213 protein-coding genes and 1 tRNA gene (1 of these 214 only partly in view) are annotated in these 230,686 nt (G+C 33.9%); 145 read left to right on the top strand and 69 right to left on the bottom strand.

Annotation, left to right across the window (positions count from 1 at the left end):
• From BM238_RS09060 to BM238_RS09110, 10 genes are all read left to right on the top strand, one after another.
• Nucleotides 1-479 carry the 3' portion of a hypothetical protein gene (locus tag BM238_RS09060; protein ID WP_090080056.1) on the top strand. It extends 130 nt beyond the left edge of the window, so 479 of the gene's 609 nt are visible here — the last part of the coding sequence; its start codon lies off the left edge, out of view; the stop codon is at nt 477-479.
• 279 nt (nt 480-758) lie between these two features.
• Nucleotides 759-2,261 carry a GH3 auxin-responsive promoter family protein gene (locus BM238_RS09070; protein ID WP_090080474.1) on the top strand — a complete coding sequence of 501 codons (1,503 nt, stop codon included), beginning with the start codon at nt 759-761 and terminating at the stop codon, nt 2,259-2,261.
• A 19-nt stretch (nt 2,262-2,280) separates the two neighbouring features.
• Nucleotides 2,281-2,652 (top strand): hypothetical protein, encoded by a 372-nt coding sequence (locus BM238_RS09075; RefSeq protein WP_090080059.1) that lies wholly within the window; start codon nt 2,281-2,283, stop codon nt 2,650-2,652.
• 98 nt (nt 2,653-2,750) lie between these two features.
• Nucleotides 2,751-3,782 (top strand): SDR family oxidoreductase, encoded by a 1,032-nt coding sequence (locus tag BM238_RS09080; RefSeq protein WP_090080061.1) that lies wholly within the window; start codon nt 2,751-2,753, stop codon nt 3,780-3,782.
• Nucleotides 3,783-3,791: 9 nt separating this feature from the next.
• Nucleotides 3,792-5,630, top strand: coding sequence for an ABC transporter ATP-binding protein (locus BM238_RS09085; RefSeq protein WP_090080063.1), 1,839 nt, complete (start codon nt 3,792-3,794; stop codon nt 5,628-5,630).
• 69 nt (nt 5,631-5,699) lie between these two features.
• Nucleotides 5,700-5,996, top strand: a complete 297-nt coding sequence (locus BM238_RS09090) for a type II toxin-antitoxin system HigB family toxin (RefSeq protein ID WP_090080064.1) — start codon at nt 5,700-5,702, stop codon at nt 5,994-5,996.
• Between the two features lie 9 nt (nt 5,997-6,005).
• Nucleotides 6,006-6,377: a helix-turn-helix domain-containing protein gene (locus BM238_RS09095; RefSeq protein ID WP_090080067.1), complete on the top strand. Its 372-nt coding sequence runs from the start codon at nt 6,006-6,008 to the stop codon at nt 6,375-6,377.
• 66 nt (nt 6,378-6,443) lie between these two features.
• Nucleotides 6,444-8,204 carry a DNA mismatch repair endonuclease MutL gene (gene mutL / locus BM238_RS09100; protein ID WP_090080074.1) on the top strand — a complete coding sequence of 587 codons (1,761 nt, stop codon included), beginning with the start codon at nt 6,444-6,446 and terminating at the stop codon, nt 8,202-8,204.
• Between the two features lie 4 nt (nt 8,205-8,208).
• Complete coding sequence (locus BM238_RS09105; protein WP_090080076.1) at nt 8,209-8,964, top strand: rhomboid family intramembrane serine protease; 756 nt, start codon at nt 8,209-8,211, stop codon at nt 8,962-8,964.
• 10 nt (nt 8,965-8,974) lie between these two features.
• Nucleotides 8,975-9,958, top strand: a complete 984-nt coding sequence (locus BM238_RS09110) for an endonuclease/exonuclease/phosphatase family protein (RefSeq protein WP_090080078.1) — start codon at nt 8,975-8,977, stop codon at nt 9,956-9,958.
• Here BM238_RS09110 and BM238_RS09115 read toward each other — a convergent pair whose 3' ends face one another.
• The gene (locus BM238_RS09115) at nt 9,959-11,476 is read right to left on the bottom strand and encodes a GH3 auxin-responsive promoter family protein (RefSeq protein WP_090080080.1); all 1,518 of its coding nucleotides are present in this window, start codon (nt 11,474-11,476) and stop codon (nt 9,959-9,961) included.
• Between the two features lie 113 nt (nt 11,477-11,589).
• Between BM238_RS09115 and BM238_RS09120 the strand changes: the two genes are divergently transcribed.
• The 4 genes from BM238_RS09120 to BM238_RS09135 are packed head-to-tail and all read left to right on the top strand — an operon-like array spanning nt 11,590 to nt 14,977.
• Nucleotides 11,590-12,303: a polyprenol monophosphomannose synthase gene (locus tag BM238_RS09120; RefSeq protein ID WP_090080082.1), complete on the top strand. Its 714-nt coding sequence runs from the start codon at nt 11,590-11,592 to the stop codon at nt 12,301-12,303.
• Between the two features lie 29 nt (nt 12,304-12,332).
• Nucleotides 12,333-12,722, top strand: a complete 390-nt coding sequence (locus BM238_RS09125; protein ID WP_177205452.1) for a DUF4296 domain-containing protein — start codon at nt 12,333-12,335, stop codon at nt 12,720-12,722.
• Nucleotides 12,723-12,730: 8 nt separating this feature from the next.
• Nucleotides 12,731-13,864: a tRNA guanosine(34) transglycosylase Tgt gene (gene tgt / locus BM238_RS09130; RefSeq protein WP_090080085.1), complete on the top strand. Its 1,134-nt coding sequence runs from the start codon at nt 12,731-12,733 to the stop codon at nt 13,862-13,864.
• 18 nt (nt 13,865-13,882) lie between these two features.
• On the top strand, nt 13,883-14,977 hold the full coding sequence (locus tag BM238_RS09135) for an LptF/LptG family permease (protein ID WP_090080087.1): 1,095 nt from the start codon (nt 13,883-13,885) through the stop codon (nt 14,975-14,977).
• Here BM238_RS09135 and BM238_RS09140 read toward each other — a convergent pair.
• Nucleotides 14,971-15,675, bottom strand: coding sequence for a biotin--[acetyl-CoA-carboxylase] ligase (locus tag BM238_RS09140; RefSeq protein WP_090080088.1), 705 nt, complete (start codon nt 15,673-15,675; stop codon nt 14,971-14,973). The genes BM238_RS09135 and BM238_RS09140 overlap by 7 nt on opposite strands.
• Before the next feature lie 86 nt (nt 15,676-15,761).
• Between BM238_RS09140 and rsfS the strand changes: the two genes are divergently transcribed.
• From rsfS to BM238_RS09165, 5 genes are all read left to right on the top strand, one after another.
• Nucleotides 15,762-16,124, top strand: a complete 363-nt coding sequence (gene rsfS, locus BM238_RS09145; RefSeq protein WP_090080090.1) for a ribosome silencing factor — start codon at nt 15,762-15,764, stop codon at nt 16,122-16,124.
• A 45-nt stretch (nt 16,125-16,169) separates the two neighbouring features.
• Nucleotides 16,170-18,146, top strand: coding sequence for an ATP-dependent zinc metalloprotease FtsH (gene ftsH / locus BM238_RS09150; RefSeq protein WP_090080092.1), 1,977 nt, complete (start codon nt 16,170-16,172; stop codon nt 18,144-18,146).
• 98 nt (nt 18,147-18,244) lie between these two features.
• A complete protein-coding gene (locus BM238_RS09155) occupies nt 18,245-18,826 on the top strand; it encodes an LUD domain-containing protein (protein ID WP_090080093.1) in 582 nt (193 codons plus the stop codon).
• A gap of 42 nt (nt 18,827-18,868) precedes the next feature.
• Nucleotides 18,869-19,744: a phosphatidate cytidylyltransferase gene (locus tag BM238_RS09160; RefSeq protein WP_090080476.1), complete on the top strand. Its 876-nt coding sequence runs from the start codon at nt 18,869-18,871 to the stop codon at nt 19,742-19,744.
• A 19-nt stretch (nt 19,745-19,763) separates the two neighbouring features.
• Nucleotides 19,764-20,414, top strand: coding sequence for a phosphatidylserine decarboxylase family protein (locus BM238_RS09165; protein WP_090080095.1), 651 nt, complete (start codon nt 19,764-19,766; stop codon nt 20,412-20,414).
• Between the two features lie 87 nt (nt 20,415-20,501).
• On the opposite strand, the gene BM238_RS09170 is transcribed toward BM238_RS09165, so the two are convergent.
• On the bottom strand, nt 20,502-21,437 hold the full coding sequence (locus tag BM238_RS09170; RefSeq protein WP_090080098.1) for a dihydroorotate oxidase: 936 nt from the start codon (nt 21,435-21,437) through the stop codon (nt 20,502-20,504).
• Nucleotides 21,438-21,586: 149 nt separating this feature from the next.
• On the opposite strand from BM238_RS09170, the gene BM238_RS09175 reads away from it, so the two are divergent.
• The gene (locus tag BM238_RS09175) at nt 21,587-22,312 is read left to right on the top strand and encodes an SDR family NAD(P)-dependent oxidoreductase (protein ID WP_090080099.1); all 726 of its coding nucleotides are present in this window, start codon (nt 21,587-21,589) and stop codon (nt 22,310-22,312) included.
• A 35-nt stretch (nt 22,313-22,347) separates the two neighbouring features.
• Here BM238_RS09175 and recQ read toward each other — a convergent pair whose 3' ends face one another.
• Entirely contained in the window at nt 22,348-24,540 is a 2,193-nt protein-coding gene (gene recQ / locus BM238_RS09180) for a DNA helicase RecQ (protein ID WP_090080101.1), read from the bottom strand.
• A gap of 77 nt (nt 24,541-24,617) precedes the next feature.
• Entirely contained in the window at nt 24,618-26,372 is a 1,755-nt protein-coding gene (gene aspS, locus BM238_RS09185) for an aspartate--tRNA ligase (RefSeq protein WP_090080477.1), read from the bottom strand.
• 223 nt (nt 26,373-26,595) lie between these two features.
• Here aspS and BM238_RS09190 point away from each other — a divergent pair, with 223 nt between their 5' ends.
• Entirely contained in the window at nt 26,596-27,261 is a 666-nt protein-coding gene (locus BM238_RS09190; protein WP_090080103.1) for a DUF937 domain-containing protein, read from the top strand.
• Nucleotides 27,262-27,313: 52 nt separating this feature from the next.
• Here BM238_RS09190 and BM238_RS14660 read toward each other — a convergent pair whose 3' ends face one another.
• Both BM238_RS14660 and BM238_RS09200 read right to left on the bottom strand, forming a co-directional pair.
• Nucleotides 27,314-27,547 carry a 30S ribosomal protein THX gene (locus BM238_RS14660; RefSeq protein WP_090080104.1) on the bottom strand — a complete coding sequence of 78 codons (234 nt, stop codon included), beginning with the start codon at nt 27,545-27,547 and terminating at the stop codon, nt 27,314-27,316.
• Between the two features lie 44 nt (nt 27,548-27,591).
• A complete protein-coding gene (locus BM238_RS09200; RefSeq protein WP_090080106.1) occupies nt 27,592-28,101 on the bottom strand; it encodes a DUF2480 family protein in 510 nt (169 codons plus the stop codon).
• 82 nt (nt 28,102-28,183) lie between these two features.
• Between BM238_RS09200 and lpxB the strand changes: the two genes are divergently transcribed.
• From lpxB to BM238_RS09255, 11 genes are all read left to right on the top strand, one after another.
• On the top strand, nt 28,184-29,296 hold the full coding sequence (lpxB, locus tag BM238_RS09205; RefSeq protein WP_090080108.1) for a lipid-A-disaccharide synthase: 1,113 nt from the start codon (nt 28,184-28,186) through the stop codon (nt 29,294-29,296).
• Between the two features lie 75 nt (nt 29,297-29,371).
• Entirely contained in the window at nt 29,372-31,069 is a 1,698-nt protein-coding gene (locus BM238_RS09210) for a ComEC/Rec2 family competence protein (RefSeq protein ID WP_233741948.1), read from the top strand.
• Between the two features lie 99 nt (nt 31,070-31,168).
• Nucleotides 31,169-31,831 carry a succinate dehydrogenase cytochrome b subunit gene (locus BM238_RS09215; RefSeq protein ID WP_090080111.1) on the top strand — a complete coding sequence of 221 codons (663 nt, stop codon included), beginning with the start codon at nt 31,169-31,171 and terminating at the stop codon, nt 31,829-31,831.
• Between the two features lie 13 nt (nt 31,832-31,844).
• Nucleotides 31,845-33,857, top strand: coding sequence for a fumarate reductase/succinate dehydrogenase flavoprotein subunit (locus BM238_RS09220; RefSeq protein ID WP_090080113.1), 2,013 nt, complete (start codon nt 31,845-31,847; stop codon nt 33,855-33,857).
• Nucleotides 33,858-33,880: 23 nt separating this feature from the next.
• Nucleotides 33,881-34,642, top strand: coding sequence for a succinate dehydrogenase/fumarate reductase iron-sulfur subunit (locus tag BM238_RS09225; RefSeq protein WP_090080115.1), 762 nt, complete (start codon nt 33,881-33,883; stop codon nt 34,640-34,642).
• Nucleotides 34,643-34,939: 297 nt separating this feature from the next.
• Nucleotides 34,940-36,511 (top strand): TlpA family protein disulfide reductase, encoded by a 1,572-nt coding sequence (locus BM238_RS09230; RefSeq protein WP_090080117.1) that lies wholly within the window; start codon nt 34,940-34,942, stop codon nt 36,509-36,511.
• Nucleotides 36,512-36,597: 86 nt separating this feature from the next.
• Nucleotides 36,598-38,007 (top strand): 23S rRNA (uracil(1939)-C(5))-methyltransferase RlmD, encoded by a 1,410-nt coding sequence (rlmD, locus tag BM238_RS09235; RefSeq protein ID WP_090080119.1) that lies wholly within the window; start codon nt 36,598-36,600, stop codon nt 38,005-38,007.
• Nucleotides 38,008-38,024: 17 nt separating this feature from the next.
• The gene (locus BM238_RS09240; protein WP_090080121.1) at nt 38,025-40,502 is read left to right on the top strand and encodes a zinc-dependent metalloprotease; all 2,478 of its coding nucleotides are present in this window, start codon (nt 38,025-38,027) and stop codon (nt 40,500-40,502) included.
• A gap of 3 nt (nt 40,503-40,505) precedes the next feature.
• Nucleotides 40,506-40,997 carry a DUF6452 family protein gene (locus tag BM238_RS09245; RefSeq protein ID WP_090080122.1) on the top strand — a complete coding sequence of 164 codons (492 nt, stop codon included), beginning with the start codon at nt 40,506-40,508 and terminating at the stop codon, nt 40,995-40,997.
• The gene (locus tag BM238_RS09250) at nt 40,963-41,622 is read left to right on the top strand and encodes a DUF6048 family protein (RefSeq protein ID WP_090080124.1); all 660 of its coding nucleotides are present in this window, start codon (nt 40,963-40,965) and stop codon (nt 41,620-41,622) included. Before BM238_RS09245 ends, BM238_RS09250 begins: the two co-directional genes overlap by 35 nt.
• A 230-nt stretch (nt 41,623-41,852) precedes the next feature.
• Nucleotides 41,853-44,792, top strand: a complete 2,940-nt coding sequence (locus tag BM238_RS09255) for a reprolysin-like metallopeptidase (RefSeq protein ID WP_090080126.1) — start codon at nt 41,853-41,855, stop codon at nt 44,790-44,792.
• A 68-nt stretch (nt 44,793-44,860) separates the two neighbouring features.
• On the opposite strand, the gene coaE is transcribed toward BM238_RS09255, so the two are convergent.
• Both coaE and BM238_RS09265 read right to left on the bottom strand, forming a co-directional pair.
• The gene (gene coaE, locus BM238_RS09260; protein WP_090080128.1) at nt 44,861-45,499 is read right to left on the bottom strand and encodes a dephospho-CoA kinase; all 639 of its coding nucleotides are present in this window, start codon (nt 45,497-45,499) and stop codon (nt 44,861-44,863) included.
• Between the two features lie 81 nt (nt 45,500-45,580).
• Nucleotides 45,581-46,447, bottom strand: a complete 867-nt coding sequence (locus BM238_RS09265) for an MBL fold metallo-hydrolase (RefSeq protein ID WP_090080129.1) — start codon at nt 46,445-46,447, stop codon at nt 45,581-45,583.
• 143 nt (nt 46,448-46,590) lie between these two features.
• On the opposite strand from BM238_RS09265, the gene BM238_RS09270 reads away from it, so the two are divergent.
• On the top strand, nt 46,591-47,412 hold the full coding sequence (locus BM238_RS09270) for an alpha/beta hydrolase (RefSeq protein ID WP_090080131.1): 822 nt from the start codon (nt 46,591-46,593) through the stop codon (nt 47,410-47,412).
• Between the two features lie 146 nt (nt 47,413-47,558).
• On the opposite strand, the gene BM238_RS09275 is transcribed toward BM238_RS09270, so the two are convergent.
• Both BM238_RS09275 and BM238_RS09280 read right to left on the bottom strand, forming a co-directional pair.
• Nucleotides 47,559-48,203 (bottom strand): DsbA family oxidoreductase, encoded by a 645-nt coding sequence (locus BM238_RS09275; RefSeq protein ID WP_090080133.1) that lies wholly within the window; start codon nt 48,201-48,203, stop codon nt 47,559-47,561.
• Nucleotides 48,204-48,207: 4 nt separating this feature from the next.
• The gene (locus BM238_RS09280; protein WP_233741941.1) at nt 48,208-48,441 is read right to left on the bottom strand and encodes an EthD family reductase; all 234 of its coding nucleotides are present in this window, start codon (nt 48,439-48,441) and stop codon (nt 48,208-48,210) included.
• Between the two features lie 205 nt (nt 48,442-48,646).
• Here BM238_RS09280 and BM238_RS09285 point away from each other — a divergent pair, with 205 nt between their 5' ends.
• The 9 genes from BM238_RS09285 (at nt 48,647) to BM238_RS09325 (ending at nt 58,719) form a co-directional block, all read left to right on the top strand.
• Nucleotides 48,647-49,066: a MarR family winged helix-turn-helix transcriptional regulator gene (locus BM238_RS09285; RefSeq protein ID WP_090080135.1), complete on the top strand. Its 420-nt coding sequence runs from the start codon at nt 48,647-48,649 to the stop codon at nt 49,064-49,066.
• Between the two features lie 101 nt (nt 49,067-49,167).
• A complete protein-coding gene (locus BM238_RS09290; RefSeq protein WP_090080136.1) occupies nt 49,168-49,845 on the top strand; it encodes a type 1 glutamine amidotransferase domain-containing protein in 678 nt (225 codons plus the stop codon).
• A 334-nt stretch (nt 49,846-50,179) separates the two neighbouring features.
• The gene (locus BM238_RS09295) at nt 50,180-50,890 is read left to right on the top strand and encodes a DUF2071 domain-containing protein (protein WP_233741942.1); all 711 of its coding nucleotides are present in this window, start codon (nt 50,180-50,182) and stop codon (nt 50,888-50,890) included.
• 112 nt (nt 50,891-51,002) lie between these two features.
• Nucleotides 51,003-53,495 (top strand): phenylacetic acid degradation bifunctional protein PaaZ, encoded by a 2,493-nt coding sequence (paaZ, locus tag BM238_RS09300; RefSeq protein ID WP_090080139.1) that lies wholly within the window; start codon nt 51,003-51,005, stop codon nt 53,493-53,495.
• 67 nt (nt 53,496-53,562) lie between these two features.
• A complete protein-coding gene (locus BM238_RS09305) occupies nt 53,563-53,943 on the top strand; it encodes a GxxExxY protein (RefSeq protein WP_090080141.1) in 381 nt (126 codons plus the stop codon).
• 109 nt (nt 53,944-54,052) lie between these two features.
• A complete protein-coding gene (locus BM238_RS09310; protein WP_090080143.1) occupies nt 54,053-54,820 on the top strand; it encodes an enoyl-CoA hydratase/isomerase family protein in 768 nt (255 codons plus the stop codon).
• Between the two features lie 51 nt (nt 54,821-54,871).
• Nucleotides 54,872-55,405, top strand: coding sequence for a hypothetical protein (locus BM238_RS09315; protein ID WP_090080145.1), 534 nt, complete (start codon nt 54,872-54,874; stop codon nt 55,403-55,405).
• A 58-nt stretch (nt 55,406-55,463) separates the two neighbouring features.
• Nucleotides 55,464-55,976 carry a hypothetical protein gene (locus BM238_RS09320; RefSeq protein WP_090080146.1) on the top strand — a complete coding sequence of 171 codons (513 nt, stop codon included), beginning with the start codon at nt 55,464-55,466 and terminating at the stop codon, nt 55,974-55,976.
• A gap of 106 nt (nt 55,977-56,082) precedes the next feature.
• Nucleotides 56,083-58,719, top strand: a complete 2,637-nt coding sequence (locus tag BM238_RS09325; protein ID WP_090080149.1) for an AsmA family protein — start codon at nt 56,083-56,085, stop codon at nt 58,717-58,719.
• 66 nt (nt 58,720-58,785) lie between these two features.
• Here BM238_RS09325 and BM238_RS09330 read toward each other — a convergent pair whose 3' ends face one another.
• The 4 genes from BM238_RS09330 to BM238_RS09345 form a co-directional block, all read right to left on the bottom strand.
• Entirely contained in the window at nt 58,786-60,918 is a 2,133-nt protein-coding gene (locus BM238_RS09330) for a S46 family peptidase (RefSeq protein ID WP_090080151.1), read from the bottom strand.
• A gap of 351 nt (nt 60,919-61,269) precedes the next feature.
• Nucleotides 61,270-61,725, bottom strand: a complete 456-nt coding sequence (locus tag BM238_RS09335; RefSeq protein ID WP_090080154.1) for a GNAT family N-acetyltransferase — start codon at nt 61,723-61,725, stop codon at nt 61,270-61,272.
• Nucleotides 61,722-62,342 (bottom strand): ribosome biogenesis GTP-binding protein YihA/YsxC, encoded by a 621-nt coding sequence (yihA, locus tag BM238_RS09340; protein WP_090080156.1) that lies wholly within the window; start codon nt 62,340-62,342, stop codon nt 61,722-61,724. Before yihA ends, BM238_RS09335 begins: the two co-directional genes overlap by 4 nt.
• 35 nt (nt 62,343-62,377) lie before the next feature.
• Nucleotides 62,378-63,136, bottom strand: coding sequence for an alpha/beta fold hydrolase (locus BM238_RS09345; RefSeq protein WP_090080158.1), 759 nt, complete (start codon nt 63,134-63,136; stop codon nt 62,378-62,380).
• A gap of 255 nt (nt 63,137-63,391) precedes the next feature.
• On the opposite strand from BM238_RS09345, the gene mraZ reads away from it, so the two are divergent.
• The 26 genes from mraZ (at nt 63,392) to BM238_RS09480 (ending at nt 93,795) form a co-directional block, all read left to right on the top strand.
• On the top strand, nt 63,392-63,862 hold the full coding sequence (gene mraZ / locus BM238_RS09350; RefSeq protein WP_090080159.1) for a division/cell wall cluster transcriptional repressor MraZ: 471 nt from the start codon (nt 63,392-63,394) through the stop codon (nt 63,860-63,862).
• Nucleotides 63,852-64,745 carry a 16S rRNA (cytosine(1402)-N(4))-methyltransferase RsmH gene (rsmH, locus tag BM238_RS09355; RefSeq protein WP_090080481.1) on the top strand — a complete coding sequence of 298 codons (894 nt, stop codon included), beginning with the start codon at nt 63,852-63,854 and terminating at the stop codon, nt 64,743-64,745. Before mraZ ends, rsmH begins: the two co-directional genes overlap by 11 nt.
• 5 nt (nt 64,746-64,750) lie before the next feature.
• Nucleotides 64,751-65,116 (top strand): FtsL-like putative cell division protein, encoded by a 366-nt coding sequence (locus BM238_RS09360; protein ID WP_090080161.1) that lies wholly within the window; start codon nt 64,751-64,753, stop codon nt 65,114-65,116.
• Complete coding sequence (locus BM238_RS09365; RefSeq protein WP_090080164.1) at nt 65,100-67,085, top strand: penicillin-binding transpeptidase domain-containing protein; 1,986 nt, start codon at nt 65,100-65,102, stop codon at nt 67,083-67,085. Before BM238_RS09360 ends, BM238_RS09365 begins: the two co-directional genes overlap by 17 nt.
• 56 nt (nt 67,086-67,141) lie before the next feature.
• Nucleotides 67,142-68,602 (top strand): UDP-N-acetylmuramoyl-L-alanyl-D-glutamate--2,6-diaminopimelate ligase, encoded by a 1,461-nt coding sequence (locus BM238_RS09370; protein WP_090080166.1) that lies wholly within the window; start codon nt 67,142-67,144, stop codon nt 68,600-68,602.
• A gap of 55 nt (nt 68,603-68,657) precedes the next feature.
• Nucleotides 68,658-69,020, top strand: a complete 363-nt coding sequence (locus BM238_RS09375) for a four helix bundle protein (RefSeq protein WP_090080169.1) — start codon at nt 68,658-68,660, stop codon at nt 69,018-69,020.
• 36 nt (nt 69,021-69,056) lie between these two features.
• Entirely contained in the window at nt 69,057-70,298 is a 1,242-nt protein-coding gene (gene mraY, locus BM238_RS09380) for a phospho-N-acetylmuramoyl-pentapeptide-transferase (RefSeq protein ID WP_090080170.1), read from the top strand.
• 238 nt (nt 70,299-70,536) lie between these two features.
• Nucleotides 70,537-71,874, top strand: a complete 1,338-nt coding sequence (gene murD / locus BM238_RS09385) for a UDP-N-acetylmuramoyl-L-alanine--D-glutamate ligase (RefSeq protein ID WP_090080483.1) — start codon at nt 70,537-70,539, stop codon at nt 71,872-71,874.
• 50 nt (nt 71,875-71,924) lie between these two features.
• Complete coding sequence (locus tag BM238_RS09390) at nt 71,925-73,160, top strand: FtsW/RodA/SpoVE family cell cycle protein (RefSeq protein WP_090080172.1); 1,236 nt, start codon at nt 71,925-71,927, stop codon at nt 73,158-73,160.
• A gap of 112 nt (nt 73,161-73,272) precedes the next feature.
• Nucleotides 73,273-74,388, top strand: a complete 1,116-nt coding sequence (murG, locus tag BM238_RS09395) for an undecaprenyldiphospho-muramoylpentapeptide beta-N-acetylglucosaminyltransferase (RefSeq protein WP_394333977.1) — start codon at nt 73,273-73,275, stop codon at nt 74,386-74,388.
• Entirely contained in the window at nt 74,389-75,747 is a 1,359-nt protein-coding gene (gene murC, locus BM238_RS09400; protein WP_090080175.1) for a UDP-N-acetylmuramate--L-alanine ligase, read from the top strand.
• A gap of 1 nt (nt 75,748) precedes the next feature.
• Complete coding sequence (locus BM238_RS14540) at nt 75,749-76,759, top strand: cell division protein FtsQ/DivIB (protein WP_233741943.1); 1,011 nt, start codon at nt 75,749-75,751, stop codon at nt 76,757-76,759.
• Nucleotides 76,760-76,780: 21 nt separating this feature from the next.
• Nucleotides 76,781-78,145, top strand: coding sequence for a cell division protein FtsA (ftsA, locus tag BM238_RS09410; RefSeq protein ID WP_090080176.1), 1,365 nt, complete (start codon nt 76,781-76,783; stop codon nt 78,143-78,145).
• Between the two features lie 89 nt (nt 78,146-78,234).
• Complete coding sequence (gene ftsZ, locus BM238_RS09415) at nt 78,235-80,097, top strand: cell division protein FtsZ (protein ID WP_090080178.1); 1,863 nt, start codon at nt 78,235-78,237, stop codon at nt 80,095-80,097.
• Nucleotides 80,098-80,229: 132 nt separating this feature from the next.
• Nucleotides 80,230-80,676, top strand: coding sequence for a GatB/YqeY domain-containing protein (locus BM238_RS09420; protein WP_090080179.1), 447 nt, complete (start codon nt 80,230-80,232; stop codon nt 80,674-80,676).
• Nucleotides 80,677-80,832: 156 nt separating this feature from the next.
• Nucleotides 80,833-82,998, top strand: coding sequence for a S9 family peptidase (locus BM238_RS09425; protein ID WP_177205453.1), 2,166 nt, complete (start codon nt 80,833-80,835; stop codon nt 82,996-82,998).
• Nucleotides 82,999-83,217: 219 nt separating this feature from the next.
• On the top strand, nt 83,218-84,387 hold the full coding sequence (locus BM238_RS09435) for a hypothetical protein (RefSeq protein WP_090080182.1): 1,170 nt from the start codon (nt 83,218-83,220) through the stop codon (nt 84,385-84,387).
• A 114-nt stretch (nt 84,388-84,501) separates the two neighbouring features.
• Entirely contained in the window at nt 84,502-85,758 is a 1,257-nt protein-coding gene (locus BM238_RS09440; RefSeq protein ID WP_090080184.1) for a cation:proton antiporter, read from the top strand.
• Nucleotides 85,759-85,851: 93 nt separating this feature from the next.
• Nucleotides 85,852-86,262, top strand: a complete 411-nt coding sequence (locus tag BM238_RS09445; RefSeq protein WP_090080185.1) for a BrxA/BrxB family bacilliredoxin — start codon at nt 85,852-85,854, stop codon at nt 86,260-86,262.
• Nucleotides 86,263-86,498: 236 nt separating this feature from the next.
• Complete coding sequence (locus BM238_RS09450) at nt 86,499-87,173, top strand: YceI family protein (RefSeq protein WP_090080186.1); 675 nt, start codon at nt 86,499-86,501, stop codon at nt 87,171-87,173.
• Between the two features lie 154 nt (nt 87,174-87,327).
• Complete coding sequence (locus BM238_RS09455) at nt 87,328-87,969, top strand: DUF4271 domain-containing protein (RefSeq protein WP_262490320.1); 642 nt, start codon at nt 87,328-87,330, stop codon at nt 87,967-87,969.
• Nucleotides 87,970-87,988: 19 nt separating this feature from the next.
• Complete coding sequence (locus BM238_RS09460) at nt 87,989-88,729, top strand: uroporphyrinogen-III synthase (RefSeq protein ID WP_090080188.1); 741 nt, start codon at nt 87,989-87,991, stop codon at nt 88,727-88,729.
• A gap of 76 nt (nt 88,730-88,805) precedes the next feature.
• Complete coding sequence (locus tag BM238_RS09465) at nt 88,806-90,848, top strand: S9 family peptidase (RefSeq protein WP_090080189.1); 2,043 nt, start codon at nt 88,806-88,808, stop codon at nt 90,846-90,848.
• A 21-nt stretch (nt 90,849-90,869) separates the two neighbouring features.
• A complete protein-coding gene (locus BM238_RS09470) occupies nt 90,870-91,214 on the top strand; it encodes a hypothetical protein (protein ID WP_090080191.1) in 345 nt (114 codons plus the stop codon).
• 245 nt (nt 91,215-91,459) lie between these two features.
• Nucleotides 91,460-93,004, top strand: coding sequence for a sensor histidine kinase (locus tag BM238_RS09475; protein WP_090080488.1), 1,545 nt, complete (start codon nt 91,460-91,462; stop codon nt 93,002-93,004).
• Nucleotides 93,005-93,105: 101 nt separating this feature from the next.
• Nucleotides 93,106-93,795 (top strand): response regulator transcription factor, encoded by a 690-nt coding sequence (locus BM238_RS09480; RefSeq protein ID WP_090080193.1) that lies wholly within the window; start codon nt 93,106-93,108, stop codon nt 93,793-93,795.
• Between the two features lie 74 nt (nt 93,796-93,869).
• On the opposite strand, the gene BM238_RS09485 is transcribed toward BM238_RS09480, so the two are convergent.
• On the bottom strand, nt 93,870-94,403 hold the full coding sequence (locus BM238_RS09485; protein ID WP_090080194.1) for a sporulation protein: 534 nt from the start codon (nt 94,401-94,403) through the stop codon (nt 93,870-93,872).
• Between the two features lie 183 nt (nt 94,404-94,586).
• Between BM238_RS09485 and BM238_RS09490 the strand changes: the two genes are divergently transcribed.
• The 15 genes from BM238_RS09490 (at nt 94,587) to BM238_RS09560 (ending at nt 111,454) form a co-directional block, all read left to right on the top strand.
• Nucleotides 94,587-95,972 (top strand): c-type cytochrome, encoded by a 1,386-nt coding sequence (locus BM238_RS09490; RefSeq protein ID WP_090080196.1) that lies wholly within the window; start codon nt 94,587-94,589, stop codon nt 95,970-95,972.
• A gap of 21 nt (nt 95,973-95,993) precedes the next feature.
• Nucleotides 95,994-99,062: a TAT-variant-translocated molybdopterin oxidoreductase gene (locus BM238_RS09495; RefSeq protein ID WP_090080198.1), complete on the top strand. Its 3,069-nt coding sequence runs from the start codon at nt 95,994-95,996 to the stop codon at nt 99,060-99,062.
• A gap of 18 nt (nt 99,063-99,080) precedes the next feature.
• On the top strand, nt 99,081-100,478 hold the full coding sequence (gene nrfD / locus BM238_RS09500; RefSeq protein WP_090080200.1) for an NrfD/PsrC family molybdoenzyme membrane anchor subunit: 1,398 nt from the start codon (nt 99,081-99,083) through the stop codon (nt 100,476-100,478).
• Nucleotides 100,465-100,986, top strand: coding sequence for a DUF3341 domain-containing protein (locus tag BM238_RS09505; protein ID WP_090080202.1), 522 nt, complete (start codon nt 100,465-100,467; stop codon nt 100,984-100,986). Before nrfD ends, BM238_RS09505 begins: the two co-directional genes overlap by 14 nt.
• 46 nt (nt 100,987-101,032) lie before the next feature.
• Nucleotides 101,033-101,755 (top strand): c-type cytochrome, encoded by a 723-nt coding sequence (locus BM238_RS09510; protein ID WP_090080203.1) that lies wholly within the window; start codon nt 101,033-101,035, stop codon nt 101,753-101,755.
• Nucleotides 101,756-101,766: 11 nt separating this feature from the next.
• Nucleotides 101,767-103,098 carry a quinol:cytochrome C oxidoreductase gene (locus tag BM238_RS09515; RefSeq protein WP_090080205.1) on the top strand — a complete coding sequence of 444 codons (1,332 nt, stop codon included), beginning with the start codon at nt 101,767-101,769 and terminating at the stop codon, nt 103,096-103,098.
• 109 nt (nt 103,099-103,207) lie between these two features.
• Nucleotides 103,208-104,386 (top strand): hypothetical protein, encoded by a 1,179-nt coding sequence (locus BM238_RS09520; protein WP_090080207.1) that lies wholly within the window; start codon nt 103,208-103,210, stop codon nt 104,384-104,386.
• 5 nt (nt 104,387-104,391) lie between these two features.
• A complete protein-coding gene (locus tag BM238_RS09525) occupies nt 104,392-104,928 on the top strand; it encodes an adenine phosphoribosyltransferase (RefSeq protein WP_090080208.1) in 537 nt (178 codons plus the stop codon).
• Between the two features lie 63 nt (nt 104,929-104,991).
• Nucleotides 104,992-105,483 (top strand): peptide-methionine (S)-S-oxide reductase MsrA, encoded by a 492-nt coding sequence (msrA, locus tag BM238_RS09530; RefSeq protein WP_090080210.1) that lies wholly within the window; start codon nt 104,992-104,994, stop codon nt 105,481-105,483.
• 84 nt (nt 105,484-105,567) lie between these two features.
• Nucleotides 105,568-106,281 carry a YfgM family protein gene (locus BM238_RS09535; protein ID WP_090080211.1) on the top strand — a complete coding sequence of 238 codons (714 nt, stop codon included), beginning with the start codon at nt 105,568-105,570 and terminating at the stop codon, nt 106,279-106,281.
• Nucleotides 106,282-106,284: 3 nt separating this feature from the next.
• A complete protein-coding gene (gene ribH / locus BM238_RS09540) occupies nt 106,285-106,800 on the top strand; it encodes a 6,7-dimethyl-8-ribityllumazine synthase (RefSeq protein ID WP_090080213.1) in 516 nt (171 codons plus the stop codon).
• A gap of 108 nt (nt 106,801-106,908) precedes the next feature.
• Nucleotides 106,909-107,661 carry a glycosyltransferase gene (locus tag BM238_RS09545; RefSeq protein ID WP_090080216.1) on the top strand — a complete coding sequence of 251 codons (753 nt, stop codon included), beginning with the start codon at nt 106,909-106,911 and terminating at the stop codon, nt 107,659-107,661.
• Entirely contained in the window at nt 107,636-109,024 is a 1,389-nt protein-coding gene (locus tag BM238_RS09550) for an ArnT family glycosyltransferase (protein WP_090080218.1), read from the top strand. Before BM238_RS09545 ends, BM238_RS09550 begins: the two co-directional genes overlap by 26 nt.
• An 88-nt stretch (nt 109,025-109,112) precedes the next feature.
• The gene (gene ypfJ, locus BM238_RS09555) at nt 109,113-109,970 is read left to right on the top strand and encodes a KPN_02809 family neutral zinc metallopeptidase (RefSeq protein WP_090080220.1); all 858 of its coding nucleotides are present in this window, start codon (nt 109,113-109,115) and stop codon (nt 109,968-109,970) included.
• A gap of 44 nt (nt 109,971-110,014) precedes the next feature.
• A complete protein-coding gene (locus tag BM238_RS09560) occupies nt 110,015-111,454 on the top strand; it encodes a glycoside hydrolase family 30 protein (protein ID WP_090080222.1) in 1,440 nt (479 codons plus the stop codon).
• A 9-nt stretch (nt 111,455-111,463) separates the two neighbouring features.
• On the opposite strand, the gene BM238_RS09565 is transcribed toward BM238_RS09560, so the two are convergent.
• The gene (locus BM238_RS09565) at nt 111,464-112,006 is read right to left on the bottom strand and encodes an RNA methyltransferase (protein WP_090080224.1); all 543 of its coding nucleotides are present in this window, start codon (nt 112,004-112,006) and stop codon (nt 111,464-111,466) included.
• 56 nt (nt 112,007-112,062) lie between these two features.
• Between BM238_RS09565 and mutS the strand changes: the two genes are divergently transcribed.
• Nucleotides 112,063-114,642 carry a DNA mismatch repair protein MutS gene (gene mutS, locus BM238_RS09570; protein WP_090080225.1) on the top strand — a complete coding sequence of 860 codons (2,580 nt, stop codon included), beginning with the start codon at nt 112,063-112,065 and terminating at the stop codon, nt 114,640-114,642.
• 3 nt (nt 114,643-114,645) lie between these two features.
• Here the strand turns inward: mutS and BM238_RS09575 are convergent, their stop codons facing one another.
• Nucleotides 114,646-115,167, bottom strand: coding sequence for an energy transducer TonB (locus tag BM238_RS09575; protein ID WP_177205454.1), 522 nt, complete (start codon nt 115,165-115,167; stop codon nt 114,646-114,648).
• 186 nt (nt 115,168-115,353) lie between these two features.
• Here BM238_RS09575 and BM238_RS09580 point away from each other — a divergent pair, with 186 nt between their 5' ends.
• Nucleotides 115,354-115,728, top strand: a complete 375-nt coding sequence (locus BM238_RS09580; protein ID WP_090080229.1) for a ribosomal maturation YjgA family protein — start codon at nt 115,354-115,356, stop codon at nt 115,726-115,728.
• Here BM238_RS09580 and BM238_RS09585 read toward each other — a convergent pair.
• The gene (locus BM238_RS09585) at nt 115,721-116,044 is read right to left on the bottom strand and encodes a bacteriophage spanin2 family protein (protein WP_090080231.1); all 324 of its coding nucleotides are present in this window, start codon (nt 116,042-116,044) and stop codon (nt 115,721-115,723) included. The two genes, BM238_RS09580 and BM238_RS09585, sit on opposite strands and share 8 nt — an antisense overlap.
• A 79-nt stretch (nt 116,045-116,123) precedes the next feature.
• A complete protein-coding gene (locus BM238_RS09590) occupies nt 116,124-117,335 on the bottom strand; it encodes a BaiN/RdsA family NAD(P)/FAD-dependent oxidoreductase (RefSeq protein WP_090080490.1) in 1,212 nt (403 codons plus the stop codon).
• Between the two features lie 123 nt (nt 117,336-117,458).
• Between BM238_RS09590 and BM238_RS09595 the strand changes: the two genes are divergently transcribed.
• A complete protein-coding gene (locus tag BM238_RS09595) occupies nt 117,459-117,995 on the top strand; it encodes an acyl-CoA thioesterase (RefSeq protein WP_090080233.1) in 537 nt (178 codons plus the stop codon).
• Nucleotides 117,996-118,030: 35 nt separating this feature from the next.
• Entirely contained in the window at nt 118,031-119,074 is a 1,044-nt protein-coding gene (gene thiL, locus BM238_RS09600; RefSeq protein ID WP_090080235.1) for a thiamine-phosphate kinase, read from the top strand.
• Nucleotides 119,075-119,124: 50 nt separating this feature from the next.
• Here thiL and BM238_RS09605 read toward each other — a convergent pair whose 3' ends face one another.
• Together BM238_RS09605 and pepT are read right to left on the bottom strand one after the other, a co-directional pair.
• Entirely contained in the window at nt 119,125-119,688 is a 564-nt protein-coding gene (locus BM238_RS09605; protein WP_143093374.1) for an energy transducer TonB, read from the bottom strand.
• A 2-nt stretch (nt 119,689-119,690) separates the two neighbouring features.
• Entirely contained in the window at nt 119,691-120,950 is a 1,260-nt protein-coding gene (gene pepT, locus BM238_RS09610) for a peptidase T (RefSeq protein ID WP_090080238.1), read from the bottom strand.
• A 119-nt stretch (nt 120,951-121,069) separates the two neighbouring features.
• Between pepT and BM238_RS09615 the strand changes: the two genes are divergently transcribed.
• Complete coding sequence (locus BM238_RS09615; RefSeq protein ID WP_090080240.1) at nt 121,070-121,918, top strand: hydroxymethylglutaryl-CoA lyase; 849 nt, start codon at nt 121,070-121,072, stop codon at nt 121,916-121,918.
• A gap of 197 nt (nt 121,919-122,115) precedes the next feature.
• On the opposite strand, the gene BM238_RS09620 is transcribed toward BM238_RS09615, so the two are convergent.
• From BM238_RS09620 to BM238_RS09650, 7 genes are all read right to left on the bottom strand, one after another.
• Complete coding sequence (locus BM238_RS09620; RefSeq protein WP_090080241.1) at nt 122,116-122,445, bottom strand: iron-sulfur cluster assembly protein; 330 nt, start codon at nt 122,443-122,445, stop codon at nt 122,116-122,118.
• A gap of 38 nt (nt 122,446-122,483) precedes the next feature.
• Entirely contained in the window at nt 122,484-123,179 is a 696-nt protein-coding gene (locus BM238_RS09625; protein ID WP_090080243.1) for a 3'-5' exonuclease, read from the bottom strand.
• A 54-nt stretch (nt 123,180-123,233) separates the two neighbouring features.
• Entirely contained in the window at nt 123,234-123,749 is a 516-nt protein-coding gene (locus BM238_RS09630) for a hypothetical protein (protein WP_090080244.1), read from the bottom strand.
• Nucleotides 123,750-123,873: 124 nt separating this feature from the next.
• Nucleotides 123,874-125,154, bottom strand: a complete 1,281-nt coding sequence (gene sufD / locus BM238_RS09635; protein ID WP_090080246.1) for a Fe-S cluster assembly protein SufD — start codon at nt 125,152-125,154, stop codon at nt 123,874-123,876.
• 72 nt (nt 125,155-125,226) lie between these two features.
• Entirely contained in the window at nt 125,227-125,967 is a 741-nt protein-coding gene (sufC, locus tag BM238_RS09640; RefSeq protein WP_090080248.1) for a Fe-S cluster assembly ATPase SufC, read from the bottom strand.
• 53 nt (nt 125,968-126,020) lie between these two features.
• Nucleotides 126,021-127,469 (bottom strand): Fe-S cluster assembly protein SufB, encoded by a 1,449-nt coding sequence (gene sufB / locus BM238_RS09645; protein ID WP_090080249.1) that lies wholly within the window; start codon nt 127,467-127,469, stop codon nt 126,021-126,023.
• A 43-nt stretch (nt 127,470-127,512) separates the two neighbouring features.
• On the bottom strand, nt 127,513-127,842 hold the full coding sequence (locus BM238_RS09650) for a HesB/IscA family protein (protein ID WP_090080251.1): 330 nt from the start codon (nt 127,840-127,842) through the stop codon (nt 127,513-127,515).
• A gap of 214 nt (nt 127,843-128,056) precedes the next feature.
• Between BM238_RS09650 and BM238_RS09655 the strand changes: the two genes are divergently transcribed.
• On the top strand, nt 128,057-129,085 hold the full coding sequence (locus BM238_RS09655) for a GLPGLI family protein (RefSeq protein ID WP_090080253.1): 1,029 nt from the start codon (nt 128,057-128,059) through the stop codon (nt 129,083-129,085).
• A gap of 6 nt (nt 129,086-129,091) precedes the next feature.
• Complete coding sequence (locus BM238_RS09660) at nt 129,092-129,937, top strand: GLPGLI family protein (RefSeq protein WP_090080255.1); 846 nt, start codon at nt 129,092-129,094, stop codon at nt 129,935-129,937.
• A gap of 56 nt (nt 129,938-129,993) precedes the next feature.
• On the opposite strand, the gene BM238_RS09665 is transcribed toward BM238_RS09660, so the two are convergent.
• Entirely contained in the window at nt 129,994-130,743 is a 750-nt protein-coding gene (locus tag BM238_RS09665; protein ID WP_090080256.1) for a murein L,D-transpeptidase catalytic domain family protein, read from the bottom strand.
• Nucleotides 130,744-130,891: 148 nt separating this feature from the next.
• On the opposite strand from BM238_RS09665, the gene BM238_RS09670 reads away from it, so the two are divergent.
• Both BM238_RS09670 and BM238_RS09675 read left to right on the top strand, forming a co-directional pair.
• Nucleotides 130,892-131,233, top strand: a complete 342-nt coding sequence (locus BM238_RS09670) for a hypothetical protein (protein WP_090080259.1) — start codon at nt 130,892-130,894, stop codon at nt 131,231-131,233.
• A gap of 55 nt (nt 131,234-131,288) precedes the next feature.
• Nucleotides 131,289-133,700, top strand: a complete 2,412-nt coding sequence (locus BM238_RS09675; protein ID WP_090080261.1) for a TonB-dependent receptor — start codon at nt 131,289-131,291, stop codon at nt 133,698-133,700.
• Nucleotides 133,701-133,758: 58 nt separating this feature from the next.
• Here BM238_RS09675 and BM238_RS09680 read toward each other — a convergent pair whose 3' ends face one another.
• Nucleotides 133,759-134,700, bottom strand: a complete 942-nt coding sequence (locus BM238_RS09680; RefSeq protein WP_090080492.1) for a DUF4349 domain-containing protein — start codon at nt 134,698-134,700, stop codon at nt 133,759-133,761.
• A gap of 261 nt (nt 134,701-134,961) precedes the next feature.
• The gene (msrB, locus tag BM238_RS09685) at nt 134,962-135,417 is read right to left on the bottom strand and encodes a peptide-methionine (R)-S-oxide reductase MsrB (RefSeq protein ID WP_090080263.1); all 456 of its coding nucleotides are present in this window, start codon (nt 135,415-135,417) and stop codon (nt 134,962-134,964) included.
• A 127-nt stretch (nt 135,418-135,544) separates the two neighbouring features.
• Here msrB and BM238_RS09690 point away from each other — a divergent pair, with 127 nt between their 5' ends.
• Entirely contained in the window at nt 135,545-136,789 is a 1,245-nt protein-coding gene (locus BM238_RS09690) for a DUF445 domain-containing protein (RefSeq protein ID WP_090080265.1), read from the top strand.
• Here the strand turns inward: BM238_RS09690 and BM238_RS09695 are convergent.
• The 4 genes from BM238_RS09695 to BM238_RS09710 all read right to left on the bottom strand — a co-directional run bounded on the left by BM238_RS09695 (nt 136,786) and on the right by BM238_RS09710 (nt 139,252).
• Complete coding sequence (locus BM238_RS09695) at nt 136,786-137,640, bottom strand: ferric siderophore ABC transporter substrate-binding protein (RefSeq protein ID WP_090080267.1); 855 nt, start codon at nt 137,638-137,640, stop codon at nt 136,786-136,788. The genes BM238_RS09690 and BM238_RS09695 overlap by 4 nt on opposite strands.
• Nucleotides 137,641-138,036 carry an ExbD/TolR family protein gene (locus BM238_RS09700; protein ID WP_090080269.1) on the bottom strand — a complete coding sequence of 132 codons (396 nt, stop codon included), beginning with the start codon at nt 138,034-138,036 and terminating at the stop codon, nt 137,641-137,643.
• Nucleotides 138,037-138,714, bottom strand: a complete 678-nt coding sequence (locus BM238_RS09705; protein WP_177205455.1) for a MotA/TolQ/ExbB proton channel family protein — start codon at nt 138,712-138,714, stop codon at nt 138,037-138,039.
• A gap of 88 nt (nt 138,715-138,802) precedes the next feature.
• Nucleotides 138,803-139,252: a hypothetical protein gene (locus BM238_RS09710; protein WP_090080272.1), complete on the bottom strand. Its 450-nt coding sequence runs from the start codon at nt 139,250-139,252 to the stop codon at nt 138,803-138,805.
• Nucleotides 139,253-139,402: 150 nt separating this feature from the next.
• Between BM238_RS09710 and BM238_RS09715 the strand changes: the two genes are divergently transcribed.
• The 5 genes from BM238_RS09715 to hemE are packed head-to-tail and all read left to right on the top strand — an operon-like array spanning nt 139,403 to nt 145,139.
• Complete coding sequence (locus tag BM238_RS09715) at nt 139,403-141,199, top strand: DUF885 domain-containing protein (protein WP_090080275.1); 1,797 nt, start codon at nt 139,403-139,405, stop codon at nt 141,197-141,199.
• Nucleotides 141,200-141,215: 16 nt separating this feature from the next.
• On the top strand, nt 141,216-143,057 hold the full coding sequence (locus BM238_RS09720) for a PAS domain-containing protein (RefSeq protein WP_090080278.1): 1,842 nt from the start codon (nt 141,216-141,218) through the stop codon (nt 143,055-143,057).
• Nucleotides 143,054-143,407 carry a response regulator gene (locus tag BM238_RS09725; RefSeq protein ID WP_090080280.1) on the top strand — a complete coding sequence of 118 codons (354 nt, stop codon included), beginning with the start codon at nt 143,054-143,056 and terminating at the stop codon, nt 143,405-143,407. The genes BM238_RS09720 and BM238_RS09725 overlap by 4 nt, the downstream gene beginning before the upstream one ends.
• 10 nt (nt 143,408-143,417) lie before the next feature.
• Entirely contained in the window at nt 143,418-144,104 is a 687-nt protein-coding gene (locus tag BM238_RS09730) for a uroporphyrinogen-III synthase (protein ID WP_090080281.1), read from the top strand.
• Nucleotides 144,105-144,110: 6 nt separating this feature from the next.
• Nucleotides 144,111-145,139 (top strand): uroporphyrinogen decarboxylase, encoded by a 1,029-nt coding sequence (hemE, locus tag BM238_RS09735; protein ID WP_090080283.1) that lies wholly within the window; start codon nt 144,111-144,113, stop codon nt 145,137-145,139.
• Nucleotides 145,140-145,208: 69 nt separating this feature from the next.
• On the opposite strand, the gene BM238_RS09740 is transcribed toward hemE, so the two are convergent.
• From BM238_RS09740 to BM238_RS09760, 5 genes are all read right to left on the bottom strand, one after another.
• Nucleotides 145,209-146,435 (bottom strand): cysteine desulfurase, encoded by a 1,227-nt coding sequence (locus BM238_RS09740; RefSeq protein WP_090080284.1) that lies wholly within the window; start codon nt 146,433-146,435, stop codon nt 145,209-145,211.
• Nucleotides 146,436-146,732: 297 nt separating this feature from the next.
• On the bottom strand, nt 146,733-147,788 hold the full coding sequence (locus BM238_RS09745) for an agmatine deiminase family protein (protein WP_090080288.1): 1,056 nt from the start codon (nt 147,786-147,788) through the stop codon (nt 146,733-146,735).
• Nucleotides 147,789-147,796: 8 nt separating this feature from the next.
• Nucleotides 147,797-148,672 carry a carbon-nitrogen hydrolase gene (locus BM238_RS09750; RefSeq protein ID WP_090080290.1) on the bottom strand — a complete coding sequence of 292 codons (876 nt, stop codon included), beginning with the start codon at nt 148,670-148,672 and terminating at the stop codon, nt 147,797-147,799.
• Between the two features lie 321 nt (nt 148,673-148,993).
• Nucleotides 148,994-150,535: a glycine--tRNA ligase gene (locus BM238_RS09755; protein WP_090080291.1), complete on the bottom strand. Its 1,542-nt coding sequence runs from the start codon at nt 150,533-150,535 to the stop codon at nt 148,994-148,996.
• Between the two features lie 224 nt (nt 150,536-150,759).
• A complete protein-coding gene (locus tag BM238_RS09760) occupies nt 150,760-151,245 on the bottom strand; it encodes a hypothetical protein (RefSeq protein WP_090080292.1) in 486 nt (161 codons plus the stop codon).
• A gap of 96 nt (nt 151,246-151,341) precedes the next feature.
• Here BM238_RS09760 and BM238_RS09765 point away from each other — a divergent pair, with 96 nt between their 5' ends.
• The 3 genes from BM238_RS09765 (at nt 151,342) to BM238_RS09775 (ending at nt 153,497) form a co-directional block, all read left to right on the top strand.
• Nucleotides 151,342-152,583, top strand: coding sequence for a bifunctional folylpolyglutamate synthase/dihydrofolate synthase (locus BM238_RS09765; protein ID WP_090080294.1), 1,242 nt, complete (start codon nt 151,342-151,344; stop codon nt 152,581-152,583).
• Nucleotides 152,584-152,623: 40 nt separating this feature from the next.
• Nucleotides 152,624-152,698, top strand: a tRNA-Val gene (locus BM238_RS09770).
• A 100-nt stretch (nt 152,699-152,798) separates the two neighbouring features.
• Complete coding sequence (locus tag BM238_RS09775) at nt 152,799-153,497, top strand: DUF1826 domain-containing protein (protein WP_090080296.1); 699 nt, start codon at nt 152,799-152,801, stop codon at nt 153,495-153,497.
• Between the two features lie 55 nt (nt 153,498-153,552).
• Here the strand turns inward: BM238_RS09775 and BM238_RS09780 are convergent, their stop codons facing one another.
• Genes BM238_RS09780 through BM238_RS09790 form a run of 3 tightly spaced genes read right to left on the bottom strand, consistent with a single transcriptional unit; the run spans nt 153,553 to nt 156,056 of the window.
• The gene (locus BM238_RS09780; protein ID WP_090080297.1) at nt 153,553-154,518 is read right to left on the bottom strand and encodes a glycosyltransferase family 9 protein; all 966 of its coding nucleotides are present in this window, start codon (nt 154,516-154,518) and stop codon (nt 153,553-153,555) included.
• On the bottom strand, nt 154,515-154,934 hold the full coding sequence (locus BM238_RS09785) for a SufE family protein (RefSeq protein WP_090080299.1): 420 nt from the start codon (nt 154,932-154,934) through the stop codon (nt 154,515-154,517). The genes BM238_RS09780 and BM238_RS09785 overlap by 4 nt, the downstream gene beginning before the upstream one ends.
• Before the next feature lie 9 nt (nt 154,935-154,943).
• Nucleotides 154,944-156,056, bottom strand: a complete 1,113-nt coding sequence (locus tag BM238_RS09790) for a glycosyltransferase (RefSeq protein WP_090080300.1) — start codon at nt 156,054-156,056, stop codon at nt 154,944-154,946.
• Between the two features lie 181 nt (nt 156,057-156,237).
• Between BM238_RS09790 and BM238_RS09795 the strand changes: the two genes are divergently transcribed.
• The gene (locus tag BM238_RS09795; protein WP_090080301.1) at nt 156,238-158,760 is read left to right on the top strand and encodes an ATP-dependent Clp protease ATP-binding subunit; all 2,523 of its coding nucleotides are present in this window, start codon (nt 156,238-156,240) and stop codon (nt 158,758-158,760) included.
• Nucleotides 158,761-158,825: 65 nt separating this feature from the next.
• On the opposite strand, the gene BM238_RS09800 is transcribed toward BM238_RS09795, so the two are convergent.
• Nucleotides 158,826-159,326 (bottom strand): GreA/GreB family elongation factor, encoded by a 501-nt coding sequence (locus tag BM238_RS09800; protein WP_090080496.1) that lies wholly within the window; start codon nt 159,324-159,326, stop codon nt 158,826-158,828.
• Between the two features lie 306 nt (nt 159,327-159,632).
• Here BM238_RS09800 and mnmA point away from each other — a divergent pair, with 306 nt between their 5' ends.
• Nucleotides 159,633-160,820 (top strand): tRNA 2-thiouridine(34) synthase MnmA, encoded by a 1,188-nt coding sequence (mnmA, locus tag BM238_RS09805; RefSeq protein ID WP_090080308.1) that lies wholly within the window; start codon nt 159,633-159,635, stop codon nt 160,818-160,820.
• 68 nt (nt 160,821-160,888) lie between these two features.
• Here the strand turns inward: mnmA and BM238_RS09810 are convergent, their stop codons facing one another.
• Both BM238_RS09810 and BM238_RS09815 read right to left on the bottom strand, forming a co-directional pair.
• Complete coding sequence (locus tag BM238_RS09810) at nt 160,889-161,395, bottom strand: hypothetical protein (protein ID WP_090080309.1); 507 nt, start codon at nt 161,393-161,395, stop codon at nt 160,889-160,891.
• 5 nt (nt 161,396-161,400) lie between these two features.
• Nucleotides 161,401-161,880 carry a Panacea domain-containing protein gene (locus BM238_RS09815; protein ID WP_090080310.1) on the bottom strand — a complete coding sequence of 160 codons (480 nt, stop codon included), beginning with the start codon at nt 161,878-161,880 and terminating at the stop codon, nt 161,401-161,403.
• 286 nt (nt 161,881-162,166) lie between these two features.
• Between BM238_RS09815 and BM238_RS14600 the strand changes: the two genes are divergently transcribed.
• On the top strand, nt 162,167-162,547 hold the full coding sequence (locus BM238_RS14600) for a PIN-like domain-containing protein (RefSeq protein ID WP_221404931.1): 381 nt from the start codon (nt 162,167-162,169) through the stop codon (nt 162,545-162,547).
• A 32-nt stretch (nt 162,548-162,579) separates the two neighbouring features.
• Nucleotides 162,580-163,539: a PIN-like domain-containing protein gene (locus BM238_RS09820; RefSeq protein WP_221404932.1), complete on the top strand. Its 960-nt coding sequence runs from the start codon at nt 162,580-162,582 to the stop codon at nt 163,537-163,539.
• Nucleotides 163,540-163,782: 243 nt separating this feature from the next.
• Here the strand turns inward: BM238_RS09820 and BM238_RS09825 are convergent, their stop codons facing one another.
• The 8 genes from BM238_RS09825 to BM238_RS09860 form a co-directional block, all read right to left on the bottom strand.
• The gene (locus BM238_RS09825) at nt 163,783-164,526 is read right to left on the bottom strand and encodes a LytR/AlgR family response regulator transcription factor (protein WP_090080311.1); all 744 of its coding nucleotides are present in this window, start codon (nt 164,524-164,526) and stop codon (nt 163,783-163,785) included.
• 141 nt (nt 164,527-164,667) lie between these two features.
• Complete coding sequence (locus BM238_RS09830; RefSeq protein WP_233741944.1) at nt 164,668-165,228, bottom strand: methyltransferase family protein; 561 nt, start codon at nt 165,226-165,228, stop codon at nt 164,668-164,670.
• A gap of 1 nt (nt 165,229) precedes the next feature.
• Nucleotides 165,230-165,529 carry a 2TM domain-containing protein gene (locus BM238_RS09835; protein ID WP_090080312.1) on the bottom strand — a complete coding sequence of 100 codons (300 nt, stop codon included), beginning with the start codon at nt 165,527-165,529 and terminating at the stop codon, nt 165,230-165,232.
• Nucleotides 165,519-165,815, bottom strand: a complete 297-nt coding sequence (locus tag BM238_RS09840) for a 2TM domain-containing protein (RefSeq protein ID WP_090080313.1) — start codon at nt 165,813-165,815, stop codon at nt 165,519-165,521. The genes BM238_RS09835 and BM238_RS09840 overlap by 11 nt, the downstream gene beginning before the upstream one ends.
• 15 nt (nt 165,816-165,830) lie before the next feature.
• Nucleotides 165,831-167,150 (bottom strand): 2TM domain-containing protein, encoded by a 1,320-nt coding sequence (locus BM238_RS09845; RefSeq protein ID WP_090080314.1) that lies wholly within the window; start codon nt 167,148-167,150, stop codon nt 165,831-165,833.
• A 123-nt stretch (nt 167,151-167,273) separates the two neighbouring features.
• Nucleotides 167,274-167,564 carry a 2TM domain-containing protein gene (locus BM238_RS09850; RefSeq protein WP_090080315.1) on the bottom strand — a complete coding sequence of 97 codons (291 nt, stop codon included), beginning with the start codon at nt 167,562-167,564 and terminating at the stop codon, nt 167,274-167,276.
• Nucleotides 167,565-167,899: 335 nt separating this feature from the next.
• Nucleotides 167,900-168,556, bottom strand: a complete 657-nt coding sequence (locus tag BM238_RS09855) for a hypothetical protein (protein ID WP_090080316.1) — start codon at nt 168,554-168,556, stop codon at nt 167,900-167,902.
• Between the two features lie 140 nt (nt 168,557-168,696).
• Nucleotides 168,697-170,904 (bottom strand): TonB-dependent receptor, encoded by a 2,208-nt coding sequence (locus tag BM238_RS09860; protein WP_090080318.1) that lies wholly within the window; start codon nt 170,902-170,904, stop codon nt 168,697-168,699.
• A 127-nt stretch (nt 170,905-171,031) separates the two neighbouring features.
• Between BM238_RS09860 and BM238_RS09865 the strand changes: the two genes are divergently transcribed.
• Nucleotides 171,032-171,559, top strand: coding sequence for a superoxide dismutase family protein (locus tag BM238_RS09865; RefSeq protein WP_090080320.1), 528 nt, complete (start codon nt 171,032-171,034; stop codon nt 171,557-171,559).
• Nucleotides 171,560-171,628: 69 nt separating this feature from the next.
• Here the strand turns inward: BM238_RS09865 and BM238_RS09870 are convergent, their stop codons facing one another.
• Nucleotides 171,629-173,749 carry a carboxy terminal-processing peptidase gene (locus tag BM238_RS09870; protein ID WP_090080322.1) on the bottom strand — a complete coding sequence of 707 codons (2,121 nt, stop codon included), beginning with the start codon at nt 173,747-173,749 and terminating at the stop codon, nt 171,629-171,631.
• A 141-nt stretch (nt 173,750-173,890) separates the two neighbouring features.
• Here BM238_RS09870 and surE point away from each other — a divergent pair, with 141 nt between their 5' ends.
• The 5 genes from surE to BM238_RS09895 all read left to right on the top strand — a co-directional run bounded on the left by surE (nt 173,891) and on the right by BM238_RS09895 (nt 177,696).
• Nucleotides 173,891-174,664 (top strand): 5'/3'-nucleotidase SurE, encoded by a 774-nt coding sequence (gene surE, locus BM238_RS09875; protein ID WP_090080324.1) that lies wholly within the window; start codon nt 173,891-173,893, stop codon nt 174,662-174,664.
• A gap of 1 nt (nt 174,665) precedes the next feature.
• Complete coding sequence (locus BM238_RS09880) at nt 174,666-174,995, top strand: DMT family transporter (protein WP_090080326.1); 330 nt, start codon at nt 174,666-174,668, stop codon at nt 174,993-174,995.
• 70 nt (nt 174,996-175,065) lie between these two features.
• Nucleotides 175,066-176,145, top strand: a complete 1,080-nt coding sequence (locus BM238_RS09885) for a serine hydrolase domain-containing protein (RefSeq protein WP_090080327.1) — start codon at nt 175,066-175,068, stop codon at nt 176,143-176,145.
• A gap of 52 nt (nt 176,146-176,197) precedes the next feature.
• Nucleotides 176,198-177,238, top strand: coding sequence for a GMP reductase (locus BM238_RS09890; protein WP_090080330.1), 1,041 nt, complete (start codon nt 176,198-176,200; stop codon nt 177,236-177,238).
• Between the two features lie 14 nt (nt 177,239-177,252).
• The gene (locus tag BM238_RS09895; protein WP_090080331.1) at nt 177,253-177,696 is read left to right on the top strand and encodes a GNAT family N-acetyltransferase; all 444 of its coding nucleotides are present in this window, start codon (nt 177,253-177,255) and stop codon (nt 177,694-177,696) included.
• Nucleotides 177,697-177,703: 7 nt separating this feature from the next.
• On the opposite strand, the gene BM238_RS09900 is transcribed toward BM238_RS09895, so the two are convergent.
• From BM238_RS09900 to BM238_RS09925, 6 genes are all read right to left on the bottom strand, one after another.
• Nucleotides 177,704-178,354 carry an aspartate/glutamate racemase family protein gene (locus BM238_RS09900; protein WP_090080334.1) on the bottom strand — a complete coding sequence of 217 codons (651 nt, stop codon included), beginning with the start codon at nt 178,352-178,354 and terminating at the stop codon, nt 177,704-177,706.
• A complete protein-coding gene (locus tag BM238_RS09905) occupies nt 178,351-179,301 on the bottom strand; it encodes an L-histidine N(alpha)-methyltransferase (RefSeq protein ID WP_090080336.1) in 951 nt (316 codons plus the stop codon). The genes BM238_RS09900 and BM238_RS09905 overlap by 4 nt, the downstream gene beginning before the upstream one ends.
• Entirely contained in the window at nt 179,298-180,449 is a 1,152-nt protein-coding gene (egtB, locus tag BM238_RS09910; RefSeq protein WP_090080338.1) for an ergothioneine biosynthesis protein EgtB, read from the bottom strand. The genes BM238_RS09905 and egtB overlap by 4 nt, the downstream gene beginning before the upstream one ends.
• Before the next feature lie 112 nt (nt 180,450-180,561).
• Nucleotides 180,562-181,305 (bottom strand): 3-oxoacyl-[acyl-carrier-protein] reductase, encoded by a 744-nt coding sequence (gene fabG / locus BM238_RS09915; protein ID WP_090080341.1) that lies wholly within the window; start codon nt 181,303-181,305, stop codon nt 180,562-180,564.
• Between the two features lie 6 nt (nt 181,306-181,311).
• The gene (rsmI, locus tag BM238_RS09920) at nt 181,312-182,046 is read right to left on the bottom strand and encodes a 16S rRNA (cytidine(1402)-2'-O)-methyltransferase (protein WP_090080344.1); all 735 of its coding nucleotides are present in this window, start codon (nt 182,044-182,046) and stop codon (nt 181,312-181,314) included.
• The gene (locus BM238_RS09925) at nt 182,047-183,078 is read right to left on the bottom strand and encodes a hypothetical protein (RefSeq protein WP_090080346.1); all 1,032 of its coding nucleotides are present in this window, start codon (nt 183,076-183,078) and stop codon (nt 182,047-182,049) included.
• 61 nt (nt 183,079-183,139) lie between these two features.
• Here BM238_RS09925 and BM238_RS09930 point away from each other — a divergent pair, with 61 nt between their 5' ends.
• The 7 genes from BM238_RS09930 to BM238_RS09960 all read left to right on the top strand — a co-directional run bounded on the left by BM238_RS09930 (nt 183,140) and on the right by BM238_RS09960 (nt 192,224).
• Complete coding sequence (locus tag BM238_RS09930; RefSeq protein ID WP_090080348.1) at nt 183,140-183,721, top strand: thymidine kinase; 582 nt, start codon at nt 183,140-183,142, stop codon at nt 183,719-183,721.
• Nucleotides 183,721-186,168, top strand: a complete 2,448-nt coding sequence (locus BM238_RS09935; protein ID WP_090080349.1) for a bifunctional UDP-N-acetylmuramoyl-tripeptide:D-alanyl-D-alanine ligase/alanine racemase — start codon at nt 183,721-183,723, stop codon at nt 186,166-186,168. Before BM238_RS09930 ends, BM238_RS09935 begins: the two co-directional genes overlap by 1 nt.
• 1 nt (nt 186,169) lies before the next feature.
• Entirely contained in the window at nt 186,170-188,314 is a 2,145-nt protein-coding gene (locus tag BM238_RS09940) for a patatin-like phospholipase family protein (RefSeq protein WP_177205456.1), read from the top strand.
• Nucleotides 188,315-188,318: 4 nt separating this feature from the next.
• Nucleotides 188,319-188,726 carry an rRNA maturation RNase YbeY gene (gene ybeY, locus BM238_RS09945; RefSeq protein ID WP_090080353.1) on the top strand — a complete coding sequence of 136 codons (408 nt, stop codon included), beginning with the start codon at nt 188,319-188,321 and terminating at the stop codon, nt 188,724-188,726.
• Nucleotides 188,727-188,863: 137 nt separating this feature from the next.
• On the top strand, nt 188,864-190,726 hold the full coding sequence (mnmG, locus tag BM238_RS09950) for a tRNA uridine-5-carboxymethylaminomethyl(34) synthesis enzyme MnmG (protein WP_090080354.1): 1,863 nt from the start codon (nt 188,864-188,866) through the stop codon (nt 190,724-190,726).
• A 32-nt stretch (nt 190,727-190,758) separates the two neighbouring features.
• A complete protein-coding gene (locus BM238_RS09955; RefSeq protein ID WP_090080500.1) occupies nt 190,759-191,379 on the top strand; it encodes a YiiX/YebB-like N1pC/P60 family cysteine hydrolase in 621 nt (206 codons plus the stop codon).
• 20 nt (nt 191,380-191,399) lie between these two features.
• A complete protein-coding gene (locus BM238_RS09960; RefSeq protein ID WP_090080356.1) occupies nt 191,400-192,224 on the top strand; it encodes a class I SAM-dependent methyltransferase in 825 nt (274 codons plus the stop codon).
• A 126-nt stretch (nt 192,225-192,350) separates the two neighbouring features.
• Here BM238_RS09960 and BM238_RS09965 read toward each other — a convergent pair whose 3' ends face one another.
• On the bottom strand, nt 192,351-193,541 hold the full coding sequence (locus tag BM238_RS09965; protein ID WP_090080357.1) for a phosphoglycerate kinase: 1,191 nt from the start codon (nt 193,539-193,541) through the stop codon (nt 192,351-192,353).
• 692 nt (nt 193,542-194,233) lie between these two features.
• Between BM238_RS09965 and rpiB the strand changes: the two genes are divergently transcribed.
• Genes rpiB through BM238_RS10000 form a run of 7 tightly spaced genes read left to right on the top strand, consistent with a single transcriptional unit; the run spans nt 194,234 to nt 199,998 of the window.
• Nucleotides 194,234-194,665: a ribose 5-phosphate isomerase B gene (gene rpiB, locus BM238_RS09970; RefSeq protein WP_090080359.1), complete on the top strand. Its 432-nt coding sequence runs from the start codon at nt 194,234-194,236 to the stop codon at nt 194,663-194,665.
• Between the two features lie 45 nt (nt 194,666-194,710).
• Entirely contained in the window at nt 194,711-196,861 is a 2,151-nt protein-coding gene (gene rnr, locus BM238_RS09975; RefSeq protein WP_090080361.1) for a ribonuclease R, read from the top strand.
• A 34-nt stretch (nt 196,862-196,895) separates the two neighbouring features.
• Entirely contained in the window at nt 196,896-197,576 is a 681-nt protein-coding gene (locus BM238_RS09980) for a LysE family translocator (RefSeq protein WP_090080362.1), read from the top strand.
• A complete protein-coding gene (locus tag BM238_RS09985; RefSeq protein WP_090080364.1) occupies nt 197,576-198,511 on the top strand; it encodes a S66 peptidase family protein in 936 nt (311 codons plus the stop codon). Before BM238_RS09980 ends, BM238_RS09985 begins: the two co-directional genes overlap by 1 nt.
• Before the next feature lies 1 nt (nt 198,512).
• Nucleotides 198,513-198,863: a DoxX family protein gene (locus BM238_RS09990; protein WP_090080365.1), complete on the top strand. Its 351-nt coding sequence runs from the start codon at nt 198,513-198,515 to the stop codon at nt 198,861-198,863.
• The gene (locus BM238_RS09995; protein ID WP_090080367.1) at nt 198,863-199,234 is read left to right on the top strand and encodes a YraN family protein; all 372 of its coding nucleotides are present in this window, start codon (nt 198,863-198,865) and stop codon (nt 199,232-199,234) included. The genes BM238_RS09990 and BM238_RS09995 overlap by 1 nt, the downstream gene beginning before the upstream one ends.
• Nucleotides 199,235-199,245: 11 nt before the next feature.
• On the top strand, nt 199,246-199,998 hold the full coding sequence (locus BM238_RS10000; protein ID WP_090080369.1) for an SDR family NAD(P)-dependent oxidoreductase: 753 nt from the start codon (nt 199,246-199,248) through the stop codon (nt 199,996-199,998).
• 2 nt (nt 199,999-200,000) lie between these two features.
• Here BM238_RS10000 and BM238_RS10005 read toward each other — a convergent pair whose 3' ends face one another.
• The gene (locus BM238_RS10005) at nt 200,001-200,981 is read right to left on the bottom strand and encodes a LacI family DNA-binding transcriptional regulator (protein WP_090080370.1); all 981 of its coding nucleotides are present in this window, start codon (nt 200,979-200,981) and stop codon (nt 200,001-200,003) included.
• A 230-nt stretch (nt 200,982-201,211) separates the two neighbouring features.
• Here BM238_RS10005 and BM238_RS10010 point away from each other — a divergent pair, with 230 nt between their 5' ends.
• From BM238_RS10010 to tsaB, 11 genes are all read left to right on the top strand, one after another.
• Nucleotides 201,212-203,227 (top strand): kojibiose hydrolase, encoded by a 2,016-nt coding sequence (locus tag BM238_RS10010; RefSeq protein WP_090080372.1) that lies wholly within the window; start codon nt 201,212-201,214, stop codon nt 203,225-203,227.
• Nucleotides 203,228-203,320: 93 nt separating this feature from the next.
• A complete protein-coding gene (locus BM238_RS10015) occupies nt 203,321-206,128 on the top strand; it encodes a SusC/RagA family TonB-linked outer membrane protein (RefSeq protein WP_090080374.1) in 2,808 nt (935 codons plus the stop codon).
• A gap of 21 nt (nt 206,129-206,149) precedes the next feature.
• Nucleotides 206,150-207,727: a RagB/SusD family nutrient uptake outer membrane protein gene (locus BM238_RS10020; protein ID WP_090080376.1), complete on the top strand. Its 1,578-nt coding sequence runs from the start codon at nt 206,150-206,152 to the stop codon at nt 207,725-207,727.
• 95 nt (nt 207,728-207,822) lie between these two features.
• A complete protein-coding gene (locus tag BM238_RS10025) occupies nt 207,823-209,412 on the top strand; it encodes a glycoside hydrolase family 32 protein (protein ID WP_090080378.1) in 1,590 nt (529 codons plus the stop codon).
• Between the two features lie 6 nt (nt 209,413-209,418).
• Nucleotides 209,419-210,324, top strand: a complete 906-nt coding sequence (locus BM238_RS10030; RefSeq protein ID WP_090080380.1) for a carbohydrate kinase family protein — start codon at nt 209,419-209,421, stop codon at nt 210,322-210,324.
• Nucleotides 210,325-210,335: 11 nt separating this feature from the next.
• Nucleotides 210,336-212,087 (top strand): glycoside hydrolase family 13 protein, encoded by a 1,752-nt coding sequence (locus BM238_RS10035; protein WP_090080502.1) that lies wholly within the window; start codon nt 210,336-210,338, stop codon nt 212,085-212,087.
• A gap of 7 nt (nt 212,088-212,094) precedes the next feature.
• Nucleotides 212,095-213,828, top strand: a complete 1,734-nt coding sequence (locus tag BM238_RS10040) for a glycoside hydrolase family 13 protein (RefSeq protein ID WP_090080382.1) — start codon at nt 212,095-212,097, stop codon at nt 213,826-213,828.
• A 15-nt stretch (nt 213,829-213,843) separates the two neighbouring features.
• Entirely contained in the window at nt 213,844-215,004 is a 1,161-nt protein-coding gene (locus tag BM238_RS10045; RefSeq protein WP_090080385.1) for a glycoside hydrolase 100 family protein, read from the top strand.
• Nucleotide 215,005: 1 nt separating this feature from the next.
• Nucleotides 215,006-215,653, top strand: a complete 648-nt coding sequence (locus BM238_RS10050; protein WP_090080387.1) for a zeta toxin family protein — start codon at nt 215,006-215,008, stop codon at nt 215,651-215,653.
• Nucleotides 215,654-215,742: 89 nt separating this feature from the next.
• Entirely contained in the window at nt 215,743-217,116 is a 1,374-nt protein-coding gene (locus tag BM238_RS10055; protein WP_090080389.1) for an MFS transporter, read from the top strand.
• 23 nt (nt 217,117-217,139) lie between these two features.
• Complete coding sequence (gene tsaB, locus BM238_RS10060; RefSeq protein WP_090080391.1) at nt 217,140-217,829, top strand: tRNA (adenosine(37)-N6)-threonylcarbamoyltransferase complex dimerization subunit type 1 TsaB; 690 nt, start codon at nt 217,140-217,142, stop codon at nt 217,827-217,829.
• Here tsaB and porW read toward each other — a convergent pair.
• From porW to BM238_RS10080, 4 genes are all read right to left on the bottom strand, one after another.
• Entirely contained in the window at nt 217,819-220,284 is a 2,466-nt protein-coding gene (gene porW, locus BM238_RS10065; protein ID WP_143093376.1) for a type IX secretion system periplasmic lipoprotein PorW/SprE, read from the bottom strand. The two genes, tsaB and porW, sit on opposite strands and share 11 nt — an antisense overlap.
• A 169-nt stretch (nt 220,285-220,453) precedes the next feature.
• Nucleotides 220,454-221,011 carry a Maf family nucleotide pyrophosphatase gene (locus BM238_RS10070; RefSeq protein WP_090080395.1) on the bottom strand — a complete coding sequence of 186 codons (558 nt, stop codon included), beginning with the start codon at nt 221,009-221,011 and terminating at the stop codon, nt 220,454-220,456.
• A gap of 1 nt (nt 221,012) precedes the next feature.
• Nucleotides 221,013-221,531 (bottom strand): KdsC family phosphatase, encoded by a 519-nt coding sequence (locus BM238_RS10075; protein ID WP_090080397.1) that lies wholly within the window; start codon nt 221,529-221,531, stop codon nt 221,013-221,015.
• Nucleotides 221,532-221,536: 5 nt separating this feature from the next.
• A complete protein-coding gene (locus tag BM238_RS10080) occupies nt 221,537-222,289 on the bottom strand; it encodes a Rossmann-like and DUF2520 domain-containing protein (protein ID WP_090080399.1) in 753 nt (250 codons plus the stop codon).
• 162 nt (nt 222,290-222,451) lie between these two features.
• Between BM238_RS10080 and BM238_RS10085 the strand changes: the two genes are divergently transcribed.
• The 9 genes from BM238_RS10085 (at nt 222,452) to BM238_RS10125 (ending at nt 228,534) form a co-directional block, all read left to right on the top strand.
• Nucleotides 222,452-223,006 carry an RNA polymerase sigma factor gene (locus tag BM238_RS10085; RefSeq protein WP_090080401.1) on the top strand — a complete coding sequence of 185 codons (555 nt, stop codon included), beginning with the start codon at nt 222,452-222,454 and terminating at the stop codon, nt 223,004-223,006.
• Nucleotides 223,007-223,010: 4 nt separating this feature from the next.
• Entirely contained in the window at nt 223,011-223,562 is a 552-nt protein-coding gene (locus BM238_RS10090) for a hypothetical protein (protein WP_090080403.1), read from the top strand.
• A gap of 10 nt (nt 223,563-223,572) precedes the next feature.
• Nucleotides 223,573-224,058: a hypothetical protein gene (locus tag BM238_RS10095; RefSeq protein ID WP_090080404.1), complete on the top strand. Its 486-nt coding sequence runs from the start codon at nt 223,573-223,575 to the stop codon at nt 224,056-224,058.
• Between the two features lie 201 nt (nt 224,059-224,259).
• On the top strand, nt 224,260-224,829 hold the full coding sequence (locus tag BM238_RS10100) for a phage tail protein (RefSeq protein ID WP_090080406.1): 570 nt from the start codon (nt 224,260-224,262) through the stop codon (nt 224,827-224,829).
• A 3-nt stretch (nt 224,830-224,832) separates the two neighbouring features.
• Nucleotides 224,833-225,522 carry a T9SS type A sorting domain-containing protein gene (locus BM238_RS10105; protein ID WP_090080408.1) on the top strand — a complete coding sequence of 230 codons (690 nt, stop codon included), beginning with the start codon at nt 224,833-224,835 and terminating at the stop codon, nt 225,520-225,522.
• 103 nt (nt 225,523-225,625) lie between these two features.
• Entirely contained in the window at nt 225,626-226,138 is a 513-nt protein-coding gene (locus BM238_RS10110; protein ID WP_233741945.1) for a phage tail protein, read from the top strand.
• Between the two features lie 3 nt (nt 226,139-226,141).
• The gene (locus tag BM238_RS10115; RefSeq protein WP_090080412.1) at nt 226,142-226,831 is read left to right on the top strand and encodes a T9SS type A sorting domain-containing protein; all 690 of its coding nucleotides are present in this window, start codon (nt 226,142-226,144) and stop codon (nt 226,829-226,831) included.
• Between the two features lie 115 nt (nt 226,832-226,946).
• The gene (locus BM238_RS10120) at nt 226,947-227,444 is read left to right on the top strand and encodes a phage tail protein (RefSeq protein ID WP_449404428.1); all 498 of its coding nucleotides are present in this window, start codon (nt 226,947-226,949) and stop codon (nt 227,442-227,444) included.
• A gap of 397 nt (nt 227,445-227,841) precedes the next feature.
• Nucleotides 227,842-228,534, top strand: coding sequence for a C40 family peptidase (locus BM238_RS10125; protein ID WP_090080417.1), 693 nt, complete (start codon nt 227,842-227,844; stop codon nt 228,532-228,534).
• Nucleotides 228,535-228,783: 249 nt separating this feature from the next.
• Here BM238_RS10125 and BM238_RS10130 read toward each other — a convergent pair whose 3' ends face one another.
• Nucleotides 228,784-230,520: an APC family permease gene (locus BM238_RS10130; protein ID WP_090080419.1), complete on the bottom strand. Its 1,737-nt coding sequence runs from the start codon at nt 230,518-230,520 to the stop codon at nt 228,784-228,786.
• Nucleotides 230,521-230,686 lie beyond the last annotated feature (166 nt).

Consider the following 230,686-nt stretch of genomic DNA (forward strand, 5'->3'; position numbering starts at 1 on the left):
ACAACAAAACTTTAGAACCTTTTGTAGGTTTCGGTTTTGGTCTCAATTTTCTCACCAATATTAAAAACTTCGGCGTAGGTTTCAATTATTTTCTTCTAAAAGCCAGCGGAAAACTTGATCAAATCAACGTTTTTGGCAATCTCAGCGCGCCACAGATGAGCCTTTATGAAGCAAATATTATCCACCAAAATAAACTCGATGAAGAACTTTTGGTCGAAGAATTTGTCGGTTTAAGCGTTTATCGCGTAAAAAGCAAATACATTTCTTCCTCACAAAATTATTTGCAGGGCAATAACGGTTTCAATTTAGGTTCAAATTTAGCTTACACACTTGATCCTGAAGGTTTTCAACAAATTTATTTGGGCGCTAAATTCAATTTTTATGACGCAAAAATCATCAATGAAAACCCTGAAATACAGAAATTCTTTTCACGCGCTTACTTTGCTTCCTTAATTTTAGGGTACAGATATAACTTTTAAAATTTTTATTTTGGCAGACATTTGACTTTGTCGAATGTTCATTTTATATTTTTTATGGCAGCATTTGACTGCGTCGAAAGCTTATTTTTTATTTTATTTGGGCAGACATTTCCGCCTTCCGTTCCCGCTTTTTTCTATTCCGCTTTGTTTCATAGAAAAAGAGCTCCACTCAAGTCGGGCTGCAAAGTTTCATTATTCACAAGTTTTTTTTAACGACAAATCTATTTCACATTTTGAAGACTGCGACAATTACCGAAAACTCTGTATTTTTGTAAAATGATCGGAAAATTTATAAAGAAAACGCTGGCAAAGATCTGGGCGAAAAACCACGTCCGAAAATCTCAAGATTTTAAAAGCAATGCACTTGAAGATCAACAGGATTTACTATTAGATTTAGTGAAAACTGCCGAAAAAACTCTATTTGGCAGAGAACACCAATTTGAAAATATCAAAACAATTGAAAATTTTCAAAAACAAGTTTCAGTTTCAGATTACGAAGATTTAAAATCTTACATCGAGCGCACAAAAAGAGGGCAAGCCAATATTCTTTGGCCCGGAAATCCGGAATATTTTGCAAAAACTTCCGGCACAACTTCCGGCAGCAAATACATTCCGATCTCAAAAGAAGGAATGCCTTTCCAAACCGATGCGGCGAAAAGTATGCTCTTTCATTACATCAACCAAAAAAATAATGCTGATTTCGTCACCGGGAAAATGATTTTCTTACAGGGAAGTCCAAAACTACAAGAAGAATTTGGCATAAAAACCGGTCGACTTTCCGGCATTGTTGCGCATCATATTCCAAATTATTTACAAAAAAACCGTCTTCCAAGTTTTAAAACCAACGAAATTGAAGACTGGGAAAAAAAAGTGGATCAAATTGTTTTGGAAACCGAAAACGAAAACATGACTTTAATTTCGGGAATTCCGCCGTGGTTAATTATGTATTTTGAGAAATTAATTGAAAGAAATGGTAAGAAAATAAAAGATCTTTTCCCCAATCTTCAATTGATAATTACGGGCGGCGTCAATTATGAACCTTACCGTGAAAAAATGGAAAATCTTCTTGGTGGAAAAGTAGATATTTTACAGACATTTCCCGCAAGTGAAGGTTTCTTTGCCTTTCAGGATGATTATAAAAAAGAAGGACTTTTATTACAAACCAACCACGGAATTTTTTATGAATTTATTCCATTAGAAGAATACGGAAAGGAAAATGCAACGAGATTAACGTTAAAAGACATTGAACTTAATAAAGATTACGCGTTAATTTTAACCACAAATTCCGGGCTTTGGGCTTATTCCATTGGTGATGTTGTAAGATTTATTTCAAAAAAACCTTATCGGATTTTGGTAAGCGGAAGAACGAAACATTTTACGTCTGCTTTTGGCGAACATGTGATTGCGTTTGAAGTCGAAGAAGCGATAAAAGCGACAGTTTTAAAAAATCCTTCACAAATTACAGAGTTTCATTTAGCGCCACAAGTTACTCCAGAAACAGGTAAATTGCCTTTTCATGAGTGGTTTATTGAGTTTGAGAAAGAACCTGAAAATTTAGATTTGTTTAGAAAAACTTTAGACACAGAAATGCGACAGCGAAACTCTTATTATGATGATCTTATTTCCGGGAATATTTTACAGCCTTTAAAAATTGTCAATTTGCAGAAAAATGCTTTTCATGATTACGCAAAATCCGAAGGAAAATTAGGTGGACAAAATAAAATCCCGCGTTTAGCAAATGACAGAAAAATCGCAGATTTTTTAGAAAAATTTGGAAAGTAGAAACTCTTATATTTATCAAATGAAAAATATTATAATAATTTTGCTTTTGCTTGCAACGGTTTCTTGTGCATCAATTAAATATAATCTTTCTCAAGATAAAGGAAATTTTTCTGAAATAAAAGCCGGTGAGAAATATTCTGTTTTTGATTTAAAAGATAATAAATCAATTATAAATGTAACTTCTATTCAAAATGACAGCATTATTGGAACAAATAAAGATCAAAGAGTTTCAATTGCTAAAAAAGATATTAAAGACATTGTTAAAAATCAAACCGGCGCAACGGTAAAATTAGCTACCGTTGGTGCGGCCGTAATTTATGGTGCTTACGTAATTTTGAAAGGTGTTAAAGACACTGCTGAAAGTATCGGAAGGGCACTTCCTCCTTTATAGTTTTTAGAATTGATCTCAACTTTTAAATAATCGTAAAATATTATTTGAGCAAACTTTGCATAATAGTTGATACTGTTATTTAAAATCATTAAACTATTATGGAAAATATAAATAATTTAGGAGATCTTCATGGGAAAACAGTCGTAATAACTGGAGGAACAAGCGGCGTTGGTCGTGCTGCGGCAGAAGCTTTCGCTTTGGAAGGTTGTAATATTGTAATCGCTGCGCGCGGACAAGAAGGCTTGGACGAAACTGTGAAATTATGTCACGATTTGGGCGTTGTTGCCCTAGGTGTCTCCACCGACGTTTCAAAGTTTGAAGATGTAGAAAATTTGGCAAATTTAGCCTTGCAATTTAATGGCAGAATCGATATTTGGGTAAATAATGCTGGCGTAATGGCAAGCGGGAAATTTGAAGATGTTCCGGTGGATGCTATGGAACAATTAGTTAAAACTAATCTTTTAGGTTACATGCACGGTGCTCACGCAGTGATTCCGATTTTTAAAAAACAAGGCGAAGGGGTTTTAATAAATAATGTATCGATTGGTGGATTTATGCCAGCGCCATATTCTACTGCCTATTCCAGTACAAAATTTGGAATAAGAGGAATGGTTGAAGGACTTCAGGGTGAACTTTCAAACGAACCGAATATTCACATTGTTGGTTTGTATCCAGGAATTCAAAAATCTACGGGGAATTTACATTCAGCAAAATATTCCGGTTTAGATTTTAAAATACCACCTTTTTCCGTTGACCCGAGACAATTAGCTTCAGAAATGGTTAAAGCCGCAAAAAACCCAAGAAAACAAATTATCACAGACGGTTACGCAGCAGTTATGAAAATTTTATATGGCATTTTTCCGCATACAATTATCAATACGGCTTCTTCACTTCTACGTTTAGCAATGAAAAAAAATACAGATACAAACACGAACGGAAATATTCTGCATTCCTCAAATGAACCTCATCGGATTTACGGTGAAATGGCAATTCCTACACCATCAAGAGGCGCACAAAACGCAATGATAGGCGCGGCGGGAGTTGCAATCGGATTGATTTTATTTAATATGGTCAAAGGTGAAAGCAAGAAAAAAGATAAAAAATTATCTAAAATTAAATCCATTAAATAGCTAATTCTTTTGGCAAGATCCATCCCAACTTCAATTTCTGAAAAAGGAAAAAAAACCAGTGTACAAGATTCGTTTAAAGCCTTAAAAACAATACCAAGGTTTTTTAAAGAAATTTATAGAAGCAGTCCAACGCTTTTTTTCATCAATTCATTAAGCCGCTTATTTAACGCTTTTACGCCCGTTGTCATTCTTTGGGTGGGAAAAATGATCATTGACGAAATCATTAAACAAGTTTTTGCGACTGATAAAGATTTCACACAACTTTGGAAATATGTTTTAATAGAATTTGCTGCCGCAATTTTATCCGATCTGTTGGGAAGAGTTATCAATCTGACAGACGGTTTGTTGGGCGATCTTTACTCAAATGCGTCATCAGAGAAGATTATCAGAAAAACGGCGGAATTGACAATTGCCCAACTCGAAGAGCCTGAATTTTACGATAAATTAGAAAGAGCAAGAACGCAGACAAATAGTCGCGTCGATTTAATGAGCAACGCTTTAGGTCAAGCCGAAAGCATGATTTCTATGGTTTCATTAATTGCTGGTTTGGTATATTTTGAACCGATTTTGATCCTGATTTTAATTGTTAGCATTATTCCGTCATTCATTAACGAAGCAAAATTTAGTTCCACAAGATATTCGTTAGCGAGAAGTTGGACTTCCGAACGCCGCGAATTAGATTATTTAAGATTTATCGGCGCCAATAATCAAACTGCGAAAGAAATTAAATTATTTGGTTTGACTGATTTTATCGCCGAACGCTTTAAAAATCTTTCGAGCGACTATTATTTAATTAACAAAAAACTCTCTTTAAGACAAAGTTTTTACGGCTCATTATTTAATATTTTAGGCGTTTTAAGTTATTACGGCGCTTATGTTTATATTATTTTGCGCGTACTTTCCGGCGGAATTACAATCGGTGAGTTAACTTTTCTTTCCGGCTCATTTAATAGATTACGAACAAATTTGCAAGGATTCTTTTCAAGATTTACGAGAATTTCAGAAAGCGCACTTTACCTTCAGGATTATTTTGATTTTATTGATTTAAAAATTGAAAAGACGTCAGAATTAAAAACGGAAATGCCGAAAATAATTAAAGAAGGTTTTGTTTTAAATGATGTTCATTTCGCTTATCCGGGAAGTGAAAATGAAGTTTTAAAAGGTGTTTCTTTTAAAATGAAGGCCGGAGAAAAAATGGCTTTCGTAGGGCAAAATGGTGCAGGAAAAACTACTCTAATTAAATTATTTCTGCGCTTTTACGAACCAACGCAAGGTGAAATACTTCTTGACGGCATTAATATTAATAAATTTGATGTTGATGAATATCGCAATCGTTTTGGCGTGATTTTTCAGGATTTCTTTAAATATGAATTCACTTTAAGAGAAAACATCGCGGTGGGAAATATTTATGAAGTCGAAAACGATGAAGTTATAAATTACGCCGCAAGTAAAAGTCTCGCCGAACAAGTTGTTTCTGAAATGACCGACGGTTTGGAACAAAGATTGGGACGGCGATTCTATAAAGGCACAGAACTGAGCGGCGGACAATGGCAAAAAGTCGCATTGGCGCGCGCTTATATGAAAGATGCGGATATTATGGTTTTAGACGAACCGACAAGCGCACTTGACGCACAAGCGGAATTTGATGTTTTTGAACGTTTTATCGCTTTAACAAAAGGAAAAACCAGCATTATAATAAGTCACAGATTTAGCACCGTTCGAATGGCAGACCGGATTTTAGTATTGCAACACGGGAAAGTCTTAGAATTGGGGACACATCAGGATTTAATGGCAGACCCGAAATTGTATGCGGAATTATTTGCTTTGCAGGCTGCGGGATATCAATAAAAATCATCAGTGTTGATAAATAGTTCTTTATTTGAGAACTATTCGTATATTTGTTAAAGAATTGATTTAATGAAAAGAATTATTGCTAAAAGTACACTCCGAGAATTTTGGGAAAAGCACGCTGATTCTGAACAATATTTAAAAACTTGGTACGAAACTGCAAAAAATTCAAAATGGTTTTCGCCAAATGATATCAAAGAAACTTTTATCAATGCAAGTATTCTAAAAAATAGCAGAGTAGTTTTCAATATAAAAGGAAATTCTTACCGACTTGTTGTTAAATTTAATTACGAAAAACAATGGGCTTTTATTCGATTTATCGGGACACATTCCGAATATGATAAAATTGACGCAGATAATATTTAAAAAAATAAGATGAAATTAAAACCTATAAAATCTGAGCAAGACTATAGAGATGCTCTTAAATACTTAGAAATCATTTTTGATGCACCAATTAATACAAAAGATGGAGATGATGCTGAAATATTGTCGATGTTAATAGAAAATTACGAAAATATCCATTATCCAATCGATGCGCCAGATCCAATAGAAGCCATAAAAATAAGAATGGAAGAACTTGATTTGCGCCAAAAAGATTTAATTGGAATTCTTGGTGGAAAAAGTCGCGTTTCAGAAATTTTAAACCGCAAGAAAAAATTGACGGTAGAAATGATCCGTGATTTAGAAAAAAAACTGCAAATATCTGCGTCTGTTTTGGTTAATAACTATCAATTGGAAGTTATTTAAAACCCGATTTCCCAATAAATTTTTTTACCAACTTCCTTATTCTTACTTTTGTGAGAGTTTTTATTTATGCACGATATCATTCAACTTTTACCTGATCATGTAGCCAATCAAATTGCCGCGGGAGAAGTCGTGCAAAGACCTGCTTCTGTGGTGAAAGAATTGATGGAAAACGCCATTGATGCGAAAGCGAGCAAAGTTGAATTGATCATTCGCGAATCTGGGAAAAACTTAATTCAAGTGGTTGATAATGGTTTGGGAATGTCTGAAACCGATGCAAGAATGGCGTTTGAAAGACACGCAACTTCCAAAATAAAAACGACAGAAGATATTTTCAAAATCATCACCAAGGGTTTTCGTGGTGAGGCTTTGGCTTCAATAGCCGCGGTTGCTCAAGTGGAATTAAGAACAAAAAAAGAGGAAACCAAAACCGGCACCAATATTTACATTGAAGGTGGCGGATTTCAATTTCAAGAGCCGATTCAAACTTCGGATGGATCGAGTTTTTCCGTTAAAAATTTATTTTATAATGTTCCTGCACGACGGAAATTTTTAAAATCAAATACTATAGAATTTCGTCATATTATTGATGAATTTCAGCGCGTTGCTCTGGCGCACGAAACGGTAGAATTTGAAATGTTTCACAATGATGAACCAATTTTTAGATTGCGAAAAGGCACGCAGATGCAAAGAATTGTGGATATTTTCGGACGGAAAATTCACAGTTTATTGGTTCCCATCAAAGAAGATTTAGGTTGGGTAAAGTTGGAAGGATTTGTGGCAAAACCAGAAGGCGCAAAAAAAATTCGTGGCGAACAGTTTTTGTTTGTAAATGGCAGATTTTTTCGCAGTCCATATTTAAATAAAGCCGTACAAGAAGCCTTTGAAGGTTTACTTTTACCAGGATATATTCCATCTTTTTTTCTTTATCTCGAAATTAATCCCGAAAAAATTGATGTTAATATTCATCCACAGAAAACGGAAGTAAAATTTGAAGATGAAAATTTAATTTTCGCTTTAATGCGTTCCACGATAAAACGTTCGCTTGGAATTTATAATGTCGCGCCGAGTTTAGATTTTGATAAAGATTCAAATGCTTTAAATCTTTCGCCTTCACGAAATAATATTCATTTTAAAAATCCGGAAATTTCTGTTGATAGAGATTACAATCCTTTTGCGTCGGAAAGTAAACCGTCGTCTGAAGAAAAAATAGAACTCACAGAATTTTACAAAAATAATATTTCAACAGCACCTTCAAAAATCAATTTATTTGAGGAAGAAGATTTTGAAGAAGATCTCATGCGACTTCCAAACGGCTATTGGATCTTAAATAAAAACGGCAAAACTTTAATGCTCGATTTAGGAAGAATTCACCGTTTGGTAATTTTAAGCCAAAATAAATTTAAAAAAATAAGTGGCGTAAGTCAGGCTTTGCTTTTCTCCGTGGAATATTTTATGAATGAAATTGAGAAAGATAAATACCGTTCCATTAAAAAATATTTGCCTGGTTTAGGCTTTGAAATGGTGATTGCACATGAAAATGTTTTGCGTGTCAACAGCATTCCCGAAGGTTTAAAAGAAAGCCAGGTCATTCCTTTTTTAGAAAAGATATTTGAGATTTTAGACTATAAAACCGAAGAAGAATTTGTACATTTTTACCAGTACCAATGGAATAAAATGCAGGGAAAATCGCGATTTGATTTTATCTACAAAACCGATGCAGAATTATTAATTAAAGATTATCAGAATTTAGGATTTCCAGAATTTTTACCTTCCGGCAAACGTTGCTTTTATGAAATTTCATTAGAAGATTTAGAAAACAAATTTTAAAATTATGTTCCCGAAACTAACACCAATTACCAAAAATATTATCATTTTAAATGTCATCATTTATGTGATAGCCAATTTTATTTACCCCAATTTATATCCACTTTTTCAGGCTTATTTTCCCCTTTCACCTAATTTTCATTCATGGCAAATTATTACGCACATGTTTATGCACGCGCCTTTAGGACAAGGTTACGGAATTATGCATATTCTTTTTAACATGATGACTTTGTGGAGTTTCGGACCAGTTTTAGAACAAATAATGGGCGAAAAAAAATACGTTATTTTATATTTTGTAAGTGGATTGGCTGGTTTTGTTTTATTTAATCTTTGGAATTACTACGAAATTCATCAGTTGATGACATCGCTAACAAATGAAGGTGTAAATGTGGCAGAAATTTTTCAAAAAGCAAATCTTCATTATTCTGGCGACATGAATATTGCCGCAAAAACACCTCTTGCAATTGCCCAATCTCAGCAATTATATGGAGAATTAGTGAGTCCAATGCTTGGCGCTTCTGCCGCAATTATGGGCGTTGTTGCTGGTTTTGCAACATTATTTCCAGATTCAAAATTATATATGATGTTCATTCCAATTGGTATTAAAGCAAAATATATGGTGATTGGTTTTGTAGTAATTTCCTTTTTCCTGCAAATTACTGGCAGAACTCTAGGAATCGCCCATTTCGCCCATATTGGTGGCGCAATTGCAGGTTTTTTAATTGCGAGGCATTTTGCGAAAAACCGTTATAGAATTAATTAGTTTTAAATAAATGAAAATTTTAAGATTTGTATTCCTTTTAATTCATTTGGGAATAATTACGCTTTTGTTGGGCAATTTTTTAAATATTTACGTTTCGCCAAAAACAATTCCTTATTTAAATTTTCTGTCGCTGGCTTTTCCTGTGTTAATGATCTTAAATTTAATTTTGATTCTCTTCTGGATATTATTATGGAAAAAACGTGCTTTCTTTTTTATCATTTTAAGTCTTTTTTTAATAAAACCTACAAGCAGAATTATTAATTTTAATAAAGAAAAAAAAGAAAATGCAAACCTGAAAATTATTACTTTAAATGCACACGCAGGTGATTTAGGCCGAAAGAATATAGAAGATTTTATAGATAAAGAAGATCCGGATATTTTGTTTTTGCAGGAAGCGGGACCGATTTCTAAACCGTATAATTTTAAAAGTTTAGAATATAAAAAGACAGAAAATATTGTTTTTTTCTATTCAAAATACTCAATCTTAGACTCCAAAGACTGGCTTCCAAAAGATAACGCGCATGTAAAATCTTACGATATAAGTATCAGAGGAAAAATTTACAGATTTATAAATATCTATCTGGAGCCATTTTACCTCAATAAATCAATGGTAAAACCTAGTGAAAATCAAGATATTAACGAAGATAAATTTAAAAGTTTGATCAAAACGATGATCCCTGCTTTTAAATCCCATCAAACACAGGTCGCAGAAATCAGAAAAGCGGTAGACAATTCTCCTTATCCGGTGATTATGGCGGGCGATTTTAATTCTGTGCCTAATTCTTACGAATATTATCACGCTGGCAAAGGTTTGCAGGACGCATTTGAAGTTGTCGGAAGCGGCAGTGCGACAAGTTTTCACGACTGGAAATTTCCGATAAGGATCGATTATGTTTTTGCATCGAAGGAGATCACGCCAATTAGTTATAAAGTTGATCGCAGCACAAGATTATCGGATCATTTTCCGGTGATCGCAACTTTTAAAATTAAATAACTAAGATATATTTTTCTTAAGTAAAGGTTCAAGATATTCGCGGTCATTGCTGAGTCTTGGGACTTTATTTTGTCCTCCCAACTTACCGCGCTCAGCCATCCACTCGTAAAACAGTTTTGGTTTCGCAACATGAATTATTGGTTCAGAAAGTGTCATATTATTGTACCTTTTTGCCTCATAATCAGAATTTGAAGATTTTAATTCTGCATCAAAAACTGCTGTGAATTTTTGAAGATCTTTTGGCTTTTCTATAAATTCAATAATATATTCATGTGCGCCAGATTTGCCGTCTTTCATAAAAACAGGCGCACCGGTAAAATCTAAGATACGTGAATTTGTGGCTTCGCATGATTTTGTCAAAGCAGATTCTACGTTGTCGATCATCAATTCCTCCCCAAAAGCGTTGATGTAATGTTTCGTCCTGCCGGAAATTTTGATTCTAAAAGGATTTAAACAGGTAAATTTAATAGTATCGCCAATTAAATAACGCCACAATCCGCCATTTGTCGTTATTAAAAGTGCATAATTTTTATTAATTTCAACATCTTCCAAATGAATAGTTTTTGGGTTTTCTTTGCCAAATTCGTCCATTGGAATAAATTCGTAAAAAATGCCATAATCAAGCATTAGAAGCATTTCTTCACTTTTATAAACATCTTGAATGGCAAAAAAACCTTCTGAAGCATTAAAAATTTCGTAATAACGAATATCTTTTCCGATCAGTTTTTTATACTCTTCGCGATAAGGTTTAAAACTAATACCGCCGTGAAAAAAAACTTCCAAATGTGGCCATAACTGAGAGATACTTTCTTTACCGGTTTCCTTTAAAATCTGTTGAAGCAAAACCATCATCCAACTTGGAACGCCAGTAAAACTTCCAACTTGTTCCTTTGTCACTTCATTTACGATCGCTTTTAACTTTGTTTCCCATTCAGACATCAAAGAAATTTTCTTACTTGGCGTGGTCGTAATTTCTACCCAAAAAGGTAAATTTTCAATAATTATGGCAGAAAGATCTCCGAATTTTGTATTAAAATCCTGGTACATTTCTGCACTTCCGCCTAATCTTAAATTTTTATGCGTAAACAACTCATTTTCCGGATGGTTGTTCGCATAGATTGCGACCATATCTTTTCCGGCTTTCAAATGGCAATTTTCTAAACTTTCATCCGAGATCGGGATAAACTTACTCTTGGCGTTTGTTGTACCTGATGATTTTGCAAATCTTTTGATGTGTCCGGGCCAAAAAATATCTTTTTGTCCCTGTCTTGCTTTTTCTATATATGGTTCAAAATCCTCGTATGTAACAATTGGGACTTGATTTTTAAAATCATTGTAGGAAGATATATCTTTAAAACCATATTTCTTGCCATATTCTGTGTCTTTGGCGAAAAAAAGCTGGCTAAACAAAACACCTTTTTGTGTTTCTAAAGGATGTTCTTTAAAATTATTGATCTGGTCAATGCGTTGCCGAATATACCAGTTTACCACAGAATTAAAAAGCGCTTTAGTTGCCATATTTACAAAAGTAATAAATTTTTTTTTCTACTTTAAGATTAATTTAACGCGGATAAATCTTTGGAAATTAAAAGTTTCAAATCTTATATCTATCTTTGCGGACTTATAGTAAAATGAAAAAACTCGTCATCATCCCCACTTTTAATGAAAAGGAAAATATTGCCGCAATAATTTCCGCTGTTTTACATTTAAAGGAAGATTTTCATATTTTGGTGGTTGACGATTCATCGCCCGATGGCACGGCACAAATTGTAAAAAATTTACAGGAAAACGAACCCCATTTATTTTTAACAGAGAGAAAAATAAAAGACGGTTTGGGCAAAGCTTATCTTCATGGATTTCGCTGGGCTCTGGAAAATGGTTATGATTTTATTTTTGAAATGGATGCCGATTTCTCTCATAATCCCGAAGATCTTCCGAAGTTATTTGATGCGTGTAAAAGTGCAGATATGGTAATCGGATCCAGATATTCTAAAGGTGTAAATGTTGTCAACTGGCCGATGTCAAGGGTTTTATTGTCTTATTTTGCTTCAAAATATGTGCGTTTTATTTTAAGAGTTCCTATTCACGACACGACCGCAGGATTTGTTTGTTTTTCAAGAAGAGTTTTAGAGGGCATCAATTTAGAAAAAGTAAAACTTAAAGGTTATGGATTTCAGATTGAAATGAAATTCAGGGCTTATGAAAAAGGGTTTAAAATAGTGGAAGTGCCTATAATTTTTACGGACAGAACGCGCGGTGAAAGCAAAATGAATGGCGGCATTATAAAAGAGGCTGTTTTTGGTGTTTTAAATTTAAAGTTTAAATCTTTAATCGGTAAATTATGAAGACCCCGTTGATAAATTTAAAGGGAAATTTGAAAAAAAATAATTTCCAGCCGAAGAAGATTTTATTTATTTTATTGGTAATAATTCTAAATTCCTGCGCACAAGCGGTTAATGAACCAAAAAATTTAATTTCACAAAAAGAAATGAGCAATCTGATTGCAGAATTTGCCCTGGCAGATCAAATGACGATCTTAGCTCCAACCGCGAATGTAGAAACTCAAACCAGATTTATTTTAAAACAACATAAGATAAAGGCAAAAGATTTTCAGGAAAGTTATACTTATTATACCGGCACGAATAAATTAGATAAAATTTTTAGCGACGCACAGGAAACTATTTTTGACAAAGACCCGAAAGCGAAAGATTTTATAGAGAAAAAATTAAAAGACAACCCGCTTTTACCTGGAAGCGGAAGATAAAAAAGGAAATGCAGAAATTTTTTGAAATAGAAAAAACCTCCGGGGGAAAAGCCCGAGCAGGAATTATAACCACAGATCACGGAAAAGTAGAAACGCCTATTTTTATGCCTGTTGGCACAGTAGCTTCAGTAAAAACAGTTCATCAGCGAGAATTAAAAGATGATATAAAAGCCCAGATTATTTTAGGAAATACGTATCATCTAAATTTACGTCCTAAAATGGAAATCATGCAGGCTGCAGGCGGACTTCATAAATTCATGAACTGGGATCTTCCAATTTTGACAGATTCTGGCGGTTATCAGGTTTTTTCTTTAGCAAAATCCAGAAAATTAAATGAAGAAGGCGTAAAATTTAAATCTCACATTGACGGAAGCACCATGTTTATTTCACCTGAAATTTCCATGCAGATCCAAAGACAGATCGGAGCCGATATTTTTATGGCTTTCGATGAGTGTGTTGCTTATCCGGAAGAATATAATAAGGTAAGAAAATCGATGGATCTTACTCACAGATGGTTGAAAAGGTGCATTAAATGGAATGCAGAAAATCCAGAACTATACAACTATAAACAAGCGTTTTTCCCAATTGTGCAAGGCTCTTGTTTTTCAGATTTAAGAAAAAAATCAGCGGAATTTATTTCAGAACAAAATGCCGTAGGAAACGCAATTGGCGGACTTTCTGTGGGAGAACCTGAGGAAGAAATGTACAGAATTACTGATGAAGTGACGGATGTTTTACCTAAAGATAAACCAAGATATTTGATGGGTGTTGGGACGCCCTGGAATATTTTAGAAACCATCGGACTCGGAATTGATATGATGGATTGCGTAATGCCAACCAGAAATGCCAGAAATGCGATGCTTTTCACATGGCAAGGCGTTATGAATATGAAAAATAAAAAATGGGAACGTGATTTCTCACCCTTGGACGAATTCGGCACAAGTTATGTGGATAGTGAATATTCAAAAGCTTATGTTCGTCATTTATTTGTGGCAAAAGAATATTTAGCCAAACAGATCGCTTCTATTCATAATCTGGCTTTTTATTTAGATCTAGTTAAAGTGGCGCGTGAGCACATCATTAAAGGCGATTTTTATGAATGGAAAAATTCGGTGGTTCCTAATTTGCGTAACAGACTTTAAAATTTTTAGAAATTTAGAATGAAAATTTTAGATAAATACATCATAAAAAATTTCCTGGGAACTTTCGGGTTCATTATGCTGTTGCTTACCGTGATCGTTTTGGTTATTGATGTTCAGGAAAAAGTACCGCGCATTCAAAACAGCGGTTTTACGGTTTCTTACTTTTTGATCCATTATTATCCTTTTTATATCGTTTACTTGTTGGTGACATTTATTGCGATCATCGTCTTTATCTCCGTTATATTTTTTACTTCAAAACTTGCAAATAATACAGAAATTGTTGCTATTATTAGCAGTGGCGCAAGTTTCCACCGTTTTGCAAGACCTTATTTAATGACTTCCCTTTTTATCGCTACCATATTTTTAAGCGTAAGCCATTTTGCGTTGCCTTTGGCAAATACCAAAAAAAATGTTCTTGATGCCTATACTTATTCCGATGCTAACAGAGAGAAAATTTTAGGAAATGTATCAATTACCACGCAACTTTCTCCCAACGAATATATTTTCATCAATAACTACAATAAAAAGGAAAAACGCGGCTCTGGTTTTAGTTATCAGAAATATGATAAAAATAAAAAACTGATCTACCAGATTTCTGCGAGTGATGTTTCCTGGCAAGCCAAAAAAAATAACTTCGAACTCGACGGTTATCTGGAAAAAACAGTCTTAAAAAATGATGCTGAAATTTTAAAAGACGGCGCTGTGCGAAATATCAGTTTCGGGCATCCGCCTGAAGAACTTTTCCCGGATCAACTTTTAGGGCAAAATAAAACCACTCCGGAACTTATTAAATTTATTGCTCGTGAAAGAGAAAAAGGCAACGGAAACTTAAATACTTACCTTAATGAGCTTTATCAAAGAACCTCAATGCCGGTTTCCATAATAATCCTGACATTTTTGGCACTTTCACTTTCCTCCCAAAAAAAACGTGGTGGTCTTGGGATCAACCTAGCCATCGGCATTGCTTTGGCTTTTATTTTTGTCTTCTCCTTTGAGGCTTTAAAAGTAGTTTCAGAGAATAAAACATTAACGCCGCTTATGGCGATGTGGCTACCAAATATGGTCTTTGCACCTTTGGCTGCATTTCTTTATTTAAAAAGAGCCAATCAGTAAAGAAGTTCAATTTCTTTATGAAAAAACTTCTGTAAACCTCCATTTTCAAGGTCGATCAACAAAAAACCGTCTTCATCCGCATTTTTTATTATGCCATTTTGTCTTTTCCCCTTCAGGTTAAAAACAGCGATTTTTTCTTTAAAAAAAAGATGCTCATTAAAGTTCTCAAGAATACCTTGATCGTTTAAAATTTCCTTTTGAAAATGGCTAAATAATTTTTCAGCGACCATTTTTAAATCAAACTTTTCGTTCGTTTGTGTCAGTATCGACCCTGCTTTCGGGAGATTAGTGAAATCAGTTTGCAAAACATTGAGTCCTACTCCAACGATAAAAACTTCAGTATTTTTTATCTTTTTCTTTTCAATTAAAATCCCGGCGATCTTTTTTTTATTTAAAATAATATCATTTGGCCATTTAATTTCCGCTTCCTTACGCGTCAGTTTGGCTATAAAACCCCGCACCAAAGTGGCGGTATGGAAATTGAAGAGAATCTCAGAGATCTTTACATCCTTAGTTTTAAGCATAAATGAAAAAGCCACATTCTCTTCCGGATTTATATCCCAAGAGTTGTTGTATTGTCCTTTTCCATGCGTTTGATTAAATGTGTATAAACCTAAAAAGTCGCCGTCCTCAAGATCAAAATTCTGGATGTCGTTATTGGTTGAAGGGCTGATTTTCAAATAAATTAAGGGGTTCATTTAAGAAAACTTTAAGATTTTAAACATGTTTATCATAAGGCTAAAATAAAGAAAAAGCGGTAAATTTGCAGACTATATAAAATTTAATGGATAATACTTTACAAAAACAAATACTAATAGACACTATAATTGGTGCAATACAAGATACTAAAGGCGATAAGACGATGATCTTCGATTTATCGGGAATTGAAAATTCTGTAGCGGAAACATTCATTATCTGTAGCGGAAACAGTAATACTCAGGTTTCTGCCATTGCAGGAAATATCGAGAAAAAAGTTAGAAATGAATTACAGGAACGTCCTTGGCACGTAGAAGGTACGGAAAATGCTTTATGGATCTTAGTTGACTATGTTTCTGTAGTTGTACACGTTTTTCAGCAGGAAACCAGAGATTATTATGACATTGAAGAACTTTGGGGCGACGCGAAAATTACGCATATTGAGAATTAATATTTAATTTAATACCGGTTTTACCGGTTTTCTATACAATAATTTATGAATAATAATAAAGGTTTTAATTGGTTTTTTCCAATCGCTATTGTAGTGATGCTGCTTATTTTTGGATCAAAATTTTTTGGTGGTGAGACTTCAAAACCGATGGATGAGCAGGAATTTTACACACTTGTCGAGCAGGGTAAAGTTCAGGATGTTATGGTTTTCCGGGATAATTTTACTGCTGAGGTCTTTTTAACGCAAGCTGGCAAAAACGAGCTTGTTAAAAAAAGTTCAACTGCAGAAAATCCACTTTCTTTGATTAATCTAAAACCGCAGGCAGATTACACGCTTACTTACGGAGATTTAAGATATTTTCAGGAAAGATTTAATAAAATAAAAACCGAAAATCCGGAAATCACTGCTAAAATGGATTTTGGTGTGGCAGAAAATCCGCTTACAAGTCTGCTTTTTACGGCACTTTTCTGGATCGCGATCATGGCTTTATTTTATTTTGTACTTTTCCGCAAAATGGGAAGCGGTGGCGGACCTGGTGGACAAATTTTCAGCATTGGTAAATCAAAAGCAAAACTTTTTGACGAGAAAGACAAAGTTAATATTACTTTCAATGACGTAGCCGGTTTAGAAGGCGCAAAAGAAGAAGTACAGGAAGTTGTTGATTTCTTAAAAAATTCAGAAAAATATACAAAACTTGGCGGTAAAATACCAAAAGGTGTTTTATTAGTTGGTCCCCCAGGAACTGGGAAAACTTTGTTGGCAAAAGCTGTAGCAGGCGAAGCCAAAGTTCCTTTCTTTTCACTTTCAGGATCTGATTTTGTGGAAATGTTTGTAGGAGTAGGTGCTTCCAGAGTTCGTGATCTGTTCGCGCAGGCAAAAGCAAAATCTCCGGCGATTATATTTATCGATGAGATTGACGCAATTGGTAGAGCCCGCGGAAAAGGTCAGTTTACCGGTGGAAATGATGAACGCGAAAATACTTTAAACCAATTGCTAACAGAAATGGACGGTTTTGGAACCGACACAAATGTTATCTTAATTGCAGCTACAAACAGAGCCGATATTTTAGATAAAGCTTTAATGCGCGCCGGCCGTTTTGACCGTTCTATTTATGTTGATCTACCGGAACTTCATGAAAGAAAAGAAATCTTTGAAGTGCATTTGCGCAAAATAAAACTGGATGATTCTATTGACCGTGAGTTTTTAGCAAAACAAACACCAGGTTTCAGTGGGGCAGATATTGCAAATTTGTGTAATGAAGCTGCTTTAATCGCTGCCAGAAATAATCATGAAGCCGTAAATAAACAAGATTTTCTGGATGCTGTGGATAGAATAATCGGCGGATTAGAGAAAAAAAACATGGCTATTAAACCGTCAGAAAAAAGAAGAGTGGCTTTCCATGAAGCTGGTCACGCTACGATTTCCTGGTTGGTAGAACACGCTGCACCACTTTTAAAAGTGACAATTGTTCCTAGAGGACAATCCTTGGGTGCTGCATGGTATTTACCTGAAGAGCGACAACTTACTACCACGGAACAAATGCTTGATGAAATGTGCGCCACTTTAGGAGGCAGAGCTGCAGAACAGGTAATTTTTAATAATATTTCAACTGGAGCTTTATCCGATCTTGAAAAAGTGACAAAAAGAGCGCAGGCAATGGTCACAATTTATGGTCTTAACGAAAAAGTTGGCAACATTTCTTATTACGACAGTTCAGGACAGCAGGAATATAATTTTAATAAACCTTATTCTGAAAGTACTGCAAAAATGATTGATGAAGAAATTTCTAAAATAATAGAATTTCAATATCAGCGTGCAGTTCAAATTCTTTCTGAGAATGTAGATAAGCTAACTGCCTTGGCCAATAAACTTTTAGAAAAAGAAGTTATTTTCCGTGAAGATCTTGAAGAAATATTTGGACAGAGAGCATGGGATCCTGAATTATCAGAAAGACCGATCACAAATGTTGATAATCCAGCCATCGCAGGAAATGTTCTTAATGAAGAAAATTTCCCGGCGTAAGGATGTCTAAAAATAATTAAAAAATATTATCGTTAAATAAATATAGGAAATAGTAATTATTTCCTATTTTTGTAGGAACTAGGCGTAAAAAGCGAACTTTGAGTATATTTAAAAAATTAGTAAACAAAATTTTAAACCAACCGGAAGAAGAAGATTCTGCAAATTTGGTAAAATTGGGAGACCAGCTGAAACATGCTGATCTTGACTATAAATTTGCCCAGCTTTTTACACATTCTGGCGGCTTTTTTAATTACTGTTCAGATGAAGCTGAAGCATTGCAGACTTTAAATCAGATCATCAAAATTGAAGGTATTAAAAACGTTTTTTGCTGGGATGATGATCTTAAGAATTTTCTTAATGTTATCAACACGCCTCACACTGCTGAACTTGATCTCGCAAACGACGCTGCTTTTATTACTTGCGAATATTTAATCGCTTTCGATGGTAGAATAATGCTTTCTCACAATAGCATTCTTCACTATCATTCTTCCAGATTGCCGGAAAAAATAATCATAATGGCAAATGTTTCTCAAATCGTTAATAATCTTACCGACGCAATGATGAAGGTAAAACGGAGGGAAACTTTAAAGAATCTAACTTCAATCAGCGGTAACAATTCCAAACTCGATACCGGAAATACAGACAATACCAAACTTTTCTTACTTTTGCTGGAAGATTAATAATGGTTGATTATTATTCTGTTCCCCTTTAAAACACTTATTTTGGATAAAAATTTACTACAAAGATTGATTTCAGGCGCAGTTTATGGCGCTGTTATTTTTCTTTGCACAATGCCATTTGGCGAATTATGGTTAGGTAAAATTTTTCCTTTCATAAAAGAATATTATCTATTTTATGCTTTAATAACTTTCTTCCTTATTGCCGGACTTTGGGAATGTATGAAAATGATGAAATTTGGCAATTCCTGGGAAAAGTACGCGCTAATTCCCGTTGCGCTAATTGTTTACTACAGATATTCCGTTAAATATTTTCACCACGGATTTTTTTATCAGTTCAATTTGGCAGAAATTTTAGGTCTTTCTTTAATTTTAATCGCGTGCATCACTCTATTTAAATTCACCAAAGAATTGTATTTCGACAATGGAAAATTGATTTTTTCTGTTATTTATCTCGCTTTACCTTTCAGTTATGCTTTGGGTTTACCCGCTTTTTCCGAGTTAAATCCTGAAAAGACTTTCACATTGGAGATCTTTTTTCTTTTTGTTTTAATCTGGAGCAGTGATTCTTTCGCTTATTTTACGGGCAGATTATTTGGAAAACATAAAATGGCACCAAAGATCAGCCCTAAAAAAACGTGGGAAGGCTTTGCAGGCGGCGTTATATTAACTTTAATTTTGGGCTTTTTTATTGAAAAGTATAATCCCGATCTGCGGGGCAACTGGATGATCGTTGGATTTTTAGTTTCCATATTTGCACCTTTAGGCGATTTGGTAGAAAGCCAGTTAAAACGTAGTTTTGGGGTCAAAGACAGCGGAAATTTAATTCCAGGGCACGGTGGTGTTTTGGACAGATTAGATAGTTTTACAATCTGCGTACCTGTCGTATATTTGTATTTTATATTAGAAAAATTAGTTTAAAAATATCATTTAAATAAAAATGAAACTTCATAAAGAATCAAAGGGAACACTTACTGTTGCGATTACTGCAATTGCGGTGTTAGGATTTCTCTCTATTTATTTTTTGCAAATGTGGTCGCTTGTGGTCATTATTCCTCTATTTATTTTATTGGGTTTGGTTTTTTGGTTTTTCCGCGTTCCAAATCGTGATATTTTAGATCATAAAGAAAATGTAATTGCGCCTGTTGATGGTAAAGTCGTGATGATAAAGGAAGTTACTGAAGATGAATTTTTAAAGGAAAAATGCATTCAGGTTTCTATTTTTATGTCACCTCTTAATGTTCATATCTGCAGATATCCAGTTTCCGGAAATGTAGTCTATAAAAAACACCACAAAGGAAAATATTTAGTCGCTTGGCACGAAAAATCCTCGACAGATAACGAGAGAACGACTATTGCAGTTGACAGTCTTTTGCATCACAAAGTTGTTTTCCGCCAGATTGCAGGTTATGTTGCCCGAAGAATTGTGATGAATTGCAATGAAGGCGACGCTGCAAAAGCCGGCCATGAATTTGGATTTATAAAATTCGGCTCCAGAATGGATATTTTTCTTCCTTTAGACACAGAAATTACCTGCAAAATTGGTGATAAAACCAAAGGCGGAATTGATGTGATTGCGAAGTTGATTTAATTCAGAAATTAGATATGAGAAGTTAGACACGAGATTTTACATTTTTATTGGTCTTTTATCTTTTCGTCTATTATCTATCCATCTAATTTACAAACTCTTAAGTTTTCCTCTAAAATCCTTAATATTTTTGTAGCCTTTTTGTTCCATAATCTCTGCGAGTTCTGATAAAATTTTATCAAAAACCAATGTGCCATTTCTCATTAAATGCGTTCCAACCTGAACCATTTCGGCGCCACACAATAAATGCTCAAAAACATCTTTTCCACTTTCTACGCCGCCACAACCAATAATGGAAATGCTTTTATTTAATCTCGTGTAAAATGCTCGAACGTTTGCCAAAGCAGTTGGTTTCACATAAGCACCGCCAATTCCGCCAAAACCATCTTTAGGCTTGATGACAACACTTTCATTTTCTGTGTCAATGTACAAACCGTTTCCCACAGAGTTGATACAATTCACGTAAGCCAAAGGAAATTGATTTAAAATTTCAGCCATTTGATCGAAATGAACCATATCGAAATACGGTGGTAATTTTACGCCCAAAGGTTTGTTAAAAAACTCGAACGCTTGTTTTAAAATAAGTTCAGTTGCCTCAAAATCATAACCGATCTGTGGTTTTCCGGGAAGATTTGGGCAGGATAAATTAAGTTCTGTTAAACCTTTGAAATCGCTGTCATTTATTTTATGAAGCATTTCCAAATTTTCTTCCGGTTTCATTCCGGCAATAGAAATAAAATTTACTTTTCCCGGATTATTTTCCTGAAATTTTAAAGAATAATTTAAATAAAAATCAAAACCCAAATTTGGCAAACCCATAGAATTGATGCTTCCCAATGGAACTTCAATATATCTTGGCGATGGATTTCCCTCGCGCATTTGTGGCGTTGCACTTTTTGTCACAAAACTTCCCGAGGAAGAATTTTTCAACTCATCTAATTTTTCTTTATCATCGCACCAAACGCCGGACGCATTCATTAAAGGATTTTCAAATTTAAAAGACCCGATTTTTGACGTAAAATTCATTTTGTTTGCTTTAAATTTAAGTAAGAAAAACTATTTCCCAAATTTACGATTTGTCATTTTAATTTTTACCCAAATATTTTATTTAATTATTAATTTTTGCTTTCCGTCATTTTTAATATTTAAAAATTTTAAATAAATATATTTGCACCATGATTTCTAAAAAAGTTTTAATTCTTGGTGCCAATTCTGACGTTGCAAAACAATGTATTTTGCAATATTTTCAAAAGGGTTTTTCAATAATTGCGGCTTCAAGAAAGTTAAAATCACTGGAAAATTTTGTTTTAGAAAATTCATTAAATAAGACAAAAATTGATTTAAAATATTTCGATGCCTGCGATTTTTCTTCTCATCAAAAATTTTATGATGAACTTTCCATTAAACCAAATATCGTTATTTATGCCGCAGGATTTTTAGTGGAAAATCAAAAAGCACTTCAAGATTTCGACGCAACCTTTGAAATGATGAAAACTAATTATATCGGTGCGGTTTCTATTTTAAATATTATTTCAACAGATTTTAATAATAAAAATTTAGAAAGAATTATCGGGCTTTCTTCGCTTTCAGGCGTTCGCGGACGAAAAAGTAATTTTATTTATGGCAGTACAAAATCTGCTTTCACGCAATATTTAGCCGGACTTCGACAGGAATTATCTTCCAGAAAAATTATAGTCAATGTTTTGATCAGCGGATATATTGATACCAAAATAAATGCAGGTTTAAATTTAAATAAAAACCTCATCATGCAACCAAATTATGTGGCGGAACATATTGTCGAAGCAGGAAATTCTTTTACCATCGTTCCAAATATAAAGTGGAAATTGATCTATTTTATTTTAAAAGTTTTACCGGAAAGTTTGGTTGCGAAGTTGCCTTGAAAAATAGAATCAAACCTTTACAAAATTTTGTATTTCTAAATTACCGCAGCATCTTTTTCTTGCCATTTGTGGTGAGCGACCGCAATGTTAATTTTAAAGTAAGAATAACTATCGCCCAATTCTTCTTTTATGGCTTTCAAAGAAACTAAATTTTGATTTTTTGCAATATCAATAACAGATTCTATTTTACTGATATCCATCAATTCGCTTGCTTTAATTGCCCCTGAAATCACGAAATTTGCTAAATGATTTTGAATAGTTTGGACCGATAAACTCCTGATTTCCGCAATTTTTTCTACACTGTTTCCATCTTTATACATTTGAAAAGTGGTGGTGTAAGTTCCTCCCAAATTTTTATTTTCCTGTTTTTGGGTATGATTTTTTTTCGGTGCTTTCTCCGAAATTTTACTGATCAAATTATTTTTTTTACAATATTCTAAGATCGCATTCAAAAATAAATCGCCATATTTTTCTATTTTAAAAGCGCCAAAACCACTAATTTGATTCAATTCTTCTTTATTTTGAGGAAGATAACTTGCCAATTCCAACAAACTTGCATCTGATAAAATCACGTAAGGTGGCACATTTTCCCGCTCGGCTTGCTGTCTTCTCAATAGTCTTAATTCATCAAATAATTCAATATTAGCATCCAGTTCATTAGTTGAATATGCGATTTCTAATTCTGCAACCGTGACGGCTTTTGCGAGTTCTTTTACTTTTTGAAAGTTTACCTTTTTACCTTTAAATAAAACCTCATTACTACCTTCCGTTAGTTTTAAAACAGAAAATTCACCATCTGAATCCCGCAAAAATCCATTGATCGTTAATTGCTTAATTAAATTTTGCCAAAAGGTTTTATCTGAATTTGAACCAATTCCATAAGTCGGCATCCTTTTCATGTAATCGGTGATTTTTACGCCTTTCGAACCGCGAAGAAAATCAATTATTAAATTTTTTCCATAACGTTCCTTCAAGCGGAAAACAGCACTTAATAATTTTTGAGCACCAGTTGTGGCGTCCCAATTTTCAAAATCACTTAGACAATAATCGCAGGAATTACAATTTCCGGGATGCGATTCTCCGAAATACTCCATTAAATATTGACGCCTGCATTTTTGCATTTCGGAAAAATCTGTCATTTGTTGCAATTTCCGAAGCATCAAACTCGATTGCTCTTCATTGCCTTCAACCAAAGCAAATTTTTTCAGTTTCATCACGTCGGCATTCGAATAAAATAAAATCGCCTCACTTGGCAAGCCATCTCTTCCGGCCCTTCCCGTTTCTTGGTAATAACTTTCAATATTTTTTGGTAAATCCGCATGAATTACAAAACGCACATTACTTTTGTCGATTCCCATTCCAAACGCAATGGTAGCAATCATTACGTGAGTTTTATCTTTAATAAAATCATCCTGAACCTGCGCTCTTTCGGCGGAAGAAATTCCGGCGTGGTAAAATGCGGCATTAATTCCGTTTTCCTTTAAATTATACGCCAAATCTTCTGTTCCTTTTCGGGATAAACAGTAAATAATTCCAGAATCATTCGGATGTTCCTTTAAATATTGAATGATATGATTGAGAACCGATCGTTTCGGCTGAACAAAATATTTAATATTGGCTCGATCAAAAGATGAAACTAAAACCGTCGGATCATCAAGATTTAATTGTTTAATGATATCCTGCCTTTTAATTTCATCCGCACTTGCCGTTAATGCGATGATTGGCGTTTCTGGAAATTGCTCTTTTATGCCATTTAAAAACAAATAATCAGGGCGAAAATCGTGTCCCCAATGCGAAACGCAATGCGCTTCATCCACCGCAAAAAGGGAAATATTAATGTCTTTAAGTAAATCTAAAAAGTGACCATTATCTGCGCTCAACTTTTCTGGCGCAATATATAAAAGTTTGAGTTTGCCTTCTTTTAATTGACGAAAAGTTTCATTTTGCTCATTTGGATTCATGGAAGAATTAAGAAATGCGGCGGAAATTCCGTTCACTCGCAACGCATCAACCTGGTCTTTCATCAACGCAATCAATGGAGAAATCACGATCGCAGTTCCTTCTAAAACTAAAGCGGGAACTTGATAACATAGAGATTTTCCACCTCCGGTTGGCATCAAAACAAAAGTATCTTTTTTAGCAATTACATTTTCAACGGCATTCGCTTGATTGAGTCTAAAATGATCGTAACCAAAGTATTGTTGTAGAATTTGTAAAGATTTTTCCATTTTTCAAAGTTTGTGTAATGGTAAAAATAGTTTAAATCTTTAAATAAAAAAGCGAGGATAAAAACCTCGCTTCTAATTTATGCTTTTAAATTCAACTTAAGTTCCAACTCATCCAACTGCAAATCAGAAATTGCACTCGGCGCATCGATCATCACATCTCTTCCGGAATTATTTTTCGGGAAAGCAATATAATCTCTGATCACTTCGTTGCCATCTAAAATCGCCACCAAACGGTCAAAACCAAACGCCAAACCTGCGTGTGGAGGTGCGCCATATTTAAATGCGTTCATTAAAAATCCAAATTGTGCTTCGGCGTCTTCTTTGGTAAAACCTAAAAGATCAAACATTCTGGACTGCATTTCTTTGTTGAAAATCCTAACAGAACCGCCGCCAATTTCGTTTCCGTTTAAAACTAAATCGTAAGCATTCGCCCGAACTTTTCCGGGATCAGTTTCCAATAAATGTTCGTCTTCCGGTTTTGGCGCGGTGAAAGGATGGTGCATTGCGTGAAATCTTTTCGTTTCGCCGTCCCATTCCAAAAGTGGAAAATCTACTACCCAAAGTGGCGCAAATTCTTTGGGATCTCTCAAGTTTAATTGATTCCCCAATTCCATTCTTAAAGCGGAAAGTTGCGTTCTCACTTTATTCGATTCGCCCGACATTAACAAAATTAAATCACCTTGTTTTGCCCCAAATTTTTCAACTATTTTCTTTAAATCTTCTTCATTAAAAAATTTATTAACAGAAGAAGTAATAACGCCATCATTTTGAAATTTAATCCAAATTAATCCGGAAGCGCCTATTTGCGGGCGTTTCACCCAATCTGATATAGTGTCGATTTGCTTTCTTGTGTATTCTGCGCAATTTTCAACATTAATTCCAACAATTAATTCTGCGTCATCAAATATTTTAAAATCTTTGCCTTTAACCAAATCATTAACCTCAACAAATTTCATGTCAAATCTGATGTCAGGCTTGTCATTTCCATAAGTTTTCATGGCATCATCAAACGTCATTCTCGGGAATTTGCTAAAATCTTTTCCTGTAATATCTTTTAACAATGTTGAAGTCATTCCTTCAAAAATGTTGATCACATCTTCTTGCTCTACAAAAGCCATTTCACAATCGATTTGTGTGAATTCTGGCTGTCTGTCTGCACGAAGATCTTCATCACGAAAACATTTCACGATCTGAAAATAACGATCCATTCCGCCAATCATCAACAATTGTTTAAAAGTTTGCGGCGATTGTGGCAACGCATAAAACTGTCCGGGATTCATTCTGCTTGGAACCACGAAATCCCGGGCGCCTTCAGGTGTAGATTTAATTAAAACAGGCGTTTCAACTTCTATAAAGTTTTGATCTGATAAATAATTTCGAACTTTTTGCGCCATTTTATGACGGAAAATCAATTTCTCACGCACCGGATTTCTTCTGATATCGAGATAGCGGTATTTCATTCGAAGTTCTTCGCCGCCGTCAGTTTGGTCTTCTATTGTAAAAGGCGGCACTAAAGATTCATTCAAAATTGTTAATTTCTCAACTAATATTTCAATTTCACCAGTCGGAATATTTGGATTTTTTGAAGTTCTTTCAATAACATTTCCTTCAACCTGAATTACGAATTCCCGACCTAATTTTCGTGCTTCTTCTAATAATTGAGAAGATGTTCTCTCAGAATCAAAAACCAACTGCGTAATTCCATAACGGTCGCGAAGGTCGATCCATAGAACAAAACCTTTGTCTCTGATGGTTTGTACCCAGCCGGAAAGTGTGACTTTCTGACCAATTTGTGCGCTTGATAATTCTCCGTTGGTGTGCGTTCTGAACATGTTTTTAAAAAATTTATTTAGATAAAATTTCGGCAAAATTCTGCTAAAATTTATGATTGCAAAGATAGACTTTTGATAGGAAATTTAAAAATTGTAACAGTTCCATAAATCGAACTAAAGATCTACATTCAATATTTAACTAAAATTTATGACCAAATAAATTTTTAACAAAAAAATAATTTTTAAATTTAATTATTATTAACAAAAAATAAACACAAAAACGATGAGTTTAATTGATCTAATTACGGGAAACGCAGGAAATCAAGTGGCTGAACAAGCAGAAAACAAATTTGGAATCAGCAAAAATCAAATCATTGCACTTCTTGCTGTTGCGGCGCCTTTGATAATTTCTTATTTGCATAAAAAAACACAGAATAACCCTGAAGAAGCGGACAAACTGAATACGGCTTTAGAAAAAGATCATGATGGAAGTATCTTAAACAATCCTTCTCAGGCAGCAGAAAGACAAGATGAGGGCGGTTCTATTTTAAATCATATTTTTGGTGGCGACAAAACACAGGTCGAAAATCAACTTTCCGAAAAAACAGGAATTTCGATGGATAAAATCGGACCGATCTTAGCGATGTTGGCGCCAATTATTATGGGTTTTATAGGAAAAGAAAAACAATCAAGTGGCGTAAATTCTGGCGGTGGATTAGGAGATCTTTTAGGCGGAATTTTAGGAAATGCCAATTCGCAGGCTCAGGGACAATCTACAAACCCGATCAATGATATTTTGGGAAGCATTTTGGGCGGCGGAAGTTCAAGCGCGGATTCAGGAAATCCTTTAGGGAATATTCTTGGAAGTGTTTTAGGTGGTGGCAATCAGCAATCTTCGCAAAGTGGCGGCATTGGTGGACTTTTAGGAAGTATTTTTGGAGGAAAATAATTGTAATTTTATCACATAAAAAAGCCAGAGTCAATGCTCTGGCTTTTTTTATTTATTCTGATTTTGCTTTTTCAGTTTTCACCTCTTTATCTTCAGCTTTTTTCGGCGCTGCTTTGGCTTTTGGTTTTGCTTCTTTTTTAGCAACTTCCTTCGGCGCCTTTTCAACTTTTGCCTTTGGTTCTGCAGGTTCTGTGTAAAGCGGTTCCGATTCTTTCTTCATTCTGGATTTACCGTAGCTGCCAGCAATTATTTTTCCGCGTTTGGTTTTTTTATCACCTTTTCCCATAATGTTATGATTTAGTTTTCACGAAGTTAGTAATTTTTTTTTAACTAATTCTTAAAAATTGGAACGTTTGAGCAAGCTTCGCCAAACATCAATGATTTTACCATTGGTTTTAGTTGTTCCACCAATTCAATATAAGCATTTTCCGGAATTTTTTGCTCAGAACAACCTCTTACTAAAACTCTTTTTCCCTGCAATTCAGAAAAATCATGCGTTTGCACAGCATTATGCATTAATAAAACTTCAAGATCTTCAGCATTACCAAAAACAATTTTTCTAGCGACATCAGTTATTTTTGCAGTGATTAAAAAGTAAGCCCACAAAGGTATTATCGCATCTGCAGAACAATAAATGTAAACGAAAGCACCTCTATATTCTTCTTCATTTAAATTCTCAATATCAACTCTAAACTCTTTTTCCTTTAAAACGATACCTTGAAATATATAATCTTTTAAATCGATCCCAATTCTTTTTCCCTTCGGCGAAAGCGTTGAAATATCAAAATTCACCAAGCCACTTTCTGCAATCTTATTTTTTATTTCAAATTCTTGTGACATTTTTATATCTTTATATTTACACAAAATTAATCATTAAAGTTTAAAGTAATTTCTCTTTGCACTTTTATATTTTTTAAGTTAAATGAAATATTACATTATTGCCGGCGAAGCTTCCGGAGATTTGCACGGCAGCAATTTAATGAAAGCGTTAAAAGAAAAAGATTTAAACGCAGAATTTCGATTCTGGGGCGGAGATTTAATGCAAAACGTTGGTGGAACTTTGGTAAAACATTACAGAGATCTCGCCTTTATGGGCTTTTTAGAAGTGGCAAAAAACATTTCCACGATTTTAAAAAACATAAAATTTTGCAAAGAAGATATTTTAAATTATAAACCAGATGTTTTAATATTGATTGATTATCCTGGTTTTAATCTACGAATCGCCGAATTTGCCAAAAAAGAAAATTTAAAAGTCATCTATTACATTTCCCCACAACTTTGGGCTTGGAAAGAAGGAAGAGTTGAAAAAATTAGAAATTTCGTTGATGAAATGCTCGTCATTTTACCCTTTGAAAAAGATTTTTATAAAAAACATTCAGTTGAATCTCATTTTGTAGGCCATCCTTTGCTTGATGCGATTTCAGACTTAAAACCAATTGATATTGAACAATTTAAGAGCGAAAATAATTTAAATAAAAAAGAAATTATTGCTTTACTTCCAGGTTCAAGAGCGCAGGAAGTGAAAAAAATGTTGGCTTTAATGACAAGTGTAAAATCGCAATTTCCTGATTATCAGTTCGTCATTGCGGGCGCGCCAAGTTTGGGTAAAGAATTTTATGAACATTTTGTAGAAAAAGATGTTTCATTTATTTCCAATAAAACTTATGATTTATTAAGATGTTCAACTGCGGCTTTGGTCACTTCAGGAACAGCAACTCTTGAAACAGCGCTTCTCAATATTCCCGAAATTGTTTGCTACAAAACAAGCAGGATTTCCTACGAGATTGGAAAACGCGTGGTAAAAAATCTGAAATATATTTCTTTAGTTAATTTAATTATGGATAAAGAAATTGTTACTGAACTTATTCAAAATCAATTAACTACTAAAAATTTAGTCATTCATTTAAAGGAAATTTTAAATGGACCAAAACGAGAAAAAATGCTGGAAGATTTTGCATTCTTACGTGAAAAATTAGGTGGAAAAGGTGCGAGCGACAGTGCCGCAGATATTATTTTAAAGACTATTAAAATGTAAACTTTGAAAAAGCAGCCATTTTTTGTTCTGCTCATCGCTCTTATCTTGGGAATTATTTTTCAGGAATTTTTCACCTTGAAGTTTTCACAAATTTATACTTTACTGTTTATCAGTTTTTTAAGTCTTATTTTAATATTTTTTAAACATATTTATATTCAAAATTTGCGGCACATTTTGCTGATAATTTCGGTATTTTGTCTGGGGATTTTTCTTTTTAAAATTCAACAATTTGATCCTCCCAAAATTTCATTAAATAAAAAAGAAAATTTATCTTTCATTTTAGACAAAAAGCTGAACAGCACGGAGAAAAACCGGCGTTATGAGGTAAAATTTTTTAAAGATAAAACTGATTTCAATGCAGTTTTGACGATCCCAAAAACACATTCTGAGATTGATTTTTCGCACTTTTATCAAGGTGAAGTTTATATTCAAAAAACAGAACCGCCATACGCGGATTTCATTTTTAATTATCAAAAATATTTAGCCCGAAAAAACATCTTTTATGTCGCTTATTTACCTAAAATTTTAAAACAAAGTTCAGAAAGAAAACTCTCTTTTTTAGAAAAAATAAAAGGGGAAAGATTGAGAATTTTAGATAAAATTTCAAGAAGCAGTTTAACCGAAAAAAGTGCGTCATTTTTAAAAGGAATAATCCTCGCAGACCGCACAGAGATGGATGCAGAAACTGTTTCAGATTTCCAGAAGAGCGGTTTGATACATCTATTAGCGATTTCCGGCACGCATATCGGAATTATTTTTGGTGTCGTTTTCTTTATATTTTTAAAGATTTTTCCGAAAAGATTTCGCAGTCAAGCCATTATTCTCAGCTTGGTTTTTATTTGGTGTTTTGCACTGTTTATAGGTCTTGGTAATTCTGTCGTTCGCTCGTGTATCATGATTTCTACTTACATGATTTATTTTCTTTTGCGAAGAAAACCTGATCTTTTGCACGCACTTTCTTTGGCTGGATTGATTATTTTAATAGCAAGTCCGCGGGAAATTTTTGATGTTGGATTTCAATTAAGTTTCAGCGCGGTTTTAGGAATATACTGGCTTCGAAAACCTATTTTAAATAAAATTCCCAGGTCAAAATATAAAGCAAAAAGATTTATTTATGGTATTTTAGCCGTTACGTTTGCCGCGCAAATCTCTACTTTGCCTTTGGTGATTTTTTATTTTCATCAGTTTTCATTCATCTCTATCTTTGCAAATCTTTTAATTATTCCTTTAGCTGAGATCATCATCACTTTTTCGCTATTTTTAGCAATACTTTTGGGATTAAATTTTAATAATTTATATCTAAATTCATTTTATGATCTGGTAATTTTAAATTTGTTAAAACTGATCCATTGGTTTGCCAGCTTAGATTTTGCGATGAACAGCAACATTGACGTCAAAATACCGGAAATCATTTTATTGATTTTAATCTGTTATTTTTTAGGTAATTTATTACGAAAACAGAGCTGGAAAAATTCTTTTTACTTTAGTTTTTCAATACTTTTATTCATTTTTGTGAGGATTTTACTAAATTTTAATGAAAATAAAAAGTCTGAAATCGTTACTCATCATTATTTTAAAAGCCAATTTCTATCCATTAAAAAAGATGAAAATGTTATATTTCTAATTCCGGAAAATTCACAGCTTCCAAAAATTGAAAAATATATTATAAATCCTTACTTAACTGTTAGAAGATGCAAAAATTATAAAGTAAAAGTTTATCAAAAAAATATTAATTTTGTGCAGGTTGACAACAAAAAATATTCTGTCAAATAGATGTTATTTAGAAAGATTACAAACTAATTTTTTCTGATATTTCTCACTTTCAGTTAGTTTAACATTAATTAACTTTGTGAAAATTCAAATTTCACAACTATGGCTGGTTTAATATCCTCATCCATCGGCAGAAAATATGCAATGGCATTTTCCGCTTTTTTTCTACTTTCATTTTTAATATTGCACCTGGTTGTAAATCTTCTGTCTCTATTTGGGCCAAATGCTTATAATAATGCATCAGATTTCATGGGATATAACCCACTCGTTCAATATATTATGCAGCCAATTTTGGTTGCCGGGGTTATTTTTCACTTTGTTATGGGTTTTATTTTAGAACTGAGAAATAATGCTGCCAGACCTATTAAATATGGCGTAAATAATGGTTCAGCAAATTCAACATGGATGTCAAGAAATATGATTATTTCCGGCCTGGTCATTTTGGCATTTTTAGGTCTTCACATGTACGACTTTTGGTATCATGAGATGAATTATAAATACATTGAAGGTTTGCCTGTAGTGGAAAATAGATTTTGGACTGATCTTCATGAGAAATTTGCAAACCCAGTTAGAGTTGGGCTTTATGTAGTTTCTTTTGTACTTTTAGGATTACATTTAGCACACGGTTTTCAATCAAGTTTTCAATCTATTGGAGCGAGACATCCAAAATATACTCCCGGAATAAAGGCATTTGGAACATGGTTTTCTATTTTAGTACCTGCAGGTTTTATCATCATCGCATTATTTCACTTTATAACTCAATAATCATCAATAAATTATGAGCATTTTAGATTCAAAAATTCCATCAGGTTCTCTTAAAGATAAATGGAAAAATCATAAAGACCATATGAATTTGGTCGCACCAAATAACCGTGATAAGATTGATGTTATAGTTGTCGGAACTGGTTTAGCTGGAGGTTCTGCTGCAGCAACATTAGCCGAACAGGGATATAATGTAAAAGTGTTTTGTTATCAGGATTCGCCAAGAAGAGCGCATTCAATTGCAGCACAAGGTGGTATTAATGCCGCGAAAAATTATCAGGGTGATGGAGATTCTATTTATAGATTATTTTACGACACTATTAAAGGAGGAGATTATCGTTCAAGAGAAGCTAATGTTTACAGATTAGCAGAAGTTTCAGCAAATATTATTGACCAGTGTGTTTCTCAAGGAGTTCCTTTCGGTAGAGATTACGGCGGTCAGCTTGATAACCGTTCATTTGGAGGAGTTCAGGTAAAACGGACTTTTTATGCTAAAGGACAAACAGGACAACAACTTTTATTAGGTGCTTATTCCGCATTAAGTCGCCAAATTGGTAAAGGAAGAGTAAAACTTTGCAACCGTCATGAAATGATGGATCTTGTTTTAGTTGATGGAAAAGCTCGCGGAATTATAGCAAGAAACTTAGTAACAGGAGAAATCGAAAGACATTCTGCACACGCAGTTGTTATCGCTTCTGGTGGTTACGGAAATGTATATTATCTTTCTACGAATGCAATGGGCAGCAATGTTTCAGCGTCGTGGAAAATTCATAAAAAAGGGGCTTATTTTGCAAATCCTTGTTTTGTGCAGATTCACCCAACTTGCATTCCAGTTCATGGAACAAACCAGTCTAAATTAACTTTGATGTCTGAATCTCTTAGAAATTCCGGAAGAATCTGGGTTCCAAAAAACATCGAAGATGCGGCGGCTGTAAGAGAAGGCAAATTAAAAGCCCAAGATATAGCGCCAGAAAACAGAGATTATTTCTTAGAAAGAAGATATCCGGCTTTTGGAAATCTTGTTCCACGTGATGTAGCTTCCAGAGCTGCAAAAGAAAGATGTGATGCTGGTTTTGGTATTGAAAATAACGATACGCAAGAAGGAGTTTATTTAGATTTCCATACAGAAATCATTAAGAAAGGCCACGAAGCAGTTATTGAAAAAAACATTCATAACGCGACTGAGCAGCAGGTTTACAATTTAGGTAAAGCATGGATCGAGGAAAAATATGGTAATTTATTCGAGATGTATGAAAAAATTACTGACGATAATCCTTATGAAACGCCGATGAAAATCTATCCGGCAGTTCATTATACAATGGGTGGCGTTTGGGTTGATTATAATTTACAATCTACAATTCCTGGATGTTTTGTGGTGGGAGAAGCAAATTTCTCTGATCATGGCGCAAACAGATTAGGTGCTTCTGCTTTAATGCAGGGTTTAGCTGACGGCTATTTTGTACTTCCTTATACAATAGCAAATTATCTGGCAGCAGATATCAGCACAGGAAAAATTCCTACAGATCAACCAAGTTTTGATCAGGCTGAAAATGATGTTAAAGAAAAAATTAACTTTTTTGTTAATAATGAAGGAACACATTCAGTAGATTATTTCCACAAAAAACTTGGACTTGTAATGTGGAATAAAGTAGGAATGGCAAGAGATGCAGAAGGCTTACAAACTGCAATAAATGAAATTGAAGAAATTAAAAAAGATTTCTGGACGAACGTTCGCGTTCCTGGAACTGCAGACGGAATGAATCCTGAACTGGAAAAAGCAGGTCGCGTTGCAGATTTCTTAGAATTAGGACAATTAATGGCAAAAGATGCTTTAGAAAGAAATGAAAGTTGCGGCGGACATTTCAGAACAGAATATTCTACTCAGGAGGGAGAAGCTAAACGTGATGATGAAAATTATAAATACGCAGCTTGTTGGCAATATAACGGCACCAGTATTTCCGAAGAAATTCTTCACAAAGAAGAATTAGTTTATGAAAATATTGAGGTAAAAACAAGAAGTTATAAATAATCTCCAAACAATATCATAAGAAAATGAGTGCAAAAAAGAACTTAAATCTGACTTTGAAAATTTGGAGACAGAAAAATAATAAAACAAAAGGACAGTTTGAAACTTACAAAATTTCAGACGTCTCTACAGATTCTTCTTTCCTGGAAATGCTTGATATGCTCAACGAGCAATTGATTAATGCAGGTAAAGAAACTGTCGCTTTTGACCATGACTGTCGCGAAGGAATTTGTGGAATGTGTTCTCTATACATCAACGGAAGACCACACGGACCGGAAACTGGAACAACAACGTGCCAACTTCACATGCGTCATTTTAAAGATGGTGAAGTCATTCACATTGAGCCTTGGAGAAGCGCTGCTTTTCCGGTGATAAAGGATTTGGTTGTTGACCGTTCTGCTTTTGACAGAGTTATGGCCGCGGGTGGATTTATCTCAATTAATACCTCCGGAAATACAACTGACGCAAACAGCATTTTAATACCAAAAGTTGATGCAGATCATGCAATGGATGCAGCGGCTTGCATCGGTTGTGGCGCTTGTGTCGCTACCTGTAAAAATGGTTCTGCAATGTTATTTGTTGGGGCAAAAGTGACACAATTAGCATTATTGCCACAAGGTAAAGTAGAAGCAAAACGCAGAGTTTTAAATATGGTTACAGCAATGGATGAAGAAGGTTTTGGAAACTGCTCAAACACCGGCGCTTGTGAAGTTGAATGTCCTAAAGGGATTAGTTTAAGCGTAATTGCTAAAATGAACAGAGAATATTTTTCTGCGAAAATAGATTAATAGAAAATATTTTATAGAATTAAAGCCGTTCAGATGATGAATGGCTTTTTTTTGGGCAGACATTTCCGCCTTCCGTTGTAAAAACGAAGAATTAATTTCGATGATTCAAAGAAAACAAATACTAAATTTGAGATAAGTCGGGCTGCAAACGATTTAATATTTTGAAAGTATTATATTTAATTTAGTTAAAGAATTAAGTCAATAATAAAATGCTAAATTTTACTTAAAATCTTATTTAAACTGCCAAATTATAAACTAAATACTTACTTTTGCCAAAATTAAAATTTACTCAACAAAATGATAATTAAAGATTTAAAAAACAAAATCAATTTTTCTGCTCTATTTAAAATTACAGCAGTTTTATTTCTGGCTTTTTTCGTGACATCATGTTCAAAAAAAGTGGAAGTTAAAGGTAAACTTACCAATTCAAATCCACTTGAACGTATCGAATTTATAGAATCCTCGGGTGTTGCCACATTGCCTTTGGTAAATTTGGGCCTTGATAAAAACGGAAATTTTGAAGGAAGTTTTGACGCGCCAAAAAGTGGTATGTATGTGATAACTTTTGCCGGGAAACAAGGTATGATTTACCTTAAAGGCGGTGAAAAAGTTAATATCACCGGCGATGCAGCTCAGTTCCCTACAGAATATGCCGTAACGGGCGATGCTAAAAACAATAATGATTTTATTAAAAATTCTCAATTATTTTTAGACAGCTACGCAGCGAAATTAAGTATGCAGGAAATCATCATGAAAGGCGAACCGGCATTTTTATCAGAAGCAAAGAGAATTAACGAAGAGCTTTCAAAAAACATTGACGAAAATGCTAAAAAATATGATGCTGACAAAGAAGCTGTTCAATGGAAAAAAGATGAATTGACGACCAGTATTTTAGGTTTATTAAGCCAGTACAAAGTAAATCACGGACAAACGATCCAAAATCCTTCTTTTAAAGTTTCAAAGAATTTACTGGATTATGAAAATACTTTAAAGGAAAATAATGACCGTTTGGTGGAAAATCATCCGCAATACAGAAATTATTTACTTAGCACGATGACAGAAGAATTTCAAAAATATTCTGCGGCACATAATACAACTGGCCAACTTTCACCTTCACAAATATTCGCTGATTTGCTGAAAACAAAGAAAGACATGTCACAAACAACCAAAGATTATCTTTTGGCTTACGTGATCGCTCAATCTGACCTCACAATGAATTCTACAAAAGAATCTACGGCGAAAGTAAATAAGATCATTGATTCTGAAATTAAAAACGAAGCTGTAAAAAAAGATCTGAAACAGATCGAATTTGTGATCAGCGGTTTAAAAGAAGGAGATGCTTTACCAAAAAGTGATTTAGTAAAAGCCGACGGTTCAAAATACAGTCTTTCAGATCTGAAAGGAAAACCTACATTGGTAATGTTTTATGCTTCATGGAATCCCCGCATTGCAACTTCCACTTTACCGGTTTTAAACGAGGTTGTGAATTTTTACAAATCCAAAATTGACTTTGCTTATATTAATTTAGACGATTCAAAAGAACAGTTTCAAAAAAGCAGCAGTGCAATGCTAAAAGGTTTGCCAGGTGTAAACGCTTATGCGGAAGGCGGACTTAATTCTGAATTTGCAAAAAATTTCGGTTTATATGGTTTTAAACTTCCTGGGTTTTTAGTTTTAGACAAAGACGGTAAAATCGCCGGTCATTATTTTGTAAACTTAGGTGACCCGGAAATTGTAACTATTTTGACAAAAGTTTCTGGTTTAAAAGCACCTGAAATGGCACCACAAATGCCGCAAATGATGCCGGGAATGCAGCAAAATGCACAACCACAACAAGCGCCACAATCTCAGCCGCAACCAACGAAATAATTAAAAATATTTTCCGAAATTTATACCGGAAAGTCAAACTATAGAAACAGGCTCTTTTGCCTGTTTTTTTTTAAGATAAATTTAAAATGAAGCAAAGAAAACCAAATCCAATACTGGAAAATATCGAAATTTACGGCGCTGGAGCGAAAGGTGTAGCAATTGGAAAAACTGCGGAAGGCAAAACTGTTTTGGTAAAAGGTGCCGTTCCCGGTGATGTAGTTGATGTTCAGGTAAGAAAATCTAAAAGCAAATATTTTGAGGGAGATGTTTTAAATTTAGTAAAACCATCAGAATTTCGGGTTGAGCCAAAATGTATTCATTTTGGAACCTGTGGCGGTTGCAAATGGCAAAATCTAAGTTATGAAAAACAGCTTTACATTAAAAATGATGAAGTTTTCAACAACATAAAAAGAATTGGCGGTTTTGATGACTTTCAATCTTTACCAATTTTAGGCGCCGAAGAACAATATTGGTACAGAAATAAAATGGAATTTTCTTTTTCTGATGCGAAGTGGCTGACTTTAGAAGAAATAAATTCCGGGGAAGAAATTGCTGACAAAAATGCTTTGGGATTTCACATTCCGGGAATGTGGAGTAAAATTTTAGACCTTAAAGAATGTTGGCTGCAGGAAAGTCCTTCAAACCAGATCAGATTAGCGGTCAAGAAATTTGCCGATGAAAATGGCTTGGATTATTTTGATGTTAAAAACCAGTCCGGATTTTTGAGAACTTTAATGTTGCGCCAAAATTCTATGGGAGAATGGATGGTTTTGTTTCAACTTTATCGCGAGGAAAAGGAAAATCAACAGAAATTATTTAATTTTTTACTGGAAAATTTTGTTGAAATTAAGACCTTGGTTTATGCCATTAATCCGAAACAGAACGATTCTATTTATGATCTGGATGTTCAGATTTATTATGGAGAAGGTTTTTTAATGGAAGAGATGGATGGTTTGAGATTTAAAATTGGACCAAAATCTTTTTTCCAGACTAATTATCAACAGGCTTTAAATCTTTATAGAAAAACATTAGAATTTGCTGAAATCACCGAAAATGATGTCGTTTACGATCTTTACACAGGAACCGGAACTATCGCACAATATGTCGCAAGAAAAGCAAAACATGTTATAGGAATTGAATCTGTGCCGGAAGCAATCGCGGCGGCCAAAGAGCACGCCAAACTGAATGGTTTAGACAATTGCGAATTTTTCTGTGGAGACATGAAAGATATTTTCACACCGGAATTTTTAGCAAATCATCCAAAAGCGGACGTTTTAATTACCGATCCACCACGAGATGGAATGCACGCAAAAGTGGTTGAGCAGATATTAAATTTAGCGCCGCAAAAAATAGTTTATGTTAGTTGTAACTCTGCAACTCAAGCCAGAGATATGGCTCTTTTAAAAGAAAATTATACCTTAGTAAAAATTTTACCGGTTGATATGTTTCCACAAACGCATCACGTTGAAAATATCGCACTTTTAATAAGAAAATAAAATTTTAAATTATATTTATGAAAAATCAATTCCTGTTTATCATTTTTTCTATGTCTCTTTTCACGGGGCAAATTTCTGCACAGAAAACTGATTCTGTAAAAATTGAAGTAAAAAAGAAAGTAGATTCTATTGCTAAAAAAGACAAACCTGTTGTAAAAATAAAACCTTACAAAGATGTTATCACCAGCAAAGCAATCACTGATGCAGGCGTTTTTGATGTTCATAAAATTGAGGAAAAATATTATCTGGAAATTCCGGATAAAATGCTGAAAAAAGAATTTCTTTTGGTGAGCCGTTTAACGAAAGCCGCTGCCGGAATGCGTTCGGGAATGTCAGGTTACGCAGGAGATCAGATTTCACAAAACGTTGTTTCCTTTGAAAAAGGCCCGGAAGATAAGATTTTTATGCGCACTATTTCTTATGTAGATTATGCTAAAGATTCTACCTCGCAAATGTACGCCTCTGTTTCCCGAAACAATGAGCAATCCATCGTAGAAGCTTTGGAAGTGAGAGCTTACAACAAGGAAAAAAAATCTTCTGTTGTAGAAATCACTTCTATTATCAACGCAGACAGTGATCTGTTTTCTTTTGATACCCGTTATAAAAAAAGCTTTAAAGTTGGTGCTTTGCAAAAAGATAAATCTTTTGTAAACTTTGTAAAATCTTTTCCTACTAATATTGAAATAAATACCACTAAAACTTTCGCCAGAACTTTGGGTAATTTTAAAGCTTTGCCCGGGATGGATAAGCCGGAAATTAGCGGAAATTATACTGTAGAAATAAATACTTCTCTTGTTTTATTACCAGATAATAAAATGCAGGCAAGATATTTTGATCCAAGAGTTGGCTTTTTCACTGTTGGCTACACAGATTTTGATCTTGATCCACAAGGTGTAAAAAAAGTAGAATTAATTAAAAGATGGCGTTTAGAGCCAAAGCCAGAAGATCTGGAAAAATATAAAAAAGGTGAATTAGTTGAACCGGCAAAACCGATCGTTTTTTACATTGATCCTGCGACACCAAAAAAATGGATTCCTTCGCTGATTCAGGGTGTAAATGATTGGCAAAAAGCTTTTGAACAGGCTGGTTTTAAAAATGCAATCGTGGCAAAAGTACCGAACACAAAAGATGACCCTGAATGGAGTTTGGAAGATGCCAGATTTTCAGGAATTGTTTATAAACCTTCGGATGTTCCCAACGCTTCAGGACCTTCAATTGCAGATCCACGAACTGGTGAAATTTTGGAAAGTCATATTAACTGGTATCACAACGTGATGTCTTTGCTAAGAAATTGGTATTTTATACAATCTTCGCCAAATGATCCAAGAGCACGAAAAATCGAATTTGATGATGCTTTAATGGGTCAGTTGATCCGTTTCGTTTCTTCTCATGAAGTTGGTCATACATTGGGTTTGCGTCATAATTTTGGTTCAAGTTCAACTGTTCCTGTAGAAAAATTACGAGACAATAATTTTTTAACTAAAAACGGACACACACCTTCCATTATGGATTATGCACGTTTTAATTATGTAGCACAACCCGAAGATCACATTTCACCGGAAAATTTAATGCCTAGAATCGGGGATTATGATAAATGGGCTATCGAATGGGGTTATAAAAGATTTTATAATTTTAAAACACCTGATTCTGAAAAAACTTATTTAAACAAATGGGTGATTGGCGAACTTAAAAATAACAGACTTTGGTTTGGCACAGAATCCAATAATTTCGATCCGCGGTCTCAAAGTGAGCAGGTTGGTGACGATGCAATGATCGCAAGTAATTATGGTGTAAAAAATTTACAAACCATAATGAATAACATTGAAAAATGGACAGCGCAGCCAAACGAAGATTATGAAAATCTTGGAATGATGTATAACCAAGTTACGGGGCAATTTAGAAGATATCTTGGTCATGTTTCAAAATACATTGGTGGCGAAATGGAAACCCCAAAAACACAGGAACAAAATGGCGTTGTATATGAAGTTGTGGCAAAAGCTGATCAAAAAAGAGCTTTAGAATTTTTAAATGATCAAATTTTTAAAACACCAACATGGCTGATCAACGACGATGTTTTCAAAAAAACAAATTTGGACGCAATTACAGTTGTTGAAGGCTTGCAAGGGTCAGTTTTAAAAAGAATTTTAGATGACAAAGTTTTAGATAAAATGTATAAATCTGAAGTAACTTATAAAGATGCTTATCCTTTGGCTACTTACTTAACGGATTTGAAAAGCGACATGTTTCAGGAAAGTAATCCCGATGTTTACAAAAGAAATCTTCAGAGAAATTATGTAAATTCTTTGATTAATTTAATAAACACAAAAACTGCGATCGCTGACAATTCTGATGTTCCGGCTTTTGTGCGAGGAAATTTAGCAGATCTGAAAAAAGATTTAGAGGGAAAAGTAAACGATCAAAATGCGGTGAACAGATACCATTACCAGGATCTTCTTTTCAGAATAAATGATGTTTTAGAGCCACACGCAAAATAAATTATGAAGAAAATATTTTTATTTTCACTTTTTTCTCTCGTACTTTTTTCTTGCGGTTCGGAAGATGATATTTGCACGAGCGGAGAAGGAACGCCGCGTATTAAAATAAAATTTAAAACGCAGGCGAATAATAAGCTAAAAAGTTTAGACAGCATATTTGTCAGCGCCGATCTAGGCTCAGGAGTACAACCCGTTTTAGCACAGAAGTTCCCTACAGATTCCATTGTGATCCCTCTGCGGGTTGATGATGCGCCGTACACTGATATTTATGTCAGTCTTGCGTCAAAAGTTCCTGCTGGTCAAGTTTTAAATGTTTCAAAAATCAGAATAAACTACACGACAAAATCACAATATGTGTCACCGGCTTGCGGTATAAAAAAAACTTATGAAAATCTCAATTCTGTTTTGATAAACCCAAATCCTGTCTTAAATTTAGAGCAAACTCAAACCCAAATTACCAATGAAGCAAAGACTTCTCTTTATCTTATTTTTTAGCTTTAGCATTTTTTTGGTTTTTGGTCAAAAAACCGCAGACAGTACGAAACTTAGGTTCAAATATAAGCCAAATTTCATGGTGGGATTTGATGTTGTAAATGCGGGTGTGTCTGCTTTCGCTGACAGAAAATTATTTCAAGGATTCATTTCCACCAACTATAATAACAAGATCCATCTTGTTGCTGATGCTGGTTTTGAAAAAAATATTTATGTAAAAAATGGTTACGATGCAAAGGCAAGTGGTCCATTTGTAAAAATTGGAGGCTTCTACATGTTGGCTTCAGACAGAGAAAATCCTGAAAATGGATTTTATGCAGGCGGAAAACTAGCTGCGAGTTATTATAATCAACAATATTTTGCAGTTCCGGTGCGTGGTTTTCAAGGTATAGATGTTTCTCAGGCATTTCCATCTTCTACTCAGTCTTCTTTTTGGATAGAAGGAGCAATCGGTGGAAGAGTTCAGCTTTTCCAGTCAAAATTTTATATTGATGTCAATCTTCAACCAAAATATTTGGCTTACACCACCAAACAGGAGGAAATAATACCATTACTTGTACCGGGTTTTGGTAAAAGCAGCACTAAATTTAATTTTGGCTTTGCCTGGAATTTGGCTTATAAATTTTAAGATTTTTGCTTAATTTATAGCTTAAGGAAAGAAGGTTATTAATCAACAGAATCTATACATTATCCAAAATTTAACATATTTAAAATATATATTTCGCATATTTTTGTTAATAATTTAACTAACAATATAATTACGATTACTTTTATTTAATAAAAAAATAATATAATCACATATTATAAAGATTTCTACAATTTTTTTTTTAATTTTGAAATCTTAAAAATAGTTAATTTATGAAAAGAATAATTACCTTATCACTCTGTTTGGCAGCATTTATAACAACTTCTGCCCAATGGAATCCTACCACGATGCGTGGAGAAAAAATTAAACCAAACAGCAGTTCAAAAAGCTATTATTCACTGGATATCAAACAGCTGAAATCTACTTTGAGTAATGCGGAAGAAACGGGAAAAGGTGCAAAACCTGTTGTTATCAGCTTACCAACCTTGGAAGGAAAAGTTGAAAAATTTGCCGTTTACAGTTTCCCTGTAATGGTTAAGTCTTTGGCGGACCGCTATGATCTGGGATCATATGTTGGCGTTGGAATTGATGATCCAGGCAAATATGTCAGATTTTCAGTAGCTCCTAATGATTTTCAATCAATGATCATCAAAAATGGTGTATACCAGTTTATTGAACCTCAAAACAAGGACAAAAGTGTATATGGCGTTCATGAAAAAACAACAATTACAGGTTCTAAACCATTTATTTGTGGTACTTCTGAGAACACTATTTCCAAGAAACAAATGGATGCGCTTTATGAAAGTGGAAAAAACTTTGCAAATGTTCCTACAGATTTTAGCAAAAATTCAGATAAAAAATTCAGAACAATGCGTTTGGCAATGTCTGTTACTGGTGAATATACTACCTATTTTGGTGGTGTTGCAGGAGCAGTTGCGCAGATACAGGCTACGATTACAAGAGTTAATGGTGTATTCGAAAATGAATTTGGTTTACATTTAATTTTACAGGATTTTCCTACATTAATTTATACTGACTCTACTACTGACCCCTATTCTCCGGCCTCAACAGGAGCACAGGGCGCCTGGAATACAGAGTTACAAAATACTCTGACTAGTGTAATAGGGAATTCTGCTTATGATATTGGGCACCTTTTTGGTGCAACTGGTGGTGGAGGTAATGCAGGTTGTATAGGTTGCGTATGCGTGGACGATACCGCTCTACTTACAGATAAAAATAAAGGTTCTGGATTCACTTCTCCTGCAGATGCTATCCCAAAGGGTGATAATTTTGATATTGATTATGTTGCTCATGAAATGGGCCATCAACTTGGGGGCAATCACACATTTTCTTTCCAGTTAGAATCGGGAACTGGCGTAAATGTTGAACCAGGTTCAGGATCCACCATTATGGGTTATGCGGGAATTACAGGGGCTACAAATGATGTTCAGCCACATTCCGACCCTTATTTTTCAGTTACCAGTTTGATACAGATTCAGGCAAATTTAATAGATAAAACATGTGATGTTGAAGTGGCGACGGCGAACAATGCACCTGTTATTGCAGCATTAACGGATGTCACTATTCCGAAGGGAACAGCCTTTGTATTAACAGCAAGTGCTACAGACGCTGAAGGCAATCCGTTTACATATTGTTGGGAAGAAGTTGATAATGCTTCGGTCGCAATCAGCAATGCTAACTTAGGAAATACAACAACAGGCGCATCTTTTAGATCATTAAATCCAACAGCCAGCGGTGTAAGATATTTTCCTAAATTATCTACAGTTTTAGCTGGAAACACTAAAAACATAGCAGATTGGGAAGCAGTTTCTACAGTGGCTCGTGCATCTAAATTTAGAGTAACTGTTAGAGATAACGGTGGATCAACTCCAGGCTATCAACAAACCGAAAATGCATTGCAAAATGTAACTGTTGGTAATGACGGTCCATTTAGAATTACTTCTACAAAAATATACACCAATGGAGGTCCATTTACCTGGGATGCAGTAAATACAGCTGCCGCACCATATAACTCTCCAAACGTTAAAATTGATTACACGGTTGACAATGGTGCAAACTGGATCGTCGTAAGCGCTTCAACACCAAATGATGGTAGTGAAAATCTGACATTTGCAACTTTAGCGACAGGTGCTGCAGCAAAAATTAGAGTGTCATCTATAGGTAATGTTTTTTATGCTATTAAAAATGTAACTGCTGCCGTTCTTCCAAATTGTGATGGCACACCACCAACCAATTTGGTTGCTTCAAATATTACAAGCTCTGGTGTAACATTATCTTGGGATGCGGTCAGCAACGCAACCTATGTTCTTCAATATAGAGTTGTCGGCACAACACCATGGACAACTGTAAACACTGCTAATATTTCAACGGTTATCACCGGACTTGATGACAGTGTGGCATATGAAGCACAAATTGCTGCAGTTTGTTCCGGTACAACAGGAACATTCAGTGCATCTACAAATTTCACTACTTTGGGAATAGTTTATTGTCCAGCTACAGGAGGAAGCAGTGCAGACGAATATATCTCTAATGTGACTGTTACACCAGTTGGAGCTGCGGTATTAAATAATACATCAGGACAAGCACCATATAGTAACTTTGCTAATGACCCAACGAAAGTTGTCAATTTAGTTAAAGGAAGTGTAAATAACTCAATAAGTATAACGAAAACCTGGACAGCAACGAAATACAACGAAGCAGTTGTAGTTTGGATCGATTTCAACAGAGATGGTGTTTATACTGTTGCAGAAAAAGTAATGTCAACAGTTGCAGACCAAACGACTCCTGTTACGGCAACATTTTCCGTACCAGCAGATGCTTATTCAGGTTCTAAAACTGTCGGAATGCGTGTAATGATGAGATACAACACAATTCCTACAAATCCTTGTACTAGCTATTCATTTGGAGAAATAGAAGATTACGCAGTGAAAATTTCAGCTAATTTAGCTACAGGTGAAAATACTAAAGAAAATTCTTTCCAGGTTTATCCAAACCCTGCAACAGATATCTTAAATGTCACTAAAGTAAATAACAAAGCTGTTTATTCAATCTACAACGTGGCCGGACAAATTGTTTCTAAAGGCAATGTGAAAGAAAATAAAGTACAGGTATCAAACTTAGTAAAAGGTGTTTACATTATCTCAATTGAGAATAATGGTGAAACATCCAAAGTGAAATTCATTAAAAAATAAATAACACTTTAATATTTAAAAGGCCTAGAAATAAATTTTCCAGGCCTTTTTTATTTAATGAAAAAATTTTATGAAAAACAGGATGTAATTTGTTGCAAAATTCTTTTTGTTTCAGATCTCAAATCTTCCAAATTTGTATTATTAAAAATTATAAAATCTGCTTTTCTTATTTTATCTTTTTCCGGCATTTGCTTTTCTAAAACCGATTTCACTTCCCTATAAGTTTTAGAATCCCTATCCATCACTCTTTTTATCCGAATATTATCTTCCGAAGTCACCAACAAGCTTTTATCGCATTGTTTATCAATTCCTAATTCAAAAAGCAAAGCTGTTTCTTTAAAAATAATTGTACCCTTTTGTAAAGATATCCAATGTTCAAAATCCTCTTTCACCGCAGGATGAATAGTTTTATTTAATTTTTCTAATAATTCTGCATCTGCAAAAACTTTAGAAGCAACATATTTCGTATCATAAATCCCACTTTCGTTGTAGGCTTTTTCACCTAAAAAACTGATGATTTCATTTTTTAAAAAACCACTTTCATTCACCAGTTCTTTTGCCCGAATATCAGAATTATAAACAGAAAACCCATTTTCTTCGATGAATTTTGCAACGGTTGTTTTGCCCGAACCAATTCCGCCCGTTAATCCAATGAGTTTGGTTGATAGTTGATAGTTGTCAGTTGTCAGATTTTCCTCAATTTTCATATTAGATGCATAAAAACTTATTTTTTAAAATTTTAGTGTAATTGAAAACTATCAACTATCAACCGATAACTATCAACTGTTTTAATATCCAAAAACTTCATTAAAACTAAAAGTTTGATCTAATTTAACACCTTTTTCTGTCATTTTTAAACTTGCCAATTCATTGTGCGCATCATGTTCGAAAAATAACAAATAATCATTGTCAATACACTGTTGCAAGAATTTTCCTTTTTCTTCCATGGTCAAAAGAGGTCGTGTATCATAACCCATCACATAAACTAAAGGAATATGTCCCGCGGTCGGAATTAAATCTGCCGCAAAAACGATGGTTTTATTTTGGTATTTTATCACCGGAAGCATTTGTTTTTCTGTGTGTCCATCCACAAAAATGACATCCATTTTTAAGTCTGTTCCAAAAAGATAATTTCCGTTTTTAGGCAGATCTAAAAAATTCAACTGACCGCTTTCCTGCATTGGTAAAATATTTTCCGGGAGAAAACTCGCTTTCTCGCGCGGATTTGGTTTAGTCGCCCATTCCCAATGATTTTCATTGGACCAATAACTCGCATTTTTAAAACTTGGTTCGTAACCAGTTCTGTCTTTATTAAATTGAATTGCACCGCCACAATGATCAAAATGAAGATGCGTTAAAAAAACATCAGTAATATCATCTTTCACAAAACCAAATTTCGCTAAACTTTTATCTAAATTATCATCGCCCCAAAGTGAGTAATGACCAAAAAATTTATCATCCTGCTTATTTCCCAAACCGCAATCTATCAAAACCAACTTTTTACCATCCTCAATTAATAGCGAGCGCGACCCAATTTCAATTAAATTATTTTCATCCGCAGGATTTGTTCTTTGCCACAAGGTTTTAGGAACAACACCAAACATGGCACCGCCGTCTAACTTAAATTTTCCACATTGTATAGGATAAAGTTTCATATTCTTTTTTTTTTAAATATTAGTTTTAAAATCAATTGTAAAGTTAAAGTTTTATTGAATTTAATATTTTTAAAATTACGAAATTAAATTAAATCAATCCGTCTAAAAGAAACTTTACAGAAAACAAAATCGTATTTTTAAACATGCAAAAAATTATTATAATAAGCCTGGGATTCTTTTTCGTAAGTTGCGCATCGGTGAAAAACAAAGATATCGTTTACGGAAAATCCGCTTCAAATAAAGACTTAAAACTCAACGTTTTCGTTCCAAATCATTCTAAAAACAAACAACTTCCCGTTCTAATATTCGTCCACGGCGGCAACTGGAACAGCGGAAGCAAAGACCAATACGGTTTTTTCGGACGAAATTTTGCCAGAAAAGATGTCGTAACCGTTATTCCAGATTACACATTAAGCCCAGAAGCAAATGTTGATCAGATGACTATTGAAATCGCAAACTCAATAAAATGGGTAAAAGAAAATATTAAAAATTACAACGGCAACACCAATAAAATTTTCGTAACCGGTCATTCCGCTGGTGCACAATTGGTGGCAAATGCCGTTTTAAATCCAAAATTCGGTATTGATGAAAAATCAATTTCCGGCATTATTTTAAATGACGGCGCCGGAATTGACATGAAGGATTATTTAGAAAAAAATCCACCAACTTATGCTGATAATTACATAAAAACCTGGAGCAAAGATCCTGAGAAATGGTACCAAGCCTCGCCTATCAATTTTTTAGATAAAAATTCGCCGCCATTTATGATGTACGTTGGCAAGAAAACTTATCCATCAATAAAAACCGCGAATGAACATTTCCTCACAAAACTTCAACAATTTCAGCCTGATGTAAAACCAATTTTCATCAATAAAAGTCATATTCCGATGATTTTGCAATATTTTTTCCCGTGGAATAATCGCTCAACAGAAATTAAAAATTTCATTGACAAAAATTCTAAATAATTCTTAAAGATAAAATGCTCGATTTTTTTCGGGCATTTTTTTATCTATTTTACGTAAAAAAGCGCGTCGTGATAAGTTCGCGCTTTTTTAAAATAGTGTTGAATTTAAATTTTAAAAATTAAATCTAATTCTTTATCTGAAATTTTTTAATTATTCATCATTTCAGAAAGTACTTTTTTGAAAGTTTCCACAGGTTGCGCGCCAGTAATTGCTTTTTCTCTATTAAAAACAACAGTCGGCACAGAATTTATTCCGGCTTTTTTCCAGAAATCCTCATTGTAACGAACGTCTTTTCTCGCATCTTCGCTATCAAGCATTTCTAATCCTTCCTCAGCATTCAAGCCAACATCCAGCAAAGCCTGTTTTAAAACCTCTTTTTTAGAAACATCTTTTCCTTGACTGAAAAAAGCGGTGGTTAAACGCTTTTGCAATTCAGTTTGTTTGTCAAATTCCTTTGCATATTCTAATAAAACGTGCGCATCAAAAGTATTGACCATCTTAAAGCCATCAAAATAATCAAATTTAAAACCCAGTTCTTCGCCGATATCGACCATATTCTTTTGAGATTCTTTTTGCTGCTCAGGCGTAGAACCATATTTTTCCGTGATATGTTCTCTTAAATCCTGTCCATCCGCCGGCATATTTGGATTTAATTCAAAAGGTTGCCACTCAATTTCTACCTCATCCTGAATACCAAGTTCATTGATCGCTTTTTCTAAACGTTTGTAACCAATAGTACACCAAGGGCAAACCACGTCTGAAATAATATCTATTTTTAATTTTTCTTTCATTTTTTTAAAGTTTTATAATTTCACTCATTTGAAATACACTTATAATATTAGTAAAATTTTTAACATCAGCCGTAAATTTTTCAGCGTGCGGACCGAAATATTTCTTGAAAGAAACCGCATCTTCAAACTTCATATTAACTATTGCGATATAAGGAGCCGGCTCGTCCGCTTTTCTGCTGGCAATTCCTTTTTCTAATTCTAATTCAAGTAAATTATCACCCAATGCTTCAGCAATCATTGGAAGATGGCTTTTTATTTAATAATCCCAGTCGAATTCTGCGTCTTTACCATTTGGGTAAAATATGGAAACTTTTATCATTTTTAAATATTTTTAATTCTAAACACTTACAAAAATACGAAAAATTAAATATTTTACAAAATTAAGTTTATTAAAACTAAATTGTGCAAAACTTTTATTACCTTTGTCTCTGTAAATAATAATTATGGAAGATTTATTAAAACTCGAAAAACAAATTTGCTTTCCCGCGTACGCCTTTTCTAGAGAATTAACCAATCTTTATAGACCATTGCTGGAAAAATTGGATGTCACTTATCCACAATATCTGGTGATGATGGTTTTATGGGACGAATTTGAAAAAACGGTAAATCAATTAGGAGAAAAATTAAGATTAGATAGCGGAACGTTGACTCCCTTACTTAAAAGACTGGAGCAAAAAGGTTTAGTTAATAGAACCAGAAGTAAAAAAGATGAGCGCGTTGTATTAATTTCCTTAACGGAAACCGGAACAGAACTTAAAGAAAAAGCAAAAGATATCCCAACAGAGATGTTGAAATTTTTAGACATATCTATCGAAGATCTTACCCAACTTAAGAATTTACTCAACAAAATATTAAATAAATAATTCCGGAGATTTTCTAAATAACTAAAGATCATCTTCCAGGCCTTCAATTTAAAAACAAAAATTTAAGAAAAATCAATAATAAATAATAAAAAAGAAACAATATGAAAATTTTATTTGTAGTTACATCACACGATAAATTAGGCGACACTGGTAAAAAAACCGGTTTCTGGATAGAAGAATTTGCCGCACCTTATTACAAATTCTCAGATGCTGGATACGACGTTACTGTTGCAACACCAAAAGGCGGGAAAGCACCGATAGACCCAAGTAGTGAGGCAGATTCCGCACAAACTGAAGCCACAGAAAGATTCCACAAAGATTCAAAATTACAGGAAGTAATTGCAAACACGCACAAACTTTCTGAAATGAAATCAGCGGATTTTGATGCCGTTTTCTATCCAGGCGGTCACGGGCCACTTTGGGATCTAGCGAATGACAAAGATTCTGCAAAACTAATCCTTGATTTTTACAACAATGATAAATTAGTTGGTGCGGTTTGTCACGCGCCGGGTGCTTTCAAAAATGTAAAATTTGAAAACGGCGATGCTTTTATCAAAGGTAAAAATTTCACCGGATTCTCTAACTCAGAAGAAGAAGCAGTAAAATTAACGGACGTTGTCCCTTTCCTTTTAGAAGACGAATTGCAAAAGCAAGGCGGAAATTACAGCAAAACCGAAGATTGGGGCGTACATGTCGTTGAAGACGGACTTTTAATCACCGGTCAAAATCCAGCATCATCAGAAGCGGTTGCAGAAAAAATGATGTCGCGTTTAAAGTAAATTCGAACAAAAAATTCTTAATTTCTCTTTGTAGAAATTACTTAAAATTTAGATAAAACAGGAGCAAACATTCCTGTTTTTTTGTGCATTATTTTATTTTTGGGAGCCATTTTCCGTCTTCCGTTCCCAAAACGAGGAACGAGTTTCGATGATTCAATTAAAATAATAAAAAAAGGAATCAATCTTTTTGCTTCAAAGTATAACATAATTTAGAATATTTCCGCAAGCAAAAAGGATTTCCACTCAAGCCGGGGCGCAGATTTCGCGAAAAACAAAATTGTTTTCAAAAAATTTCAAGTTGTCTTTTAATTTAAATTATTTATAAATTTGTTTAATGATAAAAATTCCAACTATTCACGGGTTTATTGACAGACGTATTCTAATAAATTATACGGCAGATCCGGAAGTTGTGAAAAAAATTATCCCACATCCGTTCCGACCAAAACTTTATAAAAACAAAGCAATAGTTGGGATTTGTTTAATTAGACTTAAAAATATAAAGCCGAAAGGTTTACCGGATTTTCTTGGCATAAATTCTGAAAATGCAGCGCATAGAATCGCTGTAGAATGGGATGAAAATGGCAAAACAAAATCTGGCATTTACATTCCCCGCAGAGATACTTCTTTAAAACTGAATACTTTAGCTGGCGGTCGAATTTTCCCGGGAAAACATCACTTCGCAAATTTTAATGTTTTACAAAAAGACAATTCTTACCATGTTGCTTTCAAGAGCAGCGATGAAACCGAAATCTCAGTCGATGCGCAGGAAACTAATTTGTTTCCAAATGATTCAATTTTTAACAATTTAGAAAATGCTTCAAAATTCTTCGAAGAAGGAGATCTTGGATTTTCGCCAAATAAGGAAAAGTTAGAAGGCTTAAGACTTAAAGTATATAATTGGAAAGCAACTTCTCTAAAGGTTTCAAACGTGAAATCGAGTTTTTTCTATAATGAAGAGATTTTCCCAAAAGGTTCTGTCAATTTTGATCATGCTTTACTGATGAAAAACATTGAGCATGAGTGGAAACTTGAACCCAGCAAATAAAGGTCTTTAAATTACTTAAATTCTTTATTTTTTCAAAAAACTTAAATTTTTGTATCTTAACCACACGAAAAATCACAGAATATTTCTATAATAAATGAGGTTAAATTAAGATATGAAACTAAAAAACTACATCCACGGCGAGTGGATCGAAGGCAATTCTGAAGGAACAAAATTATACAATTCCGTCAGCGGCGAGCAAGTTGCAATTGCTGACACTTCAGGTTTAAATTTAGCCGACGCTTTAAATTACGGTCGCGATTTAGGTTATAAAAATTTGTCTTCAATGACATTTTATGACCGCGGACAAATGCTAAAAAATCTTGCGCTTTATTTATTGGAACGTAAGAAAAAATACTACGACATTTCCTACAAAACTGGCGCAACCCACGCAGATTCTTGGGTGGACATTGAAGGTGGTTTTGGAACTTTTTTCACTTATTCAGGTTTAGCAAAAAAAATGTTGCCAAATACACCATTTTGGGTTGATGGCGATACACAGAAATTATCTGCAAACGGAACTTTGCTTGGAACTCATATTTTAACGCCAAGCGAAGGGATTTCGGTTCAAATTAACGCTTATAATTTCCCGGTTTGGGGAATGCTTGAAAAACTGTCAACCTCCCTTTTAGCCGGTGTTCCAAGTTTGGTAAAACCAGCAACACCGACAAGTTACCTCTCGCACGCCGTTTTTGAAGATATGATCGAAAGTGGCATTTTACCGGAAGGCGCAATCCAACTAATTTGCGGAAGCGCCGGAAATTTATTGGAAAATATGCAAGACGGCGATTCTGTTTTATTCACAGGTTCTGCTTCTACGGGGAAAAAATTAAAATCCATGCCGTCCATTTCTAAAAATGCAGTGCGATTTAATATGGAAGCAGATTCTCTCAATTGTTCAATTTTAGGATTAGATGCAAAACCGGGAACACCGGAATTTGACCTATTCATAAAAGAAGTTCGCAACGAAATGACGACAAAAGCCGGACAAAAATGTACGGCAATCCGAAGAATAATCGTTCCGGAAAATTTAATCGGTGACGTTAAAAATTCTTTAACTAAATCTTTAGATCAAGTCAAAATTGGAAATCCTTTAAGCCGTGAAACAAGAATGGGCGCACTGGCGGGAAAGGACCAATACAAAGAAGTTTTAGAAAAAATAGAATTATTAAAAACTGAAACAGAATTAATTTACGACGGCAAACAAGATTTAATAGACGCTGATTATGAAAACGGCGCTTTTATGTCGCCAAAATTATTCTTAAATGACTCGCCTTTTACCAAAAACATTTCACATAATGTAGAAGCATTCGGTCCGGTTTCTACTTTAATGCCTTACAAAGATGCAGATGAAGCCGCTGCTTTAGCAAAACGCGGAAAAGGAAGTTTGGTTGGTTCAATAATTTCTCACGACAACGATTTTATCGCAAAAACTGCCTGGAAAATGGGAACAACGCACGGAAGAATTTATGTTTTAAACCGTGATAATGCAAAAGAAAGTACAGGTCACGGTTCACCATTACCAACAATGATGCACGGCGGACCCGGAAGAGCAGGCGGCGGTGAAGAAATGGGCGGATTAAATGGACTTCACTTTTTCTTACAAAAAACGGCGATTCAGGGATCGCCGGATGTTTTGACTGCAATTACAAAAATCTACCAAACTGGTGCTGAGAAAAAATATGCAGATCTTCATCCTTTTCAAAAATTCTTTGAAGATGTTGAGATTGGTGATGCTTTAGAAACTGCCGGAAGAACCGTGACAGAAGCAGACATTGTCAATTTTGGAAATGTTTCCTGGGATCATTTTTACGCGCACACCGATGCGACAAGTTTAACGGGAACTATTTTTGACAAAACCGTGGCGCACGGTTACTTTATACTTTCCGCGGCTGCAGGTTTATTTGTTTCCGGGAAAAAAGGACCTGTCATTGCAAATTATGGTTTGGAAAACTGTAGTTTTTTCAAACCGGTTTATGCCGGCGACACAATCACGGTTTATTTAACTGCAAAAGAAAAAGTGAATAAAGGCGTTAAAGGCAGAAATATTCCTTCCGGTGTTGTAAAATGGTTAGTGGAAGTTATTAATCAAAGAGATGAAGTAGTTTGTGTGGCGACAATTTTAACTTTAGTAGCGAAAAAATCTGTTTTTATTCCATTGAAAATTGTTGATGTTAAAAATGCTTTAGATAAATTAACTGAATCAACAGAAAAATCATTTGGTGAAATGACGCCACAATTAATGGTGGAACATTTAGAAGACGTGACTAAAAATGGTTTTGGGAATTTGAAAGCTGAAGATTTTAAAGAAATCCCAGCGGAAAAATTAGAATTGTTGCAAGATTGGTTATATTCAAACGACAAGATAAAACCTGGCGCCAAATACCCGCTTTTGAAAGAAGGTGAAACAATGCAGCCAAAGTATAAAAATTTAGAGGAAGCCAAAGAAAACTTACTTTCAACATTAAAAGAATATTTGGTTTTTTACAAAGAAAATCCTAAAATTGAAGTTTATCATCCAAGATTTGGACTTTTAAATAAGGAAATGCAGGAACTTTTTCAACGGAAACACTTTATGCATCATTTTGAGCAATTTGGATTGATATAATTTGCGCACAGATTTTCACAGATGTGCACAGATTCATTCGTTTTAAATATTGAAAAATCTTAAGATTATGACTGAAAACGAAATCACTTACTCAATTAGAAAATCAATTTTTGAAGTTTACAATACACTTTGCTCAGGATTACTAGAAAGCGTTTACGAAAAAGCGATGGTGATTGAACTTGAAAACCGAGGCTTAGTTGTAAATGTACAACTACCGATTTCAGTAAACTATAAAGGCGTAGATTTAGGTTTAGGATTTCGTACTGTTATTATAGTAGAAGAAAAAATTATAATTGAAATAAAATCTGTTGTAGATTTGGCGCCAATTCATCACAAGCAATTGCTAAATTACTTAAAGTTAACAAATTTACATTTGGGTATTTTGGTAAATTTTAATACTAACGATATTACTGGAAGTATCGTGAGAATTATCAATGGATATAAATAATCTGTGAAAATCCGTGAAAATCTGTGCGTAAATATCCTCACAGATTTTCACAGATGCACACAGATTTAATTTGGAGAAAAAATCATTAAGAACCTACTAATAAGAAAATATGACAGACGAATTTGTAATATCAGAAATAGAAAATAATATTTCAACCATCACTTTTGGAACGCCGAAAAGCAATGCTTTACCGGGAAAAATTTTAGAATTATTAGCAAAAACAATTTTAGAAGAAGGTTCCAAAAAAAAAGTTAAAGCCATTTTATTAAAATCCGCGGGCGAAAAATCCTTTTGTGGCGGTGCAAGTTTCGATGAATTATTAGAAATAGAAGACCTTGAAACTTCAAAAAAATTCTTTGGCGGTTTTGCAAAAGTTTTGAACGCTATGCGTACTTGTGGTAAAATTGTCATTGTAAGAGTTCAGGGAAAAACTACCGGCGGTGGTGTTGGAATTGCTTGCGCAGCAGATTATTGTTTTGCAACAAAAAATTCTGCCTTGGCTTTAACGGAACTTAATTTAGGAATCGGGCCTTTCGTTATCGGACCTTTTGTGGAAAGAAAAATCGGGATTTCTGCTTTTTCTGCAATGGCAATTGATGCTGATTTTAGAAGTGCGGAATGGTGTGAAAATAATAACATTTATAATTCTGTGTCTGAAGATATAAAAGAAATGGATTTAAAAATTGAAGAATTTTTAGCAAAATTAAGCGGAAGAACTTCGGAAGCATTGGCTTTAATAAAGAAAGTAAGTTGGGAAAATTCTGCAAATTTTGAAAAATTAATGCCGGAAAGAATTGAAATGAGTGCAAGATTAATTTTGGAAGATTCCGCCAAAGAAAATATTGCAAAAATCAAGGAAAGACTAAAAGCAAAATAATTTAAAAAAATCTTGGTTCAAAATTTGTTGAAAGTCAAAAAAATATTTAACATGAAAAAACTAATTTTATTAATTCCATTTCTTTTAGTTGCCTGTAAAAAAGAAGTCACAGATCAGGTGAAAGCAAATAATTCTGACACTATTTTAGCGGTTGATCAAACTTCTACACCTTTGCCAAAAGACTCAATGACAAATCAGGATTCATTAATTGCAAATTCTAAAGTAGTAGAAAAAGTTTTAGATGAGGGCGTTAACAGAGATGTGGACAAAAATGAAATTGTGAGAACTGCGGACGGAAGCATGTTGCCTTTCACGATTGGGGATCAATTCACGACAGACAGTCAAAAATTTATTTTAAAGCTTAAAAATGTTTCAAAATCTAAGTTGAAAATAACCGTTGATTCTGAAAAGCCTATGAATATACGAATTAATCAAATAAAAAAACCAGACGGGAGCCTTGACGGACCTTATGGAAAATCCCTCGATCTACAAACACCACAAAAAGGTGATTATTGGATTATGCTTGGTAAAAGTCTAATGGCAGACGGTACGGGCAAGGGTCATTTCAGTATTAAAGTAGAGTAATTTTATTTGGTACAATTTGTGAGTCTTCTTTTTAAATAACATTTATTAAAAAAGCAAAATGAAAAATTTAATTTTAACAGGCATCATTGCCTCAGCGACTTTAGTAAGTTGTAGTACAGTTCAGTCACTCGTTCAAAACACTTTTCCGTACAATGCAACGGTTTTGGTTTCAACGGGCATTCCTGCAAATCAGGAAGTTTCTTCTTCAACAACGGCTTCAAATGTGCAAAGCTGGTTTGGTGGAAACAACAATGCACAGATTAAAGATGTGAGAATTTCTGAGGCGAAAGTTACCTTGATTTCACCTTCGAACGGCTCTTTGGCAGATTTTAAATCTTTTAAAGTTTATGTATCCTCTGATGGAACTGCTGAAAAACTGGTTGCTTCACGTTCTGATTTTAGCAATTCCGGCAACTCTTTAAATTTAGACATCGGCGATTCTGGCTATTTAGACAATGTTGTAAAAAGCAATAATTTAAAAGTGAGAACGGTTTATGTGTTAAAAAATGCAACAAGTTCTGATATGAATTTACGTGTTTCTCTCAACTTTAACAGCGTTCCTGCCAATTAATTTTTTAAAAATTAAGTGAAAAAACCGTAGAATTTTTATTCCACGGTTTTTTTATCTTTAAGAGTAAAAACACAAATGAAATTTAAATTTATATTAGAACTTTATCATGAATAAGAAATATTTCCGCATTTTTACCATCATTTTTGGAAGTATTTTGCTTCTTTTATTAATTGTGAATTTTAGTATAAATTTTTGGCTTAAAAATAATCTTCCGGATTATTTAAAGAAAAATACAAATTATCAGATCAGTTATCAAAAACTTGATGTAGAATTGCTTTCAGGAAATATCCTCGCGCAAGGAATAACTGTTAATAACAAAAATCCTAATCAAAACAAAATTTTAGGACTTCAGGGAACAATTGATTCGATTACGATCAGTCGTCTAGGCATTTACGATGCAATTTTTAACAAAAGAATTAGTACTAAAAGTATAGTTTTAGCTAAACCAGTTTTAAATATCCAACTTCCCGAGAAGACAAATAAGAGTAAAAAAGAGCAAAATCCCATTGAATTAAAAAATCTAGAAATTAGAAATGGAAAAATTCAGGTTTTCAAAGCCAATAAAAGAAAAATCGCCGGTTCAAATGATCTTAACCTTAAAATTACCGATTTAGAATTATCTTCCGAAACTCAGGATAACGGCTTGCCTGTTGGGTTTGACTCTTATTCTATTGAAGCTAATAAAGTATATTTTCGTCCGGACAATGTGTATTTATTTTTAGCGGATCAAATCAAAACCAAAGATGGTGTTTTAAATATTCGAAAATTTTCCTTTTTACCGCTTTTAAGTTATTCGCAATTCACCCATTATTATCCAACTAAAAGTAATTTATTTAATCTTAAATCTTCTGAAGCAGTTGTTGAAGGTTTTAATTTTAAAAATAAAAAAATAGATTTAAAAAGTTTTCGTTTGGAACAGCCAAATGTAAAAATTTATACAACTGGCGTTAAACCGAAAGCAAAAGATAAAAAGGATTTTACGCTGGATGTTAATTTAGGAAACCTGATTTTAAATAATGCCACTGTTGACGTTGAAAAACCAAATCAAACGCCACTTTTTACTGGCGGAAATCTAAATTTAAATATTTCAAAAATTGTAATGAATGGTGAAACTACAAAAGAAAGTTTACCTTTTCAATACGAAGCTTTTGCGCTTAATGGAAAAAATATCAACTATTTTACGGAAAACGATCATTTGTCGGTTTTAAATTTAAAAGTTGATCCAAAAAATATTGTTTTAAATCAAATTGCATTAAAATCTGAAAATCAGTCTTCTGATAAAAATTATTTTGACGTCAACACAAAGTCAGTTTCAATAAAGTTGAAAGAATGGAAAATGGTTGATTCTAAATTAAAAATGGAAATTGACGATGTTTTAGTGGATGAAATTAAAGGAAAAATCGCAACATCAAAAGTTAAAACTGAAAAGAAAAATAAACCTTCTTTCTTAGATTTTCCACTAAAAATTCATAAAATAAATTTAAAGAACTCAGATTTAAATGTTGAAAGCAAGGGAAAACCAATGGCTTTGAATGGATTAAATTTAAATATTAATGAATTGGAATTAAATCAAAACGAAGCAAAACAGCTTCTGATGAAAAGTGCCAATTATAATTTCACCGCAAACAGTTTAATTTATAATCCAAGCCAATTCTATAAGATTTCGGCAAATGCCATAAAAGTGACTGAAAAAGGCGGAAATATTTCTAATTTTGCGATGATTCCATTGGTTTCTAGAGCACAGTTTATTAAAATGATCCCGACGGAAAAAGATCTTTACAATTTAAAAGCAGCATCCATTTCTTTTGCTGGAAATTATGATCTTTTAAATCAGGATAAAATTATCAATCTTTCAAATGTGACGCTCAATAATATGAACGCGAATATTTTTAGAAGTAAAATTCCGAAAGATGATTTAACGGTAAAACCGCTTTATTCAAAGATGCTGCGTTCCATTAAATTTCCGCTTTTCATTAATAATTTAGATATAAAAAATTCTATTTTGGTTTATGAAGAAGATATTGCGACGAGTGACGGACCTGGAAAACTGGAATTTGATAATTTTAATTTGAATGTAAAAAATATTAATTCCGGGAAAATGAAAGGGAAACCAACACAGGTTGCTATTACCATAAACAGTGGTTTTATGAATGGTTCACCGCTTCATTTAAACTGGGGCTTTAATGTTTTAGATCAAAATGACAGGTTTACCATTTCCGGAAATGTGGGTAATATGCCTGCGCCAAGGCTTAATCCTTTTATTGAACCTTATTTGCACGTCACGGCGACGGGCGTTATCAAAAAACTGAATTTCAGTTTCACCGGAAATCCTGTGGAAATAAATGGGACAATGAAAATGGATCATGATAATTTGAAAATCGCGATCAGAGATAAAGATTCAGGCAAAAAGAAGAAATTACTTTCCGGGATCGCCAATTTATTTATTAAAACAGATGCAGAAAAATATCCAGAATCCGTGAGTATTGAGCATGTAAAAAGAGATAATACCAAATCCTTTTTTAATCTTCTTTGGAAAGGAATGGAAAATGGTTTAGCCAAACATTTGATCGGCATCAACTTTAAAGAAAGTGTCGATAACGTTAAAAGTACAGTCAAAGATGCCAAAGAAACAGTTAAAGACGTTGGCAAAGCCGTGGAAAACGTAACCGACAAATTAAAAGCTGATGATAAAAAAGCTGAACCTGAAAAAAAGAAAGGTTTTTTTAATCGGATCTTTAAATAAAATTGAAAAATAAAAAAAGCCACATTTCTGTGGCTTTTCTTTTATCAAATATTTAAACTGTAATCTCTATTTTACCAAAGATAATTCACTTACGATGTGGCCTGCGCCTGCATATTTGTCAATTACCCAAAGTACATAGCGAACATCAACGTTAATCGTTTTCTGCAATTTTGGTTCAAAAACAATGTCGCCAGAAAGCGCTTCGCTGTTTCCGTCAAAAGCCAAACCGATCAATCTTCCGTAACCGTCAATCACTGGTGAACCGGAATTTCCGCCCGTGATGTCATTATTTGTTAAGAAATTAATTGGCATATAACCGCTTCTGTCTTTATACATTCCGAAGTCTTTCTTTTTGTATAGATCTAAAACTTTCTGTGGAAGATCAAATTCTTCATCACCTTTTTTGTACTTGTCAACCATTCCGCCCATTGTGGTGTAGAAATTTTCTTTCACACCTTTGTAATTTCTATCATCTCTTTTTGGCAAAACGTCAACCTGACCGTAAGTTAACCTCATCGTAGAATTTGCGTCAGGATAGAATTTTTTGTCCGGACTTGCCATCATTAAACCTGCTAAATAAAGACGGTTATTTTTTTCAAAACTTTCATCCACTTTTACAAATCTTCCTGATAACATTTTATAATCTGAGATATAAGCATTTGCAAACTGAAATAATTGGTCACCGTCAATTTTTAATCTGTCAGGATTATTTAAAAACATTACTGCAGATTCTTTGTTTGCAAAAATAGAAGATGCTGCAACTAATGATAAGTTTTTGGCATCTGCACCTAAAACTGCAGGCGACGCAACGTCTTTAGAAACTCTTTGCTGGTAAAGATTTACCAAAGAATTAAGCATCTCGCCTTCTACATTAGCATGAAAATTATCATAAAGTCTGTCAATTGCTGCCTGCACTTTTGGTTTCATCGCTGCTTGTCCGGCCGCATCCTGATCAGCATAAGTTTTAAATAAACTTCCCAAAGAGAAAGCGACAGGAATATATTTTGCGTTTCTCTGCAGTTGCGAAGAAAAATTACGTTCTACATTTCTCTCCGAAATTTGTTTGTAATAAGCTTGGATATCATTTAAAACACCACCATAAACCGGTTCATTTTCCGGTAAAAGTGCCCATTTTTGATAAGCTGCTTCAGCTTGTTGTTTTTCGGCAACAGTTCCATTTGCATTTACTGCATCAATTGTTCCCTGACGATTTTTCCAGTAATTCGCTACACTAGCATATTGTGACGCATAATCTAAGCGCGTTGCATCATCTTTATCCATGTATTTTTTCATAACATCCATAGATAATTTTGAAGCTTCTACCCAAGCCGGATAATCTTTTGTAGTCATTTGCTGAATTCCAAATGAAGTTAAATACCGGTTTGTAGTTCCCGGATATCCAAGAATCATTGCAAAATCACCAGGTTTGTAACCTTTAAGAGAAACCGGTAAAAAATGCTTTGGTTTCAAAGGCACATTTCCCATTGCGTATTCTGCAGGATTATTATTCGCATCTGCGTAAACTCTGAAAATACTAAAATCCGCAGTATGACGCGGCCATTCCCAGTTGTCTGTATCGCCACCAAATTTTCCTAAAGAAGCCGGCGGAGCGCCAACTAAACGAATATCTTTATAATCCTGATAAACGAAATAATAAAATTCATTTCCTTTAAAAAAATCTTTTACAACAACAGTATATTTTCCGTTTTCAGAATTTTCTGTCTGGATTGCTTTGTATTCTGCGTCAATCGCTGCTTTTCTGGCTTCCGCCGTCATGTCACTAGTTAATTTAGTATTGATGCGTTTAGAAACATCATCCATTCTTACCAAAAATCTAACGTAAAGATTTTTCGCATTAAATTCCTGATCGCGTTTCATCGCCCAATAACCATTTTTTAAATAATCTTTTTCCGGTGTAGAAGCTGCTGCGATCGCATCATAACCGCAATGGTGATTCGTAAAAACCAAACCTTGCGAAGAAACGATCTCGCCCGTACAAAAACCACCAAAACTTACGATGGCGTCTTTTAAACTCGAATTATTTACGGAATAAATCTCATCCGGCGTAAGATGCAAACCTTCCTTTTGCATGTCTGTTCCGTTCAGTCTTTTCACCAACATCATCAGCCACATTCCCTCGTCTGCACGCATTTGCAGAAAGCTTAGAAGAAAAGTGCATAATAAAAATACTTTTTTCATATTAAATTTTTTAGTTCCGCTAATTTAACAAAATGCTTCTAATTAAAGATTATTAAACAAAAAAAGACGGAAAATTCCATCTTCAATTTTTTTTGGTAAAGTTTGACTTTATATAATGTTTAACTTTTATTTTTTTATGACAGCTTTTCCGCCTTCCGTTCCCGCTTTTTTGTTCCGCTTTGCTTCACAAAAAGAGCTTCACTCAAGTCGGGCTGCAGGTTTTTGCGATAAATAAGGTTTGTAAATAATTAGAGATAGATTTTTTTCCCTTGAAATTTAAAAAAGAATAATTTAGAAAAATTAAATCCGCCCAAATCTTTGAAATCTGTTTGAGATAGAACCTTTGAAAAATTAATCAACCTTCAAAATCATTTCCGTGTGCGGAATATCATCTTCCAGATATTTTTTGCCTGTGTCGACAAAACCAAAATTAGAATAAAATTTAATTAAATAATCTTGAGCGGAAATTCTCACTGATTTACTTCTCAATTGGTTAAAAATTATCTGCAAACTATAACCAACCAAAATTTTACCCAAACCTTCACCTCGAACAGATTTCGAAGTCAAGACCCGACCAATACTCGCTTCCGGATATTTTATGTTTTCTTTAAAGATTCTCAGATAAGCAACGATTTCACCGTTTTTTTCGGCCCAAAGATGAATGGCTTTTTGGTCATAATTGTCAGCGTCCAAATAATAGCAAGTTTGCTCTACCACAAAAACCTCCTGCCGAATATTTAAAATTTTATAAACCTCTTCTGCAGATAATTCTGAAAAATTTTTAACTTTCCAAACTAAATCGGTCATGAAAATTTTATATTATTTTTTACCAACATCTCATTTGTCGTGCGGATAAAGTCTAAAATAAGATCTCCACCCAGTTTTTTCTCCGCAGAAGTCACAAACATTTCAGGCACTTCTTCCCAGGTTTTGAGAAGTTCTTCTCTATAAACGGCCACATTTTTATCTGCCGCGCCAGGTTTTAATTTGTCTGCTTTTGTAAAGGCAATACTAAACGGAACAGCACTTTCACCGCACCATTCCATAAATTCAAGATCAATTTTTTGTGGCGCCAGACGAATATCAATTAAAACAAAAAGATTAACCAAATTGGTTCTGTTTAAAATATAATTGGTGATAATTTTTTCAAAATCTCTTCTCATTGACTTTGAAACGCGCGCATATCCAAAACCTGGTAAATCTGTTAGTGACCAATTTTCATTCACTAAAAAATGATTGATCAGTTGTGTTTTCCCGGGCGTTTGTGAAGTTTTTGCTAAATCTTTGTGATTCATCATCGCATTAATGAGAGAAGATTTTCCCACATTTGAGCGACCAATAAATGCATATTCCGGCATATTTGGTTCCGGACAATCCTGCCATCTACTGCTGCTTTTTACAAATTCTGCTGTTTTTATTACCATACTAAAAATGGAGGTTTTTACATCCTCCATTGTTTTTATTTATTTTCTATCCACTTATGAAGAATCTCGTTAAATTCTTCCGGTTTTTCCATCATTGCGGCGTGGCCACATTCATCAATCCAGTACAAATCTGAATTAGGAATAAATTTATTCATGTCAATTGCCACTTCCGGCGGCGTCACATTATCCTGTTTTCCCCAAATAATACAAACCGGACATTTAATATTTGGAAGATCATTCAGCATATTGTGTTTGATAGCACTTCTCGCAAGCATGACAGTTTTAATACCTTTCATGCGGTCATTTACTAAAGCAAAAACCTCATCCACCAACTCGTCAGTTGCGATTGTTGGATCAAAAAAAACCTCTTCTGTTTTCTTCTTTATATATTCTTTATCGCCTTTTCTGGGGAAACTATCGCCGAAAGTTCTTTCATATAATCCCGAACTTCCTGTTAAAACTAAATTTTCAACCAGGTCAGGTCGTGTTGTTGTCAAAATCAAACCAACGTGTCCACCCATAGAATTTCCAACAATTGTGACAGGTTTTCCAATTTCTTCGTCAATAAATTTTGCTACAAATTTTGCAATTGTTGTGAGGTTTGTATTTAAAACTGGTAAATCATAAATCGGTAAAACCGGCACGAATACCGAAAATCCTTTTTCTGAGAAAAAATTTACCATACTGGTAAAATTACTTAGTCCGCCCATTAAACCATGCAGCAAGACCAAAGGCTGACCTTCTCCTTCATGAATAAAATCGAACTTTTTTTGTTTTTTTATTTTAAATCTCATAACCTTTTTCTGGGGCTTGGCAAAAATACAAATTTAACACCAATTTATAAACATTTTTTGGCTTTGTTAATGTTACTGATTATTAGGTAAAAATATCAAAATTTTATAAATGTTTGAAATAAAAGTTTGATTGCTAAAATATTTAAAATCAAATAATTAAGTAAACACGGGCGTTTTCAGATTTATTTATCCACATTAAGTCAAAAAGTGGGAAAAAGTGGGAGAATATGGAAATATTTTATAAATTTGTCCCAAATGAATCAATTCATCGGAACATACGAATGTAAGATAGACGACAAAGGTCGCCTAAAAGTGCCATCTTCACTTGTGAAGCAAATGGCCACATTCACCGATGGCACATTCATAGTTAAACGCTCTGTTTTTCAGGCTTGTCTGGAAGTTTATCCACCAAATGCATGGGAAAAAGTGATGTCAAAAATCAACGGATTGAACCGATTCATTAAGAAAAATGCAGACTTCATCCGCCTTTTTACAGCAGGTGTCAAAATGGTGGAATTTGATTCTGCGGGACGTTTACAGATTTCTAAAGACTTAACGACATTTGCTAATTTGACGAAAGAAATTGTGATCACAAGCGCAGGTGAAATTTTTGAAATCTGGGATAAAGAATCGTACGAAAAGGTAATTTACGGCAGTGATATTGATTTTGCGGCTTTGGCAGAAGACGTGATGGGAACTTTAAATTTAGATGAAAATGTATCATAATCCAGTTTTGCTGCACAAAAGCGTAGAAGATCTCATTACAAATCCCGATGGAATTTATGTAGATGTTACTTTTGGCGGCGGTGGACATTCGCGTGAAATTTTAAAAAAATTATCACCAAAAGGCAGACTTTTTAGTTTTGACCAAGATCTGGATGCGTTAGAAAATACAATCGATGATGAAAGATTTACTTTGATTAATCAGAATTTTCGGTTTTTAGAAAACTCGCTTTTGGCTTACGGCATTTCTTCAGTTGATGGAGTTTTAGCAGATCTAGGTGTTTCTTCTCACCAGTTTGACGAAGCAACCCGCGGATTTTCAACAAGAAGCGACGCGCCTTTGGATATGAGAATGAACGTAAAACAGCAGTTGGACGCAAAGAGAGTTATCAATAAATATGAAGAAGAGCACCTTGCTGATATTTTTCACAACTACGGGGAATTGCGAAATTCCAGAAAAATAGCGAAAGACATCGTTACAAAAAGGCTCATTAAACCAATAAAAACAACGCAGGAATTGAAAGATATTTTTCAATATATCCCCGCACCAAATAGGAATAAATTTTATGCGCAGGTTTTTCAGGCGATTCGGATTGAGGTAAATCAGGAATTAGAGGCTTTAAAAGAAATGCTTGAGCAATCGTACAGAATTTTAAAACCAGAAGGAAGATTAGTCGTTATTTCTTATCATTCTTTGGAAGATCGTTTGGTAAAAAGATTTTTGAAAAATGGCAAGTTTGAAGGCGAACAACCGCGTGATATCTATGGAAATTTCCCTAAATTTTTTAATTTATTGCAGACTAAAGCAGTAATTCCAGATGAAAATGAGATAGAAGAAAATAGCCGCGCAAGAAGTGCAAAAATGCGCACTGGAATAAAAATTTAAACAAATTGGTAAAAAAACCAACATATAAAACCCAGAAGAAACTCACTTTTATTGATATTTTAAAAGGAAATTTTCTCAACCGTGATGAAGTAAAAATTCATTACAAATATTTTCTGTTGATTTTTGTCTTAATGATGATCATGATTTACAGCAATCATCTGGTAAGTACAAAAATTGAACAGGTGAATGCGTTAAAAGAACAAACTGAAGAATATAAATCAAGAAATGCGTACGCACAAAGTAAATTAATAAAGGTAAAATTAGAATCTGAACTTGGAAAAGAAATGGTCGCAGATTCTTTACTGACACTTGAAAATCACCCACATAAATTACTGATAAAACTAGATCCATCTGATGCAAAAGCAAAATGAATATGACGTAAAACGAAAAAACGCGTTGCGATGGGGTTACCTTTTTGCACTGACGGCGTTGGTTGTATTCGTGATATTTATTGCGCGCATTGCTATTCTACAAAACACCAATGTTGAGGAAATTCAGGACGATTATATCAATAAAAATTATAGAGAAGCAACTCTTCCTGCTGCCCGTGGAAATCTATATGCTTCTGACGGTTCGATCTTAGCGACCACTGTTATGCGCTACGATGTTTTTTTAGATTTCAGAACGATGCGTGATACTATTTATAATAATAATATTTCCGCGCTTACTGATTCTTTAAGTTTAATGTTTGGCAAACCCCGAAATTATTTCCGGGCGAAATTTGATTCGCAGAAAAAGGCTAAAAATCAGTATTACCAATTGATCAAAGGTTTAGATTTTGACGAATATGACAGAATAAGACACTTCCCTATTTTCAATAAAGGTAAAAATAAAGGCGGTTTTATCATTGACAGAAATTTTAAAAGAGAATTGGCAACCACAGAAATTGGCGCGGGCACAATTGGAATGGATAATGGCGAATATTCTTCCGGTCTGGAAGGTGCGTTTTCTAAATATTTAACAGGAACAGACGGTACGAGATTAGAGCAAAGAATTAACTCAAGCCAATGGAAACCAATCGATTACTGGAAAGTAAAAGAACCGGTTGATGGACAGGATGTTTATACAACTTTAGATCTAAGAATCCAGGATATCGCCCATTCTGCTTTAGAAAAACAATTGATAAAATTCAATGCAGATCACGGCTGTGTGGTTGTAATGGAAGTCGCCACAGGAAAAGTAAAAGCAATGGTAAATCTCCGTCGCACAGAACCCGGAATTTACGCGGATGCCTACAATTATATCATTAAAGACGCAACAGAACCTGGTTCAACTTTTAAAACTGTTTCGCTTTTAGCGGCGATGGACGATGGTTTAATCGATGAAAATACCCGCGTTCAAACTTCAACCGCCTGGACTTACGAAGGACAAAAAATTACAGATCACGGAAGCGGAAATTATGACGTTAGTGATGTTTTGGCGCATTCAAGCAACGTTGGCGCGGCAAAATTAATTACTGGTGCTTATCGCGATAAGCCGGAAGTTTTTTTAGACCATCTTAGAAAATGGAAAATGTTTGATAAAATGGACATTGAACTTCCCGGCGTTGTAAAACCAATTATTGTAACACCAGAAAATAAACGCTGGAACAAAGCGACTTTGGCGTCATTGGCTTATGGTTATTCCTCAAGATTTAGTCTGTTGCAAATGGCGGCATTTTACAATGGAATTGCAAATAAAGGCGTCATGCTAAAACCTCTTTTCATTGATAAAATTTTGAAAGACGGTCAGGAATTATTTACCGGAAAACCGGAAATAATGGTGAAAAAAATGGCTTCAGAAAAAGCAATCGCCGAGATGACTTCTGCTTTAACGCAAGCCGTAGAAAAAGGAACCGCTAAAAGTATTTACACGCCAAATTTAAAAATCGCAGGAAAAACCGGAACCGCCAGATTTGAATACTGGAAACCCGGACCTTTTAAATATCAGGCCTCTTTTATGGGATTTTATCCGTCAGATAATCCAAAATATACTTGTGTTGTGATGATTAATCAGCCAGATACATCGATTGGTTTTTATGGCGCTTCAGTTTCTGCGCCCGTTTTTAAAGAAATAGCAGGAAAAACTTTCCTTAAAACACCATTAAATATTGAAAAAGACTTATTGAAAGATAAAAAAGTAGATTTCAGCAAAATGGTTCATAATCCGGTAAAAGTGGTGATTGACTCAAACAAAATGCCGAATGTCACAGGTTTAATTGGTAAAAATATTATTCCTCAATTAGAAAATTTGGGATACAGCGTTAATTTTAAAGGCGTTGGGAAAATTAAAGGACAATTTCCACTTCAGGGAAGTGATTTAAAAAAGAATCAAAGAATATATTTGACTTTACAAAATTAATGTAGGAATTTGCCTTTGGCGAATTCAAAAATCCTGAAAGGGTGAAATTATTATAAATGAAATTAAAAGAACTTTTAAATAGAATTCCAACTTTAGAAATTCATGGTGAAATAAACCGTGAAGTCTCTGAAATTGTTTTTGACAGCAGAAAAGCCTTCAAAGCTTCTCTTTATGTTGCAGTAAAAGGAACAATTTCTGATGGTCATGATTTTATAAATTCTGCTATTGAAAAAGGAAGTTCAGTAATTGTTTGTGAAAATTTTCCAAATGATTTTAAAGAAAACTGTACTTACATTAAAGTAGAAAATGCTTCTAAAACTTTAGGCAAATTAGCCGCAAATTTTTATGGAAATCCTTCAGAAAAATTAAAGTTAATTGGCGTTACAGGCACAAACGGAAAAACTTCAGTTTGCACACTGCTATTTGATGTTTTTAAAATTTTAGGTTATTCTTCAGCACTAATTTCAACTGTTGAATATAGAATTGGTGACGAAATTATTCCATCGACGCACACAACGCCAGACGTTTTAACCATTAATAAAATTTTAGCAAAAGCCCTGGAAATCGGTTGCGAATATGCTTTTACGGAAGTTTCTTCCCACGGAATTCACCAGGATAGAATTGAAGGTTTGCATTTTAAAATCGCCGGTTTTACGAATATTACGCACGATCATTTAGATTATCACCACACATTTTTAGAATATTTAAATACTAAAAAAAGATTTTTTGATGAATTGCCTTCTTCCGCCGTTGCCATTACAAATGTGGACGACAAAAACGGAAATGTAATGTTGCAAAATACATTAGCAAAGAAAAAATCTTACGCCATGAAAACAATGGCAGATTTCCACGGAAAATTGTTGGAAGCGGATTTTAACGGCATGTTGATGAATTTCAACAACAAAGAAGTTTGGACAACAATCACTGGAAAGTTTAATGTTTACAATTTGCTTTTAGTTTTTGGTATTGCATCAGAATGTGGTTTTGAGGAAAGCGAAATTTTGACCGCAATTTCTCAGTTAAAACGCGTCAAAGGAAGATTTGAAACTATAAAATCACCAAGCGGAATTTTCTTCATCGTCGACTATGCACATACGCCGGATGCGCTGGAAAATATTTTAGACAGTATTAATGAGATCCGGACAAAAAATGAAAGATTGATCTGTGTTTTCGGTTGTGGCGGCGATCGGGACAAAACAAAACGACCTGAAATGGGCGCAGTTGCAGCATCGAAATCAACTTTGGCAATTATAACTTCGGATAATCCGAGAAGTGAAAACCCGCAGGAAATTATCAAAGAAATTGAAGCCGGTGTAAAACCGGAAAACTATAATAAATTTTTAAGCATTCCAGATCGGAAAGATGCGATAAAATCAGCCATAAAATTCGCAGAACCGAAAGACATTATTTTGGTCGCCGGAAAAGGACACGAAAATTATCAGGAAATAAATGGCGTAAAACATCATTTTGATGACAAAGAAATTATTGCTGAACTTCTAAATATTATGGGTAAGTAATTATAAATGATGAAAGATAATTGATAATTGATAATTGATAATTGATAATTAAAAAATGGAAAATAATTTTAACCAAATAATTGCAGACCGAACAAAATTATTGACCGTAAAAATTATTAATAATTTTTCAAACTTACCTTACTCAGATAAAGTTTCGGTAATTAGAAAACAATTATTTAGATGTTCGAGTTCAGTTGCTGCAAATTATAGAGCAATGTGTAGAGCAAGATCGCTAAAAGAAAAATATGCTAAAATTTGTATTGTTGTCGAAGAAGCGGACGAAACAGTTTTTTGGCTTGAAGTAACAGAAGAAATAAATATGATATCGCGCGAAATATTAAAAGAATTAAAAAATGAAGCAATGGAAATTTTAAAAATAACCGCTGCTTACAAGAAAAAGTTAGGCGAAGGACTGTAATCAATCATCAATTATCATTAATCACTTATAGTAACTATGCTGTATTACCTCTACGAATATCTCACGAGCCACGGAATTTACATTCCTGGTTTAAATCTTTTAAGATATATTTCTTTTAGAGCAGCAATTTCTGTGCTTTTATCTTTGCTTATCGCAATGGTTTACGGTAAAAAAATCATCAATTATTTGCGTAAAAAACAAATGGGCGAAATGGTTCGCGATCTTGGTCTGGACGGACAAAAACAGAAAGAAGGAACCCCAACGATGGGTGGGTTAATTATCATTATTGCGACTCTAATTCCGGTTTTTCTATTTACAAGGGTTCTCAATATTTATATCGTTCTTCTAATTATTTCGGTAATCTGGATGGGCATCATTGGATTTATTGATGATTATCTTAAAAAAGTAAAGAAAAACAAAGACGGACTTAGCGGGAAATTTAAAGTGATCGGACAAGTTGGTTTGGGTTTAATAATCGGTATCACCATGTATTTTCATCCAGACATTACTGTCAAAAGAAAATATGCAGATGCAACCGTGATTAATAGAAATAACGTCGAACAAAACTTTCAGGAAGCCGAAAAAGCAACAATTTCTACCGTTCCTTTTGCGAAAAATAACGAGTTTGATTACAGTAAAATTTTATTCTGGATGTCGCCAGAAAAAGCCGCAGAATGGTCTTGGTTGGTTTTTATTCCTATTGTGATTTTTATCGTTACTGCAGTTTCAAATGGTGCAAATATCACTGACGGAATTGATGGTTTGGCTTCCGGCACAAGCGTCGTCATACTGCTCACTTTGGCGTTTTTGGCCTACGTTTCGGGTAATATAATTTTCGCCGATTATCTTAACATAATGTTCCTGCCAAACATGGGTGAAACCACCATTTTTGCGCTCGCTTTAGTCGGCGCAGTTATCGGATTTTTTTGGTACAATACTTATCCGGCTCAGGTTTTCATGGGCGATACAGGAAGTTTAATGCTTGGCGGAGTCATTGCAGTTTTAGCAATAATTTTAAGAAAAGAACTTTTGATCCCGATTTTATGCGGTGTCTTTTTAATAGAAAATATCTCGGTAATTGCGCAGGTTTTTGTCTTTAAATACAGAAAGAAAAAATTTGGTTTAGAATACGCGCAGAATAACAGATTATTTAAAATGTCGCCTTTGCATCACCATTATCAAAAAGAAGGTTACCACGAAAGTAAAATCGTTAACCGCATGATAATCATCGGTGTTATGCTCGCGATTATTTGTTTAATAACATTAAAAGTAAGATAGAATATGAATTTTAAACTTTAATATTTGGGCAGCAATTTGACTACGTCGAATGCTTACTAATTATTTTTTTATGGCAGCATTTCCGCCTTCCGTTCCCAATCTTTTTGCCACGAAATTGGTTTTTTAGAAAGAAAGGTTTTCGCAGGCAAAAAGGATTTCCACTCAAGTCGGGCTGCAATTAGTATCAAAGTTGAAGATTTTAGATAAAAATAAAAACTCTGAAAAGAGAATTAATTATATGAAGAAAATTGTAGTTTTAGGTGGCGGCGAAAGCGGTTTTGGCGCGGCTTTTCTCGCGAAATCTCAAGGTTTGGAAGTTTTTCTTTCAGACAAAGGTGAGATTTTGGAAAATTACAAACAATTATTAATTGATAACGGGATAGAATTTGAAGAAGGAAAACATTCAGAAGAAAAAATTCTAAGCGCAGATTGGATCATTAAGAGTCCAGGAATTCCGAAAAAAGCGGAAATAATTGCAAAAATTAAGGCAAAAAATATCAGATTATCTTCTGAAATAGAATTTGCCGCGGCTTTTACAGATGCAAAAATTATCGCGATCACTGGAAGCAACGGAAAAACAACGACCACTTCTTTAATTTATCACATTTTAAAAGACGCCAAACTAAATGTCGGTTTAGGCGGAAACATCGGGACAAGTTTCGCAAAGCAAGTCGCTAGTGAAAAATTCGATTACTATGTTTTGGAAGTGAGCAGTTTTCAGTTGGACGATGTTCAAAATTTCAGACCTTACATTTCTTTGCTTTTAAATTTAAGTCCGGATCATTTGGATCAATACAATTATAATTACGAGGAATACGCTTTGGCAAAATTTAAAATTGCCGAAAATCAGGAAAATGATAATTATTTCATCTACAATAAAGATGATGAAATGAGCCAGAAACTTTTAGAACAACTGGATTTAAAAGTAAATAAGATCGCATTTTCATTAAAGGAAAAATTATCGGAAGGTGGATTTATAGAAAATGGAACTATAAACGTCAATTTTAAAGACACTTTTTCAATGAAAATTGAAGATCTTTCTTTAGTCGGAAATCATAATATTGCGAATAGTTTAGCCGCTTCAATTGCGAGTAAAATACTGAACATCAGCAATGAAAATATCAGAAATTCTCTGATGACTTTTCAGGCGGTTGAGCACCGATTAGAAAATTTACCAGAAATAAATGGCGTCACTTTTATCAATGACAGCAAAGCGACCAACGTAAATGCAGCCTATTACGCTTTAGAAAGTATGACAAAACCAACAATTTGGATCGTTGGCGGAACGGACAAAGGAAATGATTATACGGAAGTTGAAGATCTCGTAAAAAGAAAAGTAAAAGCAATTGTTTGTTTAGGGATTGATAATCAGAAAATTATAGATTTCTTTAAAGATAAAAAAGAATTGATTTACAGCACTTCAAGTATGGAAGAAGCGGTAAAAGTGTCGAAATCTTTGGCAAAATTTGGGGATGCAGTTTTATTATCACCATGTTGCGCGAGTTTTGATCTTTTTAAAAATTATGAAGACCGCGGCAATCAATTTAAACAACAGGTTTTAAAAAACCACAATTAAAAAATACCCGTAAAAAAGTCCTCTCCTTTGGAGAGGGTTTGGGAGAGGATATGGAAAACCAAACTACAGAAAACAAATTTGAATATCTAAAAGGCGATAAAGTGCTTTGGATGGTCATTATTGTTATTTCTGTTTTCTCAATTTTCCCGGTTTATTCAGCAAGTTCAAATTTGCAATACATTGTGAATAATGGAACTACGACAAGTCACGTCATAAAACATATGGTTTTTGTTGTGGTAGGTTTGGCTATTATGCGCGGTGTGGGAACTATAAAATATGAATACTTGGGGAAATTAAGCAGTTTCCTTTTGGGCGTAACCATTGTACTTCTAATTTTAACAATTTTCACCGGACAAACTATTGATGGTGCATCGGCTTCACGCTGGTTAAAAATCCCCGGAACGCCGATCTCTTTCCAACCTTCGTCTTTTGCTTATTTAATGTTAATTATTTATCTCTGTCGCTATTTAACGAAAAAAATAAAACGCGAAAGACTTCCTTTTGAAAACGTACTCTATATTTTCGGACCGGTTTTACTGGTTTTTGGTTTGGTGGCAAAAGATAATGGTTCTACCGCTTTAATGATTTTAATGGTTTCTATTGCGGTTTTAATTATCGGTCAACTGAATTGGAAGTACATTGTCGGGTTTGCTTCAGTTTCAGTTATGGCAATTATTTTATTTTTAGTTGTCGCATTAAATACAAGTTTAATAGGCGGAAACCGCGTTCACACCTGGATGAGTCGTGTTGAAACTTTCACAAGTCCAAAAAAAGCGGCCGGCGTTGATGATGAAGCATTAAAAGCAAAAAATTACCAAGTCATGCAAGCCAAAGCGGCAATCGTTCACGGTGGAATTACTGGAATGGGACCAGGAAAAAGTGCTTTAAAAACAACTTTACCGCAATCCGTTTCTGATTTTATTTTTGCAATCGTCGTTGAAGAGTATGGAATAATTGGCGCTACTTTTTTAATTGCGCTTTATTTAATTATGATCATTCGGATCGTAATAATTGCCAGTAAGATGCCAGCATTTTTCGGGTCATTGTTGGTTCTCGCGATCGGGATAATGATCTTCGTGCAAGTTGCCGTAAATATTGCCGTAGCGGTAAATTTAATTCCTGTGACTGGTCAACCTTTGGCGCTGATAAGTTATGGTGGAACATCAATGCTGGTGACTTATTTTCAGTTGGGAATTATTTTAAATGTAAGTTCCAGAATACAGATCTACGATGAAGAAGGAATGGGCAAAAAACAGAATATTGAAGAAATAAACGATATCGCTTAAATCCCCTAAATCCCCAAAGGGGACTTTTAGAAAATAAAATATGACAGAAAATAGAAACATAGAGTCTAACGAAATTTCCCCCTTTGGGGGAAAGGGGGATTTTCGTGTTCTAATGAGTGGTGGCGGAACCGGCGGACATATTTTCCCGGCGATCGCGATTGCGCAGGAAATCCAGAAAAGATTTCCTGAAACAGAATTTTTATTTATCGGCGCTCAAAATAAAATGGAAATGGAAAAAGTGCCGCAAGCAGGATTTAAAATTGAAGGTTTAAACATTGCGGGATTTGACAGAGGAAATAAATTAAAAAATATTTCTCTTCCCTATAAAGTGATAAGTAGTTTGCTTAAAGTTAAAAACATCATCAAACAATTTAAACCAGATTTCGCCATTGGAACTGGTGGTTTTGCGAGCGCGCCGGCTTTGTACGTCGCCTCAAATTTGGGTGTGAAAACATTTATTCAAGAGCAAAATTCTTTACCTGGAAAAAGCAATCAGTTCTTGGCTAAAAAAGCACAGGCAGTTTTCACGGCTTATCCAAAAATGGAAAGTTTCTTCGAAAAAAGCCAGACTTTCTTTCTTGGAAATCCAGTTCGGGAAACTATTGTTAATGATTTAATTGATAGTAAAACTGCGAAAGAAAAATTAGGTTTAAATCCACAGATTTTAACCATACTTTCTGTCGGTGGATCTTTAGGTTCAAGAACTATAAATAACGCTTGGAAAGATAATTTAGAGAAATTAAAAGGAACTGGCTTTCAATTAATTTGGCAAACTGGAAAAACTGATTACGAAAAAATAGTTGTCAGTTGTCAGTTGTCAGTTGACGGAAAAACTGACAACCAACAACCAACAACTGACAACCAAATTACTATAAAAGAATTTATTTCAGATATGGCTTTGCATTATTCTGCCGCTGATGTGATTGTTTCTCGCGCAGGTGCGATCGCAATTTCAGAATTGGCGATTGCTAAGAAACCTTTAATATTAGTTCCATTACCAACTGCAGCAGAAGATCATCAAACTAAAAATGCTTTGACTTTGGTTGAAAAAAATGCCGCAAAAATGGTAAAAGACACCGAAATGAAAGATAAATTTTGGCCTACTTTAATGGAAATCTGCGAGAATGAAAATCTTCGCAAAACGATGAGCGAAAATTTAGAAGATTTTGCAAAACCAAATGCAACGCAAGAAATTGTAGATGAAATATTAAAAATAATTAATAATTAAATGAGTCATTTCAGTTCATATCAAAATTTTTATTTCGTTGGCATCGGCGGCATCGGAATGTCGGCGCTTGCAAGATATTTTCACTCAATCGGTGGAAATGTTTTGGGTTATGATAAAACTGAAACAAAATTGACTTCCGCCTTAATTTCTGAAGGAATAAAAATTAATTTCGAAGATAAAGTAAGTGACGAACTTTTAAAATTAACAAAAGAAAATACGCTGGTCATTTACACGCCAGCAATTAAAAAATTAGAAATTTTAGACTTTTTTACTGAGTTAAATTTTACCATTTATAAAAGAGCGCGCGTTTTAGGAATGATCACGGATCATACGGAATGCATTGCAATTGCAGGAACTCACGGTAAAACAACAACCTCATCTTTGGTAGCGCATCTTTGCAAAGAAGCCAACCTTCCCTTTTCCGGATTTTTAGGCGGAATTGCAGAAAATTTTAAATCTAATTTTATTTTTAACGGTAATGAAATTTCTGTTGTTGAAGCCGATGAATACGACCGTTCTTTCATGAATTTAAAACCGGATTGGGCAGTCATAACTTCCCTTGATGCTGATCATTTGGACATTTACGGCGATAAAGAAACTATTGAAAAAAGTTTTCGCGATTTTGGTGCTTTGGTTGAAAATGACAATCAGTTATTTGTAAGAAAAGGAATTGAAATTGGCCGTGGTGCAAAAACTTATGCCGTAAATGAAAAAGCACATTTTTATTCCGACAATCTTCGGATGGAAAAAGATTTCATTTATTTTGATTTCCACACAGAGACTAAGAAAGTTGAAGATTTTATTTGGGAAATTCCGGGTATTCACAATGTGGAAAATGCGACTGCGGCAATTGCAATTTTACATGGAAAGGGGGTTGATTTTGAAATGATTAAAAGAGGAATTAGAAGTTTTAAAGGTATAAAACGCCGTTACACAAAGTATTTCTTCGACAATGGTAAAAATTATATTGACGATTATGCGCATCATCCGACGGAATTAGACGCGGTCATTGGAAGTATAAAAACATTTCATCCCAATAAAAAATTATTGGTTGTTTTTCAGCCGCATTTGTTCAGCAGAACACGCGATTTTGCTGATGATTTTGCTAAAAGTTTGGAAGCCGCAGATGAACTAATTCTTTTGGATATTTACCCAGCAAGAGAACTTCAGGAAAACTTTGAAGGTGTAACCTCTAAATGGTTATTAAATAAAATTAATTTAAAAAATAAAGAAGTTTCGACTTTAAACGAGGCTTTTAACAAAATAAAAGAAAAAGAGTTCGATATTTTATTAACAGTTGGCGCTGGAAATATTGACACATTAAGCGACCCAATAATTAATTGGCTTTCAAAAAATTAGAATGAAAAACAAATTCAGAATATTAAAAATATTGATCACGTTGATCCTTTTTGGGTTTTTGTTAAGTTTTTCATTGAAAAGATTTAACGGAAGATCTTTAGAGAAAATTACGATTAAGATGAACGCTTCAACGCCGGTTTATTTTGTAGACGAAAAAGAGGTAAAAGATCTGGTAAAAAAAGAAAATCCAACACTGAAAATTGGGGATTTAAACATTCCGCTTTTAGAAAAAAAACTAAACAGAATGCCTGCAGTTGACAGCGCAAATGTTTATTTAAACTTGAATGGAAACTTAAATTTAGACATTAAGCAAAGAGTGCCAATTTTTAGAATAATAAATGGTGATAATGATTTCTACGTAGATCAAAAAGGCGTTGAATTTCCCATTTCTAGAAATTATTCGCATCCGTGTATGCTTGTGACCGGCGAGATAAAAAAATCGGAATATGTGAAACTTGCCGATCTAATTTCAAAAATCGATAGTGATTCATTTAGCAAAAAATTTTTTATTGGAATATCGAAAAATAAGGAAAGTTACAGTTTGCTTACAAGCGATGGTTTTTATAGAGTAGAACTGGGTGATCTGGATAATATTGATTTTAAGGTTAAAGGTTTTAAAGCTTTTGTAACAAAATTTTTGGTTAATGAAGATCCTGATAAATACAGCCAAATATCTTTAAAATATGATAATCAAATTGTTACGACTTTAAACCCGCATTTTGAAGCGAATGACAGTATTCTTGCTGCAAATTATAAAGAATTTAGTAAAATTCCTGCTGTTGTAAAAATGCCTTCAACAACTGCAAAAAAATTACCTGAAAAATCAGTCAGTAAACCGAAAGTAAAAGCGGCAGAAAAGCCTCGCGAAAAGCCTAAAGTTGCGACACCGGTGAAAAAAGTAAAAACAGCGACAACAGTAAAAAAGCCAACAACCGTCGCAAAGAAAAAAGTGGTCGCTGCAAAACCGAAAGAAGCGCCAAAAAAGACCAAGGCAAAAATTAAAATAGAATAACAAAAAATAGCACAATCATAAATGGAAAATAACGAATATTCAGTAGGACTCGACATTGGAACTACAAAAATCGTGACCATTGTCGGACGAAGAAATGAACACGGAAAAATCGAAATTCTGGGCGTCGGGAAGGCAAAAAGTCTCGGCGTACACAAAGGCATTGTGAATAATATTTCACAAACCATCAGCTCCATAAAATCTGCTGTGGAACAGGCGCAAAACAGCGCGGGTGTAAAAATCCATAAAGTAACTGTTGGAATTGCCGGAAAACACATCCGTTCGCTGCAACATTCCGATTACATTATGCGCGATCATCCGGAAGAATATATTACGGAAGATGATATTGAAAAATTAAAAGATCAGGTAAAAAAATTGGTGATGCTTCCTGGTGAAGAAATAATCCATGTTTTGCCGCAAGATTATAAAGTAGATTCTGAAGGCGAGATTCAGGAACCTGTTGGAATGCACGGCAAAAGACTGGAAGCAAATTTCCACGTTGTTGTTGGACAAATGGGTTCTATCCGAAATATCGCCCGTTGCGTTCGTGAAGCAGGTTTAGAAATGGAAGCGTTGACTTTAGAACCTTTGGCTTCATCTGAAGCAGTTTTAACAAAAGAAGAAAAAGAGGCCGGCGTTGCGATCGTTGATATTGGTGGCGGAACAACGGATATTGCGATTTTTAAAGATAATATTATCCGTCATACTTGCGTCATTCCTTATGGTGGCGGCATTATTACTGATGATATTAAAGAAGGTTGTTCAATCATTGAAAAACATGCGGAACAATTAAAAGTAAAATTTGGTTCAGCGGTTCCTGATCTGGAAAAAGACAGCACTTTTGTAACAATTCCAGGTTTGCACGGCAGAAATGATAAAGAGATTTCCCTTAAAACTTTAGCACAAATCGTGAATGCTCGAGTTGAAGAAATTTTGGAAATGGTAAATACAGAGTTAAAAGCATACGGCGCTTTTGAACAAAAGAAAAAATTGATTGCAGGAATTGTGTTAACTGGTGGCGGTTCTAACTTACGTCATTTGAGACAATTAGCAAATTATACGACAGGTTTAGACAGCAGAATTGGTTTTGCAAATGAATACGTGGCAAATGATAAAAACCAACAATTAAAAGGTCCGGAATATGCGACTTCGATCGGACTTTTAATGGAAAGTTTAAAAATTCGCGATAAAAAACCTTATGAAGCTGAACTTCAAAAACAGGTTGAAGCGAAAATTGCAGAAAAAGAAGATAAAATTGAACCACAGATTTCGGAAGAATTGACGGTAGAAATTGAAAAAGGACACCGCGAACTGGCCAAAAAAGTGAGACCAACTTTCGGGGAATCTATTTTAAATAAAGTAAAAAAATTCTTCGAAGAAGTGGAGTAAATCAAAATGAGCAATGATTGTTAATAAGTAATTAAAAAATCAACTTTCAAAACTCATAAAAAATAATATCTTTAAAAATCAAACATAACATGGACAATATAAATAACAACACCGGATTTTCTTTTGACTTACCTAAAGGAAATTCTTCAATTATAAAAGTGATCGGCGTAGGCGGCGGTGGAAACAACGCTTTGCGACATATGTACGAACGCGGCATTCACGGCGTAGATTTCGTGATTTGCAACACAGATTCTCAAACATTAGATAATAATCCTGTCGCAAATAAAGTGCAATTGGGACTTTCAATAACAGAAGGTTTAGGCGCAGGGGCAGATCCTGAAGTTGGGGAAAAAGCCGCGATAGAAAGTATCGACGAAATAAAAGCGGCTTTGGGACAAAATACCAAGATGGTTTTCATCACTGCCGGAATGGGCGGTGGAACAGGAACTGGCGCTGCACCGGTCATCGCAAAAGTGGCCAAAGAAATGGGCATTTTAACTATTGGAATTGTTACCGTTCCTTTTAGTTTTGAAGGAAAAAGAAGATTGGATCAGGCCGATATTGGTTTAGATAAATTAAGAAACAATGTTGATTCTTTGATCGTTATTAATAATGATAAACTGCGTCAACAATACGGAAATCTTGGTTTTAAATCAGGTTTTTCTAAAGCCGATGAAGTATTAACAAACGCTGCAAAAGGAATGGCAGAAGTTATTACAGGATATTTTGATGTAAATATCGATTTCCGTGATGCTAAATCTGTTCTTCAAAATAGTGGAACGGCATTAATGTCAACGGGCGTTGCAACCGGCGAAAATAAAGCCGAAGAAGCGGTAAGAAAAGCGCTTGATTCCCCTCTTTTAAATGACAATAAAATCACCGGCGCTAAAAACGTACTTCTCTTAATTAGAAGTGGTTCTGAAGAAGCAACAATGGATGAGATCGGAATTATTAACGATTATATTCAAAAAGAAGCCGGCGATACGGCAGATATTATTTTCGGTGTTGGGTCTGACGAAGAATTAGGCGATGGAATTTCTGTTTTGGTTATTGCGACTGGTTTTTCTAAAGAATATTCTAAACATTCCGGTGTTACAGAAACCATTAAATATTCTTTGGACGGCAGAAGTTCTAATAAAAATCAATCGATAGAAACTTCTGAAAACGATTTTTCACGAGGATTTCCTTTGGATAAAAAAATTGTTAGTCTGGACGATGAAGATGATTTTAGACCGCAAACACCAGAAAACAGATTTCAGCAAAAAAAAGTTGCTGAACCAGCACAAGTGTCTTCTTACAATGAAATTGTAGAAAAACCTGTTGAAATGTGGGAAAAAGAGGATGAAAGTATGGAAAACCAATACAATCTTTTCTCTTTTGAAGATGAAGTTTCAGAAGAAGATCTGGAAGCAGAATCTCTTATTTTTGAAGTAGAAAAACCGATAAAAACCGAAGTAAAATCTGACGCTGTTGAATATAATTTCATGGTTAATGAACCAATTGCCGAAGAATATTTCATTCAGGAACCAAAAGTAGAAAAGTTTGTTTCAGAAGAGAAACCGGTTGAGAATAAAGTAGAAATTTTCGAAATCGAGACTTTTGTTAAAGAGAAAACAGAACCGAAAGTTGAAGCAAAGATTGTAGTTGAAAAAGAAGAAATTAAAGAAGAACCAAAATCTACTTCTTTTGGCGAAAGTCAATTTACGTTTGTTGAAGTTCCGTCTGATAAATTGAAAGTAAACGAGCGCAGAAATAAATTAAATGAGTTTAATTCCCGCTATCAAACAGTTGACAGCGATTTACAATTTGAAACAGTTCCTGCTTTTAGACGTAAAAATATTGTTTTAGATCACGAAAATCATTCTGATCAAAATATCCAGACTTATCTTCGGGATGACAATGGAAGAATGGAAGTTCGGGAAAATAGATTTTTAAATAAAGATGTAGATTAGGATCAATGTAACAATTTGAAAATGTAACAGTTTACCAATTAGTAAAAATAAATTAATTTTTTAATTGGTAATACCCTAATATTGTTACATTGTTAAACTGATAAATTGGTAGATTAATTAAATTAAATAATTATGAGTTTAGAAAATACGATAAGCGCCGCAATTGTAACCTCGATGAAGGCCAAAGATAAAGTCTCTCTCGATGCTTTACGCGCGGTGAAATCTCAAATTTTATTATTAAAAACGGAAGCAAAAGGCGCAGAAGTTTCTGACGAACAAGTCGTAACTATTTTGCAAAAAATGGTAAAACAACGGAAAGATTCTTTTGATCAATTTACGGCACAAAACCGCACAGATTTAGCAGAAGTAGAAACGGCTCAAAGCAAAGTGATCGAGCAATATTTACCAAAACAATTGACTTCAGAAGAACTTGAAGCAGAAATTAAAAAAATTATTTCTGAAACTGGCGCCGAAAGCATCAAAGATTTAGGAAAAGTGATTGGAATTGCGAGTAAATCTTTAGCCGGAAAATCTGACGGGAAAAGTATTTCTTTAAAGGTAAAAGAATTGCTTTCTTAAGATTTAAATAAATTCTCTGAACTTTATATTCGAAACCTTTTAAAAATCTATGAATTAATTTTCATAGATTTTTTTATTTTTATTTCCATTTTACAGACGGATTTAAAAACATTGTTTAACTTTAGTGCTGATAAATTTTAAAGAACATTTATAACTATGAAAAATACTTTTAAGCAAAAATTTCTACTTTTAATAATCATTGGTTTTAGCCAATTTTCTTTTGCCCAATATGGAACAGGAACTTATTGGTCTTTGGACGGCAATAATATAATGGAAGTTGATAATGGCGAAATTGTTTCTAAAAACGCGCAAGATGAATCGAAATCTACCACAATAATTTCAAAAGAAATGTTGACGCCTAAAGGAAAATCACCTTTAAATGTGGTTCGTTTTGCATTTTCAGAGGATAATCAAAAAGTCTTGATCGCTACAAATACTAAAAAAGTCTGGCGTTACGACACACGCGGCGATTCCTGGGTTTATGATTTAAAAACAAAATCTTTAAAACAGATCGGCAAAGACAAACCTGAATCTTCTTTAATGTTTGCGAAATTTTCACCGGATGGTAATAAAGTCGCTTACGTTAGCGGTCACAATATTTATGTAGAAGATTTGGCAAGTGGCGAAACAAAAGCCTTAACAACCGACGGAACATTGCGCTTGATCAACGGAACTTTTGACTGGGTTTACGAAGAAGAATTAGATTGTAGAGATGGTTTCAGATGGTCGCCAGACAGCAAATCTATCGCTTACTGGCAAATTGATGCGCAAAAAATCAAAAATTATTTGATGCTGAATACTACAGATGAATTGTATCCATTTACGGTTCCTGTGGAATATCCTGTGGTTGGCGAAGATCCAAGTTCCTGCAAAATTGGGGTTGTAGATTTAGCAACTGCAAAAACAACCTGGATGAATGTTCCCGGAGATGCTGTTCAACATTATATTCCGAGAATGGAATGGGCTAATAATTCTTCTCAATTAATTCTTCAACAATTAAACAGAAGACAAAATGAAAGCAAAGTAATGTTGGTTAATGTTAAAGAAAATACGGCGAAAGCCATTTATTCTGAAACTGATAAAGCGTGGATCGATGCAAAAGCGGAAGCAACTGGCTGGAGTTGGATTGATGGCGGCAAAAAATTTATTTGGCTAAGTCAAAAAGACGGGTGGAGACATATTTACGCGATTGGATTAGACGGAAAAGAACAATTATTAACGCCAGGAAATTATGACGTTATTGAATTAAACAGTGTTGACGAAAAATCAAAAACGGTTTATTTTATGGCTTCGCCGGATAATGCGACACAAAGTTATCTCTATTCTGTTCCATTAAATGGCGGAAAAGCAACAAAACTTTCGCCGGCAAATGAAAGTGGTTTTCACGATTACGACATTTCGCCAAACGGAAAAGTGGCGTTTCACAATTATTCCACTGCGAATATGTTTCCTTTAAGCGACGTTGTTTCTTTACCAAATCACAAACTTTTAAGCGGTGGCCAAATTGATCCAAGAGCGAAAAACTATAAAATTCCGAAAGTAGAATTTTTCAAAGTAAAAACTTCCGAAGGTGTCGAAATGGACGGATGGATGGTAAAACCAACCAATTTTGATCCGGCAAAAAAATACCCTGTTGTCTTTTACGTTTACGGCGAACCGGCTTCACAAACAGTTTTAGACAGATTTAGCGCTGGACTTAACAGACTTTATAATGGAAGTATGGCAGATGACGGTTATATTTATATGTCGGTAGAAGGTCGAGGTTCACCTTCGCCAAAAGGCAGAGAATGGAGAAAATCCATTTACCACAAGATCGGCGATATCAATATCAAAGATCAGGCTTTGGCTGCAAAAGAAATTATGAAATGGCCTTACGTTGACGCAGACCGCATTGGGGTTTGGGGCTGGAGCGGCGGTGGCTCTTCCACTTTAAATTTAATGATGCAGTATCCGGAGATCTACAAAACTGGAATTTCCATTGCAGCAGTTGATAATCAATTGAATTACGACAATATTTACCAGGAACGTTACATGGGATTATTGCCGGAAGACAAACATTATTTCGTAGATAATTCACCTTTGGCGCACGCAAAAGATTTAAAAGGAAATCTCTTAATAATCCACGGAACCGGCGATGACAACGTGCATTACAACAATGCGGAACAAATGATCAATCAATTAATTAAATACAATAAAACATTTCAATTGATGGTTTATCCAAACCGCACGCATTCAATTTCTGAAGGCGAAGGCACAAGCAAACATTTATCTTCAACTTACACCAAATTTTTAAAGGAAAATCTTCCAGCAGGCGGAAAATAATTTTAAAACCACTCTACTTTGCCAATCTTGAAAATTCGGGATTGGCAAAGTTTTTTTTGGGCAGACATTTCCGCCTTCCGTTCCCAATCTTTTTTTCAAATGCAAAAAAGGATTTCCACTCAAACCTAACGAAGTGGTTCGATCATTCAAATAACAAATAAATAAATCATCATCAAGTCGGGCTGCAATTTTTCGTATAAAACAAAGTTATTTTTTAAAATGAAAATAGTCAGAATACTTATTTTATCCTTTTTATTGATTTCAATTCTGGGTTTTTCTCAAAAGAAATTACCGATTGTTTACGCAAATTCCACAAAAGTAAAAATCTATGAAGAAGATAATCCAGTTTCAAATTGGAGTATTAATTCTAAATTAAAAATTGATCAGTACACCACAAATAAACTCGTAAAAACGAAAACCGTAAAATTTAAAACAGATATTGACTCTATCAGTTTTAAAATAAAATCCGGGATGAAACGTGATTTTATCGTCATTTTAAATGGAAAAGATTCTTGCCTCACAAGAATTCAAAGTCCGGAAGTAAAAAACTTCAGCAAATTAAAACCAGAGATCCACGATTCTATTCCTTTCTTTGTAAATAAATTCAACACCAATTATATGAATGTTGTGTTTAATAAAGTTGATTCCCTAAAAATGAACTTTGACACAGGCGCAAATGACGTTGACTTCACAAATGAAGCACTTCAAAAAAAAATAAAATCAAACCCAAAACTTTACGACACCGATTACGATTTCAAAATCGGAAAGAGAGATTATAAAGCCAAAGTTTATGATATCGAACTTGCCGGCAATGAAACTGATGGATTATTGGGTCGGGATTTATTTGACGGAATGGTTGTAGAATTAAATTACGACAAAAACAAAATGATCATTCATTCTAAAATGCCGACATCTATATCGAATGATAAGCAATATTCAAAATTTAATATTAAATATATCAAAGGAAAACCGTTCATAGAAACTGAAATCTCTCAAAATGGAATCCAAAACAAAAGTTATTTTCTCTTTGATTTAGGCTATCAAAAAACCGTCATGTTGGATAATGATTTACTAAATGAAAACCACTTCCCAACTGATAAAATGGCAGTCATAAAAAAAGTAATAATGCACGGAACCTCTGGTAATGAAGTTCCCGTGATTACTTCAAATTTAGAGACATTGAAATTAGGAAAATTCGAATTGAAAAATATTCCTACACAAATTTTAACGCAAAACAAACCAATACCAGGTTTAAAAATGCATATTTTAGGTAATGAAATTTTAAAAAAATTTAATACTGTTTTGGATTTTCAAAACAATGTCATTTACTTAAAACCAAATCATCTTTATGATTTAGCATTTTCAGATCAGATAAAAGAAAAAAGTTAAACTTTCCAGGAAATCTACTACAAAATTGTCATAAAATAATTATTAAACAAAGTCCCAAAAACCTCATCCGTTTTTGGGGTTTTTTATTTCCGTACTTTTGCAAAAAATTCCTGAATGCAGATTTATAACTATTTCACTGTCATTATCATTTTAGCCGCCGCCTTTGGCTATTTTAATATTAGATTCTTAAAACTTCCCAGAACAATTGGTGTGATGATCATTGCACTTTTAACTTCCCTGGGAATTGTTTTAGCTGCGTCCTACTTTCCAGAACTTTTCGTGCAGACAAAAAAGATGATTTTATCCGTAGATTTCTACACTATTTTGATGAAAATTATGTTGAGTTTTCTACTTTTTGCAGGATCAATTCATATAAAATTAAAAGACATAAAATCAGAAAGAGCGCCAATTATAGCATTTTCCACTATCGGCGTGTTAATTTCAACCGTAGTTGTTGGTGGAATTATGTATTATTTACTTTTGGCTTTCAAACTCGATGTTCCCTTTATCAATTGTTTGCTTTTCGGTGCGTTAATTTCACCAACGGATCCAATCGCCGTTTTAGGAATCTTAAAATCTGCAAACATCTCAAAATCTTTGGAGACAAAAATTTCCGGTGAAAGTTTATTTAATGATGGCGTTGCGGTTGTTATTTTCATTTCTATTTATGAAGTTTCACAAGTTGGTTTAGCCAATATGGGCATTTCAGATATTGCTCTTTTATTTTTAAAAGAAGCCGGCGGTGGAATTTTATTAGGGACAGTTTTAGGAGGTTTAGGAACTTACGTTCTAAAAACAATTGACGATTATTCAGTCGAGGTGATGGTCACTTTAGCAATGGTTATGGGCGGCTATTTAGTTGCAGATTTCCTACATGTTTCCGGTCCACTTGCCATGGTTGTCGCGGGTATTTTTATAGGAAATCGTGGTAGAGATGTAGGAATGAGCAGTATTACGGAAGAATATATTGACAAATTCTGGGAAATGCTGGATGAGATCTTAAATGCTGTTTTATTCCTTTTAATCGGTTTAGAATTACTGGTCATTAAGTTCGAAAACATCTACATTTTAATAGGAATTATAGCCATTTTCGTCGTTCTTTTTGCAAGATTTGTCTCTGTGGGTATTCCTTTTCTACTTCTAAAAAGAAAAGTGAAATTTGAAAAAAATTCTTTTCCAATATTAGTTTGGGGCGGGATTCGTGGTGGAATTTCTGTCGCTTTGGCTTTAGCACTTCCTAGGCATAGTTCCGGCGATATGTTTGTGGCGATCACTTATATCATTGTGCTTTTTTCAATAATTTTTCAGGGTTTAACTATCGGAGGTTTTGCTAAAAGACTGACAGCAAAATCCGCCAAAAAGGCGCAATAGATTTTTGGTATTATTTTAATAGGTTTTAAATGAATTAATTAAATTTAAAACAATTAATTTTGCACCAAGATTTTAACTTAAAAATATAAAATTATGTATCCAGAAGATTTAGTAATGCCGATGAAGGCAGAACTTACAGATAAAGGTTTCGAAGATTTAACGACTCCAGAAAAAGTTGATGCAGCCGTGAAACAAAACGGAACGACACTTTTAGTGATCAACTCCGTTTGTGGTTGTGCAGCAGGCGCAGCAAGACCGGGCGTTGTTTTTTCTTTAACAGGCGACAAAAAACCAGATCATTTAGCCACCGCTTTTGCAGGTTTTGACGTTGATGCCGTAAATGAAGCGAGAAGATTGCTTGCTCCTTTTCCTCCAAGTTCACCATGTGTGGCACTTTTCAAAGATGGTGAATTGGTTCACATGTTAGAAAGACATCATATTGAAGGAAATCCAGCGGGCGCAATTGCAGCGAATTTGCAAGCGGCTTATGAAGAATATTGCTAAAATTAATTTTAGATAAAATAAAAATTCCGTGCTGCAAAGTGCGGAATTTTTTTATGCTTTATTAAAAAAATATACATCGAACTTTCTTTATTTAGAGAAGTATCAGTTATTTGAAAGACACAAAAACAACAATTTAAGATTAAAAATAATTTATTTTTCTCTTATCATAGGTCAATGTGGTTCATTTTCAATTTGTATAGTTTTGCAAATTAATTTTAAAAATAAATTCTTAAAATATGAAAAACTTATCAATCTTCGCACTTTCCGCATTTTTATTCGCGGGATCTTGTAAAGAATCTAAAACTGACACCGCTACTACTTCTACAGAACAAAATGTAGCAGAAAGTAAAGGTGAAGTTTTTAATATTAAAACTGACAGCAGCGCCGTAATCTGGACTGCGTCTCATAAAGGTGGAATAAACCCAAGATTTGGAACTACAAAAACAACAGGAACGCTTTCTGTAGAAAACGGAAATTTAACTTCCGGAAGTTTAGTTTCTGATATTAATAGTTTAGTTACCGATCCAAAATCTGTGGATCCAAAAGCGACTGAAGGCAAAACTTCTGCTGATCTTGACGCCCATTTAAAAAGTGCAGATTTCTTTGATGTTGCAAAATATCCTAACGTGAAATTTGAGATAACAAAAGTTGAAGAGCTTCCTGCAGGAACTGAATCTAAAACAGAAGGCGCTAATAAAATGGTAAGCGGAAATCTTACTATTAAAGATAAAACGGTAAATGTAAGTTTCCCTGCAAAAGTAGAAATTACTGTAAATGAAGTAAAATTATTGTCTAAATTTACAATCAACAGACAAGATTGGGGATTGGCATACGGTACTGATGGCGACGTGAAAGACTGGGCAATTTCTCAGGAAGTTGATTTGGATCTGAACATTGTAGCCGGAAAATAATTTATATACACATAAGACATTGAGCCACATTTATTTGTGGCTTTTTTTTGGTTATTAATGAAGATTTTCTTAATTGCTTTTAGTAAGTTATTTTGTAAACCCAAAATAGTTTTAAAACATCTGCAGCAATTTCCTATTTTTGCAAAAAAAATTCTTGATTCGAATTGTACAACACCACGATTGGGTTATCTTCATTATTTTAGGAAGTATTTTCGCGCTTTCATTAATGCTAATTTCTTTGCAAAGAGAAGCCTCATTGAAAGACTTTTTACTTCAGAAAATTGAAGATTCCAGTAACATTTACATCAGTTGGATAATTGTTTCTACAGTTTATGCGACTCTTCTTTCTGTACTATTTTCTCAATATATTCCCTTTGTGCCGAAATTCATTAGCAATCTTTCCCTTTTTGGTATGCAACTAAATAAATTTGGATTCGTTTTTTTTTCAGTCTGTTTTTTTTATATTTTAAAAATTATTTTAACTTATTTCTATTATTACGGCGTTCGAAGCCAAAAAAAATGGCAGCAGTTTTATTTTGTGGCAACACGGTTTTACTTCGTTTTGACGCTCATCTTAATTTTTGCCTGTCTTCAAGTCAATTATTTTCCTCAAGAAAGAATACAAACCTATCACGTATATGGACTGTTATTTATAATTATTTTTGTTTTTAAAAACATTTTCTATCTTTTTCACAATTATAAGATACTTCCCCAAAACTGGTATTATAAATTTTTGTATATTTGCACCCTCCAAATAATACCTTTCATGGTACTTTTGAAATTTTTATTTAATTAATTAAGGATTACAATATTTGATGAAAATAAAATCTATACTGGTTTCTCAACCTGCGCCAAACGAATCTTCACCATACACGGAAATCGCACGCAAGGCTAAGATAAAAATAGACTTCAGACCTTTCATACACGTCGCTTCTGTAGATGCCAAGGAATTAAGAACGCAAAAAATTGATCTTTCACAATACAATGGTATTATTTTTACCAGCAAAAATGCGATAGATCATTATTTTAGAATTGCGGAAGAGATGCGTTTTGCCGTACCGGATTCTATGCGCTACATCTGCCAGTCTGAAGCCATTGCAAATTATTTGCAAAAGCACATTATTTACCGAAAAAGAAAAATAAGCTACGGCGAAAAGAACTTTGCTGATCTTTTGCCTTTATTTAAGAAATATCCTACAGAAAAATATCTTTTACCTGCTTCCGATCTTATCAACGATGAAATGGTAAAAACTCTGGAGACATCTAATATTGACTGGACGAGAGCTACGATGTACCGCACTGTTTGCAGCGATCTTACTGATGTAGCAATAAGTGATTATGATATGTTAGTGTTTTTTAGTCCGCAAGGCATTAAATCTTTAACAGAAAATTTTCCTGATTTTAAGCAAAACGGAACTGTAGTTGCGGTTTTTGGAAATACTACACAGGCTGCCGCCGAAAAAATCGGTCTGAAAATTGACGTAATGGCACCTAATAAGGAAACGCCTTCTATGACAATGGCGATTGAGAAATATATTAGAGAATCTTACAAGTAAATCTAAAAGAAATATTTAAAAACCATCTTTTCCTTTTACGGATCAGATGGTTTTTATTTTAAACAAATATTGAAAAATGCACGCTCCAAAAGCAAAAAAAATAAATAAAACTTTAGAAATTCACCAGGACAAAAGAGAAGATCCGTGGTTTTGGTTGAATGATAAAGAAAACCCGGAAGTCATAAAATATCTGGAAGACGAAAATCTTTATACCGATGAAATAATGCGTGATACGGAAGATTTCCAGAATCTTTTGTTCGAGGAAATGAAGGCGCGTTATAAAAAAGACGATGAATCTTTACCCTATTTTTTTAATGAATATTGGTATTTTGTTCGTTACGAAGACGGAAAAGAACACCCGATTTTTTGCCGAAAACATTTGACTTTAGAAAATAAGGAAGAAATTATTTTAGACGTCAATATTTTAGCAGAAGGAAAAGATTTTTTTGATGTTGGAAGCGTTTCTGTGAGTCCAAATAATAAATTGGGAACTTTTTCTACTGATGAAAAAGGACGTTTGATTTTTGATATTAAGTTTTTAAATATTTTTACCGGGGAAATTTTAGAAGATTCCATTCCAAATACAACCGGGAAAGCAGTTTGGGCAAATGATAACGAGCATATTTTTTATATTAGAAAAGATAAAAGTCTGCGAGCTTACAAAGTTTACCGCCACAAATTGGGAACTTCCACGAAAGAAGATGTTTTGGTTTTCCATGAAAAAGACGACACTTTTGATGTTAATGTTTTTAAAACCAAATCTTTAGAATATATTTTTATTGCTTCATCAAGTTCGACTTCTGATGAACATTTATTTATTCCTTCAAATAATGTTTTTGCGGATTGGAAAATTGTTCAGCCCAGAACTGAAGATCTAGAATACGCAGTTGAACATTATCAGGATTTATTTTACATCATTACAAACGCAAATGATGCGACGAATTTTAAATTGGTCACGACTCCAGCTGAAAAACCAGGTTTAGAAAACTGGATAGATTTAATTCCGCATCGCAAAGAAATTTTACTTGAAGGTTTTGAGATTTTCAAAAATTTTCTCGTTTTAGAGGAAAGAAAAGAAGGTTTACTACAAATCAGGATTTTTAATTATTTGTCTAAAGAAGATTATTATTTAGAATTTACAGATCCCACTTATTCCGCATTTATTGGTTTAAATATAGAATTTGATACTGAAAAACTGCGATATATTTACACATCACTTACACAAACAAGCACAACTATTGAGTTTGATATGGCGATGAAAACTTCTTTGATTTTAAAACAACAGGAAGTTTTAGGAGGAAATTATTTACAGGAAAATTATATTTCAGAACGGATTTGGGCCAATGCGAGAGACGGAAAAAAAGTGCCAATTTCTTTAGTTTACCATAAAAATACCTTAAAATCTGCGGACACACCTTTGCTTTTATACGGTTATGGAAGTTATGGACACACAGTTGACGCAAGTTTTTCTAATGTTCGATTGTCAATTTTAGACCGCGGATTTATTTTTGCAATTGCACATATCCGAGGCGGAGAATATCTTGGAAGAGATTGGTACGACGACGGAAAAATGCTGCAAAAGAAAAATACTTTTTTTGATTTTATTGACGCTGCAAAATATTTAATTAAAGAAAATTACACTTCAGAAAAACACCTTTATGCAATGGGCGGAAGTGCAGGCGGACTTTTGGTTGGTGCAGCGATGAATTTTAATCCGGAATTATTTAATGGAATTATCGCGCAAGTGCCTTTCGTTGATGTTGTGACGACGATGTTAGACGAAGAAATTCCTTTAACGACCGGGGAATACGACGAATGGGGAAATCCAAATGAAGAGGAATATTACCATTACATGAAATCTTATTCCCCCTACGATAATGTAGAAGCAAAAAATTATCCTAATATTTTGATCACAACCGGAATAAATGATGGACAAGTTCAATATTGGGAACCCGCAAAATGGGTTGCAAAACTTCGGGATTTGAAAACTGATAATAATATTTTGATTTTTAAAACCGATATGGATTCCGGTCACGGCGGAGCTTCCGGAAGATTTGAAAGTTTAAAAGAAGATGCGTTGGAATATGCGTTTCTTTGTAAACTTGAGAATAAATTATAAGTTTTTGATTTTTAAATTTAAATGATGACAGAAAAAGAAACCTGGCAAAAAATAGAAGAATTTTTTGTCGAACATTTTGATACAGAAAAAAATCCGACGATTGAAACGATGTTGTTTTTGATCGGTGTACAGGAATTAGGCAGTGGAAAACAAAAATTTTCTAAAGATGATAAACTAAATCTTTTGCATATCGCAGTTTGCAGACTTTTAGAACCTTTTGGCTATTATAAATTTACGGATTATGATGCGGAAGGCTGGCCACAATATGAAACTTTAGAAAATTTGCCGGAGTTAAAAGTAAATGAACAAAGTATTTTAATGAAAAAGGCAATAATCCAGTATTTTGTTGACGAAGAATTGCTTTAAAGATTTATGAAATATGATTTAAAAGAAATATCGGTAATTAATGAATTTTCAAATTAAAATATTCGACCACTTCTTAGCAAATTTATTTAAAATAATTTCTTAACAATTAATGTTTCAAGAATGGGTTTTTCACAATATTTTGTTAATAAACGCAATTTTAACAAACTTTATATAATATTATAGGCAAATTTTTGTTTTAATATTCTTAAAAGAAGTAATTTTAACACTTCAAAATGAATATTAAGGTGAACAATAAATTTATTCCCATTATTTCGGTCTTTATGACCATTTCTCTCGTTGTGTTCACATCGTTCCAATTTTACTGGTTGAAAGGTTATTATAGTGCCTTGGAACAGGAATTCTCAAATAAAGTTTACAGCGCTTTAGAATCTTCCGCAAAGACCATTAATGAAATTGAGATCAATAAATATCTTAACGAAGATTATAAAAATTTTGGTAAAACAGTCTTAGCAGGTAAAAATCAACCTTCATTAACCACTATTTCACAAGTAGAAGATTCCGCGTCTAGAAGGTCGCTTACTTACACACGAAGTATTTTAGAACAACAAAATATTCCGATTTCTAAAAGGGGCGACAGTTTAAAACTTGCTACTTTGCGCACTGATGAAAATCTCATCAGATTAAAATTAGATTCCACCGAAAGACAACCACTCACAACAGATCTTAGCCGTTCATTGGAAAATGGAGATTACACTACTAAGGAGTTTGCGGGAATTGTTGGTAGTAATTTACCGATCAGTAAAAGGGTAAATGACCGGGTTTTGGATTCTGTAGTTACTAAAGAATTGAAAATTCGCGGTATTAGCACCCCGATAGGTTTTGCAGTTTTCGATAAAAATGAAAAACCTACCAAAATTGTTAATTCTCTATTTAAAAAAGAAGAAAAAGACCCTTACAGATATCCACTTTTTACGGATGGCCAAGACCGCACGCTTTTTACCTTAAATCTCGTTTTTCCGAGAAAAGATTACAGTTTAGCGAGAAATAATTTGCCTATGCTTCTAGGTACTTTTATGAGTTTGCTTACTATTTTGGGCATTTATATTATTTCCATTAATTACATGATGCGTCAGAAAAAAATCGCGGAAGTAAAAACGGATTTTATCAATAATATGTCACATGAGTTTAAAACGCCTTTGGCAACAATTTCTGTGGCGACAGATTCCTTGGCTAATGATAAAATTGCGACAAATCCGGAAAAGGTAAAATATTATTCCGCACTCATTAAACAGGAAAATCTGCGGATGAAAAAACAGGTTGAAAACGTCCTGAACATGTCTAAACTTGAGCGCAACGAAATGGAATTATTTTTAAAGGAAACCGATGTTCGCGCGCTGATTAACAGAATGGCAGATTCTTTTAAATTAATAGTTGAAAAACGTGATGGCGTTATTGAAAAAGATTTTACAGCGACTAAACATATTTTTAAAATTGACGAATTTCATATGTCCAATGCATTGATCAATCTGCTTGATAATGCCAATAAATATTCACCTGAAGCGCCAAAAATTAATATTAAAACCAAAAATGAAGGTAATTGGTACGTTATAGAAATTAAGGATCAAGGAATGGGAATGGAAACCTTGAATAAAGGGAAGATTTTTGAGAAATTTTTTAGAGAAGAAACTGGAAATATCCACAATGTAAAAGGCCAGGGTTTAGGACTTTCTTATGTTAAAAAAATAATAGAACTTCATAAAGGCCAGATACTTGTAGAGTCTGCAAAAGATCAGGGAAGTACTTTTACCATAAAACTTCCGATGGTTTAAAAAAATAATAATAGATGATCGTCGATTAATGATTTCTGAAATCTTAAAATCAATGATCAAGTATCAATAATCGATTATAAAATTAAAAAAAAATAAAAATTATGAGCAACAGAATACTTTTAGTGGAAGACGACCAAAGTTTTGGTGCCGTTTTAAAGGATTATTTAAGCATTAACGACTTTGAAGTTACACTCGCTACAGACGGCGAAATGGGCTTAAAGGAATTTACAGAAAATGAATTTGACATCTGCATTTTTGATGTGATGATGCCGAAAAAAGACGGTTTTTCTTTAGCGGAAGACGTAAAAAAAATTGATAAAAACACTCCGATTATATTTCTTACCGCTAGAAATATGCGTGAGGATATTCTAAAAGGCTATCAGTTAGGCGCTGATGATTATATCACAAAACCTTTTGATACAGAGCTTTTACTTTATAAAATAAAAGCAATTCTTCAGAGAAGTGCAACTTTGGAAGATGAAGGCCAGGAACAATTTAAAATCAGTAATATTTATTTTGATTCTATGCTTCGTCAGTTGAAAGTAGGTGATGAAGAATATAAATTATCACCAAAAGAAAATGAGCTTTTAAAGCTTCTTTGTCTGCACCGTAATGACTTTATGCCGAGAGATTTAGCGCTAAGAAAAATCTGGAAAAAAGAAAATTATTTTACTGCAAGAAGTATGGATGTTTACATTGCTAAACTTCGTAAATTGCTGAAAGGCGATCCAGGCATGGAAATTATAAATGTTCACGGTGAAGGTTTTAGACTTTTAGTTAAAAATCAATAATGAGCCTATTTTAAATAAATAAAAAGTCCGAAGAAAATATCTTCGGACTTTTTTCATCTTAAATTCTGCAAAAGTTATTTTGCCTCAACACAGAAGATCTGGTAGGAGACAAGTCTGGCTTCTTTAAAAACCCTTCTCACACTGTTATAATCTGCTAAAGCGCTTTCCTTGGTAAAATAACTTCCGGCCATTATTTTGTAATTTGGTCGCAATGAAGCATCTTTTGTCACCTTCAGCATTGGAAATTTGCTTCTAAAATAAAGCGCCACCTGATTGGCTTCTTCATTACTTTTAACGGTATTTACCAATATTTTAGTTCCTAAAATTCTTGGATTTTTTCGACATGCTTCAGCAGTGGAGATCGCTCTATCCGGTAAATTTATCCTTGGTGGAATATAAGTGCCGTTATTTGAATAATCTGAATCACCGGATTTTGTAGTTCTACTGCATTTACCTTCAACGCTTTCGAGCATATCACTTATTTTTTGATCCATTGAGATCTTCACTGTGTTGCCCGAAATCGTATCAACTTTTACAACTTGCTGAGCTGTGATCAACACCGATGCAAAGAATCCGAAAAACAGAAATAGCTGCTTAAAACTTTTCATTAATTAATATTTTTGCAAATTTAAACAAATAAAAAATATACGCACCATTACTATTTAGAACAATTACAAATTAGAAAATTATGTAATAAAACATACACAGTTACTCATAATTTTCTGTTAAAATAGTACTTTTGCACTATTGAATATACACTTAAATATATTTACTAACTCAAGATTATTTAAATGATTAGTTGGAGAAAGCATTATAAAACTGTATTGATAGCCGTAGGATTATTGCTGTCAACAAGTGCTTCTGTTCACGCCCAAACCGGCGACCCAAGCAATGGTGAAAAACTTTTTAAAGCAAATGCGTGCAACTCTTGCCATGCATTAGACAAGCAAGTTGTAGGTCCGGCTTTAGGAGGGATTGTAGCTAAAGTAAAAACAGACGCAAATGTAGGCCCAGATTGGCTACATAAATGGATAAAGAACAATAAAGAACTTAGAGCTTCTGGTGATAAGTATGCTAACGAAATTTTTGAGCAGTTCAATAAGACTGAAATGCCTGCTTTCGCAAATCTTTCAGATAAAGATATTGATGATATTTTAGCTTACACTACTAATCCACCTGCAGCTCCTGCAGCAGATGCAGCAAGTGCAGATGGCGCTGGAGGTACAGATATGAATTCTGTTGCGGCTTTGGAAGCAGCTAAAAATAATGAAGCGGCTTCTAAAATTATCATTACAAGTTTAGTCGTCATCGCAGGATTGTTATTTTGGTTATTGTTAAAGCTAAGAACTTTAGTAAATCTTCAAAAATCTCAAGAATTAAATGCGAAGGATTCTGCCAAAGCATTTTCGTTTGCTGAATTTTACGATAAATACAGAATGGTCGGGACAGGAATATTATCTGTTTTAGCACTTATTGCTTTCTACGGAGTCTGGAACTGGCTAATGTGGATCGGGGTTTACAAAGGTTATAAGCCAGAGCAGCCAATTTATTTCTCTCACAGAATTCACGCAGGTGTAAACAAAATTGACTGTCAGCTTTGTCACTCATCAGCAAAATATGGTAAAGTTTCTGAAATACCTTCTCTGAATGTTTGTATGAACTGTCACAAAATGATCCCTGAATATAAAGGGAAATATCTTGAACCAGGAAAAGACAAAGCATTCTATGATGGTGAGATCCAAAAAATATATGAGCACGTTGGTTGGGATAAAGAGAAAATGGCTTATACAGGGAAAACAAGCCCTGTACAATGGACAAGAATCCATAACATGCCGGATTTTGTTTACTTTAATCACGCACAGCACGTTGTAGCAGGAGAACATGCGATCATCGATGGTTTCAACAAAAAACATCCGAAAAAAGATGATCAGATCGATGTTGTTTGTAAAGCGTGTCACGGAAAAATCGATACGATGAATGTCGTGCAGATGGCCAATGATTTCACAATGGGATGGTGTATAGAATGCCACAGAACAACAGAGATAGACATGAAGAACGGTTATAATAAAACTTACTTTAAAAACCTTCATGAGAAACTTAAAAAACAATTCGGTTCCGGTGCGAAAATCACTGTTGCAGCAATTGGAGGTTTAGAGTGTGGTAAATGTCATTATTAATAATAAAAATTAGAAGTATCAATGGCTTCAAATAAAATACAGTTCAGAAGTATTCACGAACTAAAAGACCAGACGCTGAACGCGAAACTGGCGGCAAAAGAATTTCAGGACGAAATACCGGTTGATGACTTTTTGGGTAATGCTGAAAAAATGAATCAGCCAGGAACTTCAAGGAGAGATTTCTTAAAACTTTTAGGTTTCTCTACTGCAGCAGTAACGCTTGCAGCCTGTGAGGCACCAGTTATTAAAAGTATTCCTTATGTGGTTAAACCACATAATATCATCCCGGGAATTCCTAACTTCTTTGCAACTTCTTTTTTTAACGGATCTGATTTCGCAAGTGTTTTAGTAAAAACCCGAGAAGGGCGTCCAATTAAAATTGAACCAAATGCACTAGCAGGAGATTTAGGAAAAACGAATGCGAGAGCTCAGGCTTCAGTTCTTTCTCTTTATGACAATGATAAAATCAAACAGCCTAAATTAAATGGTAAAGATGACACTTTCGATAGTGTTGATTCTTACGTTTTAAAAGGCTTGACAGAATCAATGGGTGCCGGTAAAAAGATAGTAGTGCTATCCCACTCTTTTCCAAGTCCAACGTTCAAGAAATTATTTGGTGATTTTAAAGTAAAATATCCTACAGCAGAGCTAATAACTTACGACGCTTTACCTCATGCAGCCGCACTGGATGCATCACAAGAGGTTTTTGGTGTTCGTGCTTTGCCGGTTTATGATCTTTCAAATACAGAACTTGTTGTTTCTTTTCAGGCAGATTTTCTTCAGGAATATTTAGCAGCAAATCTTCAAAGTTCATACGCGAAAGCAAGAAAACCTGGTGAAACTATGCTTCGTCATATTCAGGTTGAATCTAATATGTCTTTGACTGGTGCGAATTCTGATACAAGAATTAGACTTAAACCAAGTGACGTCAACAAAATTTTAGTTGAAGTTTACAACGGTTTAAACGGTGGAACTTCCAATAAGCAGGCAGCAGAAATAGTAAAAGAATTGCAGGCAAAAGGATCTAAAGCAGTTGTTTTTGCTGACGGTTCTAAGGCAGCGGTTGTTTTATCTTATTTAATAAATCAAAAATTAGCATCGAGCGCATTTACTGGTAAAGCAAATATGCTTAAAGAGTTTGATGGTGCAAGATATAATGAATTTTTAGGTTGGCTGAATAGCGGACAGATCGGAACGCTAATTACAAACAATGTAAATCCGGTTTATTCTTCAAATAAAAAGCAAAGTGATGCTTTTAAAAATACTGTTGCTAAAGTTCCTTACGTTATTTCGTTTTCTGAGAAAAAAGATGAAATGTACCAGTTGGCAAAAGCAGTTATTCCGGTAGCACACTGGTTGGAATCTTGGGGTGATATTATGCCTCAGACAGGTAGTTATTCTTTAATTCAACCTACAATACAGAAAGTTTACAAACCAAGACAGCTTGAAGAATCTCTTTTAGTCTGGACCAATGGAAAAAGCAGCCCTAAAAATAATTTTTACGATTATCTTAAAGCCAATGCTACTCCATTGTTAGGTTCTGTTTCTTTTAACAAAGCTTTATACGGTGGATTCAATGAGGTAACAGGCGGCACTGGTCTAACTTACTCAGGTGGAAATGGTGCACAAGCAGTTTCAGAATTAAGCGGATTTAAATCTTCAAAATACGAACTTGTTCTATATACCAATGCTTCGATAGGCGACGGTGCTCAAGCGAATAACCCTTGGTTGCAGGAACTTCCAGATGGTATTTCTCGTTTGTCATGGGATAATTACCTTACAGTTTCTCCAAAAGATGCTGAAGAATTAGGCTTAGATAACGATCTTAATGCGAGAATGCAATTAGATGGTTCACTAGTAGATTTAACGGCTAATGGTGTAAAACTGGAAAATGTTCCTGTTTTTATACAACCTGGTCAGGCAGACGGATCTTTCGGTCTTGCATTAGGCTACGGAAAAAAATTCTCAGGAAAATCAGCAGAAACTGGTGTGAATGCTTACCCACTTTTTGACGGTTCAAATCTTGTGATTTCAAATGTAAGTTTATCTAAAGTTGATGGTGTACACGAGTTTGCAGGAATGCAGCTTCAAAACACATTAATGGGTAGATATGAGATAGCGAAAGAAGTACCTTTAGAAAAATTCTTAAATGTAAAATTTAACGATATTTCAAAAACTGAAGAAGGTGAAATAAGAGGTTGGAATGTTCCATTGGAACTTCACACAATAAACGAAGCAATGCCAATTGGCAAAATTGACCTTTGGGATGCTTTTGACGATACTGACGGACCACACTTCAATTTGTCTGTTGATCTTAACTCTTGTACCGGCTGTGGAGCATGTATTATTGCATGTCAGGCAGAAAATAACGTTCCTGTTGTTGGGAAAGCAGAAGTAAGAATGTCTCGCGACATGTTTTGGTTAAGAATTGACCGTTACTATTCTGCAAAAGAAAAAATTGAAACAAAAGAAGCTGTTGACAGAGGTTTAAATGTACCTAATTTATATGATATATTAATTCAGCCAAACGAAAGTCCTGATGTGATCTTTCAGCCTGTGATGTGTCAGCACTGTAATCACGCTCCTTGTGAGTCAGTTTGCCCTGTTGCAGCGACTTCACATGGTAAAGAAGGTCAGAATATGATGGCCTATAACAGATGTATCGGAACAAGATATTGTGCAAATAACTGTCCTTATAAAGTAAGACGATTCAACTGGTTCACTTATAATTTAAATGATAAATTTGATTATAACATGAACAATGATCTAGGCAGAATGGTTCTAAATCCTGATGTAGTTGTAAGAACGAGAGGTGTGATGGAGAAATGCTCAATGTGTATCCAGCAAACTCAGACAGTAATTCTTGAAGCCAAAAAAGCCAATAGAGTCGTAAGCGACGGCCAGTTTCATACAGCTTGCGAAAGCGCTTGTCCATCAGGTGTATTCTCCTTCGGTGATATGAATGATAAATCTTCAAAAGTAAGATCTCTCTTTAATGAAGACAGAAAATATGTACTTTTGGAAGAGGTGGGAACAAAACCAAATGTGTTTTACCACGCCAAAATAAGAAACAGAAAGGAAAACGTTTAAAAAATAAATAGGTAAAAAATGTCAGGACATTACGAAGCTCCGATAAGGGAACCTTTAATTATTGGTCACAAAACTTATCACGATATTTCAAATGATATCGCCAGACCTATAGAAGAAAGAGCAGGAAAACTGTGGTGGGTTTCCATCTATGTTGCTTTAGTACTTTTCATTTATGGCTTCGGCTGTATCGCTTATACTATAGGTACAGGAATTGGTGCGTGGGGACTAAACAGAACGATCAACTGGGGTTGGGATATTACTAACTTCGTATGGTGGGTAGGTATTGGTCACGCGGGAACATTAATATCCGCTGTGCTTTTATTATTTAGACAAAGATGGAGAATGTCTGTAAACAGATCTGCGGAAGCAATGACGATTTTTGCTGTTGTACAGGCCGCTATCTTTCCGGTAATTCACATGGGTAGAGTATGGGTTGGCTACTGGGTTTTCCCTTTACCAAATCAGTTTGGCTCAGTTTGGCCGAATTTTAACTCTCCGTTACTTTGGGACGTATTTGCAATTTCCACTTACTTTTCAGTATCTACAGTTTTCTGGTTTATGGGATTAATTCCCGATTTTGCAATGATCAGGGACCGTGCAAAAACTCCTTGGACAAAAAAAATATACACCTTTCTATCATTTGGATGGGGCGGAAAAGCAAAACACTGGCAAAGATTTGAGGAACTTTCCTTAGTTCTTGCAGGTTTAGCAACTCCACTTGTATTTTCTGTACACACTACGGTATCTTTTGACTTTGCTACTTCAGTAATAAAAGGTTGGCACTCTACAATTTATCCACCTTACTTCGTGGCAGGAGCAATTTTCTCTGGATTTGCAATGGTTCAAACACTATTGTTAGTTGCCAGAAAAGTTTGTCATCTAGAAGAATATATTACGATCTACCATATTGAAATAATGAATATTGTAATCATTCTAACAGGCGGTATGGTAACCGTGGCTTATGGAACAGAATATTTTATTGGCTGGTATTCAGGATCTAGATTTGAAGATTTCACTTATCTATCTCCAGGCGCAGCAACAGGGCCTTATTGGTGGGCTTTTTGGGCCTTGATATCATGTAACTTAATTATTCCTGCAGCATTTTGGTTTAAAAAAGTACGTACAAATATTACAGCAACTTTTATTATTGCTTTAATTATTAATATAGGAATGTGGTTCGAGAGATTCGACATTATCGTAATTAACTTATCACGTGATTATTTACCTTCATCCTGGACGATGTTTAAACCTACAATTATCGATGTTGGCGTCTATTTAGGAACTATTGGCTTTTTCTCTGTTTTATTCTTACTATATGCAAGAACATTCCCTGTAATTGCACAGGCAGAGTTAAAAACAATTTTGAAAATTTCAGGTAAAACTTATAAAGCAAAAGAAGGAGATGAGCACCATTAAAAAAATATTTGGCCTTTATGGCGACGATGATGATTTGATGAATGGCGTAAAAGCTTTCAATGCAAAAGGTATTGCAATTGCCGAAGTCTATACTCCATTTCCGGTTCACGGGCTTGACAAAGCTTTGGGTCTTAAAAAAACAAGAATTTCTGATGCAGCATTTATTTACGCTGTTTACGGCGTTACGCTGGGAAGTCTTCTTACCTGGTATGTTATGAATTTTGACTGGCCTCAGGATATTGGTGGTAAACCTTCATTTTCATGGTTTACAAACATGCCGGCGTTTGTTGTTCCGATGTTTGAACTTATGGTTTTTTGCGCTGCACACATGATGTCGCTTACATTTCTGATTAGAAATAAAATGTACCCATTTTGTCCACCTCAAAATCCTGATCCACGAACTACTGATGATAAATTTATGATAGAATTTCTCTCCGATGATGTGGAATCAATCAAACAGCTTCTGGTAGAAACCGGTGTAGAAGAAATTACGATAAAAGATGCTTAATTTAATGATTTATTTAAACATTAATTAAGTAAAAAATAAATTTCAAATGAAAAATAGTTTTTTTAAAATAATAAGCATATTAGGTTTGGGAAGTGTTTTACTTACTTCCTGCGGACCGAAAGATAATCCACCATTGGTTTACTTTCCGGATATGTACTTTCCGGTCGCTTACGACCCGCTTGCGAAAACTGATATCGCTTATTCAAAACATGAGAATGAAATTCCGTTATTTGTGAAAAATGAAGGCGCTTCAGGATTGGGACCAGTTACAGGAACTGTTGCACAAAATAATGATTTTGTAGTAGAAGCAAACAACGATTTAGTTCAAACTCCAGATGAATATAATGGCGGCTACGATGAAGCTAAAACTTTAACAGTTTCTCCATTAAACGCAAAAAATAAAGCAAAAGATCTGGCTCGCGGAAAAATATTATTTGAACATACTTGTTCTGCTTGTCATGGTGTAAATGGAGATGGACAGGGACCAATCGTTTTAAGCGGCGCTTATTCCGGAGTTCCAAAATACGCGGACAGAGAAATCACGGTAGGATCTGTACATTACGTAATGATGCATGGTAGAAATGCTATGGGATCTTATGCAGGAATGCTAAATATTGGTGACCGATGGAGAGTTGCAATGTATGTAATGAATGCTTTCAAATCTCAACCAAGCGCAACTGCAACTGCACCAATGGCAGCAACACCTGCGACACCAATGGCTGCTTCAGCGCCTGCGGCAACAGCAACGACAGAAACTACTAAAAAATAAAAGAATTAAAAATGTATAGTTTTTCACCAAAATTAAGATTATATTCAATTATACTCATCGTTTTAGGATTAGTAACTTTCGGAATTGGGTATTTTATGAACCATGGCATTGATCAGGTTCGGGTAGAACATATGATGGAAACTGTGCACGCAGGTGGTCATAACGCTCCAAGTAACTCAAGTGAAATGGTTGGTCCGCAAGATCATGCATCTCATTTAGAACACGCCACTTTACAAATTCACAATCAGCCTCTAGCTGCAATTCATCTTATAGCGATCTTCGCTTTTGCACTCAGCTGTTGTGCGTTGTTCTTTTATTCAATTCAGACAGCCGCACACGCAGGATGGTCCATAATAGTTCTGAGAGTAATGGAAGCAATTTCTTCCTATATTCCATATGGCGGTGTGATTATCTTGATACTGGTTGCATTAAATATTTCCGGCGCTGGGCATATTTTTCACTGGATGGATGGCTCTTTAACCGATCCAAAATCACCAAACTTTGATTCAATTTTATACGAAAAAAAGAGATTTTTGAATATTCCTTTTTATGCGATCAGAACTTTGATATATGTAGGAGGTGCAACATTTTTTGCATGGAAATTAAAATCCATGTCCAAAAGAGTTGATGAAGACAGATCCAGAGAAACATACCAACTTTATTATAAATGGAATGTTGCTTACATTGCATTCTTTGGTTTTGCAACTGCAGCCTGGGCTTGGGATTGGTTAATGTCTATTGATCCACACTGGTATTCTACAATGTACATCTGGTATGCAATGGTAAGTTGCTGGGCAAGTGCCATTGGAGTTATAATTTTAATTTGTGTTTATTTAAAGAAAAAAGGAGCTTTACCTCAGTTCAATGATAATCACTTACATGATTTAGGCGTTTTCCTTTTTGCATTAAGTATGCTTTGGACGTACACCTGGTTTGCACAGTTTATGCTTTATTGGTATGCCAACATTCCGGAAGAAGTCAATTACTTTTTTGGAAGATTTCAATATTACAAACTCACATTTTTTACAAGTTTAATATTATGCTTTTTAGTTCCTTTATTAGTAATGGTAAGCAGTAGCATAAAAAGAAATTATAAAGTAATGGCAACGATGTCAGTTGTAGTGATCGTTGGCCACTGGATGGATTTCTTTAATATGGTAATGCCGGGAACTGTAGGTCCGTTTTGGAAAACACCTGAAGTATTTTTATTAGTTTTTGGAGCCATGTTCTTCGTGGTTGGATTGTTTATATTTGTTGTAATGACAAGATTATCAAAAGCCAAACTAATTCCTACGGGAAACCCATACTTGCATGAATCTGAAATTTATGAATACCCTTTCTAAAATTTCGTTACAATAAATATTAAATCCCGACTTTTGCCGGGATTTTTTTTGCCTAAAATTTTTTAAAACTCAAAAGTTTATTTTACTAAATTTGTATAAATCATTAATTATGAAAAAATATTTTTTTCTGTTTTTCGCCTTTAGTTTGCTGCTGTTTACTTCATGTAAAAAGACAGAAATAGACTCTACTGATTTAAAAACATTTCAAAGCAGCGTTAATGATTTGGAATCCAGTTTAAATACAATTCAGCAAATTAAATTTAACGAAGCTTTATACATTTTAAAAACATTTGGTGTAGAAGGAAATGATGATATATCAAAACTAAAAGCTTTATCGAAACTTCTTGAAGGAAAAAAAGTACCAGAAATTTTAACAATGGCTGACGCTGTTGCTAAAAAAAACAGCGTTGAATGGGCAAGCACTTCCCCACCATCATTGGGCGAAATGAATATTTTTGGCAATGTAAATGCAACAGAAAAAGATCCAAATGAAATAGACGCATCTTCACTTTCTATAACAACCACGCCAATTTCCGTTGACAGTATCCTAGGACCAAAAGCATTGCAGGTTGTCCCTCGTTTACTTGACAATTCCGGCACACCTATTTCTTTTACCGGAGCCGCATTAGAAACTGTGATGGAGGTTTCAAGTAATGGAACAAGACTGTTAACTTCTAAAAATTTAATGCAAAACAATAATTTTAAAGGTTTTACTTTGAGATTTGCTTCATTACCAAAAGAAAAAATTTCCAACGGTACAATTGAAATAAAAGTAACTGTAAAAAGTTCTAAAAAGACTTACCAAATGATCAAAGCGAGCGTTCCCGTAAATACAAAAACTTTACTCGAACCAACTGTCAAAAGATCAGATTCTATGCAAATTGCGCCGCCTACTTCAGAAATAATTGATCCAAACGCGATTCCTGTTCCGGCAACCACAACTCCGACGGCTGTCACAGGAAATCCGAAATCTACAGTATTAAAATTTTTAAGTAATCTTGGGTCACAAAATCTAAAAGGTGCTTACGACGTTGCAGATAATCCATCATGGGGTAATTATGATAATTTTTCAAATCCAAATTCTGGTTTTGGTGCGGTGAAAAATTTAAACGTAAATTCCGTTACAACGAGCAATTCATCAGACAAAAATGCGGCAGTAAATGCAAATTACAACGTCACAGATAAGAATGGAAACACCGTCGCTCTGGACGTTACTTATGGTTTAAAAAACACCAACGGAATCTGGAAAATTTCAAGCTATAAAATTAATTCATCTCAAAAAAAGTAATTATTTTGCCTTCAACTGAGCTTATTTCAAAATTAAAAAATACGGTAACAACTATTTCTGATTTTCCTTCCAAAGGAATTCAGTTTAAAGATATTTCACCAATTTTTTTAGATCCAAAACTTTATGAAGAAGTTATAAAAGATCTTGCGGATTTTAGCCGTGGTAAAATTGATGCAGTTTGCGGCATAGAAAGTAGGGGTTATCTTTTTGGGATTGCAATAGCAGTTGCGCTGGAAGTTCCCTTCATATTAATTAGAAAAAAAGGAAAATTGCCACCGCCATTTATTGGTGAAAAATACGATCTGGAAAACGGTTCGGCAGAAATTGAAATTAAAAGAGATCAATTAAAACCAGGTTCGCGTGTACTAATTCATGATGATCTTTTGGCAACCGGCGGCACTACAAAAGCTGCTGGAAATTTAGTAGAAAAATTAGGCGGAATAGTTTCCCAATTCAGTTTCCTTATTAATCTGGAAGAATTGAACGGCGAAAAAAAATTAGAAAATTTTAAAGCTGACATTTATTCTGTTTTAAAATATTAAAACTTTTTAGAACGATTTTTGCTTAAATGCTAGCATTAAAATTATTAAAAATTTATTCATAAAATGGAAAATATAAAAAAAGCCTACATCGCAGGCGGATGTTTTTGGGGAATGGAAGAACTTTTTAGAACTCAAACTGGTATTAAAGATACAGAAGTTGGCTACATCGGCGGAGAAAATGACAACCCTACTTACAGAAATCATCCAGGTCATGCAGAAGGAATTGAAATAACTTATGATGCAAGTGAAACGTCTTTTAAAAATATTTTAGACTATTTCTTTAGAATTCATAATCCTACAACTATCGATCAGCAGGGCAACGACAAAGGTTCAAGCTACAGATCAGCAATCTTTTATCAAAACGATGAAGAGAAAGAAACGGCGCAGGAAGTGATTGATATCGTTGATAAATCCAACAAATGGAAAGCCGATGCGGTTACTACTTTAGAACCTTATTCTACTTTTTGGCAGGCAGAACCTGAGCATCAGGATTATTTATTAAAACAACCAAACGGTTATACCTGTCATTTTGAAAGATTTGATACTTTTTTGTAATATTTCGCTAAAATTTAAATTTAAGATAAGTATTTTGTAAATCGCTTAGAAACGATTAAATTTGCAGTTCTATTCAAAAAAATTATGGCTGATAAACAAACTGGTAACATACCAAATCATACAAAAGAAGGCAAAGAAACTGTCGAGTTTTTTAAAGATCTTGATAAAGATGCTTTCAAAACAGAACGCTTCATAGAGCGTTATGCTAAACAATTAAGTATAATTTTTGGAGTTTTGCTTTTAGGAGTTTTAGGTTTTTTTGCCTACCAACAGTTTATTTTAGTGCCAAAAAATGAAGAAGCAACAAAAAGCTATCTAAGTGCTCAAAAAAATCTTTCTGAAGGAAAAGAAGATATAGCATTAGGCGGAAAATCTGCTGCTAATCCAGGATTTGTTGGAACTTACAATGATTATTCTTCTACAGCTGCAGGTAAATTATCTGCATACAATGCAGGACTTTTAGAATTTAAAAAAGGAAATTTCCAAAAAGCATATGATCTTTTGGATAATTTTTCCTCAGGCAATAAAGTTTTAGTGGCTTTGAAATATGGCGCAATGGCTGACTGCCAAAGTAACCTCAACAAAAGTGACGAAGCACTTTCGCTTTTAGATAAAGCAGCAAGTGAATCCAGCGATGCTTACACATCTTATTATTTTACAAAAAAAGCAGGAATTTTAGCTTTAGCCTTAAAGAAAAACACTGAAGCGAAAAAATATTTTTCTACTATTGATGAAAAGTACAGAGATTACGACAATGGAATGTCTGACGCACAAATTGAAATGACAAAATATTATTAAAATATGGCGACCGTAAATCTTTCAAATTACAAGTCCTTAAATATTACCAATGCCGATGAATACAACATCGGCATTGTATTTTCTCAATGGAATGATTTCGTAACTTTCAATCTGCGTGATGCAGCTGTGGAGATTTTAGAAAAAGAAGGCGTACAAAAAGAAAATATTAAATTATTTCAAATTCCAGGGGCATTTGAACTTAGCTTCGCAACGATGCAACTTTGCAAAAAAGGAAATTTTGATGCTGTAATTGCTATCGGATCTGTAATCAGAGGAGAAACACCTCATTTTGACTTTATTTGTGATGCCGTTGCGCAAGGTATTAAAGATTGTAATATTCTTACTGAGACACCGGCAATTTTCTGCGTTTTAACCGATAACACCAAAGAACAATCTATCGCCAGAAGCGGTGGAGATTTGGGTAACAAAGGTGTAGAAGCGGCTGTAACAGCTTTGCAGATGATTGATTTTAAAAAAAATTTAGATTTTAAACCAAATAATATTGGTTTCGGAAAATAGAGAAATTACAAAAATTTATGAACATTTAATTGGTTACTTAGTTTTAAGAATTTTAATTAATCCCTAAAAACTAAATCCTACAACTTACTTAAAAAATTCATTATCTCCATGGAAAACGTCATTATCGTGCCTTGTTATAATGAGGAAAAAAGACTGCCTTTAGAAGGTTACTGCAATTTTCTTGAAAAAGAAGAAAGCTGTAAAATTGTCTTTGTTAATGATGGTTCGTCTGATCAAACTTTACATGTTTTAAATAATATAAATACAAAATTCCCTGCAAAAGTTGAAGTAGTAGATTTGCCTAAAAACCTAGGTAAAGCGCAAGCGATCCAAGTCGCAACAATCCAATGTTTAAAAGATTTTCCTGACGCCAAAAAAATTGGTTATCTTGACGCCGATCTCGCGACTTCTCTTGAAGAATGGCTTTCTATTTCAAATTTTATCGAAGGTGACATTGTTTTTGCTTTTGGTTCCAGAATTTCAAAAATTGATAATAATATCCGCCGGAAAAATTACCGCCACTATTTGGGAAGAGGCATTGCTACAGCTATTTCGACGCTTTTAAGACTTACCGTTTACGATACACAATGCGGCTGCAAAGTGTTTCGAAGAGATATTGCGGAAAATTTATTTAAAGAATCTTTTCTCTCAAAATGGTTATTTGATGTGGAACTTTTTTTCCGTTTAAAAAACAGTTTTGGAGCCGAAAAAATGAAAAATATCTGTCGTGAAATTCCTTTACAAAAATGGCAGGACGTCGCTGAATCAAAAGTACAGTTCACCTATTTCTTTCGGTTGTGGTACGATTTGTTTTTAATTAATAAGAAATACAACAATGCAGCAAAAAAAATCGCTAGATAATCCGAGGTTTTATTACATTTCTTTCGCAATTATTGTTGTAGCAAGGTTACTTTTGAACGCGGTGATTCCATTGATGGATAAAACTGAGGCGCGCTATGCAAACATTGCCAGGATTATGGCAGAAACTGGAAATTGGGTAACGCCACAAATTGATAATGGAATTCCTTTTTGGGCAAAACCACCTTTATCAACCTGGCTTTCTGCAATTTCCATAAAACTTTTAGGCGTCAATGAATTCGCAGTACGCTTTCCTTCTTTCGTGATTTCAATTTTACTCTTATTGTTGATAAGACCAATTGCAAAAAGGTTAAACATAAAACTGATCATCCCGGCTTTTATTTTATTTACTGTTCCGGAATTTCTCCTCCACGTCGGCGTAGTATCTACAGATATGACATTATTGCTATCAATGACCTGCATTATGATTGCCTTTTGGGAAGGTATTAATGATGGAAGATCGTACTGGAAATATCTTTTTTTTGTCGCTATCGGTGTTGGTTTTCTTGCAAAAGGACCAATTGTAATCGTACTTACCGCGCCTCCAATTTTTGTTTGGGCAGTTTTATTTGGGAATTTTAAGAAAATTTTTACTGCATTTCCCTGGATTTTAGGGATTTTACTTGTTTTAATAATTGCTGTGCCCTGGTATTATTTAGCAGAACAAAAAACACCGGGATTTCTGGATTATTTTTTCGTGGGTGAACATTATAAAAGATTTTTTGATTCTTCGTGGAAAGGCGACAAATATGGATTTCCCAAAATTCAGCCTTTAGGTATTATTTGGGTTTTTCTTTTAGGCTTAACTATTCCCTGGTTAATTTTTGTTATTTTTAAAATTGTTAAATTAAAAAAATTAATTTTTAAGGATCAATGGCTTGTCTACCTCCTCTTTTGGATCATCTGGACTCCTATTTTTTTCACGACCTCAAAAAGTTTGATACACACTTATGTTCTACCAACTTCAGTACCGATTGCTCTTTTCATTGCTACCTTCTGGAATGACATTAAAAACAAGAAAGCTTATGTTTATACAGCCATGATTTTACCGGCACTTTCTGTTATTCTCATTTTTATCTCATTTATTCCTGGTGTTTTTTCAAAATTCAGCAATACAGATAAATATGTTTTACAGAACCAAAAAGTAAAACCACTCTATTATTTAGGTGAAAAAACATATTCAAGCCAGTTCTACAGCAATGGAAAAGTAATCTCAATTGACGAAGAAAATTTATCTAAAAAATCTTTAACAAAAGAAAAATTTAACATTCTGATCAATAAACGGGATAGTAATATTGTAAAAAACTACAACTTTTTAACAAAAACCGGCGAAGGAAAGAAAAGTTTGATATACACCACCAAATAGCACTTACTAAAAATTAATGTAGCAAATTTTTAAATTTAAATTCAAGCTATAATATTTTTTGTATTTTTAAATCCTAAATAATTTTCTCATGAGATGGACAAATGACAGCAGTGACAACGTAGATGACAGACGTGGCAGAAGCAGCGGCGGTGGCGCACTCGTTGGCGGAGGTATCGGCACTTTAATAATCGCAGCCATTGTATTTTTTATGGGTGGAGATCCATCAGCAATTTTAGGTTCCGGCATGTCGCAGCAATCTGCACAAACAGAACAACGAGATCTTTCTCCCGAAGAATTGAAAACACGAAAATTTGTAGAAATGGTGACCGGTGAAACCGAACAAACGTGGTCTTCAGAATTTCAGAAACTGGGAATGACTTACAGAAAACCACACGTTGTCATGTTTGAAGATCAAACAAATTCCGGATGTGGAACGGCACAGTCTGCGATGGGACCATTTTATTGTCCTGCCGACGAAACGGTATATATGGATATGGCATTTTTTAATGAACTTCAACAAAAATTTGGCGCACAAGTGACAGAATTTACCATTGCCTATGTAATGGCGCATGAGATCGGACATCATGTTCAGACACTTTTAGGCACAACGCAAAAAGTTGATCAAATGAGAGGTAGCGGACAATATTCTGAAGCAGATATGAACCGTGTTTCCGTAGCCACAGAACTTCAGGCGGATTTTTACGCTGGCGTTTGGGCAAAATTAACCGATCAAAGAGAAAATATTTTAGAACCCGGAGATATTCAAAGTGCCATGGAAGCAGCAGCAGCAGTTGGCGATGATAATATTCAGAAAAGAAGTACGGGAACTGTTAATCAGGAAGCTTTTACGCACGGAAGTTCGGCGCAACGTCAGGAATGGTTTATGAAAGGTTATAACTCTGGCGATATTAAACAAGGGAATACTTTTGACCAACTTTTGAAATAAAACTTTTATTCTAAACTCAAGTTTCTAAAAGTAAATTTAATATTATGAAAAAAATTCTGATTCCTATTTTTGCTTTTGGGTTTTTATACACCTCCAACGCACAAAATTATTGGCAAACTCAAACAAAAAAAACGGCTAAAGTAATTCTTACCAATTCTAAAACGGCAGAAAAATTTACAGATAAGGGAAGGGTGAATTTTGAGAAATTCGATCAGCCAAAAGAAACTGATGCCTGTGTTTTCGTTGATCCTGATTTTAAATATCAAAAATTACTCGGCATCGGCGGCGCTATCACAGATGCGTCTGCAGAAACTTTATATAAAATGCCAAAAGCCAAGCAGCAGGAAATCCTTCAGGCTTATTACGGTAAAAACGGCATCGGATATAATCTGGTTCGTACCAACATGAACTCCTGTGACTTTTCCTCAGATTCTTACATCTATGTAAAAGATGGTGACACTTCACTAAAATCTTTTTCTGTCGCACACGATGAAAAATATAAGATTCCAATGATCAAAGAAGCGCAAAAATTGATAGGAAATAATTTTAAGCTTTATTTCTCACCTTGGAGTCCACCTTTGTGGATGAAATCTAATAACAGTATGCTGAAAGGTGGCAGATTAGAAAACAAGTATTACCAAAGTTGGGCAGATTATTACGTGAAATTTATTCAGGAGTATGAAAAAAGGGGATTAAATGTCTGGGGATTGACTATTCAAAATGAACCGATGGCCACTCAAATCTGGGAATCCTGCATTTACACGGCACAGGAAGAAGGTGATTTTCTAAAAAATAATTTAGGTCCTGCTTTGTGGAAAAATGGATATAAAGATAAAAAAGTAATGATCTGGGATCACAATAGAGATTTAATATTTCAGCGTGCAACTACCACTTTAAAAGATCCTGAAACATCCAAATACGCCTCAGGAATTGCCTACCATTGGTACGAAACATGGAATAACAGCAAACCATTATTTGATAATTTAGAGGAGACACAAAAAGCATTTCCTGATAAATTTCTAGCTTTTTCTGAAGGGTGTAAGGAACAGTTTAATTACGACAAAATCAATGATGTTTCTTTGGGAGAATTGTACGGCAGAAATATGCTAACCGATTTTAATAAAGGAACCGCACTTTGGACAGATTGGAACGTTCTTTTAGATGAAACCGGCGGACCAAACCATGTCGGAAATTTTTGCTTCGCACCAATAATAGCAAACACTAAAACCGGCGAAGTTTTTTACACTTATGAATATTACTACATTGGGCAACTTTCAAAATTTGTGAAACCAAATGCGCATAGAATATCAAATTCATCCAATCGTGCGGCAATTATTTCTACATCTTTTATGAATGAAAACAGAGAATTAGTCACCGTAATCATGAATGAATCTGACAAAGATATGCCTGTTAATCTTTGGATTCAAGGCCAATCTGCAAAATTATTTTCTCCAGCACATTCTATACAAACGGTAGTTTTATAGGAAAACTAATTAATTTTGCACCAGATTTTTAAAAAACTCCCAGATAACGATTCCACCGCAAACACTGACATTTAAGGAATGCTTCGTTCCCATTTGTGGAATTTCTAAAAATGTGTCATAAAGTGGAAGCGCGATTTCACTTAAACCGTCTACTTCATTCCCTAAAACCAAGGCGTATTTTTCAGACTTTTTAATTTCAAAATTTTCTAATGAAACACTGTTTGTAGTTTGCTCAATCCCGAGTATCTGATAGTTTTCCTTAGTTAAATTTTGCAAAGTCGTTTCGATTGATTCTTCATAAACCCAATCTACACTTTCCGTTGCGCCTAAAGCCGCTTTGTGAATTTCCCGGTGTGGAGGTTTTGGTGTAATGCCACACAGAATTATTTTCTCAATAATAAAAGCATCAGAAGTTCTGAAAACCGCGCCCACATTATGCATACTTCTAACATCATCCAAAACGACAATTAACGGAATTTTTTTTATTTCTTTAAAAGTTTGCACATCTATTCTCCCGAGTTCCTCTAATTTCAATTTCTGCGTAGGCTGCATTTTTCGTATTTTTGACAAAATTAAGATTTTTAAACCTAAACTATTCCTTTAAATAAATGTCTAAAAAAGAAACCCCATTAATGACGCAATACAATGGCATCAAAGGAAAATATCCAGATGCTTTGCTGTTATTTCGTGTGGGCGATTTTTATGAAACTTTTGGCGCAGACGCAATTCGAGCCTCAAAAATTTTAGGAATTACACTTACGAAAAGAGGTTTAGGCGAAACAAATACTGAATTGGCTGGTTTTCCACACCACTCGATTGACACTTATTTACCAAAATTAGTTCGCGCTGGCTTGCGTGTCGCTATTTGTGATCAATTGGAAGATCCAAAAGGAGTGAAAGGTATTGTGAAAAGAGGTGTTACAGAATTGGTTACGCCCGGAGTTACTTTTAACGACCAAGTTTTAAGTTCTAAAAAAAATAATTTTCTGCTTTCTCTTCATAAAGAAAAAGAAAAATTTGGAATGGCTTTTATCGATATTTCTACTGGTGAATTTTTAGTTGCTGAAGGAAATTTAGAAAAATTACTGCATTTGGTCGCCACTTTTGATCCAAGTGAAATTATTTACCAAAGAAATTCAGAAATTCCGACTCAGTTAAAAAACAGAAGTTGTTTTAAATTGGAAGACTGGGCATTTCAATATACTTACGCAAGCGAAAAATTAACGGCTCATTTTAAAACAAATTCTTTAAAAGGTTTTGGTGTTTCTGATTTAAAATTAGGAATTACCGCAGCCGGCGCAATCTTCGCTTATTTAGTTGAAGATACACATCATGCTCTTTTACAACACATTACCAAAATAAATAAAATTCCGCAGGAGGATTATTTAATGTTGGATCAGTTTACGTTGCGGAATTTAGAAATCGTTTATCCAACGCATCAGGAAGGAAAAAGTTTGCTTGATATTATTGATAAAACCACAACGCCGATGGGCGGAAGATTATTGCGAAGACGATTAATTCTCCCTTTAAAATCTGTCAACGACATTAATCGAAGATTAAATTTAATAGAATTTTTCAACAAAGAAGATGATCTTAAATTTGAGATTTTAGACCAACTAAAAATGATCTCAGATCTTGACCGTTTAATGGGAAAACTGGCGGCAGAAAAAATTTCACCGAAAGAACTCGGTTATCTTCGTCAAAGTTTAAATAACATTCAAAAAATAAAAGAATTACTACATCAATTTCCAGATATTTTGGCTTGGATTCAGCCTTTGGATGAGCAAAAAGAGTTGATTTCATATTTAGAAAATAATCTCAACCAAGAATTGCCAGTCAATTTAAATAAAGGAAATGTAATTAAATCGGAGGTTTCAGAAGAATTAGATTATCTACGAAGTCTTCAAAATAAAGGCAAAAACTTTTTAGATGAAATGTGCGAAAGAGAAATCGCACGCACAGGAATTTCGAGTTTGAAAATAAATTTTAATAACGTTTTTGGATATTTCATCGAAGTTAGAAATTCTCATAAAGATAAAGTTCCCGAAGACTGGATTCGCAAGCAAACTTTAGTAAACGCCGAAAGATATATTACGGCAGAACTTAAAGAATACGAAGATCAGATTTTAGGCGCAGAAGAAAAAATCTCTAAATTAGAATTTCAACTTTACAGAAAAGTTTGTGAAGAAGTCATGATCTACATTGACAGAATTCAGGATAATTCGCGATTAATTGCAAAAATTGATGTGGCAATTTCAATGTCTGAACTGGCTATTTCTGAAAGTTATACGAAACCAATTTTAAACGAAAGTTTTGAAATAAATTTACAGGAAGCGCGACATCCAATTATTGAAAATGCTTTGCCATTGGGCGAAAAATACATTCCAAATGATGTTTTTTTAGATAAAGATTCCCAGCAAATAATTATGGTGACCGGACCAAATATGGCGGGGAAATCTGCGATTTTACGTCAAACTGCAATTGTTTGTTTAATGGCACAAATTGGTTCTTATGTTCCGGCAAAACATGCGGAAATTGGGATTTTAGATAAAATTTTCACGCGAGTTGGCGCGACTGATAATATTTCTTCCGGAGAATCTACTTTTATGGTGGAAATGAACGAAGCCGCCAATATTTTAAATAATATTTCTGACCGAAGTTTGATACTTTTAGATGAGATCGGACGCGGAACTTCCACTTACGACGGCGTTTCCATCGCTTGGGCAATTGCGGAATATCTACACCAACATCCCACGCAGGCCAAAACATTATTTGCAACACATTATCATGAACTTAATGAAATGACGGTGAATTTTGAACGCATCAAAAATTTTCACGTTTCAATTCAGGAAAATAAAGGCAATATTATATTTTTAAGAAAATTAATTTCCGGCGGAAGCGAACACAGTTTCGGAATTCACGTGGCAAAAATTGCAGGAATGCCTTCAAAAGTTGTGAATCGCGCAACAGAAATTTTAAAAACATTAGAAGAATCGCGGAGCAGCAAAGGAAATTCTGACAAAATAAAACGTGTTACGGAAGAAAATTTACAACTCTCTTTTTTTCAATTAGATGATCCCGTTTTGGAAAGTATTCGTGAAGAATTAACAAAAATGGATATTAATACTTTGACGCCAATTGAAGCGCTGATGAAGTTGAATTCTATTAAGAAGATGATTGGGAAGTAGGTTTTAATTTATTTCAAAATTAATTTCTATATGACTTGGAATAGGAGTGCCGCGGAACATTTTGGGGATCCATGTTTCATTTATTTGAGATACGGCTTGCTCTACGTCTTTATTAAACTTTCTAGATTTTCCTTCAACATCGATATTCCTTACTCTTCCTTTCTCATCAACTGCAAAAGAAATTATACAAATCTTATTTTTTGTATAATTTTTTATCTTTAAATTACTTACCACCATTTTTTTAAAAATATCTTCTCCTGCTGGAAATTTTGCAGTTTCACCATCATCAGAATAAGTAATATTTAAAGGAACTCTGTATCTTGAACGAACTTTTTGACCGTTAATTTCTGCAGGAATCCATTTCTCCTCTATCTTAGACACTGCAATTAATGCTTCAGTATTAAAACTTTCATCATCACCACTTGCTTTTATCGTAGATACAGATCCATCTCTTTCAACTATAAATGTTATTTCACAAACGATATTTTTTTCAGACTTTATACTTTCCATTCTGAAATTATCCATAATCATTTTACGAAACGCTTCCAAACCTTTCGGAAATACTGACGGTTTTTCGTTTAATGTTTTTTGATTAATAGAGTCTTTTTTAGTAACATTTTGAACTTGCGAAAAAGCGAATCCCGAAATTAATATCAGAAAAAAAAAATAAAATTCTTCATAAATAGTTATTTTAGCAAATATAAATCAAAAATGAGATTTGACCTCAAGTATTTTATTCTCACAATTTCACTCTTCATGTCTGAAGTTTTAATCGCAACTGTTTTCAAAAATATTTTCCTTTTGAGAGCGTATTTTGGTGATGTTTTAGTGGTAATTTTAATGTATACTTTTATTTTAACCTTCTTTAAACTCAACAAAACGAAACTGGTATGTTGGATTTTTGTATTTGCCTGTTTAATTGAATTTTTACAATATTATCATTTTGCAGAAATATTGGGATTTAATAATAATGTAATTGCTATGATCGTTTTAGGAAATTCCTTTAGCTGGATCGATATGATATGTTATGCAATTGGCTCTTTATCTACTTGGTTAATAGACATTAAACTAAATAAAATTAAATAGGCACAAAAATAACTGCGGCGATAGCTACAACGGCTATTGCAACGGAGGCGAAAATGTCTAATTTTTTTACCTGTCTGATATTGGTTTTTTCTAACTCTACCGTTTCTCCTTTTTTATCTTTTCCATAAACTTTGGTTTCATCAACTCGCAAAACTTTCATTTTTATAATTTGGGCGTCCTGGGTTTGTATCGTATATTTTTGATAAAGTTCAAAGGAATTGCCCTTCAGAGGTTTTTTTAAACTAACGACCTGAGTTTGACAGGAAGTTACAGTAAGGATCAGCATTAAAATGAATATGGAAAGTAGTTTTTTCATGTTTTTTTTTATCAAATATAAAAGATTTTAGGATGCTAAGCAACCAAATTACACATCATAATTCAGTTTTGCTTTAATCTCAATTTAAATTATTTAAACTTTCCGCAATGATCCACGCTTCACTCCAGCACGCCTGAAAATTGAAACCGCCCGTCACCGCATCAATGTTTAAAACTTCACCTGCCAGATAAAAATTTTCAATATTTTTTGCTTCCATTGTTTTAAAATTAATTTCCTTTAAATCTACGCCGCCTGCCGTTACAAACTCATCTTTGTAAGTTGATTTTCCTGTAACTTTCATTTTTTTCGCGCAAAGATTTTCTAAAATAAGTTGAATTTCAACTTTTGTTAATTGTGAAATATTTTTATCTAAATTAATTTTTGAAACAAATAAAATGCGGTGCCAAAATCGGTTCGTAATATCAAAGATCTTTGAGGTTCCAATTGCTTTTTTAGGATTATTTTCTTTAAAAGCTTTAAATAAATCTTCTGCGTCAGAAATGTTAATTCCTAAAAAATTAACCAGAATTTCAAAATTATAATTCAATTTGGCTAATTCTAAAGCTTTCCAGGCAGAAATTTTTAAAATTGCTGGACCGGAAAGTCCCCAATGTGTAATCAACATCGGACCGGATTCTTCCATTTTTAAAGCCGGAATTGAAACTTCTGCATTTAAAAAAGATGTTCCCATTAAATCCTTTAAAGTCTCATTTTTAATATTAAAAGTAAAAAGAGACGGAACTAACGGAATTATTTTAAAATTTAATTGCTCTAAAATTTTCAATGATTTAGGCGAACTTCCAGTGCAATAAACTACATAATCTGACACAAATTCATCCGTTTTTGTTTTAACTAAAAAGCGATTATTTTCTTTAATAACACTTTGAACAGATTGCTGTGTTTTAACTTCGAAATTTTTATTTACAACTTCATTTACAAAACTATTGATAATACTCGATGAAGAATTACTTATCGGGAAAACCCTGTTATCATCTTCGATTTTTACCTCTACATTTCTTTTTTCCAGCCATTCCATCATATCGCCCGGCTGAAATCTACTGAAAACACTGCGCAATTCTTTATTCCCGCGTGGATAAAAGTTTACCAATTCCCTCGGGTCAAAACAGGCATGCGAGACATTACATCTGCCACCGCCTGAGATTTTCACTTTCTGCAAGACATCAGAATTTTGCTCTAAAATTAGAACATTATATTTATTTTCATCCAAATTTGCTGCACAAAAAAATCCGGAAGCACCACCGCCAATAATTACCACTTGCTTTTTCTCTATCTTACTCAAAGTTCATTATTTTATTTAAACCCTAAACACATCAAAGTTCATTATTCCCCAAAAATACGATTTTTCAAAGCCATCTTTAATGTGTAAATTTGGGCTTTAAATTTTCTAAAAATTATGTCAGATTTTCACTATAAATTTGAGGTTCGCTGGAGCGATATTGACGCAAACCGACACCTTGCAAATTCAAGTTATGTAGAATATTGCGCCCAAACGAGAATGGCTTTTATGAATCAGGAGCAAATCGGTCTGGCTCAATTATCTCGTTGGGGAGTTGGACCGGTGATTTTGCATGAGCGCTATTCTTTTTTTAAAGAAATTCTTGCTGATCAAACGGTTTTTGTGACATTAGAAGTTTCCGGATCGTCTGAAGATGCGAGTATTTATCAATTTACGCATAAATTTTATTTACCTGAAGGCACACATTGCGCCACATCTGAAGCGACCGGCGTTTGGATCGATACAATGCTTCGAAAAGCAACTACGCCGCCAGAAGATATTTTGGAAGTTATGGACAAATTTAAAGGTGAAAACTGTAAAGTTTTAACAAAAGAAGATCTGCGAAATCTGCCCTTCAAACCTGAAAATGTAGAAGCGTTTCACAAAAGAAATACTTTTACGTGGAAAAAAAATAAAGATGAAGAATCAGAATAATTATTCCGAATTCTAACTTTGAATAAAATATAATTATGCTCGAACAACAACAAAACGACTTAACACCAATTTCCAAATTAGGAGAATTTGGCTTAATAAAACATTTAACCGAAAAATTTAGTTTTAAAAATTCTTCGACAGAAATTTCCATTGGAGATGATGCTGCAGTTATAAATCCGGAAGGTAAAAAAGTGGTAATTTCTACAGATACTTTGGCGGAAGGCGTTCACTTTAATCTTGGATATGTGCCGCTGAAACATTTAGGATACAAATCTGTAGTCGTAAATTTGAGTGACATTGCTGCGATGAATGCAGTTCCGACGCAGATTTTAGTTTCCGTTGCAGTTTCAAACCGTTTTCCAGTAGAAGCATTAGAAGAAATTTATTATGGAATTTCTTTGGCTTGCGAAAAATATAAAGTGGATTTAGTTGGCGGAGATACCACAAGTTCCCAAACTGGTTTAGTTCTGACGATTACCGCAATTGGTTTAGAAAATTCTGAAAATATTGTAACAAGAAAAGGTGCAAAAGCAAATGATCTTTTGGTTGTAACTGGCGATTTAGGCGGCGCTTATCTTGGTTTGCAAATATTAGAAAGAGAACATTCAGTTTTTCTCGCTGATCCAAATATGCAGCCGGAAATGGAAGGTTATGATTATATTTTGGAACGACAATTAAAACCAGAAGCACGAACAGACATAAAACAAATTTTGTCAGATCTGGACATCAAACCAACTTCTATGATTGATGTTTCTGATGGTTTGGCTTCGGAAGTTTTACATTTATCGGAACAAAGTAAAGTTGGTTTTCATGTTTATGAAAATAAATTGCCTTTAGATTCTGTGGCGCTTTCTACGGCAGATGAATTAAATTTAAACCCAACAATGTGCGCTTTAAACGGCGGCGAAGATTACGAATTATTGTTTACAATTTCGCCAACAGATTTTGAAAAAATTAGAAATAATCCGGATTTCTCAATTATTGGTCACGCCGTAGATTTAGAACAAGGAAATTTTTTAATTGCGAGCGGCAGTAACGAATTGGTTGCTTTAACAGCGCAAGGTTGGAAGGCTTTTTAAAATAAAAAAAAATTTATAAACGAAAAAGCCACTCAAATTGAGTGGCTTTTTTATTTACTAAATTGTATTGTTAAAGGAAGCTTGTAAACAGATTTTACAGCAACCCCATCTTTTTCTGCAGGTTTCCATTTTGTGTTATTTAATGTTCTATATAGTGTGATAATTGCTACCTGACTAAATAGATTCGAATTTCCTGTTGCTTCAACGTTTGAAGGAATGCCTTTTTCATCCACAAGAAATTGAATTTCTGTTTTTAAGGTTCCTGTTCCAGACTCGAGTATTGACGTATCAAAATTGTTTGCTAACAACTTTCTAAATTCATTAATTCCACCTTCAAATTCCGCTGATTTTGTTGGATTTTTTTCTATAGAATTTAAATCAACTTTAATCTCATCTTTTTGAATATTTGCAACTACTTTTCTATATTCTTCGTTTCGGTAGTCTTCAATTTTAGCCATTTCCAATTTAGATTGCTCAGGAAACTTTCTTAAATCTTTTTTTGAAATTTTAGAATATCTATTTGAAACCTCTTTATCGATTTTTGACAATTCGGAAATCTGCGAAAACATAAATCCACAAATTAAAACAAATAATAATGCTAATGTATTTCTCATATTTAATTCTGCTTTTTCTTCGCCTGCGCGATATTAACAATCACTTTTACTGCCTTTACCATACTTTCCACAGAAACAAATTCATAAGGTCCATGGAAATTTAAACCACCCGCGAAAATATTTGGACAAGGTAATCCAATGTAAGACAATTGTGCGCCGTCCGTTCCGCCACGAATTGCTTTTATTAAAGGTTTAATTTCGGCATCTTTCATCGCTTGTTCGGCAATATCAACAATGTGCATTTTACCTTCAAACTGCTGTTTCATATTTCGATACTGTTCTTTAATTTCAATTTCAGCAGTTTTTTCGCCGTATTTTTGATTAAACTCAGCAACTTTTTTAGTAATTAATTTCTTGCGATTTTCAAATTTATCAGCGTCGTGATCACGAATAATATATTGAATTTTGGCTTCCGAAACATCAGATTTTAGATCCGTTAAATGGAAAAATCCGTCGAAACCTTTCGTAGTTGCAGGCGTTTCATTTTCTGGAAGCATTTGAACAAATTCTGCTGCGAGAAGACTTGCATTGACCATTTTGCCAAACGCATAACCTGGATGTACACTCAATCCGTGGATTTTTACAATGGCTTGCGCCGCATTAAAATTCTCATATTCCAACTCGCCCACTTCACTTCCATCCATGGTGTACGCCCATTCTGCACCGAATTTTTTCACATCAAATTTATGAGCGCCGCGACCAATTTCTTCATCCGGCGTAAAACCAATTCCGATTCTGCTTCTTTTAATTTCAGGATGCGCGAGTAAAAATTCTGCCGCCGTCACAATTTCCGCTAAACCTGCTTTATCATCGGCACCTAAAAGTGTTGTTCCGTCTGTTGTGATTAAAGTTTCGCCTTTATATTGCTTTAAAATGGGGAATTTTGTAGAAGATAAAGTGAAATTTGTGTCTTTATTTAAAACCAAATCTTCGCCGTCGTAATCTGTCCAAATTTGTGGATTTACATTTTCACCGCTAAAATCTGGTGATGTGTCATAATGTGAAATAAAACCGATTGTTGGTTCATCATCATTTTCTAGATTTGACGGCACATAAGCGTAGATATAACCATTTTCGTCCAGTGAAACATCACTTAAACCTAAGTTTTTTAATTCTTCAAAAATATATTTAGCAATATCCCACTGTCTTTCCGTGGAAGGCGTGCTTTCACTTTCCGGATCGCTGGTTGAAAATATTTTAACGTAATTTAAAAATCTGGTTTGAAGTTTTTCCTGCCATTCGGCGCTGAATTCTGGTGTCATATTGTTTTTATCTTAATTACAAAATTAAGTTAATTTACAGAGAATTGAAATTTATCTATCTTAAATTAAACCTAAAATATATTTTAAAAATCTTATATTTGAAACTAAAGTTTATTTAAATGTTTTTGACTGAATGTCCACGCGATGCCATGCAAGGTTGGGGTGAATTTATTCCCACTCAACAGAAAATTGACTACATTAATGCATTAATGTCTGTGAAATTCGATGTTTTAGATTGTGGCAGTTTTGTTTCTCCAAAAGCGATTCCGCAAATGAAAGATTCTGGGATTGTTTTAGATGAAATTGATAAAACGCTTTCTGACACCAAACTTTCGGTTATTGTCGCCAATTTTCGGGGTGCTGAAAAAGCCTTGAAACATTCGAAAATTGATATTTTAGGTTTTCCTTTTTCTATCTCTGAAACTTTTCAACATAGAAATACGAATAAATCTCATGAAGAAGCATTTGATGATATTATTAAAATTTTAGATTTAACAAAGTCCGAAAATAAAGAATTGAATATTTATTTTTCGATGGCTTTTGGAAATCCCTACGGCGAATTTTGGAAATGGGAAGATGTGGATTTTTGGGCAAAACGTTTTTCAGAAATAGGAATTAAAAACATCTTACTTTCTGACACAACGGGCGTTGCAACACCGGACAGCATTTCTCTTTTATTTAAAAAAATTCCTGAAAAATATCCTGAAGTTCATTTTGGTGGGCATTTTCATAATAGATATGAAGATTCTTATTCAAAATTAAAAGCGGCTTATGATGAAGGCTGCAGAAGATTTGATTCCGCAATAAAAGGAATTGGCGGCTGTCCTTTTGCAAAAGATGAATTGGTTGGAAATATGCCGACAGAACAGGTCTTTAATTTTATGGCTTCAGAAAAAATTGATATTTCTCAAAATTTATTACACTTTGAAAGTGCTTTTAATATCGCCAAAAAGATTTTTCACTTTTAAAAAAATATTGCCAGATAGAAATAATAAACCACAAAAGGAACAAAAGTTATCTTTTCACTTACATTAATTCTCTTTAAATTAAAGTAAGAAAACAAAGTTTTGAAAATCTAAAGATTTTCGCTTTTTTGAACTTAAGTAATTAATGTTTTAAAATGTCTTTTGTTCCTTTTGTGGTTAAAAAACTTTTTGTGGTTGAATTAAAACAAAATTCCCAATTCGAATTTTGCTTCTTCGCTCATCATATCTTTGTTCCAGGCCGGTTCAAAGGTTAATTCTAAATCAACTTCTTTTACCTTTTCAACTTCGCCAACTTTATCTTTAACTTCTTGTGGCAAAGATTCTGCAACCGGACAATTTGGTGTCGTTAAAGTCATAATTACTTTTACCATTCCTTCTTCAGAAATCTGAACGTCATAAATAAGACCTAATTCATAAATATCAACCGGAATTTCCGGATCGAAAATGGTCTTTAATGTTACTATAATATTTTCGCCAATTTGAGCGATTTCATCGTCTGTATAATTCATAATAATTTTGAATTTTTGTCCAATTTTTTTCTAACAATTTATTCCGCTCTTTTTAAAAGTCCTTCTTGGCGCATCTTGCGGAAAACATTTGCCAAAGTTAAGACATCTTTCTCACAATATTTTACAATTCGTGGCAAGTCTTTTTCTATATGATAAATATACGCAACTTGCGAGCCGTTGATGTCATCTTTCGGTGTGGGAATTCCAAAAATATGTGCTAACAATTCTAAAGAAACAAAACTTTTATAATCGCCAAACTTCCATAATTCCATCGTGTCTAAATGCGGGATTTCCCAGGGTTTTTTGCCAAACATTTGAAATGGTACTGGCGGTTGAATACCGTTAATTAAACATCTTCTGGCAATCCAGGGAAAATCAAATTCCTTTCCGTTATGTGCGCAAAGAATCACATCTCTTAATTTTGGACTGTTAAAAATTTCGCCAAATTCCAGCAATAATTTTAATTCATCATCACCGGAAAAACTTTTAATTTTTAAAGTATCGTTTTTGTCTAACATACCGATGGAAATACAAATAATGCGGCCAAATTCTGCCATTATTCCACCTCTTTCTAAATAATATTCTTCTGCAGTAAAATCGTCTTTCCTTTGATTCTTGGTTTTTTTGTCCCAAAGGTTTTGTTCACTTTCAGAAACGTCTTCCCAATTAGAATGATCCGGAACTGTTTCAATATCAAGAAATAAGACTTTTTCTAAAGGAATATTTTGAATCATAAAACTATCTGTTTAAGTAAATTTACAAAAAAGTTAGACATTAGATATGAGAAGTTAGACATTTGATTGACTGCCTAAAAGTTTTTCGATTTCTTCTTTTTGACTTTTATATTTTAATTGAAGTTCAGAATTATCGCTCATTCTTTGGTAATAAGTAAATGCTTTTTCTGAAAATTGTTTTTGAAAAAAGGTTGACGCATCAGGAATTTGTGGAAAATTGGTATGAAAGAGCATTTCGTAATAACACTGAAACTCGCGCTCATTTTTGTCTTCTACCACTTTTCCAAATTCTTTTTGGCGAACGTGAAGCATTTCGTGGGCCAATAAATTTAGAACTAAATTTAAGTCAAAATCAAATAAATTTCTTGGAATTTTGACTGTTTGAATTTCGCCGAGTGCGCCTTCTGTGGTTAACAAAACTGATTTTTCTTCCAACTCATAACGAAATTCAAAGCCCGCAAAGTTTTCAGAATTCAAATCAAAAGTGTCTACAATATAATTGGCAGCATCTAAAATCTGATTGTTTTCTTTATAAGCGTTTAATTGAAGTTGGATTTGATCTAAATTCATTTTACAAAAAACTTTCTAAATTTGCGAAAATTGCGGCCGCGATAGAAGTGTAAATCCTTTTTTTCGAAGCAAAGCGGAGTAAAAAAGATTGGAACGAATAGCGCGAAATGTCCGCCCAAAAAAATTAAAAATCCATTTCGACTTCTAACTTTTCTGCTAAAAGAATGGATATTTTTTTCTTTAAAGGTTCGATATCAATATTTTTCACCGCGTCGTGAGAGAAAGCCACAAGCAATAAAGCTGTTGCTTTTTCTTTGCCAATTCCGCGCGCGCGAAGGTAGAAAAGCGCGTCCTCATTGAGTTGACCGACCGTACAACCGTGCGAACATTTCACATCATCTGCGAAAATTTCGAGTTGAGGTTTGGTCTCAATTGAAGCGCCTTCGTCTAACAAAATATTGTTGTTTTGTTGATAAGCATTGGTTTTTTGTGCCAACTGATCAACGAAAACTTTTCCGTTAAAGACACCTTTTGAATTATCTTTAAAAATTCCCTTATAATTTTGATAACTTTCACAATGCGGCGTTTTGTGATGAACTGCAGTATGGTGATCAACCAATTGGTCTTTTCCAATAATGGTAATTCCGTTCATGAAAGAGTTGATATTCTCGCCGTTATGAATGAAATCCAAGTTATTTCTGATTAATTTTCCACCGAAAGAAAATGTATTTACCGTTGCCAAACTATCTCTTTCCTGCTTCACGAAAGTATGATCCATTAAGTAAGAAAATGTGCTGTCGTTCTGCAATTTATGCCAATCTGCTTTGGAATTTTTTTCTGCAAAAATTTCTGTAACAGAATTAGTTAATGTGGAAAAATCATCAAAGTTATGGTGACTTTCAATAATTTCAACATGTGCACCTTCTTCTGCAACCAATAAATTTCTAACATTGTAAAAAGTATTTTGCGACTGATTTTGAGAAAGATAAAATACGTGAATTGGTTTTTCTACTGTTTGATTTTTTCCTACTTTTAAGAAAAATCCTTCCGATGAAAATGCTCTGTTCAAATTGATAAATGCGTTATCTTTTGTGGCAATTTTATCTAAATAATTATTTAAAGTTGCTTTTTTAATTTCATCCAAAAAAGCACTTTTTAAACTAAAAAATTCAGCATTTTCAAAAGAAATTTTTGATAATTCAGGGTGAATTTTACCATTAACAAAAACGATATAATCAAAATCTGCTTCATCTAAATGCAATTCTTCAAATTGAGAATCTGAGATTTGGTGCGCTTCGTTTGGGGAAAAGTTGTAGTCTTTCTCTATAATTTCACGAAGATTGGTGTATTTATATTCTTCATCTTTTTTGGTCGGAAAACCTTGGTCTAAAAATAAATTCAGATTTTTTAATTGGTTTCCGGTTAAAAGATCTTTTTGACTTTCTATTTGCTGAAACAATGCCATTTTAATGCGTTTTCGAAGATTTTTACGCAAGCGTAAATTATAATAAATGTTTGAAGTAAAAATTAAAACCGATTAGAGCAACCAGTCGTAACCTTTTTCTTCAAGTTCTAAAGCCAAAGATGCATCGCCTGTTTTGATGATTTTTCCATCTGCCAAAACGTGTACAAAATCGGGCTTAATATAATCTAAAAGTCTTTGGTAATGGGTTATCAACAAAACTGCGTTACCTTCGTTTTTAAATTCATTAACGCCATCTGCCACAATTCTTAACGCGTCAATATCCAAACCTGAATCTGTTTCATCTAAAATTGCTAATTTTGGATTTAGCATTAACATCTGGAAAATTTCATTTCTTTTCTTTTCACCGCCAGAAAAACCTTCGTTTAATGAGCGGGAAAGAAAATCTTTTTTAATATCCAGTTTTGCTGATTTTTCACGAACCAAAGCCAACATTTCTTTTGCCGGTAAATTTTCTAAACCGTTTGCTTTACGCGTTTCGTTGAGAGCGGCCTTTATAAAATTGGTAACAGAAACGCCCGGAATTTCCACTGGATATTGAAACGACATAAAAATCCCTTTTTGAGCGCGTTCTTCCGGTGCATCTTCGATGATGTTTTCACCTTCAAAAATGATTTCACCGTCGGTCACTTCGTAAGAATCTTTTCCTGCAATCACCGAGGAAAGTGTCGATTTTCCGGCACCGTTTGGTCCCATGATCGCGTGAACTTCACCTGGATTTATCTGTAAATTAATTCCTTTTAAAATTTCTGTGCCTTCTTCTATTTTGGCGTGAAGGTTATTTATTTTTAACATAGTTTAATATTCTGATAATGTGTTATTTAAAAAGTTGGAAAATAAATTAAAATTTATCCCACACTTCCTTCCAAAGAAACTTCCAATAATTTCTGTGCTTCAATGGCAAATTCCATTGGTAATTTATTTAAAACTTCTTTTCCGAAACCATTTACAATTAATGCGATTGCTTTTTCAGTATTAATTCCTCTTTGGTTACAGTAAAAAATTTGGTCTTCACCAATTTTTGAAGTCGTTGCTTCATGTTCTATTTGAGCCGTTGGATTTTTAACTTCAATATATGGAAAAGTATGTGCGCCACATTGATCTCCCATTAAAAGCGAATCACATTGTGAGAAATTTCTGGCGCCTTTTGCAGACGGCATTATTTTAACCAAACCTCTGTAAGAATTGTTAGATTTGCCAGCAGAAATTCCTTTTGAAATAATGGTCGATTTTGTGTTTTTACCAATATGGATCATTTTTGTTCCGGTATCTGCGTACTGAAAATTATTTGTTACTGCGATAGAATAAAATTCACCTACGGAATTATCACCTTTTAAAATACAACTTGGATATTTCCAGGTTACTGCAGAACCAGTTTCAACTTGCGTCCAGGAGATTTTTGCGTTTTTCTCACACAAACCTCTTTTAGTAACGAAATTAAAAACACCACCAATTCCTTCTTCATTTCCAGGATACCAATTTTGAACGGTAGAATATTTTATTTCTGCATCGTCTAATGCAATTAATTCTACAACTGCGGCGTGCAACTGATTTTCATCTCTTGACGGTGCAGTGCAACCTTCTAAATAAGAAACGTAACTTCCTTCATCGGCAATTAAAAGCGTTCTTTCAAACTGACCAGTTCCGGCTTGGTTTATTCTAAAATAGGTTGACAATTCCATCGGACATTTTACGCCTTTTGGGATGTAGCAAAAACTACCATCGGAAAAAACTGCTGAGTTTAAAGCCGCATAATAATTATCACCTCTCGGTACAATTTTACCTAAATATTTTTTAACCAATTCCGGATAATCGCGAATTGCTTCGGAAATCGCACAGAATAAAATACCTTTTTCTTTTAAAGTTTTAGTGAAAGTTGTTTTTACTGAAACTGAATCTATCACAATATCTACTGCAACATTTGAAAGCCTTTTTTGCTCTTCAATGTTGATCCCAAGTTTAGCAAAAGTTTTCAATAATTCCGGGTCAACCTCATCTAAACTTGCCAATTCTGGTTTTTTTGAAGGTGCTGCATAATATCTAATTGCCTGAAAATCAGGTTTTATATATTTTACGTTAGCCCAATCCGGCTCTTCCATTTTTTTCCAAATCGCGAATGCTTCCAAACGCCAATCTGTCATCCATTGTGGCTCTTCTTTTTTTGCGGAAATCGCACGAACGATGTCTTCATTCAAGCCAATCGGAAATTCATCATATTCCAGAATTGTTTCCCAGCCAAATTCGTACTTTTTATTTTCTAAATCGACGCGTAGATCGTCTTCTGTATATTTTGCCATTTTATTTTAAATTAACCATTAAATGATTAAATTTTTTCTGAAATTAAAGAGAAAAACTCTCCCCGCAACCGCAGGTTCTGTTAGCATTTGGATTGTTAAAAACAAAGCCTTTTCCATTTAGACCACCAGAGTATTCTAAAACCGTTCCGGCTAAATAAAGCATCGATTTTTTTTCGATAATCACTTTAATGCCATTGTCTTCAAAAACCTGATCGTTTTCCTGTCTTTCGGCGTCAAATTTTAAAACATATTCCAATCCAGAGCATCCACCGCTTTTCACACCAACTCTGATGTAATCTTCCAAAGGATCCAATCCTTCTTCAGTCATCAGTTGGACGGCTTTTTTCTTGGCTTCGTCTGATACTTTTATCATTGTTTTTATTTAGACTTATTTTAAAGTACAAAAATACACCAATTAAAATCAATAACAAATTTGCCATTATCTATTTGTCTATATCACAGATTGATATTTATCATTTTCATCGAAATTAAATGTTAAACAATTTATAAAAATATCTATTTTCGAAATAACAGTTAGTTTAGAATTAACTTTGTCAGGATTTAATAATCAAAAGACTTTATATAATATGAAACAAATTCTATTTCTAATACTTGCTACATTTTCATCTGGTAAATTTTGCGCCCAGACAGAGCGCTACATCTATGACTCACGGGTAAATCCTGACACTGTGAATCTTGTAAAAATGAGGAATGAAAGAACTTTTTTAGATGTAAAAAATGACCATTCAACTTTTGTAAGCGAAAACAGATTACTGAAAGATTCCTTAATTTCTATATTTAAAAAACAACAGGCAAATGATTCTCAATTTGCTAAAAAGAATAAAAAAGGGAAACTTGATTTTCCTAAACTTGCCGATGGTAAATCACTACAGCCGACTTTCTTTGATTTTTTTATACAAAAAAAACCTGTTGCCGGAGAAGTTTCTTTAGTTGAAAATGCTGGTAACAAAGAAATTTTTTATGAAGAAGACAGAAAAATGATCTGGAAAATTTCTGATGAAAAAATGGATCTAAATGGGGATAAAGTACAAAAAGCAACGACAGATTTTGGCGGAAGAATTTGGACAGCTTGGTTTTCAGAAAATATAAAAATTAGTGATGGACCGTATAAATTTTATGGATTACCGGGTTTGATATTAAAGCTGGAAGATGCAAGCGGCGATTATGGCTTTACATTCTTAAAAAAAATAATTGTTCCGGATGCTTATTTAGAAATAATTTCGCCCGAAGCAAAAAAAACCACAAGAATAAATTTTATCGGTGAAAAAGCTTCAGCCGAACTTGAAATGTATCAAAAAAATCCTAATAAGTCCGGAGATTATAACATGGTAGATTCAGGGAAAAGAAAAGGCAGAAGACAAAATAATATGAACAGCGGAATGGATGCAGATGATGCAAACACTGGCGGACTTTCTCAGATGGAAGATTATGAAGATGACAACGACAGTGACGCGCCTAATATGAATAAAGGACAATTTGGTGGTTTTAATGGAAGAAGACATACTTTTAACAACAATTCACAAACAGACGAAACTGGAATTAATTTACAACTCTACAGAAATATATCACGAAGTAACCCAATAGAACTTAAATAAATTATAATGAAATTTTTAAAATTACTCAGTTTATTTGCGATGCCTTTTTTTATGGGGCAGCAGGTAACGCGGTTTGTCTATCAAGCCTCCATCAAAACAGATTCTACTGATGCAAAAAGTGTAAAAACAGAAAATGCAAATCTAGACGTCTCCCCAACAAAATCAATTTTTTACAGCGATAATCAGCTTAAAAGAGATTCATTGATCGGGCGAGCTTTTCAAACACGCAGTTTTAATTTTGACCGAAGCCAAATGGAAAACCTCCAGTCCAATTTAAATTTTGTAATTGAAAAAAATTACACTGATCAAAGTCAGTTGTATAAGAGCAGAATTGGCAGAGACCAATATTCTTATACGGAAACACCCCAATTTAGCTGGAAAATTTTGCCTGAAACTGTGAAAATTGGCGATTATAATACTCAAAAAGCAGAAATGAAATATGGCGGCAGAACCTGGAATGCCTGGTTCACCACAGATATTCCTATTCAAGACGGTCCTTATAAATTTGGTGGTTTGCCTGGCCTGATCGTGAAAATAGAAGATACTGCTGGAAATTATTCTTTTGATTTAATGCAAAGTAAAAAAATTGCTGCTCCCGCCGAATTTACAAACAGAGGAAACACTGTGAAATTATCTAAAAAAGATTTCAATAAACAATTTTCAGCTTACAGAAAAGATCCTGTTACTTTTATGCAAAGCAATGCAAACTTCGGAGGCGGAGGGGGAATTGCTGCACCACAGAGAGCTGGAGGTGGAAACCGACAAGGACCTTCACCACAAGATAGAAAAGATCAGGAAGAACGATTAAAGCAAAGCGTTCTGAAATTTAATAATTTGATAGAACTGAATTAAAGGAATTATAAAAAAGACACAAAAAAAGCAGATTGTAATTGATCTGCTTTTTTATTTTATGATTTCAACCACTCGGAAGAATTTAAATAATTCTCATCCGGATAATATATAAAGAGACAATTTTTTCCTTTGATAGTATTTATAATTGGTTCAGCCAGTTCTCTTGAAATTGCTGGACAACCCCAACTTCTGCCAATTCTTTTATGTGCTGCAGCAAAATTTTCATTCACATAATCAGCGCCGTGCATTACAATTGCCCTTGCAAAAGCTGCATCATTGTAACCTTTGTCCATCCCTTCTAATTTCAAAGAGTAACCATTATTTCCGTTATAAGTAGTTTCTGTGACATAAAAGCCTAAACTGCTTTGGTGTGAACTGTCGGTATTAGAAAAATGTTCTGCAAATTCTTCACCAGTTCCCATTCCGTGGGCAACTAAAGCGTTAAAAAGTATTTTTTTATTGGCTAAATCTATCACCCAAAGTCTTTTGGTATTTGATGATTTGCTAAAATCGGCGATCGTTAGAAGTTCCGATTCTGCTGCAAGTTGACCAGATTTCTTTAATTTTTCAAAACCTTTATAAGCTTTTTCAAAAACGGCTTCATCTAATTTTTCATCATTCATAAAATCCAAAGCCGTGAAAATGTTTTGAGATTCTGAGAGATTTAGATTTACTATAGATTCAGAATTCTTGGCAATTGACAAAGTATCATTTCTAAAACTTTGTTTTTCTGTCGGAATTTTTGGTAAAACAAAAGAAGTTGCTATTAAATAAAATGGAAGAAGTACAAATAATATTTTTCTCATTTAAACTATTTAGGATTGCAAAAATAAAAAGTTTGAAACTTCTAAACAGACATAAGTAATTAAAATTGCACACTTTAACTCAATTTAACGGACTTTAACTTTTTTAAATGAAAATCATGAATACCTTTTATTAACTTTGCAATTGCAAATGAAATATTTATTTAAAATTTTGATGCTGTTTTTCTCTTTGGGTATTTTATTATATCCTGCTCAAAATAATATTTCTCAGAATTCTAAAGTAATGTCCTGTTGCTCAATACAAGGCAATTGCAATAAAGATATGCCGCAAAAAAATCATAACGATTCTAGTTCCCGCAATTGCTGCAACGTTTCTGTGGCGGCAATACAATTTATCAAATTAGAGGAAATTTTTTCTGCACAACCATTTAAAAACAAAAACTTTGTAAATAAAGTTTCTTTCTTTTATTCTAATTCTACCCTTCCAAATACACTTTTAGAAGCCGTATTTCAGCCTCCAAAATTTATTTAATTAAACTTAAACTGCAGATTTCTGCAAAAAATTTTAATTAAATAAAATCTTAAAAATGAAAATATTTTTAGGCAAAATCCTGCCTTTCTGTTTTATTTTGTTTGCTGCATTTTTCTCAGCACAAAATTTAAATACCATCGAAAAAGTAATCGTAAAAGGCAATTGCGTGCAATGCAAAGCCCGAATTGAAAAAGCCGCGATGAGCGCAGACGCCACTTCCGCAAGTTGGTCGCCGGAAACAAAAGTTTTAGAGTTAACTTTTAATGCCTCAAAAACTTCTGAAGATAAAATCCTTAAAAAAATTGCAGATGCAGGCCACGACAATGAAAAATACCGCGCCGATGATGCAGTTTATGATAAACTTCCGGGTTGTTGTCTGTACGATCGTGAGCAAAATATCGAAGAACTTTTACCAAATAAAGCAAAATCTGTCGCCGAAATTGGAAAAGATTCTATCTTGATGCAAATGCCAATGGACATGAAATTGGACATGGATCATTCTAAAATTTCTGAAAAAGAAAAATCTATAGAAGGCGTTGTTATCGAAAAAACGCAGGCTGCAACTTCTATTGACCAAAAATCTGCGGGTTTAATGATGAATATGGGCGGAAAAGAATTAATGAAAGCCGCCTGCTGTAATTTAGCGGAAAGTTTTGAAACTAATGCAACCGTTGACGTTTCTTACAGTAACGCCGTTACCGGGACTAAACAATTGAGAATGCTTGGCTTAGACCAAAAATATACGGCAATAACGCAAAGTCAATTACCTGAAGTTCGAGGTTTGGCTTCGGCTTATGGTTTAAATTTTATTCCTGGAAAGTGGATCGGTTCAATTCAATTGGTGAAAGGCGGAAGTACTGTTGTGAACGGTTATGAAAGCATCACGGGACAAATCAATACGGAACTTTTAACTTATAAAGACAAACCAGAAACTGCCGTAAATCTTTATTTGGATAATAATTTGCGGACTGAAATAAACGTCACGAATACACAGTTACTTTCCGAACATTGGAATCAAACTATTCTTTTGCACGGAAACGGCACTTTTTCTGAACGAGATTCAAACAAAGACGGATTTCTTGATCAACCAAAAGGTTCGCAAATTAATGTAGGCTATTTACTAAATTATGATGATTTACAACATTCCAATATAGTTTCTCATTTTGGAATAAATTACGTGAAAGACGAACGAAATGGTGGACAGAAAGGCTATGATTTTAGTAAACCTCAAACCACGCAAAATCTTTACGGCGTTGGAATCAACTCTTCCCGCTTTCAATTTTGGAATAAAACAGGTTATGTTTTTAAAGACAAACCTTATCAAAGCATTGGTTGGATGAATCAAGTGACTTATCACCAGCAAAATAGTTTTTTCGGAAATAGAAATTATGATGGCAAAGAAACTTCTTATTATTCTAATTTAGTTTTCCAAGGCATTATAGGAAATACCAATAATACTTTTAAAACAGGCGCCAGTTTTCTCTATGATTCATATAATGAAGATTACGTCAATCAAAATTATAAAAGAACAGAAACCGTTCCCGGATTATTTTTTGAATATACTTTAACTGGTGTAAAATATACTTTGGTCGCAGGCGCACGTGTGGATTTTCATAATCTTGCAGGCACACAATTTACGCCAAGAGTTAATTTTAAATATGATATTACGCCAAAAACGACTTTAAGACTTTCCGCCGGAAAAGGTTTCAGAACGGCTAATATTTTTGCAGAAAATCAGCAATATTTTGCCTCAAACCGAACTGTAGAAATTAAAAATAATGGTGGAAGTATTTACGGCTTAAAACCAGAAATCGCCTGGAATTACGGCGCAAGTTTAAATCAGGAATTTAAGTTTTTAAACAGAAAAAGTTCAATTTTATTAGATTTCTTCCGAACCGATTTTCAACACCAAGTTTTGGTAGATTTGTATCAATCGCCACAGAAACTGTTATTTTATAATTTGGAAGGTTCTTCTTTTGCAAACAGTTTTCAAGCGCAATGGGATTTAAGTTTGTACAAAAATTTAGATTTCCGTCTGGCTTACAAATATTACGATGTACAGGCCAATTATATTTCGGGTAAAAAAGAAGTACCTTTTATCGCTAAAAACAGAGGTTTTGCAAACATCGCTTATTCCACTGATAAAAATGAAAAAGGTGGCTTTTGGACTTTTGATCTAACTTACAATCTTATCGGGCCGCAAAATTTACCAAAAACAGCAACTAATCCGCAGGAATTTCAAATTGATGAAAAATCCAAAACATTTTCTACTTTAAACGGACAAATCGCGAGAAACTTTAATGAAAAGTTCAGACTTTATTTGGGCGCAGAAAACATCACTTCTTACAAACAGAAAAATCCGATAATCGATGCACGAAATCCTTTTGGAAATTACTTTGATGCAGGAAATGTTTACGCGCCAATTATGCCGATCAATGTTTATTTGGGTGTAGATTTAAAATTTTAAATCTTTTTTTTAAATAAAATAAAAAAGGAAATCCAGTAAGATTTCCTTTTTTTCTTGCTTAAATATTCTGATTAGAATTTTCGCTTTTTTTCTTTTTAAAATGATAATAAATGCCGCCACCAATTAATATAACTGGCCAAAAAGGTAAAACAAACAAAAAGATTTCCTGGATCACATTCCATCCACTTCCAACGGCGCCTAAACTTCTGCCACCGAAAGATTTTTTCCCGGAAGAAACGATTGCTTTTTCGGAATTATTGACCAGCGTAATTTCTAAAAGGCAAACTGAATTTTTAGAAAAATCCTGACCCGTTATTTCGATATTCCTTGAAGTAATTTTTCCCACATTCAATTCCATATCTTTTATTAAATAATCCGATTTGTCTAAAGGAACGCTGACTTGTAAATAATCAAACTGCTTATTTTCATTGCTTGAAATTTGCTCGCCTTTTACTACTCCATCATATTTTCTGATTTGTTCTTTGGCATCATATTGTGCAGTTTCAAAATCATCAACCTGGATCTCGAGTTCACCTTTTTTAGTGATTTTGGGTAAAACTTCATTGTTAGTTTTCGAATAATTACGATAAACCACCTTGGTTTTCTCAATTACTTTTGGGGAAATTTTTCTCTTTTTTAAATTTGAAACCAACCGGTTTTTTACCGAATCTATCTTTTGCTGCGTGATTTTTATCTCAGAAATAATCTCTTTTTTGGTCACAGAATCCATCGCTTTTGCCACTTTCTCTGTTAATAATTTTTTTTGATCTTTTAAATCCTGAATTTTTACAACCACTGTGTCTTTGATAATAGATTTTACAGAATCCTGCGTTTTATCTAAAGGTTTTTGAATGCTGTCGTAAACTGATACATTATTAGGCGGCGAAGAATCTGTTTTCACATTCAAAGAATCTAAAGTCTCAGAAGAAGAATTAATTTCGCTTTTTTTACAGGCAGTAAGACTTATTACCGCGAAGATTGTTAAGATTAATTTTTTCATTTTAAAAATTTTTATTTGGTTAATTTTTCGATGAAGTAAAACTAACACTCAATAAAAATGATTGTTTGAAAAATAGATGCAAAAGTCTGGTAAACTCTATATAACTAATTATCAATTACTTAAACTTATTTTACAAGCACTTTACAAGCACTTTTGTAAAAATTCAATTGAAAAATTGAGAATTGGAAAAAAAAATTCTTCAAGATTTTGAAAGTCTTGAAGAATTTTAAAAATTTATCTTTAATTAAAATAAAAAGAAATTTAAACAGTCTCTTTATTTTCATCCGCAACGAAATCCAAACTTATAGAATTCATACAAAACCTTGTTCCAGTTGGTCTCGGTCCGTCATTGAAAACGTGTCCTAAATGTGACTCGCATCTTTTACAAAGCACTTCTGTACGTTCCATTCCAAAAGCAGAATCTCTTTTGTAAATCACTCCTTCTTTTTCTGCCTGGAAAAAACTTGGCCAGCCACAAGACGAAGAAAATTTAGAGTCTGATCGAAATAAGTGATTACCACAAACGGCGCAATAATATTCGCCTAAACCATCGAAATTATTATATTTTCCAGTTCCCGGCCTTTCTGTATGTGCCTCTCTGGAAATCGCGTACAGTTCCGGATCAAGAATTTTTTTCCATTCATCGTTAGAAACGTTTAATTTTGTATGATCAGTGTGGGAAAAATATGGATTGTTTTTTGTATTATTTTCTTGCATAAGAATTTATTATTTTAATTTTTAAATGAATTTAAAATAGTACTTAAAAGTGATCATTTAAGAATATTTTCTACTAAATTATCATCAAAATTAACGCCAATAAATGGTATTTATTTAAATTTAAAAAATGAACATTATCAATAAAAAAAGACAATTATTTTTATGTAAATCATTCGCGACGGGACTTTTCATCTTAATGGCGGTTCTATTTTTTGCACTAACAATTTTGCAGAAAAATAATCCTTCTCACTGGATCGGATATATTCGTGCATTCTCAGAAGCGGCTATGGTTGGCGCTTTAGCAGATTGGTTTGCGGTGACTGCACTTTTTCATTATCCTTTAGGTTTAAAAATTCCCCACACGAATATTATCGAGAACAGTAAAGAAAAAATTGGCGATAATTTGGGCAATTTTGTGGTTGAAAACTTTCTTTCTCCAGAAAATATTCGGCCTTATATTCAAAAATTAAACCTGTCGAAATTTGCTGGTGAATGGCTTTCAAATGAGAGAAATCAAAATAATTTGGTTAAAGAAATTTCTAATATTTTATTAAATATCATCAATAAATTGGAAGACGAAACGGTCGTAAATTTTATTGGAAATAAAGCGAAAGATTTTGCGAAAGACATTAAAATTCAAAAATTAGTTGGCAATGGTTTACAATATTTAATTGAAAAAAATGACCATCAAAAACTGATCACTTCGCTTTCTTCCCAGATAAAAAACTACGTTCTTCAAAATCAAAATATGGTAAAAGAACGCGTTAAAAAGGAAAGTTTTAGTTTGATCCCAAAGTTTGTGGATGATGCTTTAGCTAATAAAATCACCGCAGGTTTATCTGATTATTTCCGTGAAGTGGAAGAAAATGAGGATCATCCTTTGCGAGATGAAATTAGCAATAAAATTTTAGAATTTAGTAAAGACATTCAGGAAAATGAGAAGTGGGAAGCCGATTTTCAGCATCTTAAAGACGGTTTATTAAATCCTGAAAAAATAAACAATTATGCTTTTGATATTTGGAACAACATAAAGAAAAATCTGGTAGAAGAATTGAGTCATGACAATTCTACCTTAAAAAGATATGTGGCAAAAAATGTTCAGGAATTTGCTTTAAATCTTCAATCTGACGAAGTTTTACAACAAAAAATTGATGGTTGGATCCGATTAACCGCTTACAAATATATCCTGAAAAACACGCATCAGTTTGGCGATTTGATCAGTTCCACGGTGGGAAACTGGCAAGGTAAAGAATTAAGTGAAAAACTGGAGCTTGAAGTTGGAAAAGATCTTCAATTTATTCGCGTCAATGGAACCTTAGTTGGAGGTTTGGTTGGTTTAATTATTTACACAATTAGTACTTTTTTAACCTAAAATACAATTCTGTAAGTTCCTTTTGATGAAGTATTGCCTTTTTCAGCTTTTACATATTTTTTAACCCATTTCACGGAATTTGAAACTATACAAGGATCAGAAATTCCACTTAAACGGCTTGCTGTGACTACATTTCCTGCTTTATCTACAATGTACGAAACAATGATAGCGCCACTTTCATTGCAATAGTGAACTGGCGGCGTTCCTGGTTTGCCCATCGTTCCCGGAATAAAACCAATTAACTTTCTATCAACGCCAATTTTACTGTCTCCATTTCCATCGCCGCCTAAAGGGTCACCCGCATTTCCTTTCGTTCCATTTGTACCTTGCGAGGCCGCTTTATCACCTCGACCTTTCAGTAAATTTCCTATTGCGGCAGTTCCTTTTCCGTCACCATCAGCATTTGCCTTTTCGGGTTTTGCAGGTGCCGTAGAAATTTTAGGCGCAGCTGTTGTGGTGGGTGTTGCCTTTTCAGCAGTTTTTGTTACTTTTTTTACCGTTTTTTCAACTTTCTCAACTTTCGGTGAGGAAACTTTTACATTGTTTCCTGTAATGATTTTTTCCGGCGCAGGTTGTGGTTTAGAAACTTCGGGCTGCGGTACAACTTCAGTTTCTGCGGGCGCGAGAGAACCTTCCTGATTTTTAGGCTCTTCTAAATTTGCCCCATGTTGATTGTCTCCAAAATTGATCAACATGGTCGTCACAATTTCCTTTTGCGGAACCGGTGTTTCCTGGATAATTTTATAAAAATAAATAAGTAAAAACAATAATAAAAAAGCCACAAAAGTGATCACGGCGCTCTTAGTCTGATCTTTTTTTTCGTCTTTTATATGTTTTAAAGCATAATCCATCTATTCCTGAGTTGTCGCTATTGCAAGATTATACTTGTGTTTTTCCGCAATTTCCATCACAAAAACGACGTCTTTATGTTTGGTATTTCCATCTGCTCTAATGGTGAAAGTTGGCGTAGTTTCGTTTTTTAAAACATTAACTAAATAACTTTCCAAATTTTCTTTAGGAACAGCTTTATCATTAATGTAATAAGTGCCGTCTTCTTTAATTGTCACTGTTGAGGGATCCTGCGCAGAAGTTTCTGTAGCGTCGGCTTTTGGCAATTTCACATCTATCGCACTTTGGCTTATCGCCGAAGACGTTATCATAAAAAATATCAACAACAGAAATATAATATCCGTCATCGAAGCCATGCTGAACTCGGCGTTGACGCGGTTTCTTCGCTTAAGTTCCATTTAAAGTGGTTTATTTAAAGTATCTAAAAAGTCATTCACGTGGGTTTGAATTTTTAAAACCACCCGATCCACTTTAGTTACTAAAATATTATAGAAAAAATACGCGGGAATACCGATAAATAAACCAACCGCCGTAGTTGCCATCGCTGTGTAAATGCCGGAAGCCAATAATTTTGGACTAACTGCGCCGGTTACATTTGAAATTTGAAAAAATGCCATGATCATCCCTATCACCGTTCCCAAAAATCCCAACATTGGTGCCGCGCCGGAGGCAGAAGCTAAAATATTTAAATTTTTCTCAAGTTTTGAAACTTCAAGTTGTCCCTGATTTTGCATCACGTTAGAAATATCAGAAATAGGACGTCCAATTCTGGTCAAACCTTTTTCAATCATTCTTGCTTCAGGTGAATCCGTTGCTTTGCAATAATCTATCGCGCCCTGAATTCTGCCACCTTCCACAAAATCCTTAATATTTTCTAAAAAATCTGGAGTGTCTTTCGCCGCCCGTTTAATGAAAAAGTAACGTTCCAAAAATATATAAAGAGCCAAAGCACCTAAAATAAAAATTGAGATCATTATCAGATTTCCGACCAATCCGCCGCTGAAAAGTATTTCCCAAAGAGAAAAAACGTGCTGTTCTACCGCAGGATTTGTAGAATTAATTGTTTGTGCTTGCAAAATTGAATAGTTTAAGGTTAGTAGTAAAACGAGTCTAACCGCAAATTATTATAAATTACATTAGAAAAGTTTAATGAGAAAATGAATGTTAATCGTCTATTTCAATTTCTTCTGCCTTAAAATGGCATTTTAATTTAAATGGAATTAACTCGTCAGAACCTGTGTAAAAATCTGTGATATTACCTTTCCAAAAAAGAAATAAATCTCCTTTTTCATCATTTTCAAACTTCAATGAATTTTCAGATATATACGCATCTTCGTCATCGAAGAGGTTAACTTCACAGCTACTTTCATCGTCTACCAAAAATGTTTGATCAAGAAGATCATCAGTTTCAATAGGGAAATCTGAAATATTTAATGCAATTTGTGGAAACTGGTATTGCAGAGAATCATCCTCCACATGCTCAACATCGTCATCAGAAATAATTTCTACTTCCAAAAAATTTTCATTATTGAGAAATACGGCTTTGCAGTACGTATTTTTCAGATGATATTTAAGGGTTTCTTCCGGGTGATAAATTTTTAAAATCCCTTTCATGGCTTTCAAATAGTAGATGTTATATTAAAATGATTAGTAGCAAAGATAAAAAATCCAATCAAACAGAGAAACTTTTTATTTTTTTGTGAATTTATAAAAATAATCACGATAAATTATAAAATGAGTACTTTTGTTTAAATATTAAATTCTATGTTTAAACCTCTTGTAAAGCTGATTTCGCTTATTGTTATCTTTTCTTTTTTAATAAATTGCAGTAAAGAACAAAAAAGTGTTTCTACAGAAAAAACAACATCATTAGACAGCATTGCAGCGAGGTATTATGAAGATTATTTAAAACTTCATCCCTTGGAAGCGACCGCACAAGGCGACAACCGTTATAATGATCAACTCCCGATCAATATTACACGTCAGCAAATTTCGAAGGAGATCAATCTCTATAACCAGTATCAAAATGAACTTCAAAAAGTAGGATACGAAGCTCTATCAGATGATGATAAAGTGGTTTATGATGTTTTAGATTATGAAATAAAAGACAAAATTGAAGGGTTTGCCTATCATCCAGAATTAATTCCGTTTACTCAATTTGGCGGATTGCCATTAAATTTTCCGCTTTTAGGAAGCGGCGAGGGAAATCAGCCTTTTAAAACAACCAAAGATTACGATAATTGGTTAAAAAGAATCGATCTTTTTGCTGTTTGGATGGATTCTGCACAAAGCAATTTTCGCAACGGGGAAAAGATTGATTTTGTCTTGCCTAAAAAATTAGTTTTAAAAATGATTCCTCAAATGCGGGCTGCCGAAATCATATCTACAGACATGAAAAAAAATATTTTTTACGGACCTGTAAATAATATACCAGGCAATTTTTCTTCTTCTGATAAAAGTAAATATGAAAAACTTTATGCAGAAGCTATTAACACGAAAATTATTCCTGCTTATACAAAAATGGCAGATTTTTTAGAAAAAGAATATTTGCCAAAAGCAAGAATAACAGATGGATACAATGCTTTACCAAACGGAAGTGCCATTTATAATTATTATGTGAAAAGTTGGACAACAACACAAAAAACACCGGACGAAATTAATAAACTGGGTCTGCAGCAGGTAGAAATGCTCCGTGCGGAGATGGAAAAAGTTAAGGATGAAGTTGGTTTTAGAGGCAGCTTAGAGCAATTCTTAAACTATGAAAAAAGCGATAAAAAAGCGATGCCCTACAAAACCAGTAAAGAAATTATTGCTGGTTTTAATGGGATTTTATCAAAAATAACGCCTGGCTTAAAGAAAATGTTCAATGTAACACCAAAGACTCCTTTCGAGATTAGGCAAACAGAAAAATTTCGGGAAGCTTCCGCAAGTGCAGAATATATGCAGGGAACGCCGGACGGAAAAAGACCCGGAATTTTCTACATCCCAATTCCTGATGCGACGAAATTTAATGTGACATCAGGTATGGAATCTTTGTTTTTGCATGAAGCAATTCCCGGTCATCATTATCAGATATCAATTCAGCAGGAAAACTTAAAACTGCCAAAATTTATGCGTTTTGGCTGGCTTGGAGCTTATGGTGAAGGATGGGCACATTATTGTGAAACATTGGGACCAGAATTTGGCCTTTACACAGATCCTTATCAAAAATTAGGTTATTTAAGTGACCAAATGTTGCGCGCAGTAAGACTCGTAATAGACACTGGAATTCACACAGGAAAGATGACACGTGAAGATGCTATTACATATTTTCTTTCTAATGTTGCTTATGATGAAGCAGGCGCAACAGCAGAAGTTGAAAGATATATGGCAGTTCCAGGACAGGCTTTGGGTTATAAAATCGGTTCTTTAAAAATACGGGAACTACGCACTTTTTATGAAAAATCTTTGGGAAGTAAATTTAATTTAGCAAAATTTCATGATGAAGTTTTGAGTCAGGGTTGTCTTCCATTGGATATTTTAGACAGGAAAATGAGAAACTGGGCAGTAAAACAAAAATAATTTTAATTTTTATCAAATGATAGATTCTCATAAAATTACTGCCAAACCGGATTTTCTTTTGGAAAAAAGTCCATTTGGTGTCTGCTTACTCGGAAAAGATTTTAAAATAACCCATGTTAATGAAAAATGGATAGCAATCACATCTAAAGATAAAAAAGATTTAATTGGAAAAGGATTAGCAGACATTTTTCCGCAGATCAAAAAAAACCTGTCTCATTTTTTAGATGAATTAAAAAATACCAACAGACATTATCACATTCATGAATTTCCCGTTACCATTGAAACTGAGGGAAATTTAACCGGTCGTTTTTATAATTTTCTTTACTGTCCTGTTTTTGATTCTGAGGGAGAACTGGATTATTTTTGTTCACTAGCAGTCGAAATTCCAAATGCAGTTGCATTAAAGGATCAGCTTGAAAAAAGTGAAGAAAGACTTCGTTTGGCAACAGAAAGCAACAATATCTCAACCTGGGATCTGAATCTTAAAAATTTTCAAATTTACCATTCCGAGTCTTTGGCTCATATATTTGGCTATGATTCTACTCATAGTATCACTCAACTGGAGATGAAAAATCATATTATAGATGAAGATCAGCATTTATTAGATGAAGCACTCGCTGATGCATTAGCCACTGGAAAATATAGCTTTGAAGGAAGGATAAAGGACAAAAATGATAAGATAAAATTTATAAGCAGCCGCGGAAAAATATTTTATGATGAACAAAATGTTCCAGACAGAATGTTGGGCGTATTACAGGATATCTCAGAAAGAAAAAACCTCGAAAAAGAAATTGAAGAAAGAGAGGTTCGCTACAAATTTTTAGCCGATGCCATGCCGCAGTTCATTTGGATCGGCGATTCAGACGGTAATTTAAATTACTGGAATCAGGCTGTGTTTGATTTTAGTGGAAAAACACTTGAAGATTTCACGACTGGTGACGGTTGGCTTCAAATTGTTCATCCCGACGATCGCGAAAAAAACATAGAAATGTGGCTGAACAGTATCAAAACTAAAACTATTTTTAGTTTAGAGCATCGCTTTCAAAATAAAAATGGTGATTTTAAATGGATGCTGAGTCGTGCTGTTCCAGATTTTGATGATGAAGGTAACGTCAAGCATTGGGTTGGAACAAGCACCGACATTGATGAAATAAAGAAGCAGGAACATCAGAAAAATGACTTTATTAAAATGGCCAATCATGAGCTGAAAACGCCTATTACAACGATAAAAGGATATGTGCAGCTGTTAAAGAAAATGCGCGGTAATTCAGATGACCAGTTTTTAAATAATTCCCTAAACACCATTGAAAATCAGGTCAATAAATTAAATGGTTTGATTGGGGATTTATTGGATATCTCCAGAATGGAAGACGGCAATCTGCCCTTAACAAGAAGGCCATTTTCACTTATAAAACTCGTCACAGAAACCATTGAAGATATTAAAGCCTCAGAAGAGAGCCAAGAAATAAAATTTGTGCTGAACAGCGACAGTGATATCGAGGTAAATGCCGATAAAGAAAGAATAACTCAGGTTATAAATAATCTGCTTACCAATGCCATAAAATATTCTCCGAACACAAATAATGTAGTTGTGGAAATAAGCACAAAAAATAATCAGGCAATAGTTTCTGTAGAAGATTTTGGGATCGGAATGGATAACGAAGAACTTTCAAGGATTTTTCAGCGCTTCTACAGGGTTTCCGGCGAAGATGAAGAAACATTTCCAGGTTTTGGGATAGGCTTATTTATCGTAAAAGACATTCTTGACCGGCACAAAGGCAAAATTTGGGTAGAAAGCGAAAAACAAAAAGGCTCCAAATTTTATTTTTCTTTACCTTTAAATAAAAAGAACAAATGAGCATTTTGATCATTGATGATAACCGGGATATTTGTGACCTTATTTTAAATATTCTTCTCTCAGAAGATTTAGAGGCGACCACCTGTAGCAATCCTTTGGAAGCTGCAGATATAATTTCCCGAGTAAAACCGAAACTTATCATTACAGACATGTTGATGAGCGGTGTGGATGGAAGAACTTTATGCCAAAAAATACGAGCGGATAACGCCACAAAAGACATTAAAATTATAATGATGTCCGCACATCCCGATGCTAAAAAAGAAAGTGAAAATGTTGGCGTGGACGATTTTTTAGCAAAACCATTCGAAATTGATGATTTGGTAAATAAAGTTAAAAACTTATTGCCTTAAAAAATTTAAAATGAATGTTCTATTTACAAAGGAAATAATTCAGCAACAGGTAATTGCAAACCTGAATGAAACTATTTCGCCCGTATTTTTAGATGTTTTAAAATTTAAAATTAAAATCCTTAAAAAATTTCCATTAAAAAACCAGTCGCTGATATTTACCAGTGCGAACGGCGTCGAAGCTTTTTTTAAGAATAATTTTCTACCGAAAGACAATTTTACCGTTTTGCCATTCAATAAAATTTACTGTGTTGGTGCAAAAACAAAATTGAAGTTGCGGGAATTTGGTTTTGGTGTCTTTAAAACCGTAAAAAACGCGCAGGAATTATGTGAATTTATAATCGAAAAAAGTAGCAGAGAAGACTTTTTACACTTTTGCGGCAATCTGACTTTGGATATTTTAGATGAAAAATTGCCTTTGCAAAATATTAAATACGAAAAAATCGAGTGCTACGAAACCGAATTATTATATCCTAAAACTAGCGAAAATTTTGATGCTTTAGTTTTTTTTAGTCCAAGCGGAGTTCGTAGTTTTGCAAAACATAATTCTCTGGAAAATTCCACGCTATTTTCAATTGGCGAAACAACGTCCGCAGAAATTAAAAAATTAACAAAAAAAGACATTATCACGAGTAAAGAACAAACTTTAAAATCTTTGCTAAAGCTGATCAATAATAAATTTAAAGCAAATACTGCTTAACACAAAATGATAAAAAACGACTTATATTTAAGAGCATTAAAAGGAGAAATTGTAGAAAGACCACCTGTCTGGATGATGCGCCAGGCTGGAAGATTTTTACCAGAATTTCGTGAACTTCGAGGTCAATATGACTTTTTCACCCGTTGTCAAACGCCGGAATTAGCTGCTGAAATCACAATGATGCCGATACGCAGATATCCTTTGGATGCGGCTATTTTATTTTCAGATATTTTGGTTATTCCGCAAGCGATGGGAATGGATTTCGAAATGCGTGAAGGTGCAGGACCTTGGTTAGAAACTCCAATTCGCACTTTAGAACAGGTTCAGAATATAGAAGTTCCGAATGTTGATGATACTTTAGGATATGTTTTTGATGCGATTGAATTGACTTTAATTAAATTAAATAATGATATTCCATTAATTGGTTTTGCGGGAAGTCCGTGGACGATTTTGTGTTATTGCGTGGAAGGACAAGGTTCTAAAACCTTTGATAAAGCCAAAACTTTCTGTTTTCAAAATCCGGAAGCGGCGCATTTATTATTGCAAAAAATCACAGATACAACGATTGCCTATTTAAAAAGAAAAGTTGAAAAAGGCGTTTCTGCCGTTCAGGTTTTTGATTCCTGGGGCGGAATGTTGTCGCCGCAAGATTACCAGGAATTTTCCTGGCATTACATCAATCAAATTGTGGAAGCGCTTTCGGAAATTTCTCCAGTAGTTGTTTTTGGAAAAGGCTGTTGGTTTGCTTTGGAAGAAATGACTTTATCTAAAGCCTCAGCTTTAGGCGTAGATTGGACAATTACCCCGGAAAATGCTCGAAGATTAACGGGAGGAAATATCACTTTACAAGGTAATTTTGATCCTTCAAGATTATTGTCGCCGCCGGAAACTATTAAAAAAATGGTAACAGAAATGATCAACCGTTTTGGAAAAGATAAATATATTGCCAATCTTGGACACGGGATTTTACCAAATATCCCGCTGGAAAATGCGGAAGCGTTTATTAGAGCGGTTGTGGATTGGAGGGAGAATTAGAATTTACTTAATATAAAATAATAAAATCCTCGAAACTTTTCAGAATTCGAGGATTTTTCTATTTAAATATTAGCCCAACATCCGCTGCGCTTTCTTCACACCTTCGACCAAAACATCAATTTCATCAAAAGTATTATAAACCGCGAAACTTGCGCGAACAGTTCCGGCAATTTTAAAATAATCCATAATTGGTTGTGTGCAATGATGGCCGGTTCTCACGGCAATTCCGAGTTTATCTAAGATCATCCCGACGTCAGAAGCGATTCCAATTCCTTCTAAATTAAAGGAAATAACGCCGGTTCTTTTGGCTTTTTCGGCGTAAATTTTTAGACCTTCAATTTCGAGTAATTTTTTCTGTCCGTAGGCTAAAAGTTCATCTTCATGCTTTTGAATATTTGAGATTCCAATAGAATTCATAAAATCGACAGCAGCGCCCATTGCGATATTTCCGCCGACATTTGGCGTTCCGGCTTCAAATTTAAAAGGCAAACCTGCGTAAGTGGTTTTATCAAAAGTGCAAACGGAGATCATTTCACCGCCGCCATGAAAAGGTTGAAGTTTTTCCAAAATTTCTGATTTTCCGTAAAAAATTCCCGTTCCCATTGGCGCATAAATTTTATGTCCGGAAAAAACGAAAAAATCACAATCCATTTTTTGAACATCAATTTCAAAATGAACCACAGATTGTGCGCCGTCAATTAAAATATAAGCATCAGAATTTTTGCGAACTTTTTTAATAATTTCCTCAATCGGATTAATTACGCCCAAAGCATTGGAAACCTGATTAACAGACACTATTTTAGTTTTTTCAGACAACCACTCGTCCAAAATATCAATTTGCAAAATGCCATTTTCATCCATTGGAATCACTCGTAATTTTGCGCCCGTTCTTTCGCAAAGCATTTGCCACGGAACTATATTTGAGTGATGTTCCAAGTATGAAATAATTATTTCGTCATCCTTTTTAACCCAATTAGAATTTCCTAAAGCATACGCAATCAGATTGATACCTTCCGTTGTCCCTTTTGTAAAAATAACTTCATAATCATGTTTTGCATTGATGAATTTCTGGATTTTTTGTCTTGACAATTCCATTTCTGCCGTTGCCAATTGACTCAAAGTATGAATCCCACGGTGAACATTTGCGTTGATTTCCTTGTAATATTTTTCCCAAACATTTAATACGGAAATTGGTTTTTGCGAAGTTGCTGCATTGTCTAAATAAACCAAAGGTTTACCATTAACCTGCTGATTAAGAATAGGAAATTGCGAACGAATATTTTGTAAATCTAACATTTTTTGTTTTTGAAAAATCAAAGTTACGGATTTCTGAGTGTGAACTTCGTATGGTTTTGATCATGTTTTTCGATGATTCTATTTTGGATTTTACTTAGTTTTGCTTTCTAAAGATTTATTTTTTATCGAAAATAAATAATAATTCAAAATCGCGAAAATTACGCCCCGACTTGAGTGGAGCTCTTTTTATGCGAAGCGAAGCGGAGCATAAAAAAGCGGGAACGGAAGGCGGATAAAGGCGCCCAAAAAAAAATAAAGAAAAATTCACTAAAATAAAAAATTCTAATAAAACTAATTCTAAACCAATGGTTCCTGCTGGCTCAAACAGTGAAAACTTCCCAATCCCCAAATAATTTCTGTGGAATCTATTCCGACAGCTTTTCTTTCTGGGAAACATTTTTGAATAATTTCTAACGCCAATTCATCTTTGTCGCAACGATAAGTTGGAACGATGACGTGCTTATTAGAAATATAAAAATTGGCGTAAGATGCGGGCAATCTTTGTCCGTCCCAAATGACGGGATCTGGCATCGGAAGTTCAATAATATTTAAAGGTGTACCGTCTAAAAGCCGCATTTCTTGTAACTGGCGAAGATTTGTTTGTAGAATTTCAAAATTTTCGTCGTCTTTGTTATCTTCAACAACGGTGAGAACGGTGTTTTCATTGACGAATCTTATGGTGTCATCGATGTGTCCGTCAGTATCGTCGCCGATAATTCCGTCATCTACCCAAAGAACCTGCTCGATACAATAGTAATTTTTTAAATAATTTTCTACCTGTTCCTGGTTTAAATGTGGGTTTCTATTTTTATTTAAAAGACATGATTTTGAGGTTAAAACCGTTCCATTTCCATTAAAATCAACAGAGCCTCCTTCCATAATCACTTTTGGGTGATAAACGGGAAAGTTAAATTCTTCTGCAATTTTTGTGGGAACAACGTCGTCTAAATCAAAAGGCGGATATTTTCCACCCCACGCGTTGAAATCCCAGTCAACGATGATCTTTTTCTCTGCAGCGTTTGGATTGACGAGAAAAGCCGGACCGTGATCGCGACACCAGGCGTCATTAGTTTCATTGAAATAAAACTCGATATTATCTAAATTGGCGTCAGTTTTTTTAATGTGATTTAGTGCAAATTCTTTCATTTCTGCATCTTTTACATTAATTCTAACCAACTCACCTTCTGATAAAATTTTTATAAATTCTGCATAATAGGGATAAATATGACCTAATTTTTCAGGCCAGGATTCTTCTTTGTGCGGCCACGAAAGCCATGTTGCTTCGTGCTGCTCCCATTCTGCAGGAAAACGGTAACCTTGTTCTTTCGGCGTTTTATTTAAATCTATCGACATAAAATTTCTTAATCGTTATCAATAAATCGTTTCGTAATAGGTTGATAAGAATCAATTCTACGATCTCTTAAAAATGGCCAGTGCATTCTAAAATGGTTGGCTTCGGCTAAGTTTAATTCCGTTACATTTACTTCTTCTTTATCATGTGAAGCCAGATACAAAAGTTTTCCTTGTCCATTAGTGACAAAACTTCCGCCCCAAAATTTCATCGCGCCATCCTGTTCGAAACCTACTCTATTTACTGAAACTACCGGTAAACCATTTGCCACAGAATGACTTCTCTGGATCGTTTGCCACGCGTCATACTGGTCTTTATTTGTTTCCTCGTCTTGTTCCGTTGACCAACCTATTGCTGTTGGATAAAATAAAACTTCCGCGCCCATTAAAGAAGTAATTCTAGCCGCTTCAGGATACCATTGATCCCAGCAAATTAATACGCCAATTTTTGCAAATTTGGTTTCAAAAACTTTGTAGCCTAAATCGCCGGGTGTAAAATAAAATTTTTCGTAGAACGCAGGATCATCCGGAATGTGCATTTTTCTGTATTTACCTAAATAAGTGCCATCTGCGTCAAGAATCGCGGTGGTGTTGTGGTACAAACCTTCTGCTCTTTTTTCGAAAAGCGAAGCAATAATTACAACGCCCAACTCTTTTGCAATTTCACTCAAAGCATCAGTTGATGGGCCAGGAATTTTCTCCGCTAATTTGAAATTTTCATAATCTTCTACATCGCAGAAATAAAGTGAAGTGAATAATTCTTGCAGACAAACAATCTGCGCGCCTTTTCCGGCAGCTTCGCGGATTTTTTCTATTGCTTTATTTAAATTATCCTCCTTGTTTTCTCCGCAGGTCATTTGGACAGTTCCTATATTTACTTTTGACATATTATTTTTCTTTAAAGTACAAAATTAAGGTTTTAAAATTTATTTGAAAATGAAGAATTATCAAGCCAAATGCAAAATTTAAAATCTATTTTTAAATTTAATTTCTTCTTCAATTTTAAATGTAATTTTTTTAATTGATGATATAAGAATTTAAAGTAATTCTCTCGCAGATTTTTCAGATGACGCAGATTTAATACAACAATCAAAAATCTGCTAAATCTCTTAAATCTGCGAGAAAACAAATCACAAAAAATCCTGAATCTAGTTCAGGATTTTATTCAAATGTCTGTGAGAATCTATGGAAATCCGTGCTTAAAAATCCTAAATCTTACTCAAAAGCGTTCTAAAATTAACCTTTTCATCAATGATTCTGCGCAAATCAGCAACCGCCACTCGTTCCTGTTTCATCGTATCTCTGTCACGAATCGTAACCGTATTATCAATCAAAGAATCGTGGTCGATCGTAATGCAGAAAGGCGTTCCAAGCGCATCATTTCTTCTGTAACGTTTTCCGATGCTGTCTTTTTCTTCGTAAATTAAATTAAAATCAAATTTCAGATCGTCGAAAATTTTCTCTGCATATTCGCCTAAACCATCTTTTTTCATCAATGGTAAAATCGCGGCTTTCACAGGCGCCAAAGCCGGCGGAAGCGATAAAACAGTCCTTTCTGAACCATCTTCCAAAACCTCATCTTTCAAAGAATTTGAGAAAATCGCTAAAAATAATCGGTCTAAACCAACCGAAGTTTCCACCACATAAGGCACATAACTTTCATTTCTTTCATTGTCAAAATATTGTAATTTCTTCCCGGAATGTTTCTCGTGTGCCGAAAGATCAAAATCTGTTCGCGAGTGAATTCCCTCTAATTCTTTAAAACCAAACGGAAATTTAAACTCAATATCTGAGGCTGCGTTTGCGTAATGCGCTAATTTTTCGTGGTCGTGAAATTTATAATTTTCCTTGCCTAAACCTAATGCCAAATGCCAGTTAAGGCGTTTTTGTTTCCATTCTTCATAAAAACTAAGTTCAGTTCCCGGCGGTACAAAATACTGCATTTCCATTTGTTCAAACTCACGCATTCTGAAAATAAACTGTCTCGCAACGATCTCATTTCTGAAGGCTTTACCAATTTGCGCAATTCCGAAAGGTAATTTATGTCGAGACGTTTTTTGAACATTTAAGTAATTCACAAAAATTCCCTGCGCCGTTTCAGGTCTTAAATAAAGATCCGTTGCAGATTCTGAAGTCGCGCCCAATTTCGTCCCAAACATCAAATTAAACTGGCGAACTTCCGTCCAATTTTTTGAACCCGTGTCTGGATCAGCGATTTCTAATTCCTCAATCAAGGCTTTTACATCGGCTAAATTATTGTCCGTTAAAGACTTAGCCATTCTTTCCAAAATCGTTTTTTGCTTTTCTCTATATTCTACAACTCTGGCGTTCGTTGTTACAAATTCATCTTCATTAAAACTTTCGCCAAATCTTTTCGCCGCTTTTTCAATTTCTTTTTGCGCTTTATCTTCCAATTTTGCGCAATAATCTTCCAGCAAAACATCCGCTCGGAAGCGTTTTTTAGAATCTTTATTATCAATTAATGGATCATTAAAAGCATCAACATGACCGGACGCTTTCCAAATTGTCGGGTGCATAAAAATCGCAGAATCAATCCCCACAATGTTCTCATTCATCTGCACCATTGCTTTCCACCAATATTGCTTGATGTTATTTTTCAGTTCCGCGCCATTCTGTCCGTAATCGTAAATCGCCGAAAGTCCGTCATAAATTTCACTTGAAGGAAATATAAAACCATACTCTTTCGCGTGCGAAACCACTTTCTTAAAAACATCTTCCTGCTTTGCCATAGTTGTAAAATAAGGTGCAAAAATAGTGAATTTTCAGTTAATTTTTTAAGAAGCCTGGAACCTGCTATCCGCTATATCTTTTTTTTAATTTTTTATTTGCATCGCGCTTTAAAAAAATTATAAAAAAGGATGCCGCTTCTATCAGGGCTAGTTACAAGTTTCGCAAAAATTAAGGTTTTATTTTAAGTAGAAAAGTTCCCCTCAAAATATAATCAAATAAATCTCTAAAAATTATAGGAAAGTGCAAATCCATTTCCCGCCGCTTCGATTTTGAAATAGGCTGTTTTAGCAACTTCTCCGTTTTCTGCGGCGATTCCCTTTTTTAAATTTTTATTTGCTGCTAAAATAAATGGAACACCAATTCCAATCAACCCGGCGCCAACTCCCATTGCAGCATATGCGTTTGTCTTATTTTGTTTTATAATTTGTTGAGTGCCGTTGATGGTAATGGTAGTTTTTCCGCCAGATAAGGCTCTTGCTAAACCGAAACCCAATGACGCACCACCAACTCCGGCAAAAATTTGTCCTACAGTATTATTTGTGCGGGCTTTTTTCACATAAGATTTTGCTGCGTCACTTTGCAAAACATCTTCATATTGGGATAATTTATAAGATTTTCCATCTTTTACCAAATGATTGCTTTCAATCGTCACTTGCGAAAAGTAGAAATTTGAAAATAAGAAAACCGCTAAAAGTAAAATTTTCGACATAATATTTTTTTGCTAAAATAAATATATTTTCCGGGTGGCAAAGAATAATACATTTAGTTATTGAATATCTTTGCAACGTTTTAATATTTATTTTAAATGCTGAACGAAGATCAATATCAAAAAGATTTAAACTGGCTTTTTGCACAACTGCCAAATTACCAAACTGTCGGACAATCAGCCTACAAACCTGGCTTGGAAAACATAAAAAAACTCTGTGATTTTTTTGGAAACCCACAGGAAAACCTAAAAATGATCCACATTGGCGGAACAAATGGAAAAGGTTCAACAAGCAATATGACTGCTTCAATTTTGCAGGAATCCGGCTATAAAGTTGGACTTTACACCTCGCCGCATCTGGTAGATTTTAGAGAACGCATTAAAATTAACGGTGAAAATTGTGATAAAGAGTTTGTTTTTAGTTTCATTCAAAAATTAAAAAATTTACCACAAGAATTTCAGCCTTCTTTTTTTGAATTTACGACGATCATGGCTTTTGAATATTTTGAAGAAAATAAAGTTGATTTTGCCATGATTGAAGTTGGTTTAGGTGGAAGATTAGATTCTACAAACATTATTAATCCAATTTTAACGGCAATTACCAATGTCGATCTGGATCATCAAAATCTTTTAGGAAATACAATCGGTGAAATTGCATTTGAAAAAGCAGGAATTATTAAAGAAAATATTCCCATAATTTCCGGAACAGAAAATCCCGAAGTTTTCAAGATTTTAAAGGAAACCGCAGCAAATAAAAATTCGAAATTTATTGACGCAACAGAATTTTCTAATAATTATAAATCTGATCTAACAGGAAATTATCAAGGAAAAAATATAAAAGTGGTCGTAAAAATCACTGAAGAACTTCGAAAACAAAAAATAGAAATTCCCGAAAAGTCATTGGTTGAAGGTTTAATGAACGTCCAAAAAAACACAGGATTTATCGGAAGATGGACTGTTTTCTCAGAAAATCCGTTGACAATTTTAGATACAGCCCATAATTTGGCTGGTTTAGAATTGGTTTTCAAACAACTTGAAACTTATAAAACCAAGAAACATCTAATTTTAGGATTTGTAAATGATAAGGTTTTAGATCAGATTTTACAGATTTTACCACCAAAAGAAACCTATTATTTTATCAAACCAAATGTAGAAAGAGGCCGAAACCCCTCCGATTACGAAGAAGATCTGAAAAAATATAAAATAAATTATAAAATTTTTGAGAATCTTTCTGAAGCGTATTCATTTGCTTTACAGAATATTAAAAAAGAGGAAATCCTATATATTGGCGGAAGTAACTTTGTAGTGGGAGAATTTTTAGAAAAATATTTGCAGAATTAAATTTTTGGTCTATCTTTGCCAAACGAAAAACAGAAATGTGGGGCTCTTAGCTCAGTTGGTTCAGAGCATCTCGTTTACACCGAGAGGGTCGGGGGTTCGAATCCCTCAGGGCCCACAATTTTTTAAAAATCTCATAGAAATATGAGATTTTTTTTGTTTTAATATTTTTCAATTTTGAATCTTTTTTAAATTTACAGTATTTTTCAATTCAAAATATGAGTCATAATTTTATAAACAACAATCAGATTAAAGTTGTTTCTGCGTTTGAAGATTTGATCAATAATGACTTTACCGGCGATCAAAATGCAGTTTGCTGGGAAAGAAATTTGGATGGAGATTTTGAAGAAATTGTTTTAAAACTACAAATAAAAGAAAATATAACCGAGATTTTTTCAGAAGATCTTTTATCTCTTAAATTATCTGAAAAAGGTAACACCGCAAGAGAAATTATCTTAAATGATTTACAATTATTAGAAGATTTTGGAGCATCTCCTTCCCTGAATTTAATTAAAAACTACGAAAGAGATGACGCGTCAGATTTTATTTCTACTGATGTTTATTCCTTTCACGTCGATCATTCTCCTATCGAAAGCAGTACATTTCTTTGCACTTATTTTGGCGCAGCAAGTGATATTTTGCCGAATGATGAAGCAGTACAAAAAGTTTTAATCCCTCAAATACGCGAAAAACTAAAGAATTTATATAACGTCGAAGAATTGGAATTTGAAACTTTTGTCAGAGAAAACTATTTTGACTTACATTATGAACCGAAAATTAATTCGAAACCTGTCAATCTTGGACTGGGAAATCTCTGGAGATTAGCTGTTGAAAGTCCGGAACAAAAAGTTTTGCCCTGTATTCATCGAGCGCCTTTAGAAAATAAAGATGAATACCGACTTCTTTTGATTTGTTAAAAATTTACGACAAAGATTTTTAGTCAAAGAAATCGTATTTTAGATTTTCCTAAAATTAGATCTTGTCAATTACTCTCTGGATATTCAATTCGTTTAAACAGGCATAATCACCGCGGTAACACTCTTTATCGCCAAAAGTGGAACACGGTCTGCATGTAAGATCGACCACCTGGACTACATCATTTTTCGATTGTCCATAGCCCAAAAATCCCGCGAAAGGATGCGTTGATCCCCAAATTGAAATACATCTTGTGCCAACAAGACTTGCCAAATGCATATTCGCCGAGTCCATCGAGATCATCGTTTCTAAACTGGAAATCAAACTTAATTCTTCTGCCAGATTCAACTTGCCTGCAATATTTTCTGTATTTGGAATTTCATTTTGCCAGGTTTCTAACACTGCTTTTTCCTGCGAACCGCCGCCAAATAAATAGATTTTATTATTTTTTGCTAATATTCGGCACAGTTCAAAAGATTTTTCCAATGGCAGCATTTTTCCTTTATGCTGAGCAAAAGGTGCAAAACCAATAGCCTTCTTTTCAATTGATTTTTGACGAAATTGGTGTGACAAAGTAACCGGAAAACCTATATCCCGAAAAACATCTGCGTAGCGTTCAAAAGTTGATTTTAACTGTTTTTTATTAAGATTCCAGATGTTGGTTAGTTCTTCTTTTTCCTCTTTTCCTTTATTTACTTTAAAAACTTTAAAATTTCGGTTGGTGAAAAAAGTATCTAAAATTTTTGATCGGATCACATCGTGAAGGTCAGCAACATAATCAAACTCAAATTCTTTTAAAAGTTCTTTTGAGAGTTTTCTCATTCCTAAAATCCCTTTGTAATCCTCAAGATTTATACCTTTAAAAATAACCTGCGGAAGATCTGCAAACAAAGCTTCGAAATTTTTTTTGGTAACCATGATAATTTCAAGGTCAGGATTCTGCTCTAAAAGCTCACGGAAAACGGGAACTGTCATGGCAATATCACCAAAGGCGGAAAATCGGTAGGCTAAAACGCGGGTCATTTTTTTAACTGATAAGCAACAGCGTAGAATTTTATCTGCTTCGTCATTGCCATTAAACCATTTGCCCGGGAAGGCGAAAGAAATTCCTGCAAACCAATTTGCGAAATAAAGTCAAAATCAGAATTAATTATTTCATCAGTAGAATGTCCGCTGTAAATACTGACTAAAAGCGAAGCAATTCCTTTGGGTAAAATACCGTCAGAATCTGCTTTAAAAACCAATTTGTCATCTGCATAATCTGCATCGATCCAAACCTGAGATTGACAGCCTTTTATCAAATTACTTTCATTTTTTCTTTCTGCAGAAAGCGGTTTTAACTCTTTTCCCAGATCTATAATATATTCGTATTTCTGTTCCCAATCTTCCAGAAAGGCAAATTCTGCAACTATTTCGTCTTGTTTTTCTTTAATGGTCATAATGCAAAGTTAAGAATTTTCAGTCTGAAAATTTTCGGTTTCCACTTTTTTAAAGAGGTTTCTTATTTTATTTTCCTCTTCTTCCCAACACAAAATTCTTCCTGCTTCTTCTAATTCTTTTTTGTAAAAATTTCTGCCATTTTTAAGAACAATTTTAATTTTTTCAGCAATATTTTCAGGTTCGTGATCTCCTACTACTTCACCGACGTTAAATTGTTTCTTAATACGCATCATTTCGGGGAAATTGATCATTACCAAAGGAACTTTTGCCTGGATATAATCTGAAACTTTATTGGGCAAAGAATAAAGATAACTCACTCCGCCATTTTCTTCTAAACTTAAACCAACATCAGCTGCTTTGGTTACTTTTCTCATTTCATCCGGAACCATTTTGCCTAAGAACTGGACTTTATTCTGCAAATTATTTTTTAAAACAAAATCTTCGTATTCCTTTCTTTTTGGCCCATCACCGATTATTTTAAAAATGACATCTTCTAAAAAATTCATTGCTAAAATTGCCTGCGGAATTCCTCTTGACTGATTGATTGCGCCTTGATAAAGAATTATTTTCGGATTATTCTCAGGAAAGGTAATTTCATCAGTAATTTTTCTTGGAATATTTCTTACCACAATCGGTTTTACGTTGTATTCTTTTTGAAACCATTCAGCGTAACTTTCACTTTCCGTCATCATGTATTCCACTTTTGGAACCAATTTATTTTCCAGAAATTTCCAGATTTTCTTTACAGATCTTCCCTGCAACGCGGGCATTTCGGTAAAAATTTCATGACTGTCAAAAACCAAAGGAATTTTCAATTTTTTTGAAACCAGATAATTTGGCCAAAGAGAATCAAGATCGTTTGATAATAAAATAGTGTTTTGATCTGCTTTTTTTAATAATTCCCGGTAAAGTTTTATTTGAAATTCTAAATAAGCGAAACGAAGTTTTTTTGACTTTAAAAAAATTCGCGAAAAATAATACGGACGACTCATTTCCGGCAAACCATCCCAACTATTACCAATTAATTCAATTTTATATCCTGCTTCATCAAGAGTTCTGCAAACTTTTTCCACTCTTTGATCCGTATATAAATTATTAAAAACGCTTACCAAAACTTTCATTAAAAACCTTGTCTTTTATAAGTTTAAAAAAAATTAATTGTGCTAAAATAGCTGATTTACTAACAAAACTACAAAAAAAAGAGGTCATAAAGTCAGATTAGAATTTTGGTAAAGTATTTGTAACTTTGATTGAAGTTAAGGGCGAAAACGTCTTTAATTTAATAATATCGATTTTAAATATATGAATAATAAATTTTCAACTGGTTTAAATGAAGTTTTTAGACACAGTAAAGGTGAAGCTAAAAGACTGCACAGTGAATTTCTAAATACAGAGCATTTTCTCTTAGGAATTATGGATTCTGAAAATTCGGCAAAAGAAATACTTCGCGGTCTAAATGCAGATCTTACGCAGATAAAAAGAAAAATTGAAACCATGACGGTTTCCAATTCAAACCCTTTTGCAGATGCAGAGTCGGACAAAATTTCTTTCACGAAGCTTGCAGATCAGGCGATTAAAAGATCTGAACTTGAATGTCGTCTTTACAAAGCTGATGAAATAAATACTGTACATCTTCTTCTGGGAATTTTATACAAATTGGAAGATCCTGCAACAAATATCTTGGATGCATATGATATTGATTATGATAAAGTATCCTCAGAATATAAAAGTATGCTAAAAAATTCCGGTCAATTACCAAAAGCAAGCGCTTTTGATGATGACGAAGAAAGAGAAGAGTTTGGACAAATGCGCAAACCAACCGGAAATATAGGTTCTGGAAAAAGCAAAACGCCAACTCTGGATAATTTTGGACGCGATCTCACTTCTTTAGCAAAAGACGGAAAACTTGACCCGGTAATTGGTCGTGAAAAAGAAATTGAACGTGTTTCTCAAATTTTATCTAGAAGAAAGAAAAATAATCCACTATTAATTGGTGAACCCGGCGTTGGTAAATCTGCCATTGCGGAAGGTTTGGCTTTAAGAATTCAACAGAAAAAAGTATCAAGGGTTCTTTACGGAAAACGCGTGATTACTTTGGACTTGGCGAGTTTAGTTGCCGGAACAAAATACCGCGGACAATTTGAAGAGCGCATGAAAGCCATCATGACGGAACTTGAAAAAAACCGTGACGTTATTTTATTTATTGATGAATTACACACAATTGTTGGTGCAGGAAGTTCTACAGGAAGTTTAGATGCTTCAAATATGTTCAAACCGGCTTTGGCGAGAGGTGAAATTCAATGTATTGGTGCCACGACTTTGGACGAATACAGACAATATATTGAGAAAGATGGCGCTTTGGAAAGACGTTTCCAGAAAGTAATGGTAGAACCGACTAACATTGAAGAAACGATCTTGATTTTAAATCAAATAAAAGATAAATATGAAGATCACCACAACGTAACTTATACTGATGAAGCGATAAATGCGTGTGTGACTTTGACGGCGAGATATATTACAGACCGATTTTTACCCGACAAAGCGATCGATGCTTTAGATGAAGCAGGTTCCAGAGTTTATATGAAGAATATGAAAGTTCCGGAAATCATTGTAGATCATGAGAAAAAAATCGATGAGATAAAAGAACTTAAACAAAAAGCCGTAAAAAAACAGGATTATCTGGAAGCCAGAAAACTGAAAGATGAAGAAGAACGCCTGCAAATGGAACTTTCTGTGGCTCAGGAAAAATGGGATGCTGATGTAAAAGAGAAAAAAGAAGAAGTTACCGAAGAAAATGTAGCCGAAGTTGTTTCCATGATGAGCGGAATTCCTGTAACGAAAGTTGGCAAAAATGAGTTGGACAAACTCGCTGCGATGGACGCAAAATTGAACGGTAAAGTAATCGGACAGGAAGAAGCGGTGAAAAAAGTGGTAAAAGCCATTCAAAGAAATCGCGCTGGATTGAAAGATCCGAACCGACCAATTGGAACTTTTATTTTCCTTGGAACAACCGGTGTTGGAAAAACCGAACTGGCGAAAGTAATGGCGCGGGAATTATTTGATTCCGACGAAGCGTTGATCAGAATTGACATGAGTGAATACATGGAAAAATTCGCCGTTTCACGTTTGGTAGGCGCGCCTCCAGGATATGTTGGTTACGAAGAAGGTGGACAATTAACGGAAGCAATCCGTAGAAAACCCTATGCTGTTTTACTTTTAGATGAAATTGAAAAAGCGCATCCTGATGTGTTTAATATTTTGCTTCAAATTTTAGATGAAGGCTTTGTAACAGACAGTTTAGGAAGAAAAATTGATTTTAGAAATACGATCATTATTTTAACTTCAAATATTGGAACCAGAGATCTTAAAGATTTCGGTGACGGTGTTGGTTTTGGAACTGCTACTAAAAAAACAAATACGGACGCAAGAGCGAAAAGTATAATTGAAAGTGCTTTGAAGAAAGCCTTTGCACCAGAATTCTTGAATAGAATTGATGATGTCGTGATCTTCAATAATCTTGAAAAAGAAGATATTTCTAAAATTATCGATCTTGAATTGGCGAAACTTTATAGCCGTTTAGAAAAACTAAACTACTTTGTTAGTTTAACAGACGAAGCGAAAGATTTTATCGCTGACAAAGGTTGGGATAAAGATTTCGGTGCAAGACCATTGAAACGTGCGATCCAGAAATATATTGAAGATTTGTTGGCAGAAATGCTCGTAAATAAAAAATTGAAAGAAGGCGAAACAGTAGTTTTAGGTCTTAATGAAGCCAAAGATGGTTTGGAAGGCGAACCGGAAATGATTACCGAAGAGTCTAAATAAAGTTTTTTAAATAAATAAAAATCCCTGTTAATGAAAATTAGCAGGGATTTTTGTTTGCTCTTGTTTTAATATTTAATTTCCAAAATCTCAAACTCATTTTGTCTTTCACCTAAATTTAAAACTGCTTTTTCACCAATTTTTTTATGCATTAAGACTTTTGCTAAAGGTGTGATGAATGATATTTTTTGTTTTTTAATATCGGCTTCGTCAACGCCAACTATTTGAAATGTTTGTTTTAAATTATTTGCGGCATTTTTAAAAGTAACGGTTGCGCCAAAATGAACTTCATCTTGTGGCAATTTTTCCGGATCAATGATTTTTGCTGAGGTAATTCTTTCGTTTAATAATTGTAGTTTAGCATTGATGTGGTTAAAGGAAATTCGGTATTCTTTTTCCTGGGATTTGTCTAAATTTTCCATTTCTGCGGTTAAAATTTCACGTTCTTCTAAAAGCAAATCCATTCCGGTTCGGGTGACAAAATTTTCGGTTCCTTCCGGTAGATCTGCCCTTGGCGCTACCATTGGTACTTCTTCCTGATCGTCTTCTTTTACAAAACCTCTGCTCATAATTTCTAATTTGAACTTTTGAATTGCAAATTTTAATCCAAGATTATTATAAATTTTTGAAGTTAGCGTTGAAACAAAAAAATAAACTTCGAGGTAGCCCCGATTGCAGTGGAAATCTGTCATTGCGAGGAACGAAGCAATCTGTTCAAAAGATTGCTTCGTTCCTCGCAATGACGGATTGTAGCGAAAAGCGGGACATATATTGAAAAAAGCGATGACCTTGTTGCTTCTAAAAATTATGTAATTATTGTCGTAAATTTGCACCTCACGAAAGAGTCCCCTTGAAGGGCTTTATAAAATGAAAAAATGAAAATAGTAGTTGGTTTATCCGGCGGTGTAGACAGCAGTGTTGCCGCGTATTTGTTGCAGCAGCAAGGACACGAAGTTATCGCGCTTTTTATGCGAAACTGGAATGATGCATCGGTCACTTTGGAAGATGAATGTCCGTGGATCGAGGACAGTAATGATGCGCTTTTGGTGGCGCAAAAACTGGGAATCCCGTTTCAGGTGATTGATATGAGCGAACTTTACAAAGAGCGCATCGTAGATTATATGTTTAATGAATATAAGAACGGCCGCACGCCAAATCCGGATGTTTTGTGCAACCGCGAAGTTAAGTTTGACGTGTTTATGAAAACAGCCTTATCACTTGGCGCTGAGAAAGTTGCGACCGGACATTACGCACAAGTGAACTCTACTTTTGACGAAAATGGAACAGAAATTTTCCACCTTCTCGCGGGGAAAGATGACAATAAAGACCAAAGTTATTTTCTTTGTCAGCTGAATCAGGATCAACTCTCGAAATCGCTTTTCCCGATCGGGAATATTACGAAACCTGAAGTTCGGGAAATTGCTAAAAAACTGGATCTGGTAACGGCTGAAAAGAAAGATTCCCAAGGTTTGTGTTTTATCGGAAAAGTGAGTTTGCCGACATTCTTGCAGCAGCAACTGAAACCAAAAGAAGGCGAAATTGTTGAAATTTTCAAAGATTTTGACCAATATCATCAGGAAAAAACCGAATTTTCTTCAAAACTGGAAGAACTGGAATTTCTTTCTGCTAAAACACATTACAAAAAAACAGACGGAAAAGTGATTGGCAAACACCAGGGCGCGCATTATTTTACGATCGGGCAAAGTAAAGGTCTGGGAATTGGCGGTCACAAAGAATCCTGTTTTATGATTTCCCGTGATATGCAGGAAAATTTAATTTTCGTGGGTGAAGGACGGGATTTTCCCGGCTTGTTCCGGAAAGCCTTAAAAATAGAAACGGCAGATATCCATTGGGTTCGCGAAGATCTGAAATTAAAAAACGGCAAAACTTTAGAGGTTTCTGCAAGGATCCGTTACCGACAACCTTTGGAAAAAGCCACGCTTTATCAGTTTGAAGAAGGCTTGTTTATCGAATTTGAAAACCCACAATCTGCGATTGCAGAAGGACAATTTGCTGCGTGGTATGTCGGGGAGGAATTGTTGGGAAGTGGGGTGATTTCTTAGATTGTTAATTATTTTTTACATAATTTAAAATCCTTTTGATTATTTCGGAAGGATTTTTTGGTAAATCACTATCTATTTCCTGGATAAATTATATGATTTCTATCAAACCACACTAAATAAAATATTCCTTTATACAAAAAACCACAGGCTCTTGCTTTCTGGTGATAATGTAAATCAAATTGATAAAGCGTTGGCAATTCTTCATCTTTAATCTCATCTGGTTTAAAAGATAAAACTTTCTTGAAATCTTTTCTGTTTATTGACACATTATCTGAATCAAAATCTATAGGATGAAATCTATAGTTTTTTTTAGTTCTTAATTCGTTATATGTAAATTGAGAGTTTGTTTTAAGAGCCGTTAAAAAACCCAAATAATCTTCAACCTTAAGAGAGTTAGAGTTGTAACATAAGTTTGAAAATTTTATAGATAGATAATCAAAAGCAAAAACTGGTTTCATATCCCTTATATCATAAAAGGACACGCCGTTTTCACCAATTTTATATTTGTCAATTTTAAATTTGTCTAATTGATCTTGCGGATTTGCAATTTGGAATTTCTTTCTATTCTTTGACATTAATGTTAAAGTTCTGAATAGAATTTAAACATTGATTTTTTTGAAATGATATTTGTACATCTTTCATGTGGAGCACAGTTTCCTCTTGCTTCGATCCAAGGCTTTTCATTGTGCGAAAGAAGTTCTAAATCAAAGGAACTTAAAGAGCCGTAGTTATCGAGAACAGAATAAATAAAATCAAGTTGATTAGAATCAATTTCATTTTTTTTTATAATATATTCAATTTCCTTATCTACAGTTTCTTCTTCTTCATTGATAATTGCTAAATCATTAAAACCAAAATCTTTAAGTTTTTGGTAAAGATCAGGTATCACAGGACCGTGAACCCAGGCTTGGAAATCTTCTTGCAAAATGGGTTTTTTAAAATTTACTAAATGCCACGCTTCAACATAATATAACAGTTTTTGCAGTTTCTTATGTGAAACTGTATCGCCTTTTTGATTAACGTAATTAGTGATTATATGACCTAAATCCCAAGAATTCATTTTGCAAAATTACGCAATTTTAGTAAACAAAATTAATTTAAATAAAATTTAAAAAAAGGCACTCGTTTATTTTAAAATAAATTTGAAAAATTTCCGCCCGGTTTTCAATTGCGGAAGGACAGTTTGCTGCATGATATTTTGGTGAAGAATTGCTGGGAAGTGGGGTGATTTCTTAAAAAATTAATTAATTTTTATTATTTTTGATTTTGTTAAAACCTTTTTGTGTTTTATGAAATATTCTAAAAAATTTGCAATTTGCATCATAACATTTATTTGATTACCAATAATGGAAAAATTAATTAAGATTCACCGCGATAATAATCAACTGGATTTCAAAGCAATATGGAAAGAAGGTCTTTTCATTTTTGATTCTAATGTTTTATTAGATTTATATCGATTACCTAATTCCGCTCAAAAAGATTTAATACGAATTCTAAAAAATGATGATTTCAATAAAAGAATTTGGATTGGCTTTCAGGTGATTTTGGAATTTTTAAATAATAGATTCGTAGCAATAAGTGATCAAAAAAATAAATTTACTTCTGTCAGAAAAATTTTAGAAGATGCTTTAGAACAACATAAGGAAGTAATTTCAACCTTAAAACTTGAGTTAAATAAACTTAAACTTAAACAAGACATTCTTCTATTGATCCAGATAAATTCATAAATGACAAAAATATTGATAGTGGAGTAAAATATTTGAATGACTTTATTGATAATCTGGAAAAATTAGAAAGTAAGCAATCTGATGTAAACGATCAAGACAAAATTAAAGAAATCGTCCTTGAAATATTTAAAGATAAAATCGGAAAAGGTTTAGATAAAAACACGCTTTTGGAACTTTATAAAGAAGGAGAAAAAAGATATCATAACTTAATTCCACCAGGATTTAAGGATAGTAAAAAAATTGGATCTCATCTTTATGAAGATAAGGAATATATACGAAAATTTGGCGATTTAATTTTATGGTTTGAGATTATTGATCGGGCTTCTAAAAAAGATTTCAAATATATTGTTCTTGTTACAGGCGATATTAAAGAAGATTGGTGGCTTGAAAAGAGAGGTAGAAAATTAGGGCCTAGATTAGAACTTTTAAATGAAATATATACGAAGGTTCCTGAAATAGACACCTTTTATCTTTATGACACATCAACTTTCTTACAATATGCACAAGAAGAATTAGATGATAAAATAAAAGACTCATCTATTGATGAAGCAAAAAAATTAATTGAATTTAGCAAAGAGAACAGAAAAGAATCAGTTCCTGATTTGTTAAATATTTACAATGTCTTAAAAAGAATAGGAAATTCAATCGACGGATTAAAAATGGGAATAGGTAAAAGTGTCAAAAATCTACCATTGCTTAATATTGATGTGAGGAATTTTTATTTAGTATTGATAGAAGTTCTAACGAATGCTGTTGAACATAGTCCAAATGGCTTTGTAGGAATTCACGCCGATGAAAACGAAAATTTTATAATTTTGAAATTTAGAAATGTAAAACTAGATTCTCTACAAACTGACGATGACTCTACAATTAGAAGAGGTAGGGGATTAAGTTATATCAAATCTATTTTATTAAAAGAATCTATTGACTTTAGCATTTATGACGAAGGAAAAAAATTCGAATTAGAAATGTTTATACCAAAAAATAAATAATTAATTTAAAACATCACTAACTAATCTAGCAAATATTGATATACACACCATTAGCATATTTGCCAATCATACTTAAGTTATTACCAATCTTTAAATTCCTTCACGCGATCACGGCTAACGGTAATTTCCAGTTCGGGTTGAAATTTCAGATCAACTTTGTAATACGGCGATGAGTGTAATTTCCATTTCCTTTAATAAGAAATTTCTTGTTAAAGGTTTATACCCTTTTTGTTTAATAAGCAATTATTTCACCAACCAATCCTTAAATTCCTTCACGCGATCGCGGCTTACGGTAATTTCCAGTTCGGGTTGAAACTCGAGATCGACTTTGTAATAGGGCGAAGTATGGATGTTTTTAATGAAATTTAAATTAATAATGACCTGTCGGTTTACGCGGAAAAATTGTTTAGAATCTAAACTTTGTTCCAGTTCTTCTAAAGTGAAATCCGTGGGATAAACGCGGTCTTTGGTTTGTAAATAGGCAATTTTATTTTCGCTGTAAAAACACGACACCTCATCGGTAGAAATGATCTTTAAATTATAACCGATCTTCACTAAAATCCGGGATAATTTTGACTCTTCTTTCTTAATTAAATTTTTGAAATTTAATTCGTTAGAAGGCAGTTCACTTGGTAAGAACGATTTAAATTTATCAACGGCTTTTTCGAGATCTTCCTGCAAAATGGGTTTTAAAAGATAATCGATAGAATTCAGTTTAAAAGCCTTCAACGTATATTGATCATAAGCCGTGGTGAAGATCATAAAACTTTGCACGGGATATTTTTCAAAAATATCGAAAGACATTCCGTCACCAAGCATAATATCAGAAAATATGAGTTGTGGCGATTCATTATTTTGAAACCAATCTAAACTTTCTTCTACAGAAGACAAGACGGCAACTATTTCTAAATCAGGGATTAAACCTAACATTCTTTCTAGTTTTCTGGCGGCTGGTTTTTCATCTTCGATGATAACGGTTTTGATCATTTTGCTTTTTTTTACCACAAAGTCACAAAGATTAATTCTAAAATCACTGACACGAAGGACACAATGAATTTAAAATAATTACTTGATAAAATTTTTTTTAAAATTACGTAATTCTTTGTGACTTTGTGGTTTTGAAATTTATTAATAAATAAAAGGAATCAGTTTTTTCGTCCGCTTCATGTAATCTGTATATTCACTTCCAAATTGTTCTGTTAAGACTTTTTCTTCGATTTTAATGCGCCAAAGAAACATTGAAAATACAGGAATTAAAAGGACGATTGCAGCGATCCAGTTGTTTAAAACCAAAGCCAAACCGACAAAAGTGAGCAATGAAAAACTATAAGATGGATGTCTGATGTATTTATAAAAGCCGTCTGTAATGAGTTTGTGGTCTTTCACGATCGTTACATCAACTGTGAAATATTTGCCTAAATTATAAACGACAACCAAGCGGAAAATCACGCCCAACATTAAAAAAGCTAAACCAATAATTTGAAAAATTTCGTTTGAATAAAAAGGAAAGTGGCTTGCTTTCGCGATAAATATCCCAAAGAATATGCTGAAGCCGATCACGATCCAAAGGTAGGAGAGCGACTTTTTGTCTTTGCTGTTTTCAGCTCTGCTTCCAGAACGCATTTTTAAAAGTAAAAATACTTCTGAAAGCGCCCAAATGAACATAATGATCGTTGTTGCTGTTCCCATTTTATTTGTATTTGTCCATTAATTCCTGAATTTTTCTTTCTTCCCAATCGTTTCCAAAAATAAAATTAGGCATGAAAACGCTTATTCCGTGCGCCGCTAAACCAATTCCCCAGAAGAATGCCGTGAGAAAATTTTGGTATTGAAAATAACTTTCGCCCGGTTTTAAATCTTGATAATTAAAGTAAGCGATCAGTAAATTAACGCAAACGTAAACCAAAAAATGAATGTAAAATCCTTTAATTTTCTCAACTTTTTTCTTTGCTTGTCGGTATTTTATTTCGTCTGAATTGTTAGTTTCCATGGTTGTTTTGATTTAGTTCTCGATCCATAATTTTGCGTTCCCAACTTGCATTTAAAAAGAATGTTTTGACGCCTTTTATGGCTAAAATAATTCCCCAAACCCAAAAAACCCCGGAAATCTTTCCAATATGAAATATGCTGATCTCTTTATTTAAATAATCTGCTCGAAAATAATAAAATGCCAAAGCAATTATGAAAATTGCCAAACCTGTATAGAATTTTTTCATTTGGCGTACCCTTTCTTTTGCTATCGAATAATCGATTTCGTTCTTTGATAAATTTTCCATTTTTATAAAAGTTTTTTAGTTTTGTTTATTTAAAATTTTCTGAATTTGCTGCTCTTCCCAATCTTTGCTGATGCCAAAAACTGAAATTGCCTGGATAATAATGCTTAATCCCCAACCGAGCATCGGCCACCAAAACCAATGGTATTCTGGCGCCGTATAAAGATTTACAAAAATTAAAAAGGGAATAATGACGCAGAAAGAAGTAAGACTTCCATAGAAATTTTTTAATTCTTTGACGCGTTTTGATGCTTTTTCGTAAGCGTTGTTTTCTGAAATATTTGAAGTGTTCATTTTTGTTGTTTTTTGTGTTAAAATTGGTAGTTTGACTTTAAAATAATCAGCAGACTTTTCTATAAAAACATTTCTTTTGGTTAATAAAGCGTACCGCTGAACGATGTTTGAAAGTCCGATTCCGGAAGATTCTTTGATGTTTTCTCTAAACTGAAGATTGTTCTCTATTAATAAATTTCCATCTTCCGAACTGATTTTTATATGCAAAGGTTTTGCAGAAGTGGCGAAATTATGTTTGATGCAGTTTTCTAAAATTAATTGCAGTGAAAGCGGCACGACAAAATGCAGTTTATCACTTTCCTTGACATTAAATTCAAAAGTCACGCTGTCTTCAAAACGGGTTTTCAAAAGTGCTGTGTAAGTTTTTGCAAACTCAATTTCTTCTTCCACGGAAACCAATTCTTTGTCTTTTTGCTCTAAAATATAGCGGTAAATTTTCGACATTGATGCCGTAAAAACCTGCGCTTGCTCTGGGTTTTCATCAATTAAAGCGCTGAGAACATTTAAAGAATTAAATAAAAAATGCGGATCGAGTTGGTTTTTTAAAGTTTCAAACTGTGCGTTCGCAGATTTTGCAATTAATTTTTGTTCTACAACTTCCTTTTTTGACGCCTTTTTCCATTCATTCATAAAACCTCTCGCGTGGAAAATTGCGGAAAACAAGAGTGCGACATTAACAATGATCCAGTTGAACATTCCCATTTCACCTTTTAAAAAATTAGCAGGATCGTTTTTTTGAAGAACAATTAAATTTAAATAATTACAAACAAAAACTAAAAAAACATTAACGAAAAGTGTTGAAATTATACCTAAAATAATTCTTGTCCGCGTATCGTCGATCCAGGAATATTTTGAATTTAGGTAGCAATTCGTGTAATAATTTCCCATGATGAAAACGAAAGAATACATAAAGGAAATCGCGAAACTGATCACCAGATTATAGAAGGATTTATTATCATTAAAAAAAGTAAAAAAGAAAATGCCCGTTGCGAATGAAGTCCAGAGCATTGTGATAAATTTTCCTCTTAAATCTTTTGTTTCCATTTTGTAAATTTAATTATTTAAATAATCCTCTGAATATTTTTTCTCTCGCAGATTTTAAGGATTTGGCAGATTTTAAAATAAAAGATATAAATTTGTTACATCTTAATAATCTGCGGGAAATATTTATTTATTTAATATTTTCTCAATCTGATTTTGTTCCCATTCTCTTCCGAAAATAAAATCTCTTCCAAACACTGAAAATCCATGTGCTGCAAGACCAATTCCCCAGAAAAATGCCGTCATAAAAGGATCAGAAGTTTGTAAACTAAATGGACTGTCGATGTAGCAACTTGCGATAATAAATAGGTTTACAAATAAATAAACAGTCGCGTGCGTGTAAAATCCTTTGATACATTTCACTCTTTTTTGAGCGTTTGCTAATTTTTCGTCTGAAGTTAAAGTGTAAGTTTCCATTGTGATAAAATTTATTTGGTTAATTAATACTGTAAAGATACTTTGGGAATCAGGCGTTTGCAATAATTTTCGACTGGGTGGTAAGTTTTTTATACTGAATGGGATTTAATTTTGCGTTTGTCATTCTGACGAAGGAAGAATCTGTAGTGTTAAGATTCTTCCTTCGTCAGAATGACAAGATAACGTCAAAAAAAATCCGTGCAAATCTGTGAAATCCGTGAGCAAATTCAGCGCACAGCTTTCACAGATTTACACAGATCAAAATCTCAATTACTGTAACCTTTTAACAAAAAAATCCCGCAAAAAGCAGGATTTAATTTTGAACTTTGGTGAGATTATTTCCCCACTTGAGAAAGAAAATAATCCGCTTCCTCTTTTCCCCAAGTTGGATCTAACGCACTTTTTGATTTATAAACTGCAAACTGCGCCTGGGCTTTTTTAAATAATTCAATGCCTTTTTCTTTACTTCCGCCGTATTGTTCCGGCGTGTAATACGTGTCTTCCGCTTTTAATAAAGAGATTCTTGGGTTTTCCGGATCCATTTTTTCTGCAGTTGCAAGAAGTTCGGCAGCCGTAGAACCTTCACTCATAAAGCGCGATTGCGGATCAACCATCATTCTCATACTGTGAGACATTTTTTCAAGAATAGTTAACTCTACATTATTTGGGGAAAGTGTTTGGGCAATATCAATGTGTTTTTGCGCATCATCAGCCAAAGCATCCAGTTGTGAAAGATCATTCGCGCGCATTAGGATTCTGCCTTTTTGAATGTCTGCATAAGCCGCGTAATATTGTGGCAACCATTCTTTATTTTCCTTTAAAGCAATTCTGGAAAAGTCATTGGCAAGAGCGCCAAGTTCATCTGCGCTTTGACTTTGCTGCACTTTCATCACTTTGTCTTTCATGGCGGTTTCGTAAGCGGTTTGTGCAAATGCATTGATTCCGGTGAAAGTTAATAAAAGTGTTAATGCTAAATTTTTGATCGTTTTCATAATATTATTTTTAATTGGTTTGTTAATGATAATGTAAAGATATACTGAGATTTTTTTATTTAAAACTAATTTTTGCTGAACGGTTATTTTTGATTTCTGAACGGTTTAAAATCTTGATTCTTGGCTCTTTATTCTAAAATCTATAAGTTATTATTAATCGCATCATTCGTTTTATCCTGTCCGAAACTAATGAAAGCACCGATAAAGACGAAAGTATTGACAGTTGGCGTAACGGGCGAACGTCGCAATCCATTATTTGAATAATTATAGCCATAAATATTTTTCTGCCCTAAAATATTGGAAACACTCAACACTAAAACAGTAAATGCTTTCGAATCTTTTTTACCCAAATTCGGCAGATAATTTAAACTGAAGTTTAGTCCGCTGTAATCTTTTAATTTTCCTTCATTTCTGATTATATTTTGTCCGTTGTTATCAACAATATCATAATAAGGACGGCCGGAAGAATAGGTATAAGACATATTAAAACCCGTTTTCCATTTGGTAACGAACTTTTTCGCCACCGCAGAAAGTGTGTGTTTCGCTGCAAAACCAGGCGCCAGACTTATTGGATAATTTTGAAAATCACGTTTGGAATCCAGGTAAGAATAGGTGACCCAGTAATCGATGTCTTTGATGGATTTTTTATCGCGCCAGAACAATTCCAGACCTTTCGCAAAACCATTTCCTTGGTTATTAATTGCTGTAGAAAAATTCTGATTTCCATTGGTTTTAATTAGTTGATCGTATTTTTTGTAAAATGCTTCCAATCTTAAATTTCTGCCTTCTGTATTTCTTTGGATCTGGAAAATATAATGGTCCGCTTTTTGAAAAGTTAGTGGCACGTTGGAATTTAAATATTTACTTTCCGGGTTTTGAAAAAATTTACCGTAAGCCAAAGAAGTGGTAAAATCTTTCGCAATTCTGTACGCAACGGCAACTCTTGGGGCAAAATTCCAGTGATTTAAATAAGAAGAATTTTCTGCACGCGCGCCAATTTTAGCAGAAAAATTGTTTGAAAAACCAAGATCAGTTTCTACAAATCCGGCAGAAAGTAAGTCTGAATAGTTTTTTTGGAAAATTCCATATCGAGAATCTTCATTGGCATTATTGAACTCAAAACCACCACGAACGGCAGAAATTTTATTAAATTTTCTTTCTAAAACTGCTTTTGCATTAATGTAATTTCCAGTTGTTTTTGAATTAATTGTATTCTGCGGAACGTTATTTAGCAAAGTGGTAAAATCAACATCAGATTTATTATAAGTGTAAGACGATCCAACATTAAGTAAATATCTCCCGAATTTTTGTTTAAATGAAAGATTTTGAAAAATATTATTTCCCTTCAAAGCAACCTTATTTTTATCAGAATCCGGTTCTAAACTTTCAGATAAAACCGCCAGTTTATTGGTATCAAATTTTGTATAATATTTTAAAAATCCGCCGCCTTTTGTTTTAATTCTGAAATTAGCATCGGCACTTATGTTTTGCGGCACTTTGTCAAAATCTGTGTTGTATTTTAACAATTTATCTACTAATGTTATGTTTAAATAACCTAAACTCGCGCCATAAGAAGCCGTTTTTGCTGTATTTAATTTCTGATAACTTCCGTTTAAAAATATTGGTGAAACGCCGATGTCAAAAGAAGTCTGTTCCGGAAGATCCACACTTTCCAGAATTAAAACGCCGGACAAAGCCTGACCGTAAAGCGCAGAATAACCGCCGCTGGAAAAAATATTTCCTTTAAATAAAGATGTATTAAACTGATCTCTACCAGCAATCCCGGGAACAGAATTTGAGAAATAATTGTTGATCAAACTGCCGTCCATAAAAATTTTGGTTTCAGCGCCGGTTCCGCCACGCACGAAAATTCCTTCCGTTTCGCCAACTTTTTGCACACCGGGAAGATAATTTAAAGCTGCAGTAATTTGTCCGTCTGCGCCTGCAGTTGTATAGATGTCAATTGGTGTTAATAAAGCAGTTGCACGTTTTTTATCGCTCGCTTCAATGCTTCCGGCGGAAATTACAACGGCGTCAATTTCATTAAGCTGTTCTTTTAATTCAACATCTTGCGTGATGTTTTCCGTCGAAATAATGATCGGTCTTTCCACATTTTCAAACTTTGTATTGGTAAAAACCAATATTTTATTACCTTTTTCACAAGTTTCGAAAGTGTAATTTCCCTCTGCATCAGAAGTTGCGCCATCGTAAGTGTCTTTTAAAGTAATAGAAATATTTGCAACGCCTTTATTTTTGTAACTGATCTTTCCGCTGATTTTTATCTGCGCAAAAAAAACGCCGCTTATTAAGAATGTTAGAATAGAAATGATTTTCAAAATTGATTTCATAGTTTTAATTTTGACCAAAGATAATTTCAGTGTATATTTATACCTAATTTTTCTGCCTGAGTTGTAGAATTCTGTTTCTAAACGGTAGTAAAATTATTAACTTAAGAATTAATCTAAATTAAATAATATGAAAAATTTTAAATTTTTACTTTTTGCAGCAGCTGGCGTTACGGCAACGTCTTGTGGTTCTATGAAAAAAATGAAAACCATGAAAACCATGACGGAAACCATTAATTCTAAAAGCGGAACAAATACCCAGGGAACTGCGAAATTTACCGAAGACGGCGCGATGGTGGAAATGGACATGAATGTTTACAAATTAACACCCGGAACTCACGCCGTTCATATCCATGAATTTGGAAACTGCTCTGCAACAGATGCAAGTTCTGCCGGCGGACACTGGAATCCTTCAAAAGATGATCATGGAAAATTCGATTCTGCACATTTTCATATGGGCGATATCGGAAACTTAGTTGCTGATAAAAACGGAACGGCTAGATTAATTTTTAAAACCGATAAATGGTGTCTGGGATGTTCTGACGACTCAAAAAATATCGTGGGAAAAGCGATTGTTATTCATGCAGGAAAAGATGATTTCATGACGCAACCGACAGGAAACGCTGGTGGTAGAGTTGGATGTGTAGAGATAAAATAAATCCTAAATTTCATCAAATAAAAAAGGCCGGAAATTAATTTCCGGCCTTTTTTTCTGTAATTATTTTATCTATTTCATTTCTGAAACTACATTTACAGCTTCATCAAGATAGAAATCACGGCTGAGATTTTTCGTCCAGGCTTTGGTTTTTTTAGCGAAAACTGTATCTGTTTTCTCTTTAGCCACCTCGTCCGGATTCAGTAAGAAACTTAATTTATTGTCATATTTCTCCAGAGGTTTAAATGCTTTAAGATCAGATTTTCTTTGCTCCATCAGCGCCATAAATTTTTTCTCATTTAAAGTAACGCTCTTTTCTTTGTCTAACTTATCTTTCCATTCAGTAGATTTTTGCAGCAACTGATAATTAGCATTATTTTTAATTCTTGCTTCACTTGCTTTCTGTAACGCAGCAATATTAAAAACATTCATTTTCTGGAAACTCGTGGCTGCAATTTTATCCCAAGGCAAGGCATAATCACTGAAACGCTCACCTATTTCAGAATTCGTGAAGAAATCTTTTAAAGAAATGTCGGAATTAACACCTTTAATTTGTGTTGATTCTCCTGTAATTCTATAAAATTTCTGAATGGTTAATTTAAGCGAGCCAAAATCGTCATTAGTGTTTAAAAATCGGTTTAAATCTACAAAAGTCTGTACCGTTCCTTTACCGTAAGATTGCGGCGATCCAACAATTACAGCTCTTCCATAATCCTGCATCGCACCAGCTAAAATCTCTGAAGCGGAAGCTGACAACTCGTTTTGCATAATTACCAGCGGACCCGTCCAAAGTGGCGTAGTCGATTTATCTCTCAAAGTTTGAATTTTTCCATCACCATTTTTAACCTGAACGTAAGCGCCGCCATTCATGAAAAGTCCCATAATATCACCAACTTCGGTTAATGATCCTCCTCCATTATTTCTCAAGTCTAATATAATTCCCTCAACGTTTTGGGCTTTTAATTTTACCAATTCAGCTTTTAAATCATCGGAAGCATTTCTTCCTTTTGGATCATTAAAATTAGCATTAAATCCCGGCAAATTAATGTAGCCGTATTTTTTACCATTTTTATATTGAATAGAAGCGCTTCTTGCGAATGTATCTTCAATCGTAATTTCATCACGTATCAAGGTAACATCTTTTATCGATTTGTCTTTTTTCTCAACCGTTAAAGTCACAGGCGTTCCTTTTTCCCCGCGAATTAGTTGTACGGCTTCCTCTGAAAGCATTCCAACAACATTTACTGCATCTTCATTTGCTTTTGATTTTACCTTTAAAATTTTATCACCTTCGCTTAATTGTTTAGATTTCCAGGCTGGTGCTCCGGTTACAAGTTCACCTAAATATAAAAACCCTTTCTTTTCCTGAATAATTGCGCCAATTCCGATAAACTGTCCGCTAAAACTACTGTCAAAATCTTCTTTGTCTTTTGGCGAATAATAATTACTGTGCGGATCAAAAACCTGCGTGTAAGCATTCATATAAACCGTAAACCAGTTCATTTTTTTTCTTTTCTTAAATCTCCTGAAAGTATCTGCCACAAGATCTTTTACCTCATTAGTCGCTTTAATTTTTTTAGCTTCAGGCGTGAGTATATTTAATTTAATGGTATCCTTTAATTTAAATTTCTGTACGGAATCTTTCTTTTCTTTTTGCGCTTCCTCCTTTGAAGTGTAAGTCGCCATTTCCTGAAGAATGTTATATTTTATATATTTTTTCCACTCATTATACTGCGCCTCTTTATTTTCAGGATTTAATTTATCTTTTGGCTCAATTATCAAACTGTCATTTTCGTCCAGATTGATTGGTTTTTTAAAAATATCCTGCGTCATTAAATCAATTTCGTCTACACGCTGGTAAAGTCTGTCAACTGTTGCTTTGTAAAAAGTAAGATCTCCATTAGTTAGAAAATCATCAAGTTTTGTATTGTACTGAGAAAATTCTTTCATATCAGATGCCAAAAAATACCTTTTTGCAGGATCTACCATATCAAAATACTGCTTATAAACATCTTGTGAAAATGCATCATTAAAAGGTTTTGGACTATAATGCAAATAAGAAAGTGTGTTTTTAACACTTACCATAATAGTCGACATTTTTTGATCATCATCTTTAGGAGAATTAAAACAAAAAGCAAGCGTTGTAAGCGGAATGAAGAGAAGAAGTTTATTGAATTTGAATTTTTTGAACATTTGGCGGGTTATATTTATGATTTAATAGGTCTTTGGAAATGATTTTTTGTTACTTTAAAAAAGTTCAACTGGCAAATTTAATACCTAATTAACGAAGTTTCCACAACTTTTTAATTAATTTTGTAAAAACGAAAAAGTTCTATGCAAAAACCCTTAATTTTAGTAACAAATGACGACGGAATTACCGCGCCGGGAATAAGAAATTTAGTTTCTTTTATGAATGAAATTGGCGATGTAGTCGTTGTGGCTCCAAATTCTCCACAATCCGGTAAAGGCCACGCAATAACAATAAACGCAACTTTAACTTTCGAAGAAATACATTTAGAAGGACCACAAAAAGATTATGCTCTTTCCGGAACGCCTGTTGATTGTGTGAAATTTGCTTTAGATAAAATTTTAGACCGAAAACCAGATTTAGTGGTTTCAGGGATTAACCATGGAGCAAATTCTTCCATTAATGTCATTTATTCCGGAACGATGAGCGCTGCAGTTGAAGCCGGCGTTGAAGGTTTACAAGCCATTGGTTTTTCACTTTTAGATTTTGCCTGGGATGCAGATTTCAAGCAAGGGAAAAAATTTATCCAGAAAATTGTGCGTAATGTTTTAGAAAAACCTTTACCAAAAGGTGTTGTTTTAAATGTCAATATTCCAAAACTTAAAGAAGACGAAATAAAAGGAATCAGAATTTGCAGACAAGCGAACGCAAAATGGGAAGAGAATTTTGATGAAAGAGTTAATCCTCATGGTAAAAAATATTTTTGGCTTTCTGGCTATTTTAATAATATGGATTCTGGAAAAGATGCTGATGAAAATGCACTTTTAGAAGGTTTTGTTTCCGTAGTTCCTGTAAAATTTGATTTAACGGCGTATGAATATATTGCTGAACTGACAGAAAATTTTAAATACGAATCTTAAAATGAACTGGTTAATTCTTATTATCGCCGGACTTTTTGAAGTCGCTTTTGCTTCTTGCCTTGGGAAAGCAAAAGAATCTTCGGGAACTGTCATGTATTTATGGTACGCTGATTTTTTGATTTCGCTTAGCATTAGTATGCTATTACTTTTGAAGGCTGTCCAAACTTTGCCAATCGGAACTGCCTATGCAGTCTGGACAGGAATTGGAGCGGTTGGAACAGTTTTAATGGGAATTTTTGTTTTCAAAGAACCGGTTCATTTTTGGCGGATGTTTTTTTTAATTACATTAATTGGATCTATTATTGGTCTAAAATCCGTTTCAACCATTTGATACTTCGAATGAATTTTAAGATAATTTTAACTTAATGATAATTTTATAATCTATAGTTTAAATAATTCCCATGAAATCTTTAATTTGCTTGATTTTTTTTCTTTTTATTGGTTGTAAAAATAGTTCTGATATTACAGAACCTGTTAATAATCCTCAAGCGCCAAATGAAAGCATTTACTTTCCACCAAATAATTCCGACACCTGGGAAACCAAAGATCTTAATACACTCGGATGGCATTCTTCAGCGGTTCAGCCTTTGTATGATTATTTGCAGTTAAAAAATACAGTATCATTTATGGTTCTCTATAATGGGAGAATTGTTTTAGAAAAATATTTTGGCACACAAACCGCTGCTTCACCTTGGTATTGGGCAAGTGCAGGAAAAACTTTAACCTCAACAGTTGTGGGAATTGCACAACAAAATAATTTGGTAAATCTCAACGAAAAAGTTTCTGCCTACGTTGGAACAGGTTGGACGAGCGAAACTTTAGCACAAGAAAATCTCATTAAAGTAAATCATCTTTTGACAATGACTTCTGGTTTAGATGATTCTTTGGGAGATGATGTCAGTCCTTCAAATTTAAAATATAAAGCAGACGCCGGAACAAGATGGGCATATCACAATGTTTTTGAAAAATTACAAGATGTTGTTGCAAGTTCAAGCAAGCAAACATGGATCAATTATTTTAATGCCAATCTTCGGGACAAAATAGGAATGACGGGAACCTGGATTCCCAATGGAAACGATAATATTTACTGGAGTACCGCAAGAAGTATGTCAAGGTTTGGTTTATTATTTTTAAACAATGGAAACTGGAATGGAACTCAAATTATTAATAAAGACTTTGTCACTGCGGCAACCAATACTTCTCAAAACATCAATTTGGCTTATGGATATCTTTGGTGGCTCAATGGTAAAGCAAGTTACCATTTACCTCAAACCCAGGTTCAAATTCCCGGCACTTTAATTCCTAGCGCGCCAAATGATATGTTTTGTGCTTTGGGTAAAAATGACCAAAAAATATACGTTGTTCCTTCTAAAAAATTAGTGATCATCAGAATGGGGAATTCTGCTGATGGAACCAATTTCGCACTTTCTGATTTTGATGATTCACTTTGGCAAAAAATAAATGCCGTGATTAAACCTTAAGATATTATTTCTTAAATAATATTATATTTATCTTTGAACTTAAAGATTCAAAATGCGCATAGAAAACGATATAAAATTAGGTTTTAAAGATGTAATGATCCGCCCAAAAAGATCAACATTAAAATCCCGATCACAAGTTAGTTTAGAAAGAAATTTCACGTTCAGAAATTCTCAAAAAAAATGGAGCGGCGTCCCAATTATCGCAGGAAATATGGACACCGTCGGAACTTTTGAAATGGCAGAAGCTCTTTCCAAAGAAAAAATTATCACGGCAATTCATAAACATTACACGGAAAATGAATGGGCAGAATTTCTTTTGGATCAAGACGATTCCATTTATGATTACATCGCTTTAAGCACAGGAACAGGTTCCAACGACGCAGAAAAAATCAAAAATATTCTTACGAATCATCCAAAAATTAATTTTTTATGCATTGATGTTGCGAACGGTTATTCTGAACATTTTGTAGAATTTGTAAAAAATGCCAGACAAAATTTTCCAGATAAAACCATTATTGCAGGAAATGTAGTGACTGGCGAAATGGTTGAAGAACTAATTCTTGCCGGCGCAGATATTGTAAAAGTGGGAATTGGTCCAGGTTCCGTTTGCACAACCCGTATAAAAACCGGCGTTGGTTATCCTCAACTTTCCGCGATTATTGAATGCGCAGATGCCGCGCATGGACTTGGGGGACAAATTATCGCTGATGGCGGTTGCAAAATTCCAGGTGATGTTTCGAAAGCATTTGGTGGCGGCGCAGATTTCGTAATGCTCGGTGGAATGTTTGCCGGTCACGATGAAAGTGGCGGCGAAATAGTTGAAGAAAACGGCAAAAAATTTAGACTTTTTTATGGCATGAGTTCGCAAACCGCGATGAATAAACATTCCGGTGGTGTTGCAGAATACCGCGCCTCTGAAGGTAAAACTGTAAAAGTGGCTTATAAGGGTGCTGTTTCAGAAACTGTGAAAGATATTTTGGGCGGTGTTCGTTCGACATGCACTTATGTCGGTGCGTCTCATTTAAAAGAACTTTCTAAGCGTACAACTTTTATACGCGTGCAAGAACAAGAAAATCAGACTTTTAACGATTAATTATTTTTAAAATTATGGAAATAAAAAGGACAAATTCAGAAGATTTAAACTTTATAAGTTTAGTGAAAGATCTTGATTTTTATCTTGCTTTAAAAGATGGCGAAGAACATGCTTATTATGCTGAATTTAACAAAATTACGGCGCTTCAAAACTGTCTTGTCTTGTTTGAAAATAACGAAGCCGTTGCTTGTGGTGCGATTAAACCTTTTGATGAAAATACGGCAGAAGTAAAGAGAATGTTCGTAAAACCGGAATTTCGGGGTAAAGGTTTTGCGTCTAAAATTTTATCTGAATTAGAGAATTGGGCAAAGGAATTAGGTTTCACTAAAACAATTCTGGAAACCGGCAAACGCCAAACGGAGGCGGTAAATTTATATTCAAAAACCTACAACATTATTCCTAGTTACGGACAATATAAAAATATGGAAAACAGTATTTGCTTCGAGAAAAATTTATAAAAATTCTTTATTTTAAAAATTCTTCGATCTGTAAATCTGCCATATCAATACATTTTGAATCATTTTTTAAAGCAAAAACAGACAATTCTGTACAAGCGATTACGACGGGATTTTGGACAGAATATTCTATGATTAAATTCTGGTAAGTTTCGATTTCTATTTGTGTTTGAATTTGATCAAAAACTTTTTTCCTGAAATTATCTAACCAGATTTGATGTTCTTCAGATGGAAGAATTAATTCTATGTTATTTTCAGAAAATTTTTCCTTTAAATAATCGGAATTCATTGTGTATAAAGTGCCGAACAACGTGATTTTTGAAATCTTATTTTTAACCAAATAATCGATTGTCAATTTTACGGGATGAAATAATTTTAACGGACTTTCTATTTTGTCTAAAGTTTCGTGCAACGTAATATTTGGAACTAATAATTCAGAAATTCCTAAACTTAAAATTTCATTTAAAACGGATTCTATTTTAGGCTTTAAAACAGCAAATTGATTCGGCAAAAATGGGTTTATTTCCTGAAAATCAATCTGATACAAAAGATATGGACAAGTTGAAAATTCTTTATTTCTTACTTTGAATTTTCTTTGAATTTCACCCAAATAATACTGCGTGGAAAACGCGCCAAGTCCTAAAATTCCTTTTAAACTCATTTTTTTGTCAAAATATAATCAGCAAAATAGTTTTTAGAGTCTAAAAATTTATCTGAAATTTCAAGAGAGGAATTTTTCAATAAATCATTTAAAATTTCATCATTATATTTCCGGGAAATCTCTGTGTGAATTTTTTCATTTTCATCAAATTCAAAAGTTTTATCTAAATCTTTGACGTAAACTTCCTGTTTTATTTTACTTACTAAATAACTTTTCGCAAAACCTTCTTCAGTGTATTCCGGTTGATGTTTAAAATTCTCCAAAATGAAATTTGCGCCAAGATCTTCATTTATTCTTTTCAATAAATTCATATTAAATTCTCTCGTAACGCCTTGTGCATCGTTATAAGCGGGCAAAACAATTTCGCGGGATTTAATTAAATCAAGACCTAAAAGCAGTTTTTCATTTGGTTTTAAATGCGTCGCCAATTTATTTAAAAAATCATGCGCCACCTCATCATTTAGATTACCCAAATTTGACCCAATAAAAAGAATCACTTTCGGTTTTTCTGAACTAAATAATTCATCTAAAACCGTAAAATATTCACCTTGTTTGGCTTCAAGAGTCAAATATGGAAATAAATTTACAAGTCGATCTGAAATAACATCTAAACTATTTTGAGAAATATCAACCGGAATATATTTAAAATTATAACCATTTTTCAATAAATTATCTAATAGATATTGCGTCTTTTTTCCGTCGCCTGCGCCAAGTTCAATCAACTCAAATTCCTGATCTTTTATGATATCAAAACTCGAAATAATACTTTCACTTTGATCGCGAAATATCTCTAACTCGCAATTTGTAAGGTAATATTCCGGCAATTCCATTATTTTTTGGAATAATTCGTCGCCAATTTTATCGTAAAAAAAATGGGAAGAAATAAACTTCTTCTCACTTGATAATCCCAAATCGATATCTTCTAAAAATGTATTTTCTTTTGTCATTTCGCTAATCTTATTCCTGTAATTTGCCACCTGTATTTTGGGTGAAAAAAGTTTCTGTACGTATTTCTTTCGTGGCCTTTTGGTGTCGCAGTTGAAGCACCGCGCAAAACCATCGTGTTGATCATAAATTTTCCATTATACTCGCCAACTGCACCTTCTGCAATTTTAAATTTTGGATAAGGAAGATAAGCGGAATAAGTCCATTCCCATCTCTTTCCCCATTTTAATTGGTTTGATGCCGCTTCCCATTCAAATTCTGTAGGTAATCTACAACCTTTCCAATTGGCAAACGCTTGTGCTTCGTAAAATGAAATGTGTGTTAAAATATCTTCGGGTTCAATTTGTTTTAAACCTTCTAATGTGTACGAATACCAATTACCTTCGATTTTTTGCCAATAAAGTGGTGCTTCAATTTGATTTTCATTAACCCAATTCCAACCTTCATCCAACCAATATTTGAAGTTTTCATAACCACCATCTTCTATAAATTCTAAAAAATCTGCGTTAGTCACTAAACTTTTTGAAATTTCGAAATCGTGTAAAAAGACTTTGTGTCTTCCTTCTTCATTATCAAAATGAAAACCTTCGCCTTCGAAACCAATTTCGTAAATGTTTTCTGATATTTTTAACCAACCTTCTTCCTCATTTTTTTGAGCAGTGAGGTTAAATTTTTCTTTATAAACGGGATTTATCGGATTGTAAGAAAGTGTATGTTTTAAGTCCGTGATCAGTAATTCTTGATGCTGTTGCTCATGATTTATTCCTAAAATTATTAATTCTTTTAATTCTTCTGAAACATCATCTTTTAGTAATTTTTCAATGTGAGAATCTACATAAATCCTATATTGATAGACTTCTGAAACGGTTGGACGCGTAATCGTTCCACGTTCTGTGCGAATCGCTCTTTCACCAACTGCATGGTAATAACTATTAAATAAGAAAGAAAAATGCGGATTAAATATTTGGTAATCTTCAACGAATTTCTTTAAAATCATTTCCTCAAAAAACCAAGTAGAATGACTTAAATGCCATTTTGGTGGACTTGCAAAATCAACAGGTTGCGGAATATAATCTTCGATTTCCAGCGGCGAGCACAACTCAACTGAATAAGCGCGCGTTTTTTGAAAATTTTGTAAAAGTGAAGTCATCAAATCTTTAATACTTTTATTGAATTAAAGTTAAACAAAAAATATTCCGCAATTTAGTTTTATCAACTAATTTTTAGTTTTTAGTAAAAGAATTTGTGATTTTTATTTCTAATTAAGTCAACATTCCACCGTCCACATTTAAAACCTGTCCTGAAATGTAAGACGACATTTCGCTAGCGAAGAAAACGCATGCATTTGCAACATCTTGCGGTTGTCCACCGCGTTTTAAAGGAATTGCATCTCGCCAACTTTGAACGGTTTTTTCGTCTAAAGCCGCGGTCATTTCAGTTTCGATAAAACCTGGCGCGATGGCATTACAACGGATATTTCTTGAACCCAATTCCAACGCAATTGATTTTGTAAAACCAATAACGCCCGCTTTTGAGGCGGCATAATTGGCTTGTCCCGCATTACCTTTGATTCCAACAATCGAAGTCATATTGATTATAGAACCAGATTTTGCTTTCATCATTGGCTTTACAACGGCCTTTGTTAAATTAAAAACCGAATCTAAATTAGTTTTTATGATCAGATCCCAATCGTCTTTTGACATTCTCAGCATCAAATTATCTTTGGTGATTCCGGCATTGTTTATCAAGACATCTACTCTTCCAAATTCTTCAATAACGTCGGCTACTAATTTTTGCGCAGCATCGTAATCCGAAGCGTCTGACTGATAGGCTTTTGCTTTCGTTTTTGTGTTTAATTCCTTTTCAAGCGCATTTGCTTTATCTACAGAACCGGCATAAGTAAAGGCAACTTGCGCACCTTGCTCAGCAAAAACTTCTGCAATACCTTTTCCAATCCCGCGTGTTGCGCCTGTAATTAAAACCACTTTTCCTTCTAATAATCCCATTTCAGTTTATTTTTCTAAGTTTTTATATTTATTTTTTGACGAAACTATTTCACTTTCGTTTTCTTTATTTTCAACATTATTGACTACCAAAACAATCTCGCCTTTCAAAGTTTTACTTTTAGAAAAAGCAATCAATTCGTCAATTTTTCCACGTTTTGTTTCTTCAAATTTCTTGGAAATTTCCCTGCTCAAACTAACTTTGGTTTCATCTCCGAAAAATTCTTTGATCTGTTCTAAAGTCGTGTTGATTTTGTGCGGACTTTCATACAGAACCACAGTTTTTTGTTCCGCTGCCAATTGTTTTAATTTTGTTTGCCGACCTTTTTTAGGTGGTAAAAATCCCGCAAATAGGAATTCATTATTTGGCAATCCTGAAACCACCAAGGCCGGAACAAATGCTGTCGCGCCTGGTAAACATTGCATTTCAAGATTTTCATCTGAAATAGCTTTCGCTAAAAGATAACCTGGATCCGAAATTCCTGGTGTTCCCGCATCTGTAATTAAAGCGATATTTTGTCCGTTTTTAAGATCTTCAATTACCTTTTGCGTGTTTTGGTGTTCGTTGTGTAAGTGATAGGATTTCAGTTGCTTAGATATTTCGTAATGCTTTAAAAGAAAGCCAGAAGTCCGCGTGTCTTCACATAAAATATAGTCGACTTCCTTCAGTAAACGAACCGCTCGAAACGTCATATCTTCCAGATTTCCGACTGGTGTTGGAATAAAATACAGGATTCCGCTCATTTAAATAAATTTATTTTCCACCAAAACCCAAAGTCTTTGCGCATATTCATCTGCTTTCTTCCAATCATTTTGGTAATATAATTCACTTAAATATTCTTTCGCTTCATCCAAAGTTTTATAACTATTCAATTGATTTACAGTAGATTTAAGTTCATTTTCATCACCTTTAAATAATAATTTTGTGAAAGCGAGTTTATCATTAAGATCAATTCTAAAATCTTGTTTAAACTTTTCTGCTTCCATAAAGTCGGTTGCCATATTGCTGTTGTGCAAAGATTTTTCCTCAATTTTTTCTACCGGTTTTTCTTCTAAAAAATCATCATCAAATAAAGATTTTACAATTCCCAATCCTTTGATTTTCCCTAATCTAAATTTTTTCTCAGAAAGTGTTTCATTTTTAAATTCATCAAAAATCGACAAAGGTTCTGCGCTTACACTTTCAGTTTTATTAAATTCAACAATTTTGCGCCTTCTTTCCTCCGCTTCTTTTTCCTGAATTAATTTAATTTGCTCTTCAACAGTTTCGTTTATTTCAGTTTCGGAAGTACTTTCAGCATCAAAACTTTTTATTTCTTCCACATTTAAATTTTCCAATTCAATATTTTCAACAAATTCGTTTTCTTTAATTTCTTCTGTTTCGGATAAATCAGCAAAAGCATTTTCTAAAGGCATTTTTGGCAAAACAGTTTCAGTTAATTTTTCCTGAACTTCAACATTTTCTAAAACTTTAATTTTAGCAGATAATTCAGAAATTTCTTCTTCTTTTTGCTGTAGAATTTCCCAATATTCTGTTTTTAAATTCTCATTTGTTGCTTCAAGATTCTCAATTTGCGCTTTACTTTCATCGGAAAATTGGGGAATCTCAATGTCAATTTCTGATAATTTACTTAAAAATTGAGTTTGCTCTAATAATTTTCCAATCGTTTTTTCCTGTTGAAATAATTCTTCCTGCGTTTCAATTTTTCGGATTTCCTGCAAGTAATTTTGACACTCAGAAAAAATGTTTTCCTTTAAATTTTGAATACTTTGCATGGTTTTATCTTGTTAATTTTTGCTTACTTTTGAGGTAATTTATTAATTGCTAATTTAACAAATGTTTTTAGAAAACACAATAAATCACGCGAAACAAAGTGGTTGGATGGAAGTAATCTGCGGCTCAATGTTTTCGGGGAAAACGGAAGAATTGATCCGGCGTTTGAGACGCGCAGAAATGGCTGGACAAAATGTAGAAATTTTTAAACCCGCGTTAGACGTCCGCTATTCGGAAGAAGATGTGGTTTCTCACAATCAAAATAAAATCAGAAGCACGGCGGTACAAAGTACTTCCGAAATTTTACTTTTAGGTTCTGGTTGTGATGTAGTGGGAATTGATGAAGCACAGTTTTTCGACGAAAGCATTGTTGATGTTGCAAATACTTTGGCAAATAATGGCGTTCGTGTCGTGATTGCTGGTTTGGATATGGATTTTTTGGGACGACCTTTTGGCTCCATTCCAAATTTAATGGCGACCGCAGAATATGTGACGAAAGTTCACGCAATTTGTCGAGATACCGGAAATTTAGCCAATTATTCTATGCGAAAATCCGAAGGAAAAAATTTGGTAGAATTGGGTGAAACAGAAAATTACGAAGCCGTTAGTCGCAAAGTATTTTTTGAAAAAATGTCAGAAAAATAATGAATTACACAACAAAAGAAATAGCAGAAATTACTCATTCTCAATTAATTGGGAATGAAAGTCTTTTTGTTAAATCTTTGGCTTATGACAGTAGAATTATCTTTTCTACGCTTGAAACGGCTTTTATCGCGATCAATAGTTTTAAAAATTCTGGTGAAAAATATATCAATGAGGCGATAGAAAAAGGTGTTTCAATCATTATTTCAGCGCATCAAATTTTTGAGCATCCAAATATTACCTGGATCATAACCGAAAATACCACAGAATTTTTACAGAAATTAGCAAAACACCATTTCGAAAACAGTCATTTAAAAAGCATTGGAATTACCGGCAGCAACGGAAAAACAATCGTAAAAGAATGGCTTTACCAATGTCTTTGGAACGAATTTGTAACTGTGAAAAGTCCGAAAAGTTTTAATTCTCAAATTGGTTTGCCGCTTTCGCTTTTGCAGATTGAAAAAAAACACGAACTCGGAATTTTTGAAGTTGGGATTTCAAAACCTGGCGAAATGGCAATTCTCGAAAATATATTTTCCCCAGAAATAGGAATTTTAACACATATTGGAACGGCTCATTCCATCAATTTCAAATCAGAAGAGGAAATTATTACAGAAAAATTAAAATTATTTAAAGATTCTAAAACCATTATTTTTAATGGCGATAATGATTTGGTTTTTAAGTTAATGAATGAAAAATATGCTGATAAAAATTTAATTTCTTTTGGTTCAAAAAGTAGAAACGACTATCATTTAACCACAGACTGGAAAAATGTCAATAAAGAAATAGAGGTTGAAAATGATTTAGAACAATTTACTTTTCCCGTAAAAAACAGGACTGAAGCCACAGTTTTAAATGGACTTTGTATCATTGCAACTTTGCGACATTTGGATTTTAAAATTTCAGAAATTATCCCGAAACTTAACGCTATAAAATCCGTTGAAATGCGTTTGGAAAGTGTTGAAGGGACGCGTAATAATTTAATTATCAATGATTCTTTTAATCTAGACGTTGATTCTTTACAAATTGCATATCAATTTATTAAAGAATATAAGAAGCCAAATAAAATCTTAATTCTGACTGATATTATTGATGTAAAAGAAAAGCCGGAAATACTTTATTCTTATGTTGCAAAACTTACAATTGAGCAAAATTTTAATCAAATATTTTTAGTTGGTTCAGAAATTATAGAATATTCAGATCTGTTTTCTAACGAAGTTTATACCTTTAAAACAACCGAAGAATTAATTGACAATCAGTTAATTAACAAGATTGAAAATTCAATTATTTTATTAAAAGGCGCAAGAAAATTTGAAATTGACCGTTTAAAACTGACTTTAGAACTTCAAAAACATGATACTGTTTTGGAAGTCAATTTAAATAATATGTTGCATAATATTAATGTTCATAAATCTTTGCTAAAACCGGAAACCAAAATGATGGCGATGGTAAAAGCGCATTCCTATGGATTGGGAGGTTTTGAAATTGCCGAATTTTTACAACACCATTTAATTGATTATCTGGGTGTTGCGTTCGTTGATGAAGGGATTGATCTAAGAAAAAAAGGGATTACAGTTCCGATTATGGTGATGAATCCTGAGCAACAAAGTTATAATGGCATTATTGATTTTAATCTTGAACCCGAAATTTACAGTTTTCGGGTTTTAAAACAATTTGTAGAAAAACTTCAGCAAAAAGGAATTGATGGAAAATATCCCGTTCATATTAAATTAGAAACAGGAATGCATCGTCTGGGTTTTAAAACTGAAGAAATAGAGGAACTTATTGAGCAAATTAAACTTAATAATCTTGAAGTTAAAACGATTTTCAGCCATTTATCTTCCGCTGATGATTTGGAACAAAAAGATTATACTTTAAAGCAAATTGAGACTTTCAAAATAAACTCTGATAAAATTATTGCTGCATTAAATTATCCAATTGTTAGACATATTTTAAATTCGTCCGGAATAGTTAATTATTTTGATCATCAATTTGATATGGTTAGAATTGGAATTGGAATGGTAGGAATTTCACCGAACCCAAAAATTCAAAAACAATTAAAACCAGCGGTAAGTTTAAAAACGGTTATTTCCCAGATCAATGAAATTCTTCCGGGAGAAAGTGTTGGTTATAATCGGAATTTTATACCAAATGTTAAAACCAAAATTGCCACAATTCCCGTAGGTTATGCAGATGGAATCCCAAGATTAATTGGGAATGGTATCGGAAAGGTGGGAATCAATAAAACTTTAAAACCAATTGTTGGAAATGTTTGTATGGATATGATGATGATCGAACTTGATGATCTGCCAGCAAAAGAAGGCGATGAAGTAATTATATTTAATGACAACCCAAGTTTACAGGATTTCGCAAATTACTGTAAAACAATTCCTTATGAAGTTTTAACCTCTATTTCGCGACGCGTGAAAAGAATTTATATAAAAGATTAAAATGAAAAAATTTATATTAATTATACTTTTAATAATCGGTTTTTTACCTAAATCACAAGTAAAGCAGGGTTTCGTTATTCCGCCACATCCAAGAGTCGGTTTATCATTAAGTGGCGGTGGCGCGAAAGGATTTACACATATTGGTGTCTTAAAAGTTTTGGATTCTTTGGGCGTAAAAATCGATTATATTTCGGGAACAAGTATGGGCGCCATTGTTGGCGGACTTTACGCTTCTGGATATTCGGGTAAAGAGATTGAAAAGATTGTTTTAGATACTGATTTTTACACGATCATCGCCAATGAAAAAACGCGTGTTGAAACCTCATTTTTAAATAAGTCAATTGATAAATATTTAATCACAGTACCTATTCAAGACGGAAAAATTAATGTTTTGCCTAAAGCCATTTCTACCGGACAAAAAAATATTTATCTTTTAAAAGAACTTTTTAGAAATGTATCAACAATTGATGACTTTTCTAAACTTCCCATACCTTTCATGTGTGTTGCAACCAATTTAGAAACGGGTTCACTTAATATTTTTGAAAAAGGAGATCTTTCTCAGGCTATTATGGCAAGTTCCGCATTTCCAGGATTAATGGATCCTGTGAAGATCGGTGATAGCTTATATATTGATGGCGCAATGACAATTAATTATCCTTCAAAACCACTCAGAGATAAGGGAATTGATGTTGTGATAGGTGTAGATTTAAGCCAGGGTTTAGCGAAAAGAAGTGATCTAAATAGTGCTATTTCTATTCTAAATCAGGTAATTGATTTTGGAATCCAGCGGGAAACTATTAATCAATATAAATATACAGATATTAATATTCATCCTGACTTAGGGACATTAGGTGCAACAAGCTATGATGCAAAAAAGCAAATTTTAGACTCTGGTTATGTTGAGGCAAAAAAATATATCACAATCCTTGATAAACTTCCAAAAAAAACAGATACAGTCTTGCGCGCACCAATGACGGGTATTTATTCAAATATTTATAAGATTGACAGTCTGCAATTGGTTAATAATAATATTTTTAGCAGTTCCTATGTTCAGGGAAAAATGAATTTAAAAACGCCAGCTCTTCTTACTTATGGCAATATTAATAAGATGATTGACAAATTATACGCTACAAATAACTATAAACTGATAAATTATGATGTTATTCAAAAGGATAACTTAAATATACTAAGAGTTGATGTGCAGGAAGATGATACCCGATTTTTCCTGAAATTTGGACTTCATTATGACGAAATATTTAAAACTGGTTTACTTCTTAATGCCACTGCTAAAAGACTTTTCTTTAGAAATTCAACTATTTCTTTAGATGGAATTATCGGAGATAAACCACGATACTATTTTAATTATTTTATTGACAATGGTTACATTCCTGGTTTTGGCGTTTATGCCTCCGGTATGAGTTTTAACACGAAAACAAACTCCGGCGATATTATAAAAACTGTGAATTGGTTTCGCACCGAAGCATACATCCAGTCAATTTATAAAGAAAAATATGCGCTGGGCGGCGGTATCAGCAATGATATATTCAAAATACGGGGAAATCCTACTGAAACTTATTATAACGCCTATATCTTTTTACGGAGCGACACGCAGGATGATAAAGAATTTCCAACAAGAGGTTTTTATTTAAATGCCGTCGGAAAAAGTCTAGATCTTTTTAATAAAAATATATTGAGCAGATCTTACCAGGCAAAAGCAGATGTGAAAATTCACTTTCCAGTTACTTCACGCTTGACCTATTCTGTTCGACTTTTTACAGGTTTTACTGTTGGCAGCAGCGATTACGAGAATTATAAATACAGTATTGGCGGTATTTTTGAGCAAAATTTAAATAATTTTGTGCCTTTTGATGGTTATCAGTTGGGAGAAATTACTGACAATAATATATTACTCGCTTCAAACAGTCTTCAGTATAGCTTGTCAAAAAATTTCTTTTTCACTGGCACTTTTAGCATCGCAAATTTGTTTGAAGATATTCAGATCAAAGAATTTTTAAATGTTCGGTATAAATCTGCAGGTCTTACCGCTGGATACAAATCACCTTTTGGGCAAATAAAGGTAAATTACAGTCATCCTCTTAACAATGGCCACGGAAACTTCAACGTCATACTCGGACACTGGTTTTAAAACTATGATAAATTACTTTTTTGAAAATACCGATCCAATAGAAATTTCAGAAAAAATTTCGCCTTGGCTAAATGATTTGATCACTTCCGAGAATAAAAAATTAGGTGAAATTACTTTCATTTTTGCTGACGATGAATATGTTTTAAAAGTAAACCAAGACTATTTAAAACATGATTTCTACACTGATGTTATCACATTTGACTATGTTAAGGGAAAAATCATTAGCGGTGATATTTTCGTATCTTTGCATCGCATTTCAGATAACGCCAAAATGCTGGATAAAGACTTTGAAAAAGAATTTTTAAGGGTTTTAGCACATGGCATTCTTCACCTCTGTGGTTATAAAGACAAATCCGAAGAAGAAATTTCTTTAATGCGTGAGAAAGAAGATCATTATATAAATCTTTTTTAGAAGCTATTTCCCGCTTTCCGCTGCAATCTATTCTTTTTTCAAGAAAAAGAAAAGGATTTCCACTTCAATCGGGGCTAGTTTCAATCTGGTCTTCTTAGAAAATTTTTATAAATGTTTCACGTGAAACAATTAAGATTATGATAAACGAAATATACGACGTTATCGTTGTTGGTGGCGGTCACGCAGGTTGCGAAGCTGCTGCTGCTGCTGCAAATTTAGGTTCTAAAACGCTTTTAGTAACCATGAATATGCAAACCATTGGGCAAATGAGTTGCAACCCTGCGATGGGCGGAATTGCAAAAGGACAAATTGTTAGAGAAATCGATGCAATGGGCGGTTATTCCGGAATTATTTCCGATAAATCTGCCATACAATTTAAGATGCTCAATCTTTCAAAAGGTCCTGCGATGTGGTCGCCGAGAACACAAAATGACAGAATGTTATTCGCAGAAGAATGGCGAATTGCCTTAGAACAAACACCAAATCTTGACTTTTTTCAGGATATGGTAAAAGAATTTATCATCGAAAACAACAAAGTTTGCGGCGTAAAAACATCTTTAGGACTTTCAATTAAAGCAAAATCGGTTGTTTTAACAAACGGAACTTTTCTTAACGGATTAATTCACGTTGGTGAAAAACAATTAGGTGGCGGAAGAATGGGCGAACCAAAATCTTTCGGAATTACCGAGCAGTTGGTAAGTCTAGGTTTCGAAGCTGGAAGAATGAAAACAGGAACTCCCGCCAGAATTGATGGAAGAACATTGGATTATTCCAAAATGGAAGAACAAAAAGGGGATGAAAATCCTCAAAAATTTAGTTATTCCGACACACCAAAAATTACAAGACAATTAAGTTGTCATATTGCTTACACCAACGAAAAAGTCCACGATATTTTAAGAACTGGCTTTGAAAAATCACCGATGTTTAATGGCACGATTCAAAGTATTGGACCAAGATATTGCCCAAGTATTGAAGATAAAATAAACCGATTTGCTGATAGAAACAGACATCAACTTTTCGCTGAACCAGAAGGTTGGCGTACTGTTGAAGTTTATTTAAATGGCTTTAGTTCTTCTTTACCTGAAGAAGTTCAAATACAAGCAATGCAGGCAATTCCTGGTTTCGAAAATGCAAAAGTTTTTCGCCCAGGTTACGCTATCGAATATGACTACTTCCCTCCTACTCAATTAAACCACACTTTAGAAACAAAATTAATCTCAAATCTATATTTTGCCGGACAAATTAATGGTACAACTGGTTACGAAGAAGCCGCGGGACAAGGTTTAATGGCCGGAATTAATGCTCATTTAAAAATTAATGAGAAACCAGAATTTATTTTAAATAGAGACGAAGCTTACATTGGTGTTTTAATCGATGATTTAATAACAAAAGGAACTGATGAACCTTATAGAATGTTTACATCAAGAGCAGAATACCGTTTGCTTTTAAGACAAGATAACGCAGATATTAGATTAACGGAAAAGTCATATAAAATTGGTTTAGCAAAAGCAGACAGATTAAAAAATGTTACAGAAAAGATTGATAAAAGCAATGAACTAGAAGAGTATTTGCGTCAAACTTCTTTAAAACCAACTGTAATAAATCCTTTATTAGAAAGTATCGAATCTTCTCCAGTTGATCAAGCGTATCGCGCTTCTCAAATTTTGACACGTCCAAATATTACCCTAAAAACTTTAGAATCAATAACTATTTTAAAGGAAAACTTAGATAAATATTCTGAAGAAGTTCGTGAACAAGCCGAGATTAATATTAAATATAAAGGCTACATTGAGAAAGAAAAAGTAAATGTAGATAAACTAAATCGACTCGAAAATATAAAAATTGCTGAAACTTTCGAGTATTTAAATATACCTTCCCTTTCTTCCGAAGCAAGACAAAAATTAACAAAGGTTCAACCAAAAACATTAGCGCAAGCAGGAAGAATAAGTGGTGTTTCACCTTCTGATATTAATGTTTTGATGATTTATATGGCAAAATAACGATGAATGTTTCACGTGAAACATTTAAAAATATGAAGCATTATATTTTAATTATTTTCTTGTTTGTGGTACAAAGTTGTGCAGTTTCAAAAACTAGCGAACTTCAAAATGGTGATCTACTTTTTGTACAGGCAGAAACACAAAATCTCTCTGGCGCTATAAGTCGCGTTACTGATAATAATCAATCAATTTCATTTGATCATATTGCAATTTTAGAAAAAGTACGAAAAAATATTAATGTACTGGAAGCATCCACGAAAAATGGATCCAGTAAAGTTTCTTATGTTGATTTTATAAAGAATCATAGCAAGACAAAGATTGTACTTTACCGTTTAAAACCAAAATATCAATCTGCAATTCCGGATGCAATAGTCAAAGCAAAATCAATGCTTGGTAAACCTTATAATACTGCTTACATTTTAAATGAAAATTCTTATTATTGTTCAGATTTTATTGAAAGAAGTTTTAGTAAAGCCAACATTTTTGAATTAAAACCAATGACTTTCATCAACCCAAAAACTGGAAAAACTGACGAATTTTGGTTAAATTTTTACGAGAAATTAGGTGTGGAAGTTCCTGAAGGAAAATTAGGATGTAATCCAAATGGACTTTCTCAATCATCAAAAATTGAAAAAATTAAAGTTTTAAATTAATCCTGATTACTATTTTATAAATGAAAATTAAAGATCATTTCCTAACTCAGGAAACTTTTGAAATTAAAGAAACTGAAATTCCAGGTGTCTATAAAACCTTCCCTATTCCATCGGATTTAGATAAATATTATGATAGCGAAAATTATATTTCTCACCATCAGGATTCTGGTAGTTTGAAAGAAAAATTTTACAAATATTTACAAGGTTTTAATTTAAATTATAAAAAAAATATACTTTCAAAATTTATCCAAACTGGTCCAAAAATTTTAGATTATGGTTGCGGTGCCGGCGAGTTTTTAAAATATATAGAAAAAGATTTTCAACCTTTAGGATTTGAACCAAATGAGTCTGCAAGGAATTCTGCTCAAAATAAATTAACAAAATCAAAAATAATTTCTGATTTAAATTTAGTTGAAAATGAAAGTTTAGATGCAATTACTTTGTGGCACGTTTTCGAACACATAGAAAATCAAAATGACATTTTAAATCAATTTCATTCCAAATTAAAACAAGGCGGAATTTTAATAATTGCGGTGCCAAATCCGAATTCTTTTGATGCAAAACATTACGGAAAATTTTGGGCGGCTTATGATGTTCCGCGTCATATTTTTCATTTCACAAAAACCGGAATGGAAAATTTACTTAAAAATAAAAGCGCAAATTGGAATTTGAAAAAAATTCGTCCACTTCTACTCGATTCATTTTACATTTCTATGTTGAGCGAAAAATATAAAAAATCTGGCTTATTTTGGTTAAAAGGATTCATTTTTGGTGCGATTTCTAATTTTAAGGCCTCAAAAAACTACGAATTTTCCAGTTTGATATATATTATAGAAAAAAAATAAAAAATAGAAAATTGATTGGTTTCTGAAATCAAATTTTAACATAATTTTACTAAAATTAAACAAAAATAAAAAAACTGATTACGAACTGTAATCAGGTTTTATTTTTAAAGACTATTTTATAAATTTCTATTTTGTGATTGCTGCAACTCCCGGAAGTTCCAAACCTTCTAGACTTTCCAACATCGCGCCGCCGCCAGTTGAAACATAACTTACTTTGTCATCATAACCAAATTGTTTTACAAACGCAACGGAATCTCCTCCTCCAACAAGTGAAAACGCACCAAGTTTTGTTGCTTCGGCGATACTATCACCTAAAGCAACAGTTCCTTTAGAAAAATTTTCCATTTCAAAAACACCAATCGGGCCATTCCATAAAATAGTTTTGGAATTGACGATCACATCATGAAATAATAAACGCGTTTTGCTACCAGCATCTAAACCCATCCATTTTTCAGGAATTTCATAGATATTAACTTCTTTATGTTCTGCTTCATTATTGAACTCCTTTGCAATAATTGTATCAACCGGCAAATAAACTTTTACATTATGCTTTTTTGCATTTTCTAAAATTTCTAAAGCCAACTGCATTTTATCCGCTTCTAAAAGAGAATCTCCAATATTACCACCAAGTGCTTTCACGAAAGTGAATGCCATTCCACCACCAATAATTAAGTTATCAATTGCTGGCAAAATATTTTCAATGATCGTAATTTTTGTAGAAACTTTAGAACCACCAAGAATTGCAGTAATTGGTTTTTCGCCAGAATTTAAAACTTTATCAATTGCTTTTAATTCATTTTCCACTAATAAACCGAAAAATTTAGTTGAAGGAAAGAATTGTGCAATTACGGCTGTAGAAGCATGTTCTCTGTGAGCAGTTCCGAAAGCATCATTTACATAAACATCTCCATATTTGGAAAGTTTTTCAGCAAAATCTTTATCTCCTTTTTCTTCTTCATTATAAAATCTAAGGTTTTCTAATAATAAAATTTCACCAGGTTTAAGATCATCAACCATTTTTTGGGTTTCATCACCAAGCGCGTCTTCAGCAAATTTTACTTTTTTTCCTATAACATTTTCAATAGTTGGAAGAATACTTTTTAAAGAATATTTTTTATTCTTCTCTCCATTTGGTCTTCCTAAATGTGTCATCAAAATAACAGAACCGCCGCCATCTAAAATTAAATCTAAAGTTGGTTTCACTGCCGAAATTCTTGTGTCATCAGTCACTTCTAACTTTTCGTTTTGAGGCACATTAAAATCCACACGAACAAGAACTTTTTTATCTTTGAAATTGAAATCTGAAATATTTTGCATAATTTTTTTGTTTTGACTTGAGCAAATTTAGGATTTCTGAACCGTTAAAAAAAAATTAAAATCGAAAAGTTTCCCTACTCCCAAAACTCATTCATTCATCATTATATTTCTTTATTATTAAAAAAGAATATGAGTATTGTTGTTGGTCTAACCAGAATTGTGGAAAAATAAATCTTTTTATTTCTCTTCATTCTAAAGTAAATAAATTAATAGTTTACCAACATTATAAAGAGATTTAAACCAAAGGATTAAGGTACTTATGGGCAATTGTTAGTAAATTTGAAAAATTTATTTTGTGTATAAAACTTCTATGGAAAAAGTCTCCGAAAACTTTTAAAAGTCCAAAAAAGTAATTTCAAGAAAATCCAAAATTAATGTCCATTAGAAATAATAATTGAACTAAAAAAGAGAAAAAAATAAAAACTTATCCACAGGTTTATTGGTATTTCTTAACAAATTTTTAGATTTCTTTAACAAACACATAATTAAATTTCCTAATTCTTTTATAGACAGTAATTTAAAGTGAATTTTGTGATATTTTGTTAACTAATTTTAAGCCAAACCACTTTACTTTTACCAATTAAACCTTAAATTTGTATTAAAGGAAAAATTTGAAATCGCCATTTAAATATCAAATAATAAAAAATACTTCTAAATAGGCGATAACATTTGACAAATAAAAAAATTATAAAATGCAAATGAAAATAGCAATTGCCGCTGACCATGCGGGTTTTAAGTACAAAGAACTTATTAAAGATCACTTGAAATCTAATTATGAAATTCAGGATTTTGGAACTTTGTCAGAAGATTCGGTAGATTATCCCGATTTCGTTCATCCTGCAGCAAGTTCTGTAGAAAATGGCGAAAATGTTTTTGGAATTTTAATTTGTGGAAGTGGCGAAGGCGTTTCTATTACAGCAAATAAACACCAAGGAATAAGATGTGCACTTTGCTGGGAAGTTGAAATTGCAAAATTATCTCGACAACATAATAATGCCAATATGATCTCTATTCCTGCAAGATTTGTTTCTGAAGAATTGGCAATTGAAATGGTTGATGCATTTTTAAATACTGAGTTTGAAGGCGCAAGACATCAGGATAGAGTTAATAAAATTTCTTGTTAATAATCAGAAATTCTAATATTTCTTTTTTTGATTTAAATAAAATATATGAGTAAGAAAAAATATCAAAGCGATAAAAACAATAATAAACTTCAGGAAATCGGAAGGTTGATTGTAAGATTTATGAATGGAAATTCTACGAAAATCTATAATTATAAACAGATTTCAGACGGAATTGAACATAAAAATCCGCGCCAAAGAGAACAGGTTATTCAAAGTTTACACAAACTTTTAGCAACTGAAAAAATAAAAGAAGTTGAGAAAGGAAAATACATTATCAACTTAAAAATAAAAGGCACTTTAACCGGGAAAATTGACTTTAACCAAAGTGGAAATGCTTTTGTTAAAGTAGAAGAACTTCCCGATGATGTTTTTATTCATCAAAAAAATGTGAAAGATGCTTTGCAAGGCGATAAAGTTTTAATCGTTACCTATAATTTTAAAGGAAAAAAATTAGAAGGTTCTGTTGTTGAAGTTTTAGAAAGAAATCGGACAGAATTTGTTGGCGTTTTTCAATTAATTGAGCATAAAGATTTTGGCTTTGTGGTTTGCGATAAAAAAGCAATAAATACCGACATTTTCATTTCTAAAAATCATTTTAATGACGCAAAAGATGGCGATAAAGTCATCGTTAAAATGGTTGGTTGGGAAGCAGGAAATAAAAATCCGGAAGGTGAAATTATTCAGGTTTTAGGAACGCCGGGAAATCACGAAACTGAAATTCATTCCATCTTGGCAGAATATGGTTTGCCTTATGAATTTCCAGAAGAAGTTGAAAGAGAAGCGGATAATATTGATAAAAGAATTGGTGGAAAAGAGTTAGAAAAACGCCGCGATATGCGAAAAGTCTGCACTTTCACGATCGATCCAAAAGATGCAAAGGATTTTGATGATTCTATGTCCATTGAAAAATTAGAAAATGGAAATTGGGAAATAGGTGTTCATATTGCGGATGTTTCCCATTACGTACTGCCAGGAACTCTTTTAGATGATGAGGCTTACAAACGCGCGACCTCAGTTTATCTCGTAGATCGCGTTGTACCGATGCTTCCCGAAGTTTTGAGCAACGAGGTTTGTTCGCTTCGTCCAAATGAAGAAAAATATACTTTTTCTGCGGTTTTTGAGATGAATGATAAAGCCGAAGTTTTAAATGAATGGTTTGGAAAAACCGTGACTTATTCGGATCGCCGATTCACTTATGAAGAAGCACAGGAAAGAATTGAAAATAAAGAAGGTGATTATGCAGATGAAATTTTGAACCTTGACAGTTTAGCAAAAATTTTGCGACAAGAAAGAATTGAGAATGGCGCAATTACTTTCGACAGAAGTGAAGTGCGTTTTAATCTGGATGAAAACAGCAACCCAATTGGGGTTTATTTTAAAGTAAGTAAAGATTCCAATCATTTGATCGAGGAATTTGCATTGTTGGCCAATAAAAAAGTGTCAGAATTTGTGTCACTAAAAAATGGAAAACCGACTGAAAAGACATTTATTTATCGAATTCACGATGATCCGGATCCTTCAAAATTAGAAGCACTGCGCGATTTTGTAGGTAGTTTTGGTTATAAAATGGATCTTGCAAATACCAAAAAAGTGGCCCAATCTTTAAATAAATTATTGAGCGACGTTCAAGGAAAAGGTGAAGAAAATATGATCGAAACTTTGGCGATGCGAAGTATGAGTAAAGCGATTTATTCTACTGAACCAATTGGGCATTATGGTTTAGGATTCGATTATTATTCGCATTTTACGTCGCCAATTCGCCGTTATCCAGATTTAATTGCACATCGATTATTACAACATTATTTAGACGGCGGAAGATCACCTTATAAGCCAGAATACGAAGAAAAATGCAAGCATTGCAGTGCGATGGAACGTGTAGCAGCCGAAGCAGAAAGAGAATCCATCAAATTTATGCAGGTAAAATTTATGCAGACGCATCTTAATGAAGAATTTACTGGTGTAGTTTCCGGTGTTGCAGAATTTGGTTTTTGGGTACAAATCCCTGAAAATGGCGCGGAAGGTTTAATTAAATTAAGAGATTTAATGGATGATTCTTATTCTTATGACAAAGCAACACACGCAGTTTATGGCAAAAAATCAGGAAACAAATACCAATTGGGTGATGAACTAAGAATCAAAGTAGTGAAAGCAAATTTAATTGCGAAACAACTTGATTTTAAAATTGTTACAGATTAATTTTCTAAAAAAGATCAAAATTAAATTTTAGAAAATGCTTGAACTTATTTTTTTAGCCATTGGATTGGGATTGATGCTTAGTTTAGTATTCATCGGTCCGATCTTTTTTCTTTTAATTGAAACCAGTTTTAATCGTGGCCCAAAACACGCTTTGGCTTTAGATTTTGGCGTAATTTCGGCAGATTTGCTTTGTATTTTTGCTGCTTATTTTGCAAGTGATGATCTTGTAAATATTATTGATAAACATCCCGGCTTTTATCGAATTTCTGCGTTTATTATTTTAGTTTATGCCATTTATATGATTGTTTCTAAAACAAATATGCATTTAAAAGGCGAACAGAAAATGATCGATCAGAATTATATTAAAACTTTTTTTAATGGTTTTTTCCTTAATTTTTTAAATATTGGTGTTGTCCTTTTTTGGTTGGTAACAGTAATTTCAGTGAGAAGTTCTTATCCGAAAACAGATGAGTTTATCCTCTACATTGCTTTGGTTATAGGAACTTATCTTTCTGTTGATCTCTTTAAAATATTTTTAGCAAAACAGTTTCATTACAAGCTCACAGAAAAATTAGCCAATATTATCCGAAAAAGTGTTGGTGTGATCCTGATATTATTTAGTTTGCTGATTTTTCTGCAAAGTTTTCAAAAGTTTAATCAGTTCGATAAAAGACTGGAAAAAGCAGAGCAAAAAGAACATTTAGAACAACGTTAATGAAAGATATAATTTATCCTAAATCTTTAAAAAAAGGCGGTAAAATTGCCATTATTTCGCCCGCTGGCTTTGTCGAAAGATCTACCATCGAAAATACGTTAAAATTAATTGAATCAAATGGTTACGACTATGAATTTGGCGCGCACGTTTTTGATAAATATGAACATGGTTACAATTATGCAGGTACTGAAAGTGAACGACTTTTAGACTTAAATTGGGCTTTAACTGATCCCGAAATTTCTGCAATCTGGACAACTCGTGGCGGTTATGGCTGTATGCATTTACTGGAAAAAATTGATTTAAAAGAATTCAAAAAAAACCCAAAATGGTTTATTGGATATTCTGACAATACTGTAATCAGTAGTTTTTTACTTAAAAATGGTTTCGCTTCCATTAACGGACAAACTTTAAAAACATCGTCTTTTGGTGTTTCGGATGAAAGTTATGATCAAATATTTGATATTTTAAAAGGAAAATTTCCAAGATATACTGTCGAAAATAATCAGTTTAACAAAGAAGGAAGCGTTGAAGGACAATTAATTGGCGGAAATTTAGCATTAGTTTACGCACTTTTAGGAACAAAATATACTTTCGATTTTCGGGATAAAATATTATTCATAGAAGAAATTGGTGAAAATTATTACGCGTTAGACAGAATGTTAATGAGTCTGGAATTAGCCGGCGTTTTTAAAGAGATTAAAGGATTAATTATTGGCGGAATGATCAATATGGGCGATGAAAAAGAGAACAAAAATTATGAAAATAGTTTTGATGAAATGGCTTATCAAATCATTGCGGAACGAGTTTCAAAATACAACTTCCCTACTCTTTTCGGCTTTCCAAACGGTCATATTTTTGATAATTTACCGTTGATCATCGGTTCAAATATTAGTTTAAATGTGGGGAAAATTAATGAAGTTAATTATTTAAAATAATATGGTTTATTCAAAATACATTCTTATTTCAATATTAATTTTTGCAGGAACAATGCATTTTGTTCGTCCATTTTTCTTCATAAAGATAATGCCGAGTTATATTCCTTTTCATTTAAAATTGGTTTATATAAGTGGTTTAGTAGAGATTTTGTGTGGTTTACTTTTAATTTTTCCGCAGACGCAAACTTTTGGTGCGTATCTAGCCATTCTTTTATTTATAGCGGTTTTTCCGGCAAATATTGAAATGGCGAAAGATTATTACATTACACATAATAAATATTTTTGGGTCACAGTCTTGCGGCTTCCCTTGCAAATTTTACTCATTTTGTGGGCTTATCAATTTAGAAAATAATGGCAGATCATAATGAATTTGGAAAACTTGCAGAAGAACTGGCCGTTAAATTTTTAGAAGATTTAAAGTATAAAATTCTGGTAAGAAATTACAGATTCATGAAGGCTGAAATTGATATTATCGCGGAATTTGAAAATGAAATCATCATTGTAGAAGTTAAAGCACGAGGAACAGATGCTTTTATGGAACCTCAAGAAGCCATTAACAAAAAGAAAATGAAACTTCTTATTTCTGCTGCCAATGATTTTTCAGAGAATTTTAAAAGAGATTTAAACACTAGGTTTGATGTCATTACAATTCTTCCAGATGAAAGAAAGAAACTTCAAATCACGCATATAATTAATGCTTTCGAAAGTATTGATGGTAATTAAAAATTTAAAAAATGAAAACAGTATTAATAACCGGAGCAACATCCGGAATAGGTGAAGCAACTGCGAAACTTTTAGCTGCTCAAAATTACAGACTAATTCTTTGCGGGCGAAAGAAAGAAGTTTTAGATCAATTAAAAACAGAACTTTCAAATTATACCGAAGTATTTAGTTTAAATTTTGATGTCCGTTCCAATGAAGAGGTGAAAAACGCTTTTAAAACGCTACCAAGAGAATGGCAAGATATAGATATTCTTATTAATAATGCTGGAAATGCTCATGGTTTGGAGCCTTTATCAGAAGGGAACGTAGAAGATTGGGATGCAATGATAGATGGAAATGTAAAAGGTCTTTTATACGTTTCTAAAGAAGTAATTCCGCAGATGAAAAAAAGAAATTCTGGACATATTGTGAATATTTCTTCAGTTGCTGCAAGACAAACTTATGCAAATGGCGTGGTTTATTGTGCTTCAAAAAAAGCAGTCGATGTCATTTCTGAAGGTATGCGTTTAGAATTAACAGAGTTTGGCGTAAAGGTCTCAAACGTGCAGCCAGGCGCTGTAGAAACAGATTTTTCTAAAGTCCGTTTTAAAGGCGATGAAGAACGCGCCTCATCAGTTTATGACGGCTATGACGCTTTGAAGGCAGAAGATATTGCAGATTTGATCGCCTATATTATTAATGCACCAAAACACGTGTCAATTGCAGATGTGGCTATATTTCCAAGTGCTCAAGCAGAACCTCGGACGATTTATCGCAGAACCTGATTTTAAATAACAGCTTCCTGAAAGCAGGTATCCATATATTTTGTTTCTACTGCTGTACTTTTTGTTTCTATTTTTTCTAAAATTTTGTAAGCGGTGGTTTTTCCCATTTCAAAACCGTCATGTTTTACAATACTGATGTTTTTTGCAAGAAAGGAAGTTAGTTTCCCACTGCTGATCGCTGTTATCAAATAATCTTTCGGCGAAACATTAAGTGAATTAAAAGCAGAGAAAAGGCCGGCCAAAACCTCATCACTCATTGCAAATATAGAATCAAATTTTTCTGTAAGAATTACACTTTCAACGAAATTACGCGCCTGATCTTCATTTTCTGCGTAGAGTTTTGTCGCTTTAATGTTGCTGTCAGAAAGTTTTTCCATTAAACCTTTTTCCCTTCTTTTAGTTATTTCTAATTTTTTATTTCCAAAAATACAAAGTGTACTTTTTACATTATTTTTAATTAAAAAATCAGCAATAGCCGATGTTGAGGCCGCATCGTCTATTAAAATTTCGTCAAAACTGTCTTGCGGAATACTTTTATCAAAAATTACTACAGGAATGTCGAGATTTGCCGCTTTTTCTAAATGAGAAAGATCTTGTGTCTCGGATGTCAGTGAGATTACGATTCCGTCAACACCATAATTACAGCAGAAATCAATATTTTTTTTCTCTATTTCCATATCTTCATCAGAAATCAATATCAGTAAATGATAATTTTTTTCTGTTAAAACTGATGAAAGTCCGTTAATTATGGAAGGAATAAAAAACATATTCATTTTAGGTACGACGAGACCAATTAAGCGACTTTTTTTACTTCTAAAATTTTTCCCCCATTCGCTGGGTTGGTAATTCATTATTGAAACTACTTCTCTCACTCGGATTTTTACTTTCTCACTGATATCCGGATGATCGCTTAAAGCACGCGATACGGTTGAGGTGCTTATTTTTAGCATTTCGGCAATGTCTTTTATTGTAATCCTGCTCATTTCGTAAATTTAGTTAATAATTTGGGGATAAAAAACGCTTAATTTTAACTTATTTTATATTAAATTAAGTTAAAACAGCATTAATATTTAATCTATTTTTCAACAACAACCGTTTGCACAATCGATTGCATAGTTTTTTTTTGACTTAAAGTTTAAAAATGTAATTCGGTATTGTTAAAAAAAATAAATTTGTAGTTAATCGATTTACTTTTAAAAAATTATCAAAAGGAATGCTGAATTTTAAAAAAATTATAACTGTTACTATCTTTTTGGTATATAGTTCATATTTTTCGCAAAATAAAGTTTCAGATGAATGGAATATCTCTGCCACATCCAGAGAAAATTATAATGGCGTTGCAATGGCAAACGGTCAGTTTGGAATCGTGACTGATGATACTCCACTTCGCCACAAAGAAGTAATACTTGGAGGCGTTTATGAAGCGAGTCCGGAAAATGGCATAAGCAGAATCGTTAAAGGTATTGAGTTTTTAAATATTAGGTTAAAAATAAATAACCAGGAAATAAAAAGCGACAATATTTCTAATTGGCAGCAAACCATAAACATGCAGCAGGGAATCTCCAATACTTCATTTGATTTTAAAGATCTGGCAAAAATTAATTACAGTATTCTAGCGAACCGAGCAAATCCTTTTGCAGCTATGGCAATTGTGGAGATCATACCGGAAAAAGACATTACAATTTCTGCGTTTAACTACATGAATGTTCCTGATGAACTTAAAGACGCGAAGAAAAATTTTCGTGTTTTGAAAGATAATGAATTTTTGATGCCGGTTTTCGGGACGAGTGCAACTACATTGGAAGGAAAATATAATGTTGCAGCATCAACTACATTTCTTTTTGACGGTGTAAAAGAAGATTTAAAATATGTAAATCAGGAAGTCGGTTTCACAAAAAAATTATTAAAAGGTAAAAAATACAGATTTGCAGTTGCGGGCGGTATCTGTACGTCAAAAGACGTCACAGATCCATCAAACGAATCAGAAAGGCAAGCCATTTTTGCGCTGCAGGAAGGAATAGACAAAATGCTTGAACGTCATAAAAATGCCTGGGCTGAACTTTGGAAATCAGGTGATATTCAGATTGAAGGTGATATTGATGCCCAACAGAGAGTGCGTTTTGCACTCTACAATCTCTATTCTTTCATCAGACCAAATTCCCGGCAGAGTATCTCTCCAATGGGTCTTTCTTCTCAAGGTTATAATGGTCATATTTTTTGGGATGCTGAGCTTTGGATGTATCCTGTGCTTTTAGCTTTACAGCCTGACATGGCGAAGTCCTGTTTAGATTACAGATACGACCGATTAGAAAAAGCCAAGCAAAAAGCAATGATTTACGGTTATAAAGGAGCGATGTTTCCCTGGGAATCAGATGATACCGGAGAAGAGGCCACACCAACCTGGGCACTTACGGGGATTTTTGAGCAGCATATAACGTCAGATGTTTCAATTGCTTTTTGGAATTATTACACTGTTACACAAGATAGAGACTGGTTGCGCGAAAATTTTAAAGTTTTAAAAGAAACTGCAGATTTTTGGATAAGCAGAGTGGTAAAAAATACAGATGGCTCCTATTCCATTAAAAATGTAGTTGGAGCAGATGAATATGCACAGCATGTGGATGATAATGCTTTTACAAATGGCGCCGCAATTGAAACTTTAAAAAATACCATAAGAGCCGCAGAAATCTTAAATGAACCTGTAAACCCCGCGTGGAAAGAAGTGGCCAATAAAATTATAATTCAGAAAAAGAACGGAATTACACAAAATTATGATGGTTACGGCGGACAAATGATCAAGCAGGCAGATGTTAATCTTCTCGCCTATCCACTTCATATAATTACAGATAAAATTCAAATTGAAAAAGACTTAGATTATTATTCAGAAAAAATGGATAAAATAGACGGACCTGCAATGGGTTCGGGGATAATGTCTGTGTTGTACGCAAGAATGGGTAATTCAGATAAAGCGTATGATTATTTTGTAAAATCTTATTTACCCAATTCAAGACCACCTTTTGGTGTTTTTTCGGAATCTGCGAAAAGCAATAATCCCTATTTTGCTACCGGTGCTGGTGCAATGCTGCAAGGTCTAATTTATGGATTTGGTGGGGTAGAGCTTACGGACAAAGGATTTAAATACGGCAAAGGAATTTTACCAAAAAAATGGAAATCTTTAAAATTTGTCGGCATTGGCGCAGATGAAAAAACGATTGTAATTAATAACTAATTTTAAATAAAAACTCATGAGGGAACAACATTTTCGCAAAACACAATGGTAATAATGGAACTTTAAAAAACTTAATAGAAAAATTTAATAATTATGAAATTTAAAACAATTAACACTGTTTTGATCGCTGCGGCTTTCTTTACATTTGATTTTGCTTATTCACAACAGACGCAGAATGACACGATCAGCAACGGGAATAAGGAAAAAGACATTCAGGAAGTTGTGCTTATTGGCTATGGTGGCATTAAAAAAAGTGACGCTACCGGTTCTGTAACTTCAGTAAAAGCTGAGGATTTTAATAAAGGAACAGTGACATCCCCGGAGCAATTACTTCAAGGTAAAGCGGCAGGTGTGCAAATTACCTCAACAAGCGGTGATCCAAATGCAAAAAGCAATGTTAGAATTCGTGGTTTTGGATCTATCAGATCCGGTGGTGATCCACTTTATGTAATTGATGGAGTTCCGATCAGTTCAGGAGACAGTAGTTCCGGCAGAGGAGATATAGGTTTTGGATCTGGAGCCGCATCTAATCCATTAAATTTTATAAATCCAAACGATATTGAATCTATCGATGTTTTGAAAGATGCTGGAGCAGTCGCAATTTATGGTTCAAGAGGAGCTAACGGTGTTATCATTATTACAACAAAAAAAGGTAAAAAAGGTGCAGGCCAGCTTACTTTTAATGCTACATCCGGTTTTAGCAGACTTGCAAACAGAATAGATTTATTAGGCGCTACAGAATACGCTGCAATACCTGGAGCAAAAGTTTTTGGTTCAAACACAGATGCTTTAAAGGAAATAACAAGAACAGGAACTAATAATCAGTATGATCTATCTTATGCGGGAGGTTCTGATAATGGAAGTTATCGTGTTTCCCTGGCTTATTTAGATCAAAAAGGAATTCTCTTAAATTCTGGTCAGCAAAAAACAAATATTTCATACTATGTAGATCAGAAGTTTTTTGATAATAAATTAAAATTAGAGTCTTCTTTTACGGCTAACTTTATTCGCGCCATTACGCCTCCTACGGCAGAAACTGCTGGTGCAGAAGGTGATGTGATAATTAGTGCGCTAAGATGGAATCCTACAAGAAATCTTTTCGATCCAACAAACCCATCAGGTTATACAATAATCGCTGATAATCCAAGGAATCCGCTCAATTTAATTAATTATTACACTGATATTAGTAAAACGTACCGAACAGTAGGTAATGTAGCTGCGACCTTAACTATTGCTAAAGGTCTGGACTTTAGAGTTAATTATGGTGTAGATTATTCTACTTCGCAAAGAGCAATTGCCGGGTCAGATTTAATTAATATTCAGAGTATTTCTACAGTTGGTGGTACAGCACTTCTTTTTAATATCAATAAGTACAATTATGTTATTGAAAATACCCTGAATTATAAATGGAAGATCACAGATAAATTTAATTTAAATGCGATCGGGGGTTATTCATTCCAACAGTTTGATAATGCAGGACAACAAAACTTAGTTCAAAATTATGGTGGAAATCATGATCAAAACTATTACATCAGAAATATTTTTGCAGGAACAGTGATTAATCCAAGCAGCCAGTTTTCTTTTGACAATCCTACAGATAAACTTCAGTCTTATTTTGGTAGAGCAATTTTTGATTACAATGGGATTTACGTACTTAATGCTATTATGAGAGCAGATGGGTCCAGTAAGTTTGGAGCAAATAATAAATATGGTTATTTCCCATCTATTTCAGGAGCCTGGAATATTGATAAAGAAGGATTTGCACCGGATTATTTTAATACTTTAAAATTAAGAGGAGGTTTTGGAATTACAGGAAATCAGGATTTCCCATCAGGACTTTCATCGACATTTTTGCAACCAAATAGAGGAAATTACAGACCTGTAAATTTTGGTAATGCAGATCTTAAATGGGAGCAAACAGAGCAATATAATGCTGGTATCGATTTTGGCTTAATGCAAAACAGAATTAGTGGTAGTTTAGACTTTTACAACAAGACCAGCAAGGACGTTTTGGTTCAAAAAATTCAGTTGCAGAGAGAGACAGAGAGCCCGTTAGGATTTGTAAATCTTGATAATACGAGATTTATTAACAAAGGAGCAGAGTTTTCAATTTCTTACAAAGCAATAAAAACAGCCGATTTTAATTTGGATTTTGGTGGTAATGTTGCCTACAATATTACAAAAGCAACTGGCGTAATAGCTGATGGTTTTGATAATACTGTCGGAATTAAAACAGGTATCATAAACGGTCAGGGTTTAACTGATGAGTATGCGCAAGGGCATTTTGACGGACAAGAACTTTTTACCTTTAATTTGCTACAATTCAGAGGCTTTGATGCTAATGGATTATCGCTATATGATGATGCTAATGGCGGAGTTACGAGCGATCCAGGTTTAGCGGTAAAGAAATTTTCCGGTTCAGCGCTTCCAAAGTATAACGTAGGTCTTTTTCTAAAAGGTAACTATAAAAATTTAGATTTTACACTAAATGGTTATGGACAATATGGTGGTAAAATCTATGATAATACTGCAAATGCTTTATTTTACAAAGCTGCTTTTGCCCAAGGAACTAATGTACCTGCCGACGTAGCTAATTCTAATGAAGCAGCAAACAATTCTAATGGTGCATCTACAAGATTTTTATCGTCTTCTGACTTTTTTAGATTTTCTAATATGAGTATTGGTTATACATTAAAAGGTGAAAGCGGTATCTTTAATTACGTAAAATCAGTAAGATTCAATATCACTGGGCAAAACCTTTTTGTGATTACAGGTTATAAAGGATTCGATCCGGAAGTTAGTACAAGTAAGCCAATTGATGGCGTTCCTTCTTACGGAATTGATTATGCGTCTTATCCAAAGGCCAGAACTTTTTCAGCGGGTGTGAACATAAATTTTTAATTCAAAAAAAATATAATAGAAATGAAAAAATATATTTTAACAGCAGTCGTGGCACTCGCTACGCTTACTAGCTGCAGTCTTGATGAACAGTTAAATGACTCAATTGGGAAAGACAACCCGCAATTCAATACACTGGGATCACCAGCGCAGTCATTAGCTTTTACTTATACTTTATTAGAAGGACCTGGAAGCCCATTTGGCATCTGGACTTTAAACGAAGATTCTTCAGATGAAGAAGCAAAGCCAACCCGCGGATCTGACTGGTTTGATGGAGGAAAATGGCAGCAGCTGCACCTTCATACCTGGTTGCCTTCTAATCCGCAAATCACAAACAGTTATACAGATATGAACCGTGGAATTGCTTATGCAACATCGGTATTGGGATTTGCTAATGCTACAAAACAGCAAAAAGCGGAAGCTACTTTTTTACAGGTTTATTGGTTATGGTTAATGACAGATCATTTCGGACAAACCATTTTAAGAGAACCTAATGAAGCGGATTCTGTTCCATCAATATACTGGACGCGTTCTCAAGCAATTGATAATGAAATTGCAAAATTAGAAGCAGTCATTAATGATTTACCTGCTTACACAAACAGTGCAGGCGCTGGTACGGCCACAAAAAATGCAGGAAATGCTTTATTGGCAAAACTATATTTAAATAAAGCGGTTTACAAAGCGACAGATGCTGATGGTAAACCACAAGTTGTCACGCCAGCTGCATTCGCTGCGGCAGATATGGATAAAGTAATCGCGCTCACAACAGCTGCAATGGCGGGTACAAGCTTTACAAACATTGCAGGAAATACACCGGGACAAAACTATTTTCAAAATTTTGCGCCGGATAATGGTGAAAGATCCACAGAGATTATTTTTTCACGGGTAAATGAAGTTGGTAACGGCTCGAATGTTTTCCAATTTGCCTATATGACGACGCATTATAATCAGGCTCCAGGTGGTTACAATGGTCCAAGTACAACTACGGATTTGATAGGTAAATTTACCTCAACAGATCCCAATGACCCTCGTTTTTCAACAAACATTCCTTACTTAACAACTAATTCCGGTTTAAAAGCGGGTATTTTGATAGGTCAGCAGGTTAATCAGAGTGGGGCAAATATTTTAACCAGACTTGGGGCACCATTAAGTTTTACAACAGCTTTTGATCTGGCTTCTTCCGGAGAAGCACAGGGCGCCAGAGTAATTAAATATTATCCTCAATACACAAGTCCTGGAAATCCTACGCAGCAGGTAAATACTGACTTTATATTCTTAAGTCGTGCAGAATGTATGTTGATGCAGGCAGAAGCTTATGCAAGAAAAGGTAATTTTGCTACAGCTAATACTTTAATTGGACAATTGAGAGCAGCTCGCGGCGCAGCACCATTAGCAATCACAACACTTCAAAACGTAAATGACGAGTTCGCGCGTGAAATGTACTGGCAAGGAACAAGAAGAACAGATCAAATAAGATTTGGAACTTTCTTAAATCCAGTTCAGGGAAGGACAGCAACTACAGACAGACACGTTATGGTATATCCAATTCCATTAATACCGCTAAACGCTAATCCTAAATTAAAACAAAATCCAGGATATTAATTCTTAAATTTTATATTAATTTTATTTTTCTAAAACTCGGGTAGTTAAATAATTACCCGGGTTTTTTATAAAATATATTTACATCGAAAAAGCGAATGATTACAAAATTAATTAATTTAAAATCAGTTTGTTTTCTGCTTATTTTTCTTCTTTTAAATTGTAAAAATCAGACAGATCAATCTGTAATCAAAGTACAATCTTCTGTTAAAACGAGTACAGATTCTACTATAACTTACAAAGAACCTTTTAGAAATCAATTTCATTTTTCACCGGAAAAACACTGGATGAATGATCCTAACGGAATGGTTTTTTACAAGGGTATTTACCACTTATTCTATCAATACTATCCGGACGATATCGTTTGGGGACCGATGCATTGGGGCCACGCCACTTCAAAAGATTTAGTGCATTGGGAAAATAAAAAAACAGCACTATTCCCGGATAAATTGGGTTACATTTTTTCCGGAAGCGCAGTAATAGACAAAGAAAATTTTTCCGGTTTGGGAACAAAGGAAAATCCGCCGATGGTGGCTATTTTTACTTACCACAATATGGAATTTGAAAAAGCAAAAAAAATAAACACACAAACACAAGCCTTGGCTTACAGTTTAGATGAAGGCGAAACCTGGACTAAATATAAGTCAAACCCGATCATAAATAATTTAGATAAAAAAGATTTTCGCGATCCCAAATGTTTCTGGAATGAATCGACTAAAGAATGGAATTTAGTATTAGTAGCAGGCGACAGAGCGCAAATTTACACTTCAAAAAATTTACTGAACTGGAAACTTGAAAGTGAGTTTGGACAAAATATCGGCGAGCATGGCGGTGTTTGGGAATGTCCGGATTTGTTTAAATTAAAGATAAACAACGAAGAAAAATGGGTTTTACTAATTAGTGTAAATCCCGGCGCACCAAACGGTGGTTCTGGAACGCAATATTTTGTGGGAGATTTTGATGGAAAAACTTTTACAACTAATCAAAAAGACACAAAATGGTTAGATTATGGCGCAGACAATTATGCAGGCGTTACTTTTAGCAATTTGCCGGAAGATGAAAGAATTTTAGTTGGCTGGATGAGCAACTGGAGTTATGGCCAAAAAACGCCCACAAAAAACTGGAGAAGCTCCATGACTTTGCCCCGACAATTATCTTTAAACAAAATAAACGATCAATATATTTTACAAAGTACACCGGTAAATTCATTTGAAAAGTTGTTAAAAAAGGATTATTCTAAAGCGGTCCTTGATATCAAAAGCAATAAAAAATTACAATTTGATTATCCGTCTTTAAATGAGTCTCAAATTAATTTTCAAACCAAAGCAGAAAACTTAAAATTGGTATTTTATAATGACGTAAAAGACTCTTTGGTTTTAAATTACATCAAAAATAAAAATGAATTCTCAGTCGACAGAACGCATTCCGGGATCATAAATTTCGGCGAAAATTTTGCCACAAAAGTTCACACGACTGTTCTTAAAAATCTCATTTCTGATCAAATTAAATATCAAATTATTCTTGACCGATCAAGTATTGAAATATTTTTAAATGACGGATTATACAGTTTCACAGAACAAATTTTCCCTAATAAACCTTACAATCATTTAAAAATAATATCAGAAGAAGATTTAAAATTAAAAGATTTTAAAGTTTCAGCGGTTAATTCAATTTGGAACAAAAACTAATTTTTAATGCAAAATAAAAAACCCGACAATTTAAATATTGTTTGCTTCGGCGAAGTCCTTTTTGATATTTTCCCAAATCACACCAAAATTGGTGGTGCGCCGTTAAATGTGGCTTTGAGATTGGCTTCATTGGGAATTAATACCTCAATTATCAGTAAAATTGGCGATGATAATTTAGGTAAAGAAATGTTAGATTTTATTTCAGAAAGTGATGTAAATACTGATTTAATTCAAGTCGATGAAACTTTATCAACGGGCGAAGTTTTTGTAAAATTAGATGAAAAAGGTTCTGCGTCTTATACCATAAACTATCCTGCAGCGTGGGATAAAATTACCTTTGAGGACAATTGTGTAGAAGCAGTCAAAAATTCTGACGCGTTTATTTTTGGAACTTTGGCGTGTCGCGATGAGGTTTCTTTTTCTGCTTTAAAACAATTATTGCCTTTTTCTAAACATAAAATTTTAGATGTTAATTTAAGAAAGCCGCATTACACTTTCGAATTATTACATTATTTAATGAATGAAGCAGATTTATTAAAATTTAATGACGAAGAACTTTTTGAAATAGCCGATCATTTTAATTCACCTTTTCACAATTTAGAACAAAATATTTTATTTATTTCTGAAAAAACGAATACAAAAAACATCTGCGTAACTAAAGGAAATCATGGCGCAGTTTTATTAAATAACGGAAAATTCTATTACAACAGTGGTTTCCGCGTCAAAGTTGTAGATACGGTTGGTTCCGGCGACTCTTTTTTAGCGGGATTAATTTCGCAACTTACAAAAGGTGAAGATCCGCAAAAAGCCATTGATTTTGCTTGTGCTTTGGGTGCTTTGGTCACGCAAACTGAAGGTGCAAATTCTAAAATATCGCATTCCGAACTTGAAAAATTTATAAATCCACTTTAAAAAAAATGAAAATGAAAAATACGATGATTCTCATTGCGATACTATCCGCAATTACGGTTTTTTCCCAGAAAAAATCAAAAGATATAGACCGAAAATGGTGGAAAGAAGCCGTGGTTTACCAAATTTATCCCCGAAGTTTTAAAGACACGAATGGTGATGGCGTTGGTGATTTAAAGGGCATTATTTCAAAATTAGATTACATAAAAAGTTTAGGGATCAACGCAATCTGGCTCAATCCGATCTTTGAATCTCCCAACGCGGATAACGGTTATGATATTTCAGATTATCAGTCGATCATGAAGCAGTTTGGAACGATGGATGATTTTAATACTTTGCTAAAAGATGCCCATCAAAAAGATTTAAAAATAATTTTGGATCTCGTGGTAAATCATAGTTCAGACGAGCACAAATGGTTTCAGGAAAGCAGAAAATCCCGTGATAATCCGTACAGAGATTATTACCATTGGTGGCCTGCAGAAAAGGGAAAACCCGCATTTCGTCCCGGTGCTTTTGAGGCAGACGGAAGCGGCTGGCGTTATGATAAAACGACGAACTCGTACTATTTGCATTATTTCAATTTTAAACAGCCGGATCTTAACTGGGAAAATCCAAAAGTGCGTCAGGAAATTTATTCTATGATGCGGTTTTGGCTGGATAAAGGAATCGATGGTTTTAGAATGGACGTGATTCCTTTTATATCCAAAGACACCAATTTTCCTGTAATTACGCAGGCCGATTTAGATAAAAATTACCACGGAAGATGGGACGTTTATATGGGAGAAGGTCCGCATCTGCACGATTATTTAAAGGAAATGAATAAGGAAGTTTTGAGCAAATATCCGAATGCAATGTCGCTTGCAGAAGGTGCCGGAATGCTGAAATCTACCGCGTTAAATTTTGTTGACCCTGCAAGACATGAATTAAATATGGGCTATCATTTTGAAGGAACAAATCTTGGTTATGTTCCGAGATATTTTAAAAAATCAGGTCCTTACAAATTGACAGATTTTAAAAAAATATACACAGATTGGGACGCGGTTTACAAAGAAAAAGGTTGGGGAACGACTTATTTAGGAAATCACGATCAGCCAAGAATGGTTTCAAGATGGGGAAATGATTCCGAACAATTTCGCGCGCCTTCGTCTAAAATGTTGACCACTTTTTTATTGTCGATGACGGGAACACCGTACTATTATTATGGTGACGAACTCGGAATGACCAATATCAAATTTGATAAAATTGAAGATTACCGCGATATTGAAGTTTTCGCAGAATACGATAAAGTGAAAAATGCTGGTGGTGATTTAAAAGAATTTATCGAAAATCAAAAAACTGGTGGCGCAAGAGACAATGGACGAACGCCAATGCAATGGAATGAAAAAGAAAATGCCGGTTTTACCACTGGAACGCCTTGGTTAAAAGTGAACGCCAATAAATCTGAAATTAATGTTTTAGATGAAGAAAAAAATCCGAATTCCACGCTTAATTATTTCAAAAAAATGACGAAAACCAGAAGAGAAAATCTGGCTTTAATTTATGGAAAATACACTTTGGTAGATGAACCAAACGAGCAAATTTATGCCTACACCAAAGAACTGGACGGTAAAAAATTGTTAGTTGTTCTTAATTTTTCAGATAAAGAAGCAAAACTTAATTCTGATCTTGATTTAAAAAATGCTAAAATTTTAATTGAAAATTATCCATCAGATAACAAAACTGGTACATTTCAGCCTTATGAAGCGGTCATTTATCAATTGAAATAATTTTAAAATGAAAAGATTTTTTTTAAATATTGTCTTCTTAATTTTAGCGATAAATTCGGTAAAATCTCAAACGAAAACGCCCGATAATTTAGATAAAAAATGGTGGAAGGAAGCCGTGGTTTATCAAATTTACCCTAGAAGTTTTAAAGACAGCAACGGCGATGGAATTGGTGATTTAAAGGGGATTATTTCTAAACTCGATTATCTGAAAAGTACCGGAATTACCGCGGTTTGGCTCAATCCAATTTACGAATCACCGAACGATGACAACGGCTACGACATAAGCAATTACCGCGAGATCATGAAAGATTTCGGGACGATGGCAGATTTTGATCTGTTGTTAAAAGAAATGCACAAAAGAAACATCAAATTGATAATGGATCTTGTAGTGAATCACAGTTCAGACGAAAATAAATGGTTTCAGGAAAGCAGAAAATCACGGACAAATAAATACCGCGATTATTATTATTGGTGGCCTGCGGAAAAAGGAACGCCACCTTACAGATGGAGTTTTTTCGACGTCAACAGCAATGCCTGGAAATACGACCAGCAAACAAATTCCTATTATTTGCATTATTTTTCCCAAAAACAGCCAGATTTAAACTGGAATAATCCAAAATTGCGCGAGGAAATTTATTCCATGATGAAATTTTGGCTGGACAAAGGAATTGATGGTTTTAGAATGGACGCTTTTCAGTTTATTTCAAAAGATCCTACATTTCCAGAATTGCCGAAAGAAACGACTTCCAATTCGCAAAATATGATAAAATATTATATGCACGGCGCACATTTGCACGAGTATATTCAGGAAATGAATCGGGAAGTTTTAAGCAAATATCCAAATGCGATGACCGTTGCAGAAGGTGCAGGCGATTCAGCGCAAGAAGCAATGAATTTTGTAGATCCTGCCAGAAAAGAATTAAACATTGCTTATCACTTTGAAAGTGTGGATGTTGGCAAAAATATTTTAGACTACGGTTTGGTGAAATACAAAAAAATGTTTGAAGATTATGACACGGAATTTAAAGACAAAGGTTGGTTGGCGATTTTTTTAGCCAATCACGATCAACCTAGAATGGTCAATAAATTTGGAAGCGACACGCCGGAATTTCGGGAATTATCTTCAAAAATGTTGTCTACTTTTATTCTCACAATGCGTGGAACCCCATTTTATTACAACGGTGACGAACTGGGAATGAATAATATAAAATTTGATAAAATTGAAGATTATAACGATGTTGACACCAAAAATAAATACGAACATTTAAAAGAAACTGGCGGCGATTTGAAGGCTTTTCTTGAAGGTCAAAAACAGACTTCCAGAGAAAACAGCAGAACGCCTTTTCAATGGAATGATACCAAAAACGCAGGTTTTACAACTGGAAAACCTTGGTTAAAAGTAAATCCAAATTACGTTTCCATTAATGAAGCAGCGGAAAATAAAGATCCAAATTCAGTTTTAAATTATTTCCGAAAATTAACAAAACTAAGAAAGGAAAATCCGGTTTTGGTTTACGGAAAATTTGATTTGGTTGATGCTGAAAATCCCGATATTTTCGCTTACACAAGAGAATTAAACGGCGAAAAATTATTAATTATTTTAAATTTTACCGGTAAAAACACGACTTTAAAATCGGATTTAGACTTAAAAAAAGCAGAACTTATTTTAAGTAATTATAAAGAGATAACACAGGATTTTAATTTAAAACCCTATGAATCTGTTATTTATAAATTAAAATAAATTAAAAATAAAATTATGTTTACGGAGGCTGCTTTAGAAATCATTGAGAAATCCATTATTCCTGAAGGTATTTTGGCATCTTCGGCGAAAATTGATAATTATAACAGAATTTGGGCAAGAGATTCATCCATGACTGGAATTGCTGGCGTTTGGCAACAAGATAAAGTTATCGCGGAAGGACTGAAAAACAGCACTTTAACCTTATTAAAACATCAAAATCATTTAGGTCAAATTCCGTCAAATGTTGCCATTTTTGAAGATAAACAAACTGCAAGTTTTGGTTCATTAGTGGGTAGAATTGACTGCAATTCCTGGTGGATTATCGCCTCCTGCATTTATTTAAAATTTTCTAAAGATGAGGTGTTAAAAAAGCAATTTGAAAACCCAATTAAAAAGGCGTTTTTCTGTCTGGAAACCTGGGAATATAACAGTCGCGGACTTCTCTACGGACCTCTCGGCGGAAACTGGGCCGACGAATACGTAACTTCTGGCTACACTTTGTACGATAATGTTTTAAGATTTTGGGCATTTAAAATTTTCGCAGAGGTTTTTCAGGAGGAAGATTATTTTGCGAAAGCAGAAAATCTAAAAAAAATAATTAAAAGCAATTTTACTAAAAATAGTTCCGAAAAAACCATTCATCCAAACGCAGTGAAAAACGCGGAAAGCAAACCGTATTTTTGGGCGGCTTTCGACCCAAGTGGTTACAACACAAGTTTCGATATGGCTGGAAATTCTTTAGCCTTATTGATGGGATTTTATGAGGAAACTTCTGATCTGGAAAATTATTTAAGAGAACTTCAAAAAGAATTTAATTCCTGGGCGTTGCCGGTTTTTTATCCAATTATTACAGAGAAAGATAAATATTGGGATCTTTTATCGAATAATTACAGTTATCAGTTTAAAAATTATCCCAATCATTTTCACAATGGCGGATCGTGGCCGGTATTTTTAGGATGGATGAGTTTAGGGTTATCCCGGCAAAATAAAGACTCAGAAATAGTAAAGAATATTCTGGAGGAATATGAAAAATTATTAAGCAAATATCCCGGAAAAGAATTTTCAGAATATTATGATACAAAAGAGTTTAAACCGCTCGGAACGCCAGATTTATGTTTCAGTGCAACAGGCTATTTATTAATGAAAATGGCGAAGAGTAATTTAAAAATAATTTAAAATGATAGGCGATAAAATAAATATTAAAGCGGAATATTTCTCTTTAGCAGAAGAAATTTATCTGGAAATTTTAAACAAAAATATTTTAGTTCAAAACAAAGTTTGTATTTCCGTTGCCGGTGAAAGTGGCTGTGGAAAATCCGTCACCGCGGAAGTTTTAAAATCCGTTTTAAATGAAAAAGGTATTAAAACGGTGAATTTACAACAGGACGATTATTTTTTTTTGCCGCCAAAAACCAACCATGCATCACGGGAAAAAGACATTAGAAATGTGGGTTTGGTAGAAGTTAATTTAGAACATTTACAGGAAAATATTGACGATTTTAAAAAAGCAAAAAATCAGATAGAAAAGCCTTTGGTGAATTATGAAGCGGATATTATCATCGAAGAAGAAATCGATCTGGAAAAAATAAAGGTTTTAATTGTGGAAGGGACTTACGTCAATATGTTGGAAAATATTGATCTAAAAATATTTATAGCAAGAACTTATCTCGACACTTTAGAGCAAAGAAAAAGTAGAAACAGAGAAGAAATGACCGCTTTTATCGAAAATGTTTTGTCAATAGAACACAATATTATAAAAAAACAGGAAATGACCGCAGATCTTGTCATTAACAAAGATTATAAAATAAAAAAACAACTCTCTTAATATGAAATCGCCATTAACAATTCTTGCAAACAAAAACTAATGAAGATTGGGCGATAACATATGACAAATAAAATAATAAAAATCTACATATGAAAGCGAAACTTTCCTTCTGGCAAATCTGGAATATGAATTTCGGTTTTTTGGGTTTACAATTTAGTTTTGCGCTTCAGCAAACGAATATGAGTCCGATTTACAGATATTTAGGTGCCGACGAAAATGTCGCCATACTTTGGTTGGCTGGTCCTTTAACGGGACTTTTAGTTCAGCCTTTTATTGGTGCGTGGAGCGATAATACGTGGTCATTAAAATGGGGTAGACGAAAACCATTTTTTTTGGTTGGTGCTATTTTAGCAAGTTTTGGTTTGCTCGCAATGCCGTTTTCATCCGCACTTTGGATGGCGGTTTCCTTGCTCTGGATCCTAGATGCGGCAAATAATATCGCTTTAGAACCGTACAGGGCATTTGTAGCCGATAAACTGCCGAAAGAGCAACATTCTTTTGGCTTTTTATTTCAAAGTTTTTTTACCGGTTTGGGTTCAACTTTAGCCAATTTTACGCCTGCAATAATCATTACTCTAGGATTTGTTGCCAAAGACGCGGTAGCTAAAAATGGAATTCCCATAACCGTTTATTGGGCATTTATAATTGGTGCAATCACCTCAATTGTAACTATTGTAATAACACTTTTTACCACAAAAGAAATCCCGCCAACGGAAGAAGATCTGGTTAGAATTAAAAAAAATAAAGACGGCAAAAATCTTTTTCAAATGGTAACTCATGAGATAAAAGAGGCCTTCCAAACGATGCCAAGAGTGATGAAATTATTAATTCCGGTAAAGTTTTTCAGTTGGTACGCGATGTTTGCTTACTGGCAATCCATCACAGATGGCCTATCAATGAGTTTATTTAATACAAACGATCCTGCGACAGATGCCTATAAAACGGCGGGCGTTTTAACGGGACAAGTGAACGGATCTTACAATATTGTCTGCTTTCTTTCAGCTTTTTTACTCGTGCCATTTGCCAGAAAATTAGGCGCAAATATTACGCATACCGTTTGTTTAACACTCGGCGGAATTGCCTTGATCTTCATGCCATTTTACAAAAATGATGTGGCTTTATTTTCTGTTCCAAATATTTTTGGACAGGGAAGCATTATTATTTCTCAAATCTATCTTATTTCATTTGGTTTAGGTTTAGCGTGGGCTTCTATGATGTCAATGCCTTATACAATTCTCACAAGATCGATTCCATCAAATAAAATTGGAATTTATATGGGAATTTTTAATATGTTTATAGTGATCCCAATGTTGATAGAAACCTTGACAATGGATTTTATAATGAAACATTTTCTTCACAACAACAAAATTCATGAAGTTATTTTCGCGGGTGTATTTTTAATTATTGGCGGAATTTTCAGCATTTTTGTCCGTGATACAAAAGGTTCTGAAGTTTTAATTTAAATTTATTAATTTAAATTTGTCCTATGAAAATTTTGCATTTAGAATCATCATCAAAAAACTGCTCCGTTGCAATCTCAAACGGCCAAGAATTATTATGTTTATGCGAAGAAGTGTCGGAAAATTACAAGCAATCAGAATCGCTTCACCAATTTGTAGAATGGGCTTTGGAAGGCGCAGAAATTAAATTGCACGATTTAGACGCAGTGTGTTTGGGAAAAGGCCCGGGTTCATACACGGGTTTAAGAATTGGTGCGGCTTCGGCAAAGGGATTTTGTTTTGGTTTAAATATACCTTTGATATCTGTAGATTCGATGGATTCGATGGTTCAAACATTTTTAAATAAGGAATTTGATTTTATAATTCCGCTGATCGATGCCCGAAGAATGGAGGTTTATACTGCGATTTACAATAAAAGTGGCGAAGTAATTTCTGAAACAGAGGCCTTGGTTTTAGATGAAAATTCTTTTACAGATTTTCAGGATAAAAAAGTGGTGTTTATTGGTGATGGCGCAAAAAAAGCACAAGAGATTTTAAACTTACAAATAGCGGAGTTCAATCCAAATATTTTCCCTTCAGCACAATATTTAATTAAAAAAGCCGCATCAAAGTTTAACAAAAAAGATTTTGAAGACATTGCTTATTTTGAACCTTTTTATTTAAAAGATTTTCAGGGAATTAAAGCAAAAAAAAGAAATATTATTTCTAATTATTAGTTGGGCTTTTCGGACGGTTTTTTAATTCAGGTGGACCAATTTTCTGTGAGTTTGAAGGAATTCCTCTAACTTCTGTGCCTCCATTTGGATCTGTGACAGGCTGATCAATAGTCGTTGTTTGTTGAACAGGTTTATCACTAATCACAGCACCGTTATCGTCAGTTTTTTCAATGGTAATGTCACTCTTCAGATATTTCAGCATTTCTTTGGCTTTCAAACCTTCTGAAGTTTTGCTGTAATTTAAAGCTATTTGTTCCAGCTGAAGTATCATAATTTCTTTGCCCGAAGTTTTTCCCGTGTCAAAAGCATTCAACAAAGCAAATTTTGGTACAAGACCGTCTTTCGGATATTTTTCCAAAGCCATCTCGATCACTTTTTTAGATTCTTCAAATTTTTCCTGCTGGTAGAGTTCAAAAGCTTCTGCGTAAGTTTTTTCCACATCTGCTGAAGATTGTGAGAAATTAGCATTTTTAGGATTTTTCACATATTCTGCGTAAGAACTATACGGGAAATCGCTTATTATCATCGCTTTTGCGCGTTCCGCAGATTCTGGATTTTTCTCATAATTCATGGAAAATATTTGATAAAGAGCTTGCAGCTTTACATCATCTTCCGGCTTTACGTCCACAAGATCGTATAACGTTTTTGTTGCCAGTTTTGTGTTCCCAAAATAAGAATCAAACATTCTTCCCAATCCTAAACTTGCTGTGTCACGCTGTTTTTTTAAAGCTAAAATTGCTGAGCCGTCGGTTGGTATTTTTTCTATATAAAAAGCAGTTTCCAGTCTTCTTGGGTCTTTTGTAGAAGTATTTCCCAGCGCTTCATTTTTTAGATCCTGAAGTGTATTTACCCGCGCGGAAGTCCGCCAGTTATCAATTAAGGAGCGGTCGCCCCACGTTCTTTTAAAATCAGATTCACCTCTTGACACTGCATTTTGATTCGCAAAATAAAATCCTTTTGATGAACTTCCCGGATTATCAGCAAAACTTGCCTGAGCAGAAGTATTAAAAATTGAATTTGCACTGTAATCGCCGGTATCAAATCCTTTGCTGCGTTCCTCACTTTTTTGTTTGGCCAGTTCTATGGCTTCCTTTGCCCGGATTCCATCAATATATTTTTGAAAATAAGCCTCTTTTTCAGCTTCAGTCATTTTAGCCAAACTTAAAATACTGTCGTTTTTCTTGATAAGATAATAATTGGCGGTTAACTTTTTAATATTGCCGGATTGTTCCTGAAGTAAAATTTTAGTGGGCTGATAATTCATCACCACGAGAGCAGAATCATAATAAGCACCGGCAGAAAGATAGTCGTCTTTCTCAAAATAAGCTTTCCCAATTTCATAATAATCCAGACCTCTGATTTGCGGATCAGATATTTTCTCTTTTAAAGATTGTGCGAAAAATTCTTTTGCTTCATCAGGTTTTCCAGCTTTATTGGCCATTAAACCAAGGGCGTAATAAAACTCATTTTTTCGGCTGACGTAAGTTCCTTTTTTACTTATGTTTTCCAGATATTTTTTGGCACCTTCGTAATCATCATCTTTACCATTAAAGGTTTTAGCGATCTCAACCTGCGATTTTACCTCAAACTCAAAATCATTGGCGTTTTTATAAGCTGTTACAAAACTTTCCCGGGCTTCTTCATTTTTACCTAAATTCGCCAGAATTTGTCCGCGTAAAAAAGAAATTCTGCTGCGGATTTTTTTATTTTTATTTAAAGCGTATGCATTTTCCAGTTCGTCAACAGCCAATTCTCTTTTGCCATTTTTTAAAAGCATTTCAGAATAATAAAGACTTGCCATTTTGCGGTAATTCTTTTTAATTTTATTCTGTTTTAAGGCTAAAAAAAGTTCATTTGCTTTGTAATAATTTTCCATTTTAGAATAGGCAAAAGCTTCATAGATCTTTGCTAAAGGCAATCTTTTGTCTTTGCTCATATGCGTAAAAATATAATTTAAAGCATCAAGACTTTCTAATGGTTTGTTTTGATAAATGCGGGATTGCGCCAGGATAATATGCGCATCAAACATTTTCTTGTTTTTTTCAACCCCGTTTTTTAAAACAGAATATTTTTCAATGGCTTTTAATGCTTTGGCTTCAGAAATTTGTAAAACGGTTGCGCTTTTTGAAGAATTATTACTGTTGCTATTTGGCGAAGGCGGACCCATTTGCTGGTTGCCAAAACCGGGATTATCTGCCGAATTTCCATTATTTAAATCGTTCAGCAAAGACGCATCTTCCTCATAAGTAAGCAGTTGAATATAAGGCGCGTAGAAATTATCTTTATGAGATTTATCTCTGTTTCTAAGTTCGGTTTCTAAAGCTTCTTTACTGTTGAAAAGTGTGTTGTAATAGGTGAAAAAACCTTTCATGAAAGTTGAATCACTCTTTTTCTTACGCGTAGAGCACGAAAAAATTATTAAAAAGCTGAAAAGAAAAAATAATGGTTTTTTCATGTATGAATTCATATTTTTAATGACAAAATAGATTGCCATTTCTCATTAATTTTTGTTTCTAAAATCGTCAAACAGGCGATTTCATAAATAGATATATAACTAAAAAATGCCTTTTTTAGTATTGTTTTTATAGAGTTTTTTGTAAAAATAGTGATTTTTTTCCTTGAATTTAAAGCTTATTTTGAAGCATTTCATAAATTAAATGCGTTGGAAATCCCATGATCGTATAGAAACTGCCTTCGATTTTTTTAATTTTTGCCATTCCAAGCCAATCCTGCACGCCGTAACTTCCGGCTTTATCTAAAACTTTGAAATTATTAATGTAAAATTCTATTTCTGTAGAATTTAGATTATTTAAGTAAACTTTTGCGACGTCCGTTTTAGTGATCATTTCATTTTGAGTTTTTAAAGTAACTGCTGTAAAAACTTCGTGAACGGTTCCGGATAATTTTTGAAGCATATTTTTTGCCCCTTTTAGGTTTTTTGGTTTTCCTAAAATTTCATCATTAATAACCACAATTGTATCAGCTGTAAGTAAAATTTCATCCTCTTTTAATTCCCGAAAACTTGCAGATTTTAATTCAGAAAGATAAGCAGCGACTTTTTCACATTCTAAATCTTCAGGATAGATTTCTTCGCAATTTAATTTTACGGTTTCAAAATCATAACCTAAATTTGCTAAAAGTTCTTTTCGCCGAGGAGATTCTGAAGCTAATAATAGTTTCATTTTAAACCGATTGTGTATTATCTTCCAACCATTTTCCCTGTATTTTCATCACTTGTTCGATCACATCACGAACCGCGCCTTTTCCACCTTTTATTGGTGAAATATAGTCAGAAATTATCTTTACTTCAGGAACTGCATTTTTTGGACAGGCAGAAATTGCGGATAATTCCATCATTTCAATATCTGGAATATCATCACCCATAGAAAGGATTTCGCTGTCTTTTAAATTGTATTTTGATTTAAAATCTTCATAATCAATTATTTTATTATGTGATTTAGGATAGTAATCTTTAATGCCCAAATATTCAATTCTGTTTTTTACCATTGCATCATTTCCGCCGGTTATTACACCGATGAAATAGTTGGCTTTTACGGCTTTTACAACTGCCAAACCATCTAAAACATTCATTACACGTGCCATATTTCCGTCAGGTAAAAGATAAACACTTCCATCTGTGAAAACGCCGTCAACGTCGAAAACAAAGGCTTTGATATCTTTTAATTTATTTTTATAACTCACTTTTCTTATTTTTTGTACATGCTTTTTATGGAAATATTCATCACGTCAAAAATGGATTTTGCATCTTTATCAGCTAAAAGTATTTCATGTGATCTTAAAACTTTTTCATCTTCACGAATTGCAGGTCCGGTTTGCGCTTCTTTTGGCGAAATGTGATGAATTTTTTCCACAGTTTCATCAATTAAAGGTAAAAAATAATCAAAAGGAATGTTTTGACTATCTGAAATTTCTTTGGCTTTTGCAAAAAGATGATTTGTAAAGTTGCAGGCAAAAACAGCTGTTAAATGAATAAATTTTCTTTGTTCAAAATTAGATTCCAACACTTTGGTTGAAATTTTTTGAGCTAAATTATTCAATATTTCAAAATCCTGATTATTTTCTGCTTCAATAAAAAATGGAATTTTTTTGTAATCTAAATCTTTAGTTTTAGAAAAAGTCTGGAGCGGATAAAAACTTGCTTTTCTATATTTCCCGTCCAGTTTTTCTTTTTCTAAAGAGCCGGAAGTGTGCGCAACAAGACAATCTTTAACAGTAATTTGTCTTGAAACCTCTTCGACAGATTCGTCTTTTACTGCAATAATATAAAGGTCTGCTTTTTCTAAATTTTCCGTTGAAAAAGGAACATTAAATTCGCGAGAAATTTCTTTTAGATCTTTTTCGTTTCTGCCGAAAATTTGAGAAATGGCAATTTTATTTTGGCAAAATGCTTTTGTCAAATGATACGCAACATTTCCGGAGCCGATAATTACAATTTTCATTACACAAATATAGAACTTTAGAAGTTTTACATTAAAGCTTATTTTAGGATTTGATTGAATTTTAGTGGTCTAAACTTTGATGATTTGATGGATAATTCTAAATTTAGCAAATTGAATTTAACTTTTTAACCTATTTCTTATCAAAAGAATGTACGTGCCAAAATGAAGATCACTGAAGAAGAAATTATTAAATGGATGTCAAGCAAACGAAGCCAGGAAAAAGGTCTTCGGGCGTTGATGGACACTTATCAAAGCAGACTCTATTGGCACATACGGCGTTTAATTGTTGATCATGCTTTGGCTCAGGACGTTTTGCAGGATACTTTTATTAAAGCTTTTACGAACTTTCACCAGTTTAAAAAAGAGAGTAAATTATATACCTGGCTTTATAGAATTGCAACTAATGAAGCATTGCAGCAGTTAAATAAAATGAAAAAAATGCAGAAAAGTGATGAGGATGCAGAATATCATTTGCAAAATCTGACAGCAGAAAGCGAAGTAGCGACAGGAGAGGAGATACAGATCATGTTGCAGCAAGCAATTAATACATTGCCCGAAAAGCAAAAACTAGTTTTTAATATGCGTTATTATGATGAGTTGCCCTACGAAGATATATCACAAATTTTGGAAATATCTGTTGGGACTTGTAAAACCAACTATCATTACGCTAAACAGAAGATAGAAGATTATATAAAAATAAATTCTGAAGAAATTTAAAACAATGGAAAATTTAGATATAGAAAAGTTAAGCCGGAAAATGCCTTATAAATTACCGGAAAATACTTTTGAAACAGTTCAAAAAAATGTATTAGAAAAAACTTTAGTTAAAAAAGAGGCGCCGATTTTCAATTTAAAATGGTTTTATGCGGCCGCAGCGGTTATCTTACTAATAGTTGGTTTTAATTTTTTCATAAATTCAAATAATAATGTTGATTCAGATAATGGATCTCAATTGGCAAAAAGCACAGTTGTTGATCAAAATAGCAGGAATTTGACAGCTGCAAGTGAAAATCAATCTTTAGTGCAAAATATGGCATCTGATACAAATCAAAGCGTTGAAACCAGCGACGATTTAACTTCGAGAAAGATTTCGCATCTAAATGTAAAGGCGGAATCACAAAATGTGGCGACTGCTACGATAGTTAAACAAAATAAAAATTCGATACCTACAGAAGATAAAGTTGATGATGTTTTAGATGAATTTTCGTCTTCCGAGATTGCTTCTTTAAGTAATAATACTGAGCAGGACGTTTATTTAGACCTTTATAATTAATAGTTTAAAAATGAAATTAAAAATAATATTTGCGGGGTTTTTCTTTTTGTTTGCATGTAAATTTTCTGAGGCGCAACGCACTTCTTTATTGAAAATGGGTTTGCAGGAAAGGCGTACAGAGATTAATAAAATGTCTCAAAAAGAAAAATCAGATGCTTTAAAACAATTTAAAGAAGACTTGGTATTGTCAGAATTACAAATCCCGGATGATCAGAAAGATAACTTTGTAACAGTTTATAATGATTATCAGGCAAAACAAAAGTTGATAAAAAACAAATTCAAAGCTCAAAGAGATTTTAATTCTATGACAGAGGATGAGGCCAGCTCAGAACTGGACAATAGCTTTGAAGTTGGGCAACAACTTTTAGATTTAAGAAAAGAATATGCGGAAAAATTCAGTAAGATCATTAAACCTCAAAAAGTGCTTCAGCTTTTCCAGACTGAAGGAATGATGCGAAGTAAAATGATGAATCACCAGTTACCGCGACAAAAATAATCTGCACTGGCAGGTTGTGTTCCATAATAGTTTATTTTTTTAATGTTGGGATGAGTTCTACAAGAAATTTGTAGAACTCATTCTTTTTTTGTGGCTAAAACTCCTTTATATTAATTTATATTCATTTAAAGTAAATTATATTTATTTAATATCTCATAATTAATGATTTATTATGGTTATTTTAGCAAAAATTAAAATTATATGAAAAAAACAATTTTATTGGTTGTTCTGGGTTTTATGGCAAATGGTCTAAAGGCGCAGGATCAATTTCTCGGTCAGGTCAACTTTGTACCTTATGATTTTGCTCCAAAAGGATGGGCAGAATGTAATGGGCAATTAATGTCCATTAACCAAAACCAAGCTTTATTTTCTTTGCTGGGAACTACTTACGGTGGCAATGGTGTACAAACTTTTGCCTTGCCGGATATGAGAGGGCGCACCATAATAGATGATGGGACAGGTATTTCAACTTACACAGAAGGTCAAACCGGTGGAAGCGAGTCTGTTACCCTAAACGTCACTCAGATACCGACACATTCTCATACGGTAAATGCAGTAACTGACGTGGGAAATAGTGAGGTTGCAACCGGAAATTTACCGGCAAATACGGTAAGCCCGGATACAGAATATTCTACTTCTGCGGCAAATACCACGATGAAATCTACGATGCTTAGTGAAACGGGAGGAAATCAACCTCATGAAAACAGGCCGCCATTTATAGTTTTAAAATGCATTATTGCAATAACCGGCTATTATCCATCCAGACCATAGACTATGAAAAAAATAATTACACTTTCATTGTTTGCTTTGGGAAGCATTTTCTCAGCACAATCAATAAGTTTTAAAGGTTGCGTGCCTTTATTCGAAAATCAGGATTACGCCTTGATCAAAACAGGAACTGACGCAACAAGCAGAAATATTTACGCAACAACGCCAATTACCGGCGATCAACCCTGTGGCGGTTTGGGAACCTGCGAATTTAAGATCCAGTGGAACAATACCAATACAAGATGGGAATTTTTAGCAGATTCCGGAAACGGTGATTTTGTTAATCCTTATTTAATTTATTACACGACGAAACAGAATACAACGGCAGGCAATCCGCCAAACGCAGCGATAGGTGGCTGGACGGAAAACACGGCTGTGACGAACGGTGATTGCGGTGGAAATTTAACAGAATCCAATTCAACATTTACCGGTGATGTGAGAACTATTTCTTTGGCACTGAATGAATTTGATGATAAAAGGATCAGTATCTATCCAAATCCTGCGACAGAGTTCATCAACATCACGGGTTTATCCAAAGTAAAATCGATCAGAGTTATTTCTTTGGAAGGAAAATTAATTTCAGATTCTAAGAACACTTCTACAGTTAATGTTTCAAAATTAGTTGTGGGTGTTTATTTCCTTGAGATCGAAACGGAAAACACAGTTATAAAAAGAGTAAAATTTATTAAAAAATAGATTTAAAAAACGATTAAAATTTTAAAATAACATGAAAAAATTAATACTATTTTTAGTCCTTGCACTGAGCTTATCAAACTTAAAAGCACAGGCTTACGAACAAATGTTGGGACAAATAATTTACGTTCCCTATAATTTTGCTCCCCAAGGTTGGTTAGATTGCAATGGACAGATATTACAAATTTCGGAATACGATGCTTTGTTTAGCTTGATAGGAACGACTTACGGCGGTGATGGGCAGATTACTTTTGCATTACCTGATACAAGAGGTCGTGTAATGATACACAATGGACAAAGTCAATCAACTGGAACGATTTATTCCTTGGGGCAAAAAGGCGGTAGCGAAAGCGTTACTCTTGCAGGAACTCAAATGCCTGCGCATACTCATGTTGTAGCCGCAGTAACAGCCACAGGAAACAGCGCAGCAGCTACCGGAAATTTGCCTGCTAACACAAAGACATTAGACCAGGAATATTCCGATACGGTTGCAAATACCACGATGAAATCTACGATGCTTAGTGAAACGGGTGGAAATCAACCTCACGAAAACCGTCCACCTTTTATGGCTCTAAAATGTATTATTGCTACACAGGGTATTTATCCATCCAGACCGTAGATCATGAAAAAAATAATTACACTTTCATTGTTTGCTTTGGGAAGCATTTTCTCAGCACAATCAATAAGTTTTAAAGGTTGCGTGCCTTTATTCGAAAATCAGGATTATGCCTTGATCAAAACAGGAACTGACGCAACAAGCAGAAATATTTACGCAACAACGCCAATTACCGGCGATCAACCCTGTGGCGGTTTGGGAACCTGCGAATTTAAGATCCAGTGGAACAATACCAATACAAGATGGGAATTTTTAGCAGATTCCGGAAACGGCGATTTCGTTAATCCTTATTTAATTTATTACACGACGAAACAGAATACAACGGCAGGCAATCCCCCAAACGCTGCCATCGGTGGCTGGACGGAAAACACGGCTGTGACGAACGGTGATTGCGGTGGAAATTTAACAGAATCCAACTCAACATTTACCGGTGATGTGAGAACTATTTCTTTGGCACTGAATGAATTTGATGATAAAAGGATCAGTATTTATCCAAATCCTGCGACAGAGATTATCAACATCACAGGTCTATCCAATGTAAAGTCGATCAAAGTTATTTCTTTGGAAGGAAAATTAATTTCAGATTCTAAGAACACGTCCACAGTTAATGTTTCAAAATTAGTTGCAGGTGTTTATTTCCTTGAGATCGAAACGGAAAATACAGTTATAAAAAGAGTAAAATTTATTAAAAAATAGATTTAAAAAACGATTAAAATTTTAAAATAACATGAAAAAATTAATACTATTTTTAGTCCTTGCGCTGAGCTTATCAAACTTAAAAGCACAGGCTTCTGACCCATATCTGGGACAAATTCAATACGTTGCGTTTACATTCGCGCCAAATGGTTGGCTGGATTGTAATGGTCAATTATTACCAATATCACAATACAGTGCATTGTTTTCGTTATTAGGAACACAATATGGCGGAGATGGCAGAACTAACTTTGCTTTACCCAATATGCAGGGTCGTGTTTTAGTTAATAGTGGGCAGGGTCCAGGATTGTCAAATTATACACAAGGACAGCCAGGTGGCATTGAGGCAGAAACATTAACTGTCAACGAAATGCCAAGCCATACACATATCGTGAATGCGGTAACAGTTGAGGGTAATAAAGCTGAAGCTACAGGAAACTTACCGGCAAATACAAAAAAATTAGACAAGGAGTATTCCACTGTGGCAGCAAATACTACTATGAAATCTACAATGATTGGTAATACAGGTTCAAGCCAATCGCATGAAAACCGACCGCCTTATCTTGCTCTAAAATGTATAATTTCTACAACAGGCGTTTTTCCGCAAAGACCGTAATTAATTATTTTTAAACTTAAATTATTAATAATTGTCAATTATCTATTTTTAAATAAATTATATTATTTTAATCACAAAAAAGATAAAATTTACATGATTTTAACATAAGTGTGAAGACATCTAATCTAGATTTAAATGAGTCTAATTAGGTGTCTTTTTTATATAACAGTTATAGAAGAAATAAATAAACGTTAATAAATCTTAAAATTTCGCTTTACCACTTTTACGCAAACACTGCGGTGTGGATCATTTTCTTAGAATATAACCTTAAAAAACGTTAAAGTATGTTAAAATAAAGAGGATGCAAAACTATTGTACTTATTACTTTTTAGTCTTTCGGTACTTTTGTCTCGCATTAAAATAAATAATTACCCAGAGAGATAATTAATCAGTTTATATGAAGAAAAGAATTTTGTTTTATTTGGCGACTGCCTTCGCTACTTTTTCGTTACAATCATGTGTATCTAACTACGTAGCTTCAGCTCCAAATTTATATTCAGCTCAGTACAAATCAAGTGCCAAACTTGCCTCAATAGATTCAAAAAAATTAGAAAACGATAAAAAAGAACTTTTAAGCAGTTTTAAAGAAAACCCAGCTTTGATGGTTGCAAACGTCAATTCTGCTCTTAAAAATGAGCAAATTGCAAAAGCAATCAGACATTCAAAAACAATAGACGGCATTTTAAGCGTTGCAGAATCATATATTGGTACGCCTTACAGATTTGGAGGTATGACAAGAAATGGTATTGACTGTTCAGCTTTCGTTCTTTCAGTTTTTGGCGCAGCAGTAGGTATGAATTTACCAAGAGTTGCAGCATCTCAGGCCACAGAAGGCGAAGCGGTATCGAAAGAAGATCTTCAGAAAGGTGATCTTGTTTTTTTCTCACACGGAGGCGGTAGAATTTCCCACGTTGGTATAGTAGAAGAAGTAACTGCTGAAGGTGAAGTAAAATTTATTCATGCGGCAACGTCGCGCGGAGTAATGATCTCTTCCTTATTTAATGATAATTACTGGACGCCAAAATTTATGTTTGCTAAAAGAATTATCAACAGTACATTTGGTGATTCTACAAACGTAGCGCAGAATTAGAACATACTAATTATTAATTGATACAAAAGAAGCTGCCATTTGGTAGCTTTTTTTTATGCCTTAAATTTATGCTTAAAAGGACTTATACTTTAAGCAGAATTTTAAGATTTTGATCTTCTGTCTTAAATATTTTAGTTGAATTATATATTTAACAGAGTTTATTTTTAAAATTAAATTAAAAAATTTCGGTGTAACAAGCCTTTATTTTAAACACAAAAAATAGCGCTAAAAAGCGCTTTTAATTTAATTCTAAAGTATTAATCTTATTCCACCCAGTTCTTCAACACGATAGCTGAATTTTTCTCCTGGTGAAGAGATAAACATAAAGTTTTTCGGAATATTCCATTCTAGACTTAATTTTTCTACCATATCAGGATCAAAATTTCCTTCCAGCACTATAAATTCCATATCCATATCTGGATAAGCACGATCGAGCGTATCGAAATCTGACATAAACTGATCCGTGGGTTTTTGGTGGTTCTTCATAATAGTGACGATTTTCACCTTATTTGTTACTTCATTCTGGCTAATGTAGATCATCACCTTATTTAGCGTGGCAATATCGTCGCCTTTAGAAAAGAAAACAAAATCCTGATTTCTTAAACTATGCATTGATTTGTGCAGAATTTTTCTCGAAATAATGCCTACTTTCCTGAAATTTTTCGTGATCGATTTCAATGTTTTTACCATTATAAGCATAATATCATTTCGGGATAACATCGCTGATATGATCAACATCGCAGGTATAAAATATTGCAAAAAAGTGACAAGGTAAGCTGGGTTTGCCTTTATGTTGCCATAGAGCGCAATTATCACCCCAAACAATGCCAGTACAACAAAAGCCGTAGGCGCAGTTTCTGGTCTTGGTAAACGTGCACGTCTTATTTTTAAAAGGAGATTTCCGATCGCAAAAAACGCCATCACCGTTAAAAATGAGATCGTGTAAACAGCCGCCAAAGGTAAAATTGCACCTTTTGTTACAACTAAAATAGACACGCAAAGCACGAAAAACATGGTTAGGATTCTGTAAGTACTTCCTCTTTTATTTTCTTTAAGAAAAAACTGAGGTAAAATTCGGTCTAATGTCATTCTCTTAATTAAACCGTTTACGCCTACAAATGATGTTAAAACAGCACCGCTCAAAACCGTTACTGCATTAATGGAAATGATCAATGCGAGCCATTTCCCGCCGGTTAAAGTTCCCATAAAGCTGAGGAAGAAATCTACTTTAGAGTCTACGGCGCTCATTGGCATGATACAGATTGCTAAAAAAGCAATAAGCGGATTTAAAACTGAAACAGCGATCCACATATTTCTTAAAGTTTTAGGAAAAACGCCGTGTTTCTGTTCCTCCACAAAATTTGCAGAACTTTCAAAACCAGAAATCCCCAGCATTGCTGCGGCAAAACCAAAAAAGAGCGCCGTCGCAATACTTCCACCTTTCACAGGAAGCGAAAAATTATCATATAAAATAGAAAAACCATTATTTGCTATAAAAATGCCGCAAAAAACAATCAGTAAAAGCATTACGCCCAGGTGAAAGAAAAATATGATCAAAGCAACAATAGAACTCTCAGTTATTCCCAAAATTGTAAGCCCTAAAAAAAATAGCAAAAGCCCGAATGTAGCGTAAGAGATATTAATTGCGGGAATAATTTCGTGCAAATAATGCATGGCGGTACTTGCAGAGATCACCGCCGTCGCCATATAAGACAATATTGTGAGACACGCCGCCAAAGCCGCATTACTTTTGGTAGAGCTGTTTAAAAGCACATTGTATGCGCCACCATTTAAAGGCAAAGAACCAACAACTTCGCCATAAATTTTCCGGAATAGAAATAAAATTGCCGCTACAAATAATAAAGCCAACCAGGCATATTGCCCTGCAGCAACGATAGTAAGAGCAGAAACGTAAAGACAGGATGAGGTGATATCATTCCCACAAATAGCTGTGGCAGACCATTCTCCCAATTTTTTTTGGTGCATTTTCTTATGTTAGGTAACAAAAATAGAAAAACTAAAATAAAAATATTGTGAAATAAAATTTTCTTTTAGAGCAATCCGTCATTTTTTTAAAATTGTATTGGCGGCAAAAAAAATGTCGGCCGGGCTATCCGCTGTATCTTTTTTTGCAGAAAATAAGTTTTAAAAT

The sequence above is a fragment of the Halpernia frigidisoli genome (assembly GCF_900113805.1).
Lineage (GTDB): Bacteria > Bacteroidota > Bacteroidia > Flavobacteriales > Weeksellaceae > Halpernia > Halpernia frigidisoli.

Coding starts and splice junctions, on each gene's coding strand:
- BM238_RS09390 (WP_090080172.1), top strand. CDS start 71,925: ATGGAAAACCAAACTACAGAAAACAAATTTGAATATCTAAAAGGCGAT.
- BM238_RS09595 (WP_090080233.1), top strand. CDS start 117,459: ATGTCAGATTTTCACTATAAATTTGAGGTTCGCTGGAGCGATATTGAC.
- recQ (WP_090080101.1), bottom strand. CDS start 24,540: ATGGAAAAATCTTTACAAATTCTACAACAATACTTTGGTTACGATCAT.
- BM238_RS09795 (WP_090080301.1), top strand. CDS start 156,238: ATGAATAATAAATTTTCAACTGGTTTAAATGAAGTTTTTAGACACAGT.
- BM238_RS09825 (WP_090080311.1), bottom strand. CDS start 164,526: ATGATCAAAACCGTTATCATCGAAGATGAAAAACCAGCCGCCAGAAAA.
- BM238_RS10085 (WP_090080401.1), top strand. CDS start 222,452: ATGAAGATCACTGAAGAAGAAATTATTAAATGGATGTCAAGCAAACGA.
- BM238_RS09900 (WP_090080334.1), bottom strand. CDS start 178,354: ATGAGTTTAAAAGGAATTTTAGGACTTGGCGCGTTTTCCACGCAGTAT.
- BM238_RS09510 (WP_090080203.1), top strand. CDS start 101,033: ATGAAAAATAGTTTTTTTAAAATAATAAGCATATTAGGTTTGGGAAGT.
- BM238_RS09335 (WP_090080154.1), bottom strand. CDS start 61,725: ATGACCGATTTAGTTTGGAAAGTTAAAAATTTTTCAGAATTATCTGCA.
- BM238_RS09565 (WP_090080224.1), bottom strand. CDS start 112,006: ATGCAGCCTACGCAGAAATTGAAATTAGAGGAACTCGGGAGAATAGAT.
- mnmG (WP_090080354.1), top strand. CDS start 188,864: ATGATAAACGAAATATACGACGTTATCGTTGTTGGTGGCGGTCACGCA.
- ybeY (WP_090080353.1), top strand. CDS start 188,319: ATGATAAATTACTTTTTTGAAAATACCGATCCAATAGAAATTTCAGAA.
- BM238_RS09870 (WP_090080322.1), bottom strand. CDS start 173,749: ATGTTCAAAAAATTCAAATTCAATAAACTTCTTCTCTTCATTCCGCTT.
- BM238_RS10045 (WP_090080385.1), top strand. CDS start 213,844: ATGTTTACGGAGGCTGCTTTAGAAATCATTGAGAAATCCATTATTCCT.
- BM238_RS09760 (WP_090080292.1), bottom strand. CDS start 151,245: ATGTCGAAAATTTTACTTTTAGCGGTTTTCTTATTTTCAAATTTCTAC.
- BM238_RS09520 (WP_090080207.1), top strand. CDS start 103,208: ATGAAAAAATATTTTTTTCTGTTTTTCGCCTTTAGTTTGCTGCTGTTT.
- BM238_RS09990 (WP_090080365.1), top strand. CDS start 198,513: ATGGTTTATTCAAAATACATTCTTATTTCAATATTAATTTTTGCAGGA.
- BM238_RS09115 (WP_090080080.1), bottom strand. CDS start 11,476: ATGGCAACTAAAGCGCTTTTTAATTCTGTGGTAAACTGGTATATTCGG.
- BM238_RS09985 (WP_090080364.1), top strand. CDS start 197,576: ATGAAAGATATAATTTATCCTAAATCTTTAAAAAAAGGCGGTAAAATT.
- yihA (WP_090080156.1), bottom strand. CDS start 62,342: ATGGTAATAAAAACAGCAGAATTTGTAAAAAGCAGCAGTAGATGGCAG.
- mraZ (WP_090080159.1), top strand. CDS start 63,392: ATGAATCAATTCATCGGAACATACGAATGTAAGATAGACGACAAAGGT.
- BM238_RS10095 (WP_090080404.1), top strand. CDS start 223,573: ATGAAATTAAAAATAATATTTGCGGGGTTTTTCTTTTTGTTTGCATGT.
- BM238_RS09370 (WP_090080166.1), top strand. CDS start 67,142: ATGAAATTAAAAGAACTTTTAAATAGAATTCCAACTTTAGAAATTCAT.
- BM238_RS10105 (WP_090080408.1), top strand. CDS start 224,833: ATGAAAAAAATAATTACACTTTCATTGTTTGCTTTGGGAAGCATTTTC.
- BM238_RS09725 (WP_090080280.1), top strand. CDS start 143,054: ATGAGCATTTTGATCATTGATGATAACCGGGATATTTGTGACCTTATT.
- BM238_RS09275 (WP_090080133.1), bottom strand. CDS start 48,203: ATGAAAGAAAAATTAAAAATAGATATTATTTCAGACGTGGTTTGCCCT.
- aspS (WP_090080477.1), bottom strand. CDS start 26,372: ATGTTCAGAACGCACACCAACGGAGAATTATCAAGCGCACAAATTGGT.
- BM238_RS09730 (WP_090080281.1), top strand. CDS start 143,418: ATGAATGTTCTATTTACAAAGGAAATAATTCAGCAACAGGTAATTGCA.
- BM238_RS09245 (WP_090080122.1), top strand. CDS start 40,506: ATGAAGAAAATATTTTTATTTTCACTTTTTTCTCTCGTACTTTTTTCT.
- tsaB (WP_090080391.1), top strand. CDS start 217,140: ATGAAAATTTTGCATTTAGAATCATCATCAAAAAACTGCTCCGTTGCA.
- pepT (WP_090080238.1), bottom strand. CDS start 120,950: ATGACACCAGAATTCAGCGCCGAATGGCAGGAAAAACTTCAAACCAGA.
- rnr (WP_090080361.1), top strand. CDS start 194,711: ATGAGTAAGAAAAAATATCAAAGCGATAAAAACAATAATAAACTTCAG.
- BM238_RS10080 (WP_090080399.1), bottom strand. CDS start 222,289: ATGAAAATTGTAATTATCGGCTCCGGAAATGTTGCGTATCATTTGACA.
- BM238_RS09365 (WP_090080164.1), top strand. CDS start 65,100: ATGCAAAAGCAAAATGAATATGACGTAAAACGAAAAAACGCGTTGCGA.
- BM238_RS09515 (WP_090080205.1), top strand. CDS start 101,767: ATGTATAGTTTTTCACCAAAATTAAGATTATATTCAATTATACTCATC.
- BM238_RS09940 (WP_177205456.1), top strand. CDS start 186,170: ATGAAAAAATTTATATTAATTATACTTTTAATAATCGGTTTTTTACCT.
- murC (WP_090080175.1), top strand. CDS start 74,389: ATGAGTCATTTCAGTTCATATCAAAATTTTTATTTCGTTGGCATCGGC.
- BM238_RS10050 (WP_090080387.1), top strand. CDS start 215,006: ATGATAGGCGATAAAATAAATATTAAAGCGGAATATTTCTCTTTAGCA.
- BM238_RS09620 (WP_090080241.1), bottom strand. CDS start 122,445: ATGAATTATACAGACGATGAAATCGCTCAAATTGGCGAAAATATTATA.
- ftsZ (WP_090080178.1), top strand. CDS start 78,235: ATGGACAATATAAATAACAACACCGGATTTTCTTTTGACTTACCTAAA.
- hemE (WP_090080283.1), top strand. CDS start 144,111: ATGATAAAAAACGACTTATATTTAAGAGCATTAAAAGGAGAAATTGTA.
- ribH (WP_090080213.1), top strand. CDS start 106,285: ATGGCGACCGTAAATCTTTCAAATTACAAGTCCTTAAATATTACCAAT.
- BM238_RS10125 (WP_090080417.1), top strand. CDS start 227,842: ATGAAGAAAAGAATTTTGTTTTATTTGGCGACTGCCTTCGCTACTTTT.
- ypfJ (WP_090080220.1), top strand. CDS start 109,113: ATGAGATGGACAAATGACAGCAGTGACAACGTAGATGACAGACGTGGC.
- BM238_RS09225 (WP_090080115.1), top strand. CDS start 33,881: ATGAGTGCAAAAAAGAACTTAAATCTGACTTTGAAAATTTGGAGACAG.
- BM238_RS09450 (WP_090080186.1), top strand. CDS start 86,499: ATGAAAAACTTATCAATCTTCGCACTTTCCGCATTTTTATTCGCGGGA.
- BM238_RS09880 (WP_090080326.1), top strand. CDS start 174,666: ATGAACTGGTTAATTCTTATTATCGCCGGACTTTTTGAAGTCGCTTTT.
- BM238_RS09480 (WP_090080193.1), top strand. CDS start 93,106: ATGAGCAACAGAATACTTTTAGTGGAAGACGACCAAAGTTTTGGTGCC.
- BM238_RS10090 (WP_090080403.1), top strand. CDS start 223,011: ATGGAAAATTTAGATATAGAAAAGTTAAGCCGGAAAATGCCTTATAAA.
- BM238_RS09485 (WP_090080194.1), bottom strand. CDS start 94,403: ATGAAAAGTTTTAAGCAGCTATTTCTGTTTTTCGGATTCTTTGCATCG.
- BM238_RS09250 (WP_090080124.1), top strand. CDS start 40,963: ATGAAGCAAAGACTTCTCTTTATCTTATTTTTTAGCTTTAGCATTTTT.
- BM238_RS09200 (WP_090080106.1), bottom strand. CDS start 28,101: ATGTCACAAGAATTTGAAATAAAAAATAAGATTGCAGAAAGTGGCTTG.
- BM238_RS09895 (WP_090080331.1), top strand. CDS start 177,253: ATGGAAATAAAAAGGACAAATTCAGAAGATTTAAACTTTATAAGTTTA.
- BM238_RS09120 (WP_090080082.1), top strand. CDS start 11,590: ATGAAAAAACTCGTCATCATCCCCACTTTTAATGAAAAGGAAAATATT.
- BM238_RS09830 (WP_233741944.1), bottom strand. CDS start 165,228: ATGGGAACAGCAACAACGATCATTATGTTCATTTGGGCGCTTTCAGAA.
- tgt (WP_090080085.1), top strand. CDS start 12,731: ATGCAGAAATTTTTTGAAATAGAAAAAACCTCCGGGGGAAAAGCCCGA.
- BM238_RS10020 (WP_090080376.1), top strand. CDS start 206,150: ATGAAAAAATATATTTTAACAGCAGTCGTGGCACTCGCTACGCTTACT.
- BM238_RS09650 (WP_090080251.1), bottom strand. CDS start 127,842: ATGATAAAAGTATCAGACGAAGCCAAGAAAAAAGCCGTCCAACTGATG.
- ftsH (WP_090080092.1), top strand. CDS start 16,170: ATGAATAATAATAAAGGTTTTAATTGGTTTTTTCCAATCGCTATTGTA.
- coaE (WP_090080128.1), bottom strand. CDS start 45,499: ATGAAAATTGAGGAAAATCTGACAACTGACAACTATCAACTATCAACC.
- BM238_RS09680 (WP_090080492.1), bottom strand. CDS start 134,700: ATGAAAAAATTAATCTTAACAATCTTCGCGGTAATAAGTCTTACTGCC.
- BM238_RS09140 (WP_090080088.1), bottom strand. CDS start 15,675: ATGAACCCCTTAATTTATTTGAAAATCAGCCCTTCAACCAATAACGAC.
- BM238_RS09750 (WP_090080290.1), bottom strand. CDS start 148,672: ATGTCAAAAGTAAATATAGGAACTGTCCAAATGACCTGCGGAGAAAAC.
- mnmA (WP_090080308.1), top strand. CDS start 159,633: ATGAAAATAGTAGTTGGTTTATCCGGCGGTGTAGACAGCAGTGTTGCC.
- msrB (WP_090080263.1), bottom strand. CDS start 135,417: ATGCAAGAAAATAATACAAAAAACAATCCATATTTTTCCCACACTGAT.
- BM238_RS09630 (WP_090080244.1), bottom strand. CDS start 123,749: ATGAATTTAGATCAAATCCAACTTCAATTAAACGCTTATAAAGAAAAC.
- BM238_RS09285 (WP_090080135.1), top strand. CDS start 48,647: ATGGAAGATTTATTAAAACTCGAAAAACAAATTTGCTTTCCCGCGTAC.
- BM238_RS10070 (WP_090080395.1), bottom strand. CDS start 221,011: ATGAAACTATTATTAGCTTCAGAATCTCCTCGGCGAAAAGAACTTTTA.
- BM238_RS09135 (WP_090080087.1), top strand. CDS start 13,883: ATGAAAATTTTAGATAAATACATCATAAAAAATTTCCTGGGAACTTTC.
- BM238_RS09165 (WP_090080095.1), top strand. CDS start 19,764: ATGAAACTTCATAAAGAATCAAAGGGAACACTTACTGTTGCGATTACT.
- BM238_RS10055 (WP_090080389.1), top strand. CDS start 215,743: ATGAAAGCGAAACTTTCCTTCTGGCAAATCTGGAATATGAATTTCGGT.
- fabG (WP_090080341.1), bottom strand. CDS start 181,305: ATGGGATTATTAGAAGGAAAAGTGGTTTTAATTACAGGCGCAACACGC.
- lpxB (WP_090080108.1), top strand. CDS start 28,184: ATGAAATATTACATTATTGCCGGCGAAGCTTCCGGAGATTTGCACGGC.
- BM238_RS09105 (WP_090080076.1), top strand. CDS start 8,209: ATGTTCCCGAAACTAACACCAATTACCAAAAATATTATCATTTTAAAT.
- BM238_RS09315 (WP_090080145.1), top strand. CDS start 54,872: ATGAAAAAACTAATTTTATTAATTCCATTTCTTTTAGTTGCCTGTAAA.
- BM238_RS09435 (WP_090080182.1), top strand. CDS start 83,218: ATGAAAATAGTCAGAATACTTATTTTATCCTTTTTATTGATTTCAATT.
- BM238_RS09800 (WP_090080496.1), bottom strand. CDS start 159,326: ATGAGCAGAGGTTTTGTAAAAGAAGACGATCAGGAAGAAGTACCAATG.
- paaZ (WP_090080139.1), top strand. CDS start 51,003: ATGAAACTAAAAAACTACATCCACGGCGAGTGGATCGAAGGCAATTCT.
- BM238_RS09860 (WP_090080318.1), bottom strand. CDS start 170,904: ATGAAATCAATTTTGAAAATCATTTCTATTCTAACATTCTTAATAAGC.
- BM238_RS09230 (WP_090080117.1), top strand. CDS start 34,940: ATGATAATTAAAGATTTAAAAAACAAAATCAATTTTTCTGCTCTATTT.
- mutS (WP_090080225.1), top strand. CDS start 112,063: ATGTCTAAAAAAGAAACCCCATTAATGACGCAATACAATGGCATCAAA.
- BM238_RS09615 (WP_090080240.1), top strand. CDS start 121,070: ATGTTTTTGACTGAATGTCCACGCGATGCCATGCAAGGTTGGGGTGAA.
- BM238_RS10030 (WP_090080380.1), top strand. CDS start 209,419: ATGCAAAATAAAAAACCCGACAATTTAAATATTGTTTGCTTCGGCGAA.
- BM238_RS09720 (WP_090080278.1), top strand. CDS start 141,216: ATGATAGATTCTCATAAAATTACTGCCAAACCGGATTTTCTTTTGGAA.
- BM238_RS09755 (WP_090080291.1), bottom strand. CDS start 150,535: ATGGCAAAGCAGGAAGATGTTTTTAAGAAAGTGGTTTCGCACGCGAAA.
- BM238_RS09190 (WP_090080103.1), top strand. CDS start 26,596: ATGAGTTTAATTGATCTAATTACGGGAAACGCAGGAAATCAAGTGGCT.
- BM238_RS09670 (WP_090080259.1), top strand. CDS start 130,892: ATGAAATATTTATTTAAAATTTTGATGCTGTTTTTCTCTTTGGGTATT.
- BM238_RS09765 (WP_090080294.1), top strand. CDS start 151,342: ATGCTGAACGAAGATCAATATCAAAAAGATTTAAACTGGCTTTTTGCA.
- BM238_RS09425 (WP_177205453.1), top strand. CDS start 80,833: ATGAAAAATACTTTTAAGCAAAAATTTCTACTTTTAATAATCATTGGT.
- msrA (WP_090080210.1), top strand. CDS start 104,992: ATGGAAAATATAAAAAAAGCCTACATCGCAGGCGGATGTTTTTGGGGA.
- rsfS (WP_090080090.1), top strand. CDS start 15,762: ATGGATAATACTTTACAAAAACAAATACTAATAGACACTATAATTGGT.
- BM238_RS09560 (WP_090080222.1), top strand. CDS start 110,015: ATGAAAAAAATTCTGATTCCTATTTTTGCTTTTGGGTTTTTATACACC.
- BM238_RS10110 (WP_233741945.1), top strand. CDS start 225,626: ATGTTGGGACAAATAATTTACGTTCCCTATAATTTTGCTCCCCAAGGT.
- BM238_RS09220 (WP_090080113.1), top strand. CDS start 31,845: ATGAGCATTTTAGATTCAAAAATTCCATCAGGTTCTCTTAAAGATAAA.
- BM238_RS09445 (WP_090080185.1), top strand. CDS start 85,852: ATGTATCCAGAAGATTTAGTAATGCCGATGAAGGCAGAACTTACAGAT.
- BM238_RS10115 (WP_090080412.1), top strand. CDS start 226,142: ATGAAAAAAATAATTACACTTTCATTGTTTGCTTTGGGAAGCATTTTC.
- BM238_RS09740 (WP_090080284.1), bottom strand. CDS start 146,435: ATGTTAGATTTACAAAATATTCGTTCGCAATTTCCTATTCTTAATCAG.
- BM238_RS09960 (WP_090080356.1), top strand. CDS start 191,400: ATGAAAATTAAAGATCATTTCCTAACTCAGGAAACTTTTGAAATTAAA.
- BM238_RS09545 (WP_090080216.1), top strand. CDS start 106,909: ATGGAAAACGTCATTATCGTGCCTTGTTATAATGAGGAAAAAAGACTG.
- BM238_RS09215 (WP_090080111.1), top strand. CDS start 31,169: ATGGCTGGTTTAATATCCTCATCCATCGGCAGAAAATATGCAATGGCA.
- BM238_RS09855 (WP_090080316.1), bottom strand. CDS start 168,556: ATGAAAACGATCAAAAATTTAGCATTAACACTTTTATTAACTTTCACC.
- BM238_RS09690 (WP_090080265.1), top strand. CDS start 135,545: ATGAACATTATCAATAAAAAAAGACAATTATTTTTATGTAAATCATTC.
- BM238_RS09845 (WP_090080314.1), bottom strand. CDS start 167,150: ATGGAAACAAAAGATTTAAGAGGAAAATTTATCACAATGCTCTGGACT.
- BM238_RS10010 (WP_090080372.1), top strand. CDS start 201,212: ATGCTGAATTTTAAAAAAATTATAACTGTTACTATCTTTTTGGTATAT.
- BM238_RS09865 (WP_090080320.1), top strand. CDS start 171,032: ATGAAAAATTTTAAATTTTTACTTTTTGCAGCAGCTGGCGTTACGGCA.
- BM238_RS09290 (WP_090080136.1), top strand. CDS start 49,168: ATGAAAATTTTATTTGTAGTTACATCACACGATAAATTAGGCGACACT.
- BM238_RS09605 (WP_143093374.1), bottom strand. CDS start 119,688: ATGAGAAATACATTAGCATTATTATTTGTTTTAATTTGTGGATTTATG.
- BM238_RS09310 (WP_090080143.1), top strand. CDS start 54,053: ATGACAGACGAATTTGTAATATCAGAAATAGAAAATAATATTTCAACC.
- BM238_RS09890 (WP_090080330.1), top strand. CDS start 176,198: ATGCGCATAGAAAACGATATAAAATTAGGTTTTAAAGATGTAATGATC.
- BM238_RS09840 (WP_090080313.1), bottom strand. CDS start 165,815: ATGGAAAATTTATCAAAGAACGAAATCGATTATTCGATAGCAAAAGAA.
- BM238_RS09715 (WP_090080275.1), top strand. CDS start 139,403: ATGTTTAAACCTCTTGTAAAGCTGATTTCGCTTATTGTTATCTTTTCT.
- BM238_RS09375 (WP_090080169.1), top strand. CDS start 68,658: ATGGAAAATAATTTTAACCAAATAATTGCAGACCGAACAAAATTATTG.
- BM238_RS09745 (WP_090080288.1), bottom strand. CDS start 147,788: ATGTCGATAGATTTAAATAAAACGCCGAAAGAACAAGGTTACCGTTTT.
- sufD (WP_090080246.1), bottom strand. CDS start 125,154: ATGGCATTGTTTCAGCAAATAGAAAGTCAAAAAGATCTTTTAACCGGA.
- BM238_RS09505 (WP_090080202.1), top strand. CDS start 100,465: ATGAGCACCATTAAAAAAATATTTGGCCTTTATGGCGACGATGATGAT.
- BM238_RS09440 (WP_090080184.1), top strand. CDS start 84,502: ATGCAGATTTATAACTATTTCACTGTCATTATCATTTTAGCCGCCGCC.
- porW (WP_143093376.1), bottom strand. CDS start 220,284: ATGAAAAAACCATTATTTTTTCTTTTCAGCTTTTTAATAATTTTTTCG.
- BM238_RS09295 (WP_233741942.1), top strand. CDS start 50,180: ATGATAAAAATTCCAACTATTCACGGGTTTATTGACAGACGTATTCTA.
- BM238_RS09305 (WP_090080141.1), top strand. CDS start 53,563: ATGACTGAAAACGAAATCACTTACTCAATTAGAAAATCAATTTTTGAA.
- BM238_RS09585 (WP_090080231.1), bottom strand. CDS start 116,044: ATGAAAAAACTACTTTCCATATTCATTTTAATGCTGATCCTTACTGTA.
- BM238_RS09675 (WP_090080261.1), top strand. CDS start 131,289: ATGAAAATATTTTTAGGCAAAATCCTGCCTTTCTGTTTTATTTTGTTT.
- BM238_RS09905 (WP_090080336.1), bottom strand. CDS start 179,301: ATGACAAAAGAAAATACATTTTTAGAAGATATCGATTTGGGATTATCA.
- BM238_RS09550 (WP_090080218.1), top strand. CDS start 107,636: ATGCAGCAAAAAAAATCGCTAGATAATCCGAGGTTTTATTACATTTCT.
- BM238_RS09885 (WP_090080327.1), top strand. CDS start 175,066: ATGAAATCTTTAATTTGCTTGATTTTTTTTCTTTTTATTGGTTGTAAA.
- BM238_RS09955 (WP_090080500.1), top strand. CDS start 190,759: ATGAAGCATTATATTTTAATTATTTTCTTGTTTGTGGTACAAAGTTGT.
- BM238_RS09810 (WP_090080309.1), bottom strand. CDS start 161,395: ATGTCAAAGAATAGAAAGAAATTCCAAATTGCAAATCCGCAAGATCAA.
- BM238_RS09240 (WP_090080121.1), top strand. CDS start 38,025: ATGAAAAATCAATTCCTGTTTATCATTTTTTCTATGTCTCTTTTCACG.
- BM238_RS09495 (WP_090080198.1), top strand. CDS start 95,994: ATGGCTTCAAATAAAATACAGTTCAGAAGTATTCACGAACTAAAAGAC.
- BM238_RS09785 (WP_090080299.1), bottom strand. CDS start 154,934: ATGACCATTAAAGAAAAACAAGACGAAATAGTTGCAGAATTTGCCTTT.
- BM238_RS09925 (WP_090080346.1), bottom strand. CDS start 183,078: ATGCAAAGTATTCAAAATTTAAAGGAAAACATTTTTTCTGAGTGTCAA.
- BM238_RS09700 (WP_090080269.1), bottom strand. CDS start 138,036: ATGGAACTTAAGCGAAGAAACCGCGTCAACGCCGAGTTCAGCATGGCT.
- mutL (WP_090080074.1), top strand. CDS start 6,444: ATGCACGATATCATTCAACTTTTACCTGATCATGTAGCCAATCAAATT.
- ftsA (WP_090080176.1), top strand. CDS start 76,781: ATGGAAAATAACGAATATTCAGTAGGACTCGACATTGGAACTACAAAA.
- rsmI (WP_090080344.1), bottom strand. CDS start 182,046: ATGAGCGGAATCCTGTATTTTATTCCAACACCAGTCGGAAATCTGGAA.
- BM238_RS09465 (WP_090080189.1), top strand. CDS start 88,806: ATGCACGCTCCAAAAGCAAAAAAAATAAATAAAACTTTAGAAATTCAC.
- BM238_RS09270 (WP_090080131.1), top strand. CDS start 46,591: ATGCAAAAAATTATTATAATAAGCCTGGGATTCTTTTTCGTAAGTTGC.
- BM238_RS09850 (WP_090080315.1), bottom strand. CDS start 167,564: ATGGAAACTTACACTTTAACTTCAGACGAAAAATTAGCAAACGCTCAA.
- BM238_RS09665 (WP_090080256.1), bottom strand. CDS start 130,743: ATGAGAAAAATATTATTTGTACTTCTTCCATTTTATTTAATAGCAACT.
- BM238_RS10040 (WP_090080382.1), top strand. CDS start 212,095: ATGAAAAGATTTTTTTTAAATATTGTCTTCTTAATTTTAGCGATAAAT.
- BM238_RS09255 (WP_090080126.1), top strand. CDS start 41,853: ATGAAAAGAATAATTACCTTATCACTCTGTTTGGCAGCATTTATAACA.
- BM238_RS09655 (WP_090080253.1), top strand. CDS start 128,057: ATGAAACAAATTCTATTTCTAATACTTGCTACATTTTCATCTGGTAAA.
- BM238_RS09265 (WP_090080129.1), bottom strand. CDS start 46,447: ATGAAACTTTATCCTATACAATGTGGAAAATTTAAGTTAGACGGCGGT.
- BM238_RS09420 (WP_090080179.1), top strand. CDS start 80,230: ATGAGTTTAGAAAATACGATAAGCGCCGCAATTGTAACCTCGATGAAG.
- rsmH (WP_090080481.1), top strand. CDS start 63,852: ATGTATCATAATCCAGTTTTGCTGCACAAAAGCGTAGAAGATCTCATT.
- murD (WP_090080483.1), top strand. CDS start 70,537: ATGAAGAAAATTGTAGTTTTAGGTGGCGGCGAAAGCGGTTTTGGCGCG.
- rlmD (WP_090080119.1), top strand. CDS start 36,598: ATGAAGCAAAGAAAACCAAATCCAATACTGGAAAATATCGAAATTTAC.
- BM238_RS09580 (WP_090080229.1), top strand. CDS start 115,354: ATGAGATTTGACCTCAAGTATTTTATTCTCACAATTTCACTCTTCATG.
- BM238_RS09075 (WP_090080059.1), top strand. CDS start 2,281: ATGAAAAATATTATAATAATTTTGCTTTTGCTTGCAACGGTTTCTTGT.
- BM238_RS09575 (WP_177205454.1), bottom strand. CDS start 115,167: ATGGATAATTTCAGAATGGAAAGTATAAAGTCTGAAAAAAATATCGTT.
- BM238_RS14600 (WP_221404931.1), top strand. CDS start 162,167: ATGGAAAAATTAATTAAGATTCACCGCGATAATAATCAACTGGATTTC.
- BM238_RS09935 (WP_090080349.1), top strand. CDS start 183,721: ATGAATTACACAACAAAAGAAATAGCAGAAATTACTCATTCTCAATTA.
- BM238_RS09325 (WP_090080149.1), top strand. CDS start 56,083: ATGAATAAGAAATATTTCCGCATTTTTACCATCATTTTTGGAAGTATT.
- BM238_RS10100 (WP_090080406.1), top strand. CDS start 224,260: ATGAAAAAAACAATTTTATTGGTTGTTCTGGGTTTTATGGCAAATGGT.
- mraY (WP_090080170.1), top strand. CDS start 69,057: ATGCTGTATTACCTCTACGAATATCTCACGAGCCACGGAATTTACATT.
- BM238_RS14660 (WP_090080104.1), bottom strand. CDS start 27,547: ATGGGAAAAGGTGATAAAAAAACCAAACGCGGAAAAATAATTGCTGGC.
- BM238_RS14540 (WP_233741943.1), top strand. CDS start 75,749: ATGAAAAACAAATTCAGAATATTAAAAATATTGATCACGTTGATCCTT.
- BM238_RS09490 (WP_090080196.1), top strand. CDS start 94,587: ATGATTAGTTGGAGAAAGCATTATAAAACTGTATTGATAGCCGTAGGA.
- BM238_RS09835 (WP_090080312.1), bottom strand. CDS start 165,529: ATGGAAACTAACAATTCAGACGAAATAAAATACCGACAAGCAAAGAAA.
- BM238_RS09330 (WP_090080151.1), bottom strand. CDS start 60,918: ATGAAAAAAGTATTTTTATTATGCACTTTTCTTCTAAGCTTTCTGCAA.
- BM238_RS09710 (WP_090080272.1), bottom strand. CDS start 139,252: ATGAAAGGGATTTTAAAAATTTATCACCCGGAAGAAACCCTTAAATAT.
- BM238_RS09995 (WP_090080367.1), top strand. CDS start 198,863: ATGGCAGATCATAATGAATTTGGAAAACTTGCAGAAGAACTGGCCGTT.
- BM238_RS09090 (WP_090080064.1), top strand. CDS start 5,700: ATGAAAAGAATTATTGCTAAAAGTACACTCCGAGAATTTTGGGAAAAG.
- surE (WP_090080324.1), top strand. CDS start 173,891: ATGCAAAAACCCTTAATTTTAGTAACAAATGACGACGGAATTACCGCG.
- BM238_RS09470 (WP_090080191.1), top strand. CDS start 90,870: ATGATGACAGAAAAAGAAACCTGGCAAAAAATAGAAGAATTTTTTGTC.
- BM238_RS09815 (WP_090080310.1), bottom strand. CDS start 161,880: ATGAATTCTTGGGATTTAGGTCATATAATCACTAATTACGTTAATCAA.
- murG (WP_394333977.1), top strand. CDS start 73,273: ATGAGTGGTGGCGGAACCGGCGGACATATTTTCCCGGCGATCGCGATT.
- BM238_RS09980 (WP_090080362.1), top strand. CDS start 196,896: ATGCTTGAACTTATTTTTTTAGCCATTGGATTGGGATTGATGCTTAGT.
- thiL (WP_090080235.1), top strand. CDS start 118,031: ATGCTCGAACAACAACAAAACGACTTAACACCAATTTCCAAATTAGGA.
- BM238_RS09320 (WP_090080146.1), top strand. CDS start 55,464: ATGAAAAATTTAATTTTAACAGGCATCATTGCCTCAGCGACTTTAGTA.
- BM238_RS10015 (WP_090080374.1), top strand. CDS start 203,321: ATGAAATTTAAAACAATTAACACTGTTTTGATCGCTGCGGCTTTCTTT.
- egtB (WP_090080338.1), bottom strand. CDS start 180,449: ATGACTTCACTTTTACAAAATTTTCAAAAAACGCGCGCTTATTCAGTT.
- BM238_RS09280 (WP_233741941.1), bottom strand. CDS start 48,441: ATGATTGCTGAAGCATTGGGTGATAATTTACTTGAATTAGAATTAGAA.
- BM238_RS09965 (WP_090080357.1), bottom strand. CDS start 193,541: ATGCAAAATATTTCAGATTTCAATTTCAAAGATAAAAAAGTTCTTGTT.
- BM238_RS09660 (WP_090080255.1), top strand. CDS start 129,092: ATGAAATTTTTAAAATTACTCAGTTTATTTGCGATGCCTTTTTTTATG.
- BM238_RS10005 (WP_090080370.1), bottom strand. CDS start 200,981: ATGAGCAGGATTACAATAAAAGACATTGCCGAAATGCTAAAAATAAGC.
- sufB (WP_090080249.1), bottom strand. CDS start 127,469: ATGGCAAAATATACAGAAGACGATCTACGCGTCGATTTAGAAAATAAA.
- BM238_RS09780 (WP_090080297.1), bottom strand. CDS start 154,518: ATGACCCGCGTTTTAGCCTACCGATTTTCCGCCTTTGGTGATATTGCC.
- BM238_RS09170 (WP_090080098.1), bottom strand. CDS start 21,437: ATGAATTTTACGTCAAAAATCGGGTCTTTTAAATTTGAAAATCCTTTA.
- BM238_RS09080 (WP_090080061.1), top strand. CDS start 2,751: ATGGAAAATATAAATAATTTAGGAGATCTTCATGGGAAAACAGTCGTA.
- BM238_RS09790 (WP_090080300.1), bottom strand. CDS start 156,056: ATGAAAGTTTTGGTAAGCGTTTTTAATAATTTATATACGGATCAAAGA.
- sufC (WP_090080248.1), bottom strand. CDS start 125,967: ATGTTAAAAATAAATAACCTTCACGCCAAAATAGAAGAAGGCACAGAA.
- BM238_RS10130 (WP_090080419.1), bottom strand. CDS start 230,520: ATGCACCAAAAAAAATTGGGAGAATGGTCTGCCACAGCTATTTGTGGG.
- BM238_RS09095 (WP_090080067.1), top strand. CDS start 6,006: ATGAAATTAAAACCTATAAAATCTGAGCAAGACTATAGAGATGCTCTT.
- BM238_RS09775 (WP_090080296.1), top strand. CDS start 152,799: ATGAGTCATAATTTTATAAACAACAATCAGATTAAAGTTGTTTCTGCG.
- nrfD (WP_090080200.1), top strand. CDS start 99,081: ATGTCAGGACATTACGAAGCTCCGATAAGGGAACCTTTAATTATTGGT.
- BM238_RS09345 (WP_090080158.1), bottom strand. CDS start 63,136: ATGAGATTTAAAATAAAAAAACAAAAAAAGTTCGATTTTATTCATGAA.
- BM238_RS09110 (WP_090080078.1), top strand. CDS start 8,975: ATGAAAATTTTAAGATTTGTATTCCTTTTAATTCATTTGGGAATAATT.
- BM238_RS09175 (WP_090080099.1), top strand. CDS start 21,587: ATGATTTCTAAAAAAGTTTTAATTCTTGGTGCCAATTCTGACGTTGCA.
- BM238_RS09695 (WP_090080267.1), bottom strand. CDS start 137,640: ATGGATTATGCTTTAAAACATATAAAAGACGAAAAAAAAGATCAGACT.
- BM238_RS09460 (WP_090080188.1), top strand. CDS start 87,989: ATGAAAATAAAATCTATACTGGTTTCTCAACCTGCGCCAAACGAATCT.
- BM238_RS10025 (WP_090080378.1), top strand. CDS start 207,823: ATGATTACAAAATTAATTAATTTAAAATCAGTTTGTTTTCTGCTTATT.
- BM238_RS10000 (WP_090080369.1), top strand. CDS start 199,246: ATGAAAACAGTATTAATAACCGGAGCAACATCCGGAATAGGTGAAGCA.
- rpiB (WP_090080359.1), top strand. CDS start 194,234: ATGCAAATGAAAATAGCAATTGCCGCTGACCATGCGGGTTTTAAGTAC.
- BM238_RS09535 (WP_090080211.1), top strand. CDS start 105,568: ATGGCTGATAAACAAACTGGTAACATACCAAATCATACAAAAGAAGGC.
- BM238_RS10035 (WP_090080502.1), top strand. CDS start 210,336: ATGAAAAATACGATGATTCTCATTGCGATACTATCCGCAATTACGGTT.
- BM238_RS09625 (WP_090080243.1), bottom strand. CDS start 123,179: ATGATTCAAAATATTCCTTTAGAAAAAGTCTTATTTCTTGATATTGAA.
- BM238_RS09930 (WP_090080348.1), top strand. CDS start 183,140: ATGTTTTTAGAAAACACAATAAATCACGCGAAACAAAGTGGTTGGATG.